Consider the following 191,172-nt stretch of genomic DNA (forward strand, 5'->3'; position numbering starts at 1 on the left):
CGCGTCACGGATCCGGCCGACGCGTCACGGACCCGGCCGACGCGTCACGGATCCGGCCGCGGCCGGCGGCGACCGGGCTGAGGCTGGCGTGAACCCGGCGGCTGCTGTCATGGCCCGACCCGGCCGGCGCTGTCGCTGGGTCTGGGTCGGCGCTGTGATGGGCCGGGCTGGCGCTGTCGTCAGGTGGGGCGGCGCCGACATGATCCGGCCGGCGTCGGCGTGTCGGGTTCGGGGCTCGCGGGGTGGCCGGTCCGGAATTGGATGCGCTCGTTCCGCTACGGTCGAGCGCGTGGCGGAACAGGAAGTGGCGGGGCCGGATTCGGTGGGGTTGCCGTTCGCCTTCGGGCGTGAGGCCGATGTCTACGCGCTCGGTGACGGCCGGGTTCTGCGGCGTTACCGGCACGGGGGTGATGTCGCGGCGGAGGCGGCCGTCATGGCGTACGCGGGGAAGCGGGGTTTTCCCGTCCCTGAGGTTTTCGAAGCCCGCGGCACCGACCTCGTCATGGAACGCCTCGACGGACCCACCCTCGCCCAGGCCCTGCTCGCCGGCGATCTCCCTCTCGACCGCGGCGCCACCATCCTCGCCGACCTGCTCCGGCGGCTGCACGACCTGCCGCCGATGAATGAGGGCGAGACCGTTGTCCACCTCGATCTTCACCCCGAGAACGTCGTGCTCAGCCAGCGCGGGCCCGTTCTCATCGACTGGCGCAACGCCGGTGACGGGCCGGCCGACCTCGACACCGCCCTGGCCGCCCTCATCCTCGCCCAGGTCGCCGTCGGCGCCATCGACCACGAGCTCGGTGGCCAGGCCGGCGAGTTGCTCGATGTTTTCCTTCAGCTCGCCCCCGGTGATCCTCTCCGGCTCCTTCCCGAAGCCGTCGAGATCAAGCGCGGGCAGCCCACCATGTCGCCCGAGGAGATCGAGCAACTCTCCGTGGCCGCCGCCCGAGTACGAGGAGTGAAGTAGATGCGCGCCCTGGTACAGACCGTGAGCCGGGCCAGCGTCACCGTCGACGACGAAGTAGTCGGCAAGATCGAGGACGGCCTGCTGGTGCTCGTCGGCGTCACCCACGACGACACGCCCGAGAAGGCCGAGCTGCTCGCCCGCAAGACCCACGAACTCCGCATTCTGGACGACGAGAAGAGCGCGTCCGACCTGAGCGCCCCGATTCTCGTGGTCAGCCAGTTCACCCTCTACGGCGACGCCCGGAAGGGCCGCCGGCCCACCTGGAACGCCGCGGCGCCGGCCGAGACGGCCGAGCCGCTCGTCACCGCCTATGTCGAAGCACTGCGCGCCCGGGGCGCGACCGTGGAGACCGGCCGCTTCCGGGCGCACATGCTGGTCGAGAGCGTGAACGTGGGGCCACGCTCCATCTGGTTGGAGCTTTAGAAGAACAGCCCCCGGCGCTGCGCCGACTGCCGCAGCCAGTTGTCGAGCTGCGCGCCCCAGTCGGTGTGGTCGACCGTCGCGTAGTCCACGTCGAACCGGCCGAACGCGTCGTGGCCCTCGGTGAACAGGCCGCCCCGCTTGTCGATCTCCAGGATCACCTGGAGTTTCTGCGGCGTCGGGATGAACGTCAGCTCGAGCTGGTTGATCCCGCTCGCGTAGGCCGACGGCGGGTAGAACTCGATCTCCTGGTAGAACGGCAGGCTCTGCTGCGCCCCGTAGACCCGGCCGCGCTCGACGTCGGCCCGGCTGAACCGGAAGCCGAGCCGCAGCAGCGCGTCGAGGAGGCGCTCCTGCGCCGGCAGCGGGTGCACCGCCACCGCGTCCAGATCGGACTTGTCCACCGCTCGCGCCACCTCGAGCTCGGTGGCCAGCCCCATCGTCATGCCGTGCAGGTGCTGCCCGTACACCTCGGTGATCGGGGTTTCCCACGGCACGTCGAAGCGGAACGGTACGTCGTATTTCGCACCCGGCTCCAGGCGGAACGAACCGGTCAGCCGCTGGCGGTGGAACTCCTGGTCGGTGTTGTACTCACTGTCACCGCTCTCCACCTCGACCCGCGTGACCAGGCCGACCGCGAGATATTCGACGTCGACGGCGTGATCGCCGCCGACCACGTGCACCTGGCCCTCGAGGAATCCGCCCGGCCGGCAGTTGGGGTTGGCCAGCACCGTTTCGACTGACGGGCCACCGACTCCCAGTGCCTGCAACATCTTTTTGAAGACCACTGAACCATCTCCTCCTCGCGGGCGTGTGGGGAACAGTATCGACGCACAGCAACCGACCGGTACCGGCATTTCGGGCACTTGTCGGCTTGGCGACGTCAGGGTTCTCCCTGATTCATGCCACCTGGACGCTTGCCTCACCTCGGCTTAACGCGTCCCGGGCCAAGCTATCGATCACCGGCACGCAAGTGACTGGGACAGCTCGAGACGGTTTATCAGCGGGGAGGGGACTGAAAGGTGGTCCTGCAGATGAAGGCGACCGACAACAGCATGACGGACGGTGTCGAGCTCCTCACCGACCTGGACGCTACCGACGAGCGTGGCGTCTCCGCGGATCTGGTCCGGGCCTATCTGAACGGCATCGGCCGGACCCGCCTGCTCACCGCCGTCGAGGAGGTCGAGCTCTCCAAGCGGATCGAGGCCGGCCTCTACGCCGACGAGAAGCTCCCGGCGGCAGGCGACGACCTGGCACCGCTCCTCCGCGTCATCATCGCCGAGGGCAAGGCGGCCAAGAACCACCTCCTCGAGGCCAACCTCCGGCTCGTGGTCAGCATCGCGAAGCGCTACACCGGCCGTGGCATGGCCTTCCTCGACCTGATCCAGGAGGGCAACCTGGGCCTGATCCGCGCGGTCGAGAAGTTCGACTACACCAAGGGCTACAAGTTCTCCACGTACGCCACCTGGTGGATCCGGCAGGCGATCACCCGCGCCATGGCCGACCAGGCCCGCACCATCCGCATCCCGGTGCACATGGTCGAGCAGGTCAACCGCATGGTCCGCAGCCGCCGCGACCTCGCCGCCACGCTGGGCCGCGAGCCGAGCATCGCCGAGATCGCCACGGCCATGGGCGTTCAGGAATTCCAGGTCATCGAGCTCATCTCGTACGACCGTGAGCCGGTCAGCCTCGACCAGGCCGTCGGCGAGGACGGCGAGAGCGCCCTGGGCGACTTCGTCGCCGCCGTCGAGCACCAGCCGGGCGCCGGCCACGGTCAGGGCGAGCTGCGCAGCGAGGTCGAGATCGTGCTGGCCACGCTCTCCGAGCGCGAGTCGGCCGTGATCCGCCTGCGCTTCGGCCTCGACGACGGCCGTCAGCGCACTCTCGACGAGGTCGGCCGCGAGTTCGGCCTGAGCCGGGAGCGCATCCGCCAGATCGAGAAGGTCACCATGCTCAAGCTCCGCGACCCCGAGCGCGCGTCGCGTCTCGAGGCCTACGCCAGCTGACAACCGATCAACCCGCCGCCCGGTGAGCCGACACAGCTCCCGGGCGGTTGTGCTGTCAGCGGCCGGAAAAGGCCTGCGAAGATGAGCGCCATGACGATTTCCCTGCCGATCGACGCCGCCGCGAACGAACTGCTCACCAAGGACCCGCTGGCGCTGCTCATCGGCATGACCCTCGATCAGCAGATCCCGCTGGAGAAGGCCTTCACGTCGCCGTGGGTGCTGGCTCAGCGGCTCGGGCACGCCTACACGGCCGAGGAGCTGGCCGACTTCGACCCCGAGGCGCTCATCGCGATCTTCGCCGAGCCGCCGGCGCTGCACCGGTTCCCCAAGGCGATGGCCGCCCGCGTGCAGGAGGTGTGCCGGGCGCTCGTCGACCGCTACGACGGCGACGCCGCCAACCTGTGGGCCGGCGTCGAGGACGGCGGAGAGCTGCTCAAGCGGGTCGCCTCGCTGCCCGGGTTCGGCCAGCAGAAGTCGCTGATCTTCGTGGCTCTGCTGGGCAAGCAGTACGGTGTCGAGCCGTCCGGCTGGCGGGAGGCCGCCGGTGGCTACGGCGCCGAGGGTTCGTTCAAGTCCGTGGCCGACATCGTCGACGGGGAGTCGCTCGGCAAGGTGCGCGCGTACAAGAAGGAAATGAAGGCGGCCGCCAAGGTCAAGTGAAGGTATTGCGTCGAAGTCTGTCCATTTCTCTCTTCTCCTCGAGCCTGCGGTGCCAGGATTTCCGGAGGTGAGGAAAGTCCGCGTTACCTGCGGTTTTCCCCGACTCCGGTTGTCCATGACGCGTATGCGCACGGCAGTTGAAAGAGAGAGGGGAGACCACCCCCATGCCCTTGACGACGAGCTCCGCCAACGGGCGGGCCACCGATCAGGCCCGGGCCAGCCGGCCGGTGTCGGCGCCGGCCCGGCCCGCGGCCCGCGGCGGGGACACCGACGCCGGCCGCCGCCAGGCCCGTTCCGTGGCGAAGCAGCAGCAGGCGGCCGAGCGGATCGCCGCCGCCACCGCCGAGATCTCCGCCCAGAACGCCGAGGCCACCGAGGCCTCGCGCCAACTGACGGAGTCGATGCAGCAGATCTCGGCCGGTGCCGAGGAGGCCTCGGGCGCGACCCAGCAGAGCCTGGCCGCGATGAACCAGGTCGAGGAGCGGGTCGGCCGGCAGGAGTCGACGACCCGTCAGGTCGCCGAGCTCAGCCAGGCCCTGCAGAATCTGCTCGGCGAGACCCGTAGCGGCATCAACAACCTGCTGGCCAACGTCGACAGCGCGTCCACTCGGCAGACCTCCTCGGTTGTGAAGATCACCGAGCTCGAGAAGCAAGCCGACGAAATCGGCGAAATCGTCAAGACGGTGGCACACATCGCCGATCAGACGAATCTTCTCGCGCTGAACGCGGCCATCGAGGCCGCCCGGGCCCGTCAGCACGGCAAGGGCTTCGCCGTGGTCGCCGACGAGGTGCGCACGCTCGCCGAGACCAGCGAGCGCAGCGCCCGGCAGATCCGTGACCTGATCGACGAGGTGCGCGAGAGCGTCACCACGATCGCCTCGGGGGTGCAGTCGTCGGCCGAGACGGCGCGCAGCGAGGTGGAGAAGGGCAAGTCGATCACCGAGCAGCTCGAGACCATTCGGGCCGACATGGGCACGATCATGACCGGCGCCACCGAGATGGCCAAGGCCGCGGTCGAGGCGCAGGACGCGACGAGATCGGCGAAGACCCGCTCGGAGGAGATCGCCGCGGCGGCCGAGCAGCAGTCGGCCGCGTGTGAGGAGTCGCTGCAGACGGTCAACCAGCAGACCCAGGCGCTGCGGCAGAGCGACCAGGCCGCCGAGTCGCTGGCCGAGATCTCCGAAGGGCTGCGCAACAGCACCGACGTCTCCAAGAGCGCGGAGGAGGTCGCCTCGGCGGCCGAGCAGCTGTCGGCCGCGGTGGAGGAGATCAACCGGGCCGCGACCCAGATCAACGTCGCGATCAACGAGATCAACTCGGGGGCGCGCACGGCGGCTGAGAAGGGCCAGCAGACCTCGGAGTCCGTCACGAAGATCGAGCAGGGCGCTCAGCTGTCGATGAGCCGCGCCGGCAACGCGGTCGAGCGAGCCGATGTCATCCTGGGCCTGCTCGGCACGAACAAGGACGCCGTCGACTCGATGATCAACGCGATCGCCCAGGCGTCCCGTGACGGCATCGAGAGCGTCCGCAAGGTGACCGAGCTGGAGCAGATCTCCCGCCGGATCGACAAGATCGTCGACGCGATCGCGAACGTCTCCATCCAGACCAACATGCTGGCCGTGAACGGCTCGGTCGAGTCGGCCCGGGCCGGCGAGTTCGGCAAGGGCTTCGCGGTCGTCTCGACCGATATCCGCAACCTGGCCCGCGACTCCGCCGACAACGCCGACCGGATCAAGGACCTGGTCAAGGCGGTGCAGGACCGGATCGTCGAGGTCCGTTCCGACCTCGAGGAGACCAGCCGCCAGGCGCTGGCCGAGGTCGAGGCGGCCAAGATCACCACGGCTCGCCTCGAGGAGATCGAGCGGGACATGCAGCAGGTGCGGGCCGGCAACGAGGAGGTCCGCGAGTCGGCCCAGGAGATCACCGGCGTGCTGGGCGAGGTCAAGACCGGGCTGGAGCAGATCTCGTCGGCCGCCAACGAGGCCGAGCAACTCGCCGGGCAGGCGTCCACCGCGGCCCGCGAACAATCGCAGGGCGCCGAGGAGCTGGCGGCCGCGGTCGAGGAGATCGCCGCGCTGGCCGACGAGCTCCAGAACGCCGCCGGCTGAGGAGGGGCGCATCCATGAGCCTCGAAGACGAAACCGCTGCGGACGACGACAATACCGACTACGTCACGTTCGACATGGCCGGTGAGCGGTACGCCTTCCCGATGAGCCGGGTCCAGGAGATCATCCGGATGCCGGCCGTGGTGAAGGTCCCGCTCGGCCCGCCCTCGCTGGAGGGACTGGCCAACCTGCGCGGCCGTGTGCTGCCGGTGGTGAGCCTGCGCGACTGCTGTGACATGGACGCGCGGGACCACGACGAGACCACCCGCGTGATCATCGTCGACGGTGGCGTGCCGCTCGGCTTCGTGGTCGACCGGGTCTCCAGCGTGATCAGCATCGACCCGGCGGCGCTGGAGTCGGCCGACGGGGTGCAGTCGACCGTCCGCTCCGACGTGCTGGTCGGCGTGATCAAGGCCGAGGGCGGCGCCATGACGACGATCCTCGACGTGGATCGCCTCGTGGGCAGCCAGTTCGACCATCTCACGGCCCGGGTGTCGGCCGCCGACCCGGGCGCGAGCGCGCGGATGACGATGGAGCGCGAGGACGACGGTGAGGGCGAGAGCGACGACACGCTCGAGCTGGTCAGCTTCGCCGTGCAGGGCCAGGAGTACGCGCTGCCGATCGACCAGGTGCAGGAGATCGTCCAGGCTCCGGAGGCGGTCAGCCACGTGCCCAACGCGGGCAGCCGCGTGCTGGGCGTGATCGACCTGCGGGGCCGGCTGCTGCCGGTGGTGAGCATGCGCCGGGTGTTCGGCCTGCCGGTGACGCCGCTGGAGCCGCAGAACCGGATCGTCGTCGTTTCGATCGACGGCGGCGTGGTCGGCGTCGTGATGGACACCGTGCGCGAGGTGCTGCGCGTCCCGCATCAGCTGGTGGCGCCACTGCCGGCCTTCATGGCCGGCGACGGCCGCAAGAGCGAGGTGGAGTCGGTGTGCCGGCTGGAGGACGGCAAACGCCTGGTCTCCGTCCTGAGCGTCAACCGGATGTTCGACTCCCCGGAGGTACGCAACGAGATCGCCGAGCACCAGGGGCACGAGGAGGCGGCAGAGATGGCCGATGACCGCAGGGCGGCCGATGACGGCCGGGGTGACGAGGAGCTGTTCGTCGTGTTCCGGCTCGACGACGAGGAGTACGCCGTCGACGTCGACGCCGTGCAGGAGATCATCCGGGTGCCGGAGGCCCTGATCCGGGTGCCGAAGTCGTACGACTTCGTCGAGGGCCTGGTCAATCTGCGCGGGACCGTGCTGCCGGTGGTCGATCTCCGTACGAGACTCGGTCTGCCCCGCGGCGAGCCGGACGAGCGGCAGCGCATCGTCGTGCTGATCATCAACGGGGTCCGGACCGGCTTCATCGTCGACTCGGTGGCCGAGGTGGCCCGGGTGGGACGGCACGTGCTGGAGCCGGCGCCGCAGCTCTCGGCCGAGCAGGCCCGTCTCGTGTCGCGGGTGGCCAACCTGCCCGAGCAGAAGCGGATGCTGCTGCTCGTCCAGGTCGACCAGCTGCTCGCGGCCGAGCAGGCGGCCGCGCTGGACGTCGTCTGCGAGGAGGTCGTCGTAGAGGCCGGCGACCTCGTCACCGTCTGATCGGGAGACTCCACTGTGGCACCGTCGGTCCTCGTAGTCGACGACTCGGCCCTGATGCGCCGGGCGGTCAAGGGCATCCTCGAGGAGGGTGGTTTCGAGGTACACACGGCCCGCAACGGCGTCGACGCCCTCGAACAACTTGATCGTGTACGCCCGGACGCCATCACCCTCGACATCAACATGCCGGAGATGGACGGTCTCACCTGCCTCGCGAAGATCATGGCGGAGCGGCCGACCCCGGTCGTCATGCTGTCGTCCCTGACCGAGAAGAACGCGCTGGTCACCTTCGAGGCGCTGGAGCTGGGCGCGGTCGATTACGTGGCCAAGCCGGGCGGCACCGTCTCGCTGAACATCGACGAGGTCGCCCGGGAGATCGTCAGCAAGGTCCAGGCCGCGGCCTCGGCCCGGATCAACCGGTCGCGCGGGTTGCGGGAGCGGCTCAAGGCGGCGCCGGAGCGAAAGGCGCCACCCGGCAAGCCGAGCAAGGCGGGCGAGGTCGACCTGCTGCTGATCGGCTCGTCGACCGGCGGACCGGCGCTGCTGAACGAGCTGCTGCCCCAGCTGCCGGGCACGCTCGGGGCGCCGGTGGTGATCGCCCAGCACATCCCGGCGTCGTTCACCGCCACCCTCGCGCGCCGGCTGGACGAGATCTGCCAGCTGCGCGTGCACGAGGTGGATCGGATCATGAACATCGAGCGTGGCCACATCTACATCGGCAAGGGCAGCGCCGACGTGGTGGTGGCCCGCCGCACCGACGGTCTGATCGTCAAGAGCGTCCCGGCCGCCGCCGAGTACCGCTGGCATCCGAGCGTGGACCGGCTGGTCTCGTCGGCCCGCCGGCACATCGCGGCCGAGCGCCTGGTCTGCACGCTGCTGACCGGCATGGGCGACGACGGCGCGACCGAGATGGCCGCGGTGAAGGCCGACGGTGGCCGGACGATCGCCGAGGCCGAGGAGACGGCGGTCGTCTGGGGCATGCCGGGCGAGCTGTCCCGGCGCGGCGGGGCCACGCTCACCCTGCCCTCGTACGAGATCGCCGAACGCCTCGCCGACTGGGTTCGCTGAGAGAGAAGGGGGATCATCGTGGGACTCGTTCGCCGCAACGCGCCGCCGCCCGAGGAGACGGCCGCGCCACCGTCCGCCGACACCCTGCTGAGCCAGCTCGACGACGCCGACCCGGAGCTGCGCCGGGAGGCGGCGCTGGGCCTGGACGGCTCGGCCGAGGCCGTGCCCGCGCTGCTCGACCGGGTCGCCGGCGAGACCGCGGCGGCGGTGCGCGACGCCATGCTCACCACCCTCGCCGCGCACGACACAGCCCAGGTCGCCGAAGGGCTCGCCGTCCACCTGGCCAGCGACGACGCCGGCCTGCGGACGGCCGTGGCCGAGACGCTGGCCACGATGCCGCGCTCGGTGCCGGCCATCGTGCCCCGGCTCATCGAGGACGACGACCACGACGTACGGGTGATGACCGCGATGGTCCTGGCCGACCTGCCCCATCCCGAGGCGATGACCTGGCTGGCCGTGATGATCCGGGAGGACCCGCACCCGAACGTGGTCACCGCGGCCATCGACGCGCTGCTCCCGTCGGTCGGGCCCGAGCACCACGAACTGCTGCGGGGCGCGGTCGAGCGCTTCCCGGACGACCCGTTCCTGCGGTTCACGGTCGAGGCGGCGGTCAAGTGACCAGTGCGGCCACGGCCGGCGCCGGCCTCAGCGAGGCGGAGTTCGAGAAGTTCCGCGAGTACTTCTACAAGCGGACCGGAATCCAGTTCGCCCCGTCCAAGCGCTACTTCGTCGACAAGCGCATCGACACGTGCATCAAGAACTCCGAGTTCGACACCTTCACCACGTGGTTCGCCGCGCTGCGCCTGAGCGCCCGGGACGACCTGCTCCAGGAGCTGATCAACCAGCTCACCGTCAACGAGACATACTTCCTGCGCGAGGACTACCAGTTCGACTCGATGCTCCGCACGGTGCTGCCGGACGTCGTCGAGGCGCGGGGCGGGGCGAACCGCATCGTCGGTCCGATCAAGATCCTTTCGTTGCCCTGCTCGACCGGCGAGGAGCCGTACTCGATCGCGCTGCGCCTGCTCGAGGAGTGGGATCTGATCGAGCGGCTCGACGTGGAGATCCACGGCGCCGACATCGACAGCTCGGTCCTGGACCGGGCGCGGCACGCCAGTTACGGCGACCGCTCGCTGCAGCGCGTGCCCAAGAAATGGCGGGACAAGTACTTCAGCCCGGTCGGCACGGGCCGCTATCAGCTCGACGAGGGCATCCGCGGCGCGGTCACGCTGCACCAGGTCAACGTCACCGACACCCTCGCGATGCGGGCGTTCCGCGACTTCGACGTGATCTTCTGCCGGAACGTGCTCATCTACTTCGACGAGCTGTCCAGCCGGCGGGCGGCCGAGAACCTCTACGGCGCCATGCGGCCCGGTGGCTATCTGTTCCTCGGCCATTCCGAGTCGATGAGCCGCATTTCGCCGATCTTCACACCCACCCGCCTGCCGGAGGGCATCGTCTACCAACGACCGACCGGAGCCAACCGATGACAGAGACCCCAGTGAAGGTGCTGGTCGTCGACGACGCCGCCACTGTGCGGCTCTATCACACCAGCCTGCTCTCCGAGGCCGGCTTCGCCGTCGAGGAGGCCGCGAACGGACTGGAAGCCGTCGAGGCCGCCCTCACCACCGCGTTCGACCTGTTCGTGGTCGACGTCAACATGCCCAAGATGAACGGCTACACCTGCGTGGAGACGCTGCGCTCGGAGACCGTCGGCACGCCGGCCCCGGTCCTGATGATCAGCACCGAGGACCGTCCGGGCGACGCCGAGCGGGCGTACGCGGCGGGCGCGAATCTCTACATGGTCAAGCCGGTCTCGGCCGAGCGCCTGGTCCGGGTGGCCCGGATGCTCACCGCGGGACGGGGCATTCCGGCATGAATCCGCTGCTCGCCCAGTTCCTCGCCGAGGCGGCGGACCTGCTCACCCAGGTCGACGAGGGCCTGCTCCAGCTCGAACGCGACCCGGGCGACCCGGAGCTGGTCAACGAGGTGTTCCGGGCCGCGCACACGTTCAAGGGCTCGTCCGGGCTCTTCGACTTCCCCGAGCTGACCCGGCTCACCCACGCCGCCGAGGACCTTCTCGACGCCGTACGGGGTGGGAAGCTCAACCTCGACTCGGGGATGACCGACGATCTGCTGGCCGCGTTCGACCTCATCCGTGGCTGGCTGGCCCATGTCACCCAGCACGAGCGGCTGCCCGCGAGCGCCGGCAGCGACGCCGCCGTCCTGATCACCAAGCTCCGCGGCCCGCTCGGCGGTGACGCGACCACGCCGGTGGTGGAGAAGGCGCCGATCGTCCACGTCATCGCCCCGCCGCCGGAGTGGCTGAGCCACTTCGAGCAGGAGTGGCTCGAGGCGACCATGACGTGGCTGACCACCACCTCCTCGACCCTGCGCTTCGCCCGCTATCTGCCCGACGAGGGCTGCTTCTTCCGGGCCGAGGACCCGCTGCATCTGATCAGCCAGGTGCCGGCGCTGGCCCGGATCGCCGTGGTGCCCCCGGACGAGTGGCCCGCGCCGGAGGACTACGACGAGTACGCCTGCCTGGTCGGCTTCGTGCTGGCCACCCGGGCCGGGCACGGCGAGCTCGACCATCTGTTCCGCTACGTGCCCGACCAGGTCGAGGTGGTCGAGCTCGACGGGGATTCGCTCCGCCGTTTCCTCAACGGCGAGGCCGAGCCCGAGCCGATGGCGGACGCCCCGCCGGCGCCGGTCGCGGCCGCGGAGCACGACCCGGCGGTGGTTCAGGACGCGTACGCGATCCTGACCGCGGCCCAGACGTCCCTGCGGGGCGACGAGGAGGTCGGCGCGGTCCGGCTGGCCTCGATCGCCCACGCGATCGCGGCCGCGGCGGCCGCCCTCGGCGAGATCACCGAGCTCTCCGAACTGAACGCCGAGCAGCTCACCGAGACGGTCAACCGCCTGCTCGGATCGACGCCCCCGCCGCCTCCACCGCCGGCGCCCGCGTCGGTCGAGCGGCCCGCGCCGGAGGAGCGGATCGACCGCGGCCGGGCCGACGATCCCGGCGGTCAGGTCGGCACCAAGATTCTCAAGGTCGACCAGGAGAAGGTCGACCACCTCATGGAGCTGGTCGGCGAGCTCAACGTGGCCAAGAACGGCCTGACCTTCCTGGCCGACGCGGCCGAGGAGGAGTTCGGCAGCCGGGTGCTCAGCCGGCGCATCAAGGACCAGTACTCGGGTCTGCACCGGATCGCCGAGGAGCTCCAGGCGGCCGTGATGGACGTGCGGATGCTGCCGCTGTCGGTGGCCTTCTCGCGGTTCCCTCGGCTCGTCCGCGACCTCAGCCGCCGGCTCGGCAAGAACATCGAGCTGGTCATGGAGGGCGAGGACACGATGGCCGACAAGGACGTCATCGAGGCCCTCGGCGACCCGCTCGTGCACCTCGTGCGCAACAGCCTCGACCACGGCATCGAGCTGCCGGACGAGCGGACCGCGGCCGGCAAGCCGCCCCAGGCGCGGATCACGCTCAGCGCGATCGCGGACGGCGACGCGGTGGTCGTGGAGATCGCCGACGACGGGCGGGGCATCAACCCGGTCAAGGTCAAGCGCAAGGCGTACGAGAAGGGTCTGATCTCCGAGGAGGAACTGGAGAGCATGGGCGACGCGGAGGCCGTGGAGCTGGTCTTCCGTGCCGGGTTCTCCACCGCCGACCAGGTTTCGGATCTCTCCGGGCGGGGAGTCGGCATGGACGCGGTCCGCGCGAGCGTGGAGAAGCTCGGCGGCACCGTGACCATGAAGTCGGAGCTCGGCAGTGGCAGCGTGACGCGGCTGCGGCTGCCGCTGTCGATGGCGGTCACCCAGGTGATGGTGGTCAGCGTGGCCGGGCAGCGGTTCGGCATCCCGGTCGACCTGGTGGTCGAGACCGTCCGCGTGCCGGGCGGCGAGATGGGCCGGGTCCTGCACCAGGACGTGGTCGTCCTGCGGGGCGAGGTGGTCCCGGTCATCGACCTGGCCCACGCCCTGCGGATGCCGTGGACGCCGGACGAGAACGACGACCGGCGGATCCTCATCGTCAGCCTGCACGGTCAGCGGGTCGGCCTGCTGGTCGAGCAGTTCCACCGGGAGGTCGACGTGATCCTCAAGCCGATGGAGGGCCTGCTCGCCTACGCGGACGAGTTCTCCGGCACCGCCCTGCTCGGCGACGGGCTGGTGCTGCTGGTGCTGAACATGAAGGAGGTGCTTGGTCTTGCCGCTCGAGCTGCATGAGGCGACCGCGACCTTGAGTGACGTGGTGACGGTCGACGAGGTCGAGCCGCTGGTGGCCTGGCTGCGCGCCACCACCAAACCGAAGGTCAACCTGCGCCGTTGCAACCATTTGCATACCGGCGCGCTCCAAGCTCTGCTGCTTTTCCAACCGAAGATCAGCTCGGCACCGGCGAACGCCTTCCTGGCGGAGCAGGTGCTGCCACTGCTCGCGGGGAGCAATGGCGCAGCCAGCCGACAAGGAAGTGAACCTCCATGACCACAGTGATGCTCGTCGACGACTCAGCCACCATGCTCATGAGCCTCAAGTCGATCCTGACCAAGGCCGGCTACTCCGTCGAGACCGCCGGGCACGGCAAGGAGGCGCTCGACAAGCTGGCCAAGGGCGTGAAGCCCAACCTGATCATCAGCGACGTCAACATGCCGCAGATGGACGGGATCACCTTCGTGCGCGAGGCCCGCAAGGCCCCGGGTATGCGCTTCACCCCGATGCTGATGCTGACCACCGAGTCCGAGCAGACCAAGCGCAACGAGGCCAAGTCCGCGGGCGCCACCGGCTGGCTGGTCAAGCCGGTCGCGCCGGACCAGCTCCTCGGTGTGATCAAGCAGGTCGTTCCGGGCGCCTGAGTTGAGCCCTTTCCTGGGAGGTTTCGATGGCCGGCCTACTCCGCCGTCAGGCGGCGCCGTCCACGCCGGAGGAGGCGAGCGTGCGGGCTGACCTCGTCGCCGGCGCCCTGCGGCCCGTCCCCGAGTTCTGCGAGATCGTCGACGCGCACCTGCACGACGTGATCGAGCAGACCGGGGAGGCCGCGGAGGCGATCGTGCGGCAGATGCTGAAGGTCGACTCGCTGGCCGAGGTGATGGCGGGCGACGTGGTCCGCCTGGCCGGCACCCTCGACCGCACCGAGGACCAGCTGGCCCAGGCCGGCGACTCCAACGCTCAGCTCGTCGACCGGCTGGTCCGCTACTTCCTCTACCGCGACGAGCAGGTGCGGTCGCTGGTGGACGAGATGCGCGGGCTCAAGCAGCACGTCACCCAGATCGAGGAGGTCAGCAAGGCGACGAACATCCTCGCCCTGAACGCCATGATCGAGGCGGTCCGGGCCGGCGACGCGGGCGAGGGCTTCGCGGTCGTCGCGGACGAGGTGCGCAAGCTGGCCACCCGGTCGTCCCAGGCGGCCAGCGGCATCGGCACGATGATCGCCGATCTGACCACCCGGCTCGACGCGGTGCTCACCGACGACAGCAATTTCGACGAGAACGTCAAGACTGATCTGCCGGCCGGCGACACCGCGATGACCCGCCGTCTCAGCGGCATCGCCCAGGCCCAGCGGGAGATGTCGGAGATGGTGGCGGGCATCCTGCACGACACCGTCGACGCCGCCCAGCAGGTGCGGCAGAGTTCGGACGCGCTCACCGTCGAGACCACCGGCGCCGTGGGTCACGTCCAGTTCCAGGACATCAGCCGGCAGATGCTGGAGCACGTCGCGGACGCCGTCAGCGAGGTCAAACGCCAGGTCGAGGACACCATCGGGTACGCCGAGGGCGGTGTGCCGGCCGACAAGCTGACCGAGCGGGCCATCTCGGCCGAGGATCTGCGCAGCCGTCATGTCATGTCCCGGCAGCGGGTGACACACGGCGACAAGGCCGGCGTCGCGGCGGCCGCCGACGACACACCATTGATCGAATTGTTCTAGGACGGATCATGTCGCCCAACACCGAGCGGCCTACCGAGGCCGACGCCCTGCGGGCCCTGGCCGAGCTCGTCGGGGAGGAGACCGCGGCCGGGATGTGGGACCTCACGGTCCGCGCGCTCGGCCTGCGCCGCCCGGTCGAGTCGGTCTCCGACCTGCGCCAGGTCGCCGAGCACATGATGATCACCGGTGACCTGGTGCGGGTCGCCGGCCGCTCGCTGAAGGTCCGCGCCATCACGTACGACGCCTTATCACCGACAGGAGGACAGCCATGATGCTTCTCCAGGAGCGCCCGCGCACAGCAGTTCCCCACCACGACCGCCTCCTCGACGTGGCCCGCCTCGGGCTCGACCGCGAGGAGCCGCGACCTTACCTTCAGGAGATCGTCGACCAGGTGGCCGAGCGCCTCGGCGCGCCGATCGCCCTGGTCGACGTGCTCCTCGACGGCGCTCAGGTGTTCCTGGCCGGTCACGGCCCGGTGCCGGCCTGGATCGCCGAGGCCGGCGGCACGCCGATCGAGTGGGCGTTCTGCCGTCCGTTCCTCACCGACCGGCGGCCCCGTTTCGTGCGCGATCTGTCGGAAGACCCGATGTGGCGGGACAATCCGCTGGTGACCGTCGAGGGCGCCCGCGCGTACATCGGAGTGCCTTTGATCTCGCGCCGTGGGCACGTCATCGGTGGACTGTGCGCATTGGACCTGGCCCCGCGCGACTTCCCGGCGGAGACGATCGCGACGATGGAGCGCCTGGCGGACGAGGTCATCGACCGTCTTGAATCGGAGGCCGCCGCCCGCGGTTGAGCGGGGTCTCTGGGCGGCAGCCGGGGATCGGTGCCATGATGGGGGGTCGATCGGAGACCCCATCGTGAAGAAACAGCCGGTTCTGATCACCGACGCCGCCCGTAGCCCCGACGAGCAATACCGCAGCCGTCAGGTCCGCTACGTCAGCATGATGACCATCCGGGCCCTCTGCCTCATCCTCGGCGCGATCCTGGTCAGCGTCCGCCCGCCCCTGCTCGGCCTCTGGCTCGTCCTCTGCGCGGCCGGCATGGTCTTCCTGCCGTGGGCGGCCGTGCTCATCGCCAACGACCGCCCGGCCAAGAGCAAGGCCGAGCGGGCCGCCTCCGCCCTGGCCGCGAAACAGCAGGCCGGCCTGCCTCAATACACGCCCGAGGACGTCGAATATCTGACCATCGACGTCGAGCCCGAGCCTCGTCAGGAAGAGAAAAGCTGACGGGGGCGGGCCCCGATCTGTCCCACGGCCTCGGCGCCCAACCGGGCGCCGGCCGTCAGCGACGCCTCCGGCGCCGCGCCGGCACACCAGGCCGCGAGCAGACCGGCCGCGAAGGCATCACCGGCGCCGGTCGGATCTTTCATTCGGCGTACGCGCTGGGGCGCCACCGAGTGCAGATGACCGTCCCGGGAAGCCCAGGTCGCCCCGGCCGGCCCCTGCTTCACGACGGCGTTCCGCACGTGCTCGGTCAGCCGTCTCGCCTGCTCGGCGGCCGGGCCCGCGCCGGCCAGCACGTCGGCCTCGTCCGCATTGCAGAGCAACAGGTCGACGTCTCGTACCCAGGCAAGGAAAGCGGAAGCACCCACCGAGCGCAACGGCGCCGCCGAGGCCGCGTCGACGCTGGTCGTCCGGCCGGCGGCTTTTTGCAAAGCGGCCAGACCGCCCGGCCGTGACCCCTCGTGCAACAGCGGATAGCCCGAGAGGTGCAGGTGGGAGGCGCTCTCCACCGCGGCCCGCACGTCGTCCGGGTCGAGCAGCAGGGCGGCGCCCCGATCCGTGATCATCGTCCGCTCGTGCGGGCCGGCCAGCACCACAACGCTGCCGGTGACCGCGCCCGGATGGGCCCGCACCGCGCACCGCACCCCGGCCGCCGTCAGCTCGGCCACCCGCTCGCGGCCGGCGAGATCGTCGCCGACAGCGGCGACCAGCGTCACCTCATGACCGGCGTGGGCCAGCCAGGCCGCCGTGTTGGCCGCCTGGCCACCCCCGCTCACGGTGATCGCGGCGTCGGTGTCCGAGCCGAGCTCGATCGGCCCGACGTGCGCCACCAGCACGTCGGTGACCAGGTCACCGACGACGACGATGCCTGTGCTCACGCCGCGGAGAATCCCAGCGGCGCCGCCGGCCCGGCGGTCGCGACGGCGATCTTCGCGGCCAGCTCGGCGTTGCGCAGGATGATCCGCACGTTGACGGCCAGGCTCTGGCCCTCGGTGCTCTCGTGGAAGTGCCCCAGCAGGAACGGGGTGACCGCCTTGCCGGTGATGTGGTCGCGGGCCAGCAGTTCGAGGCCCTCGGCCAGGGTCCGGTCGTGCAGCGCGGTGTCGAGCTGCTCGTCGACCGGCAGCGGGTTGGCCAGGATCAGCGCGCCGGCCCCGACGCCCTGGTCGGAGCGGGCCCGGATGACGTCCGCGACCTGCTCGGGGGAGTCGAGCTGCCAGTCGATGTCGAAGCCGCCGTCGGTGATGAAGAAGCCCGGGAAGCGCTTGGTCCGATATCCGGCCACGGCCACGCCGAGGGTCTCCAGGCGCTCCAGCGTGGCGCCCACGTCGAGGATCGACTTCACGCCCGCGCAGACCACGACGATCGGCGTCTGCGACAGGGTGGTCAGGTCGGCCGACTCGTCGAAGGTGACGTTCGCCTCGCGGTGCACGCCGCCGAGGCCGCCCGTGGCGAAGACGCCGATGCCCGCGGCGGCGGCGACCGCGCTGGTCGCGGCGACCGTGGTGGCGCCGTCGGCCCGGGTGGCCGCGGCCACGGCCAGGTCACGCACCGAGAGCTTGGCCACGCCCTGGGCCAGCGCCAGGTGCTCGACCTGGGCGTCGTCCAGGCCGACGATCAGCTCGCCGCCGATCATGCCGATGGTGGCGGGCACGGCGCCCTGGTCACGCACGGTCTGCTCGATCTCGCGGGCCACACGGAGGTTGTCCGGGTGCGGAAGCCCGTGCGAGATGATGGTGCTCTCCAGCGCGACCACCGGCCGGCCGTCCCGGCGGGCACGGGTCACGTGCTCGCCGTATCGAATCGCGAAGTCTGTCACGCCACCTACCGTACGGCTTTGATCATTGGACCGGTCCGGAGGTTGCTGTCACACTTGCGGGTTGGAGCTTTGTTCTCGCCGTCGAGGCCGGGGGGACCGGCGGCGACACAACCGAAGGGCAGATTTCACGTGAGCACTCAGATCCTGGAGCGTCCGGAGACCAAGGACGCCGACACCGGGCCGGAGATGTTCCACTACGTACGTAAAGAGAAGATCGCCGAGAGTGCCGTGATGGGCACGTTCGTGATCGCACTGTGCGGCGAGAAGTTCCCGGTGACCAAGTCGCCGAAGCCGGGCTCGCCGGTGTGCCCCCAGTGCAAGGAGATCTACGAAGCGATGACTCGCTGAACGAGGGCATGCTCAGCGCCGACCTCGTCGGCGTCGCGGTCTTCGCGGCGTCCGGGGCCTCGGCCGGAGTGATCAAACGGCTCGACCTGTTCGGCGTCGCCTTCGTCGGCTTCATCGCCGCGCTCGGCGGCGGCATCGTGCGCGATCTGGTCATCGGCGCGGTACCGCCGCTCGCGTTCGCCGACTGGCGTTACGCGGTGACCGCGGTGCTGACGTCCCTGGCCGTGTTCTGGTTCCACCCACAGTTGTCGAAGCTGCGCCGGCCCGTCCTCGTCCTGGACGCGGCCGGCCTCGGCCTGTTCACCGTCACCGGCACGCTCAAGGCGCTCGACGCCGGGGTGCCGGCCGTCGGCTCCTGCCTGATCGGCATGCTCACCGCCATCGGCGGCGGCCTCGCGCGCGACCTGCTGATGGGCGAGGTCCCCGTCGTTCTCCGGCGGGACATCTACGCCGTCGTGGCCCTGGCCGGCGCGATTATTGTCACGATTCTGCGGGGACTTTCCCTGGATTCCTTCTGGGCGCTGGCCGCGACCGCCCTGTTCATCACGGGTGTCCGGCTCATCGCGCTGTACCGGCGGTGGTCCGCTCCGGTCGCTGCGCCGTAACCGGCGCGGGCCTGCCCCCGCGGCTATGCTGGTTGCCGCCTCCGGCTCTCACAACCGGGGGTTCGTTGTTTTTACGAGGGGACCGTTCGAGCTTTGAGCCCGCCACTGCCGAAACTGGAAACCTTCCCCGACCTGCGTGACTGGCAGCGTAAGGCCCTGGTGACGTACCTGCGCCGCCGCAGCGACGACTTCATGGCGGTGGCCACGCCGGGCGCGGGCAAGACGACCTTCGCCCTGCGGATCGCGGCCGAGCTGCTCGCCGACGGCACGGTCGAGGCGGTCACCGTGGTCTGCCCCACGGAGCACCTGAAGGCCCAGTGGGCGTCGGCCGCGGCCCGGGTCGGCATCCAGCTCGACCACCAGTTCCGCAACTCCGAGATCCACTCCTCGGCCGACTTCCACGGCGCGGTCCTGACCTACGCCCAGGTCGGCATGGCCCCCGCCGTCCACCGCCGCCGCACCATGACCCGGCAGACCCTGGTCATCCTCGACGAGATCCACCACGCCGGTGACTCGCGGAGCTGGGGCGACGGCGTCAAAGCCGCTTTCGAGCCGGCCGTACGCCGTCTGATGCTCACCGGAACTCCGTTCCGTTCCGACGAGAACCCGATTCCGTTCGTCGAGTACGAGCGCGGCGACGACGGCCTGCAGCGGTCGCGGGCCGACTCGGTCTACGGATATTCGGACGCGCTGAAGGACCGGGTCGTGCGGCCGGTGCTCTTCATGGCGTACTCCGGAGAGACCCGCTGGCGGACGAACGCGGGTGACGAACTCGCGGCCCGCCTCGGCGAGCCGATGACCAAAGACCTGATCGCCCAGGCCTGGCGTACGGCCCTGGACCACCGGGGCGACTGGATGCCCCAGGTGCTGAGGGCGGCCGACGCCCGCCTGACCAAGCTGCGCGAGCACGGCATGAGCGACGCCGGCGGCCTGATCATCGCCAGTGACCAGCAGACCGCCCGGGCGTACGCGAAACTCATCGGCGAGATCAGCGGCGAGCAGGCGACGGTCGTGCTCTCCGACGACGAGGGCGCCTCGGGCCGGATCGCCACGTTCGCGGCGTCCGAGCAGAGGTGGATGGTCGCGGTCCGGATGGTGTCGGAGGGTGTCGACATCCCGCGCCTGGCGGTGGGGGTCTACGCGACGAGCGCGTCCACGCCGTTGTACTTCGCCCAGGCCATCGGCCGCTTCGTGCGGGCCCGGCGCCCCGGCGAGACGGCGACAGTGTTCCTGCCGAGCGTGCCCCACCTGCTGGGCCTGGCCAGCGAGATGGAGGCCCAGCGCGACCACATCCTGGGCGCCCGCAAGGAAAAAGACGGCCTCGACGACGACATGCTCGAGCGGGCCCAGCGCGAGGAGAACGCGGAAGGCGAGCTGGAGAAGCAGTTCGAGGCGCTGGGTGCCACGGCCGAGCTCGACCAGGTCATCTACGACGGCGCGTCGTTCGGGATGGGCGCGCAGACGGGAACGGCGGAAGAGGCGGACTACCTGGGCCTGCCGGGCCTGCTGACCCCCGACGAAGTGTCGATGCTGCTGAACAAGAGGCAGTCGGAGCAGTTGGCGGCCCGCCAGCGCGTCGAGAAGCAGAAGACGGCCGAGCCGGTGCCGGCACAGCGGGAGGCCCCACCGGCGATGACGGCGGGGGAGCGCCGCAACAGCCTGCGCCGCCAGCTCAACACGCTGGTGGCGGCTCACCACCACCGCACCAACCTCCCCCACGGCAAGATCCACGCCGAGCTGCGGCGCCTGTGCGGGGGCCCGCCGAGCGCCCAGGCGACGATCGAGCAGCTCGAGGAGCGCATCGCCACGATCCAGACGCTGTGACGTGTTAAGTCCTCTTGACGTCAAGAGGACTTAACACGAAGATGGAAGCATGCTTCTCGACAGAGTGGTGCACTGGAATCTCGATCTCGACGGCGATCTGTACGGCGACGAGCGCGAGCGCTACCGGTGGTATGAGGGAATCGCCACGGCCGCCTCGCTGCAATGGCTGACGATCCCGTGGGCCGCGGCGATCATGGTGTGGCCGCTGGGCAAGCCGGCGGTGCTGCCGCTCGCGGTCGTGATGGTCCTGCTCTATGTGCCGATGATGCTCAGCACGATCTACGTGCGTCACCGCCGTGTCGACACCACGCCGCGCTCCTGGAGCGGCAAACGGATCTTCCTGACGGTCGTCAACGGCGCTCCGGCCGCGGTGTTCCTGATCGGCTCGCTCTACGTGTACGACCCCGAGGGCGCCACGTGGCGCGGTGCGGCGTTCGGCGGGGTCTTCGCCGCGATCGTGGTTCCCATCGCTCAAGTGATCGAGACCCGCCGCCGGCGGCGTCGAGAGGCGGCTCTGGCACTCACCGGGGACGAGGACTGATGGCACCACCTTCCGGCCCGGTGCGCGCACCGGAGGCGGGCGGCGCTGCGGGCACGCGCATCAGGGCCGCCCGCAAGGAGGCCGGCCTGACCCAGCAGGGCCTCTCCGCAGCCGTCCAGGTGAGCCGCCAGACCATCATCGCGATGGAGACGGGCGACTACGCCCCTTCGGTGTACCTCGCTTTGAAGGTCGCCAAGGCCCTCAACACGTCCGTGGAGCGCCTATGGGACGAGGAGGTGCCCACACCCACCCCAGCCTGACCTCGTCGCCCTCAGCGCCCGCTGAGCCCAAGCCGGCACCGGAAACCGCGCGTCACCAAGGTCAGCCAGCGTTGAGCGCTCCTGCGTTGAGCGCTCCTGCGTTGAGCGCTCCCGCGCTGAGGGTTCCCGTGTTCAGGGTTCCCGTGTTCAGGGTTCCCGCGCTGAGGGCTCCCGTGCTGAGGGCCCAGCGTTGAGCGCTCCGGCGTTGGGGTCTCCAATGGTGGGGACCAGCATCGAGGGCCCAGCGCTGATGGCTCTGGCGTTGAGGCTCCGGCGTTGAGCGCTCCGGCGAGGAGGGCTCAGCCGGTGCGGAGGGCGGGGGCTGCGCTGAAAGCGTGGGCCGCCTCGAGCGACGCCCGCTGAGCCCGAGCACGGGGCGGGATTGGCGCGGTATCTAGAGCGCGGTCCGCGCTGAGTGCCCGGGCTTCGTCGGGCGCCGTCTGCTGGGCCCGGGCCGCCGCGGAGGGGCGCAGCACCTGGCGCGCGGCGGGCTGTGCCGTGTGCGGAGCGTGCTGAGCTGCGCAGCACCAAGCGCGGACCGTGCCGAACCCCGCCGCGTGCCGCGCGTGGAGCGTGGAGCGTGCCAAGCCTCGGCTGCGCGGCGCGCGGACCGTGGCGAGCCTGAGCTGTGCCGTGCGCAGGTCATGCCGAGCCCGGGCCGTGCCGTGCGCGGAGCGTGCTGAGCTGCGCAGCGCCGAGCGCGGACCGTGCCGAACCCAGCCGTGCCGCGCGTGGAGCGTGCCAAGCCTCGGCTGCGCGGCGCGCGGACCGTGACGAGCCTCGGCTTTGCCGTGCGCAGGTCACGCCGAGCCCCGGCTGTGCCGTGCGGAACCCGTGCCGAACCGTGCACAGGCCGCGCCGAACCTGTGCCGTGCGGAACCCGTGCCGAGCCGTGCGCAGGCGGTGCCGAACCTGTGCCGTGCCGGACCCGTGCCGAGCCGTGCCGAGCCCGGGTCGTGCCGTGCGCAGGTCATGCCGAGCCCGGGGCCGTGCCATGTGCAAGCCGTGCCGAGCGTGGGCTGCAATGCGCAGGCCGTGCTGAGGCTGGGCTGTGTGCCTAGCAGGAGGCGCTGTGGTGAGCGCTGGGCATGAGAAGGGGCGCCCCACACCGTGGGCGCCCCTTTAGAGTCCGTTCGGGGGGATCGGCTCTTTTAGTTGGAGTTAGACATCATGTGGGCGCCGCGCCACGTGAATTCCGGATCGGCCGCGTACTGCACTGCGATCTTCACCAGGTCTTCGGCGTACCGGTTGGCGTGGTGTCCGCAGAACACCAGCTCACTGCCACCCGCCAATGTCAAACGGAGCTTTCCGGCTGCATTGCAGCGGTCGCACCGTTCATCGGCTGCGGTGCCGGCCAAACTATCCGCCGGCGGCGTGAGAGTCGGGGTCATCGCCTTCCTCCTCTGATCGAACCGATGAACACGTTCCTCGGCTACTGCTCACATCGTGCAACACCCTGCACCGTTGCGGCCTTCCCACTGTGCCCCGGGGGGACCGAGGTCACACGTGCTGGGCTAAGTGTGCCGTGATCCAAGGGTGCCACGTCAACGATCACTTCGACACAACGGTCTGATCACCACCCGTTGATGTACGGGTGGTGACCATTCGGGCACGCGCTGTTGACTTAGTGCCCTTAGTCCAGGTAGTCCCGGAGGACTTGCGAGCGGGACGGGTGTCGCAATTTCGACATCGTCTTCGACTCGATCTGACGAATTCGCTCACGGGTGACGCCGTACACCTGGCCGATCTCGTCCAGCGTGCGGGGCTGGCCGTCGGTCAGGCCGAAGCGCAGCCGTACGACGCCCGCCTCGCGCTCCGAGAGCGTCTGCAGGACCTGCTGGAGCTGGTCCTGGAGCAGCGAGAAGGAGACCGCGTCGACCGCGACGACCGCCTCGGAGTCCTCGATGAAGTCGCCGAGCTGGCTGTCGCCCTCGTCGCCGATCGTCTGGTCCAGCGAGATGGGCTCACGGGCGTACTGCTGGATCTCCAGCACCTTTTCCGGCGTGATGTCCATTTCCTTGGCCAGCTCCTCCGGGGTGGGCTCGCGGCCCAGGTCCTGGAGCAGCTCGCGCTGAATGCGGCCGAGCTTGTTGATGACCTCGACCATGTGCACCGGGATGCGGATGGTGCGGGCCTGGTCGGCCATGGCGCGGGTGATGGCCTGGCGGATCCACCAGGTGGCGTACGTGGAGAACTTGTAGCCCTTGGTGTAGTCGAACTTCTCGACCGCGCGGATCAGGCCCAGGTTGCCTTCCTGGATCAGGTCGAGGAAGGCCATGCCACGGCCGGTGTAGCGCTTGGCCAGCGAGACCACGAGCCGGAGGTTCGCCTCGAGCAGGTGGTTCTTGGCGCGCTCGCCGTCGCGGCCGATCCAGCGCAGGTCGCGCTCCATGTTGCGCTCGAGCTTCTCCTCGCCCTCGTCGCAGGCGCGCAGGCGCTCGGCGGCGTAGAGGCCGGCCTCGATGCGCTTGGCCAGCTCGACCTCCTGCTCGGCGTTGAGCAGCGGGACCTTGCCGATCTGCTTGAGGTAGGCACGGACCGAGTCGGCCGACGCGGTGAGCTCGGCGTCGCGGCGCGCCTGCTTGAGCGCCTCGGACTCCTCGTCGTCCCACTCGAAGTCGCCGTCGGTGGCCGAGCTGGCGGCGTCGGACGCGGCGGCCGCGACCATGGCGGCCGGCTCCTCGACGACGACGTCCTCGATCTCGGCGGCGAGCTCCTCGGGATCGATCTCGCCCTCGGCGGGGCCCTCGCCGGGAGCAGCCGGCGCGCCGGCCTTGGCGGGGGCGGCCTTCTTGCCGGGGGCCGCCTTCTTGGCCGCCGCGGCCTTCTTGGCGGGCGCGCCGGCGGCCGGGTCGGCCCCACCGGCGGCGGCCGCCGCCTGCTTCGGGGCCGGGGCCGGCGCCTTGCGGGCGGGCGCGGCCTTGGCCGTGGTGGCCTTGGAGGCGGGGGTCGCGGCGCGAGCCGCGGCGACCTTGCGGCGGGTGCTGGCCGAACCGTCGACGACGACGGTGACGGCGGCGTCGACGAGACCGCGAAGAATCTTCTTGGCCTGAGCCGGATTCACCCCGGCGGACTCGAGCGTTCGCGCGACCTCGGCCGACGTGATTTGCCCGCCCGCGCCCTGGGCATGAGCGATCAGGGCCTCGGTGAGAGAACGAACGTCGGCACCGTTCTGGTGGGCTTCTGTCACGAAAGACCTTCCGGAGGCGATGAGGTTGAGCACGGCCATGAGCCCAGCACAGCGCACGGCGAGGAGGCTGGCCGGTGTTGGTGTGGGGACCCCCGGGACGCGGCACCTCGATGGTCTTGGTGTCCGCGAAGCGGTGGGTAGGCGTGAATTGTAGCGCCGTCCTGCGAGATCCTCCCGTTGCAGCACGCCGCCAGGGGCCGCCGACCTCGCCGGAGACACCCGGCGCGAGAATGGTATCGGCGGAAAGGGCGAAAACGTGAGCGAGTTTCGGTCGGCATCGACACCGGGCGTTCTGCTGGAGATCGCGGTGGGACTGGCCCGTGACGCGGCCGCCACGGCGCGGCGGCTCCGGGCCGAGGCGATCTTCGACGTGGAGACCAAGAGCACGGCCACGGACGTGGTCACGGCGGCCGACAAGGCGGTGGAACGCCAGGTCATCGACGCTTTGCGCGAGTTGCGGCCGGGTGACGGGGTGCTCGGCGAGGAGTACGGCGACGCGGCCGGCGAGGGCGCCGTCCGGTGGATCCTCGACCCGATCGACGGCACCGTGAACTATCTGTACGGGCTGCCGCAGTACGCGGTCTCCCTCGCGGCCGAGGCCGAGGGCGAGATTGTTGCCGGAATCGTGATCAACGCGGCCACCGGCGACGAGTGGACGGCCACCCGGGGCGGCGGCGCCTTCCGGGGCGATCGACGCCTGAAAGTTACGGGACCGGCCGAGCTGAGCCAGTCACTGGTCGGCACCGGCTTCGGCTACGACGCCCGGCGCCGGGCCCATCAGGGTCAGGTGCTGGCCGGGTTGATCACCCAGGTGCGTGACATCCGGCGGTTCGGCGCGGCGGCCCTCGACCTGTGCGCGGTCGCCGAGGGCACGCTCGACGCGTACTACGAGAAGGGCCTCAACCCGTGGGACCACGCCGCGGGCGGCCTGATCGCCCGGGAGGCCGGCGCGATCGTGGCCGGCCTGCGCGGGGCGCCCGCGGGTGCCGACATGGTCGTGGCCGCCCCGCCGGCGATCTTCAACGATCTCCACGACCTGCTGGTGAGGCTGGACGCGGCCGGAGGAGCCTAGGAGTCCTCGGACTTCTTGAGGCAGCCGCCCGGCGGCACCGTCGGCTCGCCCACCTCGACCAGGGACTGGTTGACCTCGGTGGTGGTGGCGAGCTGGCGGAACTCGTTGCCGATCACGATGTCGATGACGGCGCCCTTGCGCTTGGCGTTGTACGACATCTTCGACTGGGCGAGGAAGTAAGCCCGGAGCAGCTGCGCCTTGCCGACGGTGTCCGGGCCGAACCGGATCTCGGCCACGCCCTTGAACTTGGTCTTGCTCTCGGCCGGTTTCTGGACCGTGAAGCGCCTGTTCTTGAACTCGCTGGTCACGCTGTCGGCCAGGCCCGTGGTGTTCGTGCCGTTGAAAACCTTGACGGTGACCTCGGCCGGGTCGTCGGGCAGCCGGGTGTCGACCATCGGCGCCCCCTCAGGGCAGCCGGCCCCGCTCGTGGCTCCCCCCTGGGAGTCCTTGACGAGCGCCACGATGACGAAGACGACCGCGGCCACGGCGAGCACGCCGACGACGACGAGCGCTCGTACGCGCGCAAAACTCATGGGGCTGGCTCCAGGGATCCGGGGTGTGACGCCCGCCGGGGTAGGAGCGGGACCTGTCGGAAGGTTAGCGTCTGCCCGCCAGCCGTGCGGAAACAGGGAATACTTCCGGCGCGCCGACGATGATCGAGACGCTTGTACCCCTACCTTGATGTCGCCTCGGTCACATCGGGAACAATGGCGTGCCCATGCGCGTACAACTTTGCCGCAGTAGCGGTAGGGTTCCGCGCTCGCCGGGGCAGATTCAAGTGTTGGGGGCAGTGTCAGAAATCGTCCGGCGGAACCGGGAACCGAAACAACGTCCTTGACGTTACTAACGCCAAGTGACACATCGATACAGGAGAGTGAAAACCGATGGCCACCGACTACGACGCCCCGCGTCGCGATGAGGTCGACCTCGGCGAGGACAGCCTCGAGGAGCTGAAGTCCCGCCGCGCCGACTCGCAGTCGGGCGCAGTGGACGTCGACGAGGTCGAGGTGGCGGAGAGCTTCGAGCTTCCCGGCGCCGACCTTGCCGACGAGGAGCTCACCGTCAAGGTGCTGCCGATGCAGACCGACGAGTTCCGCTGTGCCCGCTGCTTCCTCGTGCATCACCGCAGCCAGCTGGCGACGGAGCGCAACGGGGAACTGATCTGCCGCGAGTGTGCCTGACCAGGCACGCGCGCGCAGCGCGTCACACCCGGCCGTGCGAAAGCGGTCGGGATTGAGGCCGTTGCCCGGTTTGGCGGGGGGTCGACACCGGGCATCACGATGACATCAGCAGCCTCGGCCGATGACGGGAGGACGACGATGAGCTCCGAGCAGTCCGTACCGGACGTGGCGAAGGACGTGGCGAACGATCCCGTGGAGACGCCGGCGCAGACGGCCGCCGATGTCGAGTTGAGCAAGACTGTCGCCGCACTGACCGCCGACGATCTGGAGCCCGAGGGGCGGAGGCAACTCCTCGGCAGGCTCGTCGGCGACGTGCGGCGGCGTGGACTGGGCCAGGTCTTCCGGCCCAAGGCCGCGATCCGCTGGATGGCGGACGTGGTGGCCGACGTCGCCCCGCACGTTCCCGTGCGCGACCAGGCGACCCTGCGGCGGCATTTCGCGGGGCTGAGCGACGACGATCTGGCCGATCGCCTGATCCGCAACGCCCAGCGCACCACGGCCAGCGTGGGCGCGGCCGGCGGCGGCGTGGCCGCGGTGGAGTGGGTCGCCGCGCCGACCCTGCTCTCGGCGCCGGTGCTGCTGGCGGCCGAGACGGTCGCCGTGGTGGCGATCGAGATGAAACTGATCGGCGAGCTGCACGAGATCTACGGGCAGCCGGTGCCCGGCACGTTCGGGCAGAAGGCCGTGTCACTCGTGCAGGCGTGGACCGACCAGCGTGGCGTGAACCCGCTGGTGCCCGGCGTCGGCGTGGCCACCGTGCTCGGCACGGCCGCCCGCCGGGACCTGCAGCAGAGCCTGCTCAAGCGCTTCGGGCGGCACCTGACCATGTTCGGCCCGTTCCTCACCGGAGCGGCCGTGGCGGGATATCTGAACCGCCGCGCGACCAAGAACCTGGGCGAGCACGTACAGAAGGATCTTCAGAAGAGAAGCCGGAAGGTGATCGACGCGGCCTAGGAGGCGTCGCGAGCCGCCAGCAGCGCCGTGGCCAGCTCGACGGGACGCCGGGTGCTGATCACCCAGTACGGCGTCGGGTCGTCCGGGTCGTCGAGCAGCACCTGCACGGCCGGGCCGATCCACGGCCGCTGGATCACAAAAGCGAGCGGGTGGGCGCCCACGCCCAGCGCCTCGCGCTTGCCCTCCATGTCGAGCGCGACCACGTCGGCGATGAACCGCACCGGCAGCCGGGCGTCGTCCACCCGCAGCTCGCCGCCGGTGACCTCGACCTTGATCCGCCCGATCCAGGCCATGACGGCGAGGGTGGCCGGGGTCAGCACCGCGAACGGCACCCAGATCGGCAGGGTGGGGAAGCCGATGGTCAGCTCCACGCCGAGGATCACCACGACCAGCAGGCCGACGGGCCACATCCACCACCGGAGCGAGAGTCGCTCTCGGTGACTGGTGGGTGCGGTGGTGCGCGCGGGAGACTCCGGTGTCACCCTGGAAGGGTACGGCGCGCCTCCGCGACCGGGCACGGCAGGATGGCAGGGTGGGTCCCGCTTGCCCGCCGCCGCACGAGTGAGGAACCTCTGTCTTGACCGATGTAGTCATCCGGATCCGCCGGATCGACCCCGATCTGCCGCTGCCGGCCTACGCGCACCCCGGCGACGCCGGGGCCGACCTGGTCGCCGCCGAGGACGCCGAGCTCGCCCCGGGGGCGCGGCAGGCGGTCCGCACGGGCATCGCGGTGGCCATCCCGGACGGCTACGTGGGCCTGGTCCATCCCCGCTCGGGCCTGGCCGCGCGCCTCGGTGTCACGGTCCTGAACGCGCCCGGTACGGTCGACGCCGGCTACCGCGGTGAAGTTCTGGTGATCCTGGTCAACCACGACCGGCACACGCCGGTCAAGATCTCTCGCGGCGACCGCATCGCCCAGCTGGTCGTCCAGCGGGTCGAGCGAGCCGCGTTCCACGAGGTCGACGAGCTCGACGACACCGCACGCGGTGCCGGCGGGCACGGCTCGACCGGTGGGCACTCAGGTTTGAAAACGGAAGGTGGCAGTGATGTTCTCCCGTAAGCGCGGCGGCCCCAAGCACGTGCGTGCGACCGACGCGCCGCCCTCGGAGGCGCTCGCCCAGAGCCTCGCCGCGGACGACGAGCCGGTGGCGCCCGAGCGCGGCCCCTGGGACCAGAAGTTCGCTCCCGACGATGTGCAGCGTCTCGACCTGGGCAGCCTGCTGATCCCGGCCGTCGACGGCGTCGAGGTGCGGGTGCAGGCCAACCCGGACGGGGCGGTCGAGCAGATCGTGCTGGTCGACGGCGAGAGCGCGCTCCAGCTGGGCGTGTTCGCCGCTCCCCGCAGCGAGGGCATCTGGGACGAGGTCCGCGAGGAGATCCGCCAGGCGATGGCCTCCGACGGCGTCTCCCCGCGCGAGATCAACGGCCCGTACGGCACCGAGCTGGCGGCCCGGGTCAACACGCCGGAGGGCCCGGCCGACGTCCGGTTCGTCGGCGTGGACGGCCCGCGCTGGATGGTCCGGGCGCTCTACCAGGGCGCGGCCGCGGCCGACCCGTCCCGCGAGGGCCGGCTCGGCGAGGTGCTGACCGGCCTGGTGGTCGTCCGCGACGCCGAGGCCCGCCCGGTGCGCGAGGCGCTGCCGCTGCGCCTGCCCAAGGAGATGACCGATCAGGCCGCCGCCGAGGCGGAGCAGGCTCAGGCGAACGGTCACCAGCCGCAGTAGGGCTCGTGACCGGGATCACCAAGGGCGTACGGTGTAACTCATGAGTAGTACGGACGAGCGCACGGGCCTGCGCAAGTTCTTCGACCGGCTGACGGCGACCGACTCGGAACTCGACGCGCGGGACCTCCAGCGCGAGGTGGCCAAGTGCGGCGCCATGCCGGCCGGTCAGTGCACCCGGGGTCAGGTCGTCTCGGTGAACGGCCGGTTGCGTACGGTGGCGTACACTCCCCGCACCAACCTGCCCACGCTCGAGGCCGACCTCTGGGACGGCAGCGACGTGGTTACGCTGGTGTTCCTGGGACGGCGCTCCATCGCGGGCATCGAGCCCGGCCGTCAGCTCACCGCGCGCGGGCGCATCGCGATCCGCGACGACCGCAAGGTGATCTACAACCCGTACTACGAGCTGGAGGCGCCCCGGTGACTGGCAGCGAGCCGCGTCACGCCGCGCACGAAACCGTGGAGGAGCGGCTCGCCGAGGAGGTCGTCGAGGAACTCGACCTCCACCCGGTCAAAGAGCCGGAGGACGAGCCTCTTCCGTCGATGAGCGAGCAGATCGCCGAGCAGCTCGGCGGTGTGCGCGGCCTGGTCGAGTCGAGCCTGCCGGTCTTCGCCTTCGTGATCCTCAACGTGGTCCTCGGCGACGCCGTCGTGGGTCTCGAGAAGCGCACCGCGCTCTACTGGGCGATCGCCGGCGCCGTTTTCGCGGCGGTGGGCATCGGGGCGTACCGGCTGATCCGGAAAGAGCCCGTGCGCCATGCGGTGAACGGACTGTTCGGCATCGCGATCGGCGCCTTCCTGGCCTATCGCACGGGCAAGGCGGAGAACTTCTACCTGCCCGGCATCCTGCTCACCTTCGGGCAGGCCGCGGTGCTGCTGCTCTCGGTGGTCGTGCGCAAGCCGCTCATCGGGTACGCCTGGGGCATCATGGCCAACAAGGGCCAGCAGAACTGGTTCGGCAACCAGCAGCTCTTCCGGACGTTTCAGTGGCTCACCCTGGTCTGGGTGGTGTCGCTCTGCGTCCGGGCCGGCATCCAGTACTACCTGTGGGCCCAGGGCGAGGCCAACGCCCTGGGTATCGTCCGCATCCTGATCAGCTGGCCGATCTACGCGGCCACGTTCGCCTTCTCGGCCTGGGCCATCCACCGCGTGACGTCGCGGACTACTCAGCCGAGCTAGCACCCAGCACGACCGCGCGGATCTGCTCCTCCACCTCGGTGGTGCAGACGAAGATCAGCTCGTCGCCGGCCTCGAGCGGGTCGTCGCCGGTCGGCACCATGACCCGCTTGCCGCGCAGGATCGCCACCAGGGCCGAGTCGCGGGGCAGCGGCACCGACCGGACCGGCTGGCCCTCGTACGGCGCGTCGCGCGGCAGGGTGATCTCGACCAGGTTGGCCTCGCCCTGGCGAAAGGTCATCAGACGTACGAGATCTCCGACCGTGACCGCCTCCTCGACCAGAGCGGCCATCAGTCGCGGCTTGCTGACGGCGACGTCCACGCCCCACTGCTCGTTGAAGAGCCACTCGTTCTCGGCCCGGTTGACCCGGGCCACCACCCGCGGCACCGCGAACTCGGTCTTGGCCAGCAGCGACACGACCAGGTTGGCCTTGTCGTCGCCGGTCGCCGCCACCACCACGTCGCAGGAGGCCACGTCGGCCTCCTCGAGGCTGCTCAGCTCGCACGCGTCGGCCAGCACCCAGTCGGCCTCGGGCACCCGCTCCGGGCGCAGCTGGCGGGGCTGCCGCTCGATCAGCATGACCCGGTGGCCGTTGCCGATCAGCTCCTGGGCGATCGACCGGCCGACGTTGCCGGCCCCCGCGATGGCGATCCGCATGGTCAGTGCCCTTCCTTGTCGGCTCCGGAGGCGATGTCCAGCACCGTGGCCACGGTCTCGTCGGTGACAAGCATGAACACCTGGTCGCCGTCCTGGATCACGGTGGAGGCGGTGCCCAGCGTGCCCATGCCGAAGCGCATCAGATAGGCCACCCGGGCCCCGGTGCGGTCCTCCAGCGAGCGCAGCGTGCGGCCCACCCAGTCGCGGTGCAGGGGCGCCTCGACGATCGAGACGACGCTGGTCGGGTCGCGGAACACCTCGACCGTGCCCTCGGGCACCAGGTGGCGCATCATCCGGTCGGCGGCCCAGCGGATCGTGGCCACCGTCGGGATGCCGAGCCGCTCGTACACCTGGGCCCGCCGGGCGTCGTAGATGCGGGCGACCACGCGGGTCACGCCGAACGTCTCGCGGGCCAGCCGGGCCGAGATGATGTTGGAGTTGTCGCCGCTGGAGACCGCGGCGAAGGCGTCGGCCCGCTCGATGCCGGCCTCGCGCATCACGTCGCGGTCGAAGCCGATGCCGGTCACCGTGACGCCGCCGAAGTCGGCACCGAGGCGGCGGAACGCGTCGGAGTTCTGGTCGATCACCGCCACCGAATGGCCGCGGGCTTCGAGGTTCTGGGCGAGCGTCGACCCGAGCCGCCCACATCCCATGATGACCACGTGCATCCGATGAGGGTCGCATGCGCCTCCCCGAGGCGGCGGGCGGGGCGGGGTACGTACGCTTGGCACTCGTGGCAAGTACGACCTCTCTCGCCAAGCGGCTGCTGTTGGGCAGGCCGTTCCGCTCCGACAAGCTGCAGCACACGCTGCTGCCCAAGCGGATCGCTCTGCCCGTCTTCGCCAGCGACGCGCTGTCGAGCGTGGCCTACGCCCCCGACGAAATCCTGCTCACCCTCTCGATCGCCGGCGCCGGCGCCTTCTACATCTCCCCGTGGATCACGCTCGCCGTCGCGGTCGTGATGGTCACGGTGGTCGCCAGCTACCGGCAGAACGTCTACGCCTATCCGTCCGGTGGCGGCGACTACGAGGTGGCCACGGTCAACCTCGGCCCCCGCGCCGGCCTGGGCGTGGGCAGCGCCCTGCTCGTCGACTACATCCTCACCGTGGCCGTGTCGACCGCCTCCGGCGTGAGCAACCTCGGCTCGGTGGTGCCCTTCGTGGCCGAGCACAAGGTCGCCTGCGCCATCGGCGCGATCGCCATCCTGACCGCGCTCAATCTGCGTGGCCTTCGAGAGTCGGGCACGGCTTTCGCCGTACCCACCTATCTCTTCATCATCGTGATCGTCGGGATGATCCTCACCGGGCTGTTCCGGGTCTTCGTGCTGGGCCAGGACCTGCAGGCCCCGAGCGCCGGCCTGACCATCGCGGCCGAGGAGGATCACCTCACCAGCTTCGGGTTCGCCTATCTGCTGTTACGGACGTTCTCCTCGGGCTGCGCGGCCCTGACCGGTGTCGAGGCGATCTCCAACGGCGTGCCCGCCTTCAAGCCGCCCAAGAGCAAGAACGCGGCGACCACCCTGATGCTGCTCGGCGGCATCGCGATCGTCATGCTCGTCGGCATCGTGCTGCTGGCCCGGGCCACCAACCTCCAGTACGTCGAGGACCCGGCCCTGCAGATCATCGCGGCCCCCGACGGCTACGTGCAGAAGACGGTCACCACCCAGCTCGCCGAGACGGTCTTCGGCAACGGCTTCCTGCTCTACGTGGTCGGCGCGGTCACCGCCCTGATCCTCTTCCTGGCCGCGAACACCGCCTTCAACGGCTTCCCGGTGCTCGGCTCGATCCTGGCCCAGGACCGCTATCTGCCCCGGCAGTTCCACACCCGCGGCGACCGGCTGGCCTTCTCCAACGGCATCGTCTTCCTCGCCATCGCGGCGATGGTGCTGGTGGCGGCGTTCCAGGCCGAGGTCACCCGGCTCATCCAGCTCTACATCGTGGGCGTCTTCGTGTCGTTCACGCTGTCGCAGGGCGGCATGATCCGGCACTGGAACCGCCTGCTGCGCACCCAGCGCGATCCCGAGAAACGCCGGCGGATGATCCGCTCCCGGGCCATCAACGCGTTCGGCATGTGTCTCACCGGCGCCGTCCTGATCATCGTGCTGGTCACGAAGTTCCTGCTCGGCGCGTGGATCGCGATCGCCGCCATGATCGTCATCTACGCGCTCATGCTGGCCATCCGCAAGCACTACACCCGGGTCTCCCGCGAGCTCGAGCCGACCGACGAGCGGCCGGTGCTGCCGTCCCGCAACCACGCGGTCGTGCTGGTCAGCAAGGTCCACATGCCGACATTGCGGGCGGTCGCCTACGCGCAGGCGACCCGGCCCGACTCGCTGACCGCGGTCACGGTCAACGTCGACGACAAGGACACCCGGCACATCCAGGAGGAGTGGGAGCGGCGCCAGATTCCTGTGCCGCTCACGGTGGTCGACTCGCCGTACCGCGAAATCACCCGCCCCATCATCGATTTCGTCAAGGGCATCCGGCGCGGCTCGCCGCGCGACGTGGTCACCGTCTTCGTCCCCGAATATGTGGTCGGCCGCTGGTGGGAGAACCTGTTGCACAACCAGAGCGCCCTGCGCATCAAGGGCCGGCTGCTGTTCGAGCCGGGCGTGATGGTCACCAGCGTCCCGTGGCAGCTCCAGTCGAGTCAGGACCGCGACCTCGACCGGATGGACCGCGGCCTGGTCCGCGCTCCGGCCCGGGGTCCCCGTACCCGGGGCGCTTCCTCGGCGGAGGCGAACGATGAGCAGTGATCCCGTCCAGGAGCTTGTTCAGGGCGACCGGGTGGAGCTCACGGTGGGCGCCCCCGCGCACGGAGGCCACTGCGTCGCCCGTCTCGGCGGCCCGCACGGCCGCGTCGTCTTCGTCCGCCACGCCCTGCCCGGCGAGCAGGTCACGGCGGAGATCACGGAGCTGCACAAGGGCTTCCTGCGGGCCGACGCCGTCGAGATCCACGTGGCTTCGCCCGACCGGGTCACGCCGCCGTGCCCCTTCGCCCACCCCGGTGGTTGCGGTGGCTGCGACCTCCAGCACGCTTCGGGCGACGCCCAGCTGAGCTGGAAGACGGCCGTAGTGCGCGAACAGCTTTCGCGGTTGGCGGGCATCGATCATCCGGTACGCGTCGAGGCGCTCCCCACCGCAAGCGGGGACCCCCGCTTCGCCGAGGAATCTGCCGCGGCGTCCGAGCGCGCCGGTCACGCCCTGTCGGGCGAGACCTCAGACCTTCTGGGCTGGCGCAGCCGGGTGCGCTACGCCGTCGACGCCCTGGGCCGCCCCGGCCTGCTCAAACACCGGTCGCACGAGGTCGTGCCGATCGACCGCTGCCGGATCGCCCACCCCGCCATCCAGGAGCTGGACCTGCTCCAGCTCGACTGGCCGGACGCCGACGCCCTGGAGGCGGTGGCCACCACCGGCGGCGACGTGGCCGTCCTGGCCCGCCGCGGCAGCGCGCCCACCGACGACCCCACCGAGGCGCCGGCCGGTGTCCGCACCCGCCTGCGCGGCCCGGCCGAGGTCACCGAGGTCGCGGCCGGCCGCACGTGGTCGATCCCGCCCCAGGGCTTCTGGCAGGTCCATCCGCGGGCCGCCGACACGCTGGTCGGCACGGTCCTCGAGATGCTGCAACCGGCCGAGGGTGAGGTGTCCTGGGACCTCTACGGCGGGGCCGGCCTGTTCGCGGCCGCGCTGGCCACCCGGACGAAGGCCCGCACCACGGTCGTCGAAGCCGCACCGACCGGCGTCGCCGCGGCCCGCGCCAACCTGGCCGGCCTGCCCGGCGCCGAGGTCGTCGAGGCCCGGGTGGACCACGCCCTGAGCCGCCGCCGCGTCACCGGCCCGGTCGACCTGGTGGTGCTCGACCCACCACGGGCCGGCGCCGGCGCCAAGGTGGTGAAGGCGATCGCCGCCGCCCGCCCCCGGGCCGTGGCCTACGTGGCCTGCGATCCGGCCTCGCTGGCCCGGGACATCGCGACGTTCCGCTCGCTCGGCTGGGAGCTGGCCGCACTGCGGGCTTTCGACTGCTTCCCGATGACCCAGCACATCGAGTGCGTGGCGCTGCTGACGCCCTGAAGTTACCGTGTGGTAACCATCCCGCCCGGTGACTTCCCGAGGAGCTTCGCATGAGCACGTTCACCAGCCGTGAGATCCGGCTCGCCGCCCGCCCGCAGGGCTGGCCGGCCGACGACACGTTCGAGGTCGCGGAGGTGACGGTGGGCGCGCCGGCGGACGGTCAGGTGGTGGTGCGGAACCTGTTCATGTCGGTGGACCCGTACATGAGGGGCCGGATGAACGACGTGAAGTCGTACACCCCGCCGTTCCAGGTCGGCGAGCCCTTGGATGGCTCGGCCGTCGGCGAGGTGGTGGCCTCGGCGTCATCCACGGTGCCGGTCGGCGCCACGGTCCTGCACGGTCTGGGCTGGCGCGAGTACGCGGCGCTGGACGCCTCGAAGGTGCGCGTGGTCGACCCGGCGGCGGCCCCGGTGTCGGCCTACCTGGGCGTGCTCGGCATGACGGGCCTGACGGCATATGTGGGCCTCCTGGACATCGCCCAGTTCAAGGAGGGCGACACGGTCTTCGTCTCGGGCGCGGCAGGAGCGGTGGGCAGCATCGCCGGCCAGATCGCCAAGCTCCGCGGAGCCAAGCGGGTCATCGGCAGCGCCGGCTCCGCCGCGAAGGTCACCCACCTGACGGAGGACCTGGGCTTCGACGCGGCCTTCAACTACCGGGACGCCCCCGTCCGCAAGCAGCTGCGCGAGGCGGCCCCCGACGGCATCGACGTGTACTTCGACAACGTGGGCGGCGACCATTTGGAGGCCGCCATCGGTTCACTGAACAAGTACGGCCGGGTCGCCCTGTGCGGGGCGATCGCCCACTACAACGACACGGAGCCCCCCGCCGCCCCGCGCAACCTGGCTTTGGCAATCGGCAAGGAACTGAATTTGCGCGGCTACATCGTCACCAATCACGGCGCGCGCATGCCCGATTTCGCCACCGACATGGCCACCTGGCTACGCGAAGGCAAAATCACGTGGCAGGAAACAATCGTCGAGGGCGGAATCGAGGCAGCGCCGGGCGCTTTCCTGGGCTTGCTGCGCGGCGCGAACACCGGCAAAATGGTAGTGCGCCTTTAGCGACAGCTTGTCATTGCCGCGGGGCCTCCTCCGTGCATCCGGAGGCCGCCGCGGCTGACCAGGACCACGTGGCTGGGCCCGGCCCGTCCTCAGTGATCAGGCGGTGCGCCTCGCGCTTCAGGGTTCGAAGCTCCGCCGCGGCGACGCTCGTGTTCGCGCCGGAAGGCATCGTTATCGGACGAGAGGATGAGGTCACGCGCGGCGTTGATCTGTTCCCGGGAGAATGTTTCACGCTGTTGGAATCGCATGACTAATTATCCCGCCGGCTGCCCGCGAAAGCTAATAATTGTCATTCATCAAGAGGGGATCTGTCTATTTCTGGGTCGGGACGCCCAAGGGGAGGAGGGGTTGCGTCCACGAAGTGGTGTATCACCTGGTCGTTCCCAGCAGACAGAAGCGGCCATCGCAGATCCTTCGGATTGTCTAGATCAAGAAGGAGAACCCGCGATGGCCGCAGAACCGAGTCTGAACGTCGCCAGTCTGTTGCGCGAGCATCTTGAATCGGCGAGCCCTGATCTACTGCGGGCGATGGTCCAAACCTTCGCCGAGACGCTGATGTCGGCCGAGGTCGACGCGGTCTGCGGTGCTGAGTACGGCGAACACAGCGACGAGCGCACGAACTCGCGGAACGGCTACCGGCAGCGCGACTGGGACACCCGGGCCGGCACCGTCGAGCTGGCGATCGGCGAAACTGCGGCACGGCTCTTACTTTCCGGACTGGCTGTTGCAGCACCGCCGCCGCGCCGAACAAGCCCTCGTCAGCGTGGTCGCGACGTCGTATCTGCTCGGCGTCTCGACCCGGCGGGTGGAGAAGCTGGTCGAGCAGCTCGGCATCAAGTCGCTGTCCAAGTCGCAGGTCTCGGAGATGGCCCGGCATTTGGACGCCCAGGTCGAAGCGTTCCGCAACCGGCCCCTGGACGCCGGACCCTATGTGTTCGTCTGGCTCGACGCCCTGGTCCTCAAGGTTCGCGAACACGGTCGCATCATCAACGTCCATGGCCTGGTCGCGGTCGGGCGCCCACGCCGGGCTGGTCAACGCGATCGGGGCGGCCCTGCCCGGCGCGTCCTGGCAGCGTTGCCGCGCCCACTACCTGCGCAACCTGCTCGCCAAAGTTCCCAAGTCCGCGCAGCCATGGGTCGCCACCCTGGTCCGCACGGTCTTCGACCAACCCGACACCGAAGCGGTCGAAGCCCAATACGCCCGGGTCCTCGAGATGATCGGCGAAAAGTTCAGCGACGCCGCCGAACACCTCGACGACGCCCGCGCCGACCTGCTCGCCTTCACCGCGTTCCCGCGTGAACTCTGGCGCCAGATCTGGTCGAACAATCCCATCCGCCGCCGCACCGATGTCGTCGGCATCTTCCCGAACCGGGCCGCGATCATCCGCCTGGTCGGCGCCGTGCTCGCCGAACAGACCGACGAATGGGTCGAAGGACGCCGCTACATGGGCCTGGACCTGATCCGCAAAGCCCGCCTCACACCAGTCAAGACCAGCCAAGACACCGAACCCGAGCAGACCGCCGAGATCGCCGCCTAACATCAACTCACACGGATCAGCGATGGCCGAGTCATACACCACCCCAACGGGCGCGACCGGAGGAGGCGCCTTGCGCCGTGGCGAGCCGGGCACCCGTGGCGCGCCGGCCCGGCCTGCGTGAGTCGGTGAACCGGGCGTGGCCCCGCGCTGCGCTCCCGTGGGAAGGCGGCCTCTCCGCAGCTCGGGGCACCCCAAACACCTCAGGAAGTAGCGCGCTCCGCCGCCTGCACCGCATTGCGGAACAACATCGCCACAGTGGTCGGTCCCACCCCGCCCACTCGCGGTGTGATCGCTCCCGCCACCTCCGCGCACGACTCGTCCACGTCGGGGAGCAGACGGCGGCCCTCGTAACGGACTCCCGCGCCGATCACCGTTGCCCCCGGGCGGACGTGTTCCGGCTGGATGATTCCGGGGACGCCGGCGGCGGCGATCAGGATCTCGGCTCGCTGGGTGTAGCGGGCCCAGTCCTTCACGCCCGTGTGCACCACCGTCACCGCCGCGTTCGCTGTCGGGCGCTTCTGGGCCAGCAACATCGCCAGCGGGCGGCCCAGTGTGGCTCCCCGGCCCAGGATGACCACCTCTCGGCCCGCCACCGGGATCTCGTAGTGGGCCAGCAGCGCCTCGATGCCCGCGGGGGTGCAGGGGAGTGGCCCGGGCATGCCCAGGGCCAGGCGGCCCATGTTCAGCGGGTGCATGCCGTCGACGTCCATGTCGGGGTCGAGGGTCTGCAGGGCCGCGTCGTAGTCGAGGTGAGCCGGGATCGGGTATTGGATCAGGACGCCGTGCACTGCCGGGTCGTCGTTGAAGCCGGCGATCACCGACTCCAGGTCCTTCTGGGTCGCGTCCGCCGGCAGGTGCTCGTGCGGGGACTCGAAGCCCAGGTCGGCCGCCTGGCGCTGCTTGATGCGGATGTATCCGGCGCTGGCGTCGTCGTCGCCCACGAGGATGGTGGCGAGGCTCGGGGTGACGCCCCGGGCCCGCAGGCGGGTCACGCGGTCGGCGACGTCGGCCAGGACGGCCTCGGCCACGGGGGCGCCGGGCAGGAGACGGGCTGAAGGCATGGCTGAACTCCGCATGCACGGGTGCCCAGGCGGTCGACCCCCCGTGACGAGCTCCCCGATGGTTGACCCATCCTCCGTGCCGCCAGTCGCGTTCGTACGACAAGCATGCCAGAGGAAAGTTTGTGACGGTTGTGTGTAGGACACCGCATCGAAACCTCTTGGCGGATGCGCCAGTGCGCCACGCCGATAGACTTTGCCCCCATGAGCGAATCCCTCCCCGCCTCCGATGGTCTTCTGGCCGGCGTCACCTCACCCGGTGACCTCAAGCGCCTCAACCCCGAGCAGCTGACCCTGCTGGCGGCGGAGATCCGGGACTTCATGGTGGCCAAGGTGTCGCGGACCGGCGGTCACCTCGGTCCCAGCCTCGGTGTGGTCGAGACCACACTGGCGCTGCACCGGGTGTTCGACTCACCCCGTGATCGCGTGCTGTTCGACACCGGTCATCAGGCGTACGTCCACAAGATCGTGACCGGCCGGCAGGACGGCTTCGACATGCTGCGGCAGCGGGGTGGTCTCTCGGGTTATCCGAGCCGGGCCGAGAGCGAGCACGACCTGGTGGAGAACTCGCATGCCTCGACCGCGCTGTCGTACGCCGACGGCCTCTCCAAGGCTTTCGCCCTGCGCGGCGAGGACCGTCACGTGGTCGCCGTCGTCGGTGACGGCGCGCTGACCGGTGGCATGTGCTGGGAGGCGCTCAACAACATCGCCACCGCGAAGAACCGGCTGGTCATCGTCGTCAACGACAACGGGCGGTCGTACGCGCCGACCATCGGCGGCCTGGCCGACCACCTGAGCACGCTGCGGCTCAACCCGGGCTACGAGCGGGTGCTCGACCTGGTCAAGGACGCGCTGGGCAACACCCCTGTGGTCGGCAAGCCGGTCTACGAGGTGCTGCACGCGGTCAAGCGGGGCATCAAGGACGCGGTCAGCCCGCAGCCGATGTTCGAGGACCTCGGCATCAAATACATCGGGCCGGTCGACGGTCACGACATGGTCGCCATGGAGTCGGCGCTGCGCCGGGCCAAGGGCTTCGACGCCCCGGTCATCGTGCACGCGGTCACCCGCAAGGGCTACGGATATCGCCCGGCCGAGCAGGACGAGGCCGACTGCCTGCACAGCCCGGGCGCGTTCGATCCGCAGACGGGCGCGCTGACCGCCAAGCCGTCGGTGAAGTGGACGCACGTCTTCTCCGAGGAGCTCATCAAGATCGCCGACGAGCGGCTGGACGTCGTCGGCATCACCGCCGCTATGGGCGAGCCGACCGGCATCGCCGACCTGGCCCGCAAGCACCCCGACCGGGTCTACGACGTGGGCATCGCCGAGCAGCACGCGGCCACCTCGGCCGCCGGTCTTGCCATGGGCGGCCTGCACCCGGTGGTCGCCGTCTACGCCACCTTCCTCAACCGCGCGTTCGACCAGGTGCTGCTCGACGTCGCGATGCACGAGCTGCCGGTGACCTTCGTGCTCGACCGGGCCGGCATCACCGGGCCGGACGGGCCGAGCCACTACGGCATCTGGGACATGAGCGTCTTCGGCGCGGTGCCCGGCATGCGGATCGCCGCGCCGCGCGACGCCGCCACGCTGCGCGAGGAGCTGCGCGAGGCGGTCGCGGTCGACGACGGCCCGACGATCGTGCGCTTCCCGACCGGCTCGGTCACCGCCGACCTGCCGGCCGTGCGCCGCGTCGGCCAGGTCGACGTGCTGCGCGAGGACGAGCGCAAGGACGTGCTGCTGGTGGCGGTCGGCTCGTTCGCCGCGCTGGGCATGGACGTGGCGGCCCGGCTGGCCGAGCAGGGCTACGGGGTGACCGTGGTCGACCCGCGCTGGGTGCGCCCGGTGCCGATCGAGCTGGCCGGCCTGGCCGCGCAGCACCGCCGCGTGGTCACGATCGAGGACGGCATCCGGGCCGGCGGTGTCGGCGACGCGGTGGCCGCCTCGCTGCGCGACGCCGACGTCGAGGTGCCGCTGCGCGACTTCGGCGTCCCGGCCGGCTGGCACCCGCACGGCACCCGGGCCGAGATCCTCACGTCGCTCGGCCTGACCGCTCAGGACATCGCCCGCGAGGTCATCGGCTGGGTGTCCCGGCTCGAGGCGGACACGGAGCACGCGCAAGCCTGATTAAACGCTGAAAAGCCGCGGAAAGGATTCTGACCGAGGCGACACCGTTATCTGCTCGTTACCTTTGAAGGATGAGCGTCGCGAGCAACACGGTGATCATCGACCTCGGTCTTGATCGGGGCGAGCCCGAGACGTACGGCTCACCCAGCCGCTCGGCCTTTCCCGGCTGGTTCCCGGCGGCTGTTCTGGCCGTGCTCGTCCTGTTCACCGCGACCGCGTCGGCGCAGCCCGCGAAGTCTCCGATCCGGGAGATCTTCAGCGTGCAGATCGGGCCCGCCGACGCCTACGCGATGACCGACGGCGGCCAGCTGCTCGCGCAGACGTTCGGGCTTCTCAGCTCGTACGACCTGGAGACCGGCCGGACCCTGTGGGAGGCCGGCCAGTCCACGCCGGCCTATCGTCTGCGCCTGGGTGGCGGGCTCGTGCTCATGCGGCCCTGGAACGCCGGCATGAGCGACCCGGGAACGACCGCCGTCTCGGTCGGCGACGGGGTCTCGCGGTGGACCCGGGCCGGCCAGGTGGTCACCGTGGCCGGTTCGCCGACCCTGCTCGCCGTCACCCCGCGCCGCAGCCAGTCCGGGGCCGGCCGGCGCGTCGAGGGCCCGATCCAGGCGGTCGACCCGATGACCGGGCAGACCCGGTGGACCGTCCCCGTGCCGGCCAGCGCCGTGCTCACCGGCCTGCCCGGCCCCGGCGACTCGGGAACCCGGATGCTGCTCGTGCACGACGACCGGACGATGGAGGTCCGTGACCTCGTCACCGGCGAGCAGTTGGTCCGCCGCGAGGTGCCGCCGGCCGACTACGACCCGGCCAACCCGGCCGTGGTCGGTGGCCTGATCCTGCTGCGGCACCCCGGCAACCCCGGCATGGAGATCTCCGCGTACGACCCGGAGACGCTGCGCAACGTGTGGACCATGCCGGCCGAGGGGGCGTACGACATCCAGGAATGCGGTGTTCTGGCCTGCCTGAGCGGACCGGAGGGGATGCGGGCGATCGACCCGCGGACCGGTGACGCGCGCTGGCAGCAGGCGGGATGGCGCGGCCTCCAACGGTTCGGGGCGATGTACGTCGCGTACGGCTCACCGGAGCACACCTCGGCACTCGGCCTGATCGACCCGGACACCGGACGGCTGGAGGCCGACCTCACCGGCTGGCGCCCGGTCACCGGCAGCGGCCTTCACGACCACCTGCTGGTGACGCGATCGCTGGAACCGGGAAGCCGTACGATGGTCGCCGTCGCCCGGCCGGGCGAGCGCCGGCCGCGGCTGCTGACCGACCTGCCCACGGGCACCGGCGACTGCCAGTCGGCGCCGGGCCGGCTGGTCTGCCGCACGATGTACGGCCAGCTCGTCGTCTGGGCGTACGGCCTGAAGGGTTGAGCCTTGGCGCTGATCGAGCTGGACCTGACCGCCCAGCCCGATGAGCCCGTGCCCAGCTCGCCGCCGCCCGCCCACCTCTACCGGATCCCCGGCCTGATCCTCGCGGCCGTGCTCGTGCTGGCCGGCGGCGGCGCGGCCCCGGCCATGCCCACCCTGTGGCGCTACCTGGGGTCGGTGCCGGCCGGGTCGGGCCCGGGCTCGCTGTTCCGGCTGGCCGGCGATCGCGCGTACACCGTCGGTGAGGCCGGCGCCGGGCGCGAGGTGACCTCGTGGAGCCTGAGCGAGCCGCCCCGGAAGGAGTGGAGCACCCGCTACGAGCTGCCCGGGGCCGATCCGGAGAAGATCGGATACGGCGGCTCGTCCGTCCGTCCGGCCGGCGACGTGGTGCTGGTCTCCGACGGGCCGATGACCACCGTGCTCGACCGGCACAGCGGCCAGGCCCGATGGTCCACCTCAGCGCCGGTCAGCCTGATGGCCGGTGGCCGCCTCGGGGTGATCGAGGAGCCGCGCTTCCGGGCCGGCACCGTCTACGACCAGGAGGCGGGCGAGCCGGGCCAGCTCTTCTTCACGGCCGACGGCGAGCCGCACGTGGAGCCGCCGACGCGCACCGACATCCGCGGCGTCGACCTCTACACGGGAGCAGCCGTGTGGACGCTGAGCGTGCCCGGCTCGGTCATTCTCGACCCCTCCTCCGGCGACGCGCCGACCGTGCTGCTGCTCTCGTCGGGCGGGCTGAAGCGCGTCGACGGGAGGACCGGCCAGGTGCTCCGCCAGGCGGCGCCGGCCAAGGTGGACGGGCGCGCGCCGGCGAGCGGGGAGTCGGTCGGCGGCGTGATGATGCTCTACTACTACAACGCCAACGGCTACATCACGCACGAGGCGGCCTATTCGACCGGCACCCTGGCCCGCCTCTGGGGCCGCGACGTCCCCGAGATCCTGGTCCAGCAGTCCTTCTGCGCCGGGGTCATCTGCTCGATCAGCGAGACCGGGCTGGAGGCGCTCGACCCGGCCACCGGCCGTCCGGCCTGGCGGGTGGAGCCGAACCACGACCTCATCCGGCGGGGCGGTTACGTGCTGGAGCAGCAGAGCAACACCAATGTTCCCGTACGCCTCGTCGACCCGCCGACCGGGACCGCGCGCGTCGACCTCGCCGGCTGGCGGGCCGTGGTGGACGGCCCGGCGGACGGGCCGGTCCTGCTCCGGCGCGGCCTCGAACGGGGCGCGAGCGCGTTAGGCGTGGTCGACCCGGAACGGGACGCGGTGCAGCCGCTCGGCGTGACCGGCGCGCCGATCAGCGACTGCGTCTCCGGTACGGGGCACGTGGCCTGCCGCACGGACGAGAGCCTGCGCATTTGGGCATACCGCGGCTGACCGCCCGGGGCGCACACTGGGGGAGGCCGGGGAGGCGGCATGACCAACGTCGTGATCGACCTCGGCGAGACGCCCCACGACGCCTCGCCGCCCGTCGCGCCGCCCGATCCGCCGCTGCCGCTCCGGACACTGCTCGGTCTGCTGTCGCTCGCGCTGCTCGGCCTGCTGGCCGCGGCCGGGCCGGTGCCGCGCCCGGACGCACCCATCGTCATCCCGGCCGGCCTCGGCGACTCGGTGTACGTCTCCGGCGATCAGATGTTCGTGGTGAGCGGCTCGACCGTGGTCGGGACGGGTGTACGGCTGCGCACTATCGACACGTACGAGCTGCCCGGTCTCCACCCGGTCGACGGCACGGTCGTGACCGTGTCGGGATCGATCGACCAGGTCCTGCGCGTGGGCGACACGGTCGTGGCGTCCTATCAGCTCGACGCGAGCGGGCGCTGGGCCGTCGTGGCGGTCGCGGCCGGCACCGACGACACGCTGTGGCGGCGGCCGGCCCGGCTGGTCGGGGCCGCGGACGGCCAGGTGCTGCTGGCCGCCGAGGACGCCTCGATCGCGGTGGACGCGGACACGGGCATCGTGCGCTGGTCGGTGATCCGGCCGCCGAACGGCGTGATCACCGAGACCGGCCCCGGCGCGAGCTATCCGCGCTGGCTCGTGGTCCAGTCGGCCAACGGACGACTGGAGACCCGTGACGCGTACACCGGAAAGCTCGTCGCCGGCCGAACTCTGCCTTTGCGATCCGGATATGTCTGGCCGGTCGGCGATCTCATCACCGTCGACACCCGCGACGGGTTCAGCGCCTATCACCTGCCCGACCTGACCTTCCGCTGGCGGACCACGGCCGACCTGTCGCAGAGCTGGATGCAGGCCGACTGCGGCGCCCTGATCTGCACGTTCCGCCAGCAGACGGGCATGGTGGCGCTCGACCGGCAGACCGGCCGGGCGCTGTGGTCGTCCGAGCTCTGGGCGTACGCCGAACCGGCCGGCCCCTATCTGGCCGCCACCCGCCTCGACCGCCGCATCGACGAGCCCGCGGTGTGGCTGCTCGACCCGGCCACCGGCCGGCCCGTCGGCGACTTCGGCCGCTGGGAGAGCCTCGGCCGGGCCGGCGGCGGCCTGATCTACGGAAAGATCGACGTCCGGGGCGCGTACGTCCTCTACTACGGCCTGCTCGACCCGGCCGGCAAGGCGATCCGTGTCACCGGGGCGGCCTCGGGCGTCTCCGGCAACTGCCGGGCCGCCGCCGGCGTGCTGATCTGCCGCCTGGTCGACGCCTCGGTCGGTGTCTGGCCCCTTCGGTAGCCTTTCACTTACGGCCTCTTCACACCCGGTCGACGAGGCTGTACCCGGTTGTCGACGGAGGTCTGCGGTGCGTGTGCTGGTGGTTGAGGACGAGCGGAACCTCTGTGACGCGATCGCCCGGGGGCTGCGCCGCAAGGGCATGGCGGTCGACGTGGCGTACGACGGCCTCCAAGGTCATGAAATGGCCTACGTGACCAGGTACGACGTCGTGGTCCTCGACCGCGACCTGCCCGGCATGCACGGCGACGAGATCTGCGCGGCGCTGGTCGAGTCGGGCGCGCTGACCCGGGTGCTGATGCTGACCGCGAGCGGCACGGTGGCCGACCGGGTCGAGGGCCTGCAACTGGGCGCCGACGACTACCTGCCCAAGCCGTTCGCCTTCGACGAGCTGGTCGCCCGCGTCCAGGCCCTGGGCCGGCGGGCCACCCCGGCCGCGCCGCCCGTGCTGACGGTGGGCAACCTCGTGCTCGATCAGACCCGCCGGGTGGTCACCCGCGGCGGCGCCCCGATCGACCTGACCAACAAGGAGTTCGGCGTCCTGGAAGAGCTGCTCAAGGCCCGAGGGGGCGTGGTGTCGAGCGAGGAGCTGCTCGAACGGGTCTGGGACGCCAACACCGACCCCTTCACCACGACGGTACGGGTGACGGTGATGACCCTGCGCAAAAAGGTCGGCGACCCACCGCTGATCGAGACCGTGGTCGGGGCCGGCTACCGGGTGCCGGAACCGGTCGTCCTCTCATGACGGTCTACTCCGGCAGCGCCCACCGCGGCCTGCGGCTGAGCCTGCGCCCCACCCTCCGCCTCCGGCTGACGCTGCTCAACGGCATCCTGCTGGTCGGCGCGGGCGCCATCCTCGTCCTGCTGGCGTGGCTGCTGGTCAGCGACGTGATGAGCTCCGGCGAGGGCCTGCGCCCGGGCACGACGGTGGTCCTGGAGAACGGCGAGACCCGCGACGCGGTCGAGTGGCAGAGCACGCTGGTCTCCCAGGCCTCGCAGGAGGTGCTGGTCAAGGGCCTGGTCGCGCTGCTGGCGATCGGCATCATCGGCACGGCCGGGGCCTACGCGGTGGCGGGCCGGGCGCTGAGGCCCCTGCACGCGGTGACCCAGACGGCCCGGCGTCTCGGCGAGGAGACGCTCGACCAGCGCATCCGCTACTCAGGGGCGGACGACGAGGTGGCCGAGCTGGCCCGCACGTTCGACGCGATGCTCGACCGTCTGGCCGGGGCGTTCGAGTCGCAGAAACGCTTCGTGGCGAACGCGTCCCACGAGCTGCGAACACCATTGGCGGTCATGCGGACCGAGATCGACGTGACGTTGAGCGACGACGAGGCCGACGTGGCCGAGTACAGGCGCATGGCAAAGGTGGTCCGCAACGCGTCGGAGAGAGCGAACGGCCTGGTCGACGCGTTGTTGGTGCTGGCCCGCTCGGAAGCGCAGTCGGGCCGCCGCCTGGTCCGGAAGGTCCCGGCCGACCTGGCGATGAGCGTGACAAATGCGCTGTCGGCGGTGCGGGCGGAGGCGGAACGCCTGAAACTCCAGGTGACGACGGACCTGCAGCCGGCCTCGGTGGTGGGCGACCCGTCCCTGCTGGACCGCCTGGCCGGCAACCTGATCGAGAACGCGATCCGCTACAACCACCTGCTGGGCAGCCTGTGGCTGCGAACGTCAACGGTCGACGGCCAGGCGGTGCTGGTGGTGGGCAACACGGGCTACGAGGTGGAGCCGGCCGACGTGCCGGGCTTGTTCGAGCCGTTCCGCCGGGGAGGCTGGGAGAGAACGGGCAGCCGCGGCTCGGGCCTGGGGTTGTCGATCGTCCGAGCGGTGTGCGACGCCCACGGGGGAACGGTGTCGGCGGTGGCCCAGGAGGGCGGCGGCCTGGAAGTCACGGTGAAGCTGCCAACCGCCGACGCGACCCCGGTCGTGGCTGCCACAGCCACGGTGAAGCGCGCCAAAGGGCTGGGCGTCGCCCCATCGCAGTAGAGGTCGCCCCGTCGCAGTAGAGCCCCAGTCAGGCGGCGAGGGTCTGGTCGCCGGCCTCGCGGCGGATGGTGCGCCAGCGGGAGAGGCTGATGCCCAGTTCGGAGGCGAGTTCGGCCTCGGTGAGGTCCGGGCGGGCGGCTCTGATCTCGTGAGCCAGGGTCACCGTCTCGGCCGGCGTGCGACGGGGGCGGGAAGCTTTCTCGGTGCTGACCGTGGTGGTGTCCGGCCGGGTGCGCTGCGCGGGGACGGCGCGTCCGGCACCGACGGGACGAGGAGTCTCGGCTGGGCGGGAAGCGCCGGTCGCGGATCGAGGATTCTCGGCGGCTGGGCGGGAAGCGCCGGTCGCGGATCGAGGATTCTCGGCGGCTGGGCGGGAAGCGCCGGTCGCGGGCCGAGGATTCTCTGCGGCTGGGCGCGGAACGCCGGTGGCCGGGCGAGGGGCGTTTCCGGCCGGGCGGCCCTGTCGGGTCACCGCAGGGGTGAAGGGCGTGTCGTCGGCGGCGCGAGGAAGAGCGGCGGCGACTTCGGCGAGCGCGGCGGCGGTTGTTGCCCGGCTACCGACGCCGGCGCGAGTGCCGGTGCTGCGGGTCGTGGCCGGGCCGGCCGGGGCCGGAATGAGGCCGGGCACGAGCGGGGCGGGGTCCGGCGAAGGATCCGACATGCTACGCATGTCGGAAATATCCGCCAGATAGTCGGGCTGGACCGGGCTTTCGGCGGCGGCGTGGGAGGGGGACTGCGGCGAGGTGGCCTGGGGGGAGGCGAGGGACTGCGGGGTGGCCTGAGGGAAGGCGGTGGGCTGCGGGGTGGCCTGGGGGAAGGCGGCTGAGGGTGAGGTGGTCGCGGACGCGGCGGCGGGTGTAGTTGTGGAACGTTCCAAAGTGGAGATTCGGCCGCCCAGCTCTACCAGGCAGATGCTGGCCACCACGATCAAGCCGTCCACCGAGAGCGGGAGCAAGTAGGGAGAGGCGCCTGTTTCGCCGTAGCGGGCCGCTACGCCGACCATGTGCCAGTACGAGACCCAGGCGGCTATGCCGGCGATCGTGGCTGTGGCTACGAAGCGGGCCGCGGCCAGGAGTTTGTGGTGGACCGGAACCCTGGAGATCAGTTCCACTGTGAGCAGCAGGGCCAGTGGGGGCCAAGCGGCGATGGCCTGGCTGATCGGGTTGTCGAGGGCGTGCAGGATGTTGGCCACGACCGAGGCGGCCACGCCCAGCAGCAAGGTGGCTCGTACCGCCCAGCGGACGCGGCGCAGGCGTTCCAGGATCACCGCAACTCTCCTCAAACCGATCGGGGACGCGGACCATCCTGACCGGTGGAGATGACGCGAGCGCCTCCGGAAGGGAACCGTGACCGGTCCGTGCCGGAGGCGCTGCGACTATGTGATCGTGTTGGGCGGCGTGTCGGCTTGACTTGACGCTCTGTCAGCTCTTCGTTTCTACCTGGGCTCGGAGCCTCGGGAACTCGGCCTTGGCGGCGCTGATGGACTTGAAGTACGAGATGATCATGCCGAAGCTGCCCTCGTCGGCCCAGGCGCACAGGGTGAAGTCGGTGCTGGCGGCCTTGCCGCTGCCGCACTTGGCGTAGCCGCCCAAGGCGCCGGTGGGTGCGGTGACGATGTTGTCGATTTTCAGGCCGCCCACGCCGGCGCCGTAGAAGGTGGAGTCGAGCTCCGTCTTCGGGTTGGCGATCGGGACCGCGGCGGCGGCCAGCACCACGATGTCCTCGTCGCCGACCGTGCCGTACAGGGCGCCGATGGCCTTGGTGACGCCGGGCATCGTCTTCAGGCTGGACTCGAGACGCTCGGTCTGCGGAGCGAACTGCTGGTTCGTCAGCTTCGGGCGGCCGCCCAGCTTGGCCGGCTCGATGATTTTGATGGTGGGTGCCGGCGGCTGGGTGGGCTCGGTCGTGCGCGGAGCGGTCTCGGTCGGCGCCGTCGTGGAGGTGGCGGTCGGCGTGGCGTCCGTGGTGGTCGTGGTGGTGTTGTCGTCCTTGGAGTTGTTGGCGACCAGGTAGATGGCCACGGAACCGCCGACGCACAGGACCAGCACGATGGCGATCGCCGTCAGCACGATCGGCAGCACCTTCGACTTCGGCTTCTCCGGCGGAGCCGGCGGATAGCCGGGCTGGCCGTATGGCGGCTGACCGTACTGGGGCTGGCCGTATTGAGGCTGGGTGTAGTCACCGGGCTGGCCGTACTGGGGCTGGGTGTAGTCACCGGGCTGCCCGTACTGGGGCTGGGTGTAGTCACCAGGCTGCCCGTACTGCGGCTGCGCGGGCTGGCCCGACGCGGGATAGGCCGTGGTCGGCGGATATTGCGGCGCCGGCGGCACCGAACCGGGAGCGTCCGCGGGCGGCTGCTGGCCCGGATAGGGCTGGTACGGCGGCTGGCCCTGGTACGGCGGCTGCTGCTGCGGGTTCGGCTGCTGACCCTGGTACGGCTGGCCGGAGGAGGGCTCGCCCGGATAGGGCTGGCCGGGGTACGGGGGCTGCGACATCGAGCGCTCCATCGTTCGGGTACCTCCGGAGCCTATCGGCATCCGGCAATGACGCATCTCCGGTGGTAGGGGGAGGTGTGACACACCGAAACGACGATGCCCCGCGCTCCTGGAGAGGAGCGCGGGGCATCGGCCGTCAAAACCGGATCAGGCGGGCAGCGAGGCCACGCCCTTCGGCAGGAAACGCTTGCCGGTGACCCGCTCGGAGGTGCCACTGCGGTCCAGGTACGGCGTGACGCCGCCCAGGTGCAGCGGATAGCCCGCGCCCAGGATCATGCACAGGTCGATGTCCTGCGCCTCCGCCACCACGCCCTCGTCGAGCATGATCCGGATCTCCTCGGCCAGAGCGTCGACGGCGATCCGGCGTACCTCATCGGCCGTCAGCGCGGCGGAACCGGCCTCGATCAGCTCGGCCACCGCGGGGTTGATCTCGTCGTCGACCATGACCGGCAGGCCGGAGTCGACGATCTTCTTGAGGTTCGGGGAGTTGCTGTAGCGGTCCGGGAACGCCTGGTGCAGGGACTCTCCGACGTGGTACGCCACGGCGGGGCCGACCAGCTGCAACAGCGCGATCGGCCGCATCGGCAGGCCGAGCGGGTCCATTGCCACATTGACGACATCCAACGGCGTACCGGCGTCGATGGCCTTGAAGATCTCGCTCGTGACCCGCAGCAGCAGGCGGTTGACCACGAACGCGGGCGCGTCCTTGACCAGCACCGACGACTTCTTCAGCTCCTTGCCGACCGCGAACGCCGTGGCCAGCGTCGCGTCGTCGGTCTTGTCGCCCTTGATGATCTCGAGGAGCGGCAGGACGGCGACCGGGTTGAAGAAGTGGAACCCGACCACGCGCGACGGATGCTCCAGGTCGGCCGCCTGCGCCGACACCGACAGCGAGCTGGTGTTCGTCGCGAGGATCGCCTCCGGGGTGACGATCTTCTCGATCTCGGCCCAGATCTGCTTCTTGAGCTCGAGGTTCTCGAAGACCGCCTCGATCACGAAGTCGGCGTCGGCGAACACCGACTTGTCGACCGAGCCGCTGACCAGGCCGCGCAGCTTCGCGGCGGTGCCCTCGTCGAGGCGGCGCTTGCTCACCAGCTTGTCGATCTGGTCGTGGACGTAGCCCACGCCCTTGTCGACCCGCTCCTGGTCGAGGTCGGTCAGCACGACCGGCACCTGCAGGCGGCGCACGAACAGCAGCGCCAGCTGCGAGGCCATCAGGCCGGCGCCGATCACGCCGACCTTGGTGACCTTGCGGGCGAGCGACTTGTCGGGCACGCCGACCGGGCGCTTGGCCCGGCGCTGCACCAGGTCGAAGGCGTACAGGCTGGCCCGGGCCTCATCGCCCATGATCAGGTCGGCCAGGGCCTGCGTCTCGGCGTCGGTGCCGTCCTTGAACGACGAGTCCTTCGCGAGAGCCAGCAGCTCCAGCGCCTTGTTGGCCGAGGGAACGGCGCCGTGCAGCTTCTCGTCGAGCTGCTGCTTGGCGAAGAAGAGCACGCCCTCCCACATGTCCTTGTCGACCTCGGGCCGCTGGACCGTGACGTCACCCTTGACGACCGCCGCCGCCCACTCGAGCGAGCGCTCGAGGAAGTCGGCCGGCTCGAACAGCTGGTCGGCCACGCCGAGCTCGGCCGCCTGCTTCGGGCGCAGCGTCTTCTGGGTGAGCGGGTTCTGCAGGATGACCTGGGCCGCGCCCGGCACGCCGATCAGGTTGGGGAGCAGCTGGCTGCCGCCCCAGCCGGGGATGAGGCCGATCGCGACCTCGGGCAGGCCCAGAGCCGCGGCGCCGCCCGAGACCGTACGGTAATGGCAGTGCAGCGCGACCTCGAGGCCGCCGCCCAGCGCGGCCCCGTTGATGAAGGCGAAGGTCGGGATCGCCGAGTCCTTCAGCCGGGCGAAGACCCGGTGGCCCAGCTCGCCCAGCTCGACGGCCTGCTCCCGCGAGGTGATGTACGGGATGCCGGTGATGTCGGCGCCGACGCAGAAGATGTACGGCTTGCCGGTCAGCGCGATGAACGCCGGCTCGGCGGCCGTCGCCTCGGTGATCGCGGCATCCAGCGACGCCAGGCCACCCGGGCCGAAGCTGTTCGGCTTCTTGTAGTCGAAGCCGTTGTCCAGGGTGATCAGCGCGGCCTTCTTGTCGAGGCCGGGAACGGCGACGAACCGGAGAAGGGCCTTGGTGACGACCTCGTTCGGGTGCTGGATCACTTTGCGAAGCCCTCCCAGTTCGGGTTCTCCCAGATGACAGTGCCGCCCATGCCGATGCCGATGCACATGGCGGTGAGGCCGTAACGGACCTCGGGGTGCTCGGCGAAGTGGCGCGCGAGCTGCGTCATCAGGCGGACGCCGGAGGAGGCCAGCGGGTGGCCGATGGCGATCGCGCCGCCCCACGGGTTCACCCGCGGGTCGTCGTCGGCGATGCCGTAGTGGTCGAGGAACGCCAGCACCTGGATCGCGAACGCCTCGTTCAGCTCGAACAGGCCGATGTCGCCGATCGTGAGGCCGGCCTTCTTCAGCGCCTTCTCGGTCGACGGGATCGGGCCATAACCCATGATCTCCGGCTCGACGCCCACGAAGCCGTACGACACCATCCGCATGGCGATCGGCAGGCCCAGCTCACGCGCCGTGTCCTCGCCGGCCAGCAGCGCGGCGGTGGCGCCGTCGTTGAGACCGGCGGCGTTGCCGGCGGTGACCCGGCCGTGCGGGCGGAACGGGGTCTTGAGGGTGGCGAGCTTCTCCATGGAGGTCTCGCGGGGCGCCTCGTCGGTAGTGGCGAGACCCCAGCCCTGTTCGGCGCTGCGGATCGCGACCGGGACCATGTCGGGCTGGAGCTTGCCGTCGGCGTACGCCTTGGCCGTCTTCAGCTGCGAATTGAGGCCGTAGCGGTCGGTGCGCTCCTTGGTGATGTTCGGGAGGCGGTCGTGCAGGTTCTCCGCGGTCGAGCCCATGACCAGGGCCGACGGGTCGACCAGCTTCTCGGCCAGGATGCGCGGGTTGGGGTCGACGCCCTCACCCATCGGGTGGCGGCCCATGTGCTCGACACCGCCGGCGATCGCGACGTCGTACGCGCCCATGGCGATGCCGCCGGCGACGTTCGTGACGGCGGTCATGGCGCCGGCGCACATGCGGTCGATCGCGTAGCCGGGGACGGTCTTGGGGAGCCCGGAGAGGAGCGCGGCGGTGCGGCCGATGGTCAGGCCCTGGTCACCGGTCTGGGTGGTGGCGGCGATGGCCACCTCGTCGACCCGGTCGGGAGGGAGCTGTGGGTTGCGGCGCATGAGCTCGCGGATGCAGCGGATTACCAGGTCGTCGGCGCGGGTTTCGGCGTAGATGCCGTTGGCCTTGCCGAAGGGGGTGCGGACGCCGTCTACGAAGACGACCTCGCGTACTTCACGGGGCACAGCAAGCCTCCTTGCGGGCGAGCCCGGGGTGGTGTGGAGTTGAATGCTACTCGCCGGTAACTAACGACGGCTACCGGCTCGCGGAAACATCACAGCAACACAGAAGAGGGTGTACGGCGGCACGAGTTCCCGCGCCTGACGCCACCACCATGATCGGCCGCGAGAGGCCTCACTTCAGCTCAACTCCGGCGCCAACTCATCAACCGGTCGCCTGCGAAAGGAAGGAGCGGGCAGCCGCCGCGGACGGTTGTGGCTGCTCGGAGTGCATCTTGCACACCTCATAGTGCGCCCGGCCGTGAAAGTTCACCGGTTCGTTCCTGCGTACATGCAGGAGCAACTTGCCGACACGGAGAGCGAGCGTGCCATGAATCTCGAACGGCTGTGGGAAGGGCTTCTCCTGCATGGTCCCGAAGCTGCGGCCGCCGCACTTCTGCTGGCGCTGACGATTTCGGTCAGCGGCAAGCTCATCGCCTTACGGATGGCGACCAAGAGCGCCGAGTCGAAGGACCTGCCTGAGATCATCAGGGCGCTGAGCGACCTGTTCTCGCGGTGATGACCGGCCCTGATCGTTCTGTTCGGTGGGGTCCCGTCGTGACGGGATCCCACCGAAATCGTCAGGTCGCCGCGGGTTCGGGGAGGGCCTCGGCCAAGCGGGTGGCCAGCAGGACTGTCTGCCAGTTTCTGGCGCCGAAGCCCTGGAGGGTCGTGGTGATTGTCTGAGGGGTCACGTCTTCCGGTGGGGACCAGGCCAGGCGGCGGATGTAGTCCGGGCTGATCAGGTTCTCCGGAGGGAGGGTGTGCTCCTCGGCGGTGGCTATGACCACCTGGCGGCAGCGGGCCAGGCGGGCCGCGGCGATCGGGTCGCGTTCGGCCCACCGGTGTGGGGGTGGTGGGCCGTCCACCGGCTGGTTCACGGGCAGGGCGTCGTCGGGTAGTGAACGGGCCTCGTCCAAGGCGTCCAGCCAGACCCTCGCCAGGCGGCGGACCGAGCGGCCGCCGAAGCCGGGGATCGTGAGCAGGGTGCGCTCGTCCTTCGGGTCCTGTTCGGCGGCGGCGACTATCGCCGAGTCGGGCAGGACGCGGCCGGGGGCGGAGTCGCGGCGGGCCGCCACGCCGTCACGGGCGTACCAGAGAGCTCTGACCCTTGATTGTGCCCTTGCTCCGCGTACGCGGTGTATGCCGGAAGTTCGGCGCCACGGGTCGGGGCGCACCCGTGGGGGGCGGTCGGCGCTTGCCACCAGGGCCGCGAACTCCTCGGCGGCCCAGGCCGACTTGCCCTGGCGGTCCAGTTCCGCGGCCAGGTGGTCGCGCAGGTCGGTCAGGAGCTCCACGTCCAAGGCGGCGTAGGTCAGCCAGGACTCCGGCAAGGGGCGCGTCGACCAGTCGGCGGCCGAGTGGTGCTTCTCCAGCGAATAGCCGAGGAGCTGCTCGGTCAGGGCGGCCAGGCCCACCCGCTCGAAGCCGGCCAGGCGGGCCGCCAGCTCGGTGTCGAACAGGCGCCGGGGCTTCATGCCGATCTCGGCCAGGCAGGCCAGGTCCTGGCTGGCCGCGTGCAGGACCCACTCGCTGTCGGCCAGGGCCTCGTCGAGGGTGCGCAGGTCGTCCAGGGGGAGCGGGTCGATCAGGACGGTGCCGGCGCCGGCCCTCCTGAGCTGGACCAGGTAGGCGCGCTGGGTGTAGCGGTAGCCGGAGGCGCGCTCGGCGTCGACGGCCACGGGGCCGGTGCCGGCGGCCATGCGGGCGACGACGTCGGACAGCTCGGCGTTGGTCTCCACGGGGCGTGGAGTGCCGTCGCGGGGCGCGGTCAGGGGTACAGAAGGGGCGGGCGCGGCGTCGGGACCACCAGACGTCGGGTCGGGCGGCTCGGCTTGCGGTCGTCCGTCCCTTGCGGGCTCCGGTGCGTCCCGACGGAGCAGGGGTGCGTCGTCGGTCACTCCGTTACCGTACGGGGAGGCCACCCCACGCGCGCGCAGCCGGGTCCCGGCGCGCCGATTCTCGATCTTTCTGATCCGAATGCGCCTCTGCTCCGTACTACCCTCCGCAGCGCCGTTTACCCGGGAGGCCGCGCCGGATGACCATGACCTTCGAACCGTTCACGCCCGCCGGCTCCACGGGGGAGCAGCGTCAGTACGACGGGCGGCGCCGCGCGGCCGCTCCGGCCTGGGAAGAGGCGCCCGTACAGCCGGAACCGGCCCGGTGGAACGAGCCGGCTGCCGATCCCTGGGCCGAGCCGGCGCGCCGCTTCCAGGAATGGGAGCAGCCGCAGCAGCAGGGATGGGTCGAGGATCCGCAGTGGCAGGCGCCGCAGCAGAGGCAGCCGCAGGCGCCCCGCTGGCACGAGGAAGTCGCCGCCCCCGCGCCCATCGCCGAGCCGGAGCCGCGGCGCTCATCGGCGGGCGGGCGGATCAAGCCGCTCGTCATCGGGGTGGTCGTGCTTCTGCTCCTGGTCGCGGGCTGGCAGGCGTACCGGATCGAAGGAATGAGTGACCACAACCAGAGCCTGGCCTCGGGGCTGGCCGCCGAGAAGGGGCGGACCGACCGGCTCGAACAGCAGCTGGCCGGTGTCTTCGACCCGGAGGCGGTCTCGTCGAAGGTGCTGCCCAGCGTGTTCCGGGTGCGGGCCGGCAGCTTCACCGGCACCGCCTTCTCGGTCGGCAAGAAGGCCAAGGGCAACGAGTCGAACCTGATGACGAACTACCACGTGGTGGCCGAGGTGTGGACCGACGGCGGGCGCCGGGTGTCGCTCGAACGGGGCAGCACCCGGATCACGGCCACCATCGTCGACGTCGACAAGGCCAAGGACCTGGCGCTGCTGCACGCCGACACCAAGATCGCGGGGCTGGCCACGGCGCCGGCCACGGTCAAGCCGGGACAGCAGGTCGTCGTGGTCGGCGCGCCGCTGGGCCTGGACGACACCGTGACCACGGGTGTGATCAGCGCCTACCGGCCGGACGACCCGGACGGGCCGACGATCCAGTTCGACGCGCCCATCAACCCGGGCAACTCGGGCGGGCCGGTGGTGAACGCGACCGGTCAGGTGGTGGGGCTCGCTACGGCCAAGGCCAAGGATGCCGAGGGGATTGGGCTGGCGATTCCGGTCAAAACCGCGTGCGAGACCTTTGTGGTTTGCTGATGCTGTGCTGCTGGCCTCGCTTCGCTCGGCGGGCACTTCGCCCTTAGAGGCCAATGAGATGAGCCCGGTTTTCCAACGCCGCACACCCCACGGCGTCGGAAAACCGGGCTCATCTCATTGGCGGGCGAAGTGCGACTTTGGTTGCGGTCAGCCCACGCGCTGACGGTCGGTCAGGGTTGTTACGCCCGGCGGCGGCAGGCCGGCCGTCGAGGCGAGCATGACGCACCAGCCCAGCAGGTGGGCGGTGAAGTCGTCGGCGGTGGGGGTCCAGGAGGCGCGGACCTCCAGGTCGGCCGTGGGTGGCGGGCCGGCCAGCTCGCCGAAGCGGGTCGACGTGGTCTGCGTGATCGTGCCGCCGATCGCCGTGTAGGCGGCGGCGTGCTGGGCCAGGCCGTCGGTGAGCCACGTCCACGCGACCTCGGGCAGCAGCGGATCGTCGGCCAGGTCGGACTCGAGCTCGGCCGTGACCAGCGTGACCAGCCGGATGTCGCCGTGCCAGGCCTCGTGGCCGGCCGGGTCGTGCAGCAGGATCAGCCGGCCGCCGGCGACCTCGTCGCCGGAGCGCAGCACGGTCGCGCTCAGCGCGAACGCGTAGGGGGCGAGCCGCTGCGGCGCCGCGATCTCCTCGAGGAGGATCTCGGGCCGTGGCGCCGGGGCCCGCAGGCCCGCGACCGCGCGGGCGAACGCCGGAGGTTCAGCGGAGGGGGACGCCATGGGGGAAGACTATGCCGCCGCCGCGTGTCCGTAGCCGATCGGCGCGCCCCGCGTGTCGTGGCACGATGGCGCGGTGACCACAGTCTTGAACGATTCGCCTTTCGTGCGGGCGTGCCGCGGCCTCGACGTGCCGCACACCCCGGTCTGGTTCATGCGGCAGGCCGGGCGGTCGCTGCCCGAGTACCGCAAGATCCGTGAGGGCATCGGCATGCTCGACTCCTGCCGGCGTCCCGACCTGGTCACCGAGATCACCCTGCAGCCGGTGCGCCGGCACAACGTGGACGCGGCCATCCTGTTCAGCGACATCGTCGTGCCGATCGCGGCGGCCGGCATCGACCTCGACATCGTGGCCGGCACGGGCCCGGTCGTGGCCGAGCCGATCCGCACCGCGGCCGGTGTCGAGCGGCTGCGGGCGATCACCTCCGACGACGTCGGTTTCGTCGCCGAGTCGGTCCGGCTGCTGGTCAAGGAGCTGGGGAGCACGCCCCTGATCGGCTTCGCGGGGGCGCCGTTCACGCTGGCCAGCTATCTCATCGAGGGCGGTCCCTCGCGGACCTATCTGAAGACCAAGGCCATGATGTACGGCGAACCGGCGCTCTGGAACGCGCTGCTGAGCCGCCTGGCCGACATCACGCTGGCCTTCCTGCGCACCCAGATCGGCGCCGGGGTCAGCGCGGTGCAGCTGTTCGACTCGTGGGCCGGCGCGCTGAGCGAGGCCGACTATCGCGAGCACGTCCTGCCGCACTCCCAGCGGGTGCTGACCGGGCTGGCCGATGCCGGCGTGCCGCGCATCCACTTCGGGGTGGGCACCGCGGTGCTGCTCGAGGCGATGGGTGAGGCCGGCGCCGATGTGGTCGGTGTGGACTGGCGTACGCCACTCGATCGGGCGACGAAGGTGATCGGGCCGTCGAAAGCGGTGCAGGGCAACCTCGACCCGGCCGTGCTGTTCGCCGGCCGCGAGGTCGTCGAGCGCGAGGCCCGCCGCGTGCTCGAGCAGGGCCGGGCCGCCCCCGGGCACGTCTTCAACCTGGGGCACGGCGTGATGCCGGAGACCGATCCGGACGCGCTGACCCGGCTGGTCGCGTTCGTCCACGAGACGTCCGCTCGATAGGTCACACTCGCGGGCCCCCGCCGAGGCGGCGGGGGCGCCAAGTGGAAGGGTTGAGGCGTGCGGAAGCGGGTTGCGGTCATCGGAGGCGGCATCGCCGGCCTCGCGGCGGCCGTGCGGCTGCGGGATCTGACGCCGCCGGACACCGAGATCATCGTGTACGAGCAGAGCGGCGCCCTGGGCGGCAAGCTGCGCACCGGCGAGCTGGGCGGGGTGACCGTCGAGCGGGGCGCCGAGTCGTTCCTGATGTCGGGGACCGACGGGGCCGAGTCGGCCGCGGTCGGCCTGGTGAAGCGGCTCGGCCTGGGCGACACGATCAAACATCCGGCCAAGGTGCCGGCCGCGCTGGCCATCGGCGGGCGGCTCGCGCCGATGCCGCAGGGAACGCTTGTCGGCGTACCGGGGGATCTGGCGCAACTCGGCGATGTGGCGCACCCGGACGCCGAGCGGGACCACGACGCGGGCCGCCCGCTGCTCGCCGCGGGCGAAGATGTCGCGGTCGGTGCGCTGGTGCGTGACCGGTACGGCGACGAGGTGGTGGACCGGCTCGTCGACCCGATGCTGGGCGGCGTCTACGCGGGACGGGCCGACCGGCTGTCGTTGCAGGTGGCGATGCCGCAGCTGGCGCGGACGGCGCGGGTCGAGCACACCCTGCAGGGCGCGGTGCGAGCGGCGCAGCGGGCGAGCCGCCGGGTGCCCGGCCAGCCGATCTTCGGTGCGGTCGAGGGCGGCATGAGCCGCCTGGTGGGCGCGGCCGCGGCGGCCAGCGGGGCGCGGATCAGCCTGGGTCTTCCGGTACGTGAGATCGCGCGCACGGCACACGGGTGGCGGCTGCTGCTCGGGCCGGTGCCGGCGCCGCAGACCGATGACGTCGACGCCGTCGTGTTGGCCGTGCCTGCTGCGCCAGCTTCTCGTCTTTTGTCCGGAATTTCCGACATCGCGGCTGACGCTGTCTCGCGGTTGGCTTACGCGAGCGTGGCCTTGGTCGGCCTCGCGCTCCCGCCTGGGACGCCTCTTCCGGATTTGTCGGGATTTTTGGTGCCGCCGAGTGAGGGCACGTTGGTCAAAGCGGCCACGTTCTTCACGACGAAGTGGCCCCATGCGGCCGGTGGCGGCTCGGTGATCGTGCGGGCGTCGCTCGGGCGCGCGGGCGAAGAGGAGCGACTGCAGGTCGACGACGCGGTGCTTCTCGACCGGGCGCTGTCCGATCTCGCCCGGATGCTGGGTGACGAGCTTCCGCCGCCGGCGGCGTCGTGGGTGCAGCGCTGGGGCGGCGCCATGCCGCAGTACGCGCCGGGGCACCTGGACCGGCTGGCCGCGGCCCGGGCCGCCCTGCCGCCGGGGCTGGCGCTGGCCGGTGCGGCGTTCGACGGGATCGGCATCCCGGTCTGCATCGCCAGTGGCGAGCGGGCCGCCGAAGACGTGAGCAAGGCTCTAGAAGGGTAGAAGCATGGGCGAGCAGACGAACGCGGCGCGGCTCAACGAGCTGAACGCGACCATCCGGTACACGATGTGGTCGGTCTTCCGGGCCGAGTCGCCGCTGCCGGCGCTGCGCGACGAGCTGGCCGGCGAGGTGGACGGCCTCTTCGAGCAGCTCGCCGCCAAGGACGTGACGATCCGCGGCACGTACGACGTGTCGGGTCTGCGGGCCGACGCCGACGTGATGATCTGGTGGCACTCGGAGTCGCCGGACGCGCTCCAGGAGGCGTACTCCCTGTTCCGCCGGACCGCGCTGGGCCGGCACCTGGCCCCGGTCTGGTCGCAGATGGCGCTGCACCGCCCGGCCGAGTTCAACAAGAGCCACATCCCGGCCTTCCTGGCCGGCGAGGAGGCGCGGCCGTACCTCTGCGTCTACCCGTTCGTGCGGTCGTACGAGTGGTATCTGCTGCCCGACGAGGAGCGGCGCCACATGCTGGCCGAACACGGCAAGCTGGCCCGCGGATATCCGGACGTGCGGGCCAACACGGTCGCCTCGTTCGCGCTGGGCGACTACGAGTGGATGCTGGCCTTCGAGGCCGACGAGCTCTACCGCATCGTCGACCTGATGCGTGACCTGCGGGCGTCCGGGGCGCGGCGGCACGTGCGCGAGGAGGTTCCGTTCTACACGGGCCGCCGGCGCTCGATCGGCGAGATCGTCGCTACCCTGCCGTGACCCTTCGCATGGGCACGTGCGGGATGCCGTCCTCCAGGTATTCCGGACCGGTCGGCTCGTATCCGAACTTGGCGTAGAACTTCGTGAGATGCGCCTGGGCGTCGAGGACGCTCGGGCGGTTCCCGATGACGGCCAGCGCCTCGGTCATGAGCCGGCCGGCGAGCCCGATGCCGCGGGCGCTCTTGGCGGTGACCACGCGGCCGATGCGCTGCACGTCGCCGTCGTCCAGGATGCGGAGATAAGTCCGGATCTCTTCGTCGCGCGTGAACCACAGATGCCTGGTGCCGGGCTCGTCGTCGCGGCCGTCGAGCTCGCCGTACGGGCACTGCTGCTCGGTGATGAACACGTCCGCGCGCAGCTTGAGGATCGCGTACAGGGTCGTGGTGTCGAGATCTCGGAACGAGGCCGACCTGAACTCGTCATGTTGATCCGGTTGCATGGGCCGAAGCGTATGCGGCGCGGCGTCACCCGTATCGTCCCCGGGCGTTATAGGGATGGAAGCCCGAGGTGTGGAGGCCTTCATGATCAAGCGGAGCAAGCTCTTCGGCAACAAGACCCGGGTGACCTTCTGCCTGCCCCGGGAGGTCGTCAACGGGCAGGTCAGCGTCGTGGGCACCTTCAACGAGTGGGAGCCGGGCCGGCACGAGCTCAAGCCGCGCCGCGACGGCACCCGCACGGTCAGCGTGACCGTCGGGCCCGGCCGCTACCGGTTCCGCTATCTGGCCACGGGCGGCGTCTGGTTCGACGACGAGCTGGGTGACGAGCTTCTCGTGTGAGGGGTTTCGCAGTTTCGGCCGGATTGCACCGGAGATTCGCTTGACTTGGCAAGCAGATCTTCGAGGAGGCAACCATGGCCGGTACGCGGCTCGCAGTCATCTACTACTCGTCCACCGGGACCATCCACAAGATGGCCGAGCGTATCGCCGAGGCGGGTGAGAAGGCCGGAGCCGAGGTACGACTGCGCCAGGTGCCCGAGCTCGCGCCGGCCGAGGCGATCGCCTCCAACGCGGCCTGGAGCCAGCACTTCGACAAGACCAAGAACGAGCCCAAGGCCACCGCCGACGACGTGGTCTGGGCCGACGCGGTGCTGTTCGGCACGCCGACCCGCTACGGCAACGTGGCCAGCCAGCTCAAGCAGTTCATCGACACCCTCGGCCCGCAGTGGGGCCAGGGTCTGCTGGCGAACAAGGCGTACGCCGGCTTCACCGCCTCGATGACGGCGCACGGCGGCCAGGAGTCGACGCTGCTGGCGCTGTACAACACGATCTACCACTTCGGCGGCATCGTGGTGGCGCCCGGCTACACCGACCCGCTCAAGTTCTCCGACGGCAACCCGTACGGCGTCTCGCACGTCACCGGCGGCACCAACGACGCTCCGCTGGGCGACGCCCAGTACGCGGCCCTCGACCACCTCGCGCAGCGCATCGTCTCGATCGGCGGCCGGTTGAAAACCGACTAAATTTCACATTTGCCGCTAATCTGGCTGCATGACCACGTACGAAACCGCCGACCTGCACACCCGGGTCGCCCGGTACGAGGCCGCCCTGGAAGAGTTGCGGGCGGCGCACCAGGACGTCCGCGCCGTCCTTCAGGACCAGATCCTCTACGAACGGTGGCAGCAGATGGGCGCCGACCTCGGCTTCGTCGCCGACCAGGCGCCGCCGCCCGACCAGAACCGGCCCCAGCGGGACCTGCAGTCGCTCAACGAGCACATCCCACAGATGTCGGACAGCTGGGCCAGCTAGGTTCCTTCTGCCCCCGGCCACCAGGGGGCGGAGAGATCCCGGTTGCCGGCCGCTACCGGGACCCGCCGGACGGTCCCACCCCTGTGTGGGCCCGCCCGGCGGGTAGTTTGGCTGCCATGCCCGTCGACACCCAGTACGAGGACCTGCTGCGCCGGGTCCTGACCACCGGAACCCCGAAAAGCGACCGCACCGGCACCGGCACGGTCAGCCTGTTCGGCGAGCGCCTGCGCTACGACCTGTCGGCCGGCTTCCCGCTGATCACCACCAAGCGGGTGCACTTCAAGTCGCTGGCGGTCGAGCTGCTGTGGTTCCTGCGGGGCGACAGCAACGTCGGCTGGCTGCGCGAGCGTGGGGTGACCATCTGGGACGAGTGGGCCTCGCCCACCGGCGAGCTGGGCCCGGTCTACGGGGTGCAGTGGCGCTCCTGGCCGAAACCGGACGGCGGCCACATCGACCAGATCAGCGGCATCCTCGAGACGCTGCGGCGCGACCCCGACTCGCGCCGGATGATCGTCTCGGCCTGGAACGTGGCCGACCTGCCGGAGATGGCGCTGGCCCCGTGCCACGCGATGTTCCAGTTCTACGTGGCCGACGGCCGGCTCTCCTGCCAGCTCTACCAGCGCAGCGCCGACCTGTTCCTGGGCGTGCCGTTCAACATCGCCAGCTACGCGCTGCTGACCCGCATGGTGGCCGACCAGGCCGGTCTGCTGCCGGGCGACTTCATCTGGGTCGGTGGCGACTGCCACATCTACAACAACCACGTCGACCAGGTACGCGAGCAGTTGTCCCGCTCGGCGTACGAGTTCCCTCAGCTGGCGTTGAAACCGGCGCCGTCGCTGTTCGACTACGAGTACGAGGACTTCGAGGTCGTGGGCTATCAGCACCACCCCGCGCTGAAGGCGCCGGTGGCGGTATGACGGTGCACATGATCTGGGCCGAGGCGCGCGACCGGGTGGTCGGCGCGAACGGGAAGATCCCGTGGCGGCTCCCGGACGACCAGCGGATGTTCCGGGAGCGCACCGTCGGCGCGACCGTGGTGATGGGGCGGGCGACGTGGGATTCGCTCCCGCCGCGCTTCCGGCCGCTGCCGGGCCGGCGCAACGTGGTACTGACCCGTGACCCTTCGTGGTCGGCCGAAGGGGCGGAAGTCGCCCACTCGGTGGAGGAGGTGGACCTCACAGGCGAGGTCTGGGTGATGGGCGGGGAGTCCGTGTACGCGGCCTTCCTGCCGGTGGCCGGCCACATCCTCCGCACCCGCCTCGACCTGGCGGTTTCCGGCGACACGTACGCCCCCGAGTTGGGTGACGGATGGGTCGTCGCGTCCTCGTCGGGCTGGCAGACTTCGGGTGACGGCCTGCGGTACGTGGTCGAGGAAATGGTTCGCACCGGGCAAGCCGCACAGGCAGGGCAGACGGCGGTTGCCACGCAAAGCTAGTCTTCCCGCCGACGGATGGCGCTAGCAGGAAGAGGTCACTCATGCTCCGGTCACAGGTGACACTCTCCGTGGTCACGCCGATGTACAACGAGCGCGAGGCGGTCGACCACTTCGTCGGCCGGCTGCGCCCGGTGCTGGACGGGCTCGGCGACTCGTACGAGGTGGTGGCCGTCGACGACGGCAGCAGCGACGCGACCGTCTCGCGGCTGATGCAGCTGCGCGCCGAGTGGCCGCAGCTGCGCGTGGTGGCCTTGCGCCGCAACGTCGGGCACCAGACGGCGCTGCGGGCCGGGCTGCGGGCGGCCAAGGGCGCGTACGTGGTGAGCATCGACGCCGACCTCCAGGACCCGCCCGAGGTGATCGGCGAGATGCTGGCCGCGGCCCGCCGCGAAAAGGTCGACGTGGTCTACGGGGTGCGCAGCGACCGCAGCACCGACACGGCGTTCAAGCGCCAGACCGCGGGCCTCTACTACCGGGTGATGCGCAAGCTGGTCGGCCCGTGGGTCTCCGACCAGGCCGGCGACTTCCGCCTGATGAGCCGGGCCGTGGTCGACGTGCTCAACGGGCTGCCCGAGCCGCGCCCGGTCTACCGGCTGATCGTGCCGTCGCTGGGCTTCAGCAGCGCCGAGGTGCCCTATGTGCGGGCCGAGCGGGTGGCCGGCGAGACGAAATACCCGCTGTCGAAGATGATCAAGCTGACGCTCGACAGCGTCACCAGCTTCTCGGCGGCCCCGCTGAAGATCGCGACCTGGCTCGGGCTGTTCAGCTTCTTCATCTGTGTCGTGCTGATGGTCGTCGCGCTGATCACATGGCTGGCCGACGCGGTGGTGCCCGGCTGGACCTCGCTCTACGTGGCGGTGCTGCTGCTCGGCGGCATCCAGCTGATCTGCCTGGGTCTGCTGGGCGAGTACATCGGGCGCATCTACGCGGCCAGCCAGGGCCGGCCGCCGTTCCTGGTCGCCTTCGACACGGCCGCGCTCGACGTGAGCGTGGCGACGCCGGTGCCCGGCGGGCCGCTCGACGACGATGTCGAGGCTGTGGAGCTGGCCGGCCAGGCGCCTTCGGTGCGTTCCTAGGCCTTCGGCTCCAGGCGGATCGACAGGCTGTTGACGCAGTGCCGGGTGTTCTTCGCGGTCATGTGCTCGCCGCGGAAGACGTGGCCCAGGTGCGAGTCACAGTTGGCACAGCGGATCTCCGTACGGGCCATGCCGTGGCTGTAGTCGTTGATCTCCTTGATCGCGCCGGGGATCGCGTCGTCGAACGAGGGCCAGCCGCAGTGCGAGTCGAACTTGTCGTCGCTGGGGTAGAGCGCGGCGCCGCACGCGCGGCAGTTGTACATGCCCTCGGTCTTGGTGTCGACGTACTCCCCGGACCAGGGGGCCTCGGTGCCCGCCTGGCGAAGCACCCGGAACTCGTCGGGGGAGAGGCGGACCCGCCACTCGTCCTCGGTGGTGGGCAGGGTGGTGTCGTTCGTTGCCATGCTTCAAAGGTACGACGCACCGGGGGTGCGGCCCGGTGGTCCCGGACGTCCGTTGAACCAGGGCATGGACGATGCATCGGCGGCGCTGTTCCGGCCCACCTGGCAGCAGGCCCTCGGGCGAGGGCTCTTTCTCGGCTCGATCGCGAACGTCGGCCTCTGGCTGCTCGTAGCGGTCCTGACCTGGGCTGATCTTGCCCTGCCGAACGGGCCCGGGTGGGCCTTCGTGGCGGCCGGGCCGGCGGTGGCCGGAGCCCTGATCGGGCTGGCGGCCCGCGGGCGGACGGGCACGCAGATCAGTTCGGGCGGCATCCGGACCCGTTCGGTGTTCGCGGACGGCGTAGCCACCTGGGACGACGTGGCCGACATGCGGGCCGAGCGGCGGGGCGCGCGCACCGTGGTGTCGGTCTATCTGAACTCCGGCGCCAGTGTGCGGCTGCGAGCCCCGTACAGCGGCGAACTCTTCGCGGCCGACCCCAAGTTCGAGGGCAAAATGTTCGCTTTGTCCCATCTGTGGCGGAGTCACCGTTTCGGTGGTCTTCCGGGATGATGACCCGCCGAGGCGTCTTAAAGGGTAAATCGGGCATTTGCCGCTAAGCTCCCCTCTCGGACCATGAACACCGCCAGAGAACGGATTAACTCCTCATGAGCTCACTTCGCCGGATCGTCGCCGTCGGACTGCCCACCGCCGGCCTCACCGTCGCCGCCGCGCTGGCCCTCGGCGGCTCGCCCGCCGTGGCCACCGCCGACCAGGCTCCGCAGCCGATGGTCGCCGCCACCACGACCGACCCGGGCCGTCCCGGAGGCGCCGCCGGATACGGCACCGAGGCTCCCGACGACGAGACCCCGACCCGCGGCAACCCGGGCTACGGCAGCCCGGCCCCGACCACGCCGGCCCCCAGCTCGGCCACGCCGAGCACCCCGGCCACCACCACGCCGACCGCCAACACGGACACCGTCCCGGCCGAGACCCCGGCCGGCGCGGCTCCGGCCACCACGGCCCCGGGCGGCGGCGTCAGCGCCGGTGGAGCCCTGCCGGTGACCGGCGCGCCGATGAGCACGCTGGTGGCCCTGGGTGGCCTGCTGGTCGCCGCCGGCGCGGCTTCCGTCTTCTACACCCGGCGCCGTCGCAGCGCCTGATCGTCCGCCACAACGAAGGCCGCCCGGCGCCCGCCGGGCGGCCTTCGGCGTTCTCGGAGTCCTGGCGGGAAGCCAGAATGGCGGCATGAATCTTGCGGGGGTCCGGGCGGATGTCACCGTGATCGACGAGTTGCTGCGGGAAATCCTGATCCGGCCGGTGGACCTGGACGCCCCGGACTGGCTGGCTGAGCTCGAGCATGCCCCGCGGCCGGTGGACGAGGCCGGAGTGGCAACCGGGGCGGGTGCCGCGCTGGAGACTCCGCGATGGACCAGGGCGCCGATCCGCGTGACGAGCTGATGGCGATCTGGTCGTTGTGCGACGAGGCCCGCGCGCGGGGCATCGACGTGGAGCCCGTGCTGCGTGAGGGTTGCGGATCTGTCGTCAAACGTGGATCTTCACGGCTTCGGATCGATGCGGAGGCTGATCATGCGCGGGCTGGAGGAACACGACCTGGGATAGGTTCCGTCCCGCGGGTGTCGTACGCAGGGCTTAAGGTCTGGGGTATGCCCAAAGCCGCAGCGGAAGAGCATGAGATCGCCGGCCACACGGTGCGGCTGAGCAGCCCCGACAAGGTTGTGTTCCCGGCTAAGGGATACACCAAGCGCGATGTCTTCGGCTACTACGTGGCCGTCGGTGACGGGATCATGCGGGCGCTGAAGGACCGGCCGACGACACTGCAGCGCTTTCCGGACGGGATCGAAGGCGAGACCTTCTTCCAGAAGCGGATCGGGACGCGCGGTGTGCCCGACTGGATCGAGCGGGCGACGATCACATTCCCGAGCATGCGTACGGCCGAGGAGCTGTGCCCGGTCGATCTGGCGCACGTGGCCTGGGCCGCGCAGATGGGGACCATCGTCTTCCATCCGTGGCCGGTGCGGGCGGCCGCTCCCGACCAGCCCGACGAGCTGCGCATCGATCTCGATCCGCAGCCGGGGACGAACTTCGGTGACGTGGTGACCGCGGCCGGGGTGATCCGGGAGGTTCTCGGCGATCTGGGCTGGGTGGGCTTCCCCAAGACGTCGGGTGGGCGGGGCGTCCACGTCTACGTGCGCATCGAGCCCCGGTGGGATTTCGTGCAGGTGCGGCGGGCGGCGATCGCCCTGGCCCGCGAGGTGGAGCGGCGCCGGCCCGAGGCGATCACCACCGCCTGGTGGAAGGAGGAGCGGGGCGAGCGGGTCTTCATCGACTACAACCAGATGGCGCGTGACCGCACCATCGCCTGTGCCTATTCGCTGCGGGCCAACGGGCGGGCCACCGCCTCCGCGCCCGTGACCTGGGACGAGCTGGCCGATGTGGAGCCGGACGACTTCGATCTGCGTACCGTGCCGAAGCGTTTCGCCGAGATCGGTGACCCGCACGCGGCGATCGACGACGTCGCCCACGACATCACGCCGCTGCTGGAGTGGTCGGCCCGCGACGAGAAGGACGGCCTGGGCGACCTGCCCTACCCGCCCGACCACCCGAAGATGCCGGGCGAGCCGCCCCGCGTGCAGCCCAGCAAGATGAACAAGGCCAACTGGGAGGGCCAGTGACTACTTGGTCTCCAGGCGTCCCAGGCCGCCCGGGTCCGGCAGGTCCTCGCCGCGCAGATAGGCCGTGGTGAGCCGCTGCAGCAGCGCGAGCCGGGACGGGTCCTCGTCGGTTGTCTCGCGGGCCTCGTATCCGGGGATGCCGCCGAGCGAGTGCTCGGCGCCGTACAAAGTCAGCAGGGTCTTGGGTCCCGGAGCCAGCAGGTAGGGGTCGGCCATCCAGTCGGGGCCGCGGGTCGTCAGGAAGTTCTGGTCCTTGTCGCCGGCGACGACCAGGGCCGGCGCGGTCATGTGCCCGAAGTCCGGGTTGAGATAGGGGAAGTGCTCGGTCGCGTACGGGGTCAGGTCGTCGCCGCCCCGGCCGGCCGTGGCCAGCAGCACGCCCTTGCGAACGCGCGGGTTGCGGAAGTCCTCGCCGAAGACGCGCAGGCCCAGCAGCGCGCCGGTGGTCTGGCCACCGAACGAGTGCCCGGCGGCGACGATGTGGTCGTGGTCGACCCGGCCGGCGAGCCCGGGGACGGCCGCCTCCAGCGTGCCGAGGTGGTCGAGGGTGCGTTTCGCGTCGTCGATCCGGAACCGCCAGATGTTCGGCGTGCGCGGGTCCTCGGGGGCCAGGCCGACCGTGCGGGAGTCGAGATAGGTGGGCTGGAGGACCACGAAGCCCTGCCCGGCCCAGTGGTCGGCCAGCGGGCCGTAGCCGTCCAGCGACGAGCCGAAGCCGTGCGAGAAGAGCAGGACCGGCAGGTCGTGGCCGGTCAGCGGCGCGGTCACCCGCACGTGCAGGTCCTGGCCGCGGCCCGGAGCGGGCAACGCGACAGGCTTCACCGAGACGATCGGAGTCATGAGGCATCCTTGGTAAGTGGGACGTTGTCCCGATTGACGATACGGGACACTGTCCCGTTTAGCGGAGGAAGTGTGTCGTGAGCGACAGACCCCAGCGCGCCGACGCTCGGCGCAACGCGGCCACCCTGCTCGAGGCGGCCGCCTCGGTCTTCGTCAGCGAAGGGGTCGAGGCGCCGATCCGGGACATCGCGGCCGCGGCCGGGGTCGGCACGGCGACCATCTACCGGCACTATCCGACCCGGGCCGACCTGATCGTGGCGGTCTACCGGCATCAGGTGGAGGCGCTGGCCGAGGCCGGGCCGGTGCTGGTGGCGGAGGGGCCTACGCCGTACGCGGCGCTGGAACGCTGGATCGAGGTGTTCGTCGACTTCGTGATCACCAAGCAGGGGCTGGCGGCGGTGCTGCAGTCGGACGACCCCTGCTACGACCCGCTGCACTCGTACTTCGTGGAACGGCTCGTGCCGGTCTGCGCCGAGCTGCTCACGGCGGCCGCGGCAGCCGGGGAGATCCGGGGCGACCAGGACCCGTACGAGCTGATGCGCGGGGTCGGCAGCCTCTGCGCGGGCGCCGGGAAGAACATCCGGTACGACGCCCGGCGGCTGGTCGGGCTGCTGGTGGCGGGATTGCGCTCCTCACACTGAGCGCGGGGCCGGGAAACCTGTGGATTGAACGGGCGCGGATCGGGAGACTACGCGCTCATGGCACATCGCAGTCGACTCTCGACCTTCCTGATCGACACGCCCCGGGACGAGGCGCCCCAGGCCGCCGACTTCTGGTCGCGGGCGCTCGGCGTACCGGCGCAGCCCGTGCCCGGCGAGGAGCAGTTCATCTCGCTGCGCGGGGTGCTGCCCGACCACAACCTGGCGGTGCAGGCCGTCGACGACGCGCCGCGCTACCACTTCGACATCGAGACCGACGACGTCGAGGCCGAGACGGCCCGGCTCATCGGGCTCGGCGCGGTCGAGGAGGGCCGCTGGCTCGGGTGCGTGACCCTGCGGGCGCCGGGCGGCCACCTGCTGTGCGTGATCCCGCCGCACAGCGACCCCGAGATCTTCGACCGTCTAGCCCAGACCTGGGACTAGCTTCATGCCTTCGTGGGAGGCCGTGAAGCCCAGCGACTCGTAGAAGCGCCGCGCCTCGGTGCGGCGCTTGTCGGTCGTGAGCTGCACGAGGCCGGCGCCCCGCTCCCGGGCGCGCGTCATGGCGTACGCCATCATGGCCCGGCCCAGACCGCTGCCGCGACGGTCGGCACGGACCCGGACCGCCTCGATGGTCATGCGTCGGGTGCCACCCCGGCTCAGGCCGGGGATGAAGGTGAGCTGGCAGGTGGCGATGATCTCGCCGTCGTCGCCGACGATCAGCTCGTTGTTCGGGTCGGCGTCGATCTGCTCGAAGGCGGCCCAGATCGCGGCGTCGACCTCCTCCGAGACGGAACCGCGCGAACGGCTGATCTCGTCATCGGCCAACAGGGCCAGAATCGCGGGGACATCGGCCCGCTCGGCGATCCGGAACATCGGCACCTCTCCCTTTCCGATCGTTGCTCGGGCACGATGTTGGCCATGAAGGTGCTGCTCACGCCGCTGACGCGGGTTTATCGCGGGATCGTCTGGCTGGCCAACTCGCCGGGCACGCTGATTCTTTCGTACGCCATCCTGATCGTCGTCTGCGGCGTGCTCTTCTCCCTGTTCGAGGAGGGCAAGTCGCTGGGCGACGCGATCTGGTGGGCCGTGGTCACCGCGTCGACCGTCGGGTACGGCGACATCTCGCCCGCGTCGTGGCCGGGCCGGGTGATCGCCGGGCTGCTGATCTCGCTCATGGTGCTGGTCGTGATCCCGCTGATCACCGCGCACTTCGCCAGCAAGCTCATCGTCGACCGGGACGTCTTCCGGCACGAGGAGCAGGAGGAGCTCAAGCAGAACCTGCGGCACGTGCGGGCCCTGCTCGAGCAGATGGCGGCGAATCAGGGGATCACTTCGCCGGACAGCGCAGCCCCTCCTGCGGCACCTTCAGATCGATGAGATATCCGTCGACCGCCTGCACGATGCACGGCGTGCTCGGATAGGCCGTGTGGCCCTCGCCCTCCCAGGTCAGCACGTGACCGACGCCGAGCATCGAGGCCAGATCGGCGGTGTTCTCGTACGGCGTGGCGGGGTCGCCGGTCGTGCCGACCACCACGATCGGCGGGGCGCCCACGGCGGCGGCGGCCGGGTAGGGGTCGCGGTCGCCCTTCCAGACGGCGCAGGGCAGCATGCCGACCGCGAGCGAGCCGCCGAACAGCGGGTATTTCTTGCGCCACTCGCCCTGGAGCCGGCGCACCTCCTCGACCGTCGGCGCGTCCTTGGTGTCGGAGCAGTTCACGGCCAGGTTGGCGTCGAACAGGTTGCTGTATGTCCCGTCGGGCTTGCGCTCGGCGTACTGGTCGGCGAGCTCGAACACGCCCTCGGCGTCACCGGTCTTGAGGTCGGCGATCGCCTTGGCCAGGGCGGTCCAGCCGGTCTCGGTGTAGAGCGAGGACACCACGGCCACGAAGATCCAGCCCGAGGTGGCGTTGCGGCCGTCGGCGCCCTTGACCGGCTTGGTGTCGGCCGCCTTGAGCGCGTCGGTGACGGCCTTGCGCGCGTCCGGTGCGATCGGGCAGTCGGCCGTGTTGGCCTTGCACCAGTTGGTGAAGTTGGTGAAAGCGCGCTCGAAGCCCTTGGCCTGGCTCTCCGAGCCCTCGATGAAGCTCTGCTTCGGATCGACCGCGCCGTCGAGCACCAGCGCCCGGATCTTGGCCGGGAAGAGCTGGGCGTACGTGGCGCCGAGCAGTGTGCCGTACGAATAGCCCAGGTAGGTCAGCTTCTCGTCGCCGACCGCGCCGCGGATCGCGTCCATGTCCTTGGCCGCCTGCACGGTCGAGAACGTGGCCAGCTGGGCCGGACCGTATTTCTGGGCGCAGCCGTCGGCGATCTTCCGGTTCAGCGTGACGAGCTCGTTGTAGTCGGCCTGGCTGACCGGGTCGGGCACCGCGGCGAAGCTGGCGTCCTGGTCCTGCGAGCTGATGCACTTGACCGGGTCGGAACGGCCGACGCCGCGCGGGTCGAAGCCGATGATGTCGAACTTGTCGGTGATCTCGGTCGGCAGGCCGCCGAACTGCTGGCCGAACGACAGGTAGACCGCGGTGTCGATGCCGGAGCCGCCCGGCCCGCCCGGGTTGATCAGCAGCGAGCCGGTCCGCTGTTTCTGGGTGGCCGAGCGGATGCGGATCATCGCGATCGCATAGGTCTCGCCGTTGCCCGGGTCGGACCAGTCGCGAGGGACGGAGACCTTGGCGCAGTCGTACGTCATGCCGGCCGCGCCCCGGCCCACCAGCTGATCGGGGATCTCGGGGCAGGGCTGCCAGTCGGTGCCGGTCGCCTGCGCCGAGGAGGAGGACGTGCTCTGCGGGGCCGGCGTGGACTTGCCGGAGCCGTCCGGGGCGAACGAGGGCACAGTGCAGCCCGAGACGGTGACCACCAGCGCGGCGGCGACGGCCAGGAGAGAGCGGCGCACGGTGGACCTTTCGTCGGCGGACTGTCCCTCGAAGGCTATCCGGTGAGTCTGACAATCCGCGGTCAGCGGCTGGTCAGTACCTCGGCCAGATTGAACTGGACCGGGCGTTCCAGCTGCTCGTAGGTGCACGAGCGGGGCTCACGGTCGGTACGCCACCGTTCGAACTGGGCGGTGTGGCGGAACCGCAGACCCTCCATGTAGTCGTAGCGGACCTCGACCACCCGCTCCGGCCGCAGCGGCGTGAACGACAGGTCCTTGCCGTTGTTCCAGCGGCTCACCTCGTTCTTGCGCGGCGTGCGCTCGCCCTGCTCGTGGGCCGCCCAGTTCCACGGATGGCCCTCGAAGGTCGTCACCAGAGGCTGAAGTTCCTGAAAGAGCTCTTCCCGTACGGCCATGGGGAACGACCCGATGACGCCGACCGACACGAGCACATCGCGCTCGTCGTAGAGACCGAGCAGCAGCGAGCCGATCCGGTCGTCGCCGGACTTGTGCACCCGATATCCGGCGACCACGCAGTCGGCCGTGCGCTTGTGCTTGACCTTGAACATGACCCGCTTGTCGGGCTGGTAGACCAGATCCTTCGGCTTCGTGATCAGCCCGTCGAGCCCGGCCCCCTCGAATTCGGCGAACCAGCGCCGCGCGGTCTCCATGTCGTCGGTGGCCGGGGTGACGTACACCGGAGGCTTGGCGCTCTTCAGGGCCTCGGACAGCCGCGCGCGGCGCTCGGCGAAGGGCAGCTCGGTCAGATCCTCGTCGCCGAGCGCCAGCAGGTCGAAGGCCACGAAACCGGCCGGGGTCTGCTCGCTGAGAAGTTTCACCCGGCTCGCGGCGGGGTGGATGCGCTGCTGGAGGGCCTCGAAGTCGAGGGTGTTGCGCTCGGTGTCGGCCACGATCACCTCGCCGTCGATCACCGCCCGCTCCGGGAAGTTGGCCAGCACGGCCTCGACGACCTCGGGGAAGTAGCGGGTCATCGGTTTCTCGTTGCGACTGCCGATCTCCACCTCGTCCCCGTCGCGGAAGATGATCGACCGGAAGCCGTCCCACTTGGGCTCGTAGAGCTGTCCGGGCGGGATCTCGGCGACGGGCTTGGCGAGCATCGGCTTGACCGGTGGATTGATCGGCAGCTCCATCGCCCCAGTCTGCCGTCTCGACGTCTTGTTCGGGGGGCTGGCGGCTCCGGCGTAAGCGTGTAATTTTGTAATCACGCTTACCGGGGAGGTTCAGCAATGAGATTCCGACAGGGACCGCCGGGACGGGTCGAACCGCCGAACGCCGACGACGCCGCGGCCTGGGTGGCCGGCGCGGTGACCGACGGCTGGTTCACCGAGCGGCCCGAGGTCGTCGTCGACCGCGACGAGATCATCATCTGGGGCCGGGTGGCCGCGCCCGACCTGGGCGAGAGCGCCACCGACGCCGACCGGGCGGCCGCACACGCCGGCCGGATCAACCAGTTCCGCGAGGACACCCGCAACGACCGCATGCGGGTGGCCCGCCAGATCGAGCACCGCTATCAGCGCAAGGTCGCCTGGGGGGTGCGCTGCGGCGACACCAACGAACTGTTCACCCACCTGGCCGCGCCGGTGATGACCCGGCTGCGCCAGCCCGAGCGGCAGATCCTCGACACGCTGGTCGACGCCGGCGTGGCCCGCTCGCGCTCCGAGGCGCTGGCCTGGTGTGTGAAGCTCGTCGGCCAGCACACCGAGGAGTGGCTGTCCGACCTGCGCTCGGCCATGAGCAAGGTCGACGATCTGCGGAAGCAGGGCCCTTTATAGAGTGATCCACGTGCTACGTGAGGTCACCGCCATCCGCTATGTCACACCCCTGCGTGAGGGCGGCTCGCTGCCCGGCGTCGTGGAAGCCGACGACCTCGGCACGTACGTGGTCAAGTTCCGCGGCGCCGGGCAGGGCCCCAAGGCGCTCGTGGCCGAGGTGATCTCGGGCGAACTGGCCCGGCGCCTCGGCCTGCCCGTGCCCGACCTGGCCGTCGTCCACCTCGACCCGGTCGTGGCCCGGGCCGAGCCCGACGAGGAGGTCCAGGAGCTGATCAAGGCGAGCGCCGGGGCCAACCTGGGCATGGACTTCCTGCCCGGCGCGCTCGGCTACGACCCGGTGGCCCACCCGGTCGAGGCCGGGCTGGCCTCACGGGTGCTGGCCTTCGACGCCTTCGTCGAGAACGTCGACCGCAGCTGGCGCAACCCCAACCTGCTGATCTGGCACAACGCCCTCTGGCTGATCGACCACGGCGCGACCCTCTACTTCCACCACAACTGGCCCCGCGCCGCGGCGGTGGTCCACCGTCCGTACAAGTGGGACGACCACGTGCTGAAGCCGTACGCCACGGCCCTGGCCACGGAGGGTCCGGCGCTGGCGGAACGGATCACCCCTTCGCTGATCCGCGAGGCGGTCGGCCTGGTTCCGGACGAGTGGCTCGACGACGGCGACAAGGACGCCTACATAACGCATCTGACCGCCCGCGCGGCCGAGCCGGAGGCGTGGCTGCCATGAGGGTCCCGTACGAGTACGCCGTCATCCAGGCCGTCCCGCGCATCGAGCGGGGCGAGCTGATCAACGTGGGCGTGGTCCTCTACTGCCAGCGCCGCGACTTCCTCGAGGCCCGCACCCACCTGCACGAGGAACGGCTGCGGGCCCTCGACCCGTCGGCCGACGCGAAGGCGATCGGCGAGGCGCTGGCCTCGTGGTCGGCCACATGCACGGGAGCCGGCGCCGCGGCCGCCATGAGCCAGGGCGAGCGCTTCCGCTGGCTGGTGGCCCCCCGGAGCACCATCCTGCGCGCCGGCCCGGTCCACATGGGCCTGGCCGTCGACCCGGCGGAAGAACTGGAACGCCTGGAAAACCTGCTGGTGCGGTGAACGCCGGATCGGTCACACTGCCACCGTGGACGGCTTCAGGTGCGCGACGTGCGGAAACCCGCTGAGCGTCGCGGTGCGGCTGGTGGATCTGCCGGACCAGCCCCATCCGTCGTTGCTGAACCACCATCGCGTGAACCCGCCGCTGCTCGCTCCGGGCACCTACGCCGTCGACGAAGCCGCGTACGGCCGTGAGCGGATCACGGGTACGTTCGTGCTGTCACCGGGGGACGTGCGCGGCACTCGCTTCGTCCACGACCTGGTGCTGATCGGCTGCTGGTCTCTGGTCGGGTGGGATCCCTGCATCGCCTGCGAGAAATGCGGCACCCTGGTCGCGTTCCGGGCGGACGACTGCCACGTGGCCCAGGAAACGCGCTTCGACCCGGCCAAGGTCGTCCGAGAGGGCCGCGCCGCCGAAACCCGGAACGCTCCGGAGCCGTTCGCGTCGGTCGCCGACTGGGACGAACCGGCGCCGGGCATCGGGCAACTCCGGCCGCGGCCGGAACTCACCGCGACCCGCTGGGGTGGCCGGGGCGTCAAGGCGCGTCTCTACCGGGACGACCCGCCGGCCTGACTGTCATATCGCCCTCGGAAACGGACGTCCTCGCGCGACGGGGTTGAGGTGATATTCGGTGGCTTCGATGCTGGGGAGCCATGGGCTACCGAATGCGTTTACGCGGATTTCTGGTGGCGGCGGCCGTGGCGGTGCTCGGCCTGACCGTTCTGACGCCTGGGGCGTCGTCGGCGGCGGGGCGGTCCGATGCCGTGCTCGCCTGGAATGTTCATGCTCAGACCGCCATCTACGAGGTCGGGCGGCAGTCGCCGACGGCCGGGGTGCGCAGCTTCGCCATGGTGCAGGGGGCGGTGTACGACGCGGTCAACGCGATCACCGGCACGCCGTACGAGCCTTATCTGGCCGCCCCGGCCGCGCAGCGGGGTGACTCGACGCCGGCGGCGGTGGCCGCCTCGGCCTATCGGGTGCTGCTTTCGCTCTTCCCGGGGCAGGCCGGCGCGCTGCGGACCCGGTACGACGAGGCGCTGGCCGCGATCGGGGACGGGGCGGCCAAGCGCAACGGCATCCGGGTCGGCGAGGCCGCGGCCGCGGCGATGATCGCGGCGCGGGAGGGTGACGGGGCCTTCGGAAGCGCGACCTGGCCGGTCGGCACGGCGCCCGGGCAGTACCGCCTCACGCCGCCCGGCTTCGTTCAGGCCGGCGGCTGGTTCCCGTTCCTGAGGCCGTTCGCCCTCGACAACCCCGGCGCCTATCGGGTCGCCGGGCCGCCCGCACTGAGCAGCGCCGCCTACGCCCGGCAGTTCAACGAGGTGAAAGCCACCAACGTGACCCGGACGCCGGATCAGACCGAGGCGGCGATCTGGTGGGACGACTACCGGCAGGTGGAGTGGTACATCAAGCGGGGGCTGGCCGCCGGCCACCGGCTGAGCCCGCTGGAGACCGCGCGCATGCTGGCCATGGTGGACATCGCCACCGCCGACACGATGATCGCCTGCTACGGGCAGAAGCGGCAGTGGAGCTTCTGGCGGCCGGTCACCTCGATCCCGCTGGCCGGCACGGACGGCAATCCGGCCACTGTGGCCGACCCGGCGTGGGCGCCGCTGCGGGTCACCGCCCCGTCGCCGGAGTGGCCGTCGGGGCACGCCTGCTACACCTCGGCGATCATGACCGCGCTGCGGGCGTACTTCGGCCGTGATGATCTGTCGTTCAGCGCGTACAGCGCGGAATCCGGCACCACCCGGCATTTCTCCAGTTTGCGGGCGGCCCGGGCCGAGCTGATCGAGGCCCGGATCTGGGCCGGCGTGCACTACCGGGGGGCGACCGTGCAGGGCGACCGGCTCGGCGCCGAGGTCACCCGCGCGGTGCTGGCCCGGGAGTTCGGCCCGGCGCTGTCACCCGGTCGAGCATTGCCGGGCGGGTGATGGCCCGCGGTCCTAGGCTCGGGGTATGGACTATCAAGTATCGGTCAAGTGCGAACAGATCGCCGAGTGGTACGTGAGGGTCAAGGGACTCGCGGACGCTCACCACGGGCACGCCACGGGCGACCACCTGAAGGCGCTCGCGGACGAGATCTACGCCGAGGTGCCTTCCGAGTGGTGGGCCAGCCAGCCCGCGCCACTCGACAACAGGGTGCGCTCGTAAAGCATCTCCTACAGCACGAAAGCGTCGGTCCACAGCTGGCGTGACCGGCCGCCGAGAGCCTCCATCAGGCCGACCGCCTGCTGGTCGGTCAGGCCCGCGACGAAGTCGATCACGGCTCGGCCGCGGGCCCGATGGGGGCGCTCCGGCGTGCCGGCCGGCAGCTCGGCCTCGGCCAGCTCGACCAGGTCCTGGAGGCGGCGCGGGATGCGCTGCTCCTCGTCGGGGTCGGTCAGCCAGGCGCTCAGCGCCTCGACCAGCGAGGCCAGCAGGCGGCCCTGGCCGCGCTGGTGCAGGGCCAGGTCGGGGCGGGCCAGGACGAACCTGTTCTGCACGAACTTGAGGATCTGCACCTCGTGCCACTGGGCCGGGGCCAGCTGGACGTGGCCGGAGCGGACCGCCGGGTCGGCGGTCGTGCGGCACGACTCGACCAGGCGGCGGGTCCAGGTGGCGGAGAACGCCGCGACCCGGGCCTCCGCCTCGAGCGAGCCGTCGAACGGGCGGGCCAGCAGGCCGTCGACCAGCTCGGCCCGGACCAGTTCGACGGCGGCCGAGAACGCGTCGTCGTCGGCCATCCAGCCGTCCTTGCGGTGCAGCTGGCGGCGCAGCGACTCGATGGCGCCGCCGGCCCGGTTCAGGTCGGTCGACGCGCCCCAGCGCTGCCAGGCCATCAGCTCGGTGGCGACCGCGCCCTGCTGGAGGACGCCGACGCGGTGCACGTCCTCCAGGTCGTGGATGGCGTACGCGATGTCGTCGGCCGTGTCCATGACCGAGGCCTCGACCGTCTGCTGCCAGTCGGCGACCCGGCCCGCGAACGGGGCCCGGGCGGCGCGCATGTCTTTCGCCTCGGTCGAGTACGCGTTGAACTTCATCGAGCCGCCGTCGGGGTCGTCGGCCGGCGGGGCCGCTCCGCGCGGCGGCGGGTCCATGAACCGCGCCTCGCCCCGGCGGGTCCACGGATACTTGAGGATCGCCGCCCGTACGGCATTGGTCAGATTGAGCCCCAACGTGGTTTGGCCGCGGCTCTCGGTGCTGGTGACTATGCGGTACGACTGCGCGTTGCCCTCGAAGCCGTCGTTGAGCCCCAGCCGGTGGCGGGCCAGCCGGTCGAGGACCCGCTCGCCGAGGTGGCCGAACGGCGGGTGGCCCAGATCGTGGGCCAGGGCGGCCGCCTCGACCACGTCGGGGTCGCAGCCGCCGAGCTTCTCGGCCAGCGCCGGGTCGACCCGGTCGGCGATGGCCCGGGCCACCTGGGCGACCTTGAGGCTGTGGGTCATCCGGTTGTGCACCAGCAGGCCGGCGCCGCCCGGGCTGATGACCTGGGTGACGCCGGCGAGCCGGGCGAAGAACGGTGAGCTGACGATCCGGTCGCGGTCGACCCGGAACGGGCTCGACGCCAGGTCACCAGGGGCGACGAGACTTTCGCCGAAGAGGCGCTGAGCCCGGGGATCTTCCATTCCGGGAAGGTTACCGGGCCTGGAGAGCGTCCAGCGCGACGGACATGGCGGCGACCAGGCGGCGGTCGACGCGGGGGTCGTGGATGGTGACGACGTACTTGTCGCGCAGGCCCCACTTCTTCACGACCGAGAAGACCGGACGGTCGGCGATCACGAAGTCGAAGTGGTACGGGAGCCAGGACAGGCTCTCGACGAAGCGGCGCAGGACGGCCACCCAGGCGTTGGTCTCGCGGCCGACCATGTCGCCGAAGCCGGGCTGCTCGAGGTGCCACGTCGAGCGGATCAGCGACTCCTTGAAGTTCTTGCGGAACAGGCCGATCGGGGCGCCGTTCGCGTCGACCACGTCGTAGGTGGCGCCCAGGTCGATCACCTGGCGGGCCTTGAAGCCCAGCACCGGCGTCGTCTTGGTGTCGTCGGTGTAGAGGGTGACCTGCTCCTTGAACGCCATCCGCTTCTGCTGGGCGAAGGCGAGCATGCCGGCCTCTTGGCCGTCGGGGGTGACGGCGTGGATCTCGTATTGGTTGACCATCAGCCGCACACGCTGACGGACGATCAGCTGCTGCTGGGTTTGAAGGGTGTCGACAGTCACGGCGAGAGAGTGTGTCATACCCGGCGAATACTGTGGGGAACCTGAGCACCTCGGTGGCGGCGCCCCTCGCGTAGAGGTCAAACTGGGTTAATGGCGAAACGAGGACGTACGGGTTCATTGATCGCGCTGGCTCTGGGCGCGGCGGCGGTCTGGGTGGCGAGAGACATTCCCCGCCAGATGGGCGCCAAGGCCAAGGGCGATCGGCTGGCCCGCATGCAGGCCTCGCCGCAGTACGCCGACGGCAAGTTCCGCAACACGGTGCCGGCCACCGAGATCGCGTTCTCCTCGATGCCGCGGCTGCTGGCCGCCACCCTGCGCGACCGCGACGGCCGCCACCCGCACCAGCCGATCCCGCTGGTCACTCCCGACCCGGGCGCCACCGCCGACGGCCTGCACGTCACCTGGTACGGCCACTCCTCGGCGCTGGTCGAGATCGAGGGCAGGCGGGTGCTGCTCGACCCGGTGTGGAGCGAGCGCTGCTCACCCTCGCGCCTCTCCGGCCCCAAGCGGCTGCACGAGCCGCCGGTCGCGCTGCGCGACCTGCCGCCGCTCGACGCGGTGCTGATCTCGCACGACCACTACGACCACCTCGACATGGAGACCATCCACAACCTGGTCGACCTGCAGGCGGCGCCGTTCCTGGTCCCGCTGGGCGTCGGCGCTCACCTGGAGCGCTGGGGCGTGCCGGCCACCCGCATCGTCGAGATGGACTGGAACGACACCCACAAGGTCGCCGGCATCGAGTTCGTGGCGACCGCGGCCCGGCACTTCTCGGGGCGCGGCCTGGGCCGCGACGAGACGCTCTGGACCAGCTGGGCCATCAAGGGCCCCACCCGCAAGGTCTTCTACTCCGGCGACACCGGCTATTTCCCGGGCTTCGCCCGGATCGGCGAGGAGCACGGCCCGTTCGACGTCACGCTGGTGCAGGTCGGCGCGTACGGCGACGCGTGGCCGGACATCCACATGGTGCCCGAGGACGGCGTCGCGACCCACGTCGACGTCAAGGGTGGCCTGATGATCCCGGTGCACTGGGCGACGTTCAACCTGGCGCTGCACGAGTGGCCCGAGCCGGCCGACCGCGCGTGGGCCGAGGCCAAGGCCCGGGGTGTACGTCTCGCCGTGCCCCGCCCGGGCGAGCGCGTCGACGTCGACAACCCGCCGGCGGTGGACGGCTGGTGGCAGCAGATCGCGTAGCGGCCGCGCTGCTGGTGCTCGGCAACGGGGTGACGCCCGCGGGGCTCACTGCCGGCAGCGTGGCCCGGGTGCGGGCGGCGATCTCGCACGTCGAGGCCGGCGCCCGCCCGTCGCGGATCATCTTCAGCGGCGGCTGGGCGCAGGTCCGCGACGGCGCCCCCGAGCCGCCGCCGGACTGCCGCGAGGCCGCGCTGATGCTGAGGGCGGCCCGCGACGCCGGCCTGGACGAGGTGGCCGAGCTGCGCGCCGAGTGCCATTCGCGCAGCACGCTGGAGAACCTGATGCACATCTCGGCCGGCGGCTTGCTCGACGGCCTCGGCCTCGGCCCGTCCCGGCCGCTCGGGGTGGTCACCCACGCCTGGCATCTGCCGCGCGTCCGCTATCTGGCCGGCAAGGTCCTCGGGCTGCGGGGCGGGGCCCTTCTGGGCATTCCGGCCGCCGGCTCGTCGCCGCTTTACGAGTACGGGATGAGGGCCGCGTCCCGGATCGGGTTCCTCGGCGTACGGGATCCGCAGGAGTTGCTCCGCCGCGAGCGACGGATGGTGGCGTTGTTGCGCCGTGGGGTATAGGAGCGCCCATGGTGCTGCTCCTGCCTGTCTATCAGCCGTCGTCCCACTTGCCGGAATTGGTGGCCCGGATCGATGGCCCGGTCGTGGTGGTCGACGACGGCAGCTCGCCGCCCGTCACCGGGCTGCCCTGCACGGTTCTGCGGCACTCCCGGAATGCCGGCAAAGGCGTCGCACTGCGTACGGGATTCCGGCACATCGCCTCGGCCTTTCCGGGCTCTTCGGTGGTGTGCGCGGACGCGGACGGGCAGCACGATGTCGCCGACATCGCGCGGGTGGCGGCCCTCGTCGAGAAGACCGGTCACACGGTCCTGGGCGTGCGGCGGGTCCGGCGGATGCCGTGGCGCAGCCAGGTCGGCAACGCGCTGACCCGGCTGCTGTTCCGGGCCACCACCGGCCGGTCGGTGCGGGACACGCAGACCGGCCTGCGCGGCTATCCCGGCGACCTGATCCCGTGGCTGCTCACGGTGCCCGGCGACCGCTTCGAGTACGAGATGAACGTGCTGGTCGAGGCGGCCCGCGCGGGCCACCCGTACTCGCAGGTGGAGATCGCCACGACGTATCTGAACGACAACGCGTCGTCGCACTTCGGCCCGGTCGGCGACGCGCTGCGGGTCTACCGCTCGCTGCTCAGGTTCTAGCTGGCGGCGGTGTAGGCGGCGAGGAACAGGGTTCCCAGGACCAGGACCAGGCCGACTATCAGCCGGGTGGTGCGTGCGCCCTCATGACGTACGGGCCGAGCGGCGGGCCTGGGCTTCCGGCGTGACGGCATGGCGTTCAGTTTGGGGCCGAGTCGAGGCGCGGACCAGGGGATATGTTGGCCGATAGCGCCTAGCCGGGCACCAAGCTCCTGTCGTCTATCCGTCTTTTCACGAGGGCGAACGGCACAAGCGAGACGGCCAGGTAGAGACCGCCCGCGATCAGCAGCGCCGCGCGGGGACCGGCCCGGTCGACCGCGAGGCCGCCCAGCAGGCCGCCCAGGGGAACGCCGGCGAAGCCGATGGCCACGGCCAGGCCGAGCACGCGGCCGCGCAGATCGGGCGGGACGAGTTCGTAGCCGAGGGCCATCAGGATCGGGTTGACGGCGGCGACGGCGAGACCGGCGCCGAACGCGACGGCGAGGACGGGCCAGAGGCGGCCGGTCGAGGCGAGCGCGAAGAACCGGGGCGACCCGGCGAGCAGGAAGCAGACGGCGAAGGTGGGCATCCGCGGCAGCCGGGTGGCGAGGGCCGCGTAGATCAGCGAGCCGAGGACGGCGCCCAGGCCGAAGACGCCGCCGAGCAGGCCGAGGACGGCCGGGCCGGCGCCGGTCTCCCGGACCCAGACCGGAACAAGGACGACGGTGTACGCCTGGTCGGCCAGGTTGGTGAAGAAGAGGACACCGACGATGACGGCGACCAGGCGGTCCCGGCGCAGGAAGGCGAAACCGGCGGCGAGGGAGGACAGGTAGCTCTCCCGCGACTCACCGGCTGTCACTTCGCCGCCGCGCACTCCGGCGGCGAGTATCGCGGCGCAGAGGGCGAACGAGGCGGCGTCGATGGCGAGCACGGCGGCCGGGCCGACGGCCGCGACCAGGACGCCGCCGAGGGGGAGGCCGATCAGGATGGCGGCCCGGCCGATGCCGTCGAACAGAGCCGTGGCGCGGGCCATGGGCGTGCCGGCGGCGGCCTGGGGGAGGAGGGCGCGCTTGGCCGTGTTGGTGGCCCCGCCGAACGCTCCGGCGACGGCGACGATCGTCATCATCGCGGCGAAGGAGAGCTGCCCGAGGACGTACAGCAAAGGAACCAGGGCGACCACGACGGCGCCGGCGGCGTCCGAGAAGATCGCCACCCGGCGCGCGCCGAGCCGATCGACGAGCGGCCCGCCGAACATCCCGGTCAGCACGAACGGCAGCGTCTGGGCCAGGGCGACGGCGCCGACGCGGGTCGCCGACCCGGTGGTGGTGAGCACCAGCCACGGAACGGCGATGCTCGACACGTGGCTGCCGATCAGCGACACCGACTCGGCGACCAGCAGACTGGCCAGCGGCCGTCGCATCAGCTGTCGCTCAGGGGCAGGATCTGCCACTGGACGGCCACGCGGTCGCCGTCAGCGCCGCCGCCGTACTCGGCGATCAGGGCGGACATGCGCTCGCGCAACTCGGCGGCCCGGGTGGGGTCGAGCCGAAGAATGTCGGTGCCGAGGTAGAGCGCGTCCTGCCATTCACGCGAGACGGCCGGAAGGTTCGCGATGGCGGCTTCGGTGCGCTGGAAGTCGGCCTGGGCCACGGACCGCAGATAGCCCTCGGCCAGCTCCCATGACTTGCGGCCCTCGTCCGGCGTGAGCACGGTCCGCTGTTGGGCGGCCCGCCACCAGCGCTCCCGGGCGGTGCCGAGCTCGGCGTCCTCGACCACGAAGCCGTACTGCGAAAGCTGTCTGAGGTGATAGCTGGTGGCGCCGCTGGATTGCCCGAGCTGCTCCCCGAGCCGCGAGGCGGTCGAGGGTCCGCGCTCCCGGAGCAGGTTCAACAGCCGCACCCGAAGGGGATGCGCCAGTCCGCGCAGGGTCCGCGGATCCAGCGCGATGCTCTCGTCGTCGTCCATCATGGATGCAAAGCTATCTTTGCAAAGATTTCTTTGCAATATCGCGTGCGGTGGTCCGTTGGTGGGGCTCCTTAACATCGGCGCCGTGGAGAAGATGTTGCGGGCGGCGGGGCTCGAGTCCTATCGGGCGGAGCAGGTGCGTGTTCACGACGAGACCGTTGTCGTGGTTCGGCCTGATGGTGATGCGCGGCGGCTTTTGCGTTCCGCGCGTGCTGCTCTTCCGGACCACAATCCCGTTCTGGTGCTCCACCGGGAGGCGGTTCTCGACCCGGGCTTCCACCACGATCGCACGCCCGGCGACCTGATCGCCTGGGCCCGGGACGCCGATGTCGATGCCGAACTGGCCCGGCTGCCGGGATACAGCATCTGGGGGCGGGACCCTGAGACGCTCGGTACCGGCGATGAAGGCTACGACCTCGACAGCTACGACGTGGCGCACTTCGGGGAGCCGGAACTGCTCGTCATCCTGCCCCGGCCCGAGCCGTGGACGGCGTTCGCCTACCTCAATCCGTACGGCGTCTGGGGAACTCCGGGCGATCTGTTGCTGGCCGCCGCCCGTCGCTGGCATGAGCGGTACGGGGCCTCGCCCACCACGATCGGGCTTGCCAACGGCTTCACCGTGCCGCGGCCACCGGCCGACCTGGCCGATGCCGAGCGGCTGGCGGTGGAACATGTGGCGATCGCCGGGCTGACCGCCGGGACCACCACGCGGGCCTATGCCCGGGCGCTCCTGGAGCTCGACCGGTGGTGCCTCTACGAACGCCCTTGAGGCCCGGCGGGGCCGGCGCGCGGCGAAGGCGAGGTTGAGCTGCGACGCGGCCGTCATGGGGTCGGTCGCGCCGGCGCGGGTGACTGCGCCTTGAGGCGGCGCTGCAGAGGTATGCGGTCGGCGAGGCGCTCGTTGAAGCCGATCATGATCGCGGTCAGGGAGTCCCAGAGCGGTTCGCCGGCCGGGGCGCGTTCATCAGCGCGCGTCGAGCCCGGCGGTTTCGCCACCGACTGGTCCGGCTCCTCCGCCGTGCACGCCGTCCCGAACCCGGCCTACCAGCCGCTCCGCGACGCCATGACGGCCCGCGCGGGCCAGGACCAGCCCGGCGACCCGGCCGCCGCCGGTCCGGCCCTGCTGCGGATCGCCGACGCGGAGAACCCGCCGCTGCGGGTCCTGTTCGGCGAACAGCCCGTCGAGCTCGTCAAGCACCTCTACACGCAGCGCCTCCAGGCCTGGGCCGACTGGGCGCATGTCTCCCGGGCCGCGCAGGGCTGACCGCTTCGGCCGGGGGCGAAGCTTCGCGGGCCTAGCCTGCGGCGATGCGAGAGATTCTGTACGACCCGGCGTATGTCGTGCCCGCTGTGCCGGCCGCCGACGCGGGTGTGGGATGGCTCCGGGCCTCGGTCGGGCGGTTCTGTGAAGGGGCAGATCACCGGCGGCGGCGCGGGCTGGCCGAGGCGATCCTCGCCGGGATCTCGCCGGAGTCGCTGGAGAGGAAAGGCGGGCATCCGGTGGCGGTGCTGGCCGAGGCCATGGGGGTGACCGATGCGGACGTGGCCGGGCTGGTGGAGGACGTGGCCCAGGCCTATCAGCCGGGGAGCGGGGACGAGAACACCGCCGATCCGGCCGTCGAACGGCTTGTCGCGATCTTCGGCGGGCGGCACGACGAGGAGACGGCGGCGCGGATCGGGGTGCTGGTTCAGGCCTGTACGGCGACTCTCGCCCTGATCGAGCGGGCGCGGACCCGGCCGGTCGAGGCGGTGCTGCGCGACGATCCGCCGGTGCCCTTCACGAGGCGCCGGCGGATCGGCAGCGAGGAGATCGTGCTGGTCCCGCTGGCCGGGGAGACCGCGTTCGGGGCGGGACCGCGGCGCTGCCCGGGCCGGGCGCACGCGCTGGCGATGGTCAGGACCGCTGACGAGGGACGCAGATCTTGACGGCGGCCGGTGCCACCTTCGCGGTGAAGGTCTTCGTCTTCGTGCGGGCGCCGCCGTCGAGCTCGTACTCCATCTTGGACTTGAGTTTGACCTCGATCTGGCGGGCCCGGGTGGTGCGCACGAACGGCGAGCTGTCGCTGCGGCCGACCGCCATCGTGCCGAGGGCCCGGGCCCACTGGAGGGCGCCCTGGGCGGTGGCGACGCCGACGTCGAGCCAGCCGTCGTCCGGCTTCGCGTCGTCGAAGGCCTTGATGCCGCCGGTGATCTTGCTGACGTTGCCGATCAGGACGCAGCTGGCCTCGTCCTCGAACCACTCGTTGCCGTCGATCTTGATCTGAGCCTTGGGCGCTTCGCCGTTCACGTGGCGGACGCCGGCCCAGACGTACGCCAGCTTGCCCAGCCTGTCCTTCATGTTGCGGTCGGCGTCATTGATCATGGCGCCGTCGAAGCCGACGCCGGCCATCACGCCGAAGTACTCGCCGTTGAGCTTGCCCAGGTCGATCCGGTGATGGTCGCCGTGCATGGCGACATCGACCGCCTGCTCGAGATCGGTGGGAATGCCCAGGTTGGACGCGAGCAGGTTGCCCGTGCCGGCCGGCATGATCGCCAGCGGGATCTTCGAGCCGCCCTTCTCGCGGGCCAGGACGTCGATCGAGCGCTGCACCATGCCGTCGCCGCCCCACACCACCAGCAGGTCGGGCTTGGCCTTGATGACTTTCTTGACCTGCTCGGGCGCCTTCTTGCTCTTCGGCACCTCGCACCACAGCAGATCTTCGACGCCGGTGTCGGTGAGGCGGCGGCGGAGCTCGTCCAGGCCGCCGCCGAACGTCTTGCGCTGGTGGGCGACTACGGCGATTTTCCGGGGAGTGCGCATGGGCAGCGCACTACCCGTATCGACGAAGTTGTAATCAGTTGACCGTCTCCCGCATGCGCTGCTCGGCGGCCGCGCTGCGGATGACCATGAGGCGCAGCTCGAGCTCGTCCGAGACCATCGAGGCGAGATGCTCGAGGGCCTTGAGCTGGCGCGGGTTGGCCTCACGGGGCTTGTTGTCGATCACGTTGACGGTGCCGAGGCGGTAGCCGTCGTGGGTGCGGATAGGCGCGGCGGCGTAGAAGCGCAGGCCCAGCTCGCCCCGGACCAGCGGGTGTTCGAGGGTGCGCGGGTCGACCGCGGCGTTGTTGATGACGTACACGTCGTCCTGGGCGATCACCGACGCGCACAGGCCGGGCTCGCGGCCGACCTGCCGGACACCGCTGAGGCCCTGGCACGCGGCCAGCCAGACCCGGTCCTGCTCGACCAGCGAGACTGTGGCGATCGGCGTGTCGAAGATGGCGCCCGCGACGAAGGCGATCCGGTCGTACGCGTCCTCGACCGGCTGATCGACCAGCCGGTAGCGGCGGACGGCCTCAAGCCGGGCCTGCTCCTCGGGGTTGATGTTGTCCAGGTATTCGTAGGCGTTCGACGACACGGGACTGCTGCTCGTCATGGCTTCTCCTCGTAGGCGGCTACGGTGCCTGCGAGCCTAGAAAGGGCATCGGTGTCCCGCAATGCTCTCGATGGGCGAATCGGCGCCGCATCCTGTGAAGAGGCTGGGATGTCGCACAATCTGTCGGTCTCCGGGTATTGGTCGTCCGTGACGCAACCAACCGCCGCCGTGATCGGGCAGCTCGCCCGTGACCTCGTATTGACCGTTGACGAACTCCCGGACGTCGGTTCCTCCGGCGCGGCGACCGCCCGGCGCGAGCAGCTGGGCGGCAAGGGCGCCAACCAGGCGGTCGCGCTGGCCCAGCTCGGCGTGCGGCCGTCGCTGGTCGCCGTCGCCGGCGACGACGTGATCGGCGACGTGCTGCTGGATCAAGCCCGTAAGGACGGCATTGACGTACGCCACGTGGTGCGGCGACGCGGCGCGCTGACCGGCCTCATCGTCGAGATCCTGGAACCCGGTTCGCACTACCGCTACGTGGAGCACCTTCCGGAGGAGGTGCTGCTCACCGAGGACGACGTGCGGGCCGCGCGGGACGTGATCGCGGGCGCCGACGCCGTGCTCGTGCAGTTGCAGCAGCCGTTCGAGGCCGCGCTGGCCGCCGCGCGGATCGGTCACGGGGCCGGGAAGCTGGTCGTGCTCGACGGCGAGATCACCGACAAGGCGATTCTGGAGTACGCCGACGTCGTCCGGGCCGACGAGAAGGAAGCGGCCGGGCTCGACGCGGGCATCCTGGCCGGCGGCCCGTCGTTGATCGCGCTGGCGAAGGAGGACGGCAACGTCCTCATCTGGAAGGACGGCCAGGTCAAGATCCCGTTGACCGGGGGCGAGCCGGTCGACACCACCGGCGGCGGCGACTCGTTCACCGCCGCGCTGACCGCGACCCTGCTGGCCGGCGGGTCCTACGAGGAGGCCGGCCGCCGGGCCACCGCCGCCTCCGGCGACACCGTCAAGCACGCCGGCGGACGACCGGGCCTGCGCGATGTCTGAGATCGGAGCGGCCGAGCCGTGGGCCGTCCGCGAGACCGCCCTGCCCGGCGAGGACGGCCTGCGCCAGGCCGAGTCGATCTTCGCGCTGGCCAACGGCCACATCGGCCTGCGCGGCAACCTCGACGAGCCGCACGCCGGCGGGATGCCCGGTACCTTCCTCAACTCGCTCTTCGAGGAACGGGACATCACCTATCCCGAGGCCGGGTACGCGTTTCCGGAGCGCACCGAGACGATCGTCAACGCGCCCGACGCGAAGCCGATCGCCCTGCGGGTCGGCGACGAGCCTTTCGACGTACGGACGGGGACGCTGACCCGGCACGAGCGGGTCCTCGATCTGCGGGCCGGCACGCTGACCCGCGAGGTCGAATGGACCTCACCCTCCGGCGTCGAGGTGCGGGTGCGCAGCGTACGGCTGGTCTCGTTCCCGCGCCCGTCGGTGACCGCCGTCCGTTACTCGGTGGAGGCCGGCGCGCCGCTGACCATCGAGTCCGACCTGGTGGTCAACGAGGCCCTGCCCGCGGAGCGGGACGACCCGCGGGCCAGCGCGATCATCCCGGCGCCCTTTCGCGGCCTCTCGAGCGACCGGGACGTCCTGGTCCACCGCACCCGCCGCAGCGGCCTGCCGGTCGCCGCCGCGGTGATCCACACCGGTCACGAGGGCACCGTCGTGAACTCGCGCGACCTCATCCGGTGGACGGCCACCGGGCACGGCGCGATCAGCTTCGACAAGGTCACCGCGTACCGCTGGAACGAGGAGGACATCCGCGAGCAGGCGCTGACCGACCGGGACGCCGCGGCCAGCGACGGCTTCGACGCGCTGCTGGCCGAGCAGCGCGCCTATCTGGACGAGTTCTGGGACGGCGCCGACGTCGAGGTCGACGGCGACCCCGAGATCCAGCAGGCCGTGCGGTTCGGGCTCTTCCACGTCCTCCAGGCGGCGGCCCAGGCCGGCCCGCATCCCATCCCGGCCAAGGGCCTGACCGGCAACGGCTACGACGGGCACACCCTCTGGGACACCGAGACGTACGTGCTGCCCGTGCTCACGTACACCCATCCCGAATGCGCCGGCATGGCCCTGCGGTGGCGGCACAGCACCCTCGACAAGGCCCGCGACCGGGCCCGTGAGCTGCGGCTGGACGGCGCCTCGTTCCCCTGGCGCACGATCAGCGGCCCCGAGTGCTCCGGCTATTGGCCGGCCGGCACGGCCGCCCTGCACGTCAACGCCGACATCGCCGACGCGGTCCTGCGCTATCACGCCGCGACCGGCGACGAGGAGTTCATGCGCTCGGCCGGCCGGGAACTCCTCGAGGAGACGGCGCGGATGTGGAAGTCGGTCGTCTACTTCGACGAGCAGAACGTGGGCCACATCGCCGGCGTCACCGGACCCGACGAATACACGGCGCTGATGGACGACAACATCTACACGAACCTCATGGCGGAACAGAATCTGCGGGCCGCGGGCTCACCCGTACAACTGAATGTGCCTTATGACGAGAAGCGCCGGGTGCACGATCAGTCGGCCGGGTTCACCCGCCTGCCGGCCTGGGATTTCTCGGACGAGGAATATCCGCTGATGCTGCATCACCACTATCTGAACCTCTATCGCAAACAGGTGATCAAGCAGGCCGACCTGGTGCTGGCCATGATGAAGCGCCCCGGCGCGTTCACCCCCGACGAGAAGCGCCGCAACTTCGCGTACTACGAGGCCCGCACGGTGCGTGACTCGTCCCTGTCGGCCCCCGTGCAGTCAGTGCTGGCGGCCGAGCTGGGCCACCTGACCAGAGCGCACGAATACCTGGCCGAGGCGGCGCTGCTGGACCTGCGCGGCAGCGGCGAGGCCGGCGGCGACGGCCTGCACATCGCCGCCTGCGCCGGCGCGTGGATCGCCCTGGTCATGGGTTTCGGCGGCCTTCGCGACCACGACAACTGCCTGTCGTTCGACCCGCGCCTGCCGCCACGGCTGAGCCGCTTGGCCTTCGGCCTGCGCTGGCGCGACTGCCGCCTCTCCGTCGTGGTCACCCGGGCTTCGGTGACGTACGCCGCCCGGCACGCGCCCGTCGATTTCCACCATCAGGGCAAGGAGGTCAACCTGGCCGCAGGCGAGGAGAAAACGTTCCCGCTCGACCCGGTCGAGGACGTGCCCGCCCCGCCGACCCCGCGCCCGCCTCGTACGATCGCCCCATGACGGTCTGGGTGGCCTTGCTGCGAGCGGTCAACTTGGGCGCTCGCAACAAGGTCCCCATGGCCACGCTCCGAGCCGAACTGGAAGCGGCGGGCCTGCCCGGCGCCCGGACCCACCTGCAGAGCGGCAACGTGCTGGTCCGCTCCGACCTCGACGTGGGCCCGATCATCCACAAGGTCCTGCGCGAACGCTTCGACCTCAACGAGCCGGTGATGGTCCGCAGCCGTACCCGCCTCGACGAGATCATCGCCGCCAACCCGTTCCCCGAGGCGGCCGCGGCCCGCCCGACGTTCCTGAGAGTGGTCTTCCTGGCCGACCACCCAGCAGCGGACCTGGGGAAAACCCACGACGACGTACGCCTGAGCGGCCGTGAGGTCTACATCGACTACAGGGACCGCGTGCACGGCAACCCGGTGAACGCCGCCACGATCACCCGCCGCTTGGGCCTGCACGGCACCGAACGCAACTGGTCCACCATCACGAAGCTGGCCGAGATCGCGGCTCTCCTGTAGCCCGGGCGCCGGATCGGTACCGGCCCGATCGCCGTCCCTCGGCCGAACTCAACCCCATCCCCACCTTGTCAGGCTTGCGAGATCTCCCGCCTGGCGCCACCTCTCGCTACCAGAAGTCAGCGGTCGCCGACGAGCCGGCCGCGCCGTGTCCGCGGCATGTGAATGCGGACTGGATCGCATGACGGATCCGCGTGCCGGCTCGATCGATGTGGCACATTTTTTCTCTTACCGCTCCGCGGGCTATCGCGGGAGAATAACTCATGCGCCAGATACGGGGTCAGATGCAATTGTTCAGCCACACCCAGATAGCTCAATGGCGCGACCCCACCCGACGCCGTAACTACTCCGCCAGTACGGAAGAATTCCGTCGCGCTCATCACGAGCGCCGGCAATACGGATTGATCCAACGCCATACCCGGAAATGGCGCGGCCTGCATGGTGACGCCCCGATGCCACCCCTGGCGCCGCCCCGCCCCTACCGACCGCGTCACCGCCCTACCCCTACCACCCCGCCCGCGCCAGACCCGGTCGGCCCAGCTGCCGTCGGACCGATCGACTCGACCGCCCCAGTCCCGGTCACGTCGGATCTGCCCGCCCAGGTCCCGGCCGCGCCGGATCTGCCTGCTCCCGACCCGGTCGGCGTTGGTGCCGCCGAACCCAGTCCGATCAGCCCAGCGCGTCGGGCCATATCCGTTCGAACCACTCGAGCCCCGGTGACAGCGATCAAGACCGCCCCCGCTGAACCGCCGGCCAGACCGCTCACCGGCAAGGCCTTCAGCACGCCGGCCACGACGCCAACGCCCGGATCACGTCGACGGACCCTCGACCTCACGCTCTGCCGCGCCCCCCGCAACACCGGGCACTGTCCCCATCAAGACATGACAACCCCGTCGGGCCACGGTCGCCGGGCACAACGCAAACAGATGCATAGCGCTCGCCGTGGCCATTTTCCAGCCGTCGTGAAAGCAGTTCCACCGGGGCATCATAAATTCGGGGGCGACTCGCAGAAACCTGCCGGAGTGCACCGCTCGACAGGAATTGCCGCGAATACCGAATGGGTGGCACCTCCCTGACGCTGTCTCGCGAACACACACCTTGCACGGTGCTGCCTGCTTCTATTCCGGACGTTCGTTGCTGGTGGGCAGGGTGCGGGGGAGTTCGACGTGCATTGTTGTGCCTGGGCGGCCGTTCGGTGGGCGGATCGTGATGGTGCCGTGGTGGCGGTCGGCTATCAGTTTGGCGATGGGCAGGCCCAGGCCGGCGCCGGGGATGGCCATCTCGGTGGCTACCGCGCCCCGGTAGAAGCGGTCGAACACGTGCGGGCGTTCGTGGCCGGGGATGCCCAAGCCGGTGTCGGTGACGTCGACGGCCACGGTCGTGTCGGCTCCGGTCAGCGCGACGCTCACCGCTCCGCCGTTCGGGGTGTAGGTGATCGCGTTGTCCAGCAGGGCGGTCACCAACTGGGTCAGGCGGCCGGGGTCGCCTCTCATGGGCAGGTGGGGTGGTGCCGTTCGGGTGATGGTGATGTTCTTGGCTCGGGCCTGGTCCTCTATCGCGCTGGCCGCCTCCGTGACGACGTTGACCAAGTCGATGTCGGTTATCTCGAGCGGGGTGCGGCCGGCGTCCAGGGCGGACAGATCCAGCAGCGCCTCGACCAGGCGGCGCAGTCTTTCGCCGCCGCGGCGGGCGCCGTCGATCACCGGGTGCAGTTCGGAGGCGGGGGAATCCGGTTCGGCGTCGGCCAGCACGTCCAGGTAGGACAGGATGATCGTGAGCGGGGTGCGCAGCTCATGGCCGACCAGGTTCAGATATTCGTCCTTGGCGCGGCTGAGCATCTGCTGCAGGTGCTCGTTGTGGCGGGCCTCGGTGATGTCGTGGAAGACGGCCACGGCGCCGAGACGGCGGCCCTGCCGGTTGGTGATCGGGTGGGCGTTGACCCGCACCAGGCGGCGCCCGTGGCGGGTGCGCAGGGCGAACTCGGTGCCGCGGACCTCCGTGCCGTGCAGCGCTCGGCGCAGCGGCATCTGGGTGCGGTCGACCGGGTCGCCGGCCGGGGTGGTGATCGGCAGCCACGCCGCCCACTTCTCGAGGTCGGTGATCTCGTCCGGCAGGGCGAGGCGGTCACGTAGCGAGCGGTTCACGACGACCAGACGGCCGTCGGCGTCGCAGGCGGCGACACCCGTGTCGAGGCTGTCCAGCATCGTGTCCAGATAGAAGCGCTGCTGATGTTCGGCCTCGTGGGCGTGCTGCTCGGCGACGAAGGCGGCGCACGCCTGCGCGCCGTTGTCGACGGCGGTCAGCTCGTCCGGCTGCCACTGCCGTGTGCGGTAGTCCATGACCGCGCAGACACCGACGGTCGCCCCGGACGGATCGCGGACGGGGAATCCGGCGTACGACCGAATGCCCACCGCCCGCACCGGCGCCTCAGCCGGCACCCGGTCGTCGGTCTCCACGTCGCTGACCACCAGGGGCAGGCCGGTCCGCAGGACCACGCCGGCGAGGGTGGACGAGATCGCCACCTCCTGCAACGGCTCGAAGCCGGGCGGCAGGTTGTGCCCGCCGATCAGCCGCAGGTTGCGGCCCTCGGCCAGGTGGATCATCGCGCAGACGGCCCGCGCCCCGGCCTCGGTGAGCGCGGCCAGCCGGTCCGCCGCCGCCCGCGACATGCCGCCGGGCGCCATCTCCATGACCGGCGCCGGTTCGTCGGGCGGACGCGACTCCATCCCCTCAGTGTCACGTCCGGCGCCGCCTCATGTGCCCGGAAGGGCGATCGTCGCCTGATCAGGGCGGCTGGTGGGGCCGGTGATCCGATGCTTGTCGCATGTTCAAACTGGCTCCGTGGCCCTGGACCGCGGCCGCGCTGCTCACGGTCGGCGTTTTTCTGGACCTGCGGGCCTGGTCCTGGGCCTGGGGTGAGGTGGGCCCGGCCCTCCGCGACCATTTTCTCCTGGTCCTGTTCGCCGTGCCGGCGGTGCTCCTGGTCGTGGGGCCGCTGCTCCTCCAGCGCTGGTCGGTCCGCCGGGCGGTCCGCGCCGGCGCGGTCATCACCGGCCCGCGGTGGCCGTGGCTGCTCACCTATCCGGGTGTGGGGATCGCGGCCGCGAGCGTGGCCGTGGTCGGTGTGATGGCCCTGCTGTGGATGATGAAAGTGGCCGGTGATCAACCAAAACTGCAGATCGAGGCCATCAAGTACGGCCTGGGGCTGTTCGCCGCGGGCGGTGCCGTGGCCGCGTTGCTTCTCGCCCTGCGCCGCCAGCGCCACATGGAGCTGGCCCAGGCGCACACCGAACTGGACGCCACCGAGCGCCGCTTCACCGACCTCTACACCAAGGCGGTGGAACAGCTGGGTTCGGCCGAGGCGGCCGTACGTCTCGGAGGTCTCTACGCCCTCGAGCGGGCGGCCCAGAACGACGTCGAGCAGCGGCAGACCATCGTGAACGTCCTGTGCGCCTACCTGCGGATGCCGTACGCCTTCCCGGATGAGGGCCGGGAGGCGAGGCTGGAGCTTCAGGTCCGGCGGACCGCGCAGTGGATCATCTCGACCCATGTCGTCTGCCCCGGCCCGGCGATTCCGGAGATCCTGCGGTTCTTCCGGCCGGATCGGCGGGAGCGGTTCTGGCCCAACCTCGACCTCGATCTCACCGGGGCGACTCTCATCGATTGGGTGGTACGGGAGGGACAGCTCGGACGGGCGCAGTTCGACGATGCCGTGTTCTTCGGGACGGCCGACTTCAGTGGGGTGTCATTCTCCGGAGAGGCCCGGTTCGGGGCGGCGGAGTTCCACGGAGCCGCCACGTTCGATGGGGCGGTCTTTTATGGCGACGTACGGTTCGGCGACGCGACATTCGGCAGTCCGCCGACCTTCCGCGGGGCCGGCGCGGAGCCGCGTGCGGACCGGGAGGACGCCTGGCCGGCCGGGTGGTGCCTGGAGCCGGACGGCTCAGTGGCGGAGGTGCTCGACGTAGGTCATCGCCACCGTGAGGACGACCGGGACGGCTAGGAGCCACCACATGCCGTACGCGAAACCCAGCACCACCGCGAGCGGAATGCCCAGGGCGAGGGTCAGACAGCCGGCGAGGAAGAGCGGGGGTGGGGTGTCGTCCTCGCCGGGGTCCGGCGACGCGGGCGGCAGCTCCGGATGGGGCAGCGGGAGGTCGGCGAAGATCCGCGACAGCTCCGAGCGGGTGCGGGCCTGCCGGGCGGCCTCGGCGCGGCGTTCGTACTCGGCCCGGTCGAGGCGTTTCTCGGCCAGGTGCTCCTCCAGCGCCTCCTGGGCCGAGTCGCGCTCGGGCGTGCCGATCAGCAGGTCGGGTGCCGGCTCTGACGTCACCCGCTCAGGGTAGTCAGATTCCGCGTGGTCATCGATCGACGGCGGTCAAGGGCTGGGCCGCGGCGAAGGAGACGCTGAGCAGGCCCGCCCTCGTGCGCACCTGGTAGCGGGTGCGGCCGCGCTTCTCGACGGTGCCGGTCAGTCCGGCGTACTTGCCGGCGCCGATCAAGCGGACCCGGGCGCCGATGGCCACCGGGGTGGGGAGGGGCTCGGGGCGGTGGTCGCGCAGGCGGGCCAGTTCGGCGTCGTAGCGGGGGTCCATGTCGGCCGGGCGGCCGTGATGGGTCCAGACATATCGGGCCTCGACGTCGAAGCGGGGCGAACACTTCGGGCACGAGCGGACGCGGATCGGGCGGCGGTGCGCGGTCGTGCGGTGGCCGGCCGGGCAGGTGCCGACCCAGGCGCCGTCGACCTGGGGCGCGTCGGCGGGCAGGCAGCGGCCGCCGGTGTAGCCGATGCGCCGCGCGGTCGCGCGCCACACCCGGTCGTGCCCGTGGCCGGAGCCGGCCAGCGCGTGCGCGATCTCGTGCAGCATCGTGGCGGTGACCTGCTCGGGCGAGTACAGGCTGATCAGCGGCCGGGACAGGGTGATCTCGCGGCGGTCCGAGCGGCAGGCGCCGGCCCGGGTCTTGGCGTTGTCGAAGAGCAGCCGCCAGCCGGTGAGCTTGTGCCGGGTCATGAGGTCGGTGGCAAGGTCACGCGCTTGGTGGAGGTCCAATGTCGATACTCCGTCGTGCGGGAAGGCGCAAAAGGTGCAAACTGCGGGGGGTGGTGAGGGGCGGGGTCAGCGGGTCAGGGCGGTGGCCTTGATCAGGGCGCGGTGCAGGAAGCGGGCGTCGCCGAGCATGGTGCGGAGGCGGCGTTCCAGGCCGGCGATGGGTACGAGGTTCTGCGGGGCCCGGGGGTCCTTGTAGGACGCCGACGCGAAGCGGGGAAGCGTGGCGCCCGAGATGTCGGCCAGTTCGATGGCCTCTTCGGCGGTGAGGTCGGGGGAGCACTCCACGCGGACGATGCCGGACCAGGGCGCGCCCGAGCCGCCGGGCAGGCGGAGGTACCAGGACCAGCCGCCCCACACCGTGCCCAGGTGGAAGACGGGGGTGCGCTGGCCGGGGCGCAGCGAGGTCACGACCGGGGTGAGGGCGCCCGGCAGGTACTGCTTCTGCTGCGTCTTGACGTAGCCGATCGTGCGGGGCAGCTGGCGCCGGTTGCGCAGCGGGCCGTCGACGACCAGCAGGTCGGCGCCGTCGGAGCCGATCGCGCGGGCCTCCGACGAGATGTCGATCTCGAGGGCGGTCAGCGACGGCTGGACGGCCGACGGCAGTTTCGAGGCCTCGCCCGCGCCCTCGATGCGGTGGACGGTGTAGCGGACCGTGCCCGCCTGCACGTCCGACGCGGTCGGGCTGGCCGTGAACAGGCCCCGGCCGACCTTGGCCCCGACCAGCTCGGCCTGGCCCCGGCCGAGGTCGCAGCGGACCACGCCGGCCGCGTACGAGGCGGCCAGGCCCGCGTACGACGTGCCGTCCTCCTCAGCCGTCCACAGCCCGGCGTCGTTGCGGCGGACGCCGTCGACCAGGAACACGACGTCGGGGCGGCGCACCTCGGACGACACGTCGATGGGGGCCCACTCGGCGGCGGGGATCTCCACGTCGGTGTCGACCTGGGCGCTGCTGGGTGACGCCGGGCCCTCGCCGCCGTCGGCGCCCTCGTAGGAGGCGCCGTACGAGGGATCCCACGCGTCCACGAACATCCTGGTCAAAGGCCAACCCTCTCCACATGGGCGGTACGCGCGTCCTTGCGCACCTCGAACCGGACCGGCACCCGCTCGGCGAGCGCGTTGACGTGCGTGACGACGCCGACCATGCGATCACCGCGGGCGGCCAGATTTTCCAGCGTCGCCGCGACCACGTCGAGGGTGGCCGCGTCGAGGGTGCCGAAACCCTCGTCCAGCACGATCGACTCGAGGCTGGCGGCGGTGGTCGACATGCCCGCGAGCTGCTCGGACAGGGCGAGCGCGAGGGCCAGCGAGGCCTGGAACGTCTCGCCGCCGGACAGCGTGCGCACGCCGCGGCGCAGGCCGGCGTCGTGGTGGTCGATGACGAAGAACTCGCCCTTGTCGTGGATCAGGTCGTACTGGCCGCCGGTGAGCTCGCGCAGGATCCGCGACGCGCCGCCGACGAGCAGGTCGAGCGCCTCTTCGAGCAGCCAGCGCTCGAAGTTGTTGGCCCGAAGGTGACCGGCCAGCGCCTTGGCGACCCGGCCTTCGCGCTGAAGGACCATGCGCTGCTCGGTCAGCTCCGCCGCCGACGTCCGCCGGTCCTCGAGACGTTTCCACGCCGCCTCGGCCCGCTCCGCCGCCACGGCCGCGGCCCGGATGAGGTCGGCGTCAGACGACGACGAAGAAGAAGCGAACGGCACGCTGGCTGCCACGAACAAATCGGAAATGTTGGAGATGGTGGTGAGGGTGGCCTGATGGGCGGCGGCGACGGCCTCCTCGGCCTCGGTGCGGGCCGCTCGGCGGGCGATGGCCAGTTCGGCGGCCCAGGCGGCCAGTGTCGACCAGGCGCCGGCCAGGTCGTCGCGGTCGGCCGGGGGTGGGGAGAAGCGGGCCACGCCGTCGCGGACGACGTCGAACTCGCGCCATGCCGTGCGCTGCTGTTCCTCGGCGGCGACCACGGCCGCCTGCGCCTTGCGGTGGGCCACGCGCGCCGTCCGTACGGCCGAAGCCGCCTGATCAAGGTGTTTCTGGAGGCGGGCCAGCTCGTCGAGCCGGCGCTGGAGGGCCTCGACGCCGGGCGACTCGGCCACCGCGGTGCGGGCCTCGGCCAGGCGCGACAGGTGGTGCTCGTACTGCGCGCGCTTGCGTTCGAGGTTGCTCTCCAGCTTGCGCGCCACCGCGTCCCGCTGCTTCCAGGCCTGCTCGGCGGCCTCGGCGGCGGCCCGCGCGGCCTTGCCCGCGGCCTCGGCCGCCCGCACCGCCGACCCCTCGGGCACGGCCGGAACTGTGGTCACCTTCTGCTCGCACACCGGGCAGTTGTCGCCCACCGCGAGATGCGCCCGCAGCGCGGCCGCCCGGTCCGTACGCTGGGCCTCCGTGTAGTCGAGGCGGGCCTGTTCGAGCAGCTGGGCCGCGCCCAGATGCTCACTGTGCGCGAGCTCCAGCGCCGCCACCGCGTCCTTGTGCTCGACGTCGGCCACCGACACCTCGCCCGCGAACCACTCCTCCTGCCCGATCAGCCGCTGCAGCTCGGCGTGCCGGTCGAGCATCAGGCTCAGCGAGCCCGCGTCGCCGGCCGCGGCCAGCTCACCCCGGACCTTTTCCTCCTTTTCCTCGGCCGTGCGAACCTCGTCCGCGGCCTCGGCGGCGGTCGCCCTCGCCGCGGCCGTCACGCCGGCGGTTTCCACGCTTGAGGCGGGTGTACGCACGGAGCCCAGTTGCCGCAGTTCCGCGTCGAGCTCGTCCCGCTTCGCGGCGGCGGCCGCCTCGGCCGCCCGCCTGTCGCGCAACCCGGGCACGGCCTGCTCGACCGCTGTGGTGAGCTCGCGCATGCGGACGAGATGGGCCTGCGCCTCTTCGACCGCCTCGTCCGTGGCGTCGGCCAGGCCGGCCAGATTTTGGTCGACCACGGCCAGCTTGCCCTCGGCCGTCTGCGCGCGGCCGGTCGCCTTGGTCTGCACCTCCTCGTAGACGTGCAGGCCGAGCAGGTTGACCAGGATCTGCTGGCGGGTGGCCGGCTTGGCGTGCAGGAAGTCGGCGAACTGGCCCTGCGGCAGCACGACGCAGCTGGTGAACTGCTCGAACGGCAGGCCGACGGCGTGCAGGACGGCCTCGTCCATCTCGGCCGGGGTGCCCGCCAGCACCTCGCCCAGGTCGTCGAGGTCCATGCCGGTGTCGAGCTTGGTGACGTCGAAGCCGGGCGGCATGAGCTGGAGGCCGGCCCCGGCGGTCTTGACGTTGCCGCGGCCGTCGCGCCGGACGACCCGGGTCGCCACGTAGCGGTCGCCGGCCGACTCGAAGACCAGGCGTACGCGGGCCTCGGTGGCCGAGGGGGAGAGCGCGTTGACGATGCCGCGCGCCCCGCCCCAGCGCGGGACCGTGCCGTAGAGGGCGAACGTGATCGCGTCGAGCACCGTCGACTTGCCCGAGCCGGTCGGCCCGACCAGCGCGAAGTAGTCGGCGTCGGTGAAGTCCACAGTGGTCTCGTCGCGGAACACCGTGAACCCGGCCATATCGAGCCGTATGGGCCTCATTTGTTCGTGCTCACCTCGTCGTACAGCTCGTCGAACAGCTCGCGGACGCCGTCCTCGGCGTTGTCCTTGCTGTCCAGGTAGTCGCCGAACAGCTCACGCGGCGACCGGCCGGCCCGCTGCGCCATCCGCTCTCCCGTCTTGTCCGGCATCATCTCGGGGTCGATCCGCACCTCGAGCGCGTTCGGCAGCAGCTCCTGCACGTCCTCGCGCAGGCCGACCCGCGGCTTCTCGCGCACCAGAACACGGAGCCAGGCGTCCGGAAGGTTCACCGTCGCGAGCTGTTCGAGGGTGCCGCGCACCGTGCGCAGGGTGATCGCCGAGGTGATCGGCACATCCCGTACGCGGGCCGCCTTGTCGACCCCGACCTCGACCATGGCCACCGACGGGACGTTCTCCTCCTCGCCGAAGTCGATCGCGAGCGGGCTACCGCTGTAGCGGGTCGGGCAGGGGGCGATGACCTGCTGTGAGCGGTGCAGATGGCCCAGCGCGACGTAGTGGGTGTTCTGCGGGAACACCGTCGCCGGCACGGCATAGCCCATGACCGTGTGGGCCTCGCGCTCGCCGCCGCCGGTGGTGGCCCCGAAGATCGTGAGATGCGCGGTCAGGAGATTGATCACGCCTCGGTCGGCGAACCGCTCGCTGAGCTTGGCGATCAAACGGCCGAGATGATCGGCGTACGTCTGAGAGGCCTCGGCCGCCGTCAATTCGTACATCTCCGCGGCCCGGATCGCGTAGCGCTGCGACAGGAACGGCAACGCGACCAGCTGCCAGCGCTCGCCCTCCTCGGTCTGGCCGGTGATCAGCAGGTCGTCCGGGTTGGCCAGCACCGAGCCGCGCAGCTCGATGCCGGCCGCGTCGGCCCACGGGCGCAGCGCGTCGAGCGCGGCCCCGTTGTCGTGGTTGCCGCCGATCGCGACCACCCGCGCCCCGGTCTTGCGCAGGGCCGACAGCGCCCGCGTGACCACCCGGGTGGCGTCGGCCGTCGGGGCCGCGGTGTCGTAGAGATCACCCGCGATGATCACCAGATCGGGCCGCTCGGCCCGGGCGACCTCGACCACCTGGGCCAGCACGCGGATGTGCTCCTCGTGCCGGTTACGGCCCTTGAGTACCTTGCCGACGTGCCAGTCGGAGGTGTGCAGGATGCGCATCGGTGAACCCTAGAACGGGATGTCGTCGTCCTGCGAACCGCCGCGGCCGCCGACAACGGCGAACGGGTCGGCGCCCTGGACGATCGACTTCATGGTGGACGAGGGGGGTGGGCCGGACTCGGACTTGCGGGTGGCCCAGGCCGGGAAGGGGAACTCCACGCACAGCGGCACCGGGATGTCGGGCTGGTTGACGAACATCGTGCCCGGGCGGGCCAGCAGGGCGCGCTGGCGCATGGCCGGCGGGAGGAAACCGTACTCGGGGCGGGCCGCCTCGGCCGGGTCGAGCCGGCCGACCACGCGGATGGCGGAGTTCGTCACGATGCGCCGCTCGACCTCGCTGGCCGTCTGCTGGGCGCCGATCAGGATGACGCCGAGCGAGCGGCCCCGCTCGGCGATGTCGAGCAGCACCTCCTTGATCGGCGAGGTGCCCTCGCGCGGCGCGTATTTGTTCAGCTCGTCGAGGACGACGAACAGCAGCGGGCGGCCGGTGCCCGACTTCTCCTTCTCCTCGAACTCGGTCTTGAGCGTCACACCGACCACGAACCGCTGCGCCCGGTCGGGCAGATTGTGCAGGTCGACCACGGTGACCTGGGCCGACTCGGCGGTCTTGATCTGGTGGGGGCGGCGCTGGGCCAGATCGCCGCGGATCAGCCGGGACAGGTCGCGCTTGCTGCCGATCAGGCGGCGGGCGAACGCGTTGACCGTGCCCATGTTGACCGCGCTGCCGGCCCACGTCGACCGGGTGTCGTCGTCGGTGAGCTGCTCGACGATGTGGTCGACGAGATCGCCGTACGACCCGATCCGGCGCCCGTCGATGCTGATGCCGCCCTCGGCCGGCACGGCGTGGCGGTGCAGGTGGGCGGTGACCGAGTGGACGACCATCGTGTACTGCTGGCGCTCGTCGTCGGCGTCGGCGAAGACGTACGGAAGCAGGCGGGCCGAGCAGAACTCCTCGAGAGTCCAGTAGAACGCGTCGACACCGGTGAGGCGGCTGCTGACGTCCGGAGCCCCGGAGGAGTCGCCTGCGCGTGGGGGCGCGTAGACGCGTACATCAGGGAAAGGGTTGGCCGGAAGCTCGAGAAGCTTGTAAGCGGCCCGCGTGTTGTCGTCGAGCTTGGTGTTGGGGTGGTCGAGGAAGAGCAGGTCCTCGCCCTTGACGTTGAAGATCAGCGCGCGGGCGTTGGCCCCGTCGGCGCCGAGCTGGCCCGAGCGGAAGACCGAATAGAGCAAAAAGGTGGCGAAGCTGGTCTTGGTGGCCACGCCCGAGATGCCGGAGATGGACACGTGGGCGCCGCGGGTGCCGTCGAGGAAGTCGGCGTTGAGGAAGACCGGGACGCCGTCGCGGCCGGTGCCCATCGGGATGCGCCGCTCCATGCGGTCGAAGTGCAGCGCGGCGTCGCGGGCCTCGCCGGTCGCGCGGTGCACGACGGCGCCGGGAGCGGGCGGCACGTAGAGCTCGGGGTCGACCCGGGTGGTGGTGATCTCGGCCGCCTCCTGCACCATCGCCGGCAGCGTGCCGTCGGCGATCGCGAAGACGTCGGAGTCGAACTGGGCGCCCTCGTGGCGGGCGCGGACCTGGGTGACCACGCCGGCGATGGTGACCGGCTCGCGGTCGGGGAGGTCGCGCTTGGTGACCACGACGTCGTCGAGCTGCAAGTAGCTGCCGGGGGTCACGGCCGTCCAGAACTGGAGCGGGGTGGCGTCGGCTGTACCCAGAACCCGCCCGACGGGGGAAGTTTCGTCAGACACGTCGATCATCGTGCACCAGGGGTACGACAAAAGACGCACGCGGAGTCGGTTGGCACGCGTTGTCCACAACTTCTGGTGCTCATACACAGAGTTATCCACAAGATCTTGCCCGTACGAGGGAGGCGCGCCCATCTTCGATACGGTTGCTCGGTGACACTCACTGGGCGCGTCCACGTCGTCGCGGGCGGCACCGGTCGGGCCGGCACCGTCGTCGTGCAGGAATTGATCTCGCGGGGTGCGGTCGTGGCCGTGCCTTCGCGCAATCCGGCGCGGCTCGCTCGCTTGCACGCCAAGATCCAGTCGGATCAGCTGCACGGCTATCTTGGCGACATCTCCGACTTGTCGGATTCGTTGAGGCTGTTGAGTGAGATCGTGGCCGAGCTGGGCCCTCTCGACGCGGTGGTTGCCTCGCTCGGGGAATGGTGGGAGGGGTCGCCGCTCACCGAACTCGATCCGGCGGTCTGGCAGCGGATCATTTCGGACAATTTGACCAGTCACTTCATGGTGGCCCGAACGTTCCTGCCCGCGCTGGCCGACCGGGACGAATCGGTCTATCTCGCGCTCGGCGGCATCGCGTCGGTGCTGGCCGTGGCGGGGTCCGGGCCGATCTCGGTGACCGGGGCGGCGCAGGCCATGCTGATGCGCGTGCTCGAGGCCGAGGCGGCGGGCAAGGCCGTACGGCTGCACGAAGTGGACGTCTACACGCCGATCGTGACCGAGGACTGGGACGGCGGGGAGATCGAGCCGGGCTGGTTGACCGGGCGCGACGTCGGGGCCTTCGTGGCCGACGCGCTGACGCCCGGGTTCAAGGGCGGGCTCTTCCTGCAGATCCCGGACGACACCACGTTCCGGCGCAACGAGCCCTAAGGCCCGGGTGCGCCGGTGGCCGGTGGGGTCGGCTCGGGTGGGCGGTGCTGGCAGTCGCACCAGGAGCCGCCGCGGCACTTGTCGTGCTGCTTCTCGCGACACGCGGGGCAGATCACGTCCCGACGATACGCCGCGCTATTGACGATAGGGACACGGTCGCGCAACCGGTGCGAAATGCCGAGTTGGCACGATGTACTCCGAAGGGCGGCACCGCTGTGCCGCCCTAAGACGGGAGGAGTTGCATGTTGCTGCGGGTACGAGTCACCCTGCCGGACCGTCCCGGTGCCCTCGGCCAGGTCGCGCGCACGCTCGGCGTCGCCGGCGCGGACATCGTCCAGGTCGTCGTGCTCGAGCGACTCGGCGGCCGTGCCGTCGACGACTTCACCGTCGTCTGGCCCGGCGCCTCCCGCGTGGAACGCCTCCTGGCCGGCCTCGCCGCCATCCCGGGCGTCCAGGTCGACGGTGTCTGGAAGGCGATCGGCGCCCCCGTCAACGGCGGGCACGACGCCGAGCTGCTGGCCCAGGTCGCCGCCAACCCGGCCGACGGCCTGGCCACCCTGGTCGACGCCATGCCGGGCCTGCTGGCCGCCGACTGGGCCGCGGCCGCCGTGGTGCCGGCCGACTGGGCCTCCCGTACGGGCGCTCCCCGTGCGCTGACCAACGAGCCCGCCGTGACGTACGCCAGCTGGCGCGCCCCCTCCCCGCTGCTGCTCCCCGAGGTCACGCCGTTGCGGGCCCGCCCGCTGACCGGCGCCGACGACACCAAGTACGCGGTGGCCCCGTTCGGCCGCGACGGCCTGGTGCTCGTGGTGGCCCGCTCCGACGCCGACGACCTGCCCGCCGCCGCCTTCCACGTGACCGAGGTCGACCGGGTGGCCCAGCTGGTCCGCGCGGCCGCCGTCATCCTGGGCGACCGGCTGAGCCCGTCCGTGGCGGCAAACCCCATGTGATGGGACTCGCACCCAAATCCCAGCTCAAGCAATGTCCGGTTAACACCCGCGGGGCAGTATTGGCGTTGGTACAGCTGACGTGACTCGCCGCTCATCCGGGGCGAGAAGGGGGTGCCGGAGATGGCGCTGTGGCGGATCCGGGCAACGGTCGACGACCGGCCGGGCTACCTTTCCGTTCTGACCGCGAGCCTGGCTCTGCGGTCGGTGAACATCCTGGCCGTGCAGGTGCACACCACCGAGGCGGGCGCGGTCGACGACTTCCTGGTCGACGCGCCCGACTCGATGACCGAGACCGAGTTGCTCACCGCGATCGCCAAGGGCCGCGGCCGCAACGCCTTCGTGTCCCGGGCCGAGGCCCAGGGCCTGGCCGACCAGCCGACCCGGGCCCTGGCCCTGGCCTCGCGGCTGGTGCACGAGCCCGACACGCTGGGCGAGGCGCTGGTCGCGCTGCTCGACGCGACCGAGGTGCGCTGGCGGCCCGAGCCGCTGAGCGGCCGCCCCGGCCACGACGCCGAGCGGATGCGGCTGGCCGACCCGGACGGCGGCTCCCTCGAGGTGCTGCGCACGGCCCCGGCCTTCACCCCGGCCGAATACGCGAGGGCGCAGGCCCTGGTCGAGCTCTCCGGGGCGATGCTGCGCCGGCGGCGCGAACAGTCCACCCTGCTCCTGCCCGACGGCGCCGAGCTGACCGTCCGCCTGGCCACCGCCGACGACCTCGAGGGCGTCCGCCGCCTGCACGAGCGCAGCTCGGCGGCCACGATCCAGCGCCGCTACCTGGGCGGGGGCGGCCCGAACGAGACCCGGCTGCGCCGCCTGCTCGAGCCGTCCGGCGCCGGCCGCACGCTGCTGGCCATCGCGGGCGACCGCGTGGTGGCGATGGCCAACCTGCTCACCGAGGGCGACCTGGGCGAGGTGGCGATCCTGATCGAGGATGCCTGGCAGCGCCGGGGCATCGGCACCGCCCTGTTGCGCCGCCTGCTGGCCCACGCCGAGCGCAGCGACGTCGCGGCCGTCGTGGCCCACGCCGCCGCCGACAACGTCGCCATGCTGCGCACGCTGCGCCGCCTGGGCGCGGGCCCGGCCGAGCGCGACGGCGCGATGGTCAGCGTCACCCTCCCGATGCCGGTCGAAAAGCCGGTGGGCGAGCAGTCGCCGGCGGTCCCCTAGGAGGCGCGGGTGCCGTGCTCCACGCAGGTGGCTGTCCACCCGGTGGGCACCACCTGCACCTTCATGCGGCGGCGGCAGTCGGCGCAGTAGCGCGGCGGCTCCAGGGCCCGCGCCCGGTCGCAGGCGGCGTGATCGCCCTGGGCGGCGGGCTCGCCGCAACGGTCGCAGTACATGCTCTTACAGCGTCGCCGACAGGGCCTTGACCGGCATCTTCAGGTCGGCCAGCAGCGCCAGGTCCTCGGTGGCCGGCCGGCCGAGCGTCGTCAGATAGTTGCCGACGATCACCGCGTTGATCCCGCCGAGCAGGCCGTCGCGCGTGCCCAGGTCGCCGAGCGTGATCTCCCGGCCGCCGGCGTACCGGAGAATGGTCCGGGGCATCGCCAGCCGGAAGGCGGCGATGGCGCGCAGCGCGTCCTTGCCCTCGACCACCGGCTGATCGCCGAGCGGCGTGCCCGGGCGCGGGTTGAGGAAGTTCATCGGCACCTCGTGCGGATCGAGCTCGGCCAGCTGCGCCGCGAACTCGGCCCGCTGCTCGATCGACTCGCCGAGCCCGAGGATGCCGCCGCAGCAGACCTCCATGCCGGACTCGCGCACCATCGTGAGGGTGCTCCAGCGCTCCTCCCACGAGTGGGTGGTCACCACGTTCGGGAAGAAGGAGCGACAGGTCTCGAGGTTGTGGTTGTAGCGGTGCACGCCCATCTCGGCCAGCTCATCGACCTGCTCCCGGGTGAGCATGCCGAGGCTGGCCGCGACCTGGATGTCGACGGCTTCGCGGATCGCCTTCACACCCTCGCGCATCTGGGCCATGAGGCGCTGGTCGGGCCCGCGCACGGCGGCGACGACGCAGAACTCGGTGGCCCCGGTCGCGGCGGTCTGCCGGGCCGCCTCGACCAGCGAGGGGATGTCGAGCCAGACCGAGCGCACCGGCGAGGCGAACAGACCCGACTGCGAGCAGAAGTGACAATCCTCGGGGCAACCACCGGTCTTCAGCGAGACGATGCCCTCGACCTCGACCTCAGGACCACACCATTTCGTACGCACGTCATGCGCGACCTGAAGAAGCTCGGGCAGGTGATCGTCGCCGAGGCGCAGCACCTCGAGAATCTGCGCCTCGCCGAGGCCGGCCCCGCCGGCGAGAACCTGGGCACGGGCCTTCTCGAGGATCTCGGGCATGCCCGTACCCTACAGACCTTCACGGCCGGTAGGACTGTCAGTGGCGGGTGATAGTTTCCCATTCTCGTGATCGCTGGAGGTGTCTTGTCGGGCTGGCTGGAGGAGCTGGATCGCCTGGCCGTGAGCAGGGCCAAGGCGGGGCTCACCCGTCAGTTGCGCCCCCGGGCGACCGCGGTCGACCTGGCCGGCAACGACTATCTCGGCCTGTCCGGCGACCCGCGGGTCACGGCGGCCGCGGCCGACGCCCTTTCGCGGTACGGCCTGGGCGCGACCGGCTCCCGTCTCGTCCGCGGTTCGACGCCGGCCCACGCCACGTTGGAGGCTTCGCTGGCCGAGTGGCTGGGCACGCCGGCGGCGCTGGTGTTCTCGTCGGGATATCTGGCCAACCTGGCGGCCGTACGGAGTATGGCCGCCCTCTGCGATGTGATCGTCTCCGACGCGTACAACCACGCGTCCTTGATCGACGGCTGCCGCATGGCCGGCACGAAGACGATCGTGGCGCCGCACAACTCACCGTCCGCGGTGGCCTCCCTTCTGGACGCCCACGCACCCGCCTCCGCGGTCGTCGTCACCGAGTCGGTCTTCTCCGTCGACGGCGACCTGGCGCCGCTGGCCGAGCTCTACGAGGTGACCTCCGCCCGGGGCGCTCTGCTGCTGGTGGACGACGCCCACGCGCTGGGGCTGCTGGGCCCGGCCGGCGCGGGCGGTGTCGCGGCGGCGGGCCTCGCCGGGCGGCCGGACGTCGTCGTCACCGCGACCCTTTCCAAGTCTCTCGGCGGAGCGGGCGGCGTCGTCGCCGGTCCCGCGCAGTTCATCCAGCATCTGGTCGACACGGGCCGGACGTTCATCTACGACACGGCGTTGCCCCCGGCCGTTGCCGCCGGAGTCCAGGAGTCCGTGCGAATCGCCCGAGCCGCGGACGACCGCCGCGCGCTGCTGACCCGGCGGGCGGCCGAGGCCGTCTCGCGCCTGCGGTCGGCCGGTTTCGACGTGGCCACGCCGGCCGCCGGCGTACTGTCCGTGCCGGCTCCCGGCCCCGAGGCCGCCCTGGCGTGGGCCGCCGACTGCCGTGACCGGGGTGTCGCCGTAGGCTGCTTCCGCCCGCCGTCCACCCCCGACGGCACGTCGCGCCTGCGCCTGACCATCAACGCGGGTGTTTCCGGCTCCGACTTCGCCCGCGCCCTGGACGTGATCGTGGAGTGCGCCCCGTGAGCAGCAAGCCCCGCCCCCTGGCCACCGGCCCGTCCTGCCCGGACGTGACCGAGGTGGTGACCCGCCTCCCCACAGCGAACGTGATCCTGACCGGCCACTCCGGCTCCAAGGGCTTCACGTTCCCACCGTTGCCGGGCCGCGCCACGCCCCCAGCACCGACGTCGGTGCCTGCTGCCCGCACCCCCGAAGAGACGCCGGCCATGGCCGCCGCCACGACGGTCCGCCGGGACGCCAGCGCCCCTTCATCACAGCCCGCCCCGGACGTCGCCGGGCTTTCGTCGTCGCCCGATCCGGATGCCGCCGTGCGTGCGTCGTCGCTCGCCCCGGACGCCGCGGTGTCTTCGTTGTCGGCCGAGTCGGACGCCGCTGCGCCTTCGTTGTCGGCCGGGCCGGGCGCCGCCGCGCCTTCGTTGTCGGCCGGGCCGGGCGCCGTCGCGCCTTCGTTGTCGGCCGAGTCGGACGCCGCCGCGCCCTCGTCGTCGGACAGGCCGGATGCCGCCGGGCTGTCCTCGTCGGCCAGGCCGGACGTCGCGGTCCCGGCGGTCGCCGCTTCACGCACCGGCGATGGAGCCGCGGGCTCGGCCTCTGACGATCCGGGCGTCTCGGATGCGCGGGGACCGGGTGTCTCGGGTGCGGGGGAGCCGGGCGTCTCGGATGCGCGAGGGCCGGGCGTCTCGGGTGCCGGGGAGTTTGGCGTCCTGGAAGCCGGGGAGCCGGGCGCGGTCTCGTCCGCCGCGGAACCGTCTACTGCCATTCCGGGACCTTCCGCCGGGGAAGAGGCGGCAGCTGCCGACAATGTCCGCTCTTCGCGGGAAATGTCGCCCGGGGTGCGGTCGGGAAGCCGTGGGCTCTCGGCAGTAGTGGCGCCCGCCGTTTCCTCGCTGGCCGGCCGATCCGACTTCCCGCCGATCGAGGAAGCACGCGCCGAGCTTTCCGGTCGCCCCGAGAGCGGTCCGGCCGGCCGTGCCGATGCAGGTTCGGGTGGGACATCCGGGGAGCTGTCCGGCCGTCCCGGGGCGGGGCCGGTCGGCACGGCGCCCGTGGAACCGGCGCCCCTCGAGGAGCCGCAGCCTGGAAGCGCTCCTGTGTCGCCGGCGCCGGTGGGGCCCGCTCTCGATGCCGATGAACTGCCCAGCGGTGAGGCTCTCGGGGCCGAGATCGCGGCCGAGCTCTCCGCTCAAGCTCCGCCCGCTGCTCAGGCCGCGCCCCGTCGGGCCGCGCCGGGGGAGTGGCGCGGGGTCGTGCTGGTCACCGGCACCGACACCGATGTCGGCAAGACCATCGTCACCGCGGCCGTGGCGGCCGCCGCCCAGTCGTCGGGGCTTCGGGTTGCGGTGATCAAGCCGGGGCAGACCGGCATCGTGACCGGTGCGCCGACCGACATCGAGGTCATCAGCCGGCTCGCCGGGCCCGACACCGCCCGTACGCTCGCCGAATATCCCGAGCCCATGGCTCCGCTCGCCGCCGCCACGGTGGCCTCCATGCCGCCGCTCGAACTCTACGAAGTCGTCGACGCCATCCGGGCCGAGGCCGACAAGCACGACCTGGTGCTGGTCGAGGGCGCCGGTGGCCTTCTCGTGCCGATGGGCGTGCGGCCGTCCGGCGAGTCGTGGACCTTCGCCGATCTCGCCACCGCCCTCGGCGTCAGCACCATCGTCGTGGCCCGGGCCGGTCTGGGCACCCTCAACCACACCGCCCTCACCCTGGAAGCCCTCAACCGGCGCGGCATCCCGGCCGGCGTCGTCATCGGCGCCTGGCCGTCGCATCCCGAGCTGGTCCACTGGGCCAACCTGAGCGAGATGGTCCCGCACCTTCTCGGCGCTCTCCCCTCGGACGCCGGGCGGATGGACCCCGGCGTCTTCCGCCGGTCCGCGCCGGGCTGGCTCACCCCTTCTCTTTACGGCGTCCTCGACAACTGGCGGGTCTGGGCCGAGGAGACCGGCGACGGCCACCACTAGGGTCGCGCTCATGGGGATCGAGATTCGTGAGTACGACCCTGAGTGGCCCCGGCTGGCGGCCGCCGTCATCGAGGAGATCGTTGAGGCTCTGCCCGGGCTGATCGTCGAGGCCGAGCATCTGGGCAGCACCTCGGTGCCGGGCATGGCGGCCAAGCCGGTGATCGACGTCATGGTGGCCGTCGGCGAGCTCGGTGTGGTGGAGCAGCGGGAGACCGTGGTCGAGGCGCTCGGCTACCGGCGGGTCGATGTCGGCATGCCGGAGCGGCTGTTCTACCGGCGGGTGCGTGACGGCGAGCTCGTCGTCCACCTGCACGTGGTGACCGTGGATTCGTGGGGGACGCGCAACGAGCGGCTGCTGCGCGACCACCTTCGCGGGCACGCGGCGGACCGGCTGGCCTACGGGCGGCTCAAACGGGAGCTCGCGGAGGCGGGGCATGACGCCGACGCGTACACCCGGGGAAAGACCGCTCTGATCCAGCGCATGGTCGATGACGCCCGGGCCGCGCGGGGGCTGCCCCGGGTCGATGTCTGGGAAGGGTGATCAGGCGGCGCCGGTCAGGACCGAGTTGACCAGCTTCTCGACCTCGGCCGGGTCGGGCGGGGTGTCGTCGTGGCCGGCGAAGACCAGGTGGCTGGTGCCGATCAGGGTCAGGGCCAGGGTGTCGGCGTCCGCCCGCGGTGAGAGGCGGCCCAGGTCCTGTTCGGCCTTCAGATAGGACGCGAGCATCGTGGCGGCCTCGGTCAGCAGGGGTATGCCGGTGGGGCGGTCGCGGCGCAGGCGGGCCCGCAGCTCGTCGCGGGCGATGATCAGGGCGACGACGTTCAGGGCGATCGAGCCGAAGATCGAGGTCAGGGCGGCGGCCAGGTTGGCGACGACCGTCGCCGTGCCGGCCGAGGCGTGCAGCGCGCCCGACTCGTGTGACAGGCGGGCGATGCGGTCCTCGACCAGCGCGGCCAGGAAGTCGTCGAAGTCGGTGAAGTGCCGGTGCAGCACGCCCTTGGCCACGCCGGCCTCGGCGGTGACGGCCCGGCTGGTCAAGCCGCCGGCGCCGTCGCGGCGCAGCACGCGCTCGGCGGCGTCGAAGAGCTGCTGTCGTACGTCACGCAGGGCCACACCGGTCGGCATCTAATCATCTTGCCTGGTGAGGGGTTCCTGGAGTTCGGTCACCCACTGGCCGGGCTCGGGCGGGCACTCCAGGCTGACCTCGCGGGGATATCCGGCCGAGGTGTGGCCGTTGTCGTCGATCCAGCGGGCCAGGGTCTGCGCGGTGGGCAGGATCGCGTCCATCGAGCCGCGGTGGACGATCGTCGCGGCGCGGGCCAGGCCGGGCAGGTCGTGCACCGGCAGGTCGCCGTCGCGTGGAGGAGCCGACACCTGCACGGCGGCGTGGACGGTGACGCGGCCGTCGGCCTCGGGCGTGTAGTAGGCGATGCCGGGGCCGGTGGGTGCGATGCCGGCGATGGTCAGCCGGCGGAACAGCTCCTCGTAGAGCGGGGCGATGACGGGACCGATCAGGCCGGGCTCGAAGCCGGCGGCGGTGGCGGTCAGCTCGGCGACGCGGACGGTGGGCACGGACTTGAGGACGACCTCGTCGGTGGGCATGCGGCCCTCGCTCTCGATGGCTCGGAGCCTCGCCTCGACCTGGATCAGCCGGGCCGTCGCGGACGCCACGGCGCCGGCCAGCTCGGCGTGCCGCAGGCGGAGCATGCCGCGCAACTGCTCGGTGGTGACCGCCTCGTCGATGATCTCGCGCACCTGCTGGAGCGTGAAGCCGAGATCTTTGAGCGCGACGACGCGGTTGAGCAGCGCCAGCTGGCTTCCGGTGTAGCGGCGGTATCCGGTGGCCGGGTCGACGTGGGCCGGGCGCAGCAGGCCGATGCTGTCGTAATGGCGCAGCATGCGGACCGAGACGCGGCCGTGCCGGGCGAAGTCTCCGATGGTGAACATGATGCTCCGAGTTGATCGCCTGACACGGTGTGAGGGTCAAGAGGCTATCCAAGTGGGCGCTTGCCCACTAGAGTGGGCGCATGCCCATTCGACCTCATGAGCAGCGGCGGATCGCGGAGTCCTTCGGAATCGACCCGGGGCGGTACGACCGGACGAGGCCCCGCTATCCCGATGTGCTGATCGAGCGGCTCGTGGCGCCGGAGGTGCTCGACGTCGGCATCGGCACCGGGATCGTGGCCCGTGCGTTGCGGGACCGCGGCTGCCGCGTGCTCGGGGTCGAGCCCGATCCGCGGATGGCCGAGTTCAGTCGCCGGGACGGCTTCGAGGTCGAGGTGGCGACCATCGAACGGTGGGATCCGCGTGGGCGGGTCTTCGACGCGGTCGTGGCCGGGCAGACGTGGCACTGGGTCGACCCGGTCGCGGGCGCGGTCAAGGCCGGCGAGGTGCTGAACGAGGGCGGCCGGCTGGCCCTGTTCTGGAACGCGGGCCAGCCCTCGCCCGAGGCGGCCCAGGTGTTCAAGGAGATCTACCAGCGGCTGATGCCGGAAAGCATGATGGCCCGGGCGTACGGATCGATGGCGTCGGCCGCGCAGACGTACTCGGCCATGCTCGACACGGCCGAGGGCGGTATGCGGGAAGCCGGCGTCTTCGGCGAGGCGGAGCGGTGGCGGTGGGACTGGGAGCACGTCTACGGCCGCGACGAGTGGCTCGATCAGTTGCCGACCCAGGGCGCGCACACCACGCTGCCGCCGGGGCAACTGGCCGCATTGCTGGCCGCGACCGGTGAGGGGATCGACGCTCTCGGTGGCTCCTTCACGATGAGCTTCGCGACCATGGCGGTGACGGCGACACGCGCGAGATGAGGTTCTCGTGCAGTCGTACATCATGAAGATCTCAAGAATTGAGAGTGGCCGTCAGAACGGGCGAAAGGCACCAAGCGGGACGCATCTGGCGGAGATCCCCTGAACGGGCTGAGACATCACCTGAACGGCTCAGTTGCCCCTTCGAGGTGTCGTTGGGAGCGCTCCCAGATGCTGGGACGCGAACGCTGCGGAAGCGCGGAACTACTTAGCGGTAATGCCGCACCGGTAGTGCGTCGGGGCAGCTCAGAACGACGTTTCATGGGACGCGTGTGGCTGAGTATTATTCGGCTGCCCTGGCCGTCATATCGGTGCAGATCGATGAATTCTGATCGTCTGCCCACGCGCCTCGTGACTCTTCGCAGGAGTCTCGCGAGACCGGAGGACCGTTTGAGACCGCTCCCGAAAAATTTCCCGTCGGCGTTGATCCCGAGGGCTGTCCCCAGCCGTATCTCAGGCGACGGGGAAAGCTCCGGGCGGAGGTATCGATGCATGCGGTGGCCGAGGATCGGCTGGCGCCGGGCGGGGTTGGCCTGATGACACAGCGTTCCGGTGGACGGTGGCAGTCACTCGACGGGAGCCGTGGTGTGGGCGATGGTGGTTCGGTGATCCCCCGGCAGGCGCCGCGGCACGAGGCTGCGCCCTCGACCGGCCCCAGCCACGAGGACACCCTGGTCAAGATGCTCTACGAGGAGCATGCCGGGCCTCTGCTGATGTTCGTGCTGCGGCTGACCGGTGGTGACCGGCAGCGGGCCGAGGACATCGTGCAGGAGACCCTGCTGCGGGCCTGGCGCAACGCGCACCGGCTCGGCGCGCAGGGGCAGCAGTCGCTGCGGCCGTGGCTGGTCACAGTGGCGCGGCGGATCGCGATCGACGATCACCGCAGCGCCAGCGCCCGGCCGGCCGAGACGTACGACCGGGAGTTGGAAAGCTTCCCGAGTACGGCCGATGACACCGATCGCGTTCTGCAGTCGATGACGGTGTCCGACGCGCTGCGCGAGCTGAGCCAGTCGCACCGCGAGATCCTCATCGAGACGTACTTCCGGGGCCGCACGGTGCCGGAAGCGGCGGAAAAGCTCGGCCTTCCGTTGGGCACCGCCAAGTCACGGGTGTACTACGCTCTGCGTGCGCTGCGGACCGCGTTGCAGCAGCGGGGGGTGACGGAATGACACAGGAAGACCACTTCGACGTCGCGTCGTACGCCCTCGGGGTGCTCGACAGCCGCGACGCCGAGCGCTTCGAGGACCATCTCATCGAGTGCCCGCGCTGCGCGTACGAGCTCGAGTCGTTCGTCGAGGTCGCCGACCTGCTGGCCGACGTCGACGCGCAGTCGGTGATCGCCGCCGAGGAGACCCGGCGCGACGGCTTCATGCTCCAGAAGGTGATCGGCGAGGTCGCGCACGAGCGTCACCGGGCCAACAGCCGGCGGCTCTACTCGCTGGCCGCGGCCGTCGTCATCTTCGCGATGCTCTCGATCGGCGCCTTCTTCGTCGGCGGCCAGGTGGTCGGCGACAAGGGCGGCACCACGACGGGCAACACCACCGCGCAGGGCGGCAGCAGCCAGACCGACCCGCTGCCCAACAGCGGACAGGGCCCCGGCATCGGCGGCCCCGACCTGACCGGCGAGCGCTTCGACGGTGCCGACCCGCGCACCGGCGTACAGGCCTCGGTCGCCTTCGAGCAGAAGGACTTCGGGACCCAGATCCAGTTCGCCATCGCCAACATCACCGGGCCCAAGACGTGCCGGCTGGTCGCCGTGCACACCGACGGCACCACCGAGCCGCTCGTCTCCTGGACGGTCGGCGCCAAGGGCTGGGGAACGGCCGCTCAATCGCAGCCGCTGCTGCTCCAGACGGTCACCGCGACGCCGCGCGCCGACATCGCGCACGTCCAGGTGCAGGAGGTCCCCTCCGGCGACACCCTGGTGCGCGTTCCGTAATCGATTCATCACTAAAAGGCCCGGCCGATTCGGCCGGGCCTTTTTCGTATGCGGCGAAGAGATCTAGTACGTAGCCGGCGGCCGAAGGGTTCAAACAAAAAACTGGGAAATTGATCGGCCCTTTTTTCAACCCTGAGCGATCCCTGGCGCGTACTACAGCCCGGAAACGCCAGATGCATGAAAACCATGGAGGGCACGTGTTCCCGGAGAAGCGAAAGTTGATGGTTGTCGGCACCGCCATCGCCGCAGCGTTCGCACTGCAGGGCTGCGCCCCGGCCGGATACGGCGGCAACGCCGCCGCCGACTACGGAAACGCCGCTGAGCCGGCCTCCGAGAACGTAGCGGCCACCGCGGGCGCCACGGCCGACCCGAACGCCACGGCCGACCCCAACGCGCAGGCCGACCCCAACGCCACCGCCCCTCCCGGTTCCGAGGACGCCGCGCCGGAGCTGAGCGAGGAGGCGGAGACCAACACGCTCACCGGCACCAAGGTCGCCCGCATGGGCCAGGTCGTCGAGAACGAGGAACAGCAGGTGCTGTACCGGTTCGACAACGACAGCAACAGCCCGGCAAAGTCCAACTGCGAGGGTGACTGCCTCAAGGTGTGGCCCGCGGCCCTGACCACCGACGGCAAGCCGACCCTCAAGGGCGTCGACTCCAAGCTGGTCGGCACGATCACCCGGTCCGACGGCTCGAAGCAGCTGACGCTCAAGGGCTGGCCGCTCTACACGTACATCGGCGACACCAAGCCGCACGCGTGGAAGGGCCAGAACGTGGCCGGCAAGTGGTTCGTGATCCAGCCCGACGGGGCCAAGAACCTCACCTGCCTTCCGGCGATCTCGAAGGCGGTCGCGCCGCCGAAGGACGATTCCGCGGATGACGCGGGTGACGCGGGAGCGGCCGGGTCGAGCGACGACTCCGGCACCGGTAGTGACTACAGCTACTGACTTAATCGTCCTTTAAGAATTGCTCGATCGGAGGTTGAGGTAAATGCGTTCGCGGTTCCTGGTGGGCATTTCGGCGGCGATTCTGGCTTTCCTGATCGCCCCCGTCACCCCGGCCCACGCGGCCGGCGGTGACGGTGTCCCGGTCCCCGCGGCGACCGGGCTGTCCGACAAGGGTTCCGGCGCGATCACGGCGGCCGACAAGGACTTCGTCATCAAGGTCCGCCTGGCCGGCCTCTGGGAGATCCCGGCCGGCAACATGGCCCAGGAGAAGTCGAACGACCCCCGCGTCGTGCAGATCGGCAAGGCCATCGCGGCCCAGCACGTCACCCTCGACGCACTGGACCGCGCGGTGGCCAAGAAGCTCGACATCGACCTGCCCAACCAGCCGAACACCGACCAGGCGTTCTGGCTGAGCGAGATGCGTGACGCCACCGGCTCCCAGTTCGACCAGATCTTCATCGACCGGCTCCGCGCCGCGCACGGCAAGATCTTCCCAGCGATCGCGACGATCCGCGCCAGCACCCGCAACGACAGCGTGCGCAAGCTGGCCCAGCAGACCAACCAGTTCGTCATGACCCACATGACGCTTCTGGAGAGCAGCGGGATCGTCGACTACGGCTCGCTGCCCACAGCTCCCGCCCCCGCGGCGGCCGGAAAGGGACCGGTCCCAGTGGACGGGCAGATGCTCCAAGCCGCCAGCAGCAACAGCGGCGTACCAGGCGTCAACACCACTGTGATCCTCCTTGTCCTCGCCGCCGCGCTCGTGGCCGGCGTCATCACGACCATGCGCATCTTCCGGGCGCGGTAGCCCCAGCCGCCGTCCGAGTCGCGTAAGAGAAAGGTTCACCCCATGCGAAGGTCCAAGTACCGGCGCGCCGCCAGGAGCAACAACTGGTTCAGCGGAAAACGCCGGATCATCGCGGTGGCTGCCACGCTGGTCGCCTTCGGCGGCATCGTGACCGTCACTCAGGTCTCCAACGCCAGCACCGACCGGAACCAGCGCAAGGCGCTCAGCGCCTGCGACCGGATCCAGGCGCCGCCGCAGTCCGAACTGTCCACCAAGACGCGCAAGGGCACCTACACCACCAACAACGGCACGGTGACCCAGCACGCGGACGACGGTGCGGGCGACACGGTGTCGGTCTCGACGCTGCGTACCCGGTGCCGCAACTGGGTGATGAACAACGTCGGCAACAACAACGGCGGCGGTGGCCAGGCCACCACGCCGCCGACCACCCCGGCCACCAACGAGCCGGCCGCCGGCGAGCCGAGCGCGAGCGCACCCGCCGAGGAAGGCAACAACGGCGGCGAGCAGGGCAACGGCGAAGAGGGCAACAACGGCGGCGAGCAGGGCAACGGCGAGCAGGGCAACGGCGGTGACAACGGCGAGCAGGGTGGCGACCAGGGCAACAACGGTGGCGACCAGGGCAACGGCGAGCAGGGCAACGGCGGTGACAACGGCGAGCAGGGCGGCGACCAGGGTGACCAGGGCGGCGACCAGCCCGACCCGCAGCCGACCGAGTCGCAGACCACGCCCCCGCCCGGCGCCGGCCTCGGCATCCTGACCAACAGCTGCGACACCAGCCAGCTCACGCCGCACGACGGCTTCCAGAACGGCAACCGCTGTGTCTCCACCGAGTTCGGTGAGGTCGGCGAGGCCGCGAACAACCCGACCCTGCTGATCACGCAGGCGCCGCGCCAGGTCGCGCCCAACACCCCGTTCACGCTGACCGTCAGCACCCGCAACCTGATCCGTGACCGCTTCCTCGCGGCCGGGCAGGGTGGCTACTACGTGGAGAGCTCGGTCCTGCAGAACGGCCTGGTCCGTGGTCACTTCCACACCGCGTGCCGCATGCTCGAGAACACCAACGCCGCTCCGGCACCGGACCCGGTCCCCGCGTTCTTCGTGGCGACCGAGGACAGCCGCGGCAGCGCGACGCCCGACTCGGTGCAGATCCAGGTTCCCGGACTGCCCACCGCCGGCACCGCGCAGTGCGCCTCGTGGGCCGGTGACGGCTCGCACCGCATCCCGATGATGCAGCGCGCCAACCAGATCCCCGCGTACGACGCCGTCCGGATCACGGTCCGCAACGGCCGCGGGCGTTAAAGATCGAGGAGCGGCGCCGCCACACCGGCGGTGAACCCGGCCGGGGCGAGGCCACCGACATGGCCCCGTCCCGTCCGGGACCCCCCATCCCCGCCGGCGGAAATCGTCCTTCCCCCTGATGGACGACGCGCGGCGGCTTCCGCTCCCCACGGCGGTCCGGACCGACTCGGGTGTCCGGTCGCCCTCCGATGGCCCTGACCGGGAGCGCGGTCAGGGCCATCGGCCTGCCTGGGCAATCCCGCCGGCAGGTGGCACAGTGTTCCGGTGACCTCCGAAGTGACCCGCCGGCTGACGACGCCGCCGCGCTACCACTTCGGCGCCTCGGTTGGCCCGCTCCTGGTCCCCAAGCACGACCCGTGCGGCCGCTTCACCGGCGACGATCTCTGGCTTACTGCTCGTACGCCTTCAGGTCCCGCAACTCTCCACCTTTGTCGCGATAAATCGGGCGGCCGGGATGTGGGCGCGGTTGGCGCGGAATCGGGCGGCCGGGATGTGGGCGCGGTTGGCGCGGAATCGGGCGGCCGGGATGTGGGCGCGGTTGGCGCGGAATCGGGCACCCGGGATGTGGGCGCGGTTGGCGCGGAATCGGGTGGCCGGGCCGCGGGCGGAGCCGGTGCGGCCCTTTTCGCCACGGGGTATGGGCCGGGCGCCGAGTGGATCGTTGATCGGGCCGACGCCATCGCCGGCCTGCGTGACGATCTCGAGGGCTTCGCGGAGATCGTGGCGCACCACCCGCTCGTCGCGCGATTGGCCAAGACCTTCGCCGGCGTGCGGATGCCGTCCACCGGAATGGTCTTCCCGCGGGTGCTGCGGGCCATCCTGGAGCAGAAGGTCACCGGCAAGGAGGCCCACCGGTCGTACCGGGCGATCTGCAAAGCCGTCGGCGAGCCCGCCCCGGGACCGGTCGATCTCGTGCTGCCGCCCGACCCCGCCGCCATCGCGGCCATGGCCTACTGGGAGTTCCATCCCTTCGGGGTCGAGCAGCGCCGCACCCAGGCCCTCCAGCGTGCCGCCCTGGTCGCCGAGCGCCTCGAACGCTGCGCCGACTCGGCCGAGGCGACCCGGCGGCTCGTCGCGCTGCCCGGTATCGGGCCGTGGACCGCGGCCGAGGTGGTCCGGGTGGCGTACGGCGACGCGGACGCGGTGAGCGTCGGTGACTTCCACATTCCGAACACGGTGGCCTGGGCGCTGGCCGGCGAGGCCCGCGGCACCGACGAGCGCATGCTGGAACTGCTCGAGCCGTTCCGCGGACACCGGGGCCGGGTCTGCGACCTGCTCGCCCACGGCGGCCTCGGGGCACCGAAGTTCGGCCCGCGGATGCCGATCCGCTCGTTCGCGCGCTTCTGACATGCTCTAAAATCGGGCGAATGGGCGAAATCGTCCTGGTGCTCGTGCTCGTCCTGGTCAACGCGGTCTTCTCGGGCAGCGAGATGGCCCTGGTCTCGTTGCGCGACAGCCAGGTGCAGCGGCTCGAACGGCGGTCCGGCGGTGGGCGGGTGCTCGCCCGGCTGACGCGCGACCCCAACCGGTTCCTCGCCACCATTCAGATCGGCATCACGCTGGCCGGCTTCCTGGCCTCGGCCACGGCCGCGGTGTCGCTCTCCGAGCCGCTCGTCGGGCCGCTGGGCTTCCTCGGCGGGGCCGCCGAGCCGGCCGCGATCTTCGTCGTGACCGTGCTGCTGACCTTCGTCACCCTGGTCATCGGCGAGCTCGCGCCCAAGCGGATCGCCATGCAGCGTACGGAGGGATGGGCCCTGCTGGTGGCCCGCCCGCTGGACGTCCTGTCGATGATCTCGCGACCGGCGGTGTGGCTGCTGGGCGCCTCGACCAACCTGATCGTCCGGCTGGCCGGCGGCGACCCGGCGGCCCAGCGCGAGGAGGTCACCACCGAGGAGATCCGCGACATGGTCGCGGCCCAGCAGGACTTCTCGGCCGAGCAGCGGACGATCATCAGCGGCGCCTTCGAGATCGCGGACCGGATCCTGCGGGAGATCCTGGTGCCCCGGCGTGACGTGCTCACCCTGCCCAGCGGCGCGTCGGCCCACGACGCGCTGCGCCTGCTGATCGACGGCGGCCACTCGCGGGCGCCGGTGGTCGGCCCGGCCGGGCTGGACGACGTGGTCGGCACGGTGCACCTGCGTGACCTGGTCGACGTCACCGGCACGGTCGACGAGCACTGCCGCCCCGGCGTCTTCCTGCCCGAGACGCTGCGGGTCTCGGACGCCCTCATGCAGCTGCGCGGCGAGCGCCGGCAGCTGGCCTTCGTGGTCGACGAGCGCGGCGCGATCGACGGCATCGTCACCATGGAGGACCTGGTCGAGGAGATCGTGGGGGAGATCTACGACGAGACCGACCGGGATGTGGCGGCGGTGGTCCACGAGCCGGACGGCGCCCTGCTCATGCCCGGCTCGTTTCCCGTGCACGACCTGCCCGACCTCGGCTTCCACCCGGCCGGCGACTCGACCACGGTGGCCGGCATGGTGCTGGAGGCGCTCGGCCACATCCCGACCTGCCCGGGCGAGGTGGTCGACCTGCCCGAGTTCACGGCCGAGGTGACGGAGGTGACCGGCCGCGCGATCACCCGAGTCCGGATCCGCGCGACCGCCGCCGGGTGATCAGGATCGGTGCGACCGCTGCCGGCTGACCTCGTAGAGCACGACCGTGGCCGCGCTCGCCGCGTTCAGCGAGCTGGCCGCGCCGGTGATCGGAATCCGGACGAGCGCGTCGGCCGCCTCGCGCCAGGCCGTGCTGAGCCCGGTCGTCTCGTTACCGATCAGCACCACCCGCGGCCCGGTCAGGTCGTAGTCGGCCACGTCGGCCGACCCGTGCTCGTCGGTCCCGATGATCTCGACCGGGAGCCCGCCTTCCCGGAGCCGCGACACCCAGGCCAGCACTTCGGAGTGCCCCTCGACGTGGATCACCGGCAGAGCGAAGAGCGAGCCCGTGCTGGCCCGGACCGACTTCGGGTCGTACGGATCGGCGGCGTGCCCGGTGATCACGACCGCCGCCGCTCCGAAGGCGTCCGCCGAGCGGATCAGAGTGCCGATGTTGCCCGGCGTGGACGGACGGTCGAAGACGACCACCAGCAAGTGCGCATCCGCCGCCATGGGCAAATCCGATATTTCCGGAATGCCGACCACGGCCACCAGCTCGGCCGACTCCTTGTCGGCCAGTTCGGCGAACAGATCGGGCGCCATCGCGACCGGCCGGGCGCCGGAACGGTCGAGGACATCGCGCGCCCACGCCGACAGGGAGTGGTTGTCCGGATAGATCAGATCGCGGATCTCCCAGCCGTGATCGAGGGCCAGGGAGATGGGCCGCACACCGTGCACGAGGAACTCGCGGGAGCGGTGCCGCTTCGTCCGGTTCGTGAGCAGCGCCTGCCACTGCTGAAAGGAGGCATTCCGGGTAGTTACTCGCACGGCCGTCGACCCTACCCAACACCACACGCCGTGGTCACAATCATTAGGCGAGGAGGTGTCCGCCATGCAAACTGACGGCGTGGCTTTCACCCTGACGATCGATTGCGGCGGCGGCGGCATCAAGGGCTCCGTGCTCGACGAGGCCGGCACGATGCGGGCCCAGCCGTTGCGCGTCCCGACCCCGTACCCGTTGCCGCCCGACCTCTTCGTGAAGACGCTGGTGCAGCTCGGGGAGCGCCTGCCCAGCGCCGACCGGGTCACCGTCGGCATGCCGGGCATGCTGCGGCACGGCGTGGTGGTCGCCACGCCGCATTACGTGACGCGGAGCGGGCCCCGGACGAAGGTCGATCCCGAGCTCGTCGAGGCGTGGAGCGGGTTCGACGCCCGCACCGCGCTGGCCGACGCCTTCGGCATGCCGACGCTGGTGCTCAACGACGCCGAGGTGCACGGGGCCGGCGTGGTCGCGGGCACGGGGTGCGAGCTGGTGCTGACGCTCGGCACCGGGCTCGGCTGTGCCCTGTTCGACGGGGGCAAGCTCGCCCCGCACCTGGAGATGTCGCAGGCGCCGGTGCGCTGGGGGATGTCCTACGACACGTACATCGGCGAGCACGAGCGGCGCCGGCTGGGTGACGCCCTCTGGTCGCGCCGCGTGCGCAACGTCATCGAGGGGCTGCGGCCGGTCTTCCTCTGGGACCGCGTCTATCTGGGCGGCGGCAACTCCCGTCTCATCACTCCCGCCCAGCTGGCCCGGATGGGCGACGACGTCGTAGTGGTGCCGAACACGGCGGGCATTGTCGGGGGTGTCCGGGCCTGGACATTGGGTACCGTTCGTTGATATGCGGCCCGCTGCGCTTCTCCTCGACTTCGGGGGCGTACTGGCGGACGCGCCGCCGCAGCGCAGCGCTCCGCCCGGTCTGGTTCTGCGCATCTTCAACCTGACCAGGGGCGCCCTGACGCCAGGCGAGATTCAGCGGTCGGTCACCGAAGGCGCGGCCGCCTACGCGCGGTGGCGGGACGAGGACTGGCCGGACGAGCTGAGCCAGGCCGAGGTGTTCGAGCGGTTCATCCTGCCCGGCTGGCCGCCGGCGGCTCAGGTGCCGGTGCGCGGGGCGGTGCGCAAGCTCGCGTACGAGTGGGCCTGGCGCGATAATTGGGCGCTTCGTCCGGGCGTACCGGAAATGTTGCGGTTTGCCCATGAAGCCGAGATCCCGCTCGCCGTCGTCAGCAACTCACTGGCCGGCGCGGCCCACCGCGACTTTCTCGACAAGGCGGGGATCGGGGAGTTCTTCGCCGCGCAGATCTACAGCGACGAGGCCGGCGTCCGCAAGCCGAACCCGCAGATGATCTGGCACGCGACCGACGCGCTCGGCGTGGAGCCCGAAAAATCCTGGTTCGTCGGGGACACCCCGCGCCGCGACATCGAATGCGGCCGCCGTGCCGGCGTCGAGCGGGCCATCCTCATGCCGTCGCCCCGCACCCGCACCGAGCCCGACGGCCCGACGCCGGATGACGTCGTCGAGGACGGATTCGCCCTCCTCAAGCTCCTGCGGGGATAAGCTGCCAGACCGTCGTGTGACGCACCGGGACGCTTTCGAGGGACACCGGCACCGGCACGTCGTACGAGGCCCGCCTGGTCAATCCCTCGGACGGCAGATAGGCCCGGCCCGGGTCGCCGATCAGCACGAGACTGCCCCGCGAGGCCGCCCGCCGCAGGAACGGCAACACCCGGGCCGCCATCTCGCGGCTGTAGAAGACGTCACCGGCCAGCACCACGCCGTACGGGTCGTCGCTGTCCAGCAGGTCGGCCTCCACCGTGCGGATCCGCACGCCGTTGGCCTCGGCGTTCACCTCGGCCGCGGCCAGCGAGTACGGATCGACGTCGTTGGCCGTCACCGGGCTCGCTCCCACCTTGGCCGCGGCCACGGCCACCAGCCCCGAACCCGTGGCCAGGTCGAGCACGCTGCGCCCGCTCACCAACTCGGGATGGTCGACCACGTGCCGGGCCAGGGCCTGCCCGCCGGCCCAGGCGAACGCCCAGAACGGCGGCGGCTGCTCGGCGCCGGCCTCCTCCGTCTTCTCCCACAGCGCGATCGGCTCCTCCGCCTGATAGAGGGAGAGCTCGGGGACGAAGGGCACGGGCGCGAGCACGGTGTTGCCGCGGATGAACTCGAGGAGCACACGACGATTGTGCCGGTTTCACTCAGGTCACCCGGTGCCGGGCCGATCTGGCACCCCGCAGAACCGAGCGCGGAGTGGAGGCAGGGACAGGATGCCGGCACGCTGGGCCGCCGCCTTCGGTGGCTGGATGGCGCTGATCGCCGTCCTCTTCGTGCTCGCGCCGGCCGGCGCGCAAAGCCCGCTGCGCGTGATCGGCGGTCTCTCGGCGGTCGCCGCCATCGCTTATGGCGTACGCCGTCACCAGCCCGCCGACCGCATGCCGTGGCGGCTCCTGGGGCTCGCGGTCACGCTCTCCTCGCTCGGCACCGCGGCCTACGCGGCCCCGGAATGGGCCCTCGACCACGTGCCCGGCCTGTCCATGGCCGGCGCCGTGCTGGCCCTGATCGGCTATCCGGTGCTGGCCGGCATGCTGCTCGTGCTGATCCGCCGGCGCACCGGCGGCATCCGTGACCGGGCCGCCCTGCTCGACTCGCTCACCCTCACCTCCGGCGTCGCCCTGCTCGCCTGGAGCTTCGTGCTCGGCCCCGACCTCCAGCGGACCGGTGCGGTCGCCGAGATCGCGTTCCCGTTGGCCGACCTGCTGCTGCTCGGCATGCTGACCCGGCTGCTGACCGCCGGCCGCCCGGTCATGGCGGGCCGGATCCTCGGCGGCGGCCTGCTGGTCATGCTGTTCGCCGACGCCGCCCATCAGCTGTCGGCGGCTGGTGACGCCGCCGTCGGCGGTTTCGCCCTGTACGCGGCGGCCGGTCTGACCGCGCTGCACCCGTCGATGGTCGAGCTGAGCCGGGCCGCCCCGGCCGCCGAGACCGAGCTGACCCGGCTGCGGCTGGCCCTGCTCGGCCTGGCCTCGATGGTGGCGCCCGCGGTGCTGCTGGTGCGGATGTTCCGCGACGGCGAGGTGCCCGACCTGACCGTCGTGGCGATCCTCAGCGCCATCACGTTCCTGCTGGTGCTGGTGCGGATGGCCGGCGTCATGGCCAGTCACCGCCTGGCCCTGGCCCGGGAGCGGGCGCTGCGCCGGGCCTCGGCCGCCCTGGTCTCGGCCAACGCCACGGACGAGGTCAACGCCGCCGTACGGGTCGCGGTCGCCGAACTGCTTCCGCCGGACACCCCGCACGGGGTCGTCCTGGCGATGGCGGTCGACGGCACCTTCTTGCCCGCCGGGCCGACCCGGATCGTGCCCACCCGCGACGTCGACTGGGCGGTCGCGGTGCGGCTCACCAACTTCAGCCTGACGCTGCGCAGCCCCATGGTGCTGGGCGACCGCCCGGCCGGGGCCTCGCTGCTCGGCGTGCTGCACGTCGGCGCGCCGGCCCAGCGGCTGCCCGGCCTGCTGCGGGCGGTCGAGGTGCTGGCCGGGCAGGCGGCGCTGGCCCTGGAGCGGATCGAGCTGAGCCACGAGGTCATTCGGCGCAACAGCGAGACGTACTTCCGCACCCTGGTCCAGAACACCTCCGACGTCATCCTGATCGTCGACGACCTCGACCGGATCCGCTACGCCAGCCCGTCGGCGGCGGCCGTGCTCGGCGCCGACCCGAGCGGCACGCTGCTGCCCGGCGTGATCCACCCGGGCGACCGGAGCCGGCTCGACGAGGTGCTGGCCGCGATCCGGGCCGGCGACACGATGCAGGAGGGCCTCGACTTCCGGGCGGTCGGCCACCGGCGTACACCCGTGCTCCTGGAAATGCACTCGCAGGACCTGCGCGCCGACCCGACAGTGGCCGGGGTGGTCGTGACCCTGCGCGACGTCACCGAGCGCCGCCGCCTCGAACAGGAGCTGATCCACCAGGCGTTCCACGACGCGATGACCGGGCTCGCCAACCGGGTCCTGTTCCACGACCGGCTCGGGCACGCGCTGCACCGCGGCGCCCGCGACGGCTCGGTCGTCGGCGTGCTCTTCATCGACCTGGACGACTTCAAGAAGGTGAACGACACGCTCGGACACGCGGTCGGCGACCAGCTGCTGATCACGGTGGCCCACCGGATCGCGGGCGCCCTGCGCGCCGACGACACGGCGGCCCGCCTGGGCGGCGACGAGTTCGCCGCGCTGGTCGAGAACGTGCAGGACCCGGGCGCGGTCGAGGAGACCGCCCAGCGCATCCTGACCGCGCTGGCCGAGCCGGTGCCGCTCGACGACGGCACGACCATCATGGCCGTGGCCAGCATCGGCATCACCACCACACCCGAGGCCGACTCGGCCGACGAGCTGCTGCGCCAGGCCGATCTGGCGCTGTACGTCGCCAAGGGCGCCGGCAAGAACCAGTGGCGCCGCTACCAGGCCGACCTGCACGGCGCGATGGTCGAACGCCTGGAGCTGCGCTCGGCCCTCGACCACGCGGCCCGCGAAGGCCACTTCCTGCTCGCCTACCAGCCGATCGTCGACCTCGGCACGGACGAGCCGGTCGGCTACGAGGCCCTGGTCCGCTGGCACCACCCGACCCGCGGCGTGGTCCAGCCGGCCGAGTTCATCGAGGTGGCCGAGGAGAGCGGCCTGGTCGTCCCGATGGGCCGCTGGGTGCTGGAGCAGGCCCTGCACACGGTCGGCCAGTGGCGGCGCATCCTGCCGCGCTCCCGCCAGCCGTACGTCAGCGTCAACGTCTCGGTCCGCCAGTTCCGCGAGCCCGGCTTCATCGACGAGATCAAGCAGGCCCTGGCCAAGGCGGCGGTCCCACCGCACGCGCTGATGCTGGAGCTGAACGAGACCGCGCTGGCCCCCGAGAACGACTGGGTCCGGGCCCAGCTGAAGGACCTCAGGGACCACGGCGTACGGATAGCGATCGACTACTTCGGCCCCGAGCTGGACGGCCTCCCCCTGGACGTCCTGAAGATCGACAAGTCGGCCATCGACGACATCGCCCAGAGCCAGGACCAGCTGACCCGGGTCCAGGGCATGGTCGCCCTCTCCCGCCAGTACGGCCTGACGGTCATCGCCGAGGGCATCGAGAGCACCACCCACCGCGACCTGCTGGCCTGGCTGGGCTGCCCCCTGGGCCAGGGCTACCTGTTCTCCAGCCCGGTCGACGGCACCGAGGCCCTGAGCCAGATGACCGACCGCCTGCCCCTGGTCGCCTAGTAGGGATTTCCCGTGCCCGGAAGGCGTCCACGGAGCAAACCGCCCAGACGGCCCGGGAGGGCGGGGTCGGCCGACAAGGGTGGGCCGTCGCCGTGGGCCCGGTCGGCCATGCCGGCGATCAGTTCCCTCAAGGACTCGACGGCGTCGCGGGTGGGGCGCCAGCCCAGCTCGGTGGCGGCTCGATCGCAGGACATCAGTGGGGCCTTCAGGGCCAGCCGCACCCAGCCGGCGTCGATCGGCTGGAGGCGCAGCCACCACGACAGGGCGGCGGCGCCGGTCAGGGCGGCGCCCGGGACCGGGACGCGGAGGCCGTGGAAGGCGCGGGCCGCCACCTTCGGGTCGAGGACCGGGCCGGCGGCGATGTTGAAGGCGCCGTGCACGTCCGAGAGGACCGCGCGGGCGTACGCCTCGGCCACGTCGTCCGCGTGCACCGCCTGCAGGCGCAGCGCCGGATGGGACGGGATGGCGGGGATCCACTGCGGCCTCAGCAGTCGCGCCGGCAGCAGCGGGCCCGCGAAGTAGCGGGCGATCTCCGTGCCGACCGCGCGCTGGAAGATCAGGCCGGGGCGCAGGCGCACCACGCGCAGCGTCGGGTGTTCCGACTCGACCGCGTCCAGCATCCGTTCGACCTGGGCCTTGTGGCGGCTGTAGGAGGACGCGAGCACCCCGCCCCGGGACCAGTTCTCACGGACGTACGCGTCCTTCGGCCCCGGCGAGTAGACGCCCACCGACGACGCCTGCACCAGCGCGCGGGCCCCGGAGCGCAGCACCGCCCGGGCCACCGCGCGGCTGCCCAGCACGTTCGTGCGGTAGAGCAGGTGCTGGTCGTGGCTGGGCTGGATCTGCCAGGCCAGGTGCACCACGGCGTCGGCTCCGGTGAACACCTCGGTGAGGCGCTCGGTGGCGTCCTCGGCCCCGATGTCCACCGAGTGCCAGGTCGCGCCCGCGTACGCGCCGACCGGGTCGGGCAGCCGCCGGGCCACCCCGGCCACCTCGACATCGGACTCCGCGGCCAGACGGCGCAGGAGGGCGGTTCCGGCGTTCCCGGTGGCTCCGACGATGACGACTCGCATGCCTTGGCCCGTACCCGAGGCGGCGCGGTTGAATCACTCCGGCCGGGGTAGCCAGAGCGTTCATGAACCTCGTCGTGAACGGCGTCGAGCACGAGCTCGACCTGGACCCGCGCACCACGCTGCTGGACGCGCTGCGCGAGCACATCGGCCTGACCGGCGCCAAGAAGGGCTGCGACCACGGCCAGTGCGGCGCCTGCACGGTGCTGCTCGACGGCCGCCGGGTGAACAGCTGCCTGATCCTGGCCGTCACCCAGGAGGGCACGCCGGTCACCACGATCGAGGGAATCGATCATCCGGTGCAGCGCGGGTTCCTGGAGCACGACGGCTTCCAGTGCGGCTACTGCACGCCGGGCCAGATCTGCTCGGCCGTGGGCATGCTCGACGAGGTCGCGCACGGGTGGCCGAGCGCGGTCACCGACGGCGGCGAGGATCTGCTCAGCGACGCCGAGATCCGGGAGCGGATGAGCGGGAACCTGTGCCGCTGCGGGGCGTACGCCAACATGGTCCCGGCCATCAAGGAGGCGGCGGCCCGGTGAAGACCTTCACCTATCGCACGGCCACCGACGTCGCGGGCGGCCTCGAGCCGGGCGCGACGTTCCTGGCCGGCGGCACCAACCTGGTCGACCTGATGAAGCTGGGCGTGGCCACCCCGGACGTGCTGGTCGACGTGACCCGCCTCGGCCTCGACGAGATCACGCCGCTGGACGGGGGTGGGCTGCGGATCGGCGCCGGTGTGCGCAACAGCGACCTGGCCGCCCATCCGGCCGTGCGCCGCGACTTTGAGGTGCTGAGCCAGGCGTTGCTGGCGGGGGCGTCGGGTCAGCTGCGCAACATGGCGACCACCGGCGGGAACCTGCTCCAGCGCACCCGCTGCCGCTATTTCATGGACGCCACAAAGCCGTGCAACAAGCACGCGCCCGGCACGGGCTGCCCCGCGCGGGAGGGTGACCACCGCAATCTGGCCGTCCTCGGCGGGTCGGAGCACTGCATCGCCACGCATCCGTCGGACATGGCGGTCGCCCTGGTCGCGCTGGGCGCGACGGTGAACACGTCGCGGCGGTCCCTGCCGGTGAGCGACCTCCACCGCCTGCCCGGCGACGACCCGTCCCGGGACACGGTCCTCGACCATGGTGAGTTGATCACTTCTGTCGACGTACCCCCGCTGGGTTTGAAAAGCGCCTACCGGAAGGTGCGTGACCGGGCGTCGTACGCCTTCGCCGTCTCCTCGATCGCCGCCGCGGTGGAAGTCGCGGACGGCCGGGTGACCGACGTCCGGCTCGCGTTCGGCGCGGTGGCGCCCAAGCCGTGGCGGGCGCTGATCGCCGAGGAGGCGTTGCGCGGCCGGCCCGCCACGCGCGAGTCCTTCCTGGCCGCGGCCGACGCCGAGCTGGCGGCGGCGGAGCCGCTCAAGGACAACAAATTCAAGATTCCGCTCGTACGTAACCTGGTCGCCTCCGTGCTCGAAGGGCTGACATCATGACCGCCATCGCGCACCGCGCCGTCGGGCAGCCGCTGCAACGGATCGAGGGGCCGGAGAAGGTCACCGGCGCCGCGAAGTACGCGGCCGAATATCAGGTCGGCGACGACGTGGCGTACGCCTGGGTGGTGCCGTCGCCCGTGCCCCGCGGCCGTCTGATCGACGTCCGGGTCGACCCGCTGCTCGATCTCCTCGCGGTCCTCTGGCACGGCAACGCGCTCCGGCTCGAGAAGGCCGACGATCCGGAGCTGGCCGTGCTCCAGACCGACGAGATCAGCTATCGCGGGCAGCCCGTCGCGCTGGTGGTCGCCCGCAGCCTCGAAGCCGCCCGGCGCGGCGCCCAGGAGCTGTCGCTGACCATCGAGAAGGAGCCGCACGACGCGGTCCTGCGCACCGACCACCCGGACCTCTACACGCCTTCGACGGTGAACCCGGGCTTCCCGTCCGAGACGTCGGCCGGTGACGTGTCCGTCGAGGCGCCGGTGTCGGTCGACGTCACCTACACGACGCCGGCGCTGCACAACAACCCGATGGAGCCGCACGCCACGACCGCGGTCTGGTCGGGCGACGACCTCACCCTGTACGACTCGAACCAGCACCCGGCCGGCATCGCGGCCACGGTCGGCGCGCTCTTCGGCCTCACGCCCGAGCAGGTGCACGTGGTGACCGAACACGTCGGCGGCGGCTTCGGGTCCAAGGGCACGGCCCGCCCCAACGCCGTCCTGGCCGCGATGGCGGCCAGGGTGACCGGTCATCCGGTGAAGCTGGCCCTGCCCCGGCAGGCGATGTTCAGCATGGTCGGGCACCGCACGCCGACGATCCAGCGGGTCCGGCTCGGCGCCACCGCCGGCGGCGTGCTCACGGTGATCGACCACGAGGCGTACTCGCAAAGCTCCCGTCTCCTGGAATTCGCCGAGCAGACGGCGGTGGCGACCCGGCACATGTACGCCGCGCCGAACCGCCGCACGGGCCATCGCCTGGCCCGGCTCGACATGCCGACGCCGCGCTGGATGCGCGCGCCCGGCGAGGCGCCCGGCATGGTGGCGCTCGAATGCGCGATGGACGAGCTGGCGGTCGCCCTCGACATGGACCCGATCGAGCTGCGCGTGCGCAACGAGCCCACGGTGGACCCGGACTCGGGCAAGCCGTTCACGTCACGCCACTACGTGGAATGCCTCCGCCGGGGCGCGGACCGCTTCGGCTGGGAGACCCGCAACCCGAGGCCACGGCAGCGCCGCGACGGCGACTGGTGGATCGGCACGGGAGTGGCCGGCGCGACGTATCCGGCGATGGCCCAGCCGTCCACGGCCCGCGTCCGCGACCTCGGCTCGGACGACTACGAGGTGGCGATCGCGGCGGCCGACCTCGGCACCGGCGCCCGGACGATCCTCACCCAGATCGCCGCCGACGAGCTGGGCGTGCCGGTCTCCCAGGTCCGGCTGCGCATCGGCGACAGCACGCTGCCGAAGGCCTCGGTGGCGGGCGGCTCCTCGGGCAGCGCCTCATGGGGCTGGGCGGTGACCGGAGCCTGCCGCGCGCTACGCGAGACGGGGAAGAGGGAGGCGGTCTTCGACAGCTCGGAGCTCATCGCCCAGCAGGAGAAAGAAGGAAAGCACGCCTTCGGCGCCCACTTCGCGGAGGTACGCGTCGACGCCGTGACCGGCGAGGTGCGCGTGTCCCGGCTCTTCGGCATGTACGCGTGCGGCCGCATCCTGAACCCGCGGACGGCCCGTAGCCAGTTCATCGGCGGCATGGTGATGGGCATGGGCATGGCCCTGTTCGAGGAGGGCGTGCTCGACCCCGCCATGGGCGAATGGATCAACCACGACCTGGCCGAATATCACATCCCGGCCCACGCCGACGTCGAGTCGATCGAGGCGGAGTGGCTCGACGAGCAGGACGGCGCCCTGAACCCGATGGGCAGCAAGGGCATCGGCGAGATCGGCATCGTCGGTTCCCCGGCCGCCATCCTGAACGCCATCTGGCACGCCACCGGCGTCCGCATCCGCGACCTCCCGGCCCGCCTCGACAAGATCCTGCCGGGCCTCTAGCCGAGGCGCTTCCCGCGGACGATCACGGCGTGCGGCTTGTGGAGCAGGCCGAGATCCGCTCGCGGGTCGGCGCCGTACACGACCGCGTCGGCTGGGGCGCCCTCGACCAGACCGGGCAGGCCGAGGTAGGCGCGCGCGGTCCAGGACGCGGCGGCGATCGCCTCGTGCGGTGACACCCCGGCGGCCACCAGCGCGCGGATCTCGCGGGCGATGCCGCCGTGTGGCCGCGTGTCCGTGCCGGCCAGCACGGTGACCCCGGCCTCGACGGCGGCGGCGGCCAGCCGGCCGTGCGCGCTCGCCCCGGGCACGTACCAGCTTCGGCCGGCCCGCTCGGGATCGGCGGCGATCCGCTCCAGGGACTCGGTGATCACGGCCAGCGTGGGCGTCAGCGCGATGCCGCGCTCCGCCATGTGCGGCAGCAGACCGGGATCGAGGCCCATCCCGTGCTCCAGCGAGTCCACGCCGGCCTCGACCGCGACCTCGCCGCCCGCCGCGTGCTGGGAATGCACCGCCAGGCGCCCGCCCACCGCGTGGACCCGGACGACCGCCTCCCGCAGCACGTCCAAGGGCATGACGTCGTCGCCGGCCTGCCAGTCGACGACGACCTTCGCCCACCCCGTGCGGCCGGCCTGCTCGGCCGCGACGGCGGGCAGATCGACCGGCTCCGGCCGGCGGCCCCACCCCTCGAAGAACTGTCCGTGCTGGGCGATCCACGGGCCGGCGTGGAAGGCCCGCGGGCTGTCGTCCTCCCGGCCGAACCACTCGGGCGGATCACCGGCCAGGCCGGGCGACCGGATCAGCGTGACCCCGGAGTTCAGATGGGCTCGCAGATCACCCCGCAGCGTCTCGTCGTCCAGCGGCCGGCCGGGCGCCTCCGCTCCCGGGTGCGTGTGGGCGTCGACCAGGCCCGGCAGGATCCAGCCCTCGGCCACCAGTTCGGCGCCGGGAACCGGATCGGTGGTCCACCGGTCGCCGTCGGCGTAGAGGTCGATCGGCTCTCCCTCGGGGAGGGCGAAGCCCCGGATCCGCAGCACTGTCATGCCCGCGATCCTAGGTTCTATCGATGGTCGAAAATGGACGAGCCGCCCCGGCGCCGGAGAATCGGCTACGAGGCGGCTCGGGTCTTGATGGGTCACGCGGTAGTGCAGGCGGAGCCGTTGAGGGTGAAGGCCGCGGGGGTGGCCGTGTTGCCGTTGTGGGTGGCCTGGAAGCCGAAGCTCGCGCTCGCGTTCGGGGCCAGCGTGCCGTTGTAGGCGACATTTCTGGCCGTGATCGCGCCCGCGGAACCGGTCAAGGTCGCGTTCCAGGAGCCGGTAATGGACTGGCCGGATGGGAGTGTGAATCCGAGGGCCCAGCCGTTCAGGGCGGTACTGCCTGTATTGGTCACCGTTACATTTGCGGTAAGGCCGGTGTTCCAAGTGTTGGTCGCATAGGTGACGCGGCAGGCGGAACCGGCGGGCGGCGGGGTTGTCGGTGACGAAGTCGGCGGGGAAGTCGGCGGGGAAGTGGGGATGCCTCCACCGTTCACCTCGGCCGCGAAATCGGTCACGGCCAAGCCGGCGCCGCCGATCCAGGGCTCGAATCCGGCTTGAATGCTCGTCAAATACCAAGCGTTGGTGATCGCGCCGCGATTCTGTACGTCGCGGATGAAGTCGAGGACGCTGAACGACCACGACGAGATCGGTGCCGGAGCCACGTACGAAATCACGGCATTGGCGCCGTTGCTCCCGCGCCAGACCTCCCAGGAGCGGCCGCCGACGGTGGCGGTGCCGACGACCGAGCCGATGGGCTGGATCGAGCCCTGGCGGTTGAACCAGATCATGATCTCCTGCTGGTTGACGCCGTCGGTCCTCGGCGACGGGTCCAGCCAGATGTCGAACGCGGCGTCGTACGTGGCGCCCTGCACGTAGCTGTAGCTGACCCGGCTGGTGGCGCTGGAGATGTCGCTGACCCGGATCGGCAGATTCGTGCCGGGCGAGCACTTCGTGTAGTGGCAGCCGAAATAGACGGCCGGATAGGAGACCGGGGCGCCGCTGGTGTTGCCGGTGCCCTGCTGACTGGTGATGGCGAAGCCGGTGCTGGTCACGTTGATGCACTGCTGGGCCGAGGTGCCCCAGCGGTTGTTCATCACGATGTAGCGGCCGCCGATGGTGGTGGTCCCGTATTGCTCGCAGATCTCGGCGTCGGCCGAGGCGGGCCCGGCGACGGCGAACGTCGCCACGCCGGCCGCGGCGAGCAATCCGGCGGCCAGGCAGGCACGGAAGAGGCGTCTCATTTCCACATGCTCCGGGGGAGGGGGACGAGGGGGTGGGAGCGCTCCCAGGACACGTTACAGGACATTCACAAGCATGAAAAGAGGGGCACCGGAGGAGCGGAATTGCGACATGCGAAGGGGGCAAATTTGCTCTGACAACGGTCGGGAGACAGAATGAAACCGTATCGACATTCACGGCGTCGCCGACGTGCGCATAGTCGTGACTCAAATGACATCGCTGTAGGAGCGGGGCACACCATGGCCAAGCAGGTAATAACCCTTCTGACCGACGACATCGACGGCGGAGAGGCCGACCGTACGGTCGAGTTCGGACTGGACGGTGTGAACTACACGATCGACCTCTCCGAGAAGAACGCCGGCAAGCTGCGTAAGGCGCTCGACCCGTTCCTGAACGCGGCGACCCGGGTCGGCCGCAGTTCGGTCGCGTCACCGGTCCGCCGGGGCGCCCAGGCCAGCACGGGCCGCGCCAGCCGCGACCAGAACCAGGCCATTCGCGAGTGGGCGAACAAGAACGGCTACGAGGTCTCCGAGCGTGGCCGCATCCCGAGCCACATCGTCGAGGCGTACCACAGCAAGCGCTGAACCATCGACGGCGCCGCCGGGAAACCGGCGGCGCCGTTCTTTGACCAGGGGAGGAAGCGAATGCCGGTCGTCATCGTCACGGGAGCGTCGAGCGGCATCGGCCGCGCCACCGCCCAGCGCCTCGCCGGCAACGGCGTCACCGTCGTGCTGGCCGCCCGCCGCGCCGACAAACTTCAGGCCCTGGCCGACGAGACCGGCGGCGTCGCCGTGCCGACCGACGTCCGCGACCCGGCCGCGATCACCGCCCTGGTCGAGCGGGCCCGCGAGATCACCGGCCGGGTCGACGGCCTGGTCAACAACGCCGGCATCGGCGGCGCCGCGTCCGTCCTGTCGGACGACGACGTGGTGGTCGGCATGGTCGAGGTCAACCTGATCGCCCCGATCCGCCTGATGCGCGCGGTCGTCCCGCTCATGCGCGAGCAGCGCTCCGGCGCCATCGTCAACATCGGCTCGGTGGCGGGCGAGGTCGGCATCAGCGGCGCCTATTCGGCCACCAAGTTCGCTCTCAGAGGCATGACCGATTCCGTACGCCGAGAGCTCGCCGGCACGGGCATCGGAGTCACCCTCGTGGAGCCGGGCTACATCGCCGGCCCGGCCAACAAGAACCGTCCCGGCCTGCCCGGTCCGGAAATCGTCGCCGCCGCCATCGAGAGCGCCCTCAAGCGTCCCCGTCGCCGCGTGATCGTCCCCGGCCGGTACCGCGCGGCGGTGGCGGCCGCGAACCTCTTCCCCTTCGTGGCCGACCGCGTCTACGCCGGCAAGGCGGCCGGTAAGAAGGAGCTCAAGGGCCGGCTCTGACCGGCGACCGGCTAAGTTTGCCCGGTGCTGCAGCGACGATGGCTCTATCCGCTCGTGGTGGTGCTGTTGTTGGGGCAGATGGCCTTCGCCATGGTGACGACGGCGGTGCAGCAGTCGCCGACCATCGACGAGCCGGTCTATGTGGGCACGGCCGCGGTCTACGCGCAGCAGCACAGCCTGCGCTACAACCCGGAGCATCCGCCGCTGGCCAAGCTGCTCATGGCGGCCGGCATGGCCTTCGAGGACGCGCGGCTCGATGAGGGCTATCAAGGGAATCAGTCGCTGTTGGGGCGGCATTTGCTGTACGAATCGGGGAACAACCCGTTCCGGCTGATGCTCGCGGCGCGGCTGCCCATCATCCTGCTCACCCTTTTGTTCGGGCTGGTCGTGCTCTTCTTCGCGCGGGATCTGGCCGGGCCCTGGGCGGGGCTGGTGGCCCTGGGCCTCTACAGCTTCTCGCCCGACCTGATCGCGCACGGTGCGCTGGCCACGCTCGACGTGCCGGCGGCGGGGCTGGTGCTGACCACGTTCTGGCTGCTGTGGCGGGCGCGGGAGAAGCCCAAGCTCTATCTGCCGCTGGCCGGGGTCGCGCTGGGGGCGGCGCTGGCGACCCGGGCCAGCACGCTTCCCGCGGTGCCGATCGCCCTGCTTCTGGCCCTGCTGCCCTTCCGTACGTCATGGAAGGTGGTGGGAAGGGCAATCGGGGTCGGCGTCATCGCGGTGGCCACGGTGTGGGTGGTCTATCTGGCCGTGGATCCGCGGCTCCGCTTCACCACGCCGCCCGGCATCACGAACCCGGGCGGGCTGCGCGGGCTGGCGGCCGACCTGCTGCCGTTCCCGAAGGCCTACCGGGACGGGGTGCTGATCCAGTTCAAGTTCGAGCGGCAGACGTTCAACGGGTTCCTGTTCGGTGAGGCGTACAAGGGATCGCGCTGGTACTACCTGCCGGCCGCACTGCTGATCAAGACGCCGCTGGGCATGATCGCGCTCTGGATCGCCGGCACGGTCACGCTGCTGGTCAAGAAGTGGATCGCCGGGCTCTACACGCTGCTGCCGGCCGGGGTGCTGATGCTGGTGGCGATGACGGGCGCGCGCGACTACGGCAGCCGGTACGTCATCTTCATGCCGATGTTCCTGGCCGTGGTGGCCGGGACGGTGATGCTGATCAAGTGGAGGTGGACCTGGGTTCCGGCCGCGGTGCTGATCGCCTTCGTGGCGGTGAGCTCGCTGCGGACGTTCCCGTACTACCTGCCGTACTCGAACGAGGCCTTCGGCGGCACGGCGAACACCCACAAGAACCTGCACGACTCGAACGTGGACTGGGGACAGGACCTGCCGAGGCTGGCCGCGACGCTGCGGGAGAAGTACCCGGGCGAGAAGGTGTGGCTGGTCTACAAGGGGAGCGGGGTGCCGCGCTATTACGGCATCGACGCGCCGAACCCGCTCGGAGTGCCGCTCGATGAGGTGCACGGCATCGTGGTGGTGTCCGACTCGCGGGTCGCGCTGGCCCGGAACCAGCTGAAACGCCTGATCGACTCGGCCACGGTGATCGATCAGGTCGGCTATTCGATGACGATCTACCGGCGCTGAGTTCCGGGCTGGGAGCGTTCCCAGTAGAGTCTGCCCGCATCGTGGCCGACTCATGAGGGTTGATGGATGAGCGTGACTGGGCACCGCCGGGCCGAGTGGCCGAGGCGACTGGTTCTCCTGGCGATCGTGGCCGGCCTGATCGTGGTGGCCGGCGTGCCACTGGGTTTCGGCGCCCGCGCCCTGGGCTGGTGGGGCGGCCCCGCCTCCGATGACGGCTCCTCCGCGCCTTCCGCGGCCTCTGCCTCCTCCGGACCTTCCGCGGCCTCCGTGGCCTCCGCCTCCTCCTCCGCGGCGTCCGCCTCCTCCGCCTCCTCTGCGGCCTCCCCGACGGCTTCCCTCTGCGACAAATCGGAAATATCCGGAAGCGCAGCTTCGGCGGGCGGAGCCTCGGCGGGGAGTGCGGGTGCGCCAGGCGCGAGTGGCGTGAGCGGCGCGAATGGCGCGGGTGCGCTTGGCGTGAGCGGTGCGAATGGCGCGGGTGCGTCTGGCGTGAGCGGTGCGAATGGCGCGGGTGCGCTTGGCGTGAGCGGCGCGAATGGCGCGGGTGCGCTCGGCGTGAGCGGTGCGAATGGCGCGGGTGCGTCTGGCGTGAGCGGTGCGAATGGCACGAGTGCGCTCGGCGTGAGCGCCACAAATGGCACGGGAACGCCTGGCGCAAGCGCCGCAAACGGCGCGGGCGCGCTCGGCACGGGTGGCGTGAACGGCGCGGGTGGCGCGAGCGGTGCCTGTGGCGCGAGTTCGGCTCCCGCGTCGGTGTCTGCCTCGGGCTCCGGGACGGTGGCGGTCGGGGGCTGTAAGCGGGTTCAGGGCGCTGCCCCCACCACGAAGATCACGAATGTGAGCCTCGGTGGTGGCAAGGTCGTGGGCTACGGCGGGGAAGGCGACACCGACAAGCTGCCGCTGGCCATCGCCGCCACCCCGGGCGGCGGGTCCTGGCTGGCCTGGCTCGGCACCGACGGCAAGGTTCACCTCGGGCGGCTCGGCTGCGACGACAAACTCGCCGGCGGGGCCACCAGCTTCACCGGCATCGACCTTCAGGACGTGCAGGCCGACGCGGCCGGTGGCGTCCTGCTGCTCACCCGCAAGGGTTCCTGCAACACCGGGCCGCTCTGCGGTGGCGAGTCGAGCCCCTGCAACACCATGTGGATGGTCCGGTTCGACAACGACGGGCGGCAGGTCTGGGAGCGGCAGGTCACCAACCTCGCCGGCGGCCGGGGTGGCTACGACGACGGCGCCCGGTTCGTCTGGTGGTACCAGCACCACGGCCGGCTCGCCTCGGACGGCGCCAACTATGCCGCGTACTTCGGGGTCGCCATCACCGTCAGGAACGGCGACTGCGTCGATGTCCACGAGGGCGACCGGATGCAGGTCGTCAGCAAGAGTGGTGCCCTGTTGAGCGGCCACGGCAGCTTCGAGGTGGGCTGCTCGCACGCGTGGACGTCGCGCATCGTCTGGGATCCGCGGGTGAAGAAGTACGTGATGGTCTGCGCCACCGACAACGACTGCCGGATCGCCCAGCCCAACCCCTATCGCACCGTCGCCAAGGGCACCTGCGACGGCACGCTCTTCGGCGGTGACCTCGTCCTCGCCGCGTCGAAGGGCTATTGGACCGCCTGGAGCCAGGGCGGCACCGTGAAGCTGTCGCACTTCGCCGGCAGTTCGGCCGCCGGCAAGACCGTCGCCACCGGGGCCACGTCGCAGCATCCGCACCTCGTGACGTACGGGGAAGGAAAGATGTTGCTCTCCTGGCAGTCCGGCTCGTCGATGAAAGCGCGGGTCTTCGACTCGGGCACCGGCTCGGCGATCGGCGCCGCTTTCACCATCGGGGTCAAGGACCACAACTACCAGGCCTTCAAGTCGTACGCCGATGGCAGCGCCGCCTATCCGGCGGCGGGCGCCTCCCCGGGCACCGTCACGATCGCCCGGGTGCTGCCGAGCCGAGCGTGAGCAGGCCGGTGACCGCCACCACCAGGGCGCGGCCGAGCCGCTCGGCGAAGTCGACCCGCGAACCCGCCAGCCGGGGGTCCCGCACAGCCTCGGCGACCCCCGGCGACGGGTTGGCGAACGGCCACAATCCCGCGATCAGCAGGACCGTGTACGACGTCAGCTCGCGGGCCGACTCCTCGGTCAGCGCCGGGATCCGCTCGCGCAGCCGGCCGGCCAGCGCCTGAAGGAGCTCACCGTTGACGAGCTTGAAGTCGCGGACCGCCCCGGCCGTGATGTTCCGTTCGAGCTCGGTGCCGAGCGCGCTCCACAGGTCGCACATCCGCGGCTGCCCGGCCAGCGACCGGGCCAGCGCCTCCATCACCTCGGCGGGCGGGCCGGCGGGCAGGTCGAGCCCGTCGAGCCACTCGCCGATGGTCCGGTTGAGCAGCGCGAAGAAGACCGCCTCGCGCGTCTCGAAGTAGCGGACCACGTTCGTCTTGGACAGGCCGACCCGGCGGGCGAGTTCGCGCAGGCTGATCTCGCTCACCGGCATTTCGGCCAGCAGCTCCCCGGCGACGCCGAGGATGGCCTGCCGGCGGGCCTCACGCTGCTCGGGGCTGCGGGCCCTCTGGAACTGCCGGTCGGTCATGCGAAGCTGACCGACTCGCTCACGGCCCGCCACTCGGCGTCCGAGGCGGCGAGCGATGCGGCGTGGGCCTGAGCGACGGCCACGGCGTCGGCGCCGAGCAGCAGGTGGAGCGGCGGAGCCGGGTGGTTGGCCACGTCGATCAGGACCTGGGCGATGCGGGCCGGGTCGCCCGGCTGGTTGCCGTTGAACTCGCTGAAGCGGGCCACGGCCGGCTCGATGACCGGCTTGTAGGCGTCGCTCACGGCCAGCGTGCCCATCGAGTCGCCGGCCCAGTCGGTGCGCATGCCGCCCGGCTCGGCCACGGTGATCCGGATGCCGAACGGCGCTACCTCCTTGGCCAGCACCTCGGAGAAGCCGCCGACGGCCCACTTGGCCGACTGATATCCGCCGAGGCCGATGCTGCCGACGCGGCCGCCGACCGAGGAGATCTGGATGATGTGGCCCTCGCCCTGCTCCCGCATGACCGGCAGGGCGGCCCGGGTGACGTTGACGACGCCGAAGAAGTTCGCCTCGATCTGGGCCCGGAAGGCGTCCTCGGGCATGTCCTCGATCGACGCCACGTCGGCGTATCCGGCGTTGTTGACCAGCACGTCGAGCCGGCCGAAGGCGCCGGCCGCCTCGGCCACGGCGGCCCGGGCGGCGGCCGGGTCGGTGACGTCGAGCGCGACGGCGCGTACCCGGTCGCCGTACGTCTTCGTGAGGTCTTCCAGCTGCTCCGGGCGGCGCGCGGTGGCGATGACCCGGTCGCCGTGCTCCAGGACCGAAGCGGCCAGCTGGCGGCCCAGGCCGCGGGACGTGCCGGTGATAAGCCAGACCTTGCTCATGACGGCTCCTTAAGAGGCCAGTGGAATCTTGCTACGTCCACCGTAACGGGCCACTGGCCTCTTGTATGCCGTCTCGTGGCGCGCGTCACGACAGGCCGAGAATGCCCACCGCCTTCTCCCGCATCTCGACCTTGCGGACCTTGCCGGTGACGGTCATCGGGAAGCCGTCGACCACGTGCACGTAGCGCGGGACCTTGTAGTGGCTGAGCTTTCCGGCGCAGAACGCCTTGACGTCGTCCGCGGTCAGCGGGGCCGCTCCGGGGCGCATGACCACCCAGGCCATCAGCTCCTCGCCGTACTTGGGGTCGGGCACGCCGATCACCTGGACGTCGGCGATGTCCGGATGCGCGTAGAGGAACTCCTCGACCTCGCGCGGATAGACGTTCTCGCCGCCGCGGATCACCAGATCCTTGATGCGGCCGACGATGTTCAGATAACCGTCGGCGTCCATGGTGGCCAGGTCGCCGGTGTGCATCCAGCGGGCGGCGTCGATCGCCTCGGCCGTGGCCTCCGGCTGGTTCCAATAGCCGAGCATCACCGAATAGCCCCGGGTGCACAGCTCGCCCGGCTCGCCGCGGGCGACGGCCAGGCCGGTGCTGGGGTCGACGACCTTCGACTCCAGATGCGGCATGACCCGGCCCACGGTCCCGGTGCGGCGGGCCAGGTTGTCGTCGGGGCGGGTCATGGTCGAGACCGGCGACGTCTCGGTCATCCCGTAGCAGATCGCCACCTCGGCCATGTTCATCTCGGCCACGACCCGCTTCATCACCTCGACCGGGCAGGGCGAGCCGGCCATGATGCCCGTCCGCAGGGAGCTCAAGTCGTACTCGCCGAAATCGGGCAGTCCCAGCTCCGCGATGAACATGGTCGGGACGCCGTACAGCGAAGTGATCTTCTCCTGGGAGACGGCCCGCAAGGTGGCGGCCGGATCGAAACCCGGTGCGGGCAGCACGATGCAGGCGCCGTGCGAGGTGGCGGCGAGATTGCCCATGACCATGCCGAAGCAGTGGTAGAGCGGCACGGGCAGGCAGACCCGGTCGTGCTCGGTGTAGTTGATCAGCTCGCCGACGAAGTAGCCGTTGTTGAGGATGTTGTGGTGCGAGAGGGTCGCGCCCTTGGGGAATCCGGTCGTTCCGGACGTGTACTGAATGTTGATCGGATCGTCGAAGCTCAAGTCGGCGGTGACCGCCGGACCATCCTCGTAAATTCCGGATAAGTCGGAAATGTAGATGACGTCGCGGAACCCGATCTCCTCGATCATGGCCTGGTAGTTGCTCGTCTTGAACTCGCGCGCGCTGATCAACAGCCCCATGCCCGACTGTTCGACGACATAGCGCAATTCGTGCGTACGGTAAGCGGGGTTGACATTGACCAGAATCGCCCCGATCTTGGCCGTCGCGTACTGCGTGATCACCCACTCGCCGCAGTTGGGAGCCCAGACGCCGACCCGGTCGCCCTTGCCGATCCCGCGTCTCAGCAGGCCACGCGCCAGCCGGTCCGCATCGTCGTTCAGTTCCGCGTACGTCCAGCGGCGCCCGGCCGCCACGTCCACCAGCGCCTCCCGCTCGCCGAAGCGGGACGCCGTCCGTTCGAGGTTCTCGCCGATCGTCTCGCCGAGCAGGGCCAGATCCGAGGTTCCCGATGCATACGACAGCATTTCCGCAGCATGGACCGCCCGCGCCGGGAGCGCCAGCCGTCCGGCGGAACCGCCGGCCCGGGAAGGCAAGCCGGGCCGGCGGTGAAACGTCAGTGCTTCTTGATCCACGCCTTCTGGTGGTTGTTGGTCTTGCTGCTGCACTTGGCGTAGTCGCCGCGCAGCAGGGTGGCCGTGATGACGTCCACGTTGACCTGGCAGACCTGGGCCGCCTGAAGAACCGAGACGTTCTGCAGCAGGTAGGTCTCGTTGCCCGAGGCCACGTCGGTCACCGTGACATCGACGTTGCCGATGTTGATGGTGGCCTGAGCCGGGGCGGCGATCGCCAGTCCGGCCGCGACGGCGGCGGTGGCGAGCGCGAAGGCAGATCGGATCCGCATGTGATTCCTTTTCTCGTGGCGGGCGTCGTTGCCCGCACGTCGCGCAATATGTCCAGAAAAAGGAGTTTTGTAGAAGTAGAAACGCCGCGTGTCCTCAAAGGTCAGACCGCATCTGACCTCTCCCGGGTCGATGCAGGCCGCATTAAGGTCTCAGCGTGATGATGCAACGGGTGATCGTTTCGGGCGACGGGGTCGCGGTGGTCTCGGCGGAAGTGCCCACGCCGGGGCCGGGTGAGGTCCAGGTGCGCACGGCGGTCGCCGGGATCTGCGGATCGGACACGCACGCGCTGCACGGGCTGCACCCGTTCATCGAGCTGCCCTACGCGCCCGGCCATGAGGTCTCCGGCACGATCTCCGCGATCGGCGAGGGCGTCACCGCGTTCCGGGCCGGGCAGCGGGTCACGGTCGAGCCGTTCCTGCCCTGCTGGGAGTGCAAGCAGTGCCGCGCCGGACGGCAGAACATCTGCGAGCGGCTGCGGTTCTTCGGCTGCGCCCACGATCAGGGCGGCATGGCCGACTACTTCACCATCGACCAGCGGCGGCTGCACCTCGTCCCGGACGAGCTCGACTGGCCCGCGGCGGCGTTCATCGAGCCGCTCAGCACGCCGGTGCACGCGATCGGGCTCGCCGGCGGCGTCGCCGGCAAGACCGTGGCCGTGCTGGGGGCCGGGCCGATCGGCCTTCTCACGCTTCTGACGGCCCGGGTGTACGGGGCTACGCGAGTCGTGATGACCGCGCGTTCCGCCGCCAACCGCGAGCGGGCGCTGTCGTTCGGCGCCTCGGCGGCCGTCGACGCGACCGCGCCGGACGCCGTCGGCCAGGTCCGGGAGGCGCTCGGGGAGAGCGCCGACGTGGTCTTCGACTGCGTGGCCACGCAGAGCTCCATCGACCAGGCGCTCGGCCTGGCCGCCAAGGGCGGCACGGTCGTCGTGGTCGGGGTGCCGCCGGCCGATGTGTCGATCCCGCTGCCGCTGATCCAGGACAGTCAGCTGCGCCTGCAGGGCAGCGCCACCTATCTGCCGGACGACTTCGCCGAGGCGATCCGGCTGCTGGTCACGGGCGAGGTCGACGTCTCCCGGCTGGTCGGCGCCACCTATCCCCTGGCGGAGGCGGCATCGGCCTTCGACGATGCCGCGTCCGGCCGTTATCTCAAGGTTTTACTGACCTGAGGTCTGGTGGTTACCGGCGGGTAATGCAAAAGTGGGGCCGTGGCTGATTACGACGTCGTGATCGTGGGCAGCGGCTTCGGCGGCAGCGTGAGCGCGCTGCGCCTGGCCGAGAAGGGCTACAAGGTCGGCGTGCTCGAGGCAGGCCGGCGTTTCACCGCGCGGACGCTCCCGAAGAGCTCGTGGGACCTGCGGAACTTCCTGTGGGCGCCCAAGCTCGGTCTGCGCGGCATCCAGCGGATCACCCTTCTCAAGGACATCGTGGTGCTGTCGGCGGCCGGGGTCGGCGGCGGCTCTCTGGTGTACGCCAACACCCTGTACCGCCCGCCGGCCACGTTCTTCGACGATCCCCGCTGGTCGGGCATCACCGACTGGGCGGCCGAGCTGGCGCCGTACTACGACCAGGCGTCACGGATGCTGGGCGTCACCGAGCAACCCACCATGACCCCGTCCGACGTGGTCATCCGCGACGTGGCGGAGGAGATGGGCGTCGGGCACACCTTCCGGCGTACACCGGTCGGGGTCTTCTTCGGCGAAGCCGGCAAGACTGTCGCCGACCCGTTCTTCGGCGGGGCGGGCCCGTCGCGCACCGGCTGCACGCAATGCGGCAACTGCATGATCGGCTGCAAGGTGGGCGCCAAGAACCGCCTCGACGTCAACTATCTCTACCTGGCCGAGCAGGCCGGCGTGACGGTGCACCCGCTGACCACGGTGACCGAGCTGCGTCCCGGTCCGACGTGGACGATCACGACCACGCGGGGGACCTTCACGGCCCGCGACGTGATCCTGTCGGCCGGTGCGCTGGGCACGCAATCGTTGCTGCACGCCATGCGCGACAAGGGGATCCTGCCCGGCATCTCGCCGCAGTTGGGCGCGCTGACCCGCACCAATTCCGAGGCGCTGCTGGGCGCGCAGGCGGCCAAAGTACCGGACGAGCCGTACTCGTCCGGCGTCGCGATCACGTCGTCGTTCCACCCCGACGCGACCACCCACATCGAGCCGGTCCGCTACGGCCCCGGCAGCAACGCGATGGGCCTGCTCTCCACGCTGCTGGTCGACGGCGGCGGCCGGGTGCCGCGGCCGCTGCGCTTCCTGGCCGAGGCGGTGCGCCATCCGTACGTGCTGGCGCGCTCCCTGTCGGTGCGCCGCTGGAGCGAGCGCACCATCATCGCCCTGGTCATGCAGACGGCCGACAATTCCCTGACCGTACGCCGGACGCGGCGCGGCCGCCTGACCACGGCCCCCGGCCACGGCGCCCCGAACCCGGCGTGGATCCCGGTCGGCCACGAGGCGGTACGCCGCATCGCCACCCGCATAGGCGGCTTCCCCGGCGGCACGGTCGGCGACATCTTCAACATCCCGATGACGGCCCACATCCTCGGCGGCGCCACCATCGGCGCCAACCCGTCCTCGGGCGTGGTCGACGCCTACCACCGCGTCTACGGCTACCCGGGCCTGCACGTGATCGACGGCTCGGCCGTGCCGGCCAACCTGGGCGTGAACCCGTCCCTGACCATCACGGCCATGGCCGAACGGGCAATAGCGTTGTGGCCCAACAAGGGCGAAACCGACGTACGCCCCACCGAGGGCTACACCCGCCTGTCACCGATCCCGCCCCACTCACCCGCCGTCCCGGCCCACGCCCCGGCCGCCCTGAGGTTCTGACCCGCGCCGAGCCTGCTCAATGGAAGTGCCGCTCGCCGGCCAGGACCGCGTCGAGCCACCGCCGGCGCCTCCCCACCGGCCGGGACCACCGTTGCCGACGGTCGTGATGAACGCCCGGTAGTCGTCCGGCAGTCGCACGCCGTGGTCGTGCTCGAACGCCGTGACGTCGCTCTCGGGCAGCGGCGGTCCCAGCCGGAATCCGTGGGCGCCGGCGCCGAAGTGTTCACCGGGCGTCGCGGCGGCGGCGTCCAGCTTCGCCCGCACCCGTCGCAACCGGCCCGGCTCAGCCACTGAATTCGCCCGGGGGAACGCTGTCCGGGGCCGGGCGCTTCTCGTGCTCGGCGGCTCGCAGCTCCACTCGGCGGATCTTGCCGGAGATGGTCTTGGGGAGGTCGGTGAACTCCAGGCGGCGGATGCGGGCGTACGGCGGCATGTGCTCACGGGCGTACGAGAAAATCGCCTCTGCCGTTGTGGCGTCGGGCGTCCAGCCCTCGGCCAGCACGATGTAGGCCTTGGGGACGGCCAGCCGGACCGGGTCGGGGGACGGCACCACGGCCGCCTCCACCACGGCCTCGTGCTCGATGAGCACGCTCTCCAGCTCGAACGGGGAGATGCGGTAGTCCGAGGCCTTGAAGACGTCGTCGGTGCGGCCCACGTACGTGATGTAGCCGTCCTCGTCCCGGGAGGCCACGTCGCCCGTGTGGTAGTAGCCGCCGGCCATGCGATCGGCGGTCAGCTCCTCGTCGCCGTGGTAGCCCACCATCAGGCCGGCCGGGCGCGGGTCGAGGGCCACGCAGATCTCGCCCTCGGCGGCCGGGGTGCCGGTGTTCGGGTCGATCAGCTCGATGCGGTAGCCCGGGACCGGGCGGCCCATCGAGCCCGGCTTCACCGGCTGGCCGGGGGTGTTGGCGATCTGCACGGTCGTCTCGGTCTGGCCGAAGCCGTCGCGGATCGTCACGCCCCACGCCTTGTTCACCTGGTCGATGACCTCGGGGTTGAGCGGCTCGCCGGCGCCCACCACCAGGCGCGGCGGCGTGGACAGGGCGGTCAGGTCCGACTGGATCAGCATGCGCCAGACCGTCGGCGGGGCGCAGAAGCTCGTCACGCCGCAGCGCTGCATCTCGGCCATCAGGCGGCCGGCGTCGAAGCGCGTGTAGTTGTAGATGAAGACGCAGGCCTGCGCGTTCCACGGGGCGAAGACGTTGCTCCACGCGTGTTTCGCCCAGCCCGGCGACGAGATGTTCAGGTGTACGTCTCCCGGCTGGAGGCCGATCCAGTACATGGTCGAGAGGTGCCCGACCGGATAGGAGGCGTGGGTGTGCTCGACCAGCTTCGGGTTCGCCGTCGTGCCCGACGTGAAGTAGAGCAGCAGCGTGTCGTCGGCTCGGGTCACGCCGTCCGGTTCGAAGGGCGTCTCGACGGCGTAGGCCGAACGGAAGTCGAGCCAGCCGTCGACGGCCGGGCCGACCGCGATGCGCGTGACATCCGGGTCGACCGCGGCGAACTTCTCGGCGGCGGCCGAGCCGGCGATCACGTGCCGGGCCCCGCCGCGGGCCACCCGGCCGGCGGCGTCGGCCGGGCCGAGCAGCGGCGTGGCCGGGATCAGCACGGCGCCCAGCTTCATCACGGCCAGGATGGTGTCCCACAGTTCGGCCTGGTTGCCCAGCATCAGCAGGACACGGTCCCCACGGCGTACACCCTGAAGCCGCAACCACGACGCGACCTGATCCGATCGGCGCGACATCTCGGCGAAGGAGAACCGCTGCTCGGAGCCGTCCTCCTCGACGATCCACAGGGCCGGCGCGTCGTTGCCGGCCGCGATCACGTCGAACCAGTCGAGCGCCCAGTTGAACTCGCCCAGCTCGGGCCAGCGGAAACCGGCCACCGCGCCGTCGTAGTCGGTCGCGTGCGCGAGCAGGAAATCGCGGGCCTGACGAAACGAAGCTGCTGTCATGCCGCTGAGTTTTCCCCGGATGGGCTCAGATGTTAATGGTGCGGGTGGCCGTGAAGCCGCGTTCAAGATCACCCGTGACGCAGGCCATCGCCAGCGCGTGCGGGTCCGCGCCGGCCGGGTCGGCCCCGGTCAGGCGGTCGCGGCTGCCCTCGTACCCCTTGCTGGTGTAGACCTGCTCGCAGACGTCGCCCGGCAGGGAGATCTGGCCGCGCGGGCCCGGCTGCGCCTCGAAGTGCAGATGTGGCCACTGGTCGCGATAGGCGCCGGGGAAGACGCTGGTGAAGGTCACCCAGCCCGCGTCGTCGGTGGTCTGCATGCCGCGCAGATAGTTCTGCCCGGCCATGCCCGGCGAGTAGAGGGAGTACGCGCCGTCCCGGTCGCCGTGCCAGAGATAGATCGCGTGCCCGGCCAGCGGCCGGCCCGAGGTGGCGCTGACCAGCCGCAGGCGGATCGTCAGGGGTACGCCCTTGGCGACGCCGGTGGCGGTGCCGAAGCCCCAGCGGATGTCGCTGCGCACGATGCCGGAACGGCTCAGGGCATCGCCCCCGTCGGCGGCCAGCGTCGCCACCGTAACCCCGTTGACCAGGCCCAACATCCGGCGCCGGCGCAGCGTCGGAAAGTCGATCGCGAGGCCGCCGTCGTGCTGCCGGAACTCCATCTGCACGGTCATGCGTCCATTGGGCCGGGCCACGGTTGCGAACCGGGTTTCCCGGCGGGTGCGAGTCGGTTACTGTCCGTTCCATGGGCGATGATCGATCTTTGGCCCCGCCGGTCGTCTACGACGACGAGGAGCTGCCCGCCCGCCGTCTGACCGGGCGCGTCGGCCTCGCCGTCTCGATCGTGGCGTTCGCCGTCGCCGTGCTCGTCCTCTGGCAGGTGTTCCGGCCGCTCGCCCGGGGCAGCCAGTACTACCTGATCATCTTCCTGGCCGGGACGCTGCCGCTGGTCTTCCTGGCGTACAAGTCGCGATCCTCGCTCAAAGATCGTCCGACCGTGCCGGACTGGATCCTGGCCGTCGCCGCCCTGGTCGTCTGCCTCTATCCGCTGAACCCGTTCAACGGCGGCTACGACGCGTTCCTCGACCGTCAGGGCCTGCTCGACCCGATCGACGTGGTCTTCGGCGCGATCATGCTGGTGCTGGTCGTCGAGGCCTGCCGGAGGACCACCGGCTGGGCGCTGCCCGTCGTCTGCCTCGCTTTCCTGGGGTACGCCTATTACGGCGGCCTCCTCCCGCAGAGCTGGCCGATCGCGCACGCCGGCCTCGACTTCGCGCAGATCGTGGACGCGCTCTACAACTCGGGCAGTGGCTTCTACGGCACCCCGCTCGACGTGGCCGCCACGTACATCGTGCTGTTCACCATCTACGGCGCCGTCCTCGACCTGAGCGGCGCCAGCCGCTTCTTCGTCGACCTGTCGGTGGCCGCGTTCCGCCGCTCGCGCAGCGCGGCCGGCCGCACCGCGGTGGCCGCCGGCTTCCTGCTCGGCACGGTCTCGGGCTCGGGCACGGCAACGGCGGTCAGCGTCGGCGCGGTCACCTGGCCGATGCTGCGCCGGGCCGGTTACCCGGCCGAACAGGCGGGCGGCATGCTGGCCGCGGCCGGCGTGGGCGCGATCCTGTCCCCGCCCACGCTGGGCGCGGCCGCGTTCATCGTCGCCGAATACCTCGACGTGTCATATCTGACGGTCCTGGGCTGGGCGATGATCCCGACGGTCCTCTACTACCTGGGCATCCTCCTGGCGGTCGAGATCGACGTACGCCGGTTCGGCGTCCGGTCGCTGTCGGCCCCGCCGACGAGCGTCCTGCGCCTGCTGGGCCGCTTCGGTTACCACTTCTCGTCGCTGGTCGTGATCGTGGTGCTGCTGGCGCTGGGGGAGAGCGCGACCCGGGCCGTGGTGTACGCGACGCTGCTGGCCTTCCTGCTCTCGTTCCTCGACCGGACGGCGTGGCTGACCCCGCGCCGCGTCTTCGAGGCGTTGAGCACAGGCGTCCGCGGCGTCCTGCCGGTGGTGGCGGTCTGCGCGGCCGCGGGCATCATCACGGCGACGACAACGAAGACGGGCTTGGGCGCGCAACTGGCGTCGTTGCTGGTCCGGGGTGCTCAGGCCCTCTTCACGGACCCGACGGCGGTGCTGGCCATGACGGTGGTCCTGGCCGCCGTGGCCCTGGCGTTGCTGGGCCTGGCCGTGCCGGTCACCGCGAGCTTCATCATCGGCTGGGTCATCATCGGCCCGGCCCTGCTGGCCCTGGGCGTGCCGGCCCCCGCGGCGGCGATGTTCGTCTTCTACTACTCGGTCCTCTCGGAGGTGACGCCCCCGACGGCCTTGGCCGCGGTGGGAGCAAGCGCCATCACAGGAGGCCGAACGATCCCGACGATGTGGCAGGCGCTGAAGTACGCCTTGCCGGCTTTCCTGGCGCCGATAGCGTTCGTGCTGACCCCGGCCGGCTCGTACCTGCTGGCCCGAGGCTCGTTCCTGGAGGTCACCTGGGCCACCGCGGTGGCCATGCTGGCGATAGCGGCCTTGGCGATAGCAAGCGGCGGCTGGGTCCTGGGCGTAGGCCGAGCCGGCACGGCCCCACGGGTCGTGGCCGCCTTGGCCGGCTTGATCCTGCTCTATTTGTCACCGCTCGCGATCGCCATAGGCGTAGCCCTTTTCCTCGTCGCCATCGCCTGGACTTTCATCGACCGCCGCCGCTCCGATCCCTCAGCGCCGCCGCCCGGCCCGTCTCCCTCGCCTTCCACCGCGCCCTCTCCCTTGTCTTCCGCCGGGCGGTCTTCCTCGCCTTCCGCCGCACCGTCGTCCTCGCCTTCCGCCGGGGCGTCCTCTTCGGGCCCTGCCGGCTCGTCTGCCTCGCCCGGAGCGCCGCCCGCCTCAGCTCCCGCAGCACCGACCGCCTCGACTTCCTCGACTCCCGCGGCACCGGCCGGCGCGACTTCCTCGACTCCCGCGGCACCGGCCGGCGCGACCTCTGGTGAGACCTCCGCCCGGCCCTCCGCTCCAATCTCTTCTCCGCCCTCCTCCTCTCCTGATGAACGGGGTTGATATGAAGCGAAATATCGGATTTGCTCGGCAAGGTACTTGGTTGGATGGGCTGGCAGCAGCCCGTGCGGCCGAGCCCGCAGCAGTTCGTGCGGTGCCGGCTGTGGGCGGTCGTGCGGTGCCGGCTGTGGGCGGTCGTGCGGTGCCGGCTGTGGGCGGTCGTGCGGTGCGAATTGCGGGTGGGCGTTCCGGTCGGCGGGTGGGGCTGCCTGTCCTGCTTGCCTCGGTGCTTCTCGTGGGGGCGGCCGGCTGCGGCGGCCGCCAGGATGCGGCCTCGACCGACTCCGGCGGTGATGTCACGTGCAATGTGGACAATGAGACCCGGGTCGGTATCGCCACCGGGAACGCCACCGGCGTCTACTTCGCGCTGGGCAACGCCTACGCCGAGCAGATCAACGCCGGTGGCGGGAAGCTCAAAGCCACCGCCTCCGAGACCGGCGCCTCGGTGCAGAACATTCAGCAGGTGGTGGCCGGGCAATATGCCGTTGCCTTCTCGCTGGCCGACACCGCCGCTGACGCCGTCAACGGGACCGGGAGCTTCGACAGCAAGCAGCCTGTTGCCGCTCTCGCGCGGATTCACACCAACTACACGCAGGTGATCGTTCGCAAGGGGGCCGGCATCAAGGACGTCGCCGGCATGAAGGGCAAGCGCGTCTCCACCGGGTCGCCCAAGTCCGGCACCGAGGTCATCGCCAACCGCATGCTCACCGCGGCCGGGCTTGATCCGGCCAAGGATGTCAGCGCCCAGAAACTCGACCTCACCAAGACCGTCGACGGCATGAAGGACGGCTCCATCGACGCCCTCTTCTGGTCGGGTGGGCTGCCCACCCCGGGCATCACCGATCTGCTCACCACCTCGGCCGGGCAGGTCGAGTTCCTCGATGTCACGACCTTGCTGCCGGAGCTTCAGAAGATCAATCCGGTGTACGAGGCCGGCGCCATCCCGGCTGCCACCTACAAGCTCGCCGCCGATACGCCCACCGTCGTCGTGCCCAATGTTCTTCTCGTGCGCGAGGACCTCGACCCGAACGTCGCCTGTTCCCTGACCAAGACGCTCTTCGAGCGGCAGCCCCAGCTCGTCCAGGCGAACGCGGCCGCCAAGGAGATCACCCTCGAGCAGGCCCGCAAGACCGACCCGGTTCCGTTGCAGCGCGGGGCCGTCAAGGGGCTCGACGATCTGAACGCTCCCAAATAACCGGCTTGCCGTAAGAGGCGGGGGAGGGTCATCATGGTCGCCATGATGATCTTCTCCCGGAAGGGCGCGTGCGCCCTCGCGCTGTGATCGCGCTCGCGCGGCGGGACGCCGCGCTTCGTACCAACCTCTGGCAGCAGGCGGTGGAGATCCGCCGCGAGTGGCTCGACATCGGGTTCTCCACCGAGCCGGCCGACCGCCAGGTCACCGAAGAGGCCATCGCCTCGATCTATCGCCGCCGCCCCCAGTTCGTCTGGGTCGATTCGCCGTGGGCGGCGAAACCGTACCTGCACGGCCTGCCCACCCATGACGACCTGCGATCGTGGGTCGCCTCCCGGCGCCCGCCGGGGCGGCCGCCGATCGCCAGCGACATCGCGGCGGGGCTTTCCTTTCTCAGGTCCACGGTGGACGAGACGTACACCGAACCGCCCTCGGACCGACCCGCTCCCAAGCGCAAGAAAGGCGAGTCCTGGCCCGTCCTGCCGCCGGAGCGGGCCCTCGAGATGGGTCTTCCCTTTCGGGAGATCCTGGCCCAGGGTGTACGCGATTCGCTGTTCCGGACATTCTCCTCGTTCTATCTGTCTGTGCGGGCGGCGCTCGGACCGGCCCCGGTGGGCTGGTACGGGCAGCAGGACGCGTGGTGGATCGCCCACGTCGACGTGCTGCGCCGGCTCGGGCTGGCCACGCCCCGTGCGAGCCGTGAGCTGGCCGCGTGGGAGACGCTGGCGCGATCGACGGGCTGGTGGTGGCCCGGTGAGGACCGTTGTGTGCTTGTCGAGCGGCCCGCCGTCGTACAAACGAAGCGGGTCGAGTACCGCGATGGATGGTCCATGACCCCGGCCGTCTGACATTTCGTCCGTTGCCGGGCATCGATTTGCCGGTGCCCGGCCCTACGATCGCGGGGTGACGACAACGCTGGCTCCGGAGCCGACGGCTCTCCGTGCCGTGCCCGCCATCATCCGGCGCCGGCTGGCGACCCTCGACAACTGGCTCGACCCGCATTCGTGGGCGGTCACCGGGGTCATCGTGGTGATCGCGGCGATCCTGCGCCTGAACGGCATCACCAGCGCCAAGGGCTATGTCTTCGACGAGGTGTATTACCCGACCGACGCCTGGGACATGCTCCAGCACGGCGTCGAGTGGGACGAGAAGACCAACGGCCCGGCGTACGTCGTGCATCCTCCCCTCGGCAAGTGGCTGATCTCGATCGGCGAGTCGATCTTCGGCAACACCGAGCTCGGATGGCGCTTCATGCCCGCCGTGGCCGGCATCCTGATGATCCTCGTGCTCATCCGGGTCGCCTACCGGTTGTTCCACTCGGTCGTGCTGGCCGGGGCGGCCGGGCTGCTGATGACGCTCGACGGCTACCAGCTCGTGCTGTCGCGCATCTCGCTGCTCGACATCTTCCTCGGCCTGTTCATCCTGATGACGTTCGCCGCGATCGTGCTCGACCGCGACCACTACCGGCGGGCCCTGCTGCGGGCGCTGGAGAAGGGGTTCGACCCGGAGAACACGCCGGGCGTGCCCCGGATCGTGCCGTGGTGGCTGCTGGTCTCGGGGCTCATGCTGGGGCTGGCCGGCGGCGTGAAGTGGAGCGCGCTGTTCTTCGCCCCGTTCTTCGCGGCGCTGGTGATCGTCTGGCGGGTGCAGGCCCGCCGCTCGGCCGGCGTGCGCGGGCCGTTCCTGGCCGGGGCCATCGGCGACCTGGGCTGGCTGATCCTCGCGCTCGGCGCGGCGTTCATGGTCTACCTGGCCACGTGGACCGGGTGGTTCGTCACCGACACCGGCTACTTCCGGCACTACCGGGCCGACAACGGCGTGAGCGAGCCGCCGGTCATCGGCGCGCTGATGAACCTGTGGCATTACCACTCCGAGGCGTACAAGTTCCACAGTGGCCTGACCTCGAAGCATCCGTACCAGTCGTGGCCGTGGCAGTGGCTGCTGCTGGGGCGGCCGGTGAACTTCTACTGGCCCAGCGCGACCGGCTGCGGTGCGCCCAACTGCGTACGGCAGATCCTGCTCCTCGGCACCCCGGTCCTGTGGTGGTCGTTCCTGCCGGCGCTGGCCGCCCTGACCTGGTTCGGCGTCGCGCGCCGCGACTGGCGGGCCTGGGCGATCGGCACCGGCGTGGTGGCCGGCCTGCTCCCGTGGTTCTACTACGCGATCAAGGACGGGCGCACGATGTTCTCGTTCTACGCGCTGCCCGCCCTGCCGTTCCTGATCCTCGCGGTCGTCTACGTGCTCGGCGCGATCATGACGCCGCGGGAGGGCGTCGCGACCGGGGCGGGGCGGTCGGACCGGCAGTTGATCGGGACGATCGCGGCGGCGGCGTACGTGGTCCTGGTCGCCCTCTGCTTCGCGTACTTCTATCCGATCTTCGTGGGCTCGTCGATCCCGTACGACAGCTGGTCCCAGCGAATGTGGTTGGGCGGCCGCTGGATCTGAAAAATCCCCTCATAGGGGGCATCCGGCATGGGAGCCTCCAGAAGTGTCCCTCACGATCAAGATGAGAATCATCGTCTCGATGGTGCTGATGCTGGTGGTCTCCATGGTGGCGGTCGTCTGGTACATCACCCACCGCAACGCCGACGACGCGCGGACCACCGGCTTCGCGTACGCCGACGAGGTCGCCCAGCGCAACGCCACCGAGGTCCGGCAGGTGGTGCTGGGCGGGCTCGACACGGCCCGGGACCTGGGCCAGGTGCTCGCGGTGACGTCGAGCCGCGCCACGGCCAACGCCCAGCTGCGCTCGGTGCTGGCCGGCCACGACGACTTCCTGGGCGTCTGGACGGGCTGGGAGCCGGGCGCGTTCGACGGGCGGGACAGCCGGCATCGCAACGCCGCCGCCGGTGACGACGCGACCGGGCGGTTCGTGCCGTACTGGTACCGCGACAACGGCAAGATCGCCCTGGCTCCGCTGGTCGACTACGACAAGAGCGGTCCGGGCGACTACTACCAGATCCCCAAGACCACCGGCGCCGAGAAGGTGATCGAGCCGTACCTGTACGAGGTGGGCGGCGTCGACACTCTGATCACTTCCGTCTCGGTGCCGATCGAACGCAACGGCACTGTCGTCGGCGTCGCCGGCATCGACATGTCGCTGGCCAGCCTTCAGACGCTGGTCGGCGCGATCAAACCGTTCGGCACGGGCAGCGCCATGCTGGTCAGCACCGCCGGCGCGGTGGTCGGCGGGGGCGACGCGGACGCGGCCGGCAAGGCGGCCCCGGCCGACGTCGCCGCGCTGGCGGCCAAGGCCGTGCAGGCCGGGGACACCACGCAGGAGGTCACCGACAGCGGCGACGAGACGCTGTGGACTGCGGCCCCGGTGACGCTGGGCGACAGCGACACCTGGACGCTGGTGGTGTCGGTGCCGACCGCCACGATCCTGGCCACCGCGGACAAGACCCGCGAGATCAGCCTCATCCTGACCCTGATCGCCGTGCTCGTGGCCGGCGCGGCGGCGTTCTATCTGGCCCGCACGATCGTCCGGCCCATCGAGCGGCTCCGTGACCGGATGGCCGAGATCGCCGACGGCGACGGCGACCTGACCCAGCGGGTGACGATCACCCGCGACGACGAGGCCGGCCAGCTCGCGGGCGCCTTCAACCGCTTCGTGGAGAAGGTGGCGGTGACGATCCGCGGCATCGCCGACTCCACGGGCCGGCTGACCGGCGCCGCCCAGGAGCTCAACCAGGTCAGCGCCCAGCTCCAGTCGGGCGCGGCCGACGCCTCGGGCCGGGCCACGACCGCCCGGTCGGCCAGCGAGCAGGTCAACTCGGGTGTCCACTCGATCGCCGCCGGGGCCGAGCAGATGACGGCCTCGATCGCCGAGATCTCGACCAACGCGACCCGGGCCGCGCAGGTCGCCAACCAGGCCATGTCGGTCGCCGAACGCACGAACGGCCAGGTGGCGGAGCTCGGCTCGGCCAGCGCCGAGGTCAGCGAGGTGGTCCGGCTGATCACGTCGATCGCCGAGCAGACCAACCTGCTGGCCCTGAACGCGACGATCGAGGCGGCCCGCGCGGGCGAGATGGGCAAGGGCTTCGCGGTGGTGGCGGGCGAGGTGAAGGAGCTGGCCCAGCAGACGGCACAGGCCACCGAGCAGATCACGGCCCGGATCGGCGCCATCCAGACGTCGAGCACGGCCGCGGCGGCCGCGATCGGCGAGATCGCCGAGGTCATCAACCAGATCGGCGAATACACGACGACGATCGCCTCGGCCGTGGAGGAGCAGACCGCGACGACGGCCGAGATGAGCCGCACGGTGACCGAGGCCGCCGCCAACAGCGGCGACGTGGCCCACACCATCACCGGCGTGGCCGACGTGGCGTCGTCGACCGCGGGCGTGGCGGCGACGACCCAGCAGGCGGCGGCCAACCTCTCGCAGCTGGCGGACGACCTGACGGCGCTGGTGCGGGTCTTCCGCTACTAGACGGTGATCACCACCTTGCCGCGGCCGTGCCCGGAGCCGACGTCGCGGTGGGCGCCGGCCGCGCGGGCCAGGGGATAGGCGGCCCGGACGTGGACGCGGAGCAGCCCGTCGGCGTACATCCCGGCCAGCTCGGCCAACCGCTCCCGTGAGCGCAGCGGCGGGGTCACCTTGACGCCTTCGCGGCCGTGATCGACCAGGGTGAGGACGTTGGGGGTGAGGCGGAGCGACAGGTCGAGCGCCTCGCCGCCGGCCCCGTCGAGAACGGCGTCGACGCCGTGCGGGGCGACGTCGTGGACGCGGGACGAGAGCCCCTCGCCGTAGGCGATCGGGACGGCGCCCAGCTCGCGCAGATAGTCGTGGTTGGCCGGGGCGGCGGTGCCGATGACGGTGGCGCCCCAGGCGAGGCCGAGCTGGACGGCGACCGTGCCGACGGCGCCGGCCGCGCCGTGGATCAGCAGGGTGTCGCCCTTGTTCACGCCCAGCTCGAGCAGGGCGATGTGCGCGGTCTGGGCGCCGGCGCTGAAGCCGCCGGCGACCTCCCACGGCATCGCCGAGGGCTTGGCGGTCACGTGGTGGGCCGGCACGACGATGTATTCGGCGTAGGCGCCCAGCATCCCGAAGCCGATCACCTCCTGCCCTTCGGCGTCTCCTTGATCGACGACGCCGGCGAACTCGTTGCCCGGTATCCGCGGGAACCCCGGCGGTGCTCCGGCTGGGTTCCATCCCTCGCGGACGGCACAGTCGTACGGCTGGACGCCGGCCGCCCGGATCCGCACGCGCACCTCGCCGGCCCCGGCCTCCGGGGTCGGCACCTCCATCTCCCTCAGCACCTCGGGTGGTCCCGGTTCATCGAACGCGGCTGCTCTCATGGCACACACCCTCCTACTTGAACCACACTTCAAGTCAACAGTTCTTTTCAGAAAAAGGGATTGTCAGAATGGCCGGCGCCGACTAATGTTTGTCTCGTCCGAACGGGAACACGTTTTAAGGGGGAGCGAGATGAAGCGGCAGACCGCCGGCATGGTCGCCCTCCGCGCGTGCGGTTCGGTGTCCTGGCGACGAGACATCCCGGGAGTTTGCAGGCGAAACAGCTGACTTGCAGCTGTACGTCGGCCGCCCTCCCGCTTCGGGACGGGCGGCTTTTCGTTTCCTATGGGCGTAGCTCAATTGGTAGAGCGGCGGCCTCCAAAGCCGAAGGTTGCGGGTTCAATTCCTGCCGCCCGTGCATTCTATTTCCGCACCATTCAATAGCACCCAGAAATGGGTCGATGACGTGACCGCGCGGGCCGGCTACGGCTAGCTGGGCGGGAATACTTGCGCTACCCACCCAACGCGCCGGTCACGCCATGAACGAGTCGTCGTAGCTCAGCGGTAGAGCGCTGCCCTCATAAGGCGGAGGCCGGTTGGTTCGACACCACCCGACGACATGCAAGCCCCTGTAGCGCAGCTGGACAGCGCGCCGGTCTACGAAGCCGGAGATCGGGAGTTCGAATCTCCCCGGGGGCACTGGGCGCCGCTAGCTCAACTGGTAGAGCAATCGCCTCTTAAGCGATGGGTTCGGGGTTCGAGTCCCTGGCGGCGCACTCGCAGGGTGGAGGAGTTCGGAGTCCTCGCCGGCCTCATAAGCCGGAGACCGCGGGTTCAAATCCCGCCCCTGCCACCAACCACAGTCGATACACTCCCGGCGTCGACGCGAGGGAGAATCGATGGGTGTCAGCCGGCGTGGGTTGTTCGGTGGGGCGGCCGCGGTGGGCGTGGGAGCGTTCGCCGCGCCCGAGCGGGCGGTGGCTGAGGCCCTCGACCGGCCGTTCCTGGCCGTGTCGGCGCCTCATCTGATCGTCGCCGAGCAGATGGTGCAATATCAGCGGCTGCTCGCGGCCGGTCACCTGCCGGACGGGCCGGCCGGGCACTGGCCGCTCTGCGGTGACGCCGTCGACCGCGTGGGAGGCAAGACGCTCACCCGGGGCAGCGGCACCACCTTCACCACCCTGCGGGCCGGTGGTGAGCTCAGCTTCGACACCACCCCGGCCGCCACCGCGGCGGCCGCCGCCGTTCTCGACACGAGCGCGCCTTTCACCGTCTCGGCCTGGGTACGGCTCGGTGCGGCCGCCGCCCTCACCTCCATGTTCACCGCGGTCAGCCAGGACTCCGGCGTGACCAGCCGGTTCCTGCTCCAGTGGGATCCGGAGCTCGGCTGGGCGTTCAAGGTTCGTGATCCGGCCGGCTCGGCCAAGGCGTCGGCCGTCGGCGGGAGCGGCGGCGGCGACCCGCGGGCGACCTGGGTCCATCTCACCGGGGTCAGCACCGGCGGCACGATCAGGCTCTTCGTCGACGGCGTGCCCGGCGCCGAGGTCGCTCCCGCGATCACTCCCTGGGCGGCGACGACCAGCCTCCACGTCGGACGGGCCACCTGGAACAGCGCGCCGGCCAACCGCTGGGACGGCGCGATCTCCGACGTGCGGATCTACCAGCGCGCCCTGAGCCCCGGCGAGGTCCAGGTGATCTCCGGACGCAAGGCCAGGGCCAACAACGTGTACGACATGGACAATCCGGCCGCGCTCGTCTTCGGGGCGCCGGGTGATCCGGCCACCTGGATCGCCCGCGCTCGATGTGCCTCGTTCGTCTCGGGGATCCTCAAACAGACGTACCCCTGGGTGACCGGCTCTTTCTTCGATCAGTACTTCGGCGAGTCCCCGGAGGCCGAGGACTACCGGCGGGTCTTCGCGGCCGGCTCCTGCCCCCGGTTCCGGCGTGTCGAGAGGGTCCTCGATCTGCGGCCGGGCGACCTGGTCGCGATCGACTACGACCCGGGGCGTGAGGGCCCGGGTCAGCTGAACAGCGGGCACATCGTGATGGTGCGCGAGCCGAAGGGCGAGAACCCGAACGGCCCGGTGATCGCGGGCGCGAAGCAGTACGCGGTCGAGGTGGTCGACTGCACCGCCGACCCGCACGGCGTCTACGGGAAGGCCACCTACGCGCCCTATCCGGACACGCGCATGGTCGACGACGTCAGCAACTTCCAGGGCGCCGGCATCGGCCACATGATGTTCTACGCCGACGCCGCCGGCCTGTTCGCCGGTTACCGGTGGAGCGCGAACAGCGGCGGCGACAACACCTATCCGATCGCGGACAGGCCCATCGCCGCCGCCCGGGTCAACTAGTCGTAGTAGAAGTCCATCGCCTCGCCGACGCGCTTCGGCTTGGCGACGCTGACCGGCTTGCCGTGCGCGCTGAAGGTGGTCGTCATCTTCAGCGTCTCCTTGTTGTTGACCTGCACGTCGATCCGGGTGACCCAGCCGTTGGCGTCGGTGAAGGCGGTGAAGTCGGCCGTGCCACCGATGATCCAGATACTGGGGGCGCCGATCGGCAGGAAGTCCTCGGAGCCCGCGCTCGGGTCGAAGGTTCCTTTGAAGCCGCGGGGGCCGGTCTTGCGTACGGTATCGATGGACTTGGTGAAGGCGGCCACGCCGTTCGGGTCGGTCATGTCGACCTGGAGGTACGAGTCCTTCTTGACCCGCTTGAGGTCGAGGTGGACCCAGGTGCTCTCGCCGGCGTCCTTCTCGTAGAGGTCGCCGGCGATGATGATCCGCTGGCGTGACTGTGGGTCCTTGCCGCCGGTGACCTTCGTGGTGGTGGAGAGCTTCTTCGCCTTCGGGTCGAACGAGCCGCCGCCCTGGATGCGCTGCTTCTCGGGCGCGGCCGCGTTCACCGCGAACTTGTAGGTCGCCTTGTGCGTCTTCTGCAGCGCGGCGATGAGGTCGGGCTTGGCGGTGTCGGCCGGCGCCGGGGCCGGAGCCGCGGACGACGCCGGCGAGCCGGACGACCGGCCATGGGCGATTTGTACGGATGGCGCGCAGCCGGCGAGAACCGAACCGGCGACGGCCAGGATGAGCAAGCTCTTCTTCATTTGTCCCCCGTGTGGTGCCTGACGTGCATCGATACCTTAGATCAACCCGGTGTGAGGAGCGACTCCGTTGTGCCGGCGACCGCCTCGGGTAGGTAGACGGCGTATCAACGAGGGCGGGAGGCCGAAATGTTCGGCAGGAGTCAGACGGTGGCCGACCAGCTGGTCGAGGTGCTGATCCAGGCGGGTGTGCGGCGCATCTACGGGATCGTGGGCGACAGCCTCAACTCGCTGAGCGACGCCATCCGGCGCAGCGACGAGATCGAATGGGTGCACGTGCACAACGAGGAGGCCGCGGCGTTCGCGGCGGCCGCGGAAGCGCAGCTCACCGGTCAGCTGGCGGTCTGCGCCGGCAGTTGCGGGCCGGGCAACACCCACCTGATCCAGGGCGTCTTCGACGCGCACCGCTCGGGCGTGCCGGTGCTGGCCCTCGCCTCGCACATCGTCTCGACCGAGATCGGCACCGGCTTCTTCCAGGAGACCGACCCGAAGCGTTTGTTCGAGCAGGCCAGCCACTGGACCGAGATGGTCTCGTCGCCCGAGCAGATGCCGCGGATGGCCCGGGTCGGCATCCAGACCGCGGTCGGCAAGCGCGGCGCGGCCGTGCTGGTGCTGCCCGGTGACGTGCTGTCGATGGAGGCCACGAGCGAGACCGGCACGGGCCATCCCGTGGCCGGTCCGGTGATCGGCGCGCCGCCGGCCGAGGTCATCGAGGATCTGGCCGTACGGCTCAACGCCGCCCACAAGGTGGCGATCTTCGGCGGGATCGGCTGCACGGGCGCGCGGGAGGAGGTGCTCCAGCTGGCCGGGGTGCTGAACGCGCCGGTCGGGCACACGCTGCGCGGAAAGGACGTGCTGCAGTACGACAACCCGTACGACGTCGGCATGACCGGTCTTCTCGGTTACGGCTCCTGTTACGAGGCCATGCACGAGGCCGACCTGGTCCTGCTGCTCGGCACCGACTTCCCGTACCGCCAGTTCCTGCCCCAGAAGAACACGATCCAGGTCGACATCGACCCGTCGCGGCTGGGCCGGCGCACCGCGCTCGAGCTGGGCGTGGCCGGCGACGTCGGCGCGACCATCCGCGCGCTGCTGCCCAAGCTGCGCCGGAAGGACGGCAAGTTCCTGTCGAAGATGCTGCACAAGCACGTCGACGAGCTGGACAAGGTGGTGAACGCCTACACCCACGACGTCGACAATCTCGTGCCGATCCACCCCGAGTACGTGGCTCGGGTGCTCGACGAGGAGGCCGACGACGACGCGGTCTTCACCGTCGACACGGGCATGTGCTGCAGCTGGGCCGCCCGTTTCATCACCCCGAACGGGCGGCGCCGGATCCTCGGCTCGTTCGTGCACGGCACGATGGCCAACGCCCTGCCGCACGCGCTCGGCGCCTCGAAGCTGGACCCGCGACGTCAGGTGGTCTCGATGTCGGGCGACGGCGGGCTGGCCATGCTGCTCGGTGAGCTGCTCACGGCCCGTACCCATCAATTGCCGGTCAAGGTCGTGGTCTTCAACAACTCGAGTCTGGGCATGGTCCGCCTCGAGATGCTGGTGGCCGGCGACCCGCCCTACGAGACCGATCACGACGCGGTCGATTTCGCCGCCATCGCGCGGGCCGCGGGCTTCCACACCGTACGGGTGGAGAAGCCGGACGAGCTCAGGGCGGCCCTGCGCTCGGTGCTCGACCACGACGGGCCGGCCCTGCTCGACGTGGTCACCGACCCGAACGCGCTGGAGATCCCGCCGCACATCACGGCCGAGGAGGCGAAGGGGTTCGCGCTCGCCGCCGGCAAGACGGTGCTCGCCGGCGGCGTCGGCCAGATGCTGCAGCTGGCCCGCACGAACCTGCGCAACATCCCGCGCTAGCGCCCGGCGCGGAGATCGGCGCCGACCTCGTGCAGATGACTCAAGGCTTGGCGGTACGACTCGGTCAGGCTGGTCATCTCGTACGAGACCCCGATCTCCGCGCAGTACGCCTGCACGATCGGCTGCGCCTTGGGCAGGTTCGGGGTCGGCATGGCCGGGAACAGGTGATGCTCGATCTGGTAGTTCAGCCCGCCGAGAGCCACGTCCACGATCGCGCCGCCGCGGACGTTGCGCGAGGTCAGCACCTGCTTGCGCAGGAAGTCCTCGGTGCCGTCCGGATGTGGCATGCCCTTGTGGTTGGGCGCGAAGGTCATGCCCAGGTAGACCCCGAAGATCGCCTGGTGGACCACGAAGAACGCGAGCGCCTGGAGCGGGGACAGCACAAGCGCTAATGCCGCGATATAGGCGACAAAGTGGATGCCGAGCAGTGTGGCTTCGAGGCCCCGGTGCTTCTTGACCGTGCCGTTGAGGAGCGCCCGCACGCTGTCCTTCTTGAGTGAGAGACCCAGCAGCGTCAGCAACGGGAAGAACAGATAGGCCTGATATTTCCCGATGAAGCCGCGCGCGTTCTCCGGCGACCAGGCCAGCACGCCGGGCCCGACGTCGGGATCCAGGTCGTCGTGGTTGGGGTTGGCGTGGTGCTTGGTGTGCTTGTCCATCCAGTAGCCGTAGGACATGCCCATGGCCAGGTTGGCCACGATCATGCCGGCCCGGGAGCTCGGCTTGTTCGTCCGGAACACCTGCCGGTGGGCCAGGTCGTGGGCCACCAGCGCCGTCTGCGCGAAGACCACGGCGAGGAAGGCGGCCACCGCCAGGGTCCACCACGACGCGCCGACCAGGAAGAAGGCGCTCCATCCGCCCACCAGCGCGGCGGCGACCAGCCCGAGGCGAAGCACGTAGTAGCCCGGGCGCCGTCGCAGCAGACCGGCCGCGTTGATCCGCCGGTTGAGTTCCGCGAAGTCGCTGCCGGCCGTCGCTCTCGGCCGCTCTGCCATAGTCGTCATGCCGATCAAGGCTTCTCTGTTTTCCGCGCGAGGGCAGTAATGCCAGACCCCCGAATTCGGTAGGGCTAGCACTACTGACCTGACCGGCGCCGGTGGGTCACGATGAGTCGGTGGAGACACGAGACTGGATTCGCGACGGGCTGCGGGCGGTGGCCACCGGGCTGCTGGCCATCGTGCTGGCGATCATGAACATCCCGCTGTTCGTGTTCTTCGTGCTCGGGCTGGTGCTGACCCCGGTGCTCGGCCTCGGCCTGGTGATCCTGCCGGGCGCGACCGCGCTGATCCGGGCCAAGGCCGACCTGTCCCGGCGGCTCGCCGGGTCCTACGGTGTGCCCATCGAGCGGCCCTACCGCCCTCGTCCCGAGGGCAGCCTGCCCATCGGGTGGGGAGCGTTCCGGCGGATCATCGCCGACCCGGCCACCTGGCGCGACTTCGCCTGGCTGCTGCCCGGCGCCGTGGTCGGCCTGGCTCTCGGCATCCTCACGCTGTTCCTGCCGGCCTACGGGCTCGAGGGCATCATCCTGCTGCCGCTCTGGCTCCATCTCGGCGGTGTCTGGTACGGCTACGGCGTCAACTGGCCGATCGAGAGCGTCGGCCAGGGCTTCCTGTCGCTGCCGCAGGGCGTGCTCATCCTCATGCTGGGCCTGGTCGTCGCGCCGTACCTGCGCCGCTTCGACGCGCTGTTCAACCACCTCTTCCTCGGGCCGACCCGGGCCGCCGAGCTGCGCTCGCGGGTCAGCCGGCTGACCGTCACCCGGGCCGACGCGGTCGACGCCCAGGCCGCCGAGCTGCGCCGCATCGAGCGCGACCTGCACGACGGGGCACAGGCCCGGCTGGCCTCGCTCGGCATGACCATCGGCCTGGCCGAGGAACTGGTCGAGCGTGACCCGGCCACCGCCCGCAAGCTGCTGGCTGAGGCCCGCGAGACAAGCTCCGACGCGCTGACCGAGCTGCGTCACCTGGTCCGCGGCATCCATCCGCCGGTGCTGGCCGAGCGCGGCCTCGACGGTGCCGTCCGCGCGCTCGCGCTGACGCTGCGCATCCCGACGTCGGTCGACTCGACGCTCGCCGGCCGGCTCGAGACGCCGGTCGAGTCGGCGGCCTACTTCGCGGTGGCCGAGTGCCTGGCCAACGTGGTGCGCCACAGCGGCGCGACCTTCGCGTACGTCGTCATCCGCCGCGAGGACGACATGCTGCGCCTCGAGGTCGGCGACGACGGTCACGGCGGCGCCGATCCGGCGCGGGGGACCGGTCTGGCCGGAATGGAACGACGCCTCGCCGCCTTCGATGGCACGATGTCCGTGTCCAGCCCGCCGGGCGGACCGACCATCGTGACCATGGAGCTGCCGTGCGCGTCGTCATCGCCGAGGACCATGCTCTCCTCCGGGACGGACTGACCCGGATCCTGCAGGCGTTCGACTACGAGGTGATCGCCGTCGTCGACAACGGCCCGTCGGTGCTGCCCACGCTGCTGGAGCAGAAACCCGACGTGGCCGTCCTCGACGTCCGGCTCCCGCCGACCTTCACCGACGAGGGACTCCAGGCGGCCATCGCCGCGCGGGCCCAGGTGCCGGGCCTGCCGATCCTCGTGCTGTCCCAGCACGTCGAGCCGCTGTACGCGCGGGAGCTGCTCTCCGACCGCAAGGGCGGCGTCGGATATCTCCTCAAGGACCGCGTGTCGGACGTGGCGCAGTTCCTTGACGCGGTGCAGCAGGTCGCGGGCGGCGGCACGGTGATGGACCCCGAGGTCGTGGCCCAGCTGCTCGAGCGCAACCGCCCGCTCGACGTGCTCACGGCCCGCGAGCGCGAGGTGCTCGGCGAGATGGCGGCCGGCCGGTCCAACGCCGCCATCGCGGCCCGGCTCTTCGTCACCGAGAAAGCCGTGAGCAAGCACATCAACAACATCTTCACCAAGCTCGGCCTGCCGCCGTCCGAGGACGACAACCGCCGGGTGCTCGCCGTCCTGGCCTACTTGGACAGCTGAGGCAGCACCTCGGAGGCGATCAGGTCGACGTGGTCGAGATCGTCCATTTCGGTGATCCGCAGGTGGACGCGCGTCGCGCCGATCTCTTGCAGCTCGCCGATCCGCTGGACGAGCCGGTCGGGGGAGCCGACCACCGGGTCCTCCGGCGGCAGCACGCTCTTGGCGTGCAGCGGGGCCTCGCGGCGCTTGGCTTCGGCGTCCGTGCGCCCCAGCGCCACCACGACACCGGCCGACAGGGTGATCGGGCGCGTGCGCTCCTTGCAGGCCACGCGCACCCGTTCGAAGGCGGCGGCGGTGTCGGCCACGCTCTTGAACGGCATGTTGTATTCGTCGGCGTAGCGGGCGGCCAGCTCGGGGGTGCGGCGAGGGCCCTTGCCACCCACGATGATCGGCGGATGCGGCCGCTGCACCGGCCGGGGCAGCGCGGGCGCGTCCCGCAGCTGATAGTGCTTGCCCTCGTACGAGTACGCCTGGCCCTCGGGCGTCGCCCAGATCCCGGTCAGGATCTCGAGCTGCTCCTCGAGGCGGTCGAAGCGTTCACCCAAAGGGGGGAACGGGATGCCGTACGCGCTGTGCTCGATCTCGACCCAGCCCGCGCCCATGCCGAGCTCGACCCGGCCGCCGCTCATCTGATCGACCTGCGCCACCATGATCGACAGTGGACCGGGCAGCCGGAACGTGGCCGAGTTGACCAGCGTCCCGAGGCGCAGCGTGGTCGTCTCGCGGGCCAGGCCGGCCAGGGTGATCCAGGCGTCCGTCGGCCCGGGCAGCCCCGGCTCGGGCGTCAGCGAGCGGTAATGGTCGGCCCGCAGCAGCCCTTCGAAGCCGGCGTCCTCGGCGTGCCGCGCCAACCTCAATTGGGTGTCGTACGTCGCACCCCGGTGCGGCTCGATGAACAGACAGACGCGCATCATCGTCCCTAATAATCCCTGATCCGGACGCATACCGGCTCATCATGATCGATCGGGAAGGTTCCGTCCACTTCGGCAAGTGAGACGAACTTGTCATCGAAGCATGGACCAGTTTGCCCTACGATCCCCGGTCGGGGCACCCCCGTCCCCGCTCGGCGTTTTGCCGGGAAGATACCCCCACCGGAGGAACACGGTGCAGAGAAGGACCTTCGTACGATCCGTCGTCGCCGGCGCCCTCGCCCTCACGATGAGCGCCGCGGCCGGCTGCTCCGACGACTCCGGAGACGACAACGCCAGCGGCGGCGGCAACGGCGCGAACGAGAAGATCACGTACCTGACCTCCTTCAACACCTTCGGGCGGGACGCGTACGCGTACGTCGCCCTCGAGAAGGGGTACTTCAAGGACGCGGGCTTCGACGTCGAGATCAAGCCGGGCTCCGGCACCGGCAACAACATCAAGGCCATCGTGGCCGGCCAGGCCCAGTTCACCCCGGTCGACCTCACCGGCGCCCTGCTCAACGCGGGTGGCAAGGACAAGGTCACCGGCTTCACCGCGGTCGCCGCGATCCAGCAGCGCACGATGGCCGCGATCATCGCGCTCGAGGACAGCAAGATCGCGTCGCCGAAGGACCTGGAGGGCAAGCTCATCGCCGACCAGCCCGGCTCGGTGGTCCAGGGGCTCTTCCCGACGTACGCCAAGCTCGCGAACGTCGACGAGACCAAGGTCAAGTGGCAGCCGACCAGCGCGCAGACGCTGATGGGCACGCTCGCCTCGGGCAAGGTCCAGGGCATCGGCCAGTTCGTCGTCGGCAAGCCCACGGTCGAGGGCATCGCCAAGAAGAAGGCGGTCGTCCTGCCGTACAGCGACTTCCTCCAGGACCTTTACGGCAACGTCCTGATCACCTCCAGCGACTACGCCAAGAACAACCCCGAGAAGGTCAAGAAGTTCAACGAGGCGTTGCTCAAGGGCCTCCAGGACTCCATCGACAACCCGGCCGACGCCGGCAAGATCCTCACCAAGTACGTCCCGACGGCGAAGGCGGAGTCCGCCGCCGCCGAGCTCACGCTGATGGCGCCGTACGTCCGCTCGGCCGCCGCCGGCATCCCGGTCGGCGCGCTCGACGCCGAGCGCGTGGCCCGCAGCATCGCCATCCTTCAGGGTTCCGGCCAGATCGACCCGGGCCTCAAGCCCGAGACGGTCATCAACTTCGACCTGACGCCGAAGGCCTGATCTTTCTTCGACGGGCGCGCCGTTCCGACGGCGCGCCCGCTCTCTTCAAGGAGCCCCAGTGGTGCAGGAGACGTTGACGCGGTCGGACTCGCCGGCCGCCGCCCCGCCCCGTCGGCGGTGGTCACCGTCGGTGGTCCTGTGGCCGCTGCTCGGCCTCGTGGTCACCGTCGCGGTGTGGTGGCTGTCGGTCGAGATGTTCGACGTGCAGACGATCATCCTGCCGTCGCCGCCCGAGGTGGTGGACGCGTTCACGCAGTACCCGTCGCTGCTCCTGAAGGCCACGTGGGGCACCACGAAGATCACGCTGATCGGCTTCGCGCTGTCGGTGGTGGTCGGTGTGGCCATCGGCGCCGCGCTGGCCGCGTGGAAGCCGTTCGAGCGCGCCTTCGCTCCGCTGCTGGTGGCGCTGAACGCGGTGCCCAAGGTCGCCCTGGCCCCGCTGATGATCGCCTGGTTCGGTTTCGGCAACACCCCCGTCCTGGCCATGGCGTTCCTGGTCTGCTTCTTCCCGATCGTCCTGTCCACGGCGACCGGCCTGACCAGCACCCCGGCCGACCTGGCCGAACTGGCCCGCTCGCTCGACGCGACCCGCCTGCAGACCTTCCACCGGATCCGGGTACCGGGCGCCCTGCCGCAGATCTTCACCGGCCTCAAACTGGCCATGCCGCTGGCCGTGATCGGCGTGGCGGTCGGCGAGATGCAGTCCGGCGCGGTCGACGCCGGCCTCGGCACGATCATCGTGCAGACCAGCGGCCAGGGCGACACGGCCACGGCCTTCGCCGCCCTGACCCTGATGGCGATCGTGAGCATCGTGCTCTACTACGCCCTGGTGTGGCTCGAGCAGATCTCCCTGCCGTGGGTGCGCGGAACAACCGGCTAGAAGTTTTTTCGCCGGCCATGTCGAGAACGCGTGGCCGGCTCCGTCCCCGGTGGTGAGAGCGACCAGAATGGGGTCGCCGACGCACCGAGGAGAAATCCCATGGCCAAGTACCTGCTGCTCAAGCACTACCGTGGCGCGCCGAACGCGGTCAACGACGTCCCGATGGACAAGTGGGCCCCCGAGGAGATCACCGCCCACATCCAGTACATGAACGACTTCGCGGCCCGCCTCGAGAAGACCGGTGAGTTCGTCGACGGCCAGGCCCTCGCCCCCGAGGGCGAGTGGGTCCGCTACGACGGCGAGGGACGCCCGCCGGTCACCGACGGCCCGTTCGCCGAAACCAAAGACCTCATCGCGGGCTGGATGATCATCGACGTCGACAGCCGCGACCGCGCCGTCGAACTGGCCGGCGAACTGTCGGCGGCCCCCGGCGCCGGCGGCAAGCCGATCCACGAGTGGCTCGAGGTCCGCCCGTTCCTCACCGAGATGCCGACCATCACCGAATGAACGCGCCCGAGCTGAGGAGCCTCATCCCCAGCGTGATCGCCGTTCTCGTCCGCCGCGGAGCCGACTTCGCGGCGGCCGAGGACGCCGTTCAGGAGGCACTTCTCGAGGCCGTACGCTCCTCGGCCGACCCGCGCGACCCGAAGGCCTGGCTCGTCACGGTCGCCTGGAACAGGTTCCTCGACGCGACCAGAGCCGACACGGCCCGGCGCCGCCGCGAGGACCTGGTCGACGCCGAGCCCACACCCGGCCCGGCCACCGCCTCCGACGACACGCTGCGCCTCTACTTCCTGTGCACCCACCCGTCGCTGACTCCCGTGTCGGCGGTCGCGCTGACCCTGCGCGCGGTCGGCGGCCTGACCACGCGCCAGATAGCCGAGGCGTACCTGGTGCCCGAGGCCACCATGGCCCAGCGCATCAGCCGGGCGAAGAAGACCGTTTCGGGCGTACGCCTGGACCAGCCCGGCGACGTGGCAACCGTCCTGAGAGTCCTCTACCTGGTCTTCAACGAGGGCTACTCCGGCGACGTCGACCTGGCCGCCGAGGCCATCCGCCTGACCCGCCAGCTGGCGGCCGCGATCGACCACCCCGAGGTGGCCGGCCTGCTGTCCCTGATGCTGCTGCACCACGCCCGCCGCCCGGCCCGCACGACCCCCGGCGGCGCCCTGATCCCGTTGGCCGACCAGGACCGCACCCGATGGGACACCACCCTGATCGCCGAGGGCGTCGAGATCCTGCAGGCGGCCCTGGCCCGCGACCGCTTGGGCGAGTTCCAGGCCCAGGCCGCGATAGCCGCCCTGCACGCCGACGCCCTGACGGCCACCGAGACGGACTGGATCCAGATCGTCGAGTGGTACGACGAGCTGGCCGCCCTGACCGACAGCCCAGTGGTCCGCCTGAACAGAGCGGTAGCGGTAGGCGAGGCCGACGGACCCCAGGCGGGCCTGGCCGCGCTGTCCCCGCTGGACCCGTCCTTGCCGCGCTACACAGCGGTGTCCGCCCACCTCCACGAACGAGCCGGCGACCGGGCCACCGCCGCCCGCTTGTACGCCCAGGCCGCCCGAGAGGCCACAAACGCCGCCGAACGCGACCACTTGACCCGCCAGGCCGCCCGCCTGAACACCCTTTCGAGGTAAATGGCTCAACGGCATCCTGCGGCCGTGTACAGTGGTGGGCATAGCTCAGGTCCCCGCCATTCGGCTGGGACCTTTGTGCTTTTCGCCCTTTCACCGGCGCGGATCGAGAAGGCTGGCCACCGTGAGGCCGGTTTCGCCCCCGACGAGCTTCAGACCGACCTCAGCCCTGGCAGCGAGGTCAAGCGGGGCGACGCCTTCGAAAAGCGAGGCGTAGGTGATGCGATCGAGACCGGCCCCCACCAACGGCCCGGCGATGCGCAGGGCGGCCTCTACGGCTGCTCCCTGAGTCGAGCCACCGTGCAGCACGATGTTGCGAGTCCGGTAAAGGCGCCGTAACGCGATCCTGAAGATGGTGACGACTGTGGAGAGCTCGGCTCTCGGGCCGGCGACGACCCGGCGCATCCGGTGTTCCGCCGCGATGTCGGCGTCTCGCCGGAACCGGCGGACCGGTTCGAGCGAGCCTCCCGCCTCGAGAGCTGCCCTCACTGCGGACGCCCGTCCCAGGTTGGTCGTACAGGTCGCCAGCGTCCGAGCGAGCGCGTCGGCGACCTCCGGCTGATGTCTGTGCGCGAGGGCGGTGAGCTCTGCGCGAGGCCAGGAACAGGCCAGGATGGCTGCCAGCCGGTCGGCGGCGACGGCCTTTCCCGATCTTTCCTCTTCGGTGGGGTCGTCGGGATGCGACAAGAGCGATTCGATCGCGGCCCACGCACCCGCAACCGCCGGCCCGAGAAGACCACGGTTCATGGGGGCGGCCAACTCCAGTGCTTCGTCGATCTGGGTGTATTGACCGTCGACCTGGTAAAAACGTCCTTCGTTCACCATGGAAAGCACGTAGGCGCCTCTGGCCGGAGTGGTGAAGGGAATGGGGGAGGGGTGTTGATCGACCCACAGGTTTGACGCAGGTCTGACACCTAACTTGTTGCCGCGCGTGAAGGACGAGCGCGCGACCATTCGCTCGACGAGCGCGCGGACCTGGCCCGCCGCGCTGAACGGATCCCGCGACATCACTCGGTAGAGAAATCCACCGGCGGCCCGTATGCCGCGGGTGGGGTGGCCCCGTTGCTCGAGCCAGTCCATGACCTCACGACCCGAGAGCCACGCCCGGTGCTTCTGAGCTTGGTCCAGTTCGGGCGCGCTCTCCAGGACCGCGAGGACAGTGAAATCGCGTGGCGCCGCGCAGCCGAGCGCGATCGCTTGCTCGAGAATCTCCTCAACGCTCGCCTGTCGGCGGGACAGAGGCCCGATCCATGCGGCCAGGTGGCTCGCGTCGTAGCCGAGATCGAGCAGGTGCGCCGCGACGACGCGGGCGAGTCGCTCCGGCTGTGGCCGATGCTCCGTCGGCCTGGCGACCGCTGCCGCCCATCGGTTCAGGTAGCCGCCTCGCGCGTGATCGATGACCTCACGCAGGCGGCGGTGAGCCGGGCTGGGGTCGGGCAGCGGCTTGTTCAACAGGGAGGTCAGTTCGGTCCGCAGATCCCTGTCGCCGAGGCCGACGTCAGGACCGATGACCTTCAGCAATTGGCGGCGCTGCCAGTCGACCGCCGCGGTGGACAACACGTGGTGGCGAGCCCAGGAACTTGCTTCCAGCAATTCCTCCAGCGCGAGCAACGATCCGACGTCCCACAGCCGGCGCGGCCACGGCTGCCCTTCGAGGGTGAAGAAGTCGATTATTCGAGCACGGACATGACGGCCGTACGTATCAATCGGATCGGTGGGCGGCATCTGTGCACAGTAGAGGGACGAGGGCGAATGAGACCCTCACTCGATCGGGGGAATCGTGCGCTACCGCGACCGCACAGTGCGGCCGTTCCACCAGGTGACCAGCTGTTTCGCCAACGTCTCGTCCGACACCAGTTCGAGCATGTCCGCGACGTCGCCCTCGGAGGCGAGGCCAACCAGGACCGGACCGATCAGGCGGTCGTCGCCGAGCAGGCGGCGCGCCTCCCGGACCGCCTCGTGGCGGCGTAGAGGGCGTAGTAGCGAATGTCCTCGTCGTCGTCCTCGCAGAGCCGGAACAGCGCGTCAACGGCGGCCGGGTCCACGGCGGAGAGGCCGACCAGGTCGGGCAGCGTCCAGGTGACGGCGTACCGCACACCCACCGCCGGATGTGCGGCCAGGGCCACGACGTCGGGCAACGCCTCGACGGCCTGGTGGCTCCCCAGCGCCGAGACGATCCAGCTCAGCACGCCGGGGTCGTCCTCCTGGGCGAGCCGCGCCCGCAGCAGGGGAATCGTCTGCGCGCGGAACGGCTGGCCCTCGCCGAGCTCTCGCAGGATCGCCACGCCGAGCGCCCGCCAGCTGGCGTCCCGGTCGTTCACGAGCTCGGCCGCCCGGCCGAATACCGGACGCCGATGCAGCTCGACGAGATGCGGCTTCGGCACGTCGCCGCCGTCCTCGACCTCTCGGCGCGCCAGGCGCAGGAGCAGGTCGAGCGGCATGTCAGCCAACGAGTCGGGATAGCCCACCGGGTCAGTCTGCTACGGGATGATCTACGGCATGAGCATGTTGTGGCAGGACGTCCTCATCCCCGACAGCGTGGTGGCCAGTGACGGGTTCGTCGCCGAGGTCGGAGGGAGGGTCGAGATGTCTCTGGCTCTCGCCGTCGAGCGCGGGGGGACCCATGAGGTGTCCGGGCGGGCCCTCGACGTGGAGAGCACCATCTGGTCCGACGACGGCTGGGTGATCGACGTCGACGGGCTCGGCATCTACGTCATCGGGAAGCCCGTGCCCTCGCCGGGCGCCTGGACGACGGTGCGTGGCCGACTCCGCATCGCCGAGGGCTACGAGACCGACGGTTTCACGCCCGCCGAGGAGGTGCTGCGCCGCACGCTGCGGACATGGACCGTTCGCCGGATCGTGCGCCTGGACATCGTGCGTGGCCGTCCCGGGGTGGTTCTGGGCCGCGGGACCGGCGATGAGGTGGCAGAGGTCCGGTGGGCCGGAGCTGACACCCGCAGCTACCTGCTGGATCTGGCGCTCGTGGCCTAGCATGTGTCCGTCCACTTCAGACTGGCTAGGGCGGCGGGCGACATGAGTGACGCGCATTTCGACACGAGTGAGCCGCAGACGGCTCGGATCTGGAACTACTGGCTCGGCGGCAAGGACAACTTCGCCGTCGACCGGGCTGTGGGCGATCAGATCCGGCAGGCCTTCCCGGACATCGTCGACAACGCGCGGGCCTCGCGTGCCTTCCTCGTGCGGGCGGTCACCTACGCCGCCGCCGAGGCCGGGATCAGGCAGTTCCTCGATGTGGGCACGGGGCTGCCGACCGCCGACAACACGCACGAGGTGGCGCAGCGGGTCGCGCCGGAGTCCCGGATCGTCTATGTCGACTTCGATCCGATGATCCTGTCGCACGCCCGGGCGCTGCTGACCAGCAGTCCGGAGGGCGCCACGCAGTACGTCGACGCCGACGGCCGCGACTCGGCCAAGGTGCTGGCCGAGGCGGCCGGCACGCTCGACTTCGGCCGGCCGGTCGCGCTGATCATGTCCGGGCTGCTGGGCCACGTCACCGACGACGAGGAGGCCGAGACGATGGTCCGGGCCTACCTCGACGCCCTCGCTCCGGGCAGCCTCTTCATCGCGCTCGACGGTTCGCACAGCGTCGAGCACGGCGAGGCCGAGAAGATCTGGAACGAGCAGGCCAATCCGCCGTACGTCCTGAGGGGCCCCGCCCAGTTCGCCCGCTTCTTCGAGGGTCTGGAACTGGTCGAGCCCGGCGTGGTCTCGGCGCCGCTGTGGCGGCCGGCCGCAGACGACGCCAAGCATCTCGACGTCGTCTGCGGGGTGGCGCGTAAGCCATGACCCCCCGGTCAGGCCCGCCGTGCGGTGAGGGTGGTGGCGGGCTGTCCGCGGACCGCGCGCTTTTTGCTTGCTTTGCGGGCGGCGCGGGCGAGGCGGGCTGAGGTGAGCAGGCGGCGGCCCGTCGACGGTGGCAAGCCGCACCGACCCGGCGTCCATCGACTCGATGTGGTCGTAGGTGCCGCCGCTCTCCGAGTAGAGCCGGCCGGCGTACACCTCCTTGCCGTTCGGCCCGTGAACGACGACCTCCCGAGCTTCACCTACGCCGAGCACCGCCGGATCCATGGCCTGACAATGATGCGCTCAGTCGCTCTCAACACCCTCGTCGCAACGGGCGGCTACGTGGACGGGCCGAGTTTGGCTATGACGGTGTCGAGTTCGTGGGCGTTGATCTCGTAGGCGGTCCGGCCCGCTTGTGGGTCTCGGGCGTGCATCGTGTGGAAGACCGGGGAATGAGGGCCGCCGAGGTCGATCAAGGAGGCCGAGGCTCCCTTGACCGCTCGTTCCGTGCCGGGGGTCGCGGTCAGGTCGACACGGCTTACCACTCCCGGTGTCACCCAGACCGGCACCGCCGCCAGCAAGCCGAACAGCTGCAGGTGGAAGTGCCCGCAGAGGATTGCCTGGACGTCGGAGCCGCTGATCGCGCCGGCCAGGTCCCGGCCGTTGCGCAGGCCCAGGGCGCTCTGCACGGCCACGCCGGGCACGACGATCGGCGGGTGGTGGAAGGCGAGGACGCTGCCGTTCGGGGACGGCTCGGCCAGGACGGTCCTCAGCCACGCCAGCTGGGCGGCGCTGATCTGCCCGTAGCCCTTGCCGGGGACCAGGGAGTCGAGGGTGATGACGCGATAGCCGGCGACCGTCGTCACGGCGGCGCGTTCGCCCTCGGGTGAGTCGAGCTGGTGGGACGGTGCGTCGTGGCCGCTGCCCAGTTCGGCGGTGAAGGCCCGACGGTCGTCGTGGTTGCCTGTGGTGAAGATGGCGGGGATGTGGCGTACGGCGGCGAAAGCACCTATCAGGTCGCGGGCGTCCACGTAGGCCTCGCGGGAGCCGTCGTCGGCTATGTCGCCGGTGACCACGACCGCGTCCAGGGACGGGACCTCGCCGCATTCACGCAGGATCCGGCGTAAGGAGTCGTGGGCGGGGCCGCCGGCCCGGGTCAGGTGGGTGTCGGACAGGTGCAGCAGGCGCATTCGGCGACGCTACGGGAAATTCGGGTGCGGGTGGGGGCGGTACGCGTCTATGAAAGGGCATGACGACTCGACTCTTCGCGATCTGCATCGAGGCTCGGCGGCCGCGGGAGCTGGCCTCCTTCTGGGCCGGGCTGCTGGGGTGGAAGGCGGCCGAGGACGATCCGCTTCTGCTTCTGCCCGAGGACGATCGTGGGATTCCGGTGTGGTTCGTGCCGACCGGCAAGGTCAAGGCCGGGCCGAACACCACGCACTTCGATCTGACCAGCGGGTCGGCCGAGGAGCAGCTGCGGACGGTGGAGAGGGCGCTCGCGCTCGGCGGGCGGCACGCCGACGTCGGGCAGAAGGGCGACGAGGGGCATGTCGTGCTGGCCGATCCGGAGGGCAACGAGTTCTGTGTGATCGAGCCGGGCAACAACTTCCTCGCGGGCTGCGGGGCGGTGGGTGCGGTCAACTGCGACGGGTCGCGGGAGGCCGGGCATTTCTGGAGTACGGCGCTGGGGTGGCCCCTGGTGTGGGATCAGGACGAGGAGACGGCGATCCAGTCGCCGGGCGGGGGTTCCAAGGTCACCTGGAGTGGGCCGCCGCTGACGCCGCGGTCGGGGAAAGACCTGTTCCTGGCGGTCGCGGTGGACGGTCCGGAGGATCTCGAGCGGCTGCGGGAAGCGGGCGCGTCGCGTGTGGATGACGCGACGATGGCCGATCCCGATGGGAGTGAATTTTCCGTGTTAACACGCCCGTAACACGGACAAAACGATTTCGTCTCCGTTTGCGCGGTCGTTCAAACCGGTTTAGGTTCGCGTTCAAACCGGTTTGAAGAGCCGACGGAGGTGGCATGACCAGGCCCACGATCCGTGACGTCGCGGCGGCGGCGGGAGTGTCCAAAGGCACCGTGTCGTTCGTCCTGAACGGACGGCCGGGTGTCGCCGAGGACACCAAGCGCCGCATCCTCGACGCCGCGCGGGAGCTCGGCTGGACGCCCAGCCATCAGGCCCGCGCGCTCTCCACGTCGCGAGCCTTCGCCGTCGGCCTGGTCCTGGCCCGCGAGCCCGAGCTGCTCGGGGCCGACCCGTTCTTCCCCGCCTTCATCGCCGGTGTCGAGCGCACCCTCTCCGATCGCGGGCAGGCCCTCGTGCTCCAGGTCGTGCCCGAGGACGAGGAGGAGGCCGGCTACCGGCGGCTGGCCGGCAGCAAGCGGGTGGACGGCGTCTTCGTGCTCGACCTGCGGGTCGGCGACACCCGGATCGCGCTGCTCGAGGAGCTGGGACTGCCGGCCGTCACCATCGCCCGGCCCGACGTGCCCAGCGCGTTTCCGGCCGTGCTGGTCGACGACCGGCCCGGCATCGTCGCCGCCGTCCGGCACCTTCAGGAGCTCGGCCACCGCCGCATCGCCCACGTGGGCGGACCGGCTCATTTCCTGCACGCGGAGATCCGCAGAAGAGCGTGGGCGGAAACGGGCGACGGGCCGTACATCGCCGCCGATTTCTCGGCGGCGGGCGGCGCGCAGGCCACCCGCGAACTGCTCGACAGTGACGAGCCGCCCACCGCGATCGTCTACGCCAACGACCTCATGGCCATCGCCGGCATGGCGGTGGCCCAGGAGCTGAACGTCGCCCTCTCGGTCACCGGATTCGACAACACCGAGCTCGCGGGATATGTGAGCCCGCCGCTCACCACGGTCCGCACCGACCCGTACCTCTGGGGCCGGAAAGCCGCGGAAGCCCTGCTCGGCCTCATCGAGGGCGAGCAGATCGACGACATCCCCGTCCCCCCGGCCCAACTCATCGTCAGAGCGTCCACCGCTCCGATAGGAGGCACCGCATGAAACGCTCCCTCCCGGCCCTACTGATGACCGCGACCCTGCTGGTGACAGCGGGATGCGACGGCAGCGGCGGCGGTGACGCCTCGCAGGCCAACGCCGCCACCGGGCCGATCACCGTGTGGCTCTCCAACAACCAGGAGGAGCTCGCCTGGGGCAAGGCCATGGTCGAGGCCTGGAACGGCCAGCACGCCGACCAGAAGGTCACCGCACAGGAGATCCCGGCCGGCAAGAGCTCGGAGGAGGTCATCGGCGCCGCCATCACGGCCGGCAACGCGCCGTGCCTGATCTTCAACACCGCCCCGGCCGCGGTGCCGCAGTTCCAGAAGCAGGGCGGCCTGGTCGCGCTCGACTCGTTCGACGGGGCCACGCAGTACATCGCCGACCGCACCGGGACCACCGCCGACCAGTACAAGTCGCCGGACGGCAAGTTCTACCAGCTGCCCTGGAAGTCCAACCCGGTGATGATCTTCTACAACAAGGACGTCTTCGCCAAGGCCGGCCTCGACCCCGAGAAGCCCGCACTCAGCACGTACGACGACGTCCTGGCCGCCGCCCGCAAGATCAAGTCTTCCAAGGCCGCGCAGTTCGCCATCTGGCCCGCGCCGACCAGCGAGTTCTTCCAGTCCTGGTTCGACTTCTATCCGATGTTCCTGGCCGAGACCGACGGCAAGCAGCTCGTGCAGGACAGCAAGGCCCAGTTCAACTCGCCCGAGGGCCAGAAGGTCGCCGGGTTCTGGAAGACCATGTACGACGAGGGGCTGGCCGGCAAGGAGCAGTACAACGGCGACTCGTTCGCCGACCAGAAGGCGGCCATGGCCATCGTCGGCCCGTGGGCCGTCGCGGTCTACGGCGACAAGGTGAAGTGGGGCTCGGTGCCGGTACCCACCTCGGCCGGCAAGCCGGCCGAGCAGATCAAGACGTTCAGCGACGCCAAGAACGTCGCCATGTACAGCGCCTGCCAGAACCGGGCCACCGCCTGGGAGCTGATGAAGTTCGCGACGAGCCAGGAGCAGGACGGCGCGCTGCTCGACAAGACCGGCCAGATGCCGCTGCGCAAGGACGTGGCGACCACCTATCCGGACTACTTCACCAAGAACCCGGCCTACAAGCAGTTCGCCGACCAGGCCGCCCGTACGGTCGAGGTGCCCAACGTGCCGAACAGCGTGGCCATCTGGCAGAGCTTCCGCGACGCGTACTCGGCCTCGGTGATCTTCGGTAAGGAGCCGGTGGACCAGGCCTTCAGCGGCGCCGCCGAGAAGGTCGATCAGCTCGCCAGCGGTTCCTGATGGCCACGGGCAAGATCCTCGGAAGGCATCCGGTCGGGATGATCCTGGCCGCACCGTACGCGGTCTACATCGCCGTCATCTTCGCCTATCCGTTCGGGTTCGCGGTGTGGATGAGCTTCCACGACTACTTCTTCGCCGCGCCCGGCGCGATCGTCGACCACCCGTTCGTCGGCCTGGACAACTACAAGGCGGTGCTGACCGATCCGGCGGTGCTGCGCAGCTTCCGCAACATCGGCGTCTTCCTGGTCATCAACGTGCCGCTCACGACCGGGCTGGCGCTGCTGCTGGCGGTGGCGCTGAACAAGGTGGTGCACGCGCGGACGTTCCTGCGGGTCGCGTTCTACGTCCCGTACGTGACGGCCAGCGTGGCCGTGGTCGGTGTATGGCTGTTCCTGTTCAACTCGGACGGCCTGGTCAACACGGTGCTCGGCCCGCTGGCGCCCGACCCGTCCTGGCTGATCAACGAATATCTCGCGATGCCGGTGATCGCTGTCTTCGTGACCTGGAAGCAGCTCGGCTTCTTCATCCTGCTCTACCTGGCCGCGTTGCAGAACGTGCCCAAGGAGCTCTACGAGTCGGCCTCGGTCGACGGCGCGTCGGCCTGGAACCGCTTCTGGTCGGTGACCGTGCCGGCGGTCCGCCCGGCCACCGCGCTCGTGGTGATCCTGTCGTTGATCACCGGGGCCAACCTGTTCACCGAGCCCTATCTGCTCACCGGCGGGGGCGGGCCGAACGGCGCCTCGGCCTCCCCGGTGCTGGTCATGTACCAGCGCGGATTGCAGCAGGGTGAGCCCGACTTCGCCGCCGCGATCGGGGTCCTGCTGGTCATCGGAGTGCTCATCGTGGCGTACATCAATCGGCGTCTGATCGAGAGGGACTGACATGAGGCGGTTGCGCTACGTCGTGTTGTTCCTCGGCGCTCTGGCGTTCCTGTTCCCGTTCTATTACATGCTCATCGGCTCGTTGCAGTCGTCGCCGGACACGTCGGTGAAGGGCGCCTTCCCGACCTCCGGACTGACGCTCGACAACTACAAGGACATCAATTCACGGGTCGATCTGGTCGGCTCCCTCATCAATTCCGGCATCTTCACCGGCGGCGTGCTGCTGGGCACTGTCGTCTTCGGCGTGCTGGCCGGATATGCGCTGGCCCGCCTCCGTTTCCGCGGCCGGGGAACGCTCTTCGTGCTGGTCCTGCTGGTGCAGGTCATCCCGTTCCAGCTGCTGCTGATCCCGCTCTACGTGCTCATCGTGCGGGGTTACGGGCTGGCCGACTCGTACCTCGGAATGATTCTGCCGTTCGCCATCAACACGACGGCGGTCTTCATCTTCCGGCAGTTCTTCCTCCAGCTTCCGGACGACCTGTTCGCCGCGGCCCGGCTCGACGGCGCCGGCGAATTGCGCGTTCTCTGGTCGGTCGCGCTGCCGCTGGTGCGGCCGGCGCTGCTCACCGCCGTCCTGCTCACTTTCATCGGCCCCTGGAACGAATTCCTCTGGCCGTTCCTGGTGACCAAACAGGCGGACATGCAGCCGCTCGCGGTCTCGCTGGCCAACTACATCAGCAACGTCTCGGCCCGGGCGGCCAACCCGTTCGGCGCGATCCTGGCCGGCGCGTGCGTGCTGGCCGCGCCCGCGGTGGGCCTGTTCATCGCGTTCCAGCGGCACTTCGTGTCCACCGATCTCGGCTCCGGCGTGAAAGGTTGAAACCCTGACATGACGTACTCCCTGACCCGGCTCGGTGTGATCATGGCGCCCGACAAGGGCGACACCCTCGAGGCGGAAGGCGTCCTCAACCCGGCGAGCGGCTGGGGCCCGGACGGAAAGCTCTACCTGCTGCCGCGCATGGTCGCGCCCGGCAACGTGTCGCGGGTCGGCCTGGCCGAGGTCGAGATCCGCGACGGCGTGCCGGCCGGCGTGCGCCGCGAGGGCGTGGTCCTGGCCCCGGACGAGGGCTGGGAACGCGGCAAGAACAACGCGGGGGTCGAGGATCCGCGCACCACGTGGGTTCCGAGCCTCGGAAAACACCTGATGACGTACGTCGCGTACGGCCCACTCGGCCCCAAACTCGCGCTCGCCGTCTCGACCGACCTGCGGAAGTGGGAACGTCTCGGGCCGGTCCAGTTCACGTACCAGAAAGACCTGGACACCGACCTCAACCTCTTCCCCAACAAAGACGCGGTGTTCTTCCCCGAGCCCGTGCCGGGACCGGACGGCCGGCTCAGCTACGCGATGCTGCACCGTCCGATGTGGGATCTCGGCTGGTTCCGCCCGGGCGAGGGGGTGCACCTGCCGGCCGGCGTGTCGGACGAAAGGGCCGGCATCTGGATCTCGTACGTCCCGGCCGATCTCGCGCACGACGACATCACGGCGCTGGTCCGGCCGCGGAACCACCGCTGCGTGGCACTGCCCGAATATCCGTACGAGGCCCTGAAGATCGGAGCCGGCCCGCCCCCGCTGCGCGTGCCCGAGGGCTGGCTGCTGATCCACCACGGCGTCACCGGTTACATCCCGCCCGGTTTCGACCCCACCAACCAGAGGGTCACGTACGCGGCGGGGGCGATGATCCTCGACCCGGCCGACCCGGGCCGCGTGCTCAGCCGTACCCCCGAACCGATCTTCGTTCCGGAGACGGCGGACGAGCAGTCCGGAACCGTACCCAACGTCGTCTTCCCCACCGCCATCGAGCAGGTCGACGGCGTCCACTACGTCTTCTACGGCATGGCGGACAGCAAGATCGGCGTCGCTCGGCTGACCAGAGGAGCACACGATGAAGCGCAGAACCGTGTTGTCGGCCAGCGGCGCCGCCCTGGCGGCACCGCTGCTGAAGTCGGCACCGGCCCGGCTCACTAACCTCGCCCACCTTGATTTTCTGCGCGACCGCGTCACCCCGCCGGGGCAGACTTCGAAGATCGGAGTTCTCTGGACGTACGCCGAACCGAACGCCGACGGAAGCTATCGGCGGATCGGTGGTGGCGCCTACGACGCGGCGACCAACACTTATGGGCAGGGCGCGTTCAATTCGGACGACATGGCGCGGGCCGTGGTCGTCTACGTGCGGCACTTCCGGCAGACCGGAAGTGCCACGAGCAAGGCGGCGGCGTACGAGTTGTTGCGCGGCCTGGCGTACATGCAGAACACCACGTCCGGGAATTTCGTGCTCTGGATGCAGCCGGACGGGACGCTGAACCGGAGCGCCGAGCCGCCCGAGCTGCCCGACCCCTCCGACAGCGGGCCGTCGTACTGGCTGGCCCGCGCGGTGTGGGCGCTCGGTGAGGCGTACGCCGCCTTCAAAGATCCTTTTCATCGCGAGCGGCTCGATCTGGCCATCGGGGCACTTCACCGTCAAGTTCTTCGGCGGTACGGCCAATGGCAGCTCATCGACGGCAAGCGCGTGCCGGCCTGGCTCGTCGTGGACGGCGCCGACGCGACCGCCGAGGCGATGCTGGGCCTGGCTCACGCACCCGGCCCGACGGCGCGGCGCATGCTGCGGCAGTTCGCCGAGGGGATCGCGGCCCTGGGCGGCGGCGACGCACGGTCGTGGCCGTTCGGCGCCATGCTCCCCTGGGCCCTCTCCCGCTCCGACTGGCACGCGTGGGCGTCGCAGATGCCGGCCGCGCTGGCCCGGGCCGGTCAGGTCCTGGGCGACCGTGATCTGCTGAAGCCGGCGGTGACCGACTCCGCGGTGTTCACGCCGTGGCTGCTGACGTCGGGCGGCCCCGACAACGGCCGGCTGCCGGCCCGGATCGATCGCAACCAGATCGCGTACGGGGTCGACTCCCGCCTGCAATCACTGCTGGCGGTGGCCGAGGCGACCGGGCGGGCCGGCTTCCGCCGCCTGGCCGGCATCGTGGCCGCGTGGTACTTCGGCGCCAACGCGTCCGGAATGCCGGCGTACGACCCGGCGACCGGCCGGACCGTGGACGGCATCGCCGGCGACGGCACGGTCAACCGCAACGCCGGCGCCGAATCGACCATTCATGGGCTGTTGAGCATGCTCGCTCTGGACGCCCATCCCGACGTGGCCGGGTTGGCTGGCCAGGGCCACGTCGTGGAGCGGGTGGGGTCGACCACGGTGGAGGCCGAGCTCGCGACATTGAGCGGCGGCGCCACCGTGGTCACTCCGGAATCGCCGTGGACGGGCGAGTCGCAGTACAGCAACGGCAGTTACGTCCGCCTGCCGTCCGGAGCGTCGCTGCGCTGGCGGTTGCCGGCGGCCACCCAGCCCCAGCTGGTGCTGCCGATCGCCGACCTGCGCCCGGGAAGCGAGGCGGTCACCCGCTGGTCGACCGGTGGCGTCCTCCGGCACGGAGCTGTAGGTCCACAGGGCGCCTCACCGGCGCCGGGGGCGTTGCTTCCGGTCGCGGTGGGCGAGCTTCCAGCCGGCCGTACGGAGTTGACGGCCACCGCCTCCGGCGGGGAAGCCCTGGTCGACGCGGTCATGCTGGAGCCACTGGTGTCCCGCTACGCGATAGGCGGCGGCGGCCGAACGACGACGTTGTTGCGCAGCGCCGCCCGCACCGCGCAAACCGTGGCGGTGACGGGAACCGCCGAGACGTACGACGCCATGGGCGTGCTGCGGTCCCGCACCACCGGGTCGAGGGCGACCGTCCTACCCGGCGGCTTCACGATGGTCCAGCGTTGAACCGATGACCTTCTGGAACCGGCTACATCGTGTTCTACCTGGCCATCGGGCAGCTGATCGGCCTGCTGGCCGGCGACCGCATCGCGGACGACCTCCTCGCCGACCCGGCAAGCATCTTCCTCGCGCTCGTGCTGCCGATCGGAATCGGCGCGATCGCCCTGCTCGTCTTCACATGGCGGGTCGGATGGCTCGGGACCATCTTCGGGCCGCAGCCGATCCGCGGGCGAGGATGGATGTGGATCGCGCCCGTGCTGATCGCCGCCGCGATCATCGGTCACGCCGGGGGCGTGGACTGGGGCCGCTGGTCCGCCGCGCAGATCGCGCTGCTCGCCCTGCTGGGCTTGTGCATCGGCCTCGCCGAGGAACTGGCCACCCGCGGCCTGGCCGTGAAGATGCTGCGCGACGCCGGCCACGGCGAACGGTTTGCTTCGGCCTGTGCATGTACTTGTCGATGCGGGTGACCGGCACTTTCTGGGCGGCGGTCATCCTGCACGGCCTGACCGACCCGACCACGTTCCTGTCCACCGGCGGCATCGACCAGACCGTCGGCACCGAGGGCGCCACCGGCTGGTCGTTGCTCGCTTCCTTCGCCACAATCGCATTCGTGATCTTCGCTGTGATCGCCGCCTTCTTCATCCGGGGCCGAGTCGTCGCAGACGAGGTCACAGCTTCCGGGCCACACCACACAAAACATCGAGCTTCTTGACATCGCCAGCCTCGCCCTGCTCGACACCCGCACTGTGGATGGCCGGACCATCCCGCCGGCTTCGTCGTCGGTGACGTGTACGCGCAGCCCGGACATGATCAGTGCGACAGGATCATCGGGTCGAAGTCAGGACATGTTCGGTGCAGCTCGTCGACGGAGAGGCACACACGCCGTGAGGGGATTCCGGGGTCCCCGACGCCCGCCCGGCCTGCGACTCTCCGCACCGCATACGGCATGAATGCCGCGACGGCCCGCCCCGGCAGTTGGACCCGATCCACCCCTCTAGGTATACCTAGGCCGCACTGACCAGCGAAGATACGCAACCGCGCCCGATGTGGCGGCGCTCCGGCCGGCCGAGACTCGAAGCATCACCGGCCGACAAGGAGACAAGCCATGCTGATCCACCCCGACCTCATGCTGACCCTGGCCCACGAACACCACCGCGAACTGATCGCCGAAACCGACCGCCGCCGCCTGCTCACCTCGGCCCGCCTGGCGCGCGCCGCCCGCAAAGCAAGCAAAAAGCGCGCGGTCCGCGGACAGCCCGCCACCACCCTCACCACTCGGCGGGCCTGACGGGGGTCACGGCTCGCGCACCACCCGCAGACGGCGGCGAAGCAGTCGGCGCCGTCTGCGGGCGCTCGCCATCTCGCCGGTGCACCCGGCGGGCTGTTGAAAGCCCTCAACGGCCGCGGTCGTCCCCGCCGCATGGAGGCGGCGGCGAGATAGCCGAACGTGTCGGCCACATCCTCGTCGCCGGGCAGCATGGGCATGGCCGAGAGCCACGCTCCGAGCTTCCGGCGATTACCCGCGCCCCAGTCGCGGACCTCAGCCCATTTGGACCAGCTCGGCATGGGTGACGAAAGTGAGCACGGGCTGGGTGTCGATCAGCCTGGTCGCCAGAGTGGGCGGCAAGCGCTTCTTGATGATCAGTGATGCCACGTCGGTGTCGAGGACGACTGGGCGCATCGGCGGTCAGGCCATGTCGCGGTGACGCTCGGCCTGGGTGAACTGCAGGAAGTCGTCGAATTCCTCGTCGGACTCGAAGATGTCGGCGGCCATCGCGTCGGGATGACTGTGAAGGGAGGGCGGACGCCCTCGGTCAGTTCGGCGGCTGCCTCCAAGGCCATCACCGCGCGCTGAGGCGGCCGCGTACGCCGGCCAGGAAGTGGCCGTCCTCGGTTCGCGCGTAGCCGCCCGCTGTCAGGCAGGCGCGGACGGCGGCTGTGAAGACGGTCGCCGGCGATGCGGGTCATGGCGGGTCGGCGGGGCCGGCGAGGCCCGCTTTCTCGTCTCGGTCGGCCCACTCCAGCAACGGTGACAGAGAGAAGTGCTCGTCGTCGATGGTGGCGTGCAGGTCGCCCAGGCGGGCGAAGCGGGCCGGCACGGTCTGGATGGTGAAGTCGTCCGGTTCCACGTCGGCGATCTCGTCCCAGGTGATCGGGGTGGAGACGGTGCCTTTCTGGTTGCCGCGGACCGAGTACGCGCTCGCGATCGTGTGGTCGCGGGCGTTCTGGTTGTAGTCGACGAACAGGGCGGCCGGGTCCCTGTCCTTGCGCCACCACGTCGTCGTCACGTCGTCGGGGGCCCGGCGCTCCACCTCGCGGGCGAAGGCCAGGGCGGCCCGGCGCACGTCACCGAAACCCCAGTCGGGGCGGATGCGGACGTACACGTGCAGGCCCCGGCCGCCCGACGTCTTGGGATAGCCGGTGATGCCCAGGTCGTCCAGGACCGAGCGGGCCACGCCGGCGACGCGGCGGACCCGGTCGAACGGGCAGTCGGGCATCGGGTCGAGGTCGATGCGCCACTCGTCGGGCTGTTCGGTGTCGGCCCGGCGTGAGTTCCACGGGTGGAACTCGACAGTGGACATCTGCACGGCCCAGATGACGTCGGCCAGCTTTGTCACGCACAGCTCGTCGGCGTGCCGGTTGTAGCGGGGGAACTTCACCCGGACCGTCTCCAGCCAGGGCGGGGCGCCGTTCGGCACCCGCTTCTGGTGGACCTTCTCGCCGGCCAGGCCGTCGGGGAAGCGGTGCAGCATGCACGGGCGCTCGCGCAGCGCCCGCACGATGCCGTCGCCCACCGACAGGTAGTAGTCGACGAGGTCGCGCTTCGTCAGATTCAACGCGGGGAAGTAGACGCGGTCGGGGTTGGAGACGCGCACCGAGAGATCGCCCACCTCGACCTGGATCGCCGGGGACGCCATGTCAGCCCAGCCAGGTGGGGTCGAGGTCGGCCAGGAGCGTGTCGCGGGAGTCGAGCAGGTCGAGCATCGGCCCGATCTTCGGCAGCTCGTGGGTGATGAAGTAGCGGGCCGCGAGCCGCTTTCCGTCGTAGAACGCGCCCGTTTTGTCCCCGGCGGCGTTGAGCTGCGACAGCCAGATCCAGGCGATCACGAGGTGGCCGACGGCGTCGAGATAGGCCGTGGCGTTGGCCATCGCGACCGTGGGGTTGCCGTCCTTCCACAGGCGCGCGGTGGCGGAAGAGACGCGATCGCAGGCGGCGAGGACCTCCGCGCCGAGAGGTGAAGCGGAGGCGGTTGTCCGAATCGTCGCCAGGAGCAGCGAAAGCCCGGCCCCACCCTTCATCACGGCCTTACGGCCGAGCAGGTCGAGCGCCTGGATCCCGTCGGTGCCCTCGTGGATCGAGTTGAGCCGGTTGTCCCGATAGAACTGCTCCACCGGATATTCGCGCGTGTAGCCGTACCCGCCGTGGATCTGAATGGCGTGGTCGTTCGCCACCCGGCACCACTGCGACGGCCACGCCTTCACGATCGGCGTCAGCACGTCCAGGAGCAGGTCGTTCTCCGGCGACGGCTCGTCCAGCAGCTTCGCCGCGTAGAGGATCAACCCCAGACCCCCTTCGACGTACGCCTTGGAGGCGAGCAGCATGCGGCGTACGTCCGGATGGTCGATGATCGGCACGGGCGGCGCCGCCGGGTCCTTGGCCGCGACCGGCCGGCCCTGGAGGCGCTCGCGCGCGTAGTCGAGCGCGTGCAGATATCCGGTGTATCCGAGGGCCACCGCGCCCGCCCCGACGCCGATCCGGGCCTCGTTCATCATGTGGAACATGTAGGTCAGGCCCTTGCCCTCCTCGCCGACCAGATATCCGGTCGCGTCGTCGAAGGAGAGCACCGCGTTGGTCGTGCCCCGCCAGCCCATCTTGTGGTTGAGCCCGGACAGCGCGACGCCGTTGCGCTCGCCGACCGTGCCGTCCTCGGCCACGTGGTGCTTGGGCACGATGAACAGCGACAGGCTCTTCACCCCGGGCGGCGCCCCGGCGACCCGGGCCAGCACGAGGTGCACGATCGTCTCGCTCAGCTCGTGGTCACCGCCCGAGATCCACATCTTGCTGCCGCTGATCCTGTACGACCCGTCGTCGCCCGGGACCGCGCGAGTGAGCACGTCGCTGAGCGACGAGCCGGCCTGCGGCTCGGACAGGCACATGGTCCCGGTGAACCGGCCCTCGACCATCGGCTGCACGAACCGGGCGACCTGCGAGGGGCTGCCGTAGGTGGTCAGCAGGTGGGCGTTGGCCATGGTCAGCAGCGGGTACGACGAGGTGGCGATGTTCGCCGCCTGGAACCACAGGAAGCAGGCGCGCGCCACCACGGCCGGCAGCTGGAGCCCGCCCAGCTCGGCGTCCATCGTGCCGGAGATCAGGCCGGTCTCGTTGAAGACCTTCAGCGCGGCTCCGACCTCCGGGTGCACCTGGACCCGTACACCATCGAAGGTCGGCTCCTCCAGGTCGTTGCGGCGGTTGTGCGGGGCGAAGTCGCGCTCGGCGATCTGGGCCGACACGTCGAGGAAGGCGTCGAACGTCTCGCGGGAGTGCTCGGCGAAGCGGTCCCGTTTGGTGAGCGTCTCGACGTCGAGCCACTCGTACAGGAGGAAGTCGAGATCACGACGCGAGAGGATCCTGGACACCACCGGCACCACCTTCGATCGGGAAGTTGCACACAGTGTGCCGCTTTTCAGTCCTCCCTGCGGTGCCTGCCCCCGGGACCGCGTCGATCCCGGCCGGATTTCTTCACCGTGTACATGGCGTGGTCGGCCGCGCGCAGGGCCTCGTCCGGATCGCCCGCGCTGGGTGCGAGATGCACGCCGACACTCGCGCCGATCCGTACGTCAATGCCGTCGATCTTGAATGGCTCCTCGATCGCGGACCGGATCCGGTCGCACGCGGCGCCGGTGTCGGCGTCGCCCACGACGCCCGGCATGAGCACCACGAACTCGTCGCCGCCGACCCGGGCCAGCACGTCGCCCTCGCGCACGCAGCCGGTCAGCCGCCGCGCGACCTGCCGCAGCAGCTCGTCGCCGGCCTCGTGCCCGTGCGCGTCGTTGACCGGCTTGAACCCGTCCAGGTCGACGAAGAGCACCCCGACCGGCTGGTCGCGCAGCGAGGCGCCGAGCGCGTCCTGCATGCGCCGCCGGTTGGGCAGGCCGGTCAGCGCGTCGTGCTGCGCCTCGTGGGCGAGCCGCTCCTGGAAGGCGCGGTTCTCCGAGATGTCCCGCGCGTTGATCACGATGCCGTGCAGGGCCGGGTTGTGCATCTGGTTGGAGGCGGTGAACTCGAACCAGCGGTACTCGCCCTTGGCCGAGCTCGAGCGGCACTGCAGGCGCAGCACCGCGTCGCGGCGGCTCAGCAGCAGGGCGAACTGCTCGCGCATGTACTCGCGGTCGTCGGGGTGGACGATGGCGAAGACGCTGCTGCCGACCAGCTGGCCCTGCTCGAAGCCGAGGATGGCCTTGGCGCTCGGGCTGGAATATTCGATGTTGCCGTGCACGTCGAGCACCGACACCAGGTCGGGCGCGTGCTGGAACAGGGCCTGGAAGCGCTGGTCGGCCTGGCGGCGCTGCTTGATCGTGCGATAGCCGAGGGCGGCGATGGCCAGCACGCCGATCAGCAGCATGGCCAGCAGGGTCAGGTTCAGCGTCTGGCTCTTGGAGTGCACCGCGCCGTCGAACGACGCCTGGCTCTGCGTCCGCACGTAGGCCCAGCCGCCGGGCAGGCCGCCGACCACGATGGCGATCATCGCGGTGCCGTCGACGTCGGTGTACTCGACGAACTCGGTGCCGGGGTCGTCGGCGAGCGCGCTGCGGATCGCCGGATCGACCTTGTGGCCGAGGTCGGTGGGGTCGCTGGTGGCGGCGATCGTGCCGGCGCTGTCGATGATCGTGGTGAGGTGGGCCTTGCTGCCCAGCGAGACCGTGTACTGCTGCAACGGGGTCTTGGCGACGTCGTTCAGGCCGACCAGCAGGGCCACGGCGCTGCCGCCGACCCGGACCGGGACGGCGACGGCCTCGAGATAGGTGGCGTCGACCGACATGATCGACGAGACGCCGTACGTCTGGCCCGAGGCCAGCATGGTCAGCATCGGCTTCCAGCCGGCGTCGGTGGCGGCCGGCACCCCGGAGTCGCGGGAACTGGTCAGCACGTTGCCCTTGAGATCGAGGACCAGGGTGCCGTACGCGAAGTAGGTGCTCTTGGAGGCCAGCAGCCGCAGCGCCGTCCGGTCGGCGGCGCTGTTCTTCCCCAGATGCAGCGAGTTCTCGGTCAGGAACTTGCCGAGCTCGCCCGCCGACAACGCCTGCATGGCGCCGACGAGGGTCTTGTTGTTCACGCCGAGCGCGCGTGAGTCAGCCCGGTGCACCTCGTCGGCCGCGCGCAGCGCCGAGCGGTTGACCAGGATGCCGATCGTGCCCGCGCCGGCCAGCAGGACGACGCTGATCACGACCGCGATCCAGGTGCGCAATCGCATGAATGTTGACCCTCCTCTGCGCTAGCCATCGGCAGCGCCCGGCGGGACTGAAAGCAATTGCCGGCCCGGTTTGTCGAAGTTCCCGCGTCGAGCACGAAGGGACGACAGCGGGCGAGCCCCCAGGTACCGCCGCCGAAATCGATCTACCCCGGGTAAAGGTGCTTGCGGTACGGCACCAAAGGGGAAGATCCTGCGTTTGAGGCGGATTGGGGGCGATCCATGCGCAGGCTCGTGCTCGCGTCGCCCCGACCATGGATACCCACCCAGCGCGGCCGTGTCATCGCCGCCGCCCCGCCCCGCCGCCGGGTCGTCAGCTGCGGGCTCAGCGTCACCGGTTTCGGGCTGTGCGCCGTCTTCTACTGCCTCTCCTACACGCCGTCGCTGCTCCCGCGCACCTGGTCGCTGCAGGGCGTGGTGGCCGGCCTGACCGCGGCCATCGGATATGCGCTGGGCACGTCGATCGGCGCGCTCGTGCGGTGGCGGTGGTGGCCGTCGCGGCGGGCGGAACGGATCGCCTGGCGGGTGCTCTTCCTGCTCGTACCCCCGCTGATCCTGCTGTTCCTCTGGCTCGGCACCCGCTGGCAGCGCGAGCTCCGCCTGCGCCTCGGCATGCCACCCCAGCAGGAGTACGACCTGATGCGCACCGTCGGGATCAGCCTGCTCACCTTCGGGCTGCTCCTGCTGCTGGCCCGCTGCCTGCGGCTGGCCGCGCACGGCCTGGCCCGGCTGTTCGGGCGGCTCGTGCCGGAGTCGGCCGCCTACTGCGCCGGCTTCGTGGTGGTGACCCTGCTCAGCTACACCGCGTTCGACGGGCTGCTGGTCAGCAACCTCTACACCACCGCCGACCGTTCGGCCGCGGTCACCGACAGCGGCACCGGGCGCGGCGTCGAACGGCAGATGTCCCCGCTGCGCTCGGGCAGCCCGGCGTCGCTGGTGTCGTGGGAGTCGCTGGGCCGGCAGGGCCGCAACTTCGTGGCCAAGGCGCCCAGCCACGACCAGCTCGAGGCCTTCGCGAGGCGGCCGGTCGAGGATCCGATCAGGTTGTACGCCGGGTTGTCGTCGGCCGGCTCGGTGAGCGAGCGCGCCGGCCTGATCGTCCGGGAGATGGACCGCACCGGCGCCTTCGGCCGCGCGGTGATCGCGGTCTTCACGCCGACCGGTACGGGCTGGGTCGACAACGACGTGCCGAGCTCGCTCGAATACATGTACGCGGGCGACACCGCGCTCGTCTCGATGCAGTACTCGTACCTGCCGAGCGTGATCTCGTTCGCCGCCGACCGCTCGAAGGTCGTGGAGGCGTCGTCGGCCCTGATCACCGCGGTGCGGACCCGGTGGCAGGCGATGCCCGAGGGCAGCCGGCCCAAGCTGCTGATCTTCGGGGAGAGCCTGGGGACGTACGGGACGGAAAAGACCTTCGGCAGTGCCTCGGCCATGGTCGCCGGGGCCGACGGGATCCTGCTGGAGGGACCGACCTTCGCCAACCCGATCCACCGATCGCTGACAGCCGGGCGCTCGCCGGGAACGCCGGTGTGGGATCCGTCGTACGCTCATCTGCCGGTCGAGTTCTCGTCGCGGGCCGAGGAGCTGCGCGAGCTGGCCGGGCCGCAGCCCAAGGTCGTCTACATGCAGAACTCGTCGGATCCGGTCGTCTGGTGGAGCCCGAGCCTGTTCTGGAAGAAGCCGCAGTGGCTGACCGGGACGCGCGGGCCGGACGTCACCCCGGCGATGCAGTGGTATCCGGTGGTCACCTTCTGGCAGACGACGGTCGACGCCATCTTCGCCAACAAGGTGCCGACCGGGCACGGACACGTGTACAAGTCCGGAGCGGTCGACGGGTGGGCCGCGCTGGCCCCGCCGCCGGGCTGGACCGTGGGCGACACCGTGCGGCTGCGGGCGCTGTTCGACTCCGACTAGCGCTTCAGCCAGGGTTGCAACAGGCGTGTGACCCGCGGCAACACCAGATAAGTCATGATCGGGGTCAGGACCAGGGTGCTGATCAGCGTCCGCACCACCGCGTGCAGATCCACGATCAAGTGATTGAGGGTGTACGCCGCCAGGAGGCTCACCGGGAAGAAGCCGAGCCAGATAGTGACGGCCTGCTTCCACCGCGCCGGGGCTTTCTGGACGTTCTCGACATTCCGGTCTTGCGGCGGGTCGAACCAGCCTTCGATGCCGGTGCGGCGCTCGACGCGGGTGTGCTCGACGAAGCCCTCGGCCGACGACAGCCACCAGCGCCGCTGCGGCGACTCCTCCCAGTTGCGCAGCGCGTCGGCGTCGGCGAACCGGTAGAGCATGTGCCATTCGCTCGACGCCTGGTCGGGCCGCACCCACCCGGTGCCGAGGAAGCCCGGGAAGTCCTCGGCCAGGGTGGTGCCGGCGTTCACCCAGGCGATCATCTCCGCCGTACGCGACGGGTCGGCGCGGCGCGTGATCGCGACGGTGACAGTCTCCATGTCCCACATTGTGGTATGCCAGGGTTTCGAACGGGGTGCGCTCCCGGTTTCCGTGCCGTGGCACACACGGTAAGTTCCGCGCCATGACCTTGAAGCGAAAGTTGTCGATGGTCCTGGCGGCGTCGACGGCATTGGTGGCCGTCGTGCCGGCCACGGCCGCGTCCGCCGGCTACTCGCCCGCCTGGCGCCTCACCGACACCGGCTCGACCGCCCAGTTCCGCGGCCTCGCCCCGGTCAGCTCCCGCGTCGCCTGGGTCGCCGGCTCGGCCGGCACGGTCCTGCGCACGGTCGACGGCGGCCGCAGCTGGGCCGACGTGAGCCCCGCCGGAGCCTCCGACCTGCTGTTCCGCGACATCGAGGCGTTCGACTCACGCACCGCGGTCGCCCTGTCCATCGGCGAGGGCGAGGCGTCCCGGGTGTACGCCACCACGGACGGCGGCCGTTCCTGGCGCGAGACGTTCCGCAACGACGACCCGGCCGCCTTCTACGACTGCATGACATTCCTCGACCGCAAGCACGGCCTGGCCCTGTCCGACCCGGTCGGCGGCAAGTTCCGCATCCTGGCCACGGCCGACGGCGGCCGCACGTGGAAGGTCCGCCCGACCACCGGCATGCCGCCCGCTCTGACAGGAGAGTTCGCCTTCGCGGCCAGCGGCACCTGCCTGGTGTCGGCGGCGGGCAAGGCGTACTTCGCGACGGGCGGAGGCGCCACGGCCCGAGTCTTCACCTCCCGCGACGGCGGCCGCTCCTGGTCGGTCACGGACACGCCGGTCCCGAGCGGCCCGACGGCCGGCATCTACAGCCTGGCGGTACGCCCGTCGGGCGAGGCGATCGCGGTGGGCGGCGACTACAGCGCCCCGACGGCGGCCCCCGACGGCGCGGCGTACCTGCACGGCCGAACCTGGAAGATCGCCCGAACGGTCCCGGGCGAATACCGCTCCGGCTCAGCTTGGGCGTCCCGCAGCGTGGCGTTGGCGGTAGGCCCGACCGGCAGCGACTATTCACGAGACGCGGGCCGCACATGGACCCGCTTCGACACAGGCAACTTCGACGCGGTCGAGTGCACCCACGACGGCTCATGCTGGGCATCGGGCCCCACAGGCCGGGTAGCCAAACTGACCCGCTGACCGAGTCCGGGAGGCCGGGCCGCCACAAGCGCCCCGGCCTCCACGGCGCCGTGCGCGTTCACCACCCACCACACGAGCCCTTCCGCCGAGCTCGCCCGCGGCGCCCTCCGGCGGCGCCCACTCGCGAAGCCCGCCTGAGCGACGCCGGCCCGCAGACCACCCGCGGCGCGCACCCGTTGAACCACTCGCGCCGCGCACTCGCGCCGCCGGTCCGCGCCGCCGGTCCGCGCCGCTGGTCCGCGCCGCTGGTCCGCGCCGCTGGTCCGCGCCGCTGGTCCGCGCCGCTGGTCCGCGCCGCTGGTCCGCAGAACCGGTCTGCGCCTCCGGTCCGCAGAGCCCACCCGCGCACCCGCGCCGCCGGGTCCGCAGAGCCCACCCGCGCACCCACGCCGCCGGTCCGCAGAGCCCACCCGCGCACCCGCGCCGCCGGTCCGCAGGCCCACCCGCGCACCCGCGCCGCCGGGTCCGCAGAGCCGGCCCGCAGAGCCGGCCCGCAGAGCCGGCCCGCAGAGCCGGCCCGCAGAGCCGGCCCGCAGAGCCGGCCCGCAGAGCCGGCCCGCAGAGCCGGCCCGCT

At 70.7% G+C, this 191,172-nt stretch carries 191 protein-coding genes, 5 tRNA genes, 1 pseudogene and 1 riboswitch; of the genes and pseudogenes, 132 read left to right on the plus strand and 65 right to left on the minus strand.

Translation table 11 applies throughout. The features are described 5' to 3' along the window. The first annotated feature begins 289 nt into the window (after positions 1 to 289). Together ACFY36_RS28780 and dtd are read left to right on the plus strand one after the other, a co-directional pair. Positions 290 to 967 (plus strand): phosphotransferase, encoded by a 678-nt coding sequence (locus ACFY36_RS28780; RefSeq protein ID WP_499749025.1) that lies wholly within the window; start codon positions 290 to 292, stop codon positions 965 to 967. Further along, positions 968 to 1,390 (plus strand): D-aminoacyl-tRNA deacylase, encoded by a 423-nt coding sequence (gene dtd / locus ACFY36_RS28785; RefSeq protein WP_499749026.1) that lies wholly within the window; start codon positions 968 to 970, stop codon positions 1,388 to 1,390. On the opposite strand, the gene ACFY36_RS28790 is transcribed toward dtd, so the two are convergent. After that, positions 1,387 to 2,175, minus strand: coding sequence for a sporulation protein (locus ACFY36_RS28790; RefSeq protein ID WP_097318610.1), 789 nt, complete (start codon positions 2,173 to 2,175; stop codon positions 1,387 to 1,389). The genes dtd and ACFY36_RS28790 overlap by 4 nt on opposite strands. 246 nt (positions 2,176 to 2,421) lie before the next feature. Between ACFY36_RS28790 and sigB the strand changes: the two genes are divergently transcribed. The 15 genes from sigB to ACFY36_RS28865 all read left to right on the plus strand — a co-directional run bounded on the left by sigB (position 2,422) and on the right by ACFY36_RS28865 (position 15,956). After that, positions 2,422 to 3,393: an RNA polymerase sigma factor SigB gene (sigB, locus tag ACFY36_RS28795; RefSeq protein ID WP_499749027.1), complete on the plus strand. Its 972-nt coding sequence runs from the start codon at positions 2,422 to 2,424 to the stop codon at positions 3,391 to 3,393. 90 nt (positions 3,394 to 3,483) lie between these two features. Next, entirely contained in the window at positions 3,484 to 4,053 is a 570-nt protein-coding gene (locus ACFY36_RS28800) for an HhH-GPD-type base excision DNA repair protein (RefSeq protein ID WP_499749028.1), read from the plus strand. A 164-nt stretch (positions 4,054 to 4,217) separates the two neighbouring features. Beyond that, positions 4,218 to 6,161, plus strand: a complete 1,944-nt coding sequence (locus ACFY36_RS28805; protein WP_499749029.1) for a methyl-accepting chemotaxis protein — start codon at positions 4,218 to 4,220, stop codon at positions 6,159 to 6,161. A 14-nt stretch (positions 6,162 to 6,175) separates the two neighbouring features. Beyond that, on the plus strand, positions 6,176 to 7,741 hold the full coding sequence (locus ACFY36_RS28810; protein ID WP_499749030.1) for a chemotaxis protein CheW: 1,566 nt from the start codon (positions 6,176 to 6,178) through the stop codon (positions 7,739 to 7,741). Between the two features lie 15 nt (positions 7,742 to 7,756). After that, positions 7,757 to 8,806 carry a chemotaxis-specific protein-glutamate methyltransferase CheB gene (gene cheB / locus ACFY36_RS28815; protein ID WP_499749031.1) on the plus strand — a complete coding sequence of 350 codons (1,050 nt, stop codon included), beginning with the start codon at positions 7,757 to 7,759 and terminating at the stop codon, positions 8,804 to 8,806. An 18-nt stretch (positions 8,807 to 8,824) separates the two neighbouring features. Continuing rightward, entirely contained in the window at positions 8,825 to 9,424 is a 600-nt protein-coding gene (locus ACFY36_RS28820) for a HEAT repeat domain-containing protein (RefSeq protein ID WP_499749032.1), read from the plus strand. Next, positions 9,421 to 10,296: a CheR family methyltransferase gene (locus ACFY36_RS28825; protein WP_499749033.1), complete on the plus strand. Its 876-nt coding sequence runs from the start codon at positions 9,421 to 9,423 to the stop codon at positions 10,294 to 10,296. The genes ACFY36_RS28820 and ACFY36_RS28825 overlap by 4 nt, the downstream gene beginning before the upstream one ends. Then, positions 10,293 to 10,685 (plus strand): response regulator, encoded by a 393-nt coding sequence (locus tag ACFY36_RS28830; RefSeq protein ID WP_097318618.1) that lies wholly within the window; start codon positions 10,293 to 10,295, stop codon positions 10,683 to 10,685. The genes ACFY36_RS28825 and ACFY36_RS28830 overlap by 4 nt, the downstream gene beginning before the upstream one ends. After that, positions 10,682 to 13,033: a chemotaxis protein CheA gene (locus ACFY36_RS28835; RefSeq protein WP_499749034.1), complete on the plus strand. Its 2,352-nt coding sequence runs from the start codon at positions 10,682 to 10,684 to the stop codon at positions 13,031 to 13,033. Before ACFY36_RS28830 ends, ACFY36_RS28835 begins: the two co-directional genes overlap by 4 nt. Further along, positions 13,014 to 13,289 carry a hypothetical protein gene (locus tag ACFY36_RS28840; RefSeq protein WP_499749035.1) on the plus strand — a complete coding sequence of 92 codons (276 nt, stop codon included), beginning with the start codon at positions 13,014 to 13,016 and terminating at the stop codon, positions 13,287 to 13,289. Before ACFY36_RS28835 ends, ACFY36_RS28840 begins: the two co-directional genes overlap by 20 nt. After that, positions 13,286 to 13,657, plus strand: coding sequence for a response regulator (locus tag ACFY36_RS28845; RefSeq protein ID WP_499749036.1), 372 nt, complete (start codon positions 13,286 to 13,288; stop codon positions 13,655 to 13,657). Before ACFY36_RS28840 ends, ACFY36_RS28845 begins: the two co-directional genes overlap by 4 nt. 26 nt (positions 13,658 to 13,683) lie before the next feature. Beyond that, the gene (locus ACFY36_RS28850; protein ID WP_499749037.1) at positions 13,684 to 14,727 is read left to right on the plus strand and encodes a methyl-accepting chemotaxis protein; all 1,044 of its coding nucleotides are present in this window, start codon (positions 13,684 to 13,686) and stop codon (positions 14,725 to 14,727) included. A gap of 8 nt (positions 14,728 to 14,735) precedes the next feature. Beyond that, a complete protein-coding gene (locus ACFY36_RS28855; RefSeq protein ID WP_499749038.1) occupies positions 14,736 to 14,999 on the plus strand; it encodes a hypothetical protein in 264 nt (87 codons plus the stop codon). Continuing rightward, positions 14,996 to 15,523, plus strand: coding sequence for a GAF domain-containing protein (locus ACFY36_RS28860; RefSeq protein ID WP_499749039.1), 528 nt, complete (start codon positions 14,996 to 14,998; stop codon positions 15,521 to 15,523). The genes ACFY36_RS28855 and ACFY36_RS28860 overlap by 4 nt, the downstream gene beginning before the upstream one ends. A 64-nt stretch (positions 15,524 to 15,587) precedes the next feature. After that, positions 15,588 to 15,956: a DUF3099 domain-containing protein gene (locus tag ACFY36_RS28865; protein WP_499749040.1), complete on the plus strand. Its 369-nt coding sequence runs from the start codon at positions 15,588 to 15,590 to the stop codon at positions 15,954 to 15,956. On the opposite strand, the gene ACFY36_RS28870 is transcribed toward ACFY36_RS28865, so the two are convergent. Together ACFY36_RS28870 and ACFY36_RS28875 are read right to left on the minus strand one after the other, a co-directional pair. Beyond that, entirely contained in the window at positions 15,938 to 16,831 is an 894-nt protein-coding gene (locus tag ACFY36_RS28870; protein ID WP_499749041.1) for a carbohydrate kinase family protein, read from the minus strand. The genes ACFY36_RS28865 and ACFY36_RS28870 overlap by 19 nt on opposite strands. Further along, positions 16,828 to 17,772: a pseudouridine-5'-phosphate glycosidase gene (locus ACFY36_RS28875; RefSeq protein ID WP_499749042.1), complete on the minus strand. Its 945-nt coding sequence runs from the start codon at positions 17,770 to 17,772 to the stop codon at positions 16,828 to 16,830. The genes ACFY36_RS28870 and ACFY36_RS28875 overlap by 4 nt, the downstream gene beginning before the upstream one ends. A gap of 129 nt (positions 17,773 to 17,901) precedes the next feature. On the opposite strand from ACFY36_RS28875, the gene ACFY36_RS28880 reads away from it, so the two are divergent. The 5 genes from ACFY36_RS28880 to ACFY36_RS28900 all read left to right on the plus strand — a co-directional run bounded on the left by ACFY36_RS28880 (position 17,902) and on the right by ACFY36_RS28900 (position 21,350). Further along, positions 17,902 to 18,120: a DUF3039 domain-containing protein gene (locus ACFY36_RS28880; protein ID WP_499749043.1), complete on the plus strand. Its 219-nt coding sequence runs from the start codon at positions 17,902 to 17,904 to the stop codon at positions 18,118 to 18,120. A gap of 8 nt (positions 18,121 to 18,128) precedes the next feature. After that, a complete protein-coding gene (locus ACFY36_RS28885; RefSeq protein ID WP_499749044.1) occupies positions 18,129 to 18,725 on the plus strand; it encodes a trimeric intracellular cation channel family protein in 597 nt (198 codons plus the stop codon). 93 nt (positions 18,726 to 18,818) lie between these two features. Next, on the plus strand, positions 18,819 to 20,549 hold the full coding sequence (locus ACFY36_RS28890; protein WP_499749045.1) for a DEAD/DEAH box helicase: 1,731 nt from the start codon (positions 18,819 to 18,821) through the stop codon (positions 20,547 to 20,549). Between the two features lie 49 nt (positions 20,550 to 20,598). Then, positions 20,599 to 21,090, plus strand: a complete 492-nt coding sequence (locus tag ACFY36_RS28895; RefSeq protein ID WP_499749046.1) for a hypothetical protein — start codon at positions 20,599 to 20,601, stop codon at positions 21,088 to 21,090. Continuing rightward, positions 21,090 to 21,350, plus strand: a complete 261-nt coding sequence (locus ACFY36_RS28900) for a helix-turn-helix transcriptional regulator (protein WP_499749047.1) — start codon at positions 21,090 to 21,092, stop codon at positions 21,348 to 21,350. Before ACFY36_RS28895 ends, ACFY36_RS28900 begins: the two co-directional genes overlap by 1 nt. Before the next feature lie 61 nt (positions 21,351 to 21,411). Here the strand turns inward: ACFY36_RS28900 and ACFY36_RS28905 are convergent, their stop codons facing one another. The 3 genes from ACFY36_RS28905 to ACFY36_RS28915 all read right to left on the minus strand — a co-directional run bounded on the left by ACFY36_RS28905 (position 21,412) and on the right by ACFY36_RS28915 (position 24,579). Next, positions 21,412 to 21,723, minus strand: coding sequence for a pentapeptide repeat-containing protein (locus ACFY36_RS28905; protein ID WP_499749048.1), 312 nt, complete (start codon positions 21,721 to 21,723; stop codon positions 21,412 to 21,414). Between the two features lie 778 nt (positions 21,724 to 22,501). Next, complete coding sequence (locus ACFY36_RS28910) at positions 22,502 to 22,741, minus strand: DUF7455 domain-containing protein (RefSeq protein WP_364659508.1); 240 nt, start codon at positions 22,739 to 22,741, stop codon at positions 22,502 to 22,504. Between the two features lie 242 nt (positions 22,742 to 22,983). Then, positions 22,984 to 24,579 carry an RNA polymerase sigma factor gene (locus ACFY36_RS28915; protein WP_499749321.1) on the minus strand — a complete coding sequence of 532 codons (1,596 nt, stop codon included), beginning with the start codon at positions 24,577 to 24,579 and terminating at the stop codon, positions 22,984 to 22,986. A 217-nt stretch (positions 24,580 to 24,796) separates the two neighbouring features. On the opposite strand from ACFY36_RS28915, the gene ACFY36_RS28920 reads away from it, so the two are divergent. Continuing rightward, entirely contained in the window at positions 24,797 to 25,612 is an 816-nt protein-coding gene (locus ACFY36_RS28920; RefSeq protein WP_499749049.1) for an inositol monophosphatase family protein, read from the plus strand. Here the strand turns inward: ACFY36_RS28920 and ACFY36_RS28925 are convergent. Further along, positions 25,609 to 26,145 (minus strand): LytR C-terminal domain-containing protein, encoded by a 537-nt coding sequence (locus ACFY36_RS28925; protein ID WP_499749050.1) that lies wholly within the window; start codon positions 26,143 to 26,145, stop codon positions 25,609 to 25,611. The genes ACFY36_RS28920 and ACFY36_RS28925 overlap by 4 nt on opposite strands. Before the next feature lie 351 nt (positions 26,146 to 26,496). Here ACFY36_RS28925 and ACFY36_RS28930 point away from each other — a divergent pair, with 351 nt between their 5' ends. Continuing rightward, positions 26,497 to 26,793, plus strand: coding sequence for a DUF4193 domain-containing protein (locus ACFY36_RS28930; protein WP_097322121.1), 297 nt, complete (start codon positions 26,497 to 26,499; stop codon positions 26,791 to 26,793). Between the two features lie 138 nt (positions 26,794 to 26,931). Beyond that, the gene (locus tag ACFY36_RS28935) at positions 26,932 to 27,747 is read left to right on the plus strand and encodes a hypothetical protein (protein WP_499749051.1); all 816 of its coding nucleotides are present in this window, start codon (positions 26,932 to 26,934) and stop codon (positions 27,745 to 27,747) included. Here the strand turns inward: ACFY36_RS28935 and ACFY36_RS28940 are convergent. After that, complete coding sequence (locus ACFY36_RS28940; RefSeq protein WP_499749052.1) at positions 27,744 to 28,229, minus strand: DUF3093 domain-containing protein; 486 nt, start codon at positions 28,227 to 28,229, stop codon at positions 27,744 to 27,746. The two genes, ACFY36_RS28935 and ACFY36_RS28940, sit on opposite strands and share 4 nt — an antisense overlap. A gap of 95 nt (positions 28,230 to 28,324) precedes the next feature. Between ACFY36_RS28940 and dut the strand changes: the two genes are divergently transcribed. Genes dut through ACFY36_RS28960 form a run of 4 tightly spaced genes read left to right on the plus strand, consistent with a single transcriptional unit; the run spans position 28,325 to position 30,647 of the window. Then, the gene (dut, locus tag ACFY36_RS28945) at positions 28,325 to 28,807 is read left to right on the plus strand and encodes a dUTP diphosphatase (RefSeq protein ID WP_499749053.1); all 483 of its coding nucleotides are present in this window, start codon (positions 28,325 to 28,327) and stop codon (positions 28,805 to 28,807) included. Beyond that, positions 28,794 to 29,471, plus strand: a complete 678-nt coding sequence (locus ACFY36_RS28950) for a DUF3710 domain-containing protein (RefSeq protein ID WP_499749054.1) — start codon at positions 28,794 to 28,796, stop codon at positions 29,469 to 29,471. The genes dut and ACFY36_RS28950 overlap by 14 nt, the downstream gene beginning before the upstream one ends. Positions 29,472 to 29,511: 40 nt before the next feature. Continuing rightward, a complete protein-coding gene (locus ACFY36_RS28955) occupies positions 29,512 to 29,892 on the plus strand; it encodes an OB-fold nucleic acid binding domain-containing protein (RefSeq protein ID WP_498691511.1) in 381 nt (126 codons plus the stop codon). Then, positions 29,889 to 30,647, plus strand: coding sequence for a DUF3159 domain-containing protein (locus tag ACFY36_RS28960; protein WP_499749055.1), 759 nt, complete (start codon positions 29,889 to 29,891; stop codon positions 30,645 to 30,647). Before ACFY36_RS28955 ends, ACFY36_RS28960 begins: the two co-directional genes overlap by 4 nt. Here ACFY36_RS28960 and ACFY36_RS28965 read toward each other — a convergent pair. Beyond that, a complete protein-coding gene (locus tag ACFY36_RS28965; protein ID WP_499749322.1) occupies positions 30,631 to 31,308 on the minus strand; it encodes a potassium channel family protein in 678 nt (225 codons plus the stop codon). The two genes, ACFY36_RS28960 and ACFY36_RS28965, sit on opposite strands and share 17 nt — an antisense overlap. Beyond that, complete coding sequence (locus tag ACFY36_RS28970; protein ID WP_499749056.1) at positions 31,305 to 31,970, minus strand: potassium channel family protein; 666 nt, start codon at positions 31,968 to 31,970, stop codon at positions 31,305 to 31,307. Before ACFY36_RS28970 ends, ACFY36_RS28965 begins: the two co-directional genes overlap by 4 nt. Positions 31,971 to 31,984: 14 nt before the next feature. Here ACFY36_RS28970 and ACFY36_RS28975 point away from each other — a divergent pair, with 14 nt between their 5' ends. The 4 genes and pseudogenes from ACFY36_RS28975 to ACFY36_RS28990 all read left to right on the plus strand — a co-directional run bounded on the left by ACFY36_RS28975 (position 31,985) and on the right by ACFY36_RS28990 (position 37,971). Beyond that, on the plus strand, positions 31,985 to 34,057 hold the full coding sequence (locus ACFY36_RS28975; RefSeq protein ID WP_499749057.1) for an APC family permease: 2,073 nt from the start codon (positions 31,985 to 31,987) through the stop codon (positions 34,055 to 34,057). Then, on the plus strand, positions 34,047 to 35,372 hold the full coding sequence (locus tag ACFY36_RS28980; protein WP_499749058.1) for a class I SAM-dependent RNA methyltransferase: 1,326 nt from the start codon (positions 34,047 to 34,049) through the stop codon (positions 35,370 to 35,372). The genes ACFY36_RS28975 and ACFY36_RS28980 overlap by 11 nt, the downstream gene beginning before the upstream one ends. A gap of 50 nt (positions 35,373 to 35,422) precedes the next feature. After that, the gene (locus ACFY36_RS28985) at positions 35,423 to 36,433 is read left to right on the plus strand and encodes an NADP-dependent oxidoreductase (RefSeq protein WP_499749059.1); all 1,011 of its coding nucleotides are present in this window, start codon (positions 35,423 to 35,425) and stop codon (positions 36,431 to 36,433) included. A 447-nt stretch (positions 36,434 to 36,880) separates the two neighbouring features. Then, positions 36,881 to 37,971: pseudogene (locus ACFY36_RS28990) on the plus strand (transposase). A 200-nt stretch (positions 37,972 to 38,171) separates the two neighbouring features. On the opposite strand, the gene ACFY36_RS28995 reads toward ACFY36_RS28990, so the two are convergent. Then, the gene (locus tag ACFY36_RS28995; protein WP_499749060.1) at positions 38,172 to 39,032 is read right to left on the minus strand and encodes a bifunctional 5,10-methylenetetrahydrofolate dehydrogenase/5,10-methenyltetrahydrofolate cyclohydrolase; all 861 of its coding nucleotides are present in this window, start codon (positions 39,030 to 39,032) and stop codon (positions 38,172 to 38,174) included. A 16-nt stretch (positions 39,033 to 39,048) separates the two neighbouring features. Then, positions 39,049 to 39,132: riboswitch (ZMP/ZTP riboswitch) on the minus strand. Positions 39,133 to 39,233: 101 nt separating this feature from the next. Between ACFY36_RS28995 and dxs the strand changes: the two genes are divergently transcribed. The 6 genes from dxs to ACFY36_RS29025 all read left to right on the plus strand — a co-directional run bounded on the left by dxs (position 39,234) and on the right by ACFY36_RS29025 (position 47,185). Continuing rightward, positions 39,234 to 41,150: a 1-deoxy-D-xylulose-5-phosphate synthase gene (dxs, locus tag ACFY36_RS29000; protein ID WP_499749061.1), complete on the plus strand. Its 1,917-nt coding sequence runs from the start codon at positions 39,234 to 39,236 to the stop codon at positions 41,148 to 41,150. Between the two features lie 71 nt (positions 41,151 to 41,221). After that, entirely contained in the window at positions 41,222 to 42,529 is a 1,308-nt protein-coding gene (locus ACFY36_RS29005) for an outer membrane protein assembly factor BamB family protein (protein WP_499749062.1), read from the plus strand. Between the two features lie 3 nt (positions 42,530 to 42,532). After that, the gene (locus ACFY36_RS29010) at positions 42,533 to 43,900 is read left to right on the plus strand and encodes an outer membrane protein assembly factor BamB family protein (protein WP_499749063.1); all 1,368 of its coding nucleotides are present in this window, start codon (positions 42,533 to 42,535) and stop codon (positions 43,898 to 43,900) included. A 39-nt stretch (positions 43,901 to 43,939) separates the two neighbouring features. Further along, positions 43,940 to 45,205 carry an outer membrane protein assembly factor BamB family protein gene (locus tag ACFY36_RS29015; protein WP_499749064.1) on the plus strand — a complete coding sequence of 422 codons (1,266 nt, stop codon included), beginning with the start codon at positions 43,940 to 43,942 and terminating at the stop codon, positions 45,203 to 45,205. A 67-nt stretch (positions 45,206 to 45,272) separates the two neighbouring features. Next, positions 45,273 to 45,947: a response regulator transcription factor gene (locus tag ACFY36_RS29020; RefSeq protein WP_499749065.1), complete on the plus strand. Its 675-nt coding sequence runs from the start codon at positions 45,273 to 45,275 to the stop codon at positions 45,945 to 45,947. Beyond that, entirely contained in the window at positions 45,944 to 47,185 is a 1,242-nt protein-coding gene (locus ACFY36_RS29025; RefSeq protein WP_499749066.1) for a sensor histidine kinase, read from the plus strand. Before ACFY36_RS29020 ends, ACFY36_RS29025 begins: the two co-directional genes overlap by 4 nt. A gap of 28 nt (positions 47,186 to 47,213) precedes the next feature. On the opposite strand, the gene ACFY36_RS29030 is transcribed toward ACFY36_RS29025, so the two are convergent. The 4 genes from ACFY36_RS29030 to ACFY36_RS29045 form a co-directional block, all read right to left on the minus strand. Then, a complete protein-coding gene (locus tag ACFY36_RS29030; protein ID WP_499749067.1) occupies positions 47,214 to 48,452 on the minus strand; it encodes a DUF2637 domain-containing protein in 1,239 nt (412 codons plus the stop codon). A 154-nt stretch (positions 48,453 to 48,606) separates the two neighbouring features. Continuing rightward, positions 48,607 to 49,680, minus strand: coding sequence for a hypothetical protein (locus tag ACFY36_RS29035; RefSeq protein WP_499749068.1), 1,074 nt, complete (start codon positions 49,678 to 49,680; stop codon positions 48,607 to 48,609). A 147-nt stretch (positions 49,681 to 49,827) separates the two neighbouring features. Continuing rightward, positions 49,828 to 51,888 (minus strand): 3-hydroxyacyl-CoA dehydrogenase NAD-binding domain-containing protein, encoded by a 2,061-nt coding sequence (locus ACFY36_RS29040; RefSeq protein WP_499749069.1) that lies wholly within the window; start codon positions 51,886 to 51,888, stop codon positions 49,828 to 49,830. After that, positions 51,885 to 53,081 (minus strand): thiolase family protein, encoded by a 1,197-nt coding sequence (locus ACFY36_RS29045; protein WP_499749070.1) that lies wholly within the window; start codon positions 53,079 to 53,081, stop codon positions 51,885 to 51,887. Before ACFY36_RS29045 ends, ACFY36_RS29040 begins: the two co-directional genes overlap by 4 nt. A gap of 325 nt (positions 53,082 to 53,406) precedes the next feature. Here ACFY36_RS29045 and ACFY36_RS29050 point away from each other — a divergent pair, with 325 nt between their 5' ends. Next, on the plus strand, positions 53,407 to 53,634 hold the full coding sequence (locus tag ACFY36_RS29050; RefSeq protein WP_499749071.1) for a hypothetical protein: 228 nt from the start codon (positions 53,407 to 53,409) through the stop codon (positions 53,632 to 53,634). A gap of 61 nt (positions 53,635 to 53,695) precedes the next feature. Here the strand turns inward: ACFY36_RS29050 and ACFY36_RS29055 are convergent, their stop codons facing one another. Beyond that, the gene (locus ACFY36_RS29055; protein WP_499749323.1) at positions 53,696 to 54,997 is read right to left on the minus strand and encodes a ribonuclease D; all 1,302 of its coding nucleotides are present in this window, start codon (positions 54,995 to 54,997) and stop codon (positions 53,696 to 53,698) included. Between the two features lie 155 nt (positions 54,998 to 55,152). On the opposite strand from ACFY36_RS29055, the gene ACFY36_RS29060 reads away from it, so the two are divergent. Continuing rightward, complete coding sequence (locus tag ACFY36_RS29060; RefSeq protein ID WP_499749072.1) at positions 55,153 to 56,214, plus strand: S1C family serine protease; 1,062 nt, start codon at positions 55,153 to 55,155, stop codon at positions 56,212 to 56,214. Between the two features lie 147 nt (positions 56,215 to 56,361). On the opposite strand, the gene ACFY36_RS29065 is transcribed toward ACFY36_RS29060, so the two are convergent. Then, positions 56,362 to 56,928, minus strand: a complete 567-nt coding sequence (locus ACFY36_RS29065) for a DUF3000 domain-containing protein (protein WP_499749073.1) — start codon at positions 56,926 to 56,928, stop codon at positions 56,362 to 56,364. Positions 56,929 to 57,001: 73 nt separating this feature from the next. On the opposite strand from ACFY36_RS29065, the gene hemE reads away from it, so the two are divergent. The 3 genes from hemE to hemQ are packed head-to-tail and all read left to right on the plus strand — an operon-like array spanning position 57,002 to position 60,188. Then, positions 57,002 to 58,039, plus strand: a complete 1,038-nt coding sequence (hemE, locus tag ACFY36_RS29070; protein ID WP_499749074.1) for a uroporphyrinogen decarboxylase — start codon at positions 57,002 to 57,004, stop codon at positions 58,037 to 58,039. A 57-nt stretch (positions 58,040 to 58,096) separates the two neighbouring features. After that, positions 58,097 to 59,482 (plus strand): protoporphyrinogen oxidase, encoded by a 1,386-nt coding sequence (gene hemG, locus ACFY36_RS29075; protein WP_499749075.1) that lies wholly within the window; start codon positions 58,097 to 58,099, stop codon positions 59,480 to 59,482. Between the two features lie 4 nt (positions 59,483 to 59,486). Beyond that, positions 59,487 to 60,188 (plus strand): hydrogen peroxide-dependent heme synthase, encoded by a 702-nt coding sequence (gene hemQ / locus ACFY36_RS29080; RefSeq protein ID WP_499749076.1) that lies wholly within the window; start codon positions 59,487 to 59,489, stop codon positions 60,186 to 60,188. Here hemQ and ACFY36_RS29085 read toward each other — a convergent pair. Then, complete coding sequence (locus tag ACFY36_RS29085; RefSeq protein WP_499749077.1) at positions 60,175 to 60,627, minus strand: GNAT family N-acetyltransferase; 453 nt, start codon at positions 60,625 to 60,627, stop codon at positions 60,175 to 60,177. The two genes, hemQ and ACFY36_RS29085, sit on opposite strands and share 14 nt — an antisense overlap. Positions 60,628 to 60,709: 82 nt before the next feature. Between ACFY36_RS29085 and ACFY36_RS29090 the strand changes: the two genes are divergently transcribed. From ACFY36_RS29090 to ACFY36_RS29115, 6 genes are all read left to right on the plus strand, one after another. Continuing rightward, positions 60,710 to 60,964, plus strand: coding sequence for an early set domain-containing protein (locus tag ACFY36_RS29090; RefSeq protein ID WP_499749078.1), 255 nt, complete (start codon positions 60,710 to 60,712; stop codon positions 60,962 to 60,964). 74 nt (positions 60,965 to 61,038) lie between these two features. Next, positions 61,039 to 61,647: an NAD(P)H:quinone oxidoreductase gene (gene wrbA / locus ACFY36_RS29095; protein WP_499749079.1), complete on the plus strand. Its 609-nt coding sequence runs from the start codon at positions 61,039 to 61,041 to the stop codon at positions 61,645 to 61,647. 28 nt (positions 61,648 to 61,675) lie between these two features. Further along, positions 61,676 to 61,933 carry a hypothetical protein gene (locus ACFY36_RS29100; protein ID WP_499749080.1) on the plus strand — a complete coding sequence of 86 codons (258 nt, stop codon included), beginning with the start codon at positions 61,676 to 61,678 and terminating at the stop codon, positions 61,931 to 61,933. Between the two features lie 116 nt (positions 61,934 to 62,049). Next, on the plus strand, positions 62,050 to 62,850 hold the full coding sequence (locus ACFY36_RS29105) for a thymidylate synthase (RefSeq protein WP_499749081.1): 801 nt from the start codon (positions 62,050 to 62,052) through the stop codon (positions 62,848 to 62,850). Continuing rightward, on the plus strand, positions 62,847 to 63,368 hold the full coding sequence (locus tag ACFY36_RS29110; RefSeq protein WP_499749082.1) for a dihydrofolate reductase: 522 nt from the start codon (positions 62,847 to 62,849) through the stop codon (positions 63,366 to 63,368). The genes ACFY36_RS29105 and ACFY36_RS29110 overlap by 4 nt, the downstream gene beginning before the upstream one ends. A 41-nt stretch (positions 63,369 to 63,409) precedes the next feature. Beyond that, positions 63,410 to 64,444 (plus strand): glycosyltransferase family 2 protein, encoded by a 1,035-nt coding sequence (locus ACFY36_RS29115; protein ID WP_499749083.1) that lies wholly within the window; start codon positions 63,410 to 63,412, stop codon positions 64,442 to 64,444. On the opposite strand, the gene msrB is transcribed toward ACFY36_RS29115, so the two are convergent. Beyond that, positions 64,441 to 64,848, minus strand: a complete 408-nt coding sequence (gene msrB, locus ACFY36_RS29120; protein WP_499749084.1) for a peptide-methionine (R)-S-oxide reductase MsrB — start codon at positions 64,846 to 64,848, stop codon at positions 64,441 to 64,443. The two genes, ACFY36_RS29115 and msrB, sit on opposite strands and share 4 nt — an antisense overlap. 64 nt (positions 64,849 to 64,912) lie before the next feature. Here msrB and ACFY36_RS29125 point away from each other — a divergent pair, with 64 nt between their 5' ends. The 4 genes from ACFY36_RS29125 (at position 64,913) to ligD (ACFY36_RS29140) (ending at position 67,518) form a co-directional block, all read left to right on the plus strand. Next, entirely contained in the window at positions 64,913 to 65,395 is a 483-nt protein-coding gene (locus ACFY36_RS29125; RefSeq protein ID WP_499749085.1) for a PH domain-containing protein, read from the plus strand. A gap of 95 nt (positions 65,396 to 65,490) precedes the next feature. After that, positions 65,491 to 65,985: an LPXTG cell wall anchor domain-containing protein gene (locus tag ACFY36_RS29130; protein ID WP_499749086.1), complete on the plus strand. Its 495-nt coding sequence runs from the start codon at positions 65,491 to 65,493 to the stop codon at positions 65,983 to 65,985. Between the two features lie 85 nt (positions 65,986 to 66,070). After that, positions 66,071 to 66,283 carry a hypothetical protein gene (locus ACFY36_RS29135; RefSeq protein WP_499749087.1) on the plus strand — a complete coding sequence of 71 codons (213 nt, stop codon included), beginning with the start codon at positions 66,071 to 66,073 and terminating at the stop codon, positions 66,281 to 66,283. Between the two features lie 206 nt (positions 66,284 to 66,489). Continuing rightward, positions 66,490 to 67,518, plus strand: coding sequence for a non-homologous end-joining DNA ligase (gene ligD / locus ACFY36_RS29140; protein ID WP_499749088.1), 1,029 nt, complete (start codon positions 66,490 to 66,492; stop codon positions 67,516 to 67,518). Here ligD (ACFY36_RS29140) and ACFY36_RS29145 read toward each other — a convergent pair whose 3' ends face one another. Then, positions 67,519 to 68,358, minus strand: coding sequence for an alpha/beta hydrolase family protein (locus tag ACFY36_RS29145; protein ID WP_499749089.1), 840 nt, complete (start codon positions 68,356 to 68,358; stop codon positions 67,519 to 67,521). Between the two features lie 77 nt (positions 68,359 to 68,435). Between ACFY36_RS29145 and ACFY36_RS29150 the strand changes: the two genes are divergently transcribed. Both ACFY36_RS29150 and ACFY36_RS29155 read left to right on the plus strand, forming a co-directional pair. After that, a complete protein-coding gene (locus ACFY36_RS29150) occupies positions 68,436 to 68,999 on the plus strand; it encodes a TetR/AcrR family transcriptional regulator (RefSeq protein ID WP_499749090.1) in 564 nt (187 codons plus the stop codon). Positions 69,000 to 69,056: 57 nt separating this feature from the next. Next, positions 69,057 to 69,440 (plus strand): VOC family protein, encoded by a 384-nt coding sequence (locus tag ACFY36_RS29155; protein ID WP_499749091.1) that lies wholly within the window; start codon positions 69,057 to 69,059, stop codon positions 69,438 to 69,440. Here the strand turns inward: ACFY36_RS29155 and ACFY36_RS29160 are convergent. Next, complete coding sequence (locus ACFY36_RS29160) at positions 69,420 to 69,872, minus strand: GNAT family N-acetyltransferase (protein ID WP_499749092.1); 453 nt, start codon at positions 69,870 to 69,872, stop codon at positions 69,420 to 69,422. The two genes, ACFY36_RS29155 and ACFY36_RS29160, sit on opposite strands and share 21 nt — an antisense overlap. 45 nt (positions 69,873 to 69,917) lie before the next feature. Between ACFY36_RS29160 and ACFY36_RS29165 the strand changes: the two genes are divergently transcribed. After that, positions 69,918 to 70,376, plus strand: a complete 459-nt coding sequence (locus ACFY36_RS29165) for a potassium channel family protein (protein ID WP_499749093.1) — start codon at positions 69,918 to 69,920, stop codon at positions 70,374 to 70,376. Here ACFY36_RS29165 and ACFY36_RS29170 read toward each other — a convergent pair. Together ACFY36_RS29170 and ACFY36_RS29175 are read right to left on the minus strand one after the other, a co-directional pair. Then, on the minus strand, positions 70,327 to 71,889 hold the full coding sequence (locus ACFY36_RS29170; protein WP_499749094.1) for an alpha/beta hydrolase: 1,563 nt from the start codon (positions 71,887 to 71,889) through the stop codon (positions 70,327 to 70,329). The genes ACFY36_RS29165 and ACFY36_RS29170 overlap by 50 nt on opposite strands. 62 nt (positions 71,890 to 71,951) lie before the next feature. Continuing rightward, positions 71,952 to 73,019 carry an ATP-dependent DNA ligase gene (locus ACFY36_RS29175; RefSeq protein ID WP_499749095.1) on the minus strand — a complete coding sequence of 356 codons (1,068 nt, stop codon included), beginning with the start codon at positions 73,017 to 73,019 and terminating at the stop codon, positions 71,952 to 71,954. A gap of 96 nt (positions 73,020 to 73,115) precedes the next feature. Here ACFY36_RS29175 and abmR point away from each other — a divergent pair, with 96 nt between their 5' ends. The 6 genes from abmR (at position 73,116) to ACFY36_RS29205 (ending at position 76,911) form a co-directional block, all read left to right on the plus strand. Continuing rightward, positions 73,116 to 73,661: an ATP-binding transcription factor AbmR gene (abmR, locus tag ACFY36_RS29180; protein WP_499749096.1), complete on the plus strand. Its 546-nt coding sequence runs from the start codon at positions 73,116 to 73,118 to the stop codon at positions 73,659 to 73,661. A 10-nt stretch (positions 73,662 to 73,671) separates the two neighbouring features. Further along, complete coding sequence (locus ACFY36_RS29185) at positions 73,672 to 74,394, plus strand: HipA family kinase (protein ID WP_499749097.1); 723 nt, start codon at positions 73,672 to 73,674, stop codon at positions 74,392 to 74,394. After that, a complete protein-coding gene (locus tag ACFY36_RS29190) occupies positions 74,391 to 74,759 on the plus strand; it encodes a DUF3037 domain-containing protein (RefSeq protein ID WP_499749098.1) in 369 nt (122 codons plus the stop codon). Before ACFY36_RS29185 ends, ACFY36_RS29190 begins: the two co-directional genes overlap by 4 nt. 25 nt (positions 74,760 to 74,784) lie before the next feature. After that, on the plus strand, positions 74,785 to 75,330 hold the full coding sequence (locus ACFY36_RS29195; RefSeq protein ID WP_499749099.1) for a hypothetical protein: 546 nt from the start codon (positions 74,785 to 74,787) through the stop codon (positions 75,328 to 75,330). A 113-nt stretch (positions 75,331 to 75,443) separates the two neighbouring features. Further along, positions 75,444 to 76,691, plus strand: coding sequence for a vanadium-dependent haloperoxidase (locus ACFY36_RS29200; protein ID WP_499749100.1), 1,248 nt, complete (start codon positions 75,444 to 75,446; stop codon positions 76,689 to 76,691). A gap of 25 nt (positions 76,692 to 76,716) precedes the next feature. After that, a complete protein-coding gene (locus ACFY36_RS29205; protein ID WP_499749101.1) occupies positions 76,717 to 76,911 on the plus strand; it encodes a hypothetical protein in 195 nt (64 codons plus the stop codon). 8 nt (positions 76,912 to 76,919) lie between these two features. On the opposite strand, the gene ACFY36_RS29210 is transcribed toward ACFY36_RS29205, so the two are convergent. After that, the gene (locus ACFY36_RS29210) at positions 76,920 to 78,365 is read right to left on the minus strand and encodes a deoxyguanosinetriphosphate triphosphohydrolase family protein (RefSeq protein WP_499749102.1); all 1,446 of its coding nucleotides are present in this window, start codon (positions 78,363 to 78,365) and stop codon (positions 76,920 to 76,922) included. A gap of 10 nt (positions 78,366 to 78,375) precedes the next feature. Beyond that, positions 78,376 to 78,954, minus strand: coding sequence for an LURP-one-related family protein (locus ACFY36_RS29215; protein ID WP_499749103.1), 579 nt, complete (start codon positions 78,952 to 78,954; stop codon positions 78,376 to 78,378). A gap of 90 nt (positions 78,955 to 79,044) precedes the next feature. Between ACFY36_RS29215 and ACFY36_RS29220 the strand changes: the two genes are divergently transcribed. The 3 genes from ACFY36_RS29220 to ACFY36_RS29230 are packed head-to-tail and all read left to right on the plus strand — an operon-like array spanning position 79,045 to position 81,355. After that, positions 79,045 to 80,148, plus strand: coding sequence for an MBL fold metallo-hydrolase (locus ACFY36_RS29220; protein ID WP_499749104.1), 1,104 nt, complete (start codon positions 79,045 to 79,047; stop codon positions 80,146 to 80,148). Then, positions 80,130 to 80,717, plus strand: coding sequence for a YdcF family protein (locus ACFY36_RS29225; RefSeq protein WP_499749105.1), 588 nt, complete (start codon positions 80,130 to 80,132; stop codon positions 80,715 to 80,717). The genes ACFY36_RS29220 and ACFY36_RS29225 overlap by 19 nt, the downstream gene beginning before the upstream one ends. Positions 80,718 to 80,725: 8 nt before the next feature. Then, complete coding sequence (locus ACFY36_RS29230) at positions 80,726 to 81,355, plus strand: glycosyltransferase family 2 protein (protein ID WP_499749106.1); 630 nt, start codon at positions 80,726 to 80,728, stop codon at positions 81,353 to 81,355. Here the strand turns inward: ACFY36_RS29230 and ACFY36_RS29235 are convergent. Genes ACFY36_RS29235 through ACFY36_RS29245 form a run of 3 tightly spaced genes read right to left on the minus strand, consistent with a single transcriptional unit; the run spans position 81,352 to position 83,299 of the window. After that, the gene (locus tag ACFY36_RS29235) at positions 81,352 to 81,486 is read right to left on the minus strand and encodes a hypothetical protein (protein WP_499749107.1); all 135 of its coding nucleotides are present in this window, start codon (positions 81,484 to 81,486) and stop codon (positions 81,352 to 81,354) included. The genes ACFY36_RS29230 and ACFY36_RS29235 overlap by 4 nt on opposite strands. A 59-nt stretch (positions 81,487 to 81,545) precedes the next feature. Next, the gene (locus ACFY36_RS29240; RefSeq protein ID WP_499749108.1) at positions 81,546 to 82,751 is read right to left on the minus strand and encodes an MFS transporter; all 1,206 of its coding nucleotides are present in this window, start codon (positions 82,749 to 82,751) and stop codon (positions 81,546 to 81,548) included. Next, positions 82,751 to 83,299 carry a helix-turn-helix domain-containing protein gene (locus ACFY36_RS29245; RefSeq protein WP_499749109.1) on the minus strand — a complete coding sequence of 183 codons (549 nt, stop codon included), beginning with the start codon at positions 83,297 to 83,299 and terminating at the stop codon, positions 82,751 to 82,753. The genes ACFY36_RS29240 and ACFY36_RS29245 overlap by 1 nt, the downstream gene beginning before the upstream one ends. A gap of 91 nt (positions 83,300 to 83,390) precedes the next feature. Between ACFY36_RS29245 and ACFY36_RS29250 the strand changes: the two genes are divergently transcribed. The 3 genes from ACFY36_RS29250 to ACFY36_RS29260 all read left to right on the plus strand — a co-directional run bounded on the left by ACFY36_RS29250 (position 83,391) and on the right by ACFY36_RS29260 (position 85,222). Further along, a complete protein-coding gene (locus ACFY36_RS29250) occupies positions 83,391 to 84,065 on the plus strand; it encodes a DUF4253 domain-containing protein (protein ID WP_499749324.1) in 675 nt (224 codons plus the stop codon). Between the two features lie 144 nt (positions 84,066 to 84,209). After that, on the plus strand, positions 84,210 to 84,560 hold the full coding sequence (locus ACFY36_RS29255; RefSeq protein WP_499749110.1) for a hypothetical protein: 351 nt from the start codon (positions 84,210 to 84,212) through the stop codon (positions 84,558 to 84,560). A gap of 44 nt (positions 84,561 to 84,604) precedes the next feature. Next, positions 84,605 to 85,222, plus strand: coding sequence for a cytochrome P450 family protein (locus ACFY36_RS29260; RefSeq protein WP_499749111.1), 618 nt, complete (start codon positions 84,605 to 84,607; stop codon positions 85,220 to 85,222). Here ACFY36_RS29260 and ACFY36_RS29265 read toward each other — a convergent pair. After that, positions 85,191 to 86,096, minus strand: coding sequence for a diacylglycerol/lipid kinase family protein (locus ACFY36_RS29265; protein ID WP_499749112.1), 906 nt, complete (start codon positions 86,094 to 86,096; stop codon positions 85,191 to 85,193). The two genes, ACFY36_RS29260 and ACFY36_RS29265, sit on opposite strands and share 32 nt — an antisense overlap. Before the next feature lie 34 nt (positions 86,097 to 86,130). Continuing rightward, a complete protein-coding gene (locus ACFY36_RS29270; RefSeq protein ID WP_499749113.1) occupies positions 86,131 to 86,709 on the minus strand; it encodes a GAF domain-containing protein in 579 nt (192 codons plus the stop codon). Between the two features lie 147 nt (positions 86,710 to 86,856). Between ACFY36_RS29270 and ACFY36_RS29275 the strand changes: the two genes are divergently transcribed. From ACFY36_RS29275 to ACFY36_RS29285, 3 genes are read left to right on the plus strand one after another with little or no spacing between them, the layout of a single operon-like run. After that, on the plus strand, positions 86,857 to 87,696 hold the full coding sequence (locus ACFY36_RS29275; RefSeq protein WP_499749114.1) for a PfkB family carbohydrate kinase: 840 nt from the start codon (positions 86,857 to 86,859) through the stop codon (positions 87,694 to 87,696). Further along, positions 87,689 to 89,881, plus strand: coding sequence for a glycoside hydrolase family 65 protein (locus ACFY36_RS29280; protein ID WP_499749115.1), 2,193 nt, complete (start codon positions 87,689 to 87,691; stop codon positions 89,879 to 89,881). The genes ACFY36_RS29275 and ACFY36_RS29280 overlap by 8 nt, the downstream gene beginning before the upstream one ends. Next, the gene (locus ACFY36_RS29285) at positions 89,878 to 90,390 is read left to right on the plus strand and encodes a DUF1697 domain-containing protein (protein WP_499749116.1); all 513 of its coding nucleotides are present in this window, start codon (positions 89,878 to 89,880) and stop codon (positions 90,388 to 90,390) included. The genes ACFY36_RS29280 and ACFY36_RS29285 overlap by 4 nt, the downstream gene beginning before the upstream one ends. A gap of 1,115 nt (positions 90,391 to 91,505) precedes the next feature. On the opposite strand, the gene ACFY36_RS29290 is transcribed toward ACFY36_RS29285, so the two are convergent. After that, on the minus strand, positions 91,506 to 93,113 hold the full coding sequence (locus ACFY36_RS29290; RefSeq protein WP_499749117.1) for an ATP-binding protein: 1,608 nt from the start codon (positions 93,111 to 93,113) through the stop codon (positions 91,506 to 91,508). 98 nt (positions 93,114 to 93,211) lie between these two features. On the opposite strand from ACFY36_RS29290, the gene ACFY36_RS29295 reads away from it, so the two are divergent. Beyond that, a complete protein-coding gene (locus tag ACFY36_RS29295; protein ID WP_499749118.1) occupies positions 93,212 to 94,390 on the plus strand; it encodes a pentapeptide repeat-containing protein in 1,179 nt (392 codons plus the stop codon). On the opposite strand, the gene ACFY36_RS29300 is transcribed toward ACFY36_RS29295, so the two are convergent. From ACFY36_RS29300 to ACFY36_RS29325, 6 genes are all read right to left on the minus strand, one after another. After that, entirely contained in the window at positions 94,331 to 94,720 is a 390-nt protein-coding gene (locus ACFY36_RS29300) for a DUF1707 domain-containing protein (protein ID WP_499749119.1), read from the minus strand. The two genes, ACFY36_RS29295 and ACFY36_RS29300, sit on opposite strands and share 60 nt — an antisense overlap. A 28-nt stretch (positions 94,721 to 94,748) precedes the next feature. After that, complete coding sequence (locus tag ACFY36_RS29305) at positions 94,749 to 95,438, minus strand: SprT-like domain-containing protein (protein ID WP_499749120.1); 690 nt, start codon at positions 95,436 to 95,438, stop codon at positions 94,749 to 94,751. Positions 95,439 to 95,504: 66 nt separating this feature from the next. Beyond that, a complete protein-coding gene (locus tag ACFY36_RS29310) occupies positions 95,505 to 96,476 on the minus strand; it encodes a hypothetical protein (protein WP_499749121.1) in 972 nt (323 codons plus the stop codon). Further along, a complete protein-coding gene (locus ACFY36_RS29315) occupies positions 96,473 to 98,968 on the minus strand; it encodes an AAA family ATPase (RefSeq protein WP_499749122.1) in 2,496 nt (831 codons plus the stop codon). Before ACFY36_RS29315 ends, ACFY36_RS29310 begins: the two co-directional genes overlap by 4 nt. Then, positions 98,965 to 100,116, minus strand: coding sequence for an exonuclease SbcCD subunit D (locus ACFY36_RS29320; RefSeq protein ID WP_499749123.1), 1,152 nt, complete (start codon positions 100,114 to 100,116; stop codon positions 98,965 to 98,967). Before ACFY36_RS29320 ends, ACFY36_RS29315 begins: the two co-directional genes overlap by 4 nt. A gap of 9 nt (positions 100,117 to 100,125) precedes the next feature. After that, positions 100,126 to 101,874 carry an ATP-binding protein gene (locus ACFY36_RS29325; RefSeq protein ID WP_499749124.1) on the minus strand — a complete coding sequence of 583 codons (1,749 nt, stop codon included), beginning with the start codon at positions 101,872 to 101,874 and terminating at the stop codon, positions 100,126 to 100,128. 141 nt (positions 101,875 to 102,015) lie between these two features. On the opposite strand from ACFY36_RS29325, the gene ACFY36_RS29330 reads away from it, so the two are divergent. The 3 genes from ACFY36_RS29330 (at position 102,016) to ACFY36_RS29340 (ending at position 104,849) form a co-directional block, all read left to right on the plus strand. Then, positions 102,016 to 102,732, plus strand: a complete 717-nt coding sequence (locus ACFY36_RS29330; protein WP_499749125.1) for an SDR family oxidoreductase — start codon at positions 102,016 to 102,018, stop codon at positions 102,730 to 102,732. 242 nt (positions 102,733 to 102,974) lie between these two features. Further along, entirely contained in the window at positions 102,975 to 103,682 is a 708-nt protein-coding gene (locus ACFY36_RS29335; protein WP_499749126.1) for an ACT domain-containing protein, read from the plus strand. A 120-nt stretch (positions 103,683 to 103,802) separates the two neighbouring features. Next, entirely contained in the window at positions 103,803 to 104,849 is a 1,047-nt protein-coding gene (locus ACFY36_RS29340; protein WP_499749127.1) for a GNAT family N-acetyltransferase, read from the plus strand. Here the strand turns inward: ACFY36_RS29340 and bsaP are convergent. Beyond that, positions 104,846 to 105,022 (minus strand): biotin synthase auxiliary protein BsaP, encoded by a 177-nt coding sequence (bsaP, locus tag ACFY36_RS29345; protein ID WP_499749128.1) that lies wholly within the window; start codon positions 105,020 to 105,022, stop codon positions 104,846 to 104,848. The two genes, ACFY36_RS29340 and bsaP, sit on opposite strands and share 4 nt — an antisense overlap. A 4-nt stretch (positions 105,023 to 105,026) precedes the next feature. After that, positions 105,027 to 106,022: a biotin synthase BioB gene (gene bioB, locus ACFY36_RS29350; protein ID WP_499749129.1), complete on the minus strand. Its 996-nt coding sequence runs from the start codon at positions 106,020 to 106,022 to the stop codon at positions 105,027 to 105,029. A gap of 84 nt (positions 106,023 to 106,106) precedes the next feature. Here bioB and ACFY36_RS29355 point away from each other — a divergent pair, with 84 nt between their 5' ends. The 3 genes from ACFY36_RS29355 (at position 106,107) to ACFY36_RS29365 (ending at position 109,733) form a co-directional block, all read left to right on the plus strand. Next, a complete protein-coding gene (locus tag ACFY36_RS29355) occupies positions 106,107 to 107,234 on the plus strand; it encodes an 8-amino-7-oxononanoate synthase (RefSeq protein ID WP_499749130.1) in 1,128 nt (375 codons plus the stop codon). 1,241 nt (positions 107,235 to 108,475) lie between these two features. Further along, complete coding sequence (gene bioD, locus ACFY36_RS29360; RefSeq protein ID WP_499749325.1) at positions 108,476 to 109,192, plus strand: dethiobiotin synthase; 717 nt, start codon at positions 108,476 to 108,478, stop codon at positions 109,190 to 109,192. Between the two features lie 10 nt (positions 109,193 to 109,202). Beyond that, positions 109,203 to 109,733: a GrpB family protein gene (locus ACFY36_RS29365; RefSeq protein WP_499749131.1), complete on the plus strand. Its 531-nt coding sequence runs from the start codon at positions 109,203 to 109,205 to the stop codon at positions 109,731 to 109,733. Here the strand turns inward: ACFY36_RS29365 and ACFY36_RS29370 are convergent, their stop codons facing one another. Further along, the gene (locus ACFY36_RS29370) at positions 109,734 to 110,318 is read right to left on the minus strand and encodes a TetR/AcrR family transcriptional regulator (RefSeq protein WP_499749132.1); all 585 of its coding nucleotides are present in this window, start codon (positions 110,316 to 110,318) and stop codon (positions 109,734 to 109,736) included. Then, positions 110,319 to 111,140 carry a MerR family transcriptional regulator gene (locus ACFY36_RS29375; RefSeq protein WP_499749133.1) on the minus strand — a complete coding sequence of 274 codons (822 nt, stop codon included), beginning with the start codon at positions 111,138 to 111,140 and terminating at the stop codon, positions 110,319 to 110,321. An 80-nt stretch (positions 111,141 to 111,220) separates the two neighbouring features. Here ACFY36_RS29375 and ACFY36_RS29380 point away from each other — a divergent pair, with 80 nt between their 5' ends. From ACFY36_RS29380 to ACFY36_RS29415, 8 genes are all read left to right on the plus strand, one after another. Beyond that, positions 111,221 to 112,003, plus strand: coding sequence for a class I SAM-dependent methyltransferase (locus ACFY36_RS29380; RefSeq protein WP_499749134.1), 783 nt, complete (start codon positions 111,221 to 111,223; stop codon positions 112,001 to 112,003). A gap of 485 nt (positions 112,004 to 112,488) precedes the next feature. Then, positions 112,489 to 113,169: a sigma-70 family RNA polymerase sigma factor gene (locus tag ACFY36_RS29385; protein WP_360241311.1), complete on the plus strand. Its 681-nt coding sequence runs from the start codon at positions 112,489 to 112,491 to the stop codon at positions 113,167 to 113,169. Continuing rightward, positions 113,166 to 113,939 carry an anti-sigma factor family protein gene (locus ACFY36_RS29390; protein WP_499749135.1) on the plus strand — a complete coding sequence of 258 codons (774 nt, stop codon included), beginning with the start codon at positions 113,166 to 113,168 and terminating at the stop codon, positions 113,937 to 113,939. The genes ACFY36_RS29385 and ACFY36_RS29390 overlap by 4 nt, the downstream gene beginning before the upstream one ends. Before the next feature lie 221 nt (positions 113,940 to 114,160). Continuing rightward, positions 114,161 to 114,886, plus strand: coding sequence for a COG4315 family predicted lipoprotein (locus ACFY36_RS29395; RefSeq protein ID WP_499749136.1), 726 nt, complete (start codon positions 114,161 to 114,163; stop codon positions 114,884 to 114,886). A gap of 43 nt (positions 114,887 to 114,929) precedes the next feature. Further along, positions 114,930 to 115,694, plus strand: a complete 765-nt coding sequence (locus ACFY36_RS29400) for a DUF4142 domain-containing protein (protein WP_499749137.1) — start codon at positions 114,930 to 114,932, stop codon at positions 115,692 to 115,694. A gap of 42 nt (positions 115,695 to 115,736) precedes the next feature. Continuing rightward, positions 115,737 to 116,993: a Pecanex-like protein 1 gene (locus ACFY36_RS29405; RefSeq protein WP_499749138.1), complete on the plus strand. Its 1,257-nt coding sequence runs from the start codon at positions 115,737 to 115,739 to the stop codon at positions 116,991 to 116,993. Between the two features lie 264 nt (positions 116,994 to 117,257). Beyond that, a complete protein-coding gene (locus ACFY36_RS29410) occupies positions 117,258 to 118,340 on the plus strand; it encodes a DNA-3-methyladenine glycosylase family protein (RefSeq protein WP_499749139.1) in 1,083 nt (360 codons plus the stop codon). A 20-nt stretch (positions 118,341 to 118,360) separates the two neighbouring features. Continuing rightward, entirely contained in the window at positions 118,361 to 119,608 is a 1,248-nt protein-coding gene (locus ACFY36_RS29415) for a hemolysin family protein (RefSeq protein WP_499749140.1), read from the plus strand. Here the strand turns inward: ACFY36_RS29415 and ACFY36_RS29420 are convergent, their stop codons facing one another. Further along, entirely contained in the window at positions 119,609 to 120,415 is an 807-nt protein-coding gene (locus tag ACFY36_RS29420; protein WP_499749141.1) for a TrmH family RNA methyltransferase, read from the minus strand. A gap of 79 nt (positions 120,416 to 120,494) precedes the next feature. Between ACFY36_RS29420 and ACFY36_RS29425 the strand changes: the two genes are divergently transcribed. After that, positions 120,495 to 121,250 carry an ROK family protein gene (locus tag ACFY36_RS29425; protein WP_097322203.1) on the plus strand — a complete coding sequence of 252 codons (756 nt, stop codon included), beginning with the start codon at positions 120,495 to 120,497 and terminating at the stop codon, positions 121,248 to 121,250. 1 nt (position 121,251) lies between these two features. Beyond that, a complete protein-coding gene (locus ACFY36_RS29430) occupies positions 121,252 to 121,971 on the plus strand; it encodes an HAD family hydrolase (protein ID WP_499749142.1) in 720 nt (239 codons plus the stop codon). Here ACFY36_RS29430 and ACFY36_RS29435 read toward each other — a convergent pair. Next, positions 121,952 to 122,593 carry a class I SAM-dependent methyltransferase gene (locus ACFY36_RS29435; RefSeq protein ID WP_498691347.1) on the minus strand — a complete coding sequence of 214 codons (642 nt, stop codon included), beginning with the start codon at positions 122,591 to 122,593 and terminating at the stop codon, positions 121,952 to 121,954. The two genes, ACFY36_RS29430 and ACFY36_RS29435, sit on opposite strands and share 20 nt — an antisense overlap. 91 nt (positions 122,594 to 122,684) lie before the next feature. Between ACFY36_RS29435 and ACFY36_RS29440 the strand changes: the two genes are divergently transcribed. Beyond that, positions 122,685 to 125,666 (plus strand): EAL domain-containing protein, encoded by a 2,982-nt coding sequence (locus tag ACFY36_RS29440; protein ID WP_499749143.1) that lies wholly within the window; start codon positions 122,685 to 122,687, stop codon positions 125,664 to 125,666. On the opposite strand, the gene ACFY36_RS29445 is transcribed toward ACFY36_RS29440, so the two are convergent. Next, positions 125,663 to 126,739, minus strand: a complete 1,077-nt coding sequence (locus ACFY36_RS29445) for an NAD-dependent epimerase/dehydratase family protein (protein WP_499749144.1) — start codon at positions 126,737 to 126,739, stop codon at positions 125,663 to 125,665. The genes ACFY36_RS29440 and ACFY36_RS29445 overlap by 4 nt on opposite strands. A gap of 62 nt (positions 126,740 to 126,801) precedes the next feature. Here ACFY36_RS29445 and ACFY36_RS29450 point away from each other — a divergent pair, with 62 nt between their 5' ends. From ACFY36_RS29450 to ACFY36_RS29460, 3 genes are read left to right on the plus strand one after another with little or no spacing between them, the layout of a single operon-like run. Beyond that, positions 126,802 to 127,275: a 2Fe-2S iron-sulfur cluster-binding protein gene (locus ACFY36_RS29450; RefSeq protein WP_499749145.1), complete on the plus strand. Its 474-nt coding sequence runs from the start codon at positions 126,802 to 126,804 to the stop codon at positions 127,273 to 127,275. Beyond that, the gene (locus tag ACFY36_RS29455; RefSeq protein WP_499749146.1) at positions 127,272 to 128,219 is read left to right on the plus strand and encodes an FAD binding domain-containing protein; all 948 of its coding nucleotides are present in this window, start codon (positions 127,272 to 127,274) and stop codon (positions 128,217 to 128,219) included. Before ACFY36_RS29450 ends, ACFY36_RS29455 begins: the two co-directional genes overlap by 4 nt. Further along, on the plus strand, positions 128,216 to 130,267 hold the full coding sequence (locus ACFY36_RS29460; RefSeq protein ID WP_499749147.1) for a xanthine dehydrogenase family protein molybdopterin-binding subunit: 2,052 nt from the start codon (positions 128,216 to 128,218) through the stop codon (positions 130,265 to 130,267). The genes ACFY36_RS29455 and ACFY36_RS29460 overlap by 4 nt, the downstream gene beginning before the upstream one ends. Here the strand turns inward: ACFY36_RS29460 and ACFY36_RS29465 are convergent. After that, entirely contained in the window at positions 130,264 to 131,307 is a 1,044-nt protein-coding gene (locus ACFY36_RS29465) for an amidohydrolase family protein (RefSeq protein WP_499749148.1), read from the minus strand. The two genes, ACFY36_RS29460 and ACFY36_RS29465, sit on opposite strands and share 4 nt — an antisense overlap. A gap of 92 nt (positions 131,308 to 131,399) precedes the next feature. Then, on the minus strand, positions 131,400 to 132,542 hold the full coding sequence (locus ACFY36_RS29470; RefSeq protein ID WP_499749149.1) for a glycoside hydrolase family 12 protein: 1,143 nt from the start codon (positions 132,540 to 132,542) through the stop codon (positions 131,400 to 131,402). A 237-nt stretch (positions 132,543 to 132,779) separates the two neighbouring features. Here ACFY36_RS29470 and ACFY36_RS29475 point away from each other — a divergent pair, with 237 nt between their 5' ends. The 4 genes from ACFY36_RS29475 to ACFY36_RS29490 all read left to right on the plus strand — a co-directional run bounded on the left by ACFY36_RS29475 (position 132,780) and on the right by ACFY36_RS29490 (position 137,459). Beyond that, positions 132,780 to 133,124: a histone-like nucleoid-structuring protein Lsr2 gene (locus tag ACFY36_RS29475; protein ID WP_097322213.1), complete on the plus strand. Its 345-nt coding sequence runs from the start codon at positions 132,780 to 132,782 to the stop codon at positions 133,122 to 133,124. A gap of 60 nt (positions 133,125 to 133,184) precedes the next feature. Continuing rightward, complete coding sequence (locus ACFY36_RS29480; RefSeq protein WP_499749150.1) at positions 133,185 to 133,922, plus strand: SDR family NAD(P)-dependent oxidoreductase; 738 nt, start codon at positions 133,185 to 133,187, stop codon at positions 133,920 to 133,922. A 24-nt stretch (positions 133,923 to 133,946) separates the two neighbouring features. Then, on the plus strand, positions 133,947 to 135,512 hold the full coding sequence (locus ACFY36_RS29485) for a glycosyltransferase family 39 protein (protein ID WP_499749151.1): 1,566 nt from the start codon (positions 133,947 to 133,949) through the stop codon (positions 135,510 to 135,512). A gap of 837 nt (positions 135,513 to 136,349) precedes the next feature. Beyond that, positions 136,350 to 137,459, plus strand: a complete 1,110-nt coding sequence (locus tag ACFY36_RS29490; protein WP_499749152.1) for a hypothetical protein — start codon at positions 136,350 to 136,352, stop codon at positions 137,457 to 137,459. Here the strand turns inward: ACFY36_RS29490 and ACFY36_RS29495 are convergent. From ACFY36_RS29495 to ACFY36_RS29510, 4 genes are all read right to left on the minus strand, one after another. After that, positions 137,425 to 138,087, minus strand: coding sequence for a TetR/AcrR family transcriptional regulator (locus ACFY36_RS29495; protein WP_499749153.1), 663 nt, complete (start codon positions 138,085 to 138,087; stop codon positions 137,425 to 137,427). The two genes, ACFY36_RS29490 and ACFY36_RS29495, sit on opposite strands and share 35 nt — an antisense overlap. Next, positions 138,084 to 138,911 carry an oxidoreductase gene (locus ACFY36_RS29500; RefSeq protein WP_499749154.1) on the minus strand — a complete coding sequence of 276 codons (828 nt, stop codon included), beginning with the start codon at positions 138,909 to 138,911 and terminating at the stop codon, positions 138,084 to 138,086. The genes ACFY36_RS29495 and ACFY36_RS29500 overlap by 4 nt, the downstream gene beginning before the upstream one ends. Before the next feature lie 85 nt (positions 138,912 to 138,996). Next, positions 138,997 to 140,568, minus strand: a complete 1,572-nt coding sequence (locus tag ACFY36_RS29505; protein ID WP_499749155.1) for an AMP-binding protein — start codon at positions 140,566 to 140,568, stop codon at positions 138,997 to 138,999. Positions 140,569 to 140,657: 89 nt separating this feature from the next. Next, entirely contained in the window at positions 140,658 to 140,945 is a 288-nt protein-coding gene (locus ACFY36_RS29510) for a hypothetical protein (RefSeq protein WP_499749156.1), read from the minus strand. A gap of 158 nt (positions 140,946 to 141,103) precedes the next feature. Here ACFY36_RS29510 and ACFY36_RS29515 point away from each other — a divergent pair, with 158 nt between their 5' ends. Both ACFY36_RS29515 and ACFY36_RS29520 read left to right on the plus strand, forming a co-directional pair. Next, positions 141,104 to 142,114 (plus strand): zinc-dependent alcohol dehydrogenase, encoded by a 1,011-nt coding sequence (locus ACFY36_RS29515; protein ID WP_499749326.1) that lies wholly within the window; start codon positions 141,104 to 141,106, stop codon positions 142,112 to 142,114. Between the two features lie 39 nt (positions 142,115 to 142,153). Next, a complete protein-coding gene (locus ACFY36_RS29520; RefSeq protein ID WP_499749157.1) occupies positions 142,154 to 143,776 on the plus strand; it encodes a GMC oxidoreductase in 1,623 nt (540 codons plus the stop codon). Here the strand turns inward: ACFY36_RS29520 and ACFY36_RS29525 are convergent. The 3 genes from ACFY36_RS29525 to ACFY36_RS29535 are packed head-to-tail and all read right to left on the minus strand — an operon-like array spanning position 143,732 to position 146,400. Beyond that, positions 143,732 to 144,040: an SMI1/KNR4 family protein gene (locus ACFY36_RS29525; protein ID WP_499749158.1), complete on the minus strand. Its 309-nt coding sequence runs from the start codon at positions 144,038 to 144,040 to the stop codon at positions 143,732 to 143,734. The two genes, ACFY36_RS29520 and ACFY36_RS29525, sit on opposite strands and share 45 nt — an antisense overlap. A gap of 19 nt (positions 144,041 to 144,059) precedes the next feature. Beyond that, the gene (locus ACFY36_RS29530) at positions 144,060 to 145,730 is read right to left on the minus strand and encodes an AMP-binding protein (RefSeq protein WP_499749159.1); all 1,671 of its coding nucleotides are present in this window, start codon (positions 145,728 to 145,730) and stop codon (positions 144,060 to 144,062) included. Positions 145,731 to 145,755: 25 nt separating this feature from the next. After that, positions 145,756 to 146,400, minus strand: a complete 645-nt coding sequence (locus ACFY36_RS29535; protein WP_499749160.1) for a dioxygenase family protein — start codon at positions 146,398 to 146,400, stop codon at positions 145,756 to 145,758. A gap of 71 nt (positions 146,401 to 146,471) precedes the next feature. On the opposite strand from ACFY36_RS29535, the gene ACFY36_RS29540 reads away from it, so the two are divergent. From ACFY36_RS29540 to ACFY36_RS29560, 5 genes are all read left to right on the plus strand, one after another. After that, positions 146,472 to 148,772, plus strand: coding sequence for a TRAP transporter permease (locus ACFY36_RS29540; protein ID WP_499749161.1), 2,301 nt, complete (start codon positions 146,472 to 146,474; stop codon positions 148,770 to 148,772). 196 nt (positions 148,773 to 148,968) lie between these two features. Beyond that, positions 148,969 to 149,964, plus strand: coding sequence for a TAXI family TRAP transporter solute-binding subunit (locus tag ACFY36_RS29545; RefSeq protein ID WP_499749162.1), 996 nt, complete (start codon positions 148,969 to 148,971; stop codon positions 149,962 to 149,964). 68 nt (positions 149,965 to 150,032) lie between these two features. After that, a complete protein-coding gene (locus tag ACFY36_RS29550) occupies positions 150,033 to 150,809 on the plus strand; it encodes a DUF6745 domain-containing protein (RefSeq protein ID WP_499749163.1) in 777 nt (258 codons plus the stop codon). A 55-nt stretch (positions 150,810 to 150,864) separates the two neighbouring features. Next, positions 150,865 to 152,406 carry a dolichyl-phosphate-mannose--protein mannosyltransferase gene (locus tag ACFY36_RS29555; RefSeq protein ID WP_499749164.1) on the plus strand — a complete coding sequence of 514 codons (1,542 nt, stop codon included), beginning with the start codon at positions 150,865 to 150,867 and terminating at the stop codon, positions 152,404 to 152,406. A gap of 43 nt (positions 152,407 to 152,449) precedes the next feature. Continuing rightward, the gene (locus ACFY36_RS29560) at positions 152,450 to 154,393 is read left to right on the plus strand and encodes a methyl-accepting chemotaxis protein (protein ID WP_499749165.1); all 1,944 of its coding nucleotides are present in this window, start codon (positions 152,450 to 152,452) and stop codon (positions 154,391 to 154,393) included. Here the strand turns inward: ACFY36_RS29560 and ACFY36_RS29565 are convergent. Next, positions 154,390 to 155,262 (minus strand): NADP-dependent oxidoreductase, encoded by an 873-nt coding sequence (locus ACFY36_RS29565; RefSeq protein ID WP_499749166.1) that lies wholly within the window; start codon positions 155,260 to 155,262, stop codon positions 154,390 to 154,392. The two genes, ACFY36_RS29560 and ACFY36_RS29565, sit on opposite strands and share 4 nt — an antisense overlap. Before the next feature lie 283 nt (positions 155,263 to 155,545). On the opposite strand from ACFY36_RS29565, the gene ACFY36_RS29570 reads away from it, so the two are divergent. The 6 genes from ACFY36_RS29570 to ACFY36_RS29595 all read left to right on the plus strand — a co-directional run bounded on the left by ACFY36_RS29570 (position 155,546) and on the right by ACFY36_RS29595 (position 157,554). After that, a tRNA-Trp gene (locus ACFY36_RS29570) sits at positions 155,546 to 155,618 on the plus strand. A gap of 129 nt (positions 155,619 to 155,747) precedes the next feature. Further along, a tRNA-Met gene (locus ACFY36_RS29575) sits at positions 155,748 to 155,820 on the plus strand. 5 nt (positions 155,821 to 155,825) lie between these two features. Continuing rightward, positions 155,826 to 155,899 (plus strand) — tRNA-Arg (locus ACFY36_RS29580). 4 nt (positions 155,900 to 155,903) lie between these two features. Further along, a tRNA-Lys gene (locus ACFY36_RS29585) sits at positions 155,904 to 155,976 on the plus strand. A gap of 2 nt (positions 155,977 to 155,978) precedes the next feature. Next, positions 155,979 to 156,056, plus strand: a tRNA-Met gene (locus ACFY36_RS29590). Between the two features lie 43 nt (positions 156,057 to 156,099). Continuing rightward, positions 156,100 to 157,554 (plus strand): LamG domain-containing protein, encoded by a 1,455-nt coding sequence (locus ACFY36_RS29595; RefSeq protein WP_499749167.1) that lies wholly within the window; start codon positions 156,100 to 156,102, stop codon positions 157,552 to 157,554. On the opposite strand, the gene ACFY36_RS29600 is transcribed toward ACFY36_RS29595, so the two are convergent. Continuing rightward, positions 157,551 to 158,300 (minus strand): hypothetical protein, encoded by a 750-nt coding sequence (locus tag ACFY36_RS29600; protein ID WP_499749168.1) that lies wholly within the window; start codon positions 158,298 to 158,300, stop codon positions 157,551 to 157,553. The two genes, ACFY36_RS29595 and ACFY36_RS29600, sit on opposite strands and share 4 nt — an antisense overlap. 126 nt (positions 158,301 to 158,426) lie before the next feature. Between ACFY36_RS29600 and ACFY36_RS29605 the strand changes: the two genes are divergently transcribed. Beyond that, positions 158,427 to 160,166 (plus strand): pyruvate dehydrogenase, encoded by a 1,740-nt coding sequence (locus ACFY36_RS29605; RefSeq protein ID WP_499749169.1) that lies wholly within the window; start codon positions 158,427 to 158,429, stop codon positions 160,164 to 160,166. On the opposite strand, the gene ACFY36_RS29610 is transcribed toward ACFY36_RS29605, so the two are convergent. Beyond that, entirely contained in the window at positions 160,163 to 161,170 is a 1,008-nt protein-coding gene (locus tag ACFY36_RS29610; protein ID WP_499749170.1) for a fatty acid desaturase family protein, read from the minus strand. The genes ACFY36_RS29605 and ACFY36_RS29610 overlap by 4 nt on opposite strands. 110 nt (positions 161,171 to 161,280) lie before the next feature. Between ACFY36_RS29610 and ACFY36_RS29615 the strand changes: the two genes are divergently transcribed. Beyond that, complete coding sequence (locus ACFY36_RS29615; protein ID WP_499749171.1) at positions 161,281 to 162,567, plus strand: sensor histidine kinase; 1,287 nt, start codon at positions 161,281 to 161,283, stop codon at positions 162,565 to 162,567. Beyond that, positions 162,519 to 163,154, plus strand: a complete 636-nt coding sequence (locus ACFY36_RS29620) for a response regulator transcription factor (protein WP_498691297.1) — start codon at positions 162,519 to 162,521, stop codon at positions 163,152 to 163,154. The genes ACFY36_RS29615 and ACFY36_RS29620 overlap by 49 nt, the downstream gene beginning before the upstream one ends. On the opposite strand, the gene ACFY36_RS29625 is transcribed toward ACFY36_RS29620, so the two are convergent. Continuing rightward, positions 163,139 to 164,065, minus strand: a complete 927-nt coding sequence (locus ACFY36_RS29625) for an LLM class F420-dependent oxidoreductase (RefSeq protein WP_499749327.1) — start codon at positions 164,063 to 164,065, stop codon at positions 163,139 to 163,141. The two genes, ACFY36_RS29620 and ACFY36_RS29625, sit on opposite strands and share 16 nt — an antisense overlap. 247 nt (positions 164,066 to 164,312) lie before the next feature. Here ACFY36_RS29625 and ACFY36_RS29630 point away from each other — a divergent pair, with 247 nt between their 5' ends. The 4 genes from ACFY36_RS29630 (at position 164,313) to ACFY36_RS29645 (ending at position 167,816) form a co-directional block, all read left to right on the plus strand. Then, on the plus strand, positions 164,313 to 165,296 hold the full coding sequence (locus ACFY36_RS29630; protein ID WP_499749328.1) for an ABC transporter substrate-binding protein: 984 nt from the start codon (positions 164,313 to 164,315) through the stop codon (positions 165,294 to 165,296). 61 nt (positions 165,297 to 165,357) lie between these two features. Next, positions 165,358 to 166,176, plus strand: a complete 819-nt coding sequence (locus tag ACFY36_RS29635; protein WP_499749172.1) for an ABC transporter permease — start codon at positions 165,358 to 165,360, stop codon at positions 166,174 to 166,176. A 99-nt stretch (positions 166,177 to 166,275) separates the two neighbouring features. Beyond that, positions 166,276 to 166,683 carry a YciI family protein gene (locus ACFY36_RS29640; protein ID WP_499749173.1) on the plus strand — a complete coding sequence of 136 codons (408 nt, stop codon included), beginning with the start codon at positions 166,276 to 166,278 and terminating at the stop codon, positions 166,681 to 166,683. Continuing rightward, positions 166,680 to 167,816 carry an RNA polymerase sigma factor gene (locus ACFY36_RS29645; RefSeq protein ID WP_499749174.1) on the plus strand — a complete coding sequence of 379 codons (1,137 nt, stop codon included), beginning with the start codon at positions 166,680 to 166,682 and terminating at the stop codon, positions 167,814 to 167,816. The genes ACFY36_RS29640 and ACFY36_RS29645 overlap by 4 nt, the downstream gene beginning before the upstream one ends. Before the next feature lie 90 nt (positions 167,817 to 167,906). On the opposite strand, the gene ACFY36_RS29650 is transcribed toward ACFY36_RS29645, so the two are convergent. Next, positions 167,907 to 169,538: a hypothetical protein gene (locus tag ACFY36_RS29650; protein WP_499749175.1), complete on the minus strand. Its 1,632-nt coding sequence runs from the start codon at positions 169,536 to 169,538 to the stop codon at positions 167,907 to 167,909. Between the two features lie 188 nt (positions 169,539 to 169,726). After that, positions 169,727 to 170,281: a HEAT repeat domain-containing protein gene (locus ACFY36_RS29655; protein ID WP_499749176.1), complete on the minus strand. Its 555-nt coding sequence runs from the start codon at positions 170,279 to 170,281 to the stop codon at positions 169,727 to 169,729. A gap of 31 nt (positions 170,282 to 170,312) precedes the next feature. On the opposite strand from ACFY36_RS29655, the gene ACFY36_RS29660 reads away from it, so the two are divergent. Both ACFY36_RS29660 and ACFY36_RS29665 read left to right on the plus strand, forming a co-directional pair. Then, positions 170,313 to 170,804 (plus strand): hypothetical protein, encoded by a 492-nt coding sequence (locus ACFY36_RS29660; protein ID WP_499749177.1) that lies wholly within the window; start codon positions 170,313 to 170,315, stop codon positions 170,802 to 170,804. A gap of 42 nt (positions 170,805 to 170,846) precedes the next feature. Then, complete coding sequence (locus ACFY36_RS29665) at positions 170,847 to 171,620, plus strand: SAM-dependent methyltransferase (protein ID WP_499749178.1); 774 nt, start codon at positions 170,847 to 170,849, stop codon at positions 171,618 to 171,620. 335 nt (positions 171,621 to 171,955) lie between these two features. Here ACFY36_RS29665 and ACFY36_RS29670 read toward each other — a convergent pair whose 3' ends face one another. Beyond that, positions 171,956 to 172,807: a metallophosphoesterase family protein gene (locus tag ACFY36_RS29670; protein ID WP_499749179.1), complete on the minus strand. Its 852-nt coding sequence runs from the start codon at positions 172,805 to 172,807 to the stop codon at positions 171,956 to 171,958. 59 nt (positions 172,808 to 172,866) lie between these two features. On the opposite strand from ACFY36_RS29670, the gene ACFY36_RS29675 reads away from it, so the two are divergent. The 10 genes from ACFY36_RS29675 to ACFY36_RS29720 all read left to right on the plus strand — a co-directional run bounded on the left by ACFY36_RS29675 (position 172,867) and on the right by ACFY36_RS29720 (position 181,833). Beyond that, positions 172,867 to 173,547 (plus strand): VOC family protein, encoded by a 681-nt coding sequence (locus ACFY36_RS29675; protein ID WP_499749180.1) that lies wholly within the window; start codon positions 172,867 to 172,869, stop codon positions 173,545 to 173,547. A gap of 92 nt (positions 173,548 to 173,639) precedes the next feature. Next, entirely contained in the window at positions 173,640 to 174,629 is a 990-nt protein-coding gene (locus tag ACFY36_RS29680) for a LacI family DNA-binding transcriptional regulator (protein WP_499749181.1), read from the plus strand. Next, the gene (locus tag ACFY36_RS29685; RefSeq protein ID WP_499749182.1) at positions 174,626 to 175,912 is read left to right on the plus strand and encodes an extracellular solute-binding protein; all 1,287 of its coding nucleotides are present in this window, start codon (positions 174,626 to 174,628) and stop codon (positions 175,910 to 175,912) included. Before ACFY36_RS29680 ends, ACFY36_RS29685 begins: the two co-directional genes overlap by 4 nt. Beyond that, positions 175,912 to 176,793, plus strand: a complete 882-nt coding sequence (locus tag ACFY36_RS29690) for a carbohydrate ABC transporter permease (protein ID WP_499749183.1) — start codon at positions 175,912 to 175,914, stop codon at positions 176,791 to 176,793. Before ACFY36_RS29685 ends, ACFY36_RS29690 begins: the two co-directional genes overlap by 1 nt. A 1-nt stretch (position 176,794) precedes the next feature. Beyond that, the gene (locus tag ACFY36_RS29695) at positions 176,795 to 177,613 is read left to right on the plus strand and encodes a carbohydrate ABC transporter permease (protein ID WP_499749184.1); all 819 of its coding nucleotides are present in this window, start codon (positions 176,795 to 176,797) and stop codon (positions 177,611 to 177,613) included. A gap of 9 nt (positions 177,614 to 177,622) precedes the next feature. Continuing rightward, a complete protein-coding gene (locus ACFY36_RS29700; RefSeq protein WP_499749185.1) occupies positions 177,623 to 178,759 on the plus strand; it encodes a glycoside hydrolase family 130 protein in 1,137 nt (378 codons plus the stop codon). Further along, positions 178,677 to 180,551, plus strand: coding sequence for a hypothetical protein (locus ACFY36_RS29705; RefSeq protein ID WP_499749186.1), 1,875 nt, complete (start codon positions 178,677 to 178,679; stop codon positions 180,549 to 180,551). Before ACFY36_RS29700 ends, ACFY36_RS29705 begins: the two co-directional genes overlap by 83 nt. A gap of 29 nt (positions 180,552 to 180,580) precedes the next feature. Further along, complete coding sequence (locus ACFY36_RS29710) at positions 180,581 to 181,012, plus strand: hypothetical protein (protein WP_499749187.1); 432 nt, start codon at positions 180,581 to 180,583, stop codon at positions 181,010 to 181,012. Further along, entirely contained in the window at positions 181,003 to 181,257 is a 255-nt protein-coding gene (locus ACFY36_RS29715; protein ID WP_499749188.1) for a hypothetical protein, read from the plus strand. The genes ACFY36_RS29710 and ACFY36_RS29715 overlap by 10 nt, the downstream gene beginning before the upstream one ends. 393 nt (positions 181,258 to 181,650) lie before the next feature. Next, positions 181,651 to 181,833: a hypothetical protein gene (locus ACFY36_RS29720; RefSeq protein WP_499749189.1), complete on the plus strand. Its 183-nt coding sequence runs from the start codon at positions 181,651 to 181,653 to the stop codon at positions 181,831 to 181,833. 252 nt (positions 181,834 to 182,085) lie between these two features. Here the strand turns inward: ACFY36_RS29720 and ACFY36_RS29725 are convergent, their stop codons facing one another. Continuing rightward, positions 182,086 to 182,226, minus strand: a complete 141-nt coding sequence (locus tag ACFY36_RS29725) for a hypothetical protein (protein WP_499749190.1) — start codon at positions 182,224 to 182,226, stop codon at positions 182,086 to 182,088. Between the two features lie 21 nt (positions 182,227 to 182,247). Between ACFY36_RS29725 and ACFY36_RS29730 the strand changes: the two genes are divergently transcribed. Continuing rightward, a complete protein-coding gene (locus tag ACFY36_RS29730; RefSeq protein WP_499749191.1) occupies positions 182,248 to 182,400 on the plus strand; it encodes a hypothetical protein in 153 nt (50 codons plus the stop codon). A gap of 109 nt (positions 182,401 to 182,509) precedes the next feature. Here the strand turns inward: ACFY36_RS29730 and ligD (ACFY36_RS29735) are convergent, their stop codons facing one another. Genes ligD (ACFY36_RS29735) through ACFY36_RS29745 form a run of 3 tightly spaced genes read right to left on the minus strand, consistent with a single transcriptional unit; the run spans position 182,510 to position 187,018 of the window. Then, complete coding sequence (gene ligD, locus ACFY36_RS29735; RefSeq protein ID WP_499749192.1) at positions 182,510 to 183,463, minus strand: non-homologous end-joining DNA ligase; 954 nt, start codon at positions 183,461 to 183,463, stop codon at positions 182,510 to 182,512. A 1-nt stretch (position 183,464) separates the two neighbouring features. Next, a complete protein-coding gene (locus ACFY36_RS29740) occupies positions 183,465 to 185,183 on the minus strand; it encodes an acyl-CoA dehydrogenase (protein ID WP_499749329.1) in 1,719 nt (572 codons plus the stop codon). Positions 185,184 to 185,230: 47 nt separating this feature from the next. Further along, a complete protein-coding gene (locus ACFY36_RS29745) occupies positions 185,231 to 187,018 on the minus strand; it encodes a diguanylate cyclase domain-containing protein (RefSeq protein WP_499749193.1) in 1,788 nt (595 codons plus the stop codon). Between the two features lie 219 nt (positions 187,019 to 187,237). Between ACFY36_RS29745 and ACFY36_RS29750 the strand changes: the two genes are divergently transcribed. After that, positions 187,238 to 188,932 carry an alpha/beta hydrolase gene (locus ACFY36_RS29750; RefSeq protein ID WP_499749194.1) on the plus strand — a complete coding sequence of 565 codons (1,695 nt, stop codon included), beginning with the start codon at positions 187,238 to 187,240 and terminating at the stop codon, positions 188,930 to 188,932. Here the strand turns inward: ACFY36_RS29750 and ACFY36_RS29755 are convergent. Further along, positions 188,929 to 189,471: an antibiotic biosynthesis monooxygenase gene (locus tag ACFY36_RS29755; protein ID WP_499749195.1), complete on the minus strand. Its 543-nt coding sequence runs from the start codon at positions 189,469 to 189,471 to the stop codon at positions 188,929 to 188,931. The two genes, ACFY36_RS29750 and ACFY36_RS29755, sit on opposite strands and share 4 nt — an antisense overlap. Before the next feature lie 83 nt (positions 189,472 to 189,554). Between ACFY36_RS29755 and ACFY36_RS29760 the strand changes: the two genes are divergently transcribed. After that, positions 189,555 to 190,598 carry an oxidoreductase gene (locus ACFY36_RS29760; RefSeq protein WP_499749196.1) on the plus strand — a complete coding sequence of 348 codons (1,044 nt, stop codon included), beginning with the start codon at positions 189,555 to 189,557 and terminating at the stop codon, positions 190,596 to 190,598. Positions 190,599 to 191,172: the final 574 nt, after the last annotated feature.

It is taken from the genome of Actinoplanes sp. NPDC000266, assembly GCF_042899005.1.
Lineage (GTDB): Bacteria > Actinomycetota > Actinomycetes > Mycobacteriales > Micromonosporaceae > Actinoplanes.

What these genes read in the sequence shown, in the direction of transcription:
- hemQ (WP_499749076.1), top strand. Translation starts at nt 59,487, where the DNA reads ATGGGCGAGCAGACGAACGCGGCGCGGCTCAACGAGCTGAACGCGACC.
- ACFY36_RS29755 (WP_499749195.1), bottom strand. Translation starts at nt 189,471, where the DNA reads ATGGAGACTGTCACCGTCGCGATCACGCGCCGCGCCGACCCGTCGCGT.
- ACFY36_RS29465 (WP_499749148.1), bottom strand. Translation starts at nt 131,307, where the DNA reads ATGACAGTGCTGCGGATCCGGGGCTTCGCCCTCCCCGAGGGAGAGCCG.
- ACFY36_RS29505 (WP_499749155.1), bottom strand. Translation starts at nt 140,568, where the DNA reads ATGCTGTCGTATGCATCGGGAACCTCGGATCTGGCCCTGCTCGGCGAG.
- ACFY36_RS29705 (WP_499749186.1), top strand. Translation starts at nt 178,677, where the DNA reads ATGAAGCGCAGAACCGTGTTGTCGGCCAGCGGCGCCGCCCTGGCGGCA.
- ACFY36_RS29260 (WP_499749111.1), top strand. Translation starts at nt 84,605, where the DNA reads ATGCGAGAGATTCTGTACGACCCGGCGTATGTCGTGCCCGCTGTGCCG.
- ACFY36_RS29630 (WP_499749328.1), top strand. Translation starts at nt 164,313, where the DNA reads ATGAGCGCCGCGGCCGGCTGCTCCGACGACTCCGGAGACGACAACGCC.
- ACFY36_RS28850 (WP_499749037.1), top strand. Translation starts at nt 13,684, where the DNA reads ATGGCCGGCCTACTCCGCCGTCAGGCGGCGCCGTCCACGCCGGAGGAG.
- ACFY36_RS29675 (WP_499749180.1), top strand. Translation starts at nt 172,867, where the DNA reads ATGACGACTCGACTCTTCGCGATCTGCATCGAGGCTCGGCGGCCGCGG.
- ACFY36_RS28980 (WP_499749058.1), top strand. Translation starts at nt 34,047, where the DNA reads ATGAGCAGTGATCCCGTCCAGGAGCTTGTTCAGGGCGACCGGGTGGAG.
- ACFY36_RS28985 (WP_499749059.1), top strand. Translation starts at nt 35,423, where the DNA reads ATGAGCACGTTCACCAGCCGTGAGATCCGGCTCGCCGCCCGCCCGCAG.
- ACFY36_RS29610 (WP_499749170.1), bottom strand. Translation starts at nt 161,170, where the DNA reads ATGACGACTATGGCAGAGCGGCCGAGAGCGACGGCCGGCAGCGACTTC.
- ACFY36_RS29165 (WP_499749093.1), top strand. Translation starts at nt 69,918, where the DNA reads ATGAAGGTGCTGCTCACGCCGCTGACGCGGGTTTATCGCGGGATCGTC.
- ACFY36_RS29475 (WP_097322213.1), top strand. Translation starts at nt 132,780, where the DNA reads ATGGCCAAGCAGGTAATAACCCTTCTGACCGACGACATCGACGGCGGA.
- ACFY36_RS29540 (WP_499749161.1), top strand. Translation starts at nt 146,472, where the DNA reads ATGGGCGATGATCGATCTTTGGCCCCGCCGGTCGTCTACGACGACGAG.
- ACFY36_RS29690 (WP_499749183.1), top strand. Translation starts at nt 175,912, where the DNA reads ATGGCCACGGGCAAGATCCTCGGAAGGCATCCGGTCGGGATGATCCTG.
- ACFY36_RS29650 (WP_499749175.1), bottom strand. Translation starts at nt 169,538, where the DNA reads ATGCCGCCCACCGATCCGATTGATACGTACGGCCGTCATGTCCGTGCT.
- ACFY36_RS29320 (WP_499749123.1), bottom strand. Translation starts at nt 100,116, where the DNA reads ATGCGCATCCTGCACACCTCCGACTGGCACGTCGGCAAGGTACTCAAG.
- ACFY36_RS29175 (WP_499749095.1), bottom strand. Translation starts at nt 73,019, where the DNA reads ATGGAGCTGCCGATCAATCCACCGGTCAAGCCGATGCTCGCCAAGCCC.
- ACFY36_RS29250 (WP_499749324.1), top strand. Translation starts at nt 83,391, where the DNA reads ATGTTGCGGGCGGCGGGGCTCGAGTCCTATCGGGCGGAGCAGGTGCGT.
- ACFY36_RS29375 (WP_499749133.1), bottom strand. Translation starts at nt 111,140, where the DNA reads ATGTTCACCATCGGAGACTTCGCCCGGCACGGCCGCGTCTCGGTCCGC.
- ACFY36_RS28950 (WP_499749054.1), top strand. Translation starts at nt 28,794, where the DNA reads ATGTTCTCCCGTAAGCGCGGCGGCCCCAAGCACGTGCGTGCGACCGAC.
- ACFY36_RS28845 (WP_499749036.1), top strand. Translation starts at nt 13,286, where the DNA reads ATGACCACAGTGATGCTCGTCGACGACTCAGCCACCATGCTCATGAGC.
- dtd (WP_499749026.1), top strand. Translation starts at nt 968, where the DNA reads ATGCGCGCCCTGGTACAGACCGTGAGCCGGGCCAGCGTCACCGTCGAC.
- ACFY36_RS29060 (WP_499749072.1), top strand. Translation starts at nt 55,153, where the DNA reads ATGACCATGACCTTCGAACCGTTCACGCCCGCCGGCTCCACGGGGGAG.
- ACFY36_RS29370 (WP_499749132.1), bottom strand. Translation starts at nt 110,318, where the DNA reads ATGCCGACCGGTGTGGCCCTGCGTGACGTACGACAGCAGCTCTTCGAC.
- ACFY36_RS28885 (WP_499749044.1), top strand. Translation starts at nt 18,129, where the DNA reads ATGCTCAGCGCCGACCTCGTCGGCGTCGCGGTCTTCGCGGCGTCCGGG.
- ACFY36_RS29695 (WP_499749184.1), top strand. Translation starts at nt 176,795, where the DNA reads ATGAGGCGGTTGCGCTACGTCGTGTTGTTCCTCGGCGCTCTGGCGTTC.
- ACFY36_RS29430 (WP_499749142.1), top strand. Translation starts at nt 121,252, where the DNA reads ATGCGGCCCGCTGCGCTTCTCCTCGACTTCGGGGGCGTACTGGCGGAC.
- ACFY36_RS29065 (WP_499749073.1), bottom strand. Translation starts at nt 56,928, where the DNA reads ATGGCGTCCCCCTCCGCTGAACCTCCGGCGTTCGCCCGCGCGGTCGCG.
- ACFY36_RS29440 (WP_499749143.1), top strand. Translation starts at nt 122,685, where the DNA reads ATGCCGGCACGCTGGGCCGCCGCCTTCGGTGGCTGGATGGCGCTGATC.
- wrbA (WP_499749079.1), top strand. Translation starts at nt 61,039, where the DNA reads ATGGCCGGTACGCGGCTCGCAGTCATCTACTACTCGTCCACCGGGACC.
- sigB (WP_499749027.1), top strand. Translation starts at nt 2,422, where the DNA reads ATGAAGGCGACCGACAACAGCATGACGGACGGTGTCGAGCTCCTCACC.
- ACFY36_RS29600 (WP_499749168.1), bottom strand. Translation starts at nt 158,300, where the DNA reads ATGAAGAAGAGCTTGCTCATCCTGGCCGTCGCCGGTTCGGTTCTCGCC.
- ACFY36_RS29680 (WP_499749181.1), top strand. Translation starts at nt 173,640, where the DNA reads ATGACCAGGCCCACGATCCGTGACGTCGCGGCGGCGGCGGGAGTGTCC.
- ACFY36_RS29280 (WP_499749115.1), top strand. Translation starts at nt 87,689, where the DNA reads ATGTCTGAGATCGGAGCGGCCGAGCCGTGGGCCGTCCGCGAGACCGCC.
- ACFY36_RS29460 (WP_499749147.1), top strand. Translation starts at nt 128,216, where the DNA reads ATGACCGCCATCGCGCACCGCGCCGTCGGGCAGCCGCTGCAACGGATC.
- ACFY36_RS29160 (WP_499749092.1), bottom strand. Translation starts at nt 69,872, where the DNA reads ATGTTCCGGATCGCCGAGCGGGCCGATGTCCCCGCGATTCTGGCCCTG.
- ACFY36_RS29565 (WP_499749166.1), bottom strand. Translation starts at nt 155,262, where the DNA reads ATGAGAGCAGCCGCGTTCGATGAACCGGGACCACCCGAGGTGCTGAGG.
- ACFY36_RS29340 (WP_499749127.1), top strand. Translation starts at nt 103,803, where the DNA reads ATGGCGCTGTGGCGGATCCGGGCAACGGTCGACGACCGGCCGGGCTAC.
- ACFY36_RS29535 (WP_499749160.1), bottom strand. Translation starts at nt 146,400, where the DNA reads ATGACCGTGCAGATGGAGTTCCGGCAGCACGACGGCGGCCTCGCGATC.
- ACFY36_RS29645 (WP_499749174.1), top strand. Translation starts at nt 166,680, where the DNA reads ATGAACGCGCCCGAGCTGAGGAGCCTCATCCCCAGCGTGATCGCCGTT.
- ACFY36_RS28915 (WP_499749321.1), bottom strand. Translation starts at nt 24,579, where the DNA reads ATGGCCGTGCTCAACCTCATCGCCTCCGGAAGGTCTTTCGTGACAGAA.
- ACFY36_RS29100 (WP_499749080.1), top strand. Translation starts at nt 61,676, where the DNA reads ATGACCACGTACGAAACCGCCGACCTGCACACCCGGGTCGCCCGGTAC.
- ACFY36_RS29530 (WP_499749159.1), bottom strand. Translation starts at nt 145,730, where the DNA reads ATGACAGCAGCTTCGTTTCGTCAGGCCCGCGATTTCCTGCTCGCGCAC.
- ACFY36_RS29205 (WP_499749101.1), top strand. Translation starts at nt 76,717, where the DNA reads ATGGACTATCAAGTATCGGTCAAGTGCGAACAGATCGCCGAGTGGTAC.
- ACFY36_RS28900 (WP_499749047.1), top strand. Translation starts at nt 21,090, where the DNA reads ATGGCACCACCTTCCGGCCCGGTGCGCGCACCGGAGGCGGGCGGCGCT.
- ACFY36_RS29385 (WP_360241311.1), top strand. Translation starts at nt 112,489, where the DNA reads ATGCATGCGGTGGCCGAGGATCGGCTGGCGCCGGGCGGGGTTGGCCTG.
- ACFY36_RS29240 (WP_499749108.1), bottom strand. Translation starts at nt 82,751, where the DNA reads ATGCGACGGCCGCTGGCCAGTCTGCTGGTCGCCGAGTCGGTGTCGCTG.
- ACFY36_RS29230 (WP_499749106.1), top strand. Translation starts at nt 80,726, where the DNA reads ATGGTGCTGCTCCTGCCTGTCTATCAGCCGTCGTCCCACTTGCCGGAA.
- ACFY36_RS29265 (WP_499749112.1), bottom strand. Translation starts at nt 86,096, where the DNA reads ATGCGCACTCCCCGGAAAATCGCCGTAGTCGCCCACCAGCGCAAGACG.
- ACFY36_RS29510 (WP_499749156.1), bottom strand. Translation starts at nt 140,945, where the DNA reads ATGCGGATCCGATCTGCCTTCGCGCTCGCCACCGCCGCCGTCGCGGCC.
- ACFY36_RS29115 (WP_499749083.1), top strand. Translation starts at nt 63,410, where the DNA reads ATGCTCCGGTCACAGGTGACACTCTCCGTGGTCACGCCGATGTACAAC.
- ACFY36_RS28935 (WP_499749051.1), top strand. Translation starts at nt 26,932, where the DNA reads ATGAGCTCCGAGCAGTCCGTACCGGACGTGGCGAAGGACGTGGCGAAC.
- ACFY36_RS29390 (WP_499749135.1), top strand. Translation starts at nt 113,166, where the DNA reads ATGACACAGGAAGACCACTTCGACGTCGCGTCGTACGCCCTCGGGGTG.
- ACFY36_RS29715 (WP_499749188.1), top strand. Translation starts at nt 181,003, where the DNA reads ATGCGGGTGACCGGCACTTTCTGGGCGGCGGTCATCCTGCACGGCCTG.
- ACFY36_RS29270 (WP_499749113.1), bottom strand. Translation starts at nt 86,709, where the DNA reads ATGACGAGCAGCAGTCCCGTGTCGTCGAACGCCTACGAATACCTGGAC.
- ligD (WP_499749088.1), top strand. Translation starts at nt 66,490, where the DNA reads ATGCCCAAAGCCGCAGCGGAAGAGCATGAGATCGCCGGCCACACGGTG.
- bioB (WP_499749129.1), bottom strand. Translation starts at nt 106,022, where the DNA reads ATGCCCGAGATCCTCGAGAAGGCCCGTGCCCAGGTTCTCGCCGGCGGG.
- ACFY36_RS29500 (WP_499749154.1), bottom strand. Translation starts at nt 138,911, where the DNA reads ATGAGCAAGGTCTGGCTTATCACCGGCACGTCCCGCGGCCTGGGCCGC.
- msrB (WP_499749084.1), bottom strand. Translation starts at nt 64,848, where the DNA reads ATGGCAACGAACGACACCACCCTGCCCACCACCGAGGACGAGTGGCGG.
- ACFY36_RS28955 (WP_498691511.1), top strand. Translation starts at nt 29,512, where the DNA reads ATGAGTAGTACGGACGAGCGCACGGGCCTGCGCAAGTTCTTCGACCGG.
- bsaP (WP_499749128.1), bottom strand. Translation starts at nt 105,022, where the DNA reads ATGTACTGCGACCGTTGCGGCGAGCCCGCCGCCCAGGGCGATCACGCC.
- ACFY36_RS28830 (WP_097318618.1), top strand. Translation starts at nt 10,293, where the DNA reads ATGACAGAGACCCCAGTGAAGGTGCTGGTCGTCGACGACGCCGCCACT.
- abmR (WP_499749096.1), top strand. Translation starts at nt 73,116, where the DNA reads ATGAGATTCCGACAGGGACCGCCGGGACGGGTCGAACCGCCGAACGCC.
- ACFY36_RS29445 (WP_499749144.1), bottom strand. Translation starts at nt 126,739, where the DNA reads ATGCGAGTCGTCATCGTCGGAGCCACCGGGAACGCCGGAACCGCCCTC.
- ACFY36_RS29700 (WP_499749185.1), top strand. Translation starts at nt 177,623, where the DNA reads ATGACGTACTCCCTGACCCGGCTCGGTGTGATCATGGCGCCCGACAAG.
- ACFY36_RS28995 (WP_499749060.1), bottom strand. Translation starts at nt 39,032, where the DNA reads ATGCCTTCAGCCCGTCTCCTGCCCGGCGCCCCCGTGGCCGAGGCCGTC.
- ACFY36_RS29640 (WP_499749173.1), top strand. Translation starts at nt 166,276, where the DNA reads ATGGCCAAGTACCTGCTGCTCAAGCACTACCGTGGCGCGCCGAACGCG.
- ACFY36_RS29255 (WP_499749110.1), top strand. Translation starts at nt 84,210, where the DNA reads ATGATCGCGGTCAGGGAGTCCCAGAGCGGTTCGCCGGCCGGGGCGCGT.
- ACFY36_RS29235 (WP_499749107.1), bottom strand. Translation starts at nt 81,486, where the DNA reads ATGCCGTCACGCCGGAAGCCCAGGCCCGCCGCTCGGCCCGTACGTCAT.
- ACFY36_RS29090 (WP_499749078.1), top strand. Translation starts at nt 60,710, where the DNA reads ATGATCAAGCGGAGCAAGCTCTTCGGCAACAAGACCCGGGTGACCTTC.
- ACFY36_RS28895 (WP_499749046.1), top strand. Translation starts at nt 20,599, where the DNA reads ATGCTTCTCGACAGAGTGGTGCACTGGAATCTCGATCTCGACGGCGAT.
- ACFY36_RS28930 (WP_097322121.1), top strand. Translation starts at nt 26,497, where the DNA reads ATGGCCACCGACTACGACGCCCCGCGTCGCGATGAGGTCGACCTCGGC.
- ACFY36_RS29135 (WP_499749087.1), top strand. Translation starts at nt 66,071, where the DNA reads ATGAATCTTGCGGGGGTCCGGGCGGATGTCACCGTGATCGACGAGTTG.
- ACFY36_RS29015 (WP_499749064.1), top strand. Translation starts at nt 43,940, where the DNA reads ATGACCAACGTCGTGATCGACCTCGGCGAGACGCCCCACGACGCCTCG.
- ACFY36_RS29720 (WP_499749189.1), top strand. Translation starts at nt 181,651, where the DNA reads ATGCTGATCCACCCCGACCTCATGCTGACCCTGGCCCACGAACACCAC.
- ACFY36_RS29220 (WP_499749104.1), top strand. Translation starts at nt 79,045, where the DNA reads ATGGCGAAACGAGGACGTACGGGTTCATTGATCGCGCTGGCTCTGGGC.
- ACFY36_RS28925 (WP_499749050.1), bottom strand. Translation starts at nt 26,145, where the DNA reads ATGAGTTTTGCGCGCGTACGAGCGCTCGTCGTCGTCGGCGTGCTCGCC.
- ACFY36_RS29470 (WP_499749149.1), bottom strand. Translation starts at nt 132,542, where the DNA reads ATGAGACGCCTCTTCCGTGCCTGCCTGGCCGCCGGATTGCTCGCCGCG.
- ACFY36_RS28800 (WP_499749028.1), top strand. Translation starts at nt 3,484, where the DNA reads ATGACGATTTCCCTGCCGATCGACGCCGCCGCGAACGAACTGCTCACC.
- ACFY36_RS28970 (WP_499749056.1), bottom strand. Translation starts at nt 31,970, where the DNA reads ATGCACGTGGTCATCATGGGATGTGGGCGGCTCGGGTCGACGCTCGCC.
- ACFY36_RS29290 (WP_499749117.1), bottom strand. Translation starts at nt 93,113, where the DNA reads ATGGAGTCGCGTCCGCCCGACGAACCGGCGCCGGTCATGGAGATGGCG.
- ACFY36_RS29365 (WP_499749131.1), top strand. Translation starts at nt 109,203, where the DNA reads ATGGGGATCGAGATTCGTGAGTACGACCCTGAGTGGCCCCGGCTGGCG.
- ACFY36_RS29105 (WP_499749081.1), top strand. Translation starts at nt 62,050, where the DNA reads ATGCCCGTCGACACCCAGTACGAGGACCTGCTGCGCCGGGTCCTGACC.
- ACFY36_RS29085 (WP_499749077.1), bottom strand. Translation starts at nt 60,627, where the DNA reads ATGCAACCGGATCAACATGACGAGTTCAGGTCGGCCTCGTTCCGAGAT.
- ACFY36_RS28805 (WP_499749029.1), top strand. Translation starts at nt 4,218, where the DNA reads ATGCCCTTGACGACGAGCTCCGCCAACGGGCGGGCCACCGATCAGGCC.
- ACFY36_RS29125 (WP_499749085.1), top strand. Translation starts at nt 64,913, where the DNA reads ATGGACGATGCATCGGCGGCGCTGTTCCGGCCCACCTGGCAGCAGGCC.
- ACFY36_RS29745 (WP_499749193.1), bottom strand. Translation starts at nt 187,018, where the DNA reads ATGCGATTGCGCACCTGGATCGCGGTCGTGATCAGCGTCGTCCTGCTG.
- ACFY36_RS29665 (WP_499749178.1), top strand. Translation starts at nt 170,847, where the DNA reads ATGAGTGACGCGCATTTCGACACGAGTGAGCCGCAGACGGCTCGGATC.
- ACFY36_RS29405 (WP_499749138.1), top strand. Translation starts at nt 115,737, where the DNA reads ATGCGAAGGTCCAAGTACCGGCGCGCCGCCAGGAGCAACAACTGGTTC.
- ACFY36_RS28860 (WP_499749039.1), top strand. Translation starts at nt 14,996, where the DNA reads ATGATGCTTCTCCAGGAGCGCCCGCGCACAGCAGTTCCCCACCACGAC.
- ACFY36_RS29145 (WP_499749089.1), bottom strand. Translation starts at nt 68,358, where the DNA reads ATGACTCCGATCGTCTCGGTGAAGCCTGTCGCGTTGCCCGCTCCGGGC.
- ACFY36_RS29725 (WP_499749190.1), bottom strand. Translation starts at nt 182,226, where the DNA reads ATGCGCCCAGTCGTCCTCGACACCGACGTGGCATCACTGATCATCAAG.
- ACFY36_RS29670 (WP_499749179.1), bottom strand. Translation starts at nt 172,807, where the DNA reads ATGCGCCTGCTGCACCTGTCCGACACCCACCTGACCCGGGCCGGCGGC.
- ACFY36_RS28810 (WP_499749030.1), top strand. Translation starts at nt 6,176, where the DNA reads ATGAGCCTCGAAGACGAAACCGCTGCGGACGACGACAATACCGACTAC.
- ACFY36_RS29480 (WP_499749150.1), top strand. Translation starts at nt 133,185, where the DNA reads ATGCCGGTCGTCATCGTCACGGGAGCGTCGAGCGGCATCGGCCGCGCC.
- ACFY36_RS29335 (WP_499749126.1), top strand. Translation starts at nt 102,975, where the DNA reads ATGTTGCTGCGGGTACGAGTCACCCTGCCGGACCGTCCCGGTGCCCTC.
- ACFY36_RS29155 (WP_499749091.1), top strand. Translation starts at nt 69,057, where the DNA reads ATGGCACATCGCAGTCGACTCTCGACCTTCCTGATCGACACGCCCCGG.
- ACFY36_RS29400 (WP_499749137.1), top strand. Translation starts at nt 114,930, where the DNA reads ATGCGTTCGCGGTTCCTGGTGGGCATTTCGGCGGCGATTCTGGCTTTC.
- ACFY36_RS29130 (WP_499749086.1), top strand. Translation starts at nt 65,491, where the DNA reads ATGAGCTCACTTCGCCGGATCGTCGCCGTCGGACTGCCCACCGCCGGC.
- ACFY36_RS29395 (WP_499749136.1), top strand. Translation starts at nt 114,161, where the DNA reads ATGGTTGTCGGCACCGCCATCGCCGCAGCGTTCGCACTGCAGGGCTGC.
- ACFY36_RS29210 (WP_499749102.1), bottom strand. Translation starts at nt 78,365, where the DNA reads ATGGAAGATCCCCGGGCTCAGCGCCTCTTCGGCGAAAGTCTCGTCGCC.
- ligD (WP_499749192.1), bottom strand. Translation starts at nt 183,463, where the DNA reads ATGGCGTCCCCGGCGATCCAGGTCGAGGTGGGCGATCTCTCGGTGCGC.
- ACFY36_RS29760 (WP_499749196.1), top strand. Translation starts at nt 189,555, where the DNA reads ATGACCTTGAAGCGAAAGTTGTCGATGGTCCTGGCGGCGTCGACGGCA.
- ACFY36_RS28910 (WP_364659508.1), bottom strand. Translation starts at nt 22,741, where the DNA reads ATGACCCCGACTCTCACGCCGCCGGCGGATAGTTTGGCCGGCACCGCA.
- ACFY36_RS29515 (WP_499749326.1), top strand. Translation starts at nt 141,104, where the DNA reads ATGATGCAACGGGTGATCGTTTCGGGCGACGGGGTCGCGGTGGTCTCG.
- ACFY36_RS29325 (WP_499749124.1), bottom strand. Translation starts at nt 101,874, where the DNA reads ATGATCGACGTGTCTGACGAAACTTCCCCCGTCGGGCGGGTTCTGGGT.
- ACFY36_RS29605 (WP_499749169.1), top strand. Translation starts at nt 158,427, where the DNA reads ATGTTCGGCAGGAGTCAGACGGTGGCCGACCAGCTGGTCGAGGTGCTG.
- ACFY36_RS29005 (WP_499749062.1), top strand. Translation starts at nt 41,222, where the DNA reads ATGAGCGTCGCGAGCAACACGGTGATCATCGACCTCGGTCTTGATCGG.
- ACFY36_RS29750 (WP_499749194.1), top strand. Translation starts at nt 187,238, where the DNA reads ATGCGCAGGCTCGTGCTCGCGTCGCCCCGACCATGGATACCCACCCAG.
- ACFY36_RS29660 (WP_499749177.1), top strand. Translation starts at nt 170,313, where the DNA reads ATGAGCATGTTGTGGCAGGACGTCCTCATCCCCGACAGCGTGGTGGCC.
- ACFY36_RS29285 (WP_499749116.1), top strand. Translation starts at nt 89,878, where the DNA reads ATGACGGTCTGGGTGGCCTTGCTGCGAGCGGTCAACTTGGGCGCTCGC.
- ACFY36_RS29415 (WP_499749140.1), top strand. Translation starts at nt 118,361, where the DNA reads ATGGGCGAAATCGTCCTGGTGCTCGTGCTCGTCCTGGTCAACGCGGTC.
- ACFY36_RS29495 (WP_499749153.1), bottom strand. Translation starts at nt 138,087, where the DNA reads ATGACCGACCGGCAGTTCCAGAGGGCCCGCAGCCCCGAGCAGCGTGAG.
- ACFY36_RS28835 (WP_499749034.1), top strand. Translation starts at nt 10,682, where the DNA reads ATGAATCCGCTGCTCGCCCAGTTCCTCGCCGAGGCGGCGGACCTGCTC.
- ACFY36_RS29245 (WP_499749109.1), bottom strand. Translation starts at nt 83,299, where the DNA reads ATGATGGACGACGACGAGAGCATCGCGCTGGATCCGCGGACCCTGCGC.
- ACFY36_RS29190 (WP_499749098.1), top strand. Translation starts at nt 74,391, where the DNA reads ATGAGGGTCCCGTACGAGTACGCCGTCATCCAGGCCGTCCCGCGCATC.
- ACFY36_RS28975 (WP_499749057.1), top strand. Translation starts at nt 31,985, where the DNA reads ATGCGCCTCCCCGAGGCGGCGGGCGGGGCGGGGTACGTACGCTTGGCA.
- ACFY36_RS29595 (WP_499749167.1), top strand. Translation starts at nt 156,100, where the DNA reads ATGGGTGTCAGCCGGCGTGGGTTGTTCGGTGGGGCGGCCGCGGTGGGC.
- ACFY36_RS29035 (WP_499749068.1), bottom strand. Translation starts at nt 49,680, where the DNA reads ATGTCGCAGCCCCCGTACCCCGGCCAGCCCTATCCGGGCGAGCCCTCC.
- ACFY36_RS29050 (WP_499749071.1), top strand. Translation starts at nt 53,407, where the DNA reads ATGCAGGAGCAACTTGCCGACACGGAGAGCGAGCGTGCCATGAATCTC.
- ACFY36_RS29450 (WP_499749145.1), top strand. Translation starts at nt 126,802, where the DNA reads ATGAACCTCGTCGTGAACGGCGTCGAGCACGAGCTCGACCTGGACCCG.
- ACFY36_RS29625 (WP_499749327.1), bottom strand. Translation starts at nt 164,065, where the DNA reads ATGCGCGTCTGTCTGTTCATCGAGCCGCACCGGGGTGCGACGTACGAC.
- ACFY36_RS29295 (WP_499749118.1), top strand. Translation starts at nt 93,212, where the DNA reads ATGTTCAAACTGGCTCCGTGGCCCTGGACCGCGGCCGCGCTGCTCACG.
- ACFY36_RS29315 (WP_499749122.1), bottom strand. Translation starts at nt 98,968, where the DNA reads ATGAGGCCCATACGGCTCGATATGGCCGGGTTCACGGTGTTCCGCGAC.
- ACFY36_RS29685 (WP_499749182.1), top strand. Translation starts at nt 174,626, where the DNA reads ATGAAACGCTCCCTCCCGGCCCTACTGATGACCGCGACCCTGCTGGTG.
- ACFY36_RS29380 (WP_499749134.1), top strand. Translation starts at nt 111,221, where the DNA reads ATGCCCATTCGACCTCATGAGCAGCGGCGGATCGCGGAGTCCTTCGGA.
- ACFY36_RS29025 (WP_499749066.1), top strand. Translation starts at nt 45,944, where the DNA reads ATGACGGTCTACTCCGGCAGCGCCCACCGCGGCCTGCGGCTGAGCCTG.
- dxs (WP_499749061.1), top strand. Translation starts at nt 39,234, where the DNA reads ATGAGCGAATCCCTCCCCGCCTCCGATGGTCTTCTGGCCGGCGTCACC.
- ACFY36_RS28855 (WP_499749038.1), top strand. Translation starts at nt 14,736, where the DNA reads ATGTCGCCCAACACCGAGCGGCCTACCGAGGCCGACGCCCTGCGGGCC.
- ACFY36_RS29110 (WP_499749082.1), top strand. Translation starts at nt 62,847, where the DNA reads ATGACGGTGCACATGATCTGGGCCGAGGCGCGCGACCGGGTGGTCGGC.